188 protein-coding genes, 2 tRNA genes and 2 pseudogenes are annotated in these 219,085 nt (G+C 68.7%); 86 read left to right on the plus strand and 106 right to left on the minus strand.

Annotated features, from left to right (window positions below):
* Positions 1–82: 82 nt before the first annotated feature.
* The 15 genes from AC3FMM_RS18975 to AC3FMM_RS19045 form a co-directional block, all read right to left on the minus strand.
* On the minus strand, positions 83–1,342 hold the full coding sequence (locus AC3FMM_RS18975; RefSeq protein WP_414248796.1) for an MFS transporter: 1,260 nt from the start codon (positions 1,340–1,342) through the stop codon (positions 83–85).
* 63 nt (positions 1,343–1,405) lie between these two features.
* Positions 1,406–2,164 (minus strand): maleate cis-trans isomerase family protein, encoded by a 759-nt coding sequence (locus AC3FMM_RS18980; protein ID WP_326347456.1) that lies wholly within the window; start codon positions 2,162–2,164, stop codon positions 1,406–1,408.
* A gap of 19 nt (positions 2,165–2,183) precedes the next feature.
* Positions 2,184–2,633 (minus strand): acyl-CoA thioesterase, encoded by a 450-nt coding sequence (locus AC3FMM_RS18985; protein ID WP_115713220.1) that lies wholly within the window; start codon positions 2,631–2,633, stop codon positions 2,184–2,186.
* The gene (locus AC3FMM_RS18990) at positions 2,630–3,790 is read right to left on the minus strand and encodes an FAD-dependent monooxygenase (protein WP_488687278.1); all 1,161 of its coding nucleotides are present in this window, start codon (positions 3,788–3,790) and stop codon (positions 2,630–2,632) included. Before AC3FMM_RS18990 ends, AC3FMM_RS18985 begins: the two co-directional genes overlap by 4 nt.
* Positions 3,787–4,665 carry a VOC family protein gene (locus AC3FMM_RS18995; RefSeq protein WP_115700682.1) on the minus strand — a complete coding sequence of 293 codons (879 nt, stop codon included), beginning with the start codon at positions 4,663–4,665 and terminating at the stop codon, positions 3,787–3,789. The genes AC3FMM_RS18990 and AC3FMM_RS18995 overlap by 4 nt, the downstream gene beginning before the upstream one ends.
* Before the next feature lie 13 nt (positions 4,666–4,678).
* Entirely contained in the window at positions 4,679–6,385 is a 1,707-nt protein-coding gene (locus AC3FMM_RS19000; protein ID WP_326347458.1) for an AMP-binding protein, read from the minus strand.
* A 44-nt stretch (positions 6,386–6,429) separates the two neighbouring features.
* Positions 6,430–7,617, minus strand: coding sequence for an alpha/beta hydrolase (locus AC3FMM_RS19005; protein WP_488687345.1), 1,188 nt, complete (start codon positions 7,615–7,617; stop codon positions 6,430–6,432).
* A gap of 232 nt (positions 7,618–7,849) precedes the next feature.
* Entirely contained in the window at positions 7,850–8,908 is a 1,059-nt protein-coding gene (locus AC3FMM_RS19010; RefSeq protein ID WP_326347460.1) for a porin, read from the minus strand.
* Positions 8,909–9,117: 209 nt separating this feature from the next.
* Entirely contained in the window at positions 9,118–9,627 is a 510-nt protein-coding gene (gene pgaD / locus AC3FMM_RS19015; RefSeq protein ID WP_488687279.1) for a poly-beta-1,6-N-acetyl-D-glucosamine biosynthesis protein PgaD, read from the minus strand.
* On the minus strand, positions 9,627–10,961 hold the full coding sequence (pgaC, locus tag AC3FMM_RS19020; protein WP_116314456.1) for a poly-beta-1,6-N-acetyl-D-glucosamine synthase: 1,335 nt from the start codon (positions 10,959–10,961) through the stop codon (positions 9,627–9,629). The genes pgaD and pgaC overlap by 1 nt, the downstream gene beginning before the upstream one ends.
* Complete coding sequence (gene pgaB, locus AC3FMM_RS19025) at positions 10,958–12,976, minus strand: poly-beta-1,6-N-acetyl-D-glucosamine N-deacetylase PgaB (protein WP_488687280.1); 2,019 nt, start codon at positions 12,974–12,976, stop codon at positions 10,958–10,960. The genes pgaC and pgaB overlap by 4 nt, the downstream gene beginning before the upstream one ends.
* Positions 12,977–12,991: 15 nt before the next feature.
* On the minus strand, positions 12,992–15,490 hold the full coding sequence (pgaA, locus tag AC3FMM_RS19030) for a poly-beta-1,6 N-acetyl-D-glucosamine export porin PgaA (RefSeq protein WP_488687281.1): 2,499 nt from the start codon (positions 15,488–15,490) through the stop codon (positions 12,992–12,994).
* Positions 15,491–15,763: 273 nt separating this feature from the next.
* Positions 15,764–15,958 carry a hypothetical protein gene (locus AC3FMM_RS19035; protein ID WP_488687282.1) on the minus strand — a complete coding sequence of 65 codons (195 nt, stop codon included), beginning with the start codon at positions 15,956–15,958 and terminating at the stop codon, positions 15,764–15,766.
* Between the two features lie 311 nt (positions 15,959–16,269).
* Entirely contained in the window at positions 16,270–17,580 is a 1,311-nt protein-coding gene (locus AC3FMM_RS19040; protein WP_488687283.1) for a sensor histidine kinase, read from the minus strand.
* A complete protein-coding gene (locus tag AC3FMM_RS19045) occupies positions 17,577–18,317 on the minus strand; it encodes a response regulator (RefSeq protein WP_018007320.1) in 741 nt (246 codons plus the stop codon). Before AC3FMM_RS19045 ends, AC3FMM_RS19040 begins: the two co-directional genes overlap by 4 nt.
* A gap of 236 nt (positions 18,318–18,553) precedes the next feature.
* Between AC3FMM_RS19045 and AC3FMM_RS19050 the strand changes: the two genes are divergently transcribed.
* The 3 genes from AC3FMM_RS19050 to AC3FMM_RS19060 all read left to right on the plus strand — a co-directional run bounded on the left by AC3FMM_RS19050 (position 18,554) and on the right by AC3FMM_RS19060 (position 21,415).
* Positions 18,554–19,267 carry a cytochrome c biogenesis CcdA family protein gene (locus AC3FMM_RS19050; RefSeq protein WP_488687284.1) on the plus strand — a complete coding sequence of 238 codons (714 nt, stop codon included), beginning with the start codon at positions 18,554–18,556 and terminating at the stop codon, positions 19,265–19,267.
* A 3-nt stretch (positions 19,268–19,270) separates the two neighbouring features.
* The gene (locus AC3FMM_RS19055) at positions 19,271–19,810 is read left to right on the plus strand and encodes a thioredoxin family protein (protein WP_488687285.1); all 540 of its coding nucleotides are present in this window, start codon (positions 19,271–19,273) and stop codon (positions 19,808–19,810) included.
* Positions 19,811–20,083: 273 nt separating this feature from the next.
* Positions 20,084–21,415, plus strand: a complete 1,332-nt coding sequence (locus AC3FMM_RS19060) for a nucleobase:cation symporter-2 family protein (RefSeq protein ID WP_115700708.1) — start codon at positions 20,084–20,086, stop codon at positions 21,413–21,415.
* A gap of 27 nt (positions 21,416–21,442) precedes the next feature.
* On the opposite strand, the gene AC3FMM_RS19065 is transcribed toward AC3FMM_RS19060, so the two are convergent.
* Positions 21,443–22,018 carry a M23 family metallopeptidase gene (locus tag AC3FMM_RS19065; protein ID WP_414248791.1) on the minus strand — a complete coding sequence of 192 codons (576 nt, stop codon included), beginning with the start codon at positions 22,016–22,018 and terminating at the stop codon, positions 21,443–21,445.
* A 148-nt stretch (positions 22,019–22,166) separates the two neighbouring features.
* On the opposite strand from AC3FMM_RS19065, the gene AC3FMM_RS19070 reads away from it, so the two are divergent.
* Positions 22,167–22,481, plus strand: coding sequence for a TFIIB-type zinc ribbon-containing protein (locus AC3FMM_RS19070; RefSeq protein WP_115700712.1), 315 nt, complete (start codon positions 22,167–22,169; stop codon positions 22,479–22,481).
* 60 nt (positions 22,482–22,541) lie between these two features.
* On the opposite strand, the gene ggt is transcribed toward AC3FMM_RS19070, so the two are convergent.
* The gene (ggt, locus tag AC3FMM_RS19075; RefSeq protein WP_488687346.1) at positions 22,542–24,158 is read right to left on the minus strand and encodes a gamma-glutamyltransferase; all 1,617 of its coding nucleotides are present in this window, start codon (positions 24,156–24,158) and stop codon (positions 22,542–22,544) included.
* A 368-nt stretch (positions 24,159–24,526) separates the two neighbouring features.
* On the opposite strand from ggt, the gene AC3FMM_RS19080 reads away from it, so the two are divergent.
* On the plus strand, positions 24,527–25,336 hold the full coding sequence (locus AC3FMM_RS19080) for an AraC family transcriptional regulator (RefSeq protein ID WP_115713209.1): 810 nt from the start codon (positions 24,527–24,529) through the stop codon (positions 25,334–25,336).
* A gap of 9 nt (positions 25,337–25,345) precedes the next feature.
* Here AC3FMM_RS19080 and AC3FMM_RS19085 read toward each other — a convergent pair whose 3' ends face one another.
* Positions 25,346–26,986: a hypothetical protein gene (locus AC3FMM_RS19085; RefSeq protein WP_488687286.1), complete on the minus strand. Its 1,641-nt coding sequence runs from the start codon at positions 26,984–26,986 to the stop codon at positions 25,346–25,348.
* A gap of 145 nt (positions 26,987–27,131) precedes the next feature.
* Here AC3FMM_RS19085 and blaOXA point away from each other — a divergent pair, with 145 nt between their 5' ends.
* Both blaOXA and AC3FMM_RS19095 read left to right on the plus strand, forming a co-directional pair.
* Entirely contained in the window at positions 27,132–27,971 is an 840-nt protein-coding gene (blaOXA, locus tag AC3FMM_RS19090; RefSeq protein ID WP_488687287.1) for an OXA-1206 family carbapenem-hydrolyzing class D beta-lactamase, read from the plus strand.
* Between the two features lie 393 nt (positions 27,972–28,364).
* On the plus strand, positions 28,365–29,087 hold the full coding sequence (locus AC3FMM_RS19095; RefSeq protein WP_488687288.1) for a hypothetical protein: 723 nt from the start codon (positions 28,365–28,367) through the stop codon (positions 29,085–29,087).
* Positions 29,088–29,158: 71 nt separating this feature from the next.
* Here AC3FMM_RS19095 and AC3FMM_RS19100 read toward each other — a convergent pair whose 3' ends face one another.
* Positions 29,159–29,872 (minus strand): hypothetical protein, encoded by a 714-nt coding sequence (locus AC3FMM_RS19100; RefSeq protein WP_488687289.1) that lies wholly within the window; start codon positions 29,870–29,872, stop codon positions 29,159–29,161.
* A 601-nt stretch (positions 29,873–30,473) separates the two neighbouring features.
* Between AC3FMM_RS19100 and AC3FMM_RS19105 the strand changes: the two are divergent.
* A pseudogene (locus AC3FMM_RS19105) lies at positions 30,474–30,710 on the plus strand (alpha/beta fold hydrolase); the annotation flags it as partial.
* Positions 30,711–31,238: 528 nt separating this feature from the next.
* Entirely contained in the window at positions 31,239–32,852 is a 1,614-nt protein-coding gene (locus AC3FMM_RS19110) for an alkaline phosphatase D family protein (RefSeq protein WP_488687290.1), read from the plus strand.
* 163 nt (positions 32,853–33,015) lie between these two features.
* Here the strand turns inward: AC3FMM_RS19110 and AC3FMM_RS19115 are convergent, their stop codons facing one another.
* From AC3FMM_RS19115 to AC3FMM_RS19135, 5 genes are read right to left on the minus strand one after another with little or no spacing between them, the layout of a single operon-like run.
* A complete protein-coding gene (locus AC3FMM_RS19115) occupies positions 33,016–34,746 on the minus strand; it encodes an acetyl/propionyl/methylcrotonyl-CoA carboxylase subunit alpha (protein WP_488687291.1) in 1,731 nt (576 codons plus the stop codon).
* A 5-nt stretch (positions 34,747–34,751) separates the two neighbouring features.
* Positions 34,752–36,362, minus strand: a complete 1,611-nt coding sequence (locus AC3FMM_RS19120) for a 5-oxoprolinase subunit B/C family protein (protein WP_488687292.1) — start codon at positions 36,360–36,362, stop codon at positions 34,752–34,754.
* Between the two features lie 27 nt (positions 36,363–36,389).
* Positions 36,390–37,202 carry a putative hydro-lyase gene (locus tag AC3FMM_RS19125; RefSeq protein WP_115713201.1) on the minus strand — a complete coding sequence of 271 codons (813 nt, stop codon included), beginning with the start codon at positions 37,200–37,202 and terminating at the stop codon, positions 36,390–36,392.
* A 33-nt stretch (positions 37,203–37,235) separates the two neighbouring features.
* Positions 37,236–37,991 carry a LamB/YcsF family protein gene (locus AC3FMM_RS19130; RefSeq protein WP_115682526.1) on the minus strand — a complete coding sequence of 252 codons (756 nt, stop codon included), beginning with the start codon at positions 37,989–37,991 and terminating at the stop codon, positions 37,236–37,238.
* A 40-nt stretch (positions 37,992–38,031) separates the two neighbouring features.
* Positions 38,032–39,279 (minus strand): MFS transporter, encoded by a 1,248-nt coding sequence (locus AC3FMM_RS19135; RefSeq protein WP_115682527.1) that lies wholly within the window; start codon positions 39,277–39,279, stop codon positions 38,032–38,034.
* A 299-nt stretch (positions 39,280–39,578) separates the two neighbouring features.
* Between AC3FMM_RS19135 and AC3FMM_RS19140 the strand changes: the two genes are divergently transcribed.
* Both AC3FMM_RS19140 and AC3FMM_RS19145 read left to right on the plus strand, forming a co-directional pair.
* The gene (locus AC3FMM_RS19140) at positions 39,579–40,247 is read left to right on the plus strand and encodes a GntR family transcriptional regulator (RefSeq protein WP_115700743.1); all 669 of its coding nucleotides are present in this window, start codon (positions 39,579–39,581) and stop codon (positions 40,245–40,247) included.
* A gap of 33 nt (positions 40,248–40,280) precedes the next feature.
* Complete coding sequence (locus AC3FMM_RS19145) at positions 40,281–40,532, plus strand: hypothetical protein (RefSeq protein WP_488687293.1); 252 nt, start codon at positions 40,281–40,283, stop codon at positions 40,530–40,532.
* A gap of 4 nt (positions 40,533–40,536) precedes the next feature.
* Here AC3FMM_RS19145 and AC3FMM_RS19150 read toward each other — a convergent pair whose 3' ends face one another.
* Positions 40,537–41,508 (minus strand): Bug family tripartite tricarboxylate transporter substrate binding protein, encoded by a 972-nt coding sequence (locus tag AC3FMM_RS19150; RefSeq protein ID WP_116314470.1) that lies wholly within the window; start codon positions 41,506–41,508, stop codon positions 40,537–40,539.
* Between the two features lie 336 nt (positions 41,509–41,844).
* Positions 41,845–42,231, minus strand: coding sequence for a hypothetical protein (locus AC3FMM_RS19155; RefSeq protein WP_488687294.1), 387 nt, complete (start codon positions 42,229–42,231; stop codon positions 41,845–41,847).
* Between the two features lie 464 nt (positions 42,232–42,695).
* Between AC3FMM_RS19155 and AC3FMM_RS19160 the strand changes: the two genes are divergently transcribed.
* Entirely contained in the window at positions 42,696–43,622 is a 927-nt protein-coding gene (locus tag AC3FMM_RS19160; RefSeq protein WP_115713198.1) for a LysR family transcriptional regulator, read from the plus strand.
* Positions 43,623–43,629: 7 nt separating this feature from the next.
* Here the strand turns inward: AC3FMM_RS19160 and AC3FMM_RS19165 are convergent, their stop codons facing one another.
* Complete coding sequence (locus tag AC3FMM_RS19165; RefSeq protein WP_115682532.1) at positions 43,630–44,538, minus strand: LysR substrate-binding domain-containing protein; 909 nt, start codon at positions 44,536–44,538, stop codon at positions 43,630–43,632.
* 186 nt (positions 44,539–44,724) lie between these two features.
* Here AC3FMM_RS19165 and AC3FMM_RS19170 point away from each other — a divergent pair, with 186 nt between their 5' ends.
* The 9 genes from AC3FMM_RS19170 (at position 44,725) to AC3FMM_RS19210 (ending at position 53,049) form a co-directional block, all read left to right on the plus strand.
* Positions 44,725–45,759: an ABC transporter substrate-binding protein gene (locus AC3FMM_RS19170; protein ID WP_488687295.1), complete on the plus strand. Its 1,035-nt coding sequence runs from the start codon at positions 44,725–44,727 to the stop codon at positions 45,757–45,759.
* 68 nt (positions 45,760–45,827) lie between these two features.
* Positions 45,828–46,907 (plus strand): ABC transporter ATP-binding protein, encoded by a 1,080-nt coding sequence (locus AC3FMM_RS19175; protein ID WP_115713195.1) that lies wholly within the window; start codon positions 45,828–45,830, stop codon positions 46,905–46,907.
* A gap of 34 nt (positions 46,908–46,941) precedes the next feature.
* Positions 46,942–47,823 (plus strand): ABC transporter permease, encoded by an 882-nt coding sequence (locus tag AC3FMM_RS19180; protein ID WP_198036102.1) that lies wholly within the window; start codon positions 46,942–46,944, stop codon positions 47,821–47,823.
* A 12-nt stretch (positions 47,824–47,835) separates the two neighbouring features.
* Positions 47,836–48,630, plus strand: coding sequence for an ABC transporter permease (locus AC3FMM_RS19185; RefSeq protein WP_115682536.1), 795 nt, complete (start codon positions 47,836–47,838; stop codon positions 48,628–48,630).
* Positions 48,631–48,642: 12 nt separating this feature from the next.
* Entirely contained in the window at positions 48,643–49,779 is a 1,137-nt protein-coding gene (locus AC3FMM_RS19190) for an NAD(P)/FAD-dependent oxidoreductase (RefSeq protein ID WP_115713193.1), read from the plus strand.
* Positions 49,769–50,131, plus strand: coding sequence for a (2Fe-2S)-binding protein (locus tag AC3FMM_RS19195; protein ID WP_488687296.1), 363 nt, complete (start codon positions 49,769–49,771; stop codon positions 50,129–50,131). Before AC3FMM_RS19190 ends, AC3FMM_RS19195 begins: the two co-directional genes overlap by 11 nt.
* The gene (locus AC3FMM_RS19200; RefSeq protein ID WP_116314473.1) at positions 50,124–51,503 is read left to right on the plus strand and encodes an FAD/NAD(P)-dependent oxidoreductase; all 1,380 of its coding nucleotides are present in this window, start codon (positions 50,124–50,126) and stop codon (positions 51,501–51,503) included. Before AC3FMM_RS19195 ends, AC3FMM_RS19200 begins: the two co-directional genes overlap by 8 nt.
* Complete coding sequence (locus AC3FMM_RS19205) at positions 51,493–52,650, plus strand: NAD(P)/FAD-dependent oxidoreductase (protein WP_326347479.1); 1,158 nt, start codon at positions 51,493–51,495, stop codon at positions 52,648–52,650. Before AC3FMM_RS19200 ends, AC3FMM_RS19205 begins: the two co-directional genes overlap by 11 nt.
* A 45-nt stretch (positions 52,651–52,695) precedes the next feature.
* Positions 52,696–53,049 (plus strand): RidA family protein, encoded by a 354-nt coding sequence (locus AC3FMM_RS19210; protein ID WP_326347480.1) that lies wholly within the window; start codon positions 52,696–52,698, stop codon positions 53,047–53,049.
* A gap of 150 nt (positions 53,050–53,199) precedes the next feature.
* Here the strand turns inward: AC3FMM_RS19210 and AC3FMM_RS19215 are convergent, their stop codons facing one another.
* The gene (locus tag AC3FMM_RS19215) at positions 53,200–53,625 is read right to left on the minus strand and encodes an SRPBCC family protein (RefSeq protein WP_116314475.1); all 426 of its coding nucleotides are present in this window, start codon (positions 53,623–53,625) and stop codon (positions 53,200–53,202) included.
* 35 nt (positions 53,626–53,660) lie between these two features.
* Positions 53,661–54,680 carry an aldo/keto reductase gene (locus tag AC3FMM_RS19220; RefSeq protein ID WP_115700785.1) on the minus strand — a complete coding sequence of 340 codons (1,020 nt, stop codon included), beginning with the start codon at positions 54,678–54,680 and terminating at the stop codon, positions 53,661–53,663.
* 125 nt (positions 54,681–54,805) lie between these two features.
* Here AC3FMM_RS19220 and AC3FMM_RS19225 point away from each other — a divergent pair, with 125 nt between their 5' ends.
* The 3 genes from AC3FMM_RS19225 to AC3FMM_RS19235 all read left to right on the plus strand — a co-directional run bounded on the left by AC3FMM_RS19225 (position 54,806) and on the right by AC3FMM_RS19235 (position 59,978).
* Complete coding sequence (locus tag AC3FMM_RS19225; protein ID WP_488687297.1) at positions 54,806–55,732, plus strand: LysR family transcriptional regulator; 927 nt, start codon at positions 54,806–54,808, stop codon at positions 55,730–55,732.
* 134 nt (positions 55,733–55,866) lie between these two features.
* Positions 55,867–59,340, plus strand: coding sequence for an adenylate/guanylate cyclase domain-containing protein (locus AC3FMM_RS19230; protein ID WP_116314477.1), 3,474 nt, complete (start codon positions 55,867–55,869; stop codon positions 59,338–59,340).
* The gene (locus AC3FMM_RS19235; RefSeq protein WP_115700794.1) at positions 59,337–59,978 is read left to right on the plus strand and encodes an HD domain-containing protein; all 642 of its coding nucleotides are present in this window, start codon (positions 59,337–59,339) and stop codon (positions 59,976–59,978) included. Before AC3FMM_RS19230 ends, AC3FMM_RS19235 begins: the two co-directional genes overlap by 4 nt.
* On the opposite strand, the gene AC3FMM_RS19240 is transcribed toward AC3FMM_RS19235, so the two are convergent.
* The 3 genes from AC3FMM_RS19240 to AC3FMM_RS19250 form a co-directional block, all read right to left on the minus strand.
* Positions 59,959–60,990 (minus strand): patatin-like phospholipase family protein, encoded by a 1,032-nt coding sequence (locus tag AC3FMM_RS19240; RefSeq protein WP_115713185.1) that lies wholly within the window; start codon positions 60,988–60,990, stop codon positions 59,959–59,961. The two genes, AC3FMM_RS19235 and AC3FMM_RS19240, sit on opposite strands and share 20 nt — an antisense overlap.
* Before the next feature lie 169 nt (positions 60,991–61,159).
* Complete coding sequence (locus AC3FMM_RS19245) at positions 61,160–63,304, minus strand: xanthine dehydrogenase family protein molybdopterin-binding subunit (RefSeq protein ID WP_116314478.1); 2,145 nt, start codon at positions 63,302–63,304, stop codon at positions 61,160–61,162.
* Positions 63,301–63,786, minus strand: a complete 486-nt coding sequence (locus AC3FMM_RS19250; RefSeq protein ID WP_116314479.1) for a (2Fe-2S)-binding protein — start codon at positions 63,784–63,786, stop codon at positions 63,301–63,303. Before AC3FMM_RS19250 ends, AC3FMM_RS19245 begins: the two co-directional genes overlap by 4 nt.
* Positions 63,787–63,929: 143 nt before the next feature.
* Between AC3FMM_RS19250 and AC3FMM_RS19255 the strand changes: the two genes are divergently transcribed.
* Positions 63,930–64,796 carry a LysR substrate-binding domain-containing protein gene (locus tag AC3FMM_RS19255; protein ID WP_240987835.1) on the plus strand — a complete coding sequence of 289 codons (867 nt, stop codon included), beginning with the start codon at positions 63,930–63,932 and terminating at the stop codon, positions 64,794–64,796.
* Positions 64,797–65,277: 481 nt separating this feature from the next.
* On the opposite strand, the gene AC3FMM_RS19260 is transcribed toward AC3FMM_RS19255, so the two are convergent.
* The 7 genes from AC3FMM_RS19260 to AC3FMM_RS19290 form a co-directional block, all read right to left on the minus strand.
* Complete coding sequence (locus AC3FMM_RS19260) at positions 65,278–66,768, minus strand: M81 family metallopeptidase (protein ID WP_326347482.1); 1,491 nt, start codon at positions 66,766–66,768, stop codon at positions 65,278–65,280.
* A gap of 19 nt (positions 66,769–66,787) precedes the next feature.
* On the minus strand, positions 66,788–68,071 hold the full coding sequence (locus tag AC3FMM_RS19265; protein WP_326347483.1) for a Zn-dependent hydrolase: 1,284 nt from the start codon (positions 68,069–68,071) through the stop codon (positions 66,788–66,790).
* Between the two features lie 49 nt (positions 68,072–68,120).
* Positions 68,121–68,825, minus strand: coding sequence for an ABC transporter ATP-binding protein (locus tag AC3FMM_RS19270; RefSeq protein WP_062803034.1), 705 nt, complete (start codon positions 68,823–68,825; stop codon positions 68,121–68,123).
* The gene (locus AC3FMM_RS19275) at positions 68,822–69,598 is read right to left on the minus strand and encodes an ABC transporter ATP-binding protein (RefSeq protein WP_488687298.1); all 777 of its coding nucleotides are present in this window, start codon (positions 69,596–69,598) and stop codon (positions 68,822–68,824) included. The genes AC3FMM_RS19270 and AC3FMM_RS19275 overlap by 4 nt, the downstream gene beginning before the upstream one ends.
* Positions 69,595–70,590, minus strand: coding sequence for a branched-chain amino acid ABC transporter permease (locus AC3FMM_RS19280; protein ID WP_414248776.1), 996 nt, complete (start codon positions 70,588–70,590; stop codon positions 69,595–69,597). Before AC3FMM_RS19280 ends, AC3FMM_RS19275 begins: the two co-directional genes overlap by 4 nt.
* Positions 70,590–71,447, minus strand: a complete 858-nt coding sequence (locus tag AC3FMM_RS19285; RefSeq protein WP_112776597.1) for a branched-chain amino acid ABC transporter permease — start codon at positions 71,445–71,447, stop codon at positions 70,590–70,592. The genes AC3FMM_RS19280 and AC3FMM_RS19285 overlap by 1 nt, the downstream gene beginning before the upstream one ends.
* Before the next feature lie 112 nt (positions 71,448–71,559).
* On the minus strand, positions 71,560–72,762 hold the full coding sequence (locus AC3FMM_RS19290) for an ABC transporter substrate-binding protein (protein WP_115682557.1): 1,203 nt from the start codon (positions 72,760–72,762) through the stop codon (positions 71,560–71,562).
* A 428-nt stretch (positions 72,763–73,190) separates the two neighbouring features.
* On the opposite strand from AC3FMM_RS19290, the gene AC3FMM_RS19295 reads away from it, so the two are divergent.
* Positions 73,191–74,015: a FadR/GntR family transcriptional regulator gene (locus AC3FMM_RS19295; RefSeq protein ID WP_025585039.1), complete on the plus strand. Its 825-nt coding sequence runs from the start codon at positions 73,191–73,193 to the stop codon at positions 74,013–74,015.
* 28 nt (positions 74,016–74,043) lie between these two features.
* On the opposite strand, the gene AC3FMM_RS19300 is transcribed toward AC3FMM_RS19295, so the two are convergent.
* From AC3FMM_RS19300 to AC3FMM_RS19310, 3 genes are read right to left on the minus strand one after another with little or no spacing between them, the layout of a single operon-like run.
* A complete protein-coding gene (locus tag AC3FMM_RS19300) occupies positions 74,044–75,258 on the minus strand; it encodes an aminotransferase-like domain-containing protein (protein WP_488687299.1) in 1,215 nt (404 codons plus the stop codon).
* 13 nt (positions 75,259–75,271) lie between these two features.
* Positions 75,272–76,294 (minus strand): DUF1338 domain-containing protein, encoded by a 1,023-nt coding sequence (locus AC3FMM_RS19305; RefSeq protein WP_414248774.1) that lies wholly within the window; start codon positions 76,292–76,294, stop codon positions 75,272–75,274.
* Positions 76,295–76,347: 53 nt separating this feature from the next.
* Positions 76,348–77,340: a Bug family tripartite tricarboxylate transporter substrate binding protein gene (locus AC3FMM_RS19310; protein ID WP_116314487.1), complete on the minus strand. Its 993-nt coding sequence runs from the start codon at positions 77,338–77,340 to the stop codon at positions 76,348–76,350.
* Positions 77,341–77,502: 162 nt separating this feature from the next.
* Between AC3FMM_RS19310 and AC3FMM_RS19315 the strand changes: the two genes are divergently transcribed.
* Positions 77,503–78,444, plus strand: a complete 942-nt coding sequence (locus AC3FMM_RS19315) for a LysR substrate-binding domain-containing protein (protein ID WP_115713174.1) — start codon at positions 77,503–77,505, stop codon at positions 78,442–78,444.
* A 20-nt stretch (positions 78,445–78,464) separates the two neighbouring features.
* Here AC3FMM_RS19315 and AC3FMM_RS19320 read toward each other — a convergent pair whose 3' ends face one another.
* On the minus strand, positions 78,465–79,016 hold the full coding sequence (locus AC3FMM_RS19320; protein ID WP_488687300.1) for a MarR family winged helix-turn-helix transcriptional regulator: 552 nt from the start codon (positions 79,014–79,016) through the stop codon (positions 78,465–78,467).
* Between the two features lie 96 nt (positions 79,017–79,112).
* Here AC3FMM_RS19320 and AC3FMM_RS19325 point away from each other — a divergent pair, with 96 nt between their 5' ends.
* The 4 genes from AC3FMM_RS19325 (at position 79,113) to AC3FMM_RS19340 (ending at position 82,839) form a co-directional block, all read left to right on the plus strand.
* Positions 79,113–80,090: a Bug family tripartite tricarboxylate transporter substrate binding protein gene (locus AC3FMM_RS19325; RefSeq protein ID WP_414248772.1), complete on the plus strand. Its 978-nt coding sequence runs from the start codon at positions 79,113–79,115 to the stop codon at positions 80,088–80,090.
* Between the two features lie 34 nt (positions 80,091–80,124).
* Complete coding sequence (locus AC3FMM_RS19330) at positions 80,125–81,693, plus strand: sulfatase-like hydrolase/transferase (protein WP_488687301.1); 1,569 nt, start codon at positions 80,125–80,127, stop codon at positions 81,691–81,693.
* 215 nt (positions 81,694–81,908) lie between these two features.
* On the plus strand, positions 81,909–82,433 hold the full coding sequence (locus AC3FMM_RS19335; protein WP_488687302.1) for a host attachment protein: 525 nt from the start codon (positions 81,909–81,911) through the stop codon (positions 82,431–82,433).
* 64 nt (positions 82,434–82,497) lie between these two features.
* Positions 82,498–82,839 carry a hypothetical protein gene (locus tag AC3FMM_RS19340; RefSeq protein ID WP_414248771.1) on the plus strand — a complete coding sequence of 114 codons (342 nt, stop codon included), beginning with the start codon at positions 82,498–82,500 and terminating at the stop codon, positions 82,837–82,839.
* Positions 82,840–83,022: 183 nt separating this feature from the next.
* Here the strand turns inward: AC3FMM_RS19340 and AC3FMM_RS19345 are convergent, their stop codons facing one another.
* On the minus strand, positions 83,023–83,733 hold the full coding sequence (locus tag AC3FMM_RS19345) for a GntR family transcriptional regulator (RefSeq protein WP_115713168.1): 711 nt from the start codon (positions 83,731–83,733) through the stop codon (positions 83,023–83,025).
* Positions 83,734–83,933: 200 nt separating this feature from the next.
* Here AC3FMM_RS19345 and AC3FMM_RS19350 point away from each other — a divergent pair, with 200 nt between their 5' ends.
* The 7 genes from AC3FMM_RS19350 to gabD all read left to right on the plus strand — a co-directional run bounded on the left by AC3FMM_RS19350 (position 83,934) and on the right by gabD (position 91,562).
* A complete protein-coding gene (locus AC3FMM_RS19350) occupies positions 83,934–85,604 on the plus strand; it encodes a GMC family oxidoreductase (RefSeq protein WP_116314493.1) in 1,671 nt (556 codons plus the stop codon).
* A 42-nt stretch (positions 85,605–85,646) separates the two neighbouring features.
* Complete coding sequence (locus AC3FMM_RS19355; RefSeq protein ID WP_115713166.1) at positions 85,647–86,558, plus strand: TauD/TfdA dioxygenase family protein; 912 nt, start codon at positions 85,647–85,649, stop codon at positions 86,556–86,558.
* Positions 86,559–86,587: 29 nt separating this feature from the next.
* Positions 86,588–88,009 carry an aldehyde dehydrogenase family protein gene (locus tag AC3FMM_RS19360; RefSeq protein ID WP_488687303.1) on the plus strand — a complete coding sequence of 474 codons (1,422 nt, stop codon included), beginning with the start codon at positions 86,588–86,590 and terminating at the stop codon, positions 88,007–88,009.
* Between the two features lie 192 nt (positions 88,010–88,201).
* The gene (locus tag AC3FMM_RS19365; RefSeq protein ID WP_488687304.1) at positions 88,202–89,416 is read left to right on the plus strand and encodes an AI-2E family transporter; all 1,215 of its coding nucleotides are present in this window, start codon (positions 88,202–88,204) and stop codon (positions 89,414–89,416) included.
* Positions 89,417–89,521: 105 nt separating this feature from the next.
* On the plus strand, positions 89,522–89,737 hold the full coding sequence (locus AC3FMM_RS19370) for a hypothetical protein (RefSeq protein WP_115682571.1): 216 nt from the start codon (positions 89,522–89,524) through the stop codon (positions 89,735–89,737).
* A gap of 91 nt (positions 89,738–89,828) precedes the next feature.
* Positions 89,829–90,041 (plus strand): DUF3079 domain-containing protein, encoded by a 213-nt coding sequence (locus AC3FMM_RS19375; RefSeq protein WP_115682572.1) that lies wholly within the window; start codon positions 89,829–89,831, stop codon positions 90,039–90,041.
* 72 nt (positions 90,042–90,113) lie between these two features.
* The gene (gabD, locus tag AC3FMM_RS19380) at positions 90,114–91,562 is read left to right on the plus strand and encodes an NADP-dependent succinate-semialdehyde dehydrogenase (protein ID WP_092315737.1); all 1,449 of its coding nucleotides are present in this window, start codon (positions 90,114–90,116) and stop codon (positions 91,560–91,562) included.
* A 13-nt stretch (positions 91,563–91,575) separates the two neighbouring features.
* Here gabD and AC3FMM_RS19385 read toward each other — a convergent pair whose 3' ends face one another.
* Genes AC3FMM_RS19385 through AC3FMM_RS19395 form a run of 3 tightly spaced genes read right to left on the minus strand, consistent with a single transcriptional unit; the run spans position 91,576 to position 93,595 of the window.
* Positions 91,576–92,409, minus strand: a complete 834-nt coding sequence (locus AC3FMM_RS19385; RefSeq protein WP_116314496.1) for a hypothetical protein — start codon at positions 92,407–92,409, stop codon at positions 91,576–91,578.
* Between the two features lie 27 nt (positions 92,410–92,436).
* Complete coding sequence (gene flhD, locus AC3FMM_RS19390) at positions 92,437–92,751, minus strand: flagellar transcriptional regulator FlhD (protein ID WP_473704147.1); 315 nt, start codon at positions 92,749–92,751, stop codon at positions 92,437–92,439.
* A gap of 40 nt (positions 92,752–92,791) precedes the next feature.
* Positions 92,792–93,595: a Crp/Fnr family transcriptional regulator gene (locus AC3FMM_RS19395; RefSeq protein WP_488687305.1), complete on the minus strand. Its 804-nt coding sequence runs from the start codon at positions 93,593–93,595 to the stop codon at positions 92,792–92,794.
* A 249-nt stretch (positions 93,596–93,844) separates the two neighbouring features.
* Here AC3FMM_RS19395 and AC3FMM_RS19400 point away from each other — a divergent pair, with 249 nt between their 5' ends.
* Together AC3FMM_RS19400 and AC3FMM_RS19405 are read left to right on the plus strand one after the other, a co-directional pair.
* On the plus strand, positions 93,845–95,818 hold the full coding sequence (locus AC3FMM_RS19400) for a PAS domain-containing hybrid sensor histidine kinase/response regulator (protein ID WP_473704146.1): 1,974 nt from the start codon (positions 93,845–93,847) through the stop codon (positions 95,816–95,818).
* A 113-nt stretch (positions 95,819–95,931) separates the two neighbouring features.
* A complete protein-coding gene (locus AC3FMM_RS19405; protein ID WP_116314498.1) occupies positions 95,932–96,912 on the plus strand; it encodes a Bug family tripartite tricarboxylate transporter substrate binding protein in 981 nt (326 codons plus the stop codon).
* Between the two features lie 10 nt (positions 96,913–96,922).
* On the opposite strand, the gene AC3FMM_RS19410 is transcribed toward AC3FMM_RS19405, so the two are convergent.
* Positions 96,923–97,753 (minus strand): IclR family transcriptional regulator, encoded by an 831-nt coding sequence (locus tag AC3FMM_RS19410; protein WP_473704145.1) that lies wholly within the window; start codon positions 97,751–97,753, stop codon positions 96,923–96,925.
* Complete coding sequence (locus AC3FMM_RS19415) at positions 97,750–98,577, minus strand: IclR family transcriptional regulator (RefSeq protein WP_488687306.1); 828 nt, start codon at positions 98,575–98,577, stop codon at positions 97,750–97,752. Before AC3FMM_RS19415 ends, AC3FMM_RS19410 begins: the two co-directional genes overlap by 4 nt.
* A 311-nt stretch (positions 98,578–98,888) precedes the next feature.
* Between AC3FMM_RS19415 and AC3FMM_RS19420 the strand changes: the two genes are divergently transcribed.
* The 4 genes from AC3FMM_RS19420 to AC3FMM_RS19435 all read left to right on the plus strand — a co-directional run bounded on the left by AC3FMM_RS19420 (position 98,889) and on the right by AC3FMM_RS19435 (position 103,431).
* Positions 98,889–99,848 (plus strand): MBL fold metallo-hydrolase, encoded by a 960-nt coding sequence (locus AC3FMM_RS19420; RefSeq protein ID WP_115700894.1) that lies wholly within the window; start codon positions 98,889–98,891, stop codon positions 99,846–99,848.
* A 59-nt stretch (positions 99,849–99,907) separates the two neighbouring features.
* Complete coding sequence (locus tag AC3FMM_RS19425; protein ID WP_488687307.1) at positions 99,908–101,650, plus strand: FAD-dependent oxidoreductase; 1,743 nt, start codon at positions 99,908–99,910, stop codon at positions 101,648–101,650.
* 36 nt (positions 101,651–101,686) lie between these two features.
* Positions 101,687–101,911, plus strand: a complete 225-nt coding sequence (locus AC3FMM_RS19430) for a DUF2783 domain-containing protein (RefSeq protein ID WP_326347500.1) — start codon at positions 101,687–101,689, stop codon at positions 101,909–101,911.
* 152 nt (positions 101,912–102,063) lie between these two features.
* Positions 102,064–103,431: an MFS transporter gene (locus tag AC3FMM_RS19435; protein ID WP_115713156.1), complete on the plus strand. Its 1,368-nt coding sequence runs from the start codon at positions 102,064–102,066 to the stop codon at positions 103,429–103,431.
* 56 nt (positions 103,432–103,487) lie between these two features.
* Here the strand turns inward: AC3FMM_RS19435 and AC3FMM_RS19440 are convergent, their stop codons facing one another.
* Positions 103,488–103,796 carry a hypothetical protein gene (locus tag AC3FMM_RS19440; RefSeq protein WP_010814535.1) on the minus strand — a complete coding sequence of 103 codons (309 nt, stop codon included), beginning with the start codon at positions 103,794–103,796 and terminating at the stop codon, positions 103,488–103,490.
* Between the two features lie 174 nt (positions 103,797–103,970).
* Between AC3FMM_RS19440 and AC3FMM_RS19445 the strand changes: the two genes are divergently transcribed.
* Both AC3FMM_RS19445 and AC3FMM_RS19450 read left to right on the plus strand, forming a co-directional pair.
* Positions 103,971–104,192, plus strand: a complete 222-nt coding sequence (locus AC3FMM_RS19445) for a DUF2188 domain-containing protein (protein WP_018007233.1) — start codon at positions 103,971–103,973, stop codon at positions 104,190–104,192.
* 59 nt (positions 104,193–104,251) lie between these two features.
* The gene (locus AC3FMM_RS19450) at positions 104,252–105,649 is read left to right on the plus strand and encodes an erythromycin esterase family protein (RefSeq protein WP_488687308.1); all 1,398 of its coding nucleotides are present in this window, start codon (positions 104,252–104,254) and stop codon (positions 105,647–105,649) included.
* 34 nt (positions 105,650–105,683) lie between these two features.
* Here AC3FMM_RS19450 and AC3FMM_RS19455 read toward each other — a convergent pair whose 3' ends face one another.
* From AC3FMM_RS19455 to AC3FMM_RS19470, 4 genes are all read right to left on the minus strand, one after another.
* Positions 105,684–106,001, minus strand: coding sequence for a hypothetical protein (locus AC3FMM_RS19455; protein ID WP_115713154.1), 318 nt, complete (start codon positions 105,999–106,001; stop codon positions 105,684–105,686).
* A 98-nt stretch (positions 106,002–106,099) separates the two neighbouring features.
* Positions 106,100–106,372: a BON domain-containing protein gene (locus AC3FMM_RS19460; protein ID WP_115713153.1), complete on the minus strand. Its 273-nt coding sequence runs from the start codon at positions 106,370–106,372 to the stop codon at positions 106,100–106,102.
* A 25-nt stretch (positions 106,373–106,397) separates the two neighbouring features.
* On the minus strand, positions 106,398–106,964 hold the full coding sequence (locus AC3FMM_RS19465) for a BON domain-containing protein (protein ID WP_116314506.1): 567 nt from the start codon (positions 106,962–106,964) through the stop codon (positions 106,398–106,400).
* A gap of 44 nt (positions 106,965–107,008) precedes the next feature.
* Entirely contained in the window at positions 107,009–108,145 is a 1,137-nt protein-coding gene (locus tag AC3FMM_RS19470; RefSeq protein ID WP_488687309.1) for a flavodoxin family protein, read from the minus strand.
* Positions 108,146–108,486: 341 nt separating this feature from the next.
* Here AC3FMM_RS19470 and AC3FMM_RS19475 point away from each other — a divergent pair, with 341 nt between their 5' ends.
* On the plus strand, positions 108,487–109,053 hold the full coding sequence (locus AC3FMM_RS19475) for a CinA family protein (RefSeq protein WP_115683694.1): 567 nt from the start codon (positions 108,487–108,489) through the stop codon (positions 109,051–109,053).
* An 81-nt stretch (positions 109,054–109,134) separates the two neighbouring features.
* On the plus strand, positions 109,135–109,479 hold the full coding sequence (locus AC3FMM_RS19480) for a hypothetical protein (RefSeq protein ID WP_488687310.1): 345 nt from the start codon (positions 109,135–109,137) through the stop codon (positions 109,477–109,479).
* Positions 109,480–109,582: 103 nt separating this feature from the next.
* Here the strand turns inward: AC3FMM_RS19480 and AC3FMM_RS19485 are convergent, their stop codons facing one another.
* From AC3FMM_RS19485 to AC3FMM_RS19495, 3 genes are read right to left on the minus strand one after another with little or no spacing between them, the layout of a single operon-like run.
* Positions 109,583–110,200: a diguanylate cyclase gene (locus AC3FMM_RS19485; protein WP_488687311.1), complete on the minus strand. Its 618-nt coding sequence runs from the start codon at positions 110,198–110,200 to the stop codon at positions 109,583–109,585.
* Positions 110,201–110,228: 28 nt separating this feature from the next.
* A complete protein-coding gene (locus AC3FMM_RS19490) occupies positions 110,229–110,663 on the minus strand; it encodes a PA2169 family four-helix-bundle protein (protein ID WP_116314509.1) in 435 nt (144 codons plus the stop codon).
* Positions 110,664–110,699: 36 nt separating this feature from the next.
* Positions 110,700–111,071 carry a hypothetical protein gene (locus AC3FMM_RS19495; RefSeq protein WP_115713148.1) on the minus strand — a complete coding sequence of 124 codons (372 nt, stop codon included), beginning with the start codon at positions 111,069–111,071 and terminating at the stop codon, positions 110,700–110,702.
* A 338-nt stretch (positions 111,072–111,409) separates the two neighbouring features.
* On the opposite strand from AC3FMM_RS19495, the gene AC3FMM_RS19500 reads away from it, so the two are divergent.
* The 8 genes from AC3FMM_RS19500 to treY all read left to right on the plus strand — a co-directional run bounded on the left by AC3FMM_RS19500 (position 111,410) and on the right by treY (position 132,531).
* On the plus strand, positions 111,410–114,853 hold the full coding sequence (locus tag AC3FMM_RS19500; protein WP_488687312.1) for a maltotransferase domain-containing protein: 3,444 nt from the start codon (positions 111,410–111,412) through the stop codon (positions 114,851–114,853).
* Positions 114,854–114,874: 21 nt separating this feature from the next.
* A complete protein-coding gene (gene treS, locus AC3FMM_RS19505) occupies positions 114,875–118,228 on the plus strand; it encodes a maltose alpha-D-glucosyltransferase (RefSeq protein WP_115713146.1) in 3,354 nt (1,117 codons plus the stop codon).
* A complete protein-coding gene (glgB, locus tag AC3FMM_RS19510) occupies positions 118,225–120,543 on the plus strand; it encodes a 1,4-alpha-glucan branching protein GlgB (RefSeq protein ID WP_488687313.1) in 2,319 nt (772 codons plus the stop codon). Before treS ends, glgB begins: the two co-directional genes overlap by 4 nt.
* Positions 120,540–122,735 carry a glycogen debranching protein GlgX gene (gene glgX, locus AC3FMM_RS19515; protein WP_116314511.1) on the plus strand — a complete coding sequence of 732 codons (2,196 nt, stop codon included), beginning with the start codon at positions 120,540–120,542 and terminating at the stop codon, positions 122,733–122,735. The genes glgB and glgX overlap by 4 nt, the downstream gene beginning before the upstream one ends.
* A complete protein-coding gene (gene malQ / locus AC3FMM_RS19520) occupies positions 122,732–124,990 on the plus strand; it encodes a 4-alpha-glucanotransferase (RefSeq protein ID WP_488687314.1) in 2,259 nt (752 codons plus the stop codon). The genes glgX and malQ overlap by 4 nt, the downstream gene beginning before the upstream one ends.
* A 120-nt stretch (positions 124,991–125,110) precedes the next feature.
* Positions 125,111–127,654 (plus strand): glycogen/starch/alpha-glucan phosphorylase, encoded by a 2,544-nt coding sequence (locus AC3FMM_RS19525; protein WP_488687315.1) that lies wholly within the window; start codon positions 125,111–125,113, stop codon positions 127,652–127,654.
* A gap of 189 nt (positions 127,655–127,843) precedes the next feature.
* Entirely contained in the window at positions 127,844–129,865 is a 2,022-nt protein-coding gene (locus AC3FMM_RS19530) for an alpha-amylase family glycosyl hydrolase (protein WP_488687316.1), read from the plus strand.
* Positions 129,862–132,531: a malto-oligosyltrehalose synthase gene (treY, locus tag AC3FMM_RS19535; RefSeq protein ID WP_488687317.1), complete on the plus strand. Its 2,670-nt coding sequence runs from the start codon at positions 129,862–129,864 to the stop codon at positions 132,529–132,531. The genes AC3FMM_RS19530 and treY overlap by 4 nt, the downstream gene beginning before the upstream one ends.
* A 10-nt stretch (positions 132,532–132,541) precedes the next feature.
* On the opposite strand, the gene AC3FMM_RS19540 is transcribed toward treY, so the two are convergent.
* Complete coding sequence (locus AC3FMM_RS19540) at positions 132,542–133,108, minus strand: malto-oligosyltrehalose synthase (RefSeq protein WP_115713140.1); 567 nt, start codon at positions 133,106–133,108, stop codon at positions 132,542–132,544.
* A gap of 468 nt (positions 133,109–133,576) precedes the next feature.
* Here AC3FMM_RS19540 and AC3FMM_RS19545 point away from each other — a divergent pair, with 468 nt between their 5' ends.
* From AC3FMM_RS19545 to AC3FMM_RS19555, 3 genes are read left to right on the plus strand one after another with little or no spacing between them, the layout of a single operon-like run.
* Positions 133,577–133,948 carry a BON domain-containing protein gene (locus AC3FMM_RS19545; RefSeq protein WP_115713139.1) on the plus strand — a complete coding sequence of 124 codons (372 nt, stop codon included), beginning with the start codon at positions 133,577–133,579 and terminating at the stop codon, positions 133,946–133,948.
* A gap of 49 nt (positions 133,949–133,997) precedes the next feature.
* Positions 133,998–134,228 carry a hypothetical protein gene (locus AC3FMM_RS19550; RefSeq protein ID WP_092315677.1) on the plus strand — a complete coding sequence of 77 codons (231 nt, stop codon included), beginning with the start codon at positions 133,998–134,000 and terminating at the stop codon, positions 134,226–134,228.
* Between the two features lie 42 nt (positions 134,229–134,270).
* Positions 134,271–134,672: a hypothetical protein gene (locus AC3FMM_RS19555; protein ID WP_115713138.1), complete on the plus strand. Its 402-nt coding sequence runs from the start codon at positions 134,271–134,273 to the stop codon at positions 134,670–134,672.
* A gap of 46 nt (positions 134,673–134,718) precedes the next feature.
* On the opposite strand, the gene AC3FMM_RS19560 is transcribed toward AC3FMM_RS19555, so the two are convergent.
* The 7 genes from AC3FMM_RS19560 to AC3FMM_RS19590 form a co-directional block, all read right to left on the minus strand.
* On the minus strand, positions 134,719–135,387 hold the full coding sequence (locus AC3FMM_RS19560) for a BON domain-containing protein (RefSeq protein WP_488687318.1): 669 nt from the start codon (positions 135,385–135,387) through the stop codon (positions 134,719–134,721).
* Positions 135,374–136,261, minus strand: coding sequence for an endonuclease/exonuclease/phosphatase family protein (locus tag AC3FMM_RS19565; protein ID WP_488687319.1), 888 nt, complete (start codon positions 136,259–136,261; stop codon positions 135,374–135,376). The genes AC3FMM_RS19560 and AC3FMM_RS19565 overlap by 14 nt, the downstream gene beginning before the upstream one ends.
* A gap of 35 nt (positions 136,262–136,296) precedes the next feature.
* A complete protein-coding gene (locus tag AC3FMM_RS19570) occupies positions 136,297–136,665 on the minus strand; it encodes an endonuclease (RefSeq protein WP_115713135.1) in 369 nt (122 codons plus the stop codon).
* Between the two features lie 102 nt (positions 136,666–136,767).
* Complete coding sequence (gene uvrA / locus AC3FMM_RS19575) at positions 136,768–142,629, minus strand: excinuclease ABC subunit UvrA (RefSeq protein WP_488687320.1); 5,862 nt, start codon at positions 142,627–142,629, stop codon at positions 136,768–136,770.
* 624 nt (positions 142,630–143,253) lie between these two features.
* Positions 143,254–143,751 (minus strand): DUF2306 domain-containing protein, encoded by a 498-nt coding sequence (locus AC3FMM_RS19580; protein WP_488687321.1) that lies wholly within the window; start codon positions 143,749–143,751, stop codon positions 143,254–143,256.
* 77 nt (positions 143,752–143,828) lie between these two features.
* On the minus strand, positions 143,829–144,653 hold the full coding sequence (locus AC3FMM_RS19585; protein ID WP_326347514.1) for an alpha/beta fold hydrolase: 825 nt from the start codon (positions 144,651–144,653) through the stop codon (positions 143,829–143,831).
* An 84-nt stretch (positions 144,654–144,737) separates the two neighbouring features.
* Entirely contained in the window at positions 144,738–145,334 is a 597-nt protein-coding gene (locus tag AC3FMM_RS19590) for a cysteine hydrolase family protein (RefSeq protein ID WP_488687322.1), read from the minus strand.
* 186 nt (positions 145,335–145,520) lie between these two features.
* Here AC3FMM_RS19590 and AC3FMM_RS19595 point away from each other — a divergent pair, with 186 nt between their 5' ends.
* Entirely contained in the window at positions 145,521–146,462 is a 942-nt protein-coding gene (locus tag AC3FMM_RS19595; RefSeq protein ID WP_115713130.1) for an AraC family transcriptional regulator, read from the plus strand.
* Positions 146,463–146,489: 27 nt separating this feature from the next.
* On the opposite strand, the gene AC3FMM_RS19600 is transcribed toward AC3FMM_RS19595, so the two are convergent.
* From AC3FMM_RS19600 to AC3FMM_RS19620, 5 genes are all read right to left on the minus strand, one after another.
* Entirely contained in the window at positions 146,490–148,232 is a 1,743-nt protein-coding gene (locus AC3FMM_RS19600) for an ABC transporter ATP-binding protein (protein ID WP_414249481.1), read from the minus strand.
* A 16-nt stretch (positions 148,233–148,248) separates the two neighbouring features.
* Entirely contained in the window at positions 148,249–148,797 is a 549-nt protein-coding gene (locus AC3FMM_RS19605) for a carboxymuconolactone decarboxylase family protein (RefSeq protein ID WP_115713123.1), read from the minus strand.
* A 46-nt stretch (positions 148,798–148,843) separates the two neighbouring features.
* A complete protein-coding gene (locus AC3FMM_RS19610; RefSeq protein ID WP_116314799.1) occupies positions 148,844–149,701 on the minus strand; it encodes an ABC transporter permease in 858 nt (285 codons plus the stop codon).
* Positions 149,702–149,806: 105 nt separating this feature from the next.
* Positions 149,807–150,838 carry an ABC transporter permease gene (locus tag AC3FMM_RS19615; RefSeq protein WP_488687323.1) on the minus strand — a complete coding sequence of 344 codons (1,032 nt, stop codon included), beginning with the start codon at positions 150,836–150,838 and terminating at the stop codon, positions 149,807–149,809.
* Positions 150,839–150,847: 9 nt separating this feature from the next.
* On the minus strand, positions 150,848–152,563 hold the full coding sequence (locus AC3FMM_RS19620; protein ID WP_473704123.1) for an ABC transporter substrate-binding protein: 1,716 nt from the start codon (positions 152,561–152,563) through the stop codon (positions 150,848–150,850).
* A gap of 252 nt (positions 152,564–152,815) precedes the next feature.
* Between AC3FMM_RS19620 and msuE the strand changes: the two genes are divergently transcribed.
* The 8 genes from msuE to AC3FMM_RS19660 all read left to right on the plus strand — a co-directional run bounded on the left by msuE (position 152,816) and on the right by AC3FMM_RS19660 (position 161,406).
* The gene (gene msuE / locus AC3FMM_RS19625) at positions 152,816–153,379 is read left to right on the plus strand and encodes an FMN reductase (protein WP_488687324.1); all 564 of its coding nucleotides are present in this window, start codon (positions 152,816–152,818) and stop codon (positions 153,377–153,379) included.
* A 19-nt stretch (positions 153,380–153,398) separates the two neighbouring features.
* Positions 153,399–154,637, plus strand: coding sequence for an acyl-CoA dehydrogenase family protein (locus tag AC3FMM_RS19630; protein WP_488687325.1), 1,239 nt, complete (start codon positions 153,399–153,401; stop codon positions 154,635–154,637).
* A 227-nt stretch (positions 154,638–154,864) separates the two neighbouring features.
* On the plus strand, positions 154,865–156,133 hold the full coding sequence (locus tag AC3FMM_RS19635) for an SfnB family sulfur acquisition oxidoreductase (protein WP_488687326.1): 1,269 nt from the start codon (positions 154,865–154,867) through the stop codon (positions 156,131–156,133).
* Position 156,134: 1 nt separating this feature from the next.
* The gene (locus AC3FMM_RS19640; protein WP_488687327.1) at positions 156,135–157,385 is read left to right on the plus strand and encodes an SfnB family sulfur acquisition oxidoreductase; all 1,251 of its coding nucleotides are present in this window, start codon (positions 156,135–156,137) and stop codon (positions 157,383–157,385) included.
* Complete coding sequence (locus AC3FMM_RS19645) at positions 157,385–158,752, plus strand: LLM class flavin-dependent oxidoreductase (RefSeq protein ID WP_488687328.1); 1,368 nt, start codon at positions 157,385–157,387, stop codon at positions 158,750–158,752. Before AC3FMM_RS19640 ends, AC3FMM_RS19645 begins: the two co-directional genes overlap by 1 nt.
* A 36-nt stretch (positions 158,753–158,788) precedes the next feature.
* Positions 158,789–159,616 carry a MetQ/NlpA family ABC transporter substrate-binding protein gene (locus AC3FMM_RS19650; protein WP_488687329.1) on the plus strand — a complete coding sequence of 276 codons (828 nt, stop codon included), beginning with the start codon at positions 158,789–158,791 and terminating at the stop codon, positions 159,614–159,616.
* A 16-nt stretch (positions 159,617–159,632) separates the two neighbouring features.
* Positions 159,633–160,772, plus strand: a complete 1,140-nt coding sequence (locus AC3FMM_RS19655) for a methionine ABC transporter ATP-binding protein (protein ID WP_488687330.1) — start codon at positions 159,633–159,635, stop codon at positions 160,770–160,772.
* A complete protein-coding gene (locus tag AC3FMM_RS19660; protein ID WP_116314526.1) occupies positions 160,753–161,406 on the plus strand; it encodes a methionine ABC transporter permease in 654 nt (217 codons plus the stop codon). The genes AC3FMM_RS19655 and AC3FMM_RS19660 overlap by 20 nt, the downstream gene beginning before the upstream one ends.
* Before the next feature lie 75 nt (positions 161,407–161,481).
* On the opposite strand, the pseudogene AC3FMM_RS19665 reads toward AC3FMM_RS19660, so the two are convergent.
* From AC3FMM_RS19665 to AC3FMM_RS19715, 11 genes and pseudogenes are all read right to left on the minus strand, one after another.
* A pseudogene (locus tag AC3FMM_RS19665) lies at positions 161,482–161,624 on the minus strand (NAD(P)-dependent oxidoreductase); the annotation flags it as partial.
* A 99-nt stretch (positions 161,625–161,723) separates the two neighbouring features.
* Positions 161,724–162,722 (minus strand): alpha/beta fold hydrolase, encoded by a 999-nt coding sequence (locus AC3FMM_RS19670; RefSeq protein ID WP_116314527.1) that lies wholly within the window; start codon positions 162,720–162,722, stop codon positions 161,724–161,726.
* Between the two features lie 625 nt (positions 162,723–163,347).
* On the minus strand, positions 163,348–164,379 hold the full coding sequence (locus tag AC3FMM_RS19675) for a LacI family DNA-binding transcriptional regulator (protein ID WP_115713110.1): 1,032 nt from the start codon (positions 164,377–164,379) through the stop codon (positions 163,348–163,350).
* An 84-nt stretch (positions 164,380–164,463) separates the two neighbouring features.
* The gene (locus AC3FMM_RS19680) at positions 164,464–165,447 is read right to left on the minus strand and encodes a tripartite tricarboxylate transporter substrate binding protein (RefSeq protein ID WP_115713109.1); all 984 of its coding nucleotides are present in this window, start codon (positions 165,445–165,447) and stop codon (positions 164,464–164,466) included.
* Between the two features lie 42 nt (positions 165,448–165,489).
* Positions 165,490–166,584 (minus strand): porin, encoded by a 1,095-nt coding sequence (locus AC3FMM_RS19685; RefSeq protein ID WP_115713108.1) that lies wholly within the window; start codon positions 166,582–166,584, stop codon positions 165,490–165,492.
* A 100-nt stretch (positions 166,585–166,684) separates the two neighbouring features.
* Positions 166,685–167,026: a cupin domain-containing protein gene (locus AC3FMM_RS19690; protein ID WP_115682623.1), complete on the minus strand. Its 342-nt coding sequence runs from the start codon at positions 167,024–167,026 to the stop codon at positions 166,685–166,687.
* The gene (locus tag AC3FMM_RS19695) at positions 167,023–168,000 is read right to left on the minus strand and encodes a quinone oxidoreductase family protein (protein WP_414249470.1); all 978 of its coding nucleotides are present in this window, start codon (positions 167,998–168,000) and stop codon (positions 167,023–167,025) included. The genes AC3FMM_RS19690 and AC3FMM_RS19695 overlap by 4 nt, the downstream gene beginning before the upstream one ends.
* A 39-nt stretch (positions 168,001–168,039) precedes the next feature.
* Positions 168,040–168,924 carry a beta-keto acid cleavage family enzyme gene (locus AC3FMM_RS19700; protein WP_115713106.1) on the minus strand — a complete coding sequence of 295 codons (885 nt, stop codon included), beginning with the start codon at positions 168,922–168,924 and terminating at the stop codon, positions 168,040–168,042.
* 37 nt (positions 168,925–168,961) lie between these two features.
* Entirely contained in the window at positions 168,962–169,711 is a 750-nt protein-coding gene (locus AC3FMM_RS19705) for an SDR family NAD(P)-dependent oxidoreductase (RefSeq protein WP_115713105.1), read from the minus strand.
* Between the two features lie 42 nt (positions 169,712–169,753).
* Positions 169,754–170,692 carry a dioxygenase family protein gene (locus AC3FMM_RS19710; protein ID WP_442784899.1) on the minus strand — a complete coding sequence of 313 codons (939 nt, stop codon included), beginning with the start codon at positions 170,690–170,692 and terminating at the stop codon, positions 169,754–169,756.
* Positions 170,693–170,906: 214 nt separating this feature from the next.
* Complete coding sequence (locus tag AC3FMM_RS19715; RefSeq protein WP_116314532.1) at positions 170,907–171,830, minus strand: LysR family transcriptional regulator; 924 nt, start codon at positions 171,828–171,830, stop codon at positions 170,907–170,909.
* A 102-nt stretch (positions 171,831–171,932) separates the two neighbouring features.
* On the opposite strand from AC3FMM_RS19715, the gene AC3FMM_RS19720 reads away from it, so the two are divergent.
* The 3 genes from AC3FMM_RS19720 (at position 171,933) to AC3FMM_RS19730 (ending at position 174,447) form a co-directional block, all read left to right on the plus strand.
* Positions 171,933–172,871, plus strand: coding sequence for a 2-hydroxyacid dehydrogenase (locus tag AC3FMM_RS19720; protein ID WP_326347525.1), 939 nt, complete (start codon positions 171,933–171,935; stop codon positions 172,869–172,871).
* Between the two features lie 81 nt (positions 172,872–172,952).
* Positions 172,953–173,957, plus strand: a complete 1,005-nt coding sequence (locus AC3FMM_RS19725) for a Bug family tripartite tricarboxylate transporter substrate binding protein (RefSeq protein WP_116314534.1) — start codon at positions 172,953–172,955, stop codon at positions 173,955–173,957.
* A gap of 31 nt (positions 173,958–173,988) precedes the next feature.
* Positions 173,989–174,447, plus strand: coding sequence for a nuclear transport factor 2 family protein (locus AC3FMM_RS19730; protein WP_488687331.1), 459 nt, complete (start codon positions 173,989–173,991; stop codon positions 174,445–174,447).
* A gap of 73 nt (positions 174,448–174,520) precedes the next feature.
* Here AC3FMM_RS19730 and AC3FMM_RS19735 read toward each other — a convergent pair whose 3' ends face one another.
* From AC3FMM_RS19735 to ribA, 3 genes are all read right to left on the minus strand, one after another.
* Positions 174,521–175,891: a serine hydrolase domain-containing protein gene (locus AC3FMM_RS19735; protein ID WP_116314536.1), complete on the minus strand. Its 1,371-nt coding sequence runs from the start codon at positions 175,889–175,891 to the stop codon at positions 174,521–174,523.
* 44 nt (positions 175,892–175,935) lie between these two features.
* Positions 175,936–176,415, minus strand: a complete 480-nt coding sequence (locus AC3FMM_RS19740) for a MarR family winged helix-turn-helix transcriptional regulator (RefSeq protein WP_116314537.1) — start codon at positions 176,413–176,415, stop codon at positions 175,936–175,938.
* Between the two features lie 108 nt (positions 176,416–176,523).
* Positions 176,524–177,120, minus strand: coding sequence for a GTP cyclohydrolase II (gene ribA / locus AC3FMM_RS19745; protein ID WP_062802974.1), 597 nt, complete (start codon positions 177,118–177,120; stop codon positions 176,524–176,526).
* Between the two features lie 263 nt (positions 177,121–177,383).
* Between ribA and AC3FMM_RS19750 the strand changes: the two genes are divergently transcribed.
* On the plus strand, positions 177,384–177,914 hold the full coding sequence (locus AC3FMM_RS19750; protein ID WP_115682631.1) for a riboflavin biosynthesis protein RibA: 531 nt from the start codon (positions 177,384–177,386) through the stop codon (positions 177,912–177,914).
* On the opposite strand, the gene AC3FMM_RS19755 is transcribed toward AC3FMM_RS19750, so the two are convergent.
* Positions 177,915–178,385 carry an Lrp/AsnC family transcriptional regulator gene (locus AC3FMM_RS19755; RefSeq protein ID WP_326347528.1) on the minus strand — a complete coding sequence of 157 codons (471 nt, stop codon included), beginning with the start codon at positions 178,383–178,385 and terminating at the stop codon, positions 177,915–177,917.
* 151 nt (positions 178,386–178,536) lie between these two features.
* Between AC3FMM_RS19755 and AC3FMM_RS19760 the strand changes: the two genes are divergently transcribed.
* Positions 178,537–178,878 (plus strand): AsnC family transcriptional regulator, encoded by a 342-nt coding sequence (locus tag AC3FMM_RS19760; protein WP_116314538.1) that lies wholly within the window; start codon positions 178,537–178,539, stop codon positions 178,876–178,878.
* Between the two features lie 16 nt (positions 178,879–178,894).
* Here the strand turns inward: AC3FMM_RS19760 and AC3FMM_RS19765 are convergent, their stop codons facing one another.
* Positions 178,895–179,818, minus strand: a complete 924-nt coding sequence (locus tag AC3FMM_RS19765; protein ID WP_116314539.1) for a LysR family transcriptional regulator — start codon at positions 179,816–179,818, stop codon at positions 178,895–178,897.
* Positions 179,819–179,948: 130 nt separating this feature from the next.
* On the opposite strand from AC3FMM_RS19765, the gene metE reads away from it, so the two are divergent.
* Positions 179,949–182,339, plus strand: coding sequence for a 5-methyltetrahydropteroyltriglutamate--homocysteine S-methyltransferase (metE, locus tag AC3FMM_RS19770; RefSeq protein ID WP_488687332.1), 2,391 nt, complete (start codon positions 179,949–179,951; stop codon positions 182,337–182,339).
* Between the two features lie 92 nt (positions 182,340–182,431).
* Here metE and AC3FMM_RS19775 read toward each other — a convergent pair whose 3' ends face one another.
* From AC3FMM_RS19775 to AC3FMM_RS19790, 4 genes are all read right to left on the minus strand, one after another.
* On the minus strand, positions 182,432–183,844 hold the full coding sequence (locus AC3FMM_RS19775) for a DUF1254 domain-containing protein (protein ID WP_488687333.1): 1,413 nt from the start codon (positions 183,842–183,844) through the stop codon (positions 182,432–182,434).
* Between the two features lie 260 nt (positions 183,845–184,104).
* A complete protein-coding gene (gene catC, locus AC3FMM_RS19780; RefSeq protein ID WP_115713092.1) occupies positions 184,105–184,389 on the minus strand; it encodes a muconolactone Delta-isomerase in 285 nt (94 codons plus the stop codon).
* Positions 184,390–184,436: 47 nt separating this feature from the next.
* A complete protein-coding gene (locus AC3FMM_RS19785) occupies positions 184,437–184,733 on the minus strand; it encodes a YciI family protein (RefSeq protein WP_115713091.1) in 297 nt (98 codons plus the stop codon).
* A 98-nt stretch (positions 184,734–184,831) separates the two neighbouring features.
* On the minus strand, positions 184,832–185,209 hold the full coding sequence (locus AC3FMM_RS19790; RefSeq protein ID WP_115713090.1) for a short-chain fatty acid transporter: 378 nt from the start codon (positions 185,207–185,209) through the stop codon (positions 184,832–184,834).
* A 284-nt stretch (positions 185,210–185,493) separates the two neighbouring features.
* Here AC3FMM_RS19790 and AC3FMM_RS19795 point away from each other — a divergent pair, with 284 nt between their 5' ends.
* Positions 185,494–187,191 carry an MBL fold metallo-hydrolase gene (locus tag AC3FMM_RS19795; RefSeq protein ID WP_116314543.1) on the plus strand — a complete coding sequence of 566 codons (1,698 nt, stop codon included), beginning with the start codon at positions 185,494–185,496 and terminating at the stop codon, positions 187,189–187,191.
* 80 nt (positions 187,192–187,271) lie between these two features.
* Positions 187,272–187,348, plus strand: a tRNA-Arg gene (locus tag AC3FMM_RS19800).
* Between the two features lie 84 nt (positions 187,349–187,432).
* Here AC3FMM_RS19800 and AC3FMM_RS19805 read toward each other — a convergent pair.
* Positions 187,433–188,353: a hydrolase gene (locus AC3FMM_RS19805; protein WP_115713088.1), complete on the minus strand. Its 921-nt coding sequence runs from the start codon at positions 188,351–188,353 to the stop codon at positions 187,433–187,435.
* A gap of 251 nt (positions 188,354–188,604) precedes the next feature.
* On the opposite strand from AC3FMM_RS19805, the gene AC3FMM_RS19810 reads away from it, so the two are divergent.
* Positions 188,605–190,431 carry a GGDEF domain-containing protein gene (locus tag AC3FMM_RS19810; RefSeq protein ID WP_326347533.1) on the plus strand — a complete coding sequence of 609 codons (1,827 nt, stop codon included), beginning with the start codon at positions 188,605–188,607 and terminating at the stop codon, positions 190,429–190,431.
* Positions 190,432–190,552: 121 nt separating this feature from the next.
* On the opposite strand, the gene AC3FMM_RS19815 is transcribed toward AC3FMM_RS19810, so the two are convergent.
* From AC3FMM_RS19815 to AC3FMM_RS19855, 9 genes are all read right to left on the minus strand, one after another.
* Positions 190,553–190,639, minus strand: a tRNA-Leu gene (locus tag AC3FMM_RS19815).
* A gap of 96 nt (positions 190,640–190,735) precedes the next feature.
* A complete protein-coding gene (locus tag AC3FMM_RS19820) occupies positions 190,736–192,022 on the minus strand; it encodes an amidohydrolase family protein (protein ID WP_116314545.1) in 1,287 nt (428 codons plus the stop codon).
* 42 nt (positions 192,023–192,064) lie between these two features.
* Positions 192,065–192,745: a TetR/AcrR family transcriptional regulator gene (locus tag AC3FMM_RS19825; RefSeq protein WP_198036085.1), complete on the minus strand. Its 681-nt coding sequence runs from the start codon at positions 192,743–192,745 to the stop codon at positions 192,065–192,067.
* Positions 192,745–193,440 (minus strand): uracil phosphoribosyltransferase, encoded by a 696-nt coding sequence (gene upp / locus AC3FMM_RS19830; protein WP_115701066.1) that lies wholly within the window; start codon positions 193,438–193,440, stop codon positions 192,745–192,747. Before upp ends, AC3FMM_RS19825 begins: the two co-directional genes overlap by 1 nt.
* Positions 193,441–193,512: 72 nt before the next feature.
* Complete coding sequence (locus AC3FMM_RS19835) at positions 193,513–194,805, minus strand: URC4/urg3 family protein (RefSeq protein WP_488687334.1); 1,293 nt, start codon at positions 194,803–194,805, stop codon at positions 193,513–193,515.
* A complete protein-coding gene (locus tag AC3FMM_RS19840; protein ID WP_115682646.1) occupies positions 194,802–196,040 on the minus strand; it encodes a GTP cyclohydrolase II in 1,239 nt (412 codons plus the stop codon). The genes AC3FMM_RS19835 and AC3FMM_RS19840 overlap by 4 nt, the downstream gene beginning before the upstream one ends.
* 266 nt (positions 196,041–196,306) lie before the next feature.
* Complete coding sequence (locus tag AC3FMM_RS19845; protein ID WP_488687335.1) at positions 196,307–197,431, minus strand: acyltransferase family protein; 1,125 nt, start codon at positions 197,429–197,431, stop codon at positions 196,307–196,309.
* A 160-nt stretch (positions 197,432–197,591) separates the two neighbouring features.
* Complete coding sequence (locus AC3FMM_RS19850) at positions 197,592–197,732, minus strand: hypothetical protein (protein ID WP_326347537.1); 141 nt, start codon at positions 197,730–197,732, stop codon at positions 197,592–197,594.
* Positions 197,729–199,009, minus strand: a complete 1,281-nt coding sequence (locus AC3FMM_RS19855) for an MFS transporter (protein ID WP_473704104.1) — start codon at positions 199,007–199,009, stop codon at positions 197,729–197,731. The genes AC3FMM_RS19850 and AC3FMM_RS19855 overlap by 4 nt, the downstream gene beginning before the upstream one ends.
* A 172-nt stretch (positions 199,010–199,181) precedes the next feature.
* Here AC3FMM_RS19855 and AC3FMM_RS19860 point away from each other — a divergent pair, with 172 nt between their 5' ends.
* The gene (locus tag AC3FMM_RS19860; RefSeq protein ID WP_488687336.1) at positions 199,182–200,114 is read left to right on the plus strand and encodes a LysR substrate-binding domain-containing protein; all 933 of its coding nucleotides are present in this window, start codon (positions 199,182–199,184) and stop codon (positions 200,112–200,114) included.
* On the opposite strand, the gene AC3FMM_RS19865 is transcribed toward AC3FMM_RS19860, so the two are convergent.
* The 5 genes from AC3FMM_RS19865 to AC3FMM_RS19885 form a co-directional block, all read right to left on the minus strand.
* Positions 200,083–200,370 (minus strand): DUF2917 domain-containing protein, encoded by a 288-nt coding sequence (locus AC3FMM_RS19865; protein ID WP_115713081.1) that lies wholly within the window; start codon positions 200,368–200,370, stop codon positions 200,083–200,085. The two genes, AC3FMM_RS19860 and AC3FMM_RS19865, sit on opposite strands and share 32 nt — an antisense overlap.
* Before the next feature lie 104 nt (positions 200,371–200,474).
* Positions 200,475–201,833, minus strand: a complete 1,359-nt coding sequence (locus AC3FMM_RS19870) for a TolC family outer membrane protein (protein ID WP_488687337.1) — start codon at positions 201,831–201,833, stop codon at positions 200,475–200,477.
* Between the two features lie 173 nt (positions 201,834–202,006).
* Entirely contained in the window at positions 202,007–205,930 is a 3,924-nt protein-coding gene (locus AC3FMM_RS19875; protein WP_488687338.1) for a beta strand repeat-containing protein, read from the minus strand.
* An 87-nt stretch (positions 205,931–206,017) separates the two neighbouring features.
* Positions 206,018–207,403, minus strand: a complete 1,386-nt coding sequence (locus AC3FMM_RS19880) for an HlyD family type I secretion periplasmic adaptor subunit (RefSeq protein ID WP_488687339.1) — start codon at positions 207,401–207,403, stop codon at positions 206,018–206,020.
* Positions 207,387–209,603 carry a type I secretion system permease/ATPase gene (locus AC3FMM_RS19885; protein WP_488687340.1) on the minus strand — a complete coding sequence of 739 codons (2,217 nt, stop codon included), beginning with the start codon at positions 209,601–209,603 and terminating at the stop codon, positions 207,387–207,389. Before AC3FMM_RS19885 ends, AC3FMM_RS19880 begins: the two co-directional genes overlap by 17 nt.
* 360 nt (positions 209,604–209,963) lie before the next feature.
* Between AC3FMM_RS19885 and AC3FMM_RS19890 the strand changes: the two genes are divergently transcribed.
* Together AC3FMM_RS19890 and AC3FMM_RS19895 are read left to right on the plus strand one after the other, a co-directional pair.
* On the plus strand, positions 209,964–210,902 hold the full coding sequence (locus tag AC3FMM_RS19890; RefSeq protein ID WP_115713076.1) for an amino acid ABC transporter substrate-binding protein: 939 nt from the start codon (positions 209,964–209,966) through the stop codon (positions 210,900–210,902).
* Between the two features lie 186 nt (positions 210,903–211,088).
* Positions 211,089–211,406, plus strand: coding sequence for an amino acid ABC transporter permease (locus AC3FMM_RS19895; protein ID WP_115682652.1), 318 nt, complete (start codon positions 211,089–211,091; stop codon positions 211,404–211,406).
* A 93-nt stretch (positions 211,407–211,499) separates the two neighbouring features.
* Here the strand turns inward: AC3FMM_RS19895 and AC3FMM_RS19900 are convergent, their stop codons facing one another.
* On the minus strand, positions 211,500–212,411 hold the full coding sequence (locus AC3FMM_RS19900) for a hypothetical protein (protein ID WP_116314804.1): 912 nt from the start codon (positions 212,409–212,411) through the stop codon (positions 211,500–211,502).
* Between the two features lie 457 nt (positions 212,412–212,868).
* Between AC3FMM_RS19900 and AC3FMM_RS19905 the strand changes: the two genes are divergently transcribed.
* The 6 genes from AC3FMM_RS19905 to AC3FMM_RS19930 all read left to right on the plus strand — a co-directional run.
* Entirely contained in the window at positions 212,869–214,602 is a 1,734-nt protein-coding gene (locus AC3FMM_RS19905) for a glycosyltransferase family 39 protein (RefSeq protein WP_488687341.1), read from the plus strand.
* Between the two features lie 18 nt (positions 214,603–214,620).
* Positions 214,621–214,992, plus strand: a complete 372-nt coding sequence (locus AC3FMM_RS19910) for a DMT family transporter (protein WP_115713074.1) — start codon at positions 214,621–214,623, stop codon at positions 214,990–214,992.
* Between the two features lie 52 nt (positions 214,993–215,044).
* Positions 215,045–216,217 (plus strand): DegT/DnrJ/EryC1/StrS family aminotransferase, encoded by a 1,173-nt coding sequence (locus tag AC3FMM_RS19915; RefSeq protein ID WP_488687342.1) that lies wholly within the window; start codon positions 215,045–215,047, stop codon positions 216,215–216,217.
* Complete coding sequence (locus AC3FMM_RS19920; RefSeq protein ID WP_373429559.1) at positions 216,214–217,170, plus strand: glycosyltransferase; 957 nt, start codon at positions 216,214–216,216, stop codon at positions 217,168–217,170. The genes AC3FMM_RS19915 and AC3FMM_RS19920 overlap by 4 nt, the downstream gene beginning before the upstream one ends.
* Positions 217,170–218,111, plus strand: coding sequence for a formyltransferase (locus tag AC3FMM_RS19925; protein WP_488687343.1), 942 nt, complete (start codon positions 217,170–217,172; stop codon positions 218,109–218,111). Before AC3FMM_RS19920 ends, AC3FMM_RS19925 begins: the two co-directional genes overlap by 1 nt.
* Positions 218,108–219,085 (plus strand): bifunctional UDP-4-keto-pentose/UDP-xylose synthase (locus AC3FMM_RS19930; RefSeq protein ID WP_488687344.1); only part of this gene is annotated, 978 nt, incomplete at its 3' end. The genes AC3FMM_RS19925 and AC3FMM_RS19930, both read left to right, overlap by 4 nt.

Raw genomic sequence — 219,085 nt, forward strand, 5'->3', positions numbered from 1 at the left:
GCGTGGGAGGATGGAACCAGCGAAAATTGGTAGTCTGCCAATTCTATCCGCTAATCCCGTTGACGCCATCGTCCGCATCGCGTTATGCCGACGCGGCCACCGGTGCCCCCTCCCCTGGCGCGCCCACGCTGTATCGCCCGAGCGACAGGACGAGCATGGCGGAGATCACGAGCATGCAAGGCAGCACAAACAGCGGGACATCGTAGCTGCCATGCCGGTCAAACCACGCACCCAGGGCAATGGGTCCGATGACCGCGCCCAGACCGTAGCCAGAGAAAGCGATACCGAACAGCGAGCCGAACGACGAAAGCCCAAAATATGACCGCACCAGGTAAGAGATCAGATCCCCCTCGGCGCCGATGGTCAGGCCGATCAGCGTCGCGGCGATCAGGAGCGCCGTGTAATCGTGCGCCCCGCGCAACAGGAATACGCCAATGGCGCCACCAACAAAGAAAACGCTCGCTACCAGCGGTGCATGAATCCGGTCGATCAGCAATCCCGTGAGCAGACGGCCGACCAGTAGTCCGACACCCACCATTGACGCGCTCCGCGCGGCCATGGCCGCATCAAATCCGCGATCTGCGAACAGCGAAGGAAGATGTGGCCCCAACGACAACGTGGCTGCCGAGCTCAACACAAAGACCAGCCAGATCGCCCACAGACGGTAACTGCGCAACGCTGCTGCCAGTGGAATCCCTTGCGGTGCGACTGTCATCGCATGCATTGCGTTGCGCGTGCCAGGGAATCTTTCACGCAGAAGACTGCAAGCTACCAGCGACAGCAGGACCGAGCCGATGCCCAGTCCGACGTAAGCCATACGCCAGCCGAAGCTCGTCACCAGGAACTGCGCGGTGATGGGCAATATCACCGTACCGGCACCGAGGCCGCACATCGCAATCCCCAGGGCAAGACCCAGGCGACGGTCGAACCACTGTGGCAGCACCGCGAGGTACCCCAGCACCGACGTCGCCGCGCCGGACACGCCGACGACGATCGACAGGGCGACCCACATCAGCATGCTGCCATTCTGCAGCGCCATCGCCGCGGTGGCCAGCCCGAAAACGATTGCCGAGCAGCCGATCACCCGTCGAATGCCGAACCTGTCCATCATGGCGCCGACGATCGGGCTGACGATTGCAAGCCCAAACATGGACGCCGCGTACGACAGTGAGGCCTGCGAACGTCCCCAACCGAACTCGTCAGCCAACGGCCTGACGAAGACGCCGGCCGTGGCATTGAACAAGGGCGCGTAACCGGCCAGCATGCCAAGGGCGGCGCCCAGGATCACACTGGCGTAAATCCGGCCCGATACGCGGGGCAATCCCGTGGGGGCGTTGTGCATGGTCTCGTCTCCGTGGTCGGGGCACCGCTTCCGTGAGCGCCCGCCCTATCGTTGTGGGTACGTTTAACGCAAACCGGTCTGGCTGCCCAGGTAGGCACCGGCTCCAGGTGCCATGGCTTCCAGACCGAGCCTGCGCAACATCTGGCGTGCGGTACAGGCTGCCGTGGACGTCACCGGGATGCCCAGCGAGTCCTGCGCGGCCTCGAGCGCCGCGAGCGATGGCATCTGGACACAGGCAGACAGCACCACGGTATCCACACCCCTGGTATCCAGGCGCTTGACGTCCTCCAGCAACTGCAACGGATCCCGCTCGCCGACTTCCAGATTGTCGAGAATCGAGAAATTAATCACGTCCTTGACCTCGATGCCCTCGTGCTCGATGTACTCGACCACGGTCTTGGTCAGGGCATCGCTGTAGGGCGCCATCAGCGCAATCCGGCGTGCCCCGAAATCCTTCAGTTCATCCACCAGCGCTCCCGCCGACGTCATGATCTGCGGACGGTACGGCGCGTCGCCGATGACTGCGCCCAGATCATCGATGACCTGGCGGTGATAGCCGTGACCCATGCACATGGTCGCCACCAGGCACGCCGTGCTCATCACGTCGACGCGGGCGTCCGCCAGTTCGACGGCGCAGCGGCCCATATCCCGGTTCATCCTCTCCAGCTCCTCCGCCACCACGCGATGCATGCGGACGCGGCTGGAGTGGAAGCTGAACTGTTCCGGCCGTACCTGCATGCGAGCGTTGAAGATGGCCGGCACTTCGCGCTCCATCGTGATATTGGAGCTGGGCACGATTTGCCCGATTCGATACTTCGACATTGATGGTTTCCAGAACAGTTCAGAGAGCTGGCGACAGGAAGCGGTTGAGCACTGCGCGCAGCGAAGCGGGGATGGGAGTGCCTTCGCGTCGGTCCAGCCGTACGCAGATCGGCGAGAACATCGCGTCGAAGACCGGTGTCCCATCCGGACGCCGGGCCATGCAGCGAATATCGAACGACCTGGTACGGATGGCTTCGACGCTGCAGCGGATGTCGATTACGTCGTCGGGCCAAAGCGTCCCGATGAATTCGAAACGCATCGCCTTGCATGGCGTTCCCACGCCATGCCCTTCTCCCAGTCTGCCGTTACCGCCGGCCATGTGGGAGGTGTAGAGACCGACAGCCCCTAGCAAGTAATCGGTGAAGCGTCCGGTGTAAACCACTCCCGCCGGGTCACAATCGCCCCAGCGTACCGTTCGCCGTACCACAAACGGGGTCTCACTGATGACGTACTCCGTGGCGCGGATCATGACTGCCCTTGCGCCGCCACCGCCGTGACACCGCTGGCGGCGAGTTCGGCCATCAGGGCCGGAAACTGTGCCCGCAACCGCTCGGCGTCAACCCGGCCCGTACGGGTCATGAAACGGAATACGAACTCGTGCGGCGTGGGAAGCTCCATCCACTCGCGGATGCGCTCGTACCAGTTGTACGAAGCCTCGGAAGCACTGATCAGTTTGGCCTTCTCCGGCTTGCGAACGGCCTCGTATTGCTCCAGGGCCGCGGCGACATTGCCGGGATTGGCCACAATGGCGTCCGCCAGCGCCATCGCGTCCTCCATGGCAATCCGGGTACCCGATCCGATCGAAAAATGGGCGCTGGTCAGCGCATCGCCGATGAGCACCTGGTTCCCGACATGCCAGTTGGCATTCAGAATCACCGGAAACTGCCGCCAGATCGAATTGTTGGATACCAGGCCGTGCCCGCCCAGCTCCGGAGCAAAGACGTTCTCAAACAGTGCCTGGCGCGCTTCGGCACTCATTTCTTCCATGCCAAAGTCGACCCACGTCTGATGATCGCACTCCGCCACGAAGGTGCTCATCGAATCGGAATAAGGATAGTAGTGGGCCACGAAATAGCCGCCTTGGTACTTGCGAAACACCAGCGCGGGGCTGGCGAATGGCTTCGCCACGCCAAACCAGGCGAAGTGGTTGGTCAGCGTGCGGCGGGTCGTGCCAAAGGCGGCCTCATTGGCCGTGCGCACTTGCGAGCCGATGCCGTCCGCCCCCACTACAATGTCGGCGTCCAGCGCATCAAAGTCCGCGATGCGTTGGTTGCAGGTAACCCGTACCCCCAGCTCCTTCGCACGCTCCTGGAGCACCGAGAGCAGGCTGATACGCGGAATCGCACCACCACCCGCGCCGGGCTTCTTCATGACAATCGGATGTTCGTGGCTGATGATCGAATGCTGGTCATTGAATCGCATCACCTTCGCCAGGCGATCCACCACCAAGGGGGAAGCCGAGCGGAGGTTGGACAAACCAGTATCCGCAAGAACCACGCCGAAACCAAAGGTCGCATCCTCCGGATTCTGCTCGAATACATCGATGTCGACCTCGGCCATCCGTTCCTTCAGCAGGATCGAGAGGAACAGGCCCGACGGTCCGCCGCCAATGATTGCGACCTTCATTGCGCGTCTCCCGGAGCGACCACCAGGGCATCCATGTCGAACTGGCGAATCTTGCCGGCCAGCCCGCCCGTCAAGGCGCCGTACCACACCGCTGGCTTGAAGCCGAGTTCCTTGCGCCGGAATTGCAATGCCGGATTGCCATCGATGCGTACATAGCCGTTGCCCAGCGCTGTGGTCTTGTAGCCTTCCGTCTTGCGCGCCACATCGATCAACGGCGCAAACTCGGGCACATCCAGCACATACACCGACGCCTTTTTGCCATCAGGCACGGCCTGCTCGATCCGTTCGGCCTTGCGCTGCCAGACAGGTTCGATGGAGCCGAAGGCCGCGCCCTTGTCGCGAGCGCGTTCGAGTTCAATGGCGGAGTCGATGGTGAAAGCAGCGTCCTGCCTGTCGGCGCTGCTGAACGGGCGGACCTGCCATGTGATCTCGATCGGATAGCCGTTCGGATCGTTGAAGTAGATCGATTCGATGACTTCGTGGCGGATCTGATAGCGCAAGGGAATGCCAACCGCCTCGACCCGCTGGCGCCACTGCAGCAATTCCGCCTCGTCGCGCACTCGCCATGCGGTGTGCGTGGCGCGGTCCTGGTAGTGCTCGCGGACGGTCAGCCAGTCGGGACGTTCCGTACCGATGTAATAGAAGAACGCGATGGTGCTGCCGTTGCCGCTATCGAAAAAGAAGTGCAGGAAGTCGGCATGGTTGTCGGGACCCCAGCCTTTTGCGGAAATCGCGTGTACCAGAGGCAGGCCAAGCAGGTCGCGGTAGAAGTGCACGGTCTCTGCAAGCTTCCAGGTCGGCCGGGCCGTGTGATGAACGCCGTGCAGTTCAACAACGGGGGCGTTCGCTTGCGCGCCTTGGGTGGATTGGTTCATGTCTCGTCCTTCTTCACTTCGCTTGTTCAACGGTGTTCTTGTCTGCTTCCGCGCGCAGCATCTGGACGATGCGGTCACGCAGCAGCACCTTGCTGAGCTTGCCCGATGCGGTCAGTGGAAACTCGGGAATGATCTCCAGCCGCTCGGGCCATTTGAACTTCGCCAGGCCGGCCTGCTGCAGGTATTGGGTCAGTTCGAGCAATGTCAGGCCCGCTGCGGCCAGCGTCGGCTTCAACATTACGAACGCACATACCCGTTCGCCGTACACCTTGTCCGGCATGCCAACGACAGCCGAGGCCATGACCGCAGGATGCAGGTTGATGACGTTCTCGAGCTCTTCGGCGTTGATCTTCTCCCCGCCGCGATCGACCACATCCTTGATGCGACCACGGAAGAAGTAATAGCGCTTGCCGTTCACCACCTGCGACGACATGAGGTCGCCCGATCGGTAGAAGCCGTCAGAGGTAAAGCGCGTGACGTCCTCCTGCTCTGACTTGTAGTAGCCACGGATCGTGTAGGGACCGCGGAACAGGGCCTCGCCAGTCTCGCCTTCGGCCACATCGTCTTCCGTACCCGGATGGACGATGCGAACCTCATCTGCGTCAGACACCGGATAACCAACCGACTCCTCACGGATTTGCGCCGGATCGTCCGGGCGCGTGAACATGATCACGCCTTCGGTCATGCCGAAAATGTGATGCGTGGGCGAGCCCGTGAGGCGTGTCAGGTTGGCCCCGTTCTTCGGGGCAATGAACGTGCGCCGCGCCTTGTCCGTCGCCGTGCCGCGAACCAACTCCGGCGCAATGCGGTTCAGGATCGGCCCGGCCACGCCGAACCAGGTCGGTTCATAGTCGCGGACCAGGGACTGCAACGTGTCTTCGCCGATATCCGGCGCCACCGTCACCTTGGCGCCGCAAAGCAGAAACGGCCCGAAGAAGCAGCCCATGTTGAGGTTATGCATGTACGGCGTGGGGAAGAACAGCACGTCGTCCGGGCCGTAACCGTTACATGCGGCCACCGCACGCATGTTGTACAGATATTCGTTCTGGAAGCGCGGAATGATCTTGGGCACGCCCGTGGTGCCGCCCGATAACTGGAACACGGCCGCCTGGAACGGCTCGTGCCTGACCTCTGACAGGATCTGCTGCGCACGCCCCAGCGACATGTCGCGAATCAGGTCAGCCAGCAGGACGGCACGGCCCCGGCGCTCGCCGCGAGCCTGCAGGATGAACTGCAGGCTTGGCACTTCGGCCTGCATCTCTTCCGCAAAGGCCACGTCATCGAACTTCGGATCATCGCCTTGCACGAAATGCAGACGGGCCTCGCAGAGGTTGCCGAGGTAGCCAACTTCGAGCTTGCGGAATGCCTGAAGCGAGCACAGAGGAATGATGCCGGCCTTCAGGCAACCGAGGAACGCGAACAGCAACTCGTTGCTGTTGCCACATTGAAAGATGGCCCGGTCCAGCGGCTTGAGACCCAGGGCGAGCAAGGCGGCACCCAGCCGGTCCGTCTGTTGATCCAGCTCTCCGTAAGTGAATTCACCCTCGGGACCTACCAGCGCCAGACGGTCATGATGTTCTAGAAACGATTGGCGCAGGGCTCCGACCAGCGTCTCGGCCGTGAGGTAGCCCTCGCCCACATATCGGCGAAGACGATCTTCATCGGGGTAGCGCACGCCTTCCAGCAAGATGGACGGGCGCACATGGGTGGGTTGCAGCATGTTTTGTCTACCTCTATGTATATTTGTGGTCCAGCGTAGTGCGCTCAGACCATCGTTTCGCGCAGCCATTCGACGATGTGCCGGCCGGCAACTTGCTGCCCGGGCTCTTCTTCGCGGCTCAGTGCCATGCCGTGGTGATTGCCGCGCACGCGGATGTGGCGCTTGTGCTGCGCCGGAATCTGATCGTAGATGGCGCGGATATCGGCGGGAAAGGTGCACTGGTCGCCGGTGTATTCAAGCAGCAGCGTCGGCTGATGCAGCGCGCCAATGGTCTTGTCCAGTGACGCATTCGACGACAGCCCGGACCATGTGGAAAGCCAGGACTCCGGCGTGACGACACGTCCAAAGCCCACGCTGCCCCAGTTGGACACGAACGGGTCCTTGCCCCAGAGCGAACCGGTCTTCCGGTCAGACGGGTCCAGGGAGATGTCCCAGGAACGCAGATCGGCATCGGTACGCCAGACTTCGAAAACCGGCGCGTGGGCGGCCAGGCGTCGGTCGGCATCGGTGCTCGAACCGGACTTCACCTGTCGACGCGCTTCGAGCTTGGCACTCAGCATGGCCTTCGCCCGGGCGTCGATGCGGGCCACACGGTCGACCTGCGCGGCGCGGTATCGTTCGATGAACGCCGGTGCATAGGTTGCCTTCCCCGTTTCGACATCGAAGCCATTGCCCCTGGAGAAAGGGTCAAGCGCGGGGTCTGTCTGCAGCGGGTCGTCTTCATCCGTGACCGACGGGTCGATGCCGCTCATCAACAGCTTTCCCTGACCTGGATGGGGCGATACCAGGATGAAAGCGTCCACCTCCGGCATATGCAGCTCGCCCAGATTGGTCGGGCGGCCGCCCGGCGTGCGGGCGATGCGCATTTCGCGTGGCGTCAGCGACTGCAGGTTGTAGAACGTGTACAACCCGGCGCCACCCGAGTTTCCGAGCAGCACGATCTTTTCATAGCCGAGCTCGCGCAGATGCGTCATGCCGGCAGCAACGTCGAACAGCGCGATCTCATGCTCCAGGCGCAGGTCGTTGCCGATGGACCGTGGACCCTGCACCCAGCAGGCGCATCCGGCATCGAGCACAAATGGCACGAGGTAATGGGTAATGGCCATCTCGCGCGGGTGCATCAGGGAGACTACCGTCTTCTCCTTGCCCGTCACGCTGAACAGAAAGCCGAGCGTACGCTGTCCGTCGGCCGTGCCAAGCGCATACGGCACCATCTGATACGGGCGATCCATCAAGCGGGAGTCCCATGATGCACCCCGCATCCCTGCCGTCACCTGCGGCTTGTCTTGTTCAGTCACTGTGCCTCCTTCGTAAATGCCACCGTCTCAATAATCTAGTCATTATTTGATATGCTGTCAAATAATTCCGTATGTCCGAGGGGACTGCCCAGAACGTGAAACAGAGTGTGCCGCGAAGGCGGCACACTGCCAGACGCTACGTAGCCGGCAGGTCTGGCAACAACGATCAGAAGTTGTGCCGAAGGCCGACCACGGCGCCGAACTGATTCGCGCCTGGCACCACGGAGCCATCGTACCCATTTGCAGCCAAGGCGGAACCTCCCTTGTTCAGGGTGTATGAGGCCGTCAGATAGGCATCCGTGCGTTTTGAGAACCGATAGTCAGCCGACATGACGATCGACATGGGATCCTTGGCCGAGGTCCGGTCATTGGTCTTGTAGACCGCGCCAGTCAAAGCGAACGCCTGACCGAAGTTGTAGGTCGCGCCGGTCCAGTACAGGTCAGTGCGCGACATCGACGCCAGCAACTGGCTGACGAGTCGGCGGTAGCCGAAATAGGCAGTCACGGGACCGAAGTCTCCCGCGATGGCCGCTACATAGCGTCGCTCAGTCGCGCTGGCCGTGGCCACCGATCGCCCGTTCAACTGGTCATAGACGGCGCCGAAACGTATGTTGCCCATGCCATAGGAGAAGCCGGCGCTCATCTCACGGCCCACACGACTGTTGCCAGGGACCTCGCTGCCGTTTGCGATCGTCGAGTCAACGCCAAAACTGTATAGCGCCGATGCCGTCAACCCGCCGAACTTGCCGGTGTATTTGACGGCGTTATCCGTTCGTCCGGCGAGCCAGGAATCGTGTGAGAACGACGAGTACTTCGGCGCGAAGTACATCGGGTCGAACGGAATAATGAGATCGAACGTCAGGTTGTGATGGCGTCCCATGGAGACCTGACCATATGGCGTGTCGAGGCCGACGTAGGCACGGCGCCCGAACAGCCTTCCGCCCTGAGCGGCCATGCCGGAATCGAGCACCATGCCGCCTTCGAGCAGGAATACCCCCTTCAGTCCGCTGCCCAGATCTTCCACGCCCCGCAAGCCCCAGCGGCTGCCGGCGATGTTGCCCGAGGTCATGCGCACCAGGCTTGAACCTTGCCTGGCGGGATCCGGTACATGGTTCAGATATTCGATACCCGCATCCGCAACGCCGTACAGCGTGACAGATGACTGGGCGTGCGCGGTCGCACCGGTGGCCAGGAGCACACCGGCGATGGCCAGGCTTCGTGTCATTTCTCCTCCGTAATTTGTCTTCGATCGCGGCCATCAACGGCCTGCGATGTGCTGTCTTTTGCGGGCCGCCATGGGGGCATGCGCACCGCATAAATTGACACCAGCACAATTAAATTACGTTGTTTTTGACACCCAGTCAAATAATGGTTTTCCCGAGCCGACCTGAACCAGGGCTACCGGCCCGAGCGACAAAGCGGCGTGAGCACGCGCTAGAACATTGCCGCAGGCGCTGTCGCTTCTTCAGGCATCGTTTGTGCCCTGGGCTTGGTGTTCGCTGCGCTCGTGCTCGCCACCGCCCTCACCTCCGCCACCTCCCCCTCATGCGTATGGTCCACCACCGCCACCTTGGCCAGTTGCAGCGACCGCACGCGCTGCCCGGGCAGGCCGAAGCTGCGCGCCAGTTCATCGATGCGCAGCGCAGGCAGCGGCTTGCGCCGGTCCAGGCCGGCGAAGCGATACTGGTTGTAGAGCGCCCATGACAGCAGCACGATGCCGTTGAACAGCCCCACCAGCACGTAGACCGTCAGCGTGCCCATGGTAGGCAGCAGCGCGGCCCAGAACGGCACGCCGGGGCCGGCGGACGCTTCCTGCAGGATGGCGCGGATGCCGCTCGCGCCCAGGTAGAAGAAGCCGACCCAGGCCAGCGCCGAGAGCACGGCGTCGAACAGCCAGCGCAGGCGCGAGCCGCGGGTACGGATGATCATGGTTTCGGGTTTCATCACGACCTCGTGGTGTGGATGCCCCGGTCGGGGCTGGTCCAGCGCGCGCGCTGGCGCCGGGTCTTGAGCATGACCTTGGGAAAGGCCAGCAGCGTGGTCAGCATGCCCACCATCCAGTACGCCAGCGGATACCAGATGATCCAGTACAGCGTGCGCGCCAGGCGCGGCTCGTAGCGGCGGTCGATCAGCACGCTCAACCCGAACTGCAGCAGGCACACCGCGGCCAGCACCATGCCGGTAAAGCCCGGCGGCATCAGCTTCTGGATGCGGATATTGGGCGGCAGCTCGATGAAATGCCCCAGCGCCCACAGCAGGATCGACATGGCGAAGGCAAAGGCCCAGCCCGCCGACAGGCAGTACTCCGCCATCAGCGGCCACAGCCGGCGGTGGCGCCAGATCCAGATCGACCGGACGTTCTTCATGAACACCTCGGCGCCGCCCTGGGCCCAGCGCAGGCGCTGCTTGAGCAGGCCGCGCACGGTCTCGGGCATCAGGATCCAGCACAGCGCGCGCGGCTCGTAGAAGATCGACCAGTGGTCGCGCTGCAGCTTCCAGCTGATGTCGATGTCCTCGGTGATCATGTCCAGGCTCCAATAGCCCACGCGGTCCAGCGCGCGGCGCCGGAACGCCGCGACCACGCCCGAGACGGTGAAGACCTGGCCGTAGACGCGCTGGGTGCGCTTGATCAGGCCGATGATCGACGAGAACTCCCCTACCTGGATCCGCCCCACCAGCGTCGAGCGGGTGCGGATGCGCGGATTGCCCGTGACCGCGCCGACGCGCGGATTGGCCACCATCGGCGCGACCAGGTACGCGGCCGCGTCGGGGTCCAGCGCGGCATCGCCGTCGATGCAGACCAGGTATTCGCCGCGCGCGGCCAGCGCGCCCATGCGCAGCGCCATGGCCTTGCCCTGGTTGTGCGCCAGGTGCACCACGCGCAGGCGGGGATGGCGCGCCGCCAGTGCGTCCAGCAAGGCGCCGGTGCCGTCGCGCGAGCCGTCGTTGATGGCGATCACCTCGAAGTCGGGATAGCGCTGGGCCAGCGCCGCCAGCAGGGTTTCCTCGCCATTCTTTTCCTCGTTGTAGCACGGCACCAGGATCGAAATGAACGGCTCGCCGGGCACCGCGGGCGCCTCGCGTTCGGCGGCCCAGCGCCACTGGCGCTCCCAGTGCCACCAGAAGTACAGGCCGCCGGCGATCCACAGGCCGGACATGAACAGCGGATAGAAGAACACAAAGGCCAGCAGCAGGTCACCGGTGGCAAGGGCGGCCAGCGCGAACGGCAGCGCCAGCGCAAGGCACAGGATGACCAGGGCAAACAGTCGTTCGATCATGGTGCGGGGTACCAGGCGTTGGACAGCGCCGGCCGGATCAGCTCGAGCCGGGGCTGGTTGTTGTGGAAGTCGTCCGGGTAGTAGCCGAAACTGCGCGCGCCACGGCGCTGCAGGCGCTGCATCCAGCCGGCCAGCACCGCGCTGTCGACCGGACGGGCCGCGGGACCACGCCAGTCGCGCGCCTGCAACTCGAACACGGTGCGCCGCAGCGCGCCCGGGCGCTGCGCGATGGTGTCGACCATGCGGTCGAGCCATGCGTTCTCCTGGCCGGCGGGCACCTGTTCCATGTACGGCATCGCCATTGGCGCGGTCCAGTCGTAGGCGGCGAGGAAGTCGTCCAGGTTCTGCGCGAACCATGCCTCGCTCTCCGGCTGCAGCACCGGCAGCGCGAAGATGTTGCGCGCCGTCTTGATGGCCGGCCCGCGCACCTCGCGCACGCGCGCGGTCAGCTCGTGGGTAAAGTCCACCAGCGCCCGGCTCTTCATGCGGGTCCAGCGCTGCATCTGTTCGGGGCTGGCGCGCAGTTCGGCGATCGAACCAGGCAGGCCCGCGGCGCGATACGCGGCCAGCGCCGGCGCGCTGGCATCCTCGAAGTCGCCCAGCAAGGCGTCGTCGTGGAACAGGATGCCGTCGAAGAAGGCATGGCGCGCCAGGTCTTCATAGAGGTCGCCGATGCGCGCCCGGGCCTGCGGATCGAACGGCGACAGGCGCCGGTACTGCTTCGGGTCGACCGCCGCGGTGCCGGTGGCGGAGTCCCAGCGCGCCACGCGCGCCAGCGACGGGTCGAGGTCGAAGCTCAGCACCGGCATCCACGCATACACCTTGACGTTGGCGCGGTTGTCGAGCTGCCAGGCCACCCGGTTGAACAGGTCGGCGCGCACCGGCAGCCAGCGATTGGGGAAGTACACCGACCTGACCAGTCCGTCGCCGTCGTCGTCGGAGAACGCCTGCAGGAACACGGTGTCGATCTTCAGGTCGGCGATGCGCTGCACCAGCAGGCCCAGGTTGCGTTCGACCTGGGCGGGATCGGGGTCATAGACATAGTCCAGGTCCACGTGCGCGACGCGCATGCCGTTGGGCTCTTCCATCGCGACCACCGAGCGGGCGAAGCCGCGCAGGCCGGGATCGTCGCTGAGCAGCAGGCGCGCGCCCGACATCATGCGGTCCACCGTGGCCAGCCCGTCTTCCAGCGTCAGCGCCATCTGGTAGCCGTTCTCGGCGACGACGCGCAGCGCCGCGCCGCCCTCGGCACCGTACGGCCAGATCCACACGCGCACCGGCTTGCCGGTCACGGCGCGCACCTTGGCGGTGATGCGGGCCACGTCGGCACGCAAGCGCGCCTGCTGCGCGGCATCGCTTTCATAGCGGCCGGTGCCGGCATCGAAGACGCGCACCGCCGCGGCCGGCTCGGTGTTGCCCTGCGGGTTGGCGCGCACGCCGTAGTGCAAGGCATCGGTATGCGCGCCGATTTCCACCAGGCCCGACGCGGCGATCTCGCGCACCTGCTGCCAGTCGAGCAGGCGCTCGCGCGCCGTCGGCGTGCCGCCGAAATCCACCGGCTGCCCCGGCGGGGTATCGAGCCAGCTGCCTACCGGCGCCAGCACGGCCGGCCAGCGGTAGGCCTTCAGGATCGGCAGCACGCGCGTGTAGAAGCTGCGGTAGCCGTCGTCGAAGGTCAGCAGCACCGCGCGCTCGGGCAGCGGCGGCCCGCCGCGGCGCGCCGCCAGCACCTGGTCGACCGAGACCGCGCGGTAGCCGTTCTCGCGCAGCCAGGCCAGCTGGCCGACCAGGTGGTCGGTGCGCACGCTCAGGTAGGCCTGGTCGGGGTCCTTGTCTTCGACGTCGTGATAGGCCAGCACCACCACATGGTTGCGCGGCCACGGCTGCTCGGCGGCCGCGGCCGGGCGCTGGGCGGGCGGCGTGAACACCGGGATGTCCTTGGCGCAGGCGGCCAGCAGGCACGCGGCCAGCGCCAGCCAGAGCAGGCGGCAGGCGCGCCGCAGGGTTGCGTTCATGGCTTGCATTCCTGTTCAGAAGCGGTAGGTCATGTCAAAGACGATGCGCAGCTCGCGCTCGCGCTGGCCGTCGTAAGGGCGGCTGGTGCCGGTAACGGTGGCGCCGACCTCGAACACGTCGTTGGTGCGCAAGCGCTGGCCGTAGCCCACCAGCAGGATCGCGCCGGTGCCGAAGCCGCGCTGGCTGTAGGCGCCGGTGCCGGCCAGGAACTGCTGTTCCCAGACGGTCTGGTAGCGCCGGTACAGCATGTGCGTCAGGCGCACCGACGGCAGCACGGTCAGGTCCGAGCGCGGGTTGTAGTACGGCGTGTCGGCGCGGCTATTGCGCGATGCCCACAGGTCGACCAGCAGGTCGGCCTTCAGGTGCGGCGCGGTATAGAAGCGCTGCACGCCGGACACGCCCGCTTCGAGCCGGTCGTTGCCGTCGCTGAAGCGCGACGGCGCCACGGTCAGCATCCATTCGCTGGCCTCGCTGCGGCGCCAGCGCGCGTAGGCCTGCACGGTGTCGGCATAGATGCCGTGCTTGAGCGCCTGCAGCGGCGTGCCGGTCGAGCGCAGCGCCGCCGACGCGCCCACGCGCCAGCGGTCGTCGATGTCATAGTCCGCGGCGATGCGCCCGCCCTGGCGTGCGCCCTGGCCATAGCCGTGCAGCGACAGCTCGCCCTCGACGGTCAGGTCGCGCACGCGCCATTGCGCGCCGGCGCGCGCCCAGCGGTAATCGACGCGGCCCTCGTCGAAGCGGCCGGTGGCATAGCCGATGCCGCCGAAGGCGCGCCAGTCGTAGTTGACCGGCGGCGTGTACAGCACCGCTTCGATGCCGAAGTTGCCGTTACCGACCACGGCGCTGTCGTTGGCCAGCCCGCGGTAGCCCTCGATGCGCAGCTCGGCCTTGTTGTGGACCTGCCACTCGCGGTCGAGGCGCCGCGCGGTGAGGTCTTCGGGGAAGCGCGCCAGGGTGTCGTCGCGCAGCAGCTCGGCCTGGCGCCATTCCTGCAGATCCAGCGCGGCGTGACCCTGCTGCACCTCCACCGGCAGGCTGCGCGGGGTCAGGGTCTCGGCCAGCTTCAGCTCGCCCTCGGCCGCGCGCGGCCAGCCGCGGGCGCGGTAGACGTCCGCCACCGCGGCGCGCAGGCCGGAATGGCCGGGTGCCTTGCGCACCAGGTCTTCCAGCCTCTGCTGCGCCGATTCAGTGGCGTCGGCCTGCAGGTCGGCGCGGGTGGCGGTCTGCTCCGCCTGCAGCCACAGGTCGTTGGGCTGGCGCATCGGCTGGCCGCGCACCCAGCGCCAGCGCGGCTGCTCGGTGCTGGCCTGCGCCACGGCCTGCGCGGCGGGATCGAAGGCCTCGGCCTCGGCGTGGGCGTAGTAGAGGCCGGTCTGGGCCTTGAGCCGGGTTTCGGCATCCAGGCCCCGCGGGTAAGCGTCGCGCACCTGGCGAAACAGCGGCGCGGCCTGCTCCGGCTGGCGCAGGTACAGGTAGGCGGCGGCGACATCTCCCAATGCATAGGCCGGGACCTCGACGCCCTCGGCGCGCAGCGCCTCGTATTCGTTCACCACGTCCTGCATCCGGACCCGCGCGTGCAGCGCGGCGAGGCGGTCGATGCGCGCGCGGCGCAGTTGCGGCGCGGCCGGCGGCGCCAGCGCCTGCAGGGCGGGCAGCAATGCGTCATAGCGTGCCAGCGCGCGATCGGCAATGGCAAAGCGCTCGGCCTCGGTGCGCGCCGGCATGTCAGCCAGGCGCACCAGCTCGGCCGCGGCATCGAGCTCCAGCGCCAGGCGCGCGCGCTGGTCGAACAGTGCCGGGTGCTCGCCTGCGACGCGCAGCGCCGCCTCCGGCAGTCCCGCGCGCTGCAGCGTGCCGACATATTCGCGCACGACATCGGCGCGCTGCGGCGCGCGCAGGTACGCTTGATCCGCCTCGAACAAGGCGGCGTACGGCTCGCCGGCGCGCGTCTGCGCGTAGGCCAGTGCCAGGCGGATGTCGACGGCGACGGGATCGCGCTGCACCAGCGCCTGCCCCAGCGCCACCGCCTCGGCGGCCTGGCCGCTGTCGGCCAGCACCTTCACCTCGCCCAGTGCGAACACCGCTTGTGCAGGGAAGCGCTGCCGGCCTTCGCGATAGCGCGCCAGCGCCTCGTCCCAGCGTCGCTCGTCGCGCAAGGCGCCGGACACGGACGCCAGCACCTCCGGCGGCAAGGCGCGCGTTTCGTCGAGGTTGCCATAGGCTTCCAGCACTTCGCCCGGCCGTCCCGCCCAGCTGGCGATGACGATGCGGTCCCACGCGGCCCGCTGGTCCGACGGTGCGCGCTCGCGCAGCATTGCCAGCGCGGGCGCATAGTCGCCGGCGCGGGCGCGCAGGATCAGTGCGTCATAGTCGGAACTCGCGTGCGCGAGTGCCGGCAGCCAGCACATTGCCGCCAGCCCCGCGGTCAGTCCGGTACCCAGCGCGGCCCGAGCGCGCCGACGCCTCCCCTGCCGCCGCAGCGCCCCGTCGCGGGCACGCTCACGGCGCTTCATCAGTGAATCCATGGGATCCGCAGCCTGTCTCTGTGTTGCCCAAGCTGGCGCCGCGCACCGATGACACAGGCGCGCGCGGGCTTGAGCTCCGTTATCGGCTTATCGCATGGCGGCACGAGGACACGGAACCCGATCGGGCCTGGCCGGGTGCGAAAACCGGCAGAACAGGCCTACGGGATCCGGCGCGGCACCGAGGAACTGCGCCGGATGGCCATTCGCAGCGGGAATGGCGTCGTGCAACCGCAGGGGCCGATAAATCGGGCTGCGTTGCCGCTAATGCGAAGGCGATTGTAAGGAGAGTGCGGCGGACAGATTGTTAATTTTCGCAAACGAATTGGTGATTGCATGAATTATCTCAATCACTAATTCGTTTATGTCGCGCACGAAATATCCGGATGCGGTTGCGCGATACGGAGCCTGGCGGGCCTGCAATGCAGCCCGCATCCCCAGAGCAGGCAAGGCTTTCACGGGAATTTGCACACGCCGCTTGCGCTATCCAGATTCAACAGCTTTCCGCCGATCGCAGACAATAAATCAATGCGTCGATGGACATCGCTCTAGCAATAATTGATTATGATTTTAATGTCATAACCCAAACAGGCCAAATGGCGTTTATCCCCCGATCAGGGGATGGAATGGGATTTTTGCCTAATGAATTTCGGGAATTGGCGCCGGGAGGACGGTGCCTGAAATATCTGGGGGACTGACTTCGTGGAGGCGCCGGCCCTCTCCCTCGCCCCTCTCCTGCAGGCGGGAGAGGTGTGAAAAAAAACATGCTCTCAGGCGGGCAGGCGCAGTGTCGCCTGCAGGCCGCCGCCCTCGCGATTGGCCAGTTGCAGCGTGCCGCCCAGCGCCTGCGTCAGCTGCAGCGCGATTGCCAGCCCCAGGCCGGTGCCGCCGGTGCCGCGGTTGCGCGAGGTTTCGACGCGGTAGTACGGCTGCATCACGCGCTCCAGTTCCGCCTCCGGAATGCCCGGGCCGCGGTCCTGCACGGCGATCTGCAGCCAGCCATCGTCCTGCCGTGCCACCGCCAGCGTGACCTCCGCGCCGAACTTCAGCGCGTTGTCGATCAGGTTGGTCAGGATGCGCCGCAGCGCCTGCGGGCGTGTCAGCAGCGGCGCGCCCGCCTGGCCTTCGATGGCGATGGTGTGGCCGGCGTCGAGGTAGTCGCCGGCCAGGCTGTCGAGCAGCGCATCGGGATCGATGCGGGCCGGGGTCTCGGTGCCGCCCTGCAGGGTGCGCGCATAGGCCACGCCTTCGCGCACCAGGTGCTCCATCTCGCGCAGGTCGTGGTAGAGCTTCTGCTGCGTGGGCGAGTCTTCCATCAGGTCCACGCGCAGCCGCATGCGCGTGATCGGCGTCTGCAGGTCGTGCGAGATCGCGGCCAGGATCTGCATGCGCTCATCCAGGTAGCCGGCAATGCGGGCCTGCATGGCGTTGAAGGCGGCGGCGGCGTGGGCCACCTCGGTCGGCCCGGTTTCGGGCACGCGCTGCGCCTTCAGGTCCGGCCCCAGGTTCTCGGCGGCGCTGGCCAGCTGGCTGAGCGGACGCGTGACCACGCGCACCGCCAGCCAGGCACAGGCCACCAGCAGCGCCAGCTGCGCCGCCAGCATCGCCAGCAGCCACGGCGAGACCAGCGAGCGTTTGGGCCGCACGTCGATCGTCAGCGGGCTGCCGTCATGCAGCCGCAGGTGTACCTGGAAACCGCCGCCCGGCTGGGCGCTGGCCGAGACCGGATAGCGGCCCTGCAGCGCCTCGGCAATGGTGTCGACGGCCTTGCGCGCCAGCGGCGCGCGCGGCGGCTCGCCCGGCGTGCCGGCATCGAGGCGGTAGCTGTAGTTGTCGCGCCGCACCCGCTCCAGCCAGGGCGCGCGCTGGTCCGCCGGCAGCATGTCGAGCATCGCCACCGAGCTGGCCACGTCGCGCTCGAGGTTGCCCAGCATCAGCCGGTCGGCGGCGCTCTTGCGCTCCATCATCACCAGGCTGTACGACAGGCTCTGCGCCAGCACCAGCCCCACCAGCAGGATCACCATCAGCCGCGCGAACAGCGTTCGCGGCCATGCCAGCCCCTTGCGCGCGTGCCCGTTCATGCGCGCTCCTGACGGATTTCGACGGCAGCGCTGAAGACATAGCCGCCGTTGCGCACGGTCTTGATGTAGCGCGGCTCGCGCGCATCGTCGCGCAGGCGCTGGCGCAGGCGGCTTACCAGCAGGTCGATCGAGCGCTCGAACAGTTCGGCGTCGCGGCCCTGGGTCAGGTTGAGCAGCTGGTCGCGCGTCAGCACCCGCTGCGGGTGGTCGACGAAGACGCGCAGCAGCCGGTATTCCGCGCCGCTGAGCGCGACGATCACGTCCTGCTCGTCGATCAGGTGGCGCGCGTTGGTGTCCAGCCGCCACGGGCCGAACGCCAGCACGCTGGCGGCCTCGGTGACCTGCAGGTTGGGTGGCAGCATGCGCGTGCGCCGCAGCACCGAGCGGATCCGCGCCAGCAGTTCGCGCGCGGCGAAGGGCTTGACCAGGTAGTCGTCGGCGCCCATCTCCAGCCCCAGGATGCGGTCGGCCTCCTCGTTGCGCGCGGTCAGCATCAGCACCGGCAGGTTGCGCCGCTCGCCCGCGCGCAGGTCGCGGCACAGCGCCAGCCCGTCTTCGCCGGGCAGCATCAGGTCCAGCACCACCAGGTCGACCGAGCCCTTGTCCAGCGCCGCGCGCATCTCGCGCCCGTTGGCGGCCAGGGACACGCGCATGCCGCTGCGCTCGAGGTAGGCGGCAACCAGTTCGCGGATTTCGCGGTCGTCGTCGACGATAAGGATATGGTCCTGCGGGGTCATGGCGGGTCCCGGAATCGAAGAAGGAGAAAAAGAAAAAGCGGTGCGGCCGGCGCTGCCAGGGATGGCAGTCGCCTGGCCCGGTGCCGCCATTATGCGGCGCTGGCGGCGCGCTTTGTATCGCTGTGTATCCGGGCCGGGTCCGGACAAGAAACATTGCACAGCGGGCCGGATGCGGAAACAACGCGGATACGCCGGGACGGTGCAATGCAGCCATACCAATCCGGGAGTCCACCGCCATGATCGATGCCTACCTTGCCTTTGCCGCCGGCGTGCTGACGATTGCGTCGCCGTGCGTGCTGCCCGTGCTGCCCATGCTGCTGGGCGCTTCGCTGGGCGAAACCAGCCGCCTGCGCCCGCTCGCGATCTCGCTGGGTTTCGTCTCCGCCTTTTCCGCGCTGGGCATCGTCTTCGGCGCGCTCACCAGCGCCTTCAGCGACGCCCCGGGCGTGGTGCGCAACGTCGCCATCGCGATCCTGTTCGCCGCAGGCCTGGCACGGCTGTGGCCGGCCGGCTTCGGCCGCCTCACGGCACCGTTCGCCGCGCCATTCGCCGCGCTCACCGACCGCGCCGCCGGCGCCGGCAACCGGGCCGGGAATGGCCTGGCCGGCGGTTTCGTACTGGGCATGACGCTGGGCGCGGTATGGACCCCGTGCGCGGGCCCGGTGCTGGCCTCGATCCTGGCGCTGGTGGCCAAGGCGCAGGACCTGCACCGCGCCGCCGGCCTGCTCGCCCTGTTTGCCGCCGGCGCCGCGGTGCCGATGCTGGGCATCGCCTACGGCGGCCAGTTCGCCACCACCCATGTGCGCCGGCTGGCGCGCCATACGCCGCGGCTGCAGCAGGCCTTCGGCGTGCTGGTGGTGGCCACCGCCATCGCCATGTACTTCCAGTACGACACCCTCGCCGTCGCCTGGCTGACCTCGCTTTTCCCCGCCACCCAACCTGGAGCCTGAACCATGTCCCGCATCCTTCGCACCCTGTTTGCCGCAGCCGCCTTTGCCGCCGCCCCCCTGGCGATCCAGCCCGCCGCCGCAGCGCCCGCCGCGCCCGCCAATTACGGCACGGCGCCCGAGTTCGCCGGTATCGGCAAGTGGCTGAATTCCGAACCGCTGACCCTTGCCGGCCTGCGCGGCAAGGTGGTGCTGGTCGACTTCTGGACCTACAGCTGCATCAACTGCATCAACACCCTGCCCCATGTGCGCAAGTGGTACGACAAATACCGCGACCAGGGCCTGGTCGTGGTGGGCGTGCACACGCCGGAGTATGCGTTCGAGCGCTCCGCCAGCAACGTCCAGGCCGCGCTCAAGCGCTTCGACATCCGCTACCCGGTAGCGCAGGACAACGCCTATGCCACCTGGAACGCCTGGCGCAACCAGTACTGGCCCGCGCTGTACCTGGTCGACGCCAACGGCAACGTGGTCTACAAGCACTTCGGCGAAGGCCAGTATGCCGAAACCGAGGCGGCGATCCAGAAGGCGCTGGCGCAGCGCCGCTGAGCCCGGGAAGCCGCCATGCAGGCGGCTTCCGGGGCATCCGCCTTGTCTTCCAGCGCATGGGAGTTGATACAAATTGTATGCAATCTTTGTATCACGGTTCGCTGATCCCTGTTATTCTTGCACGCCTGTTGAGGCGGGATGCAGATCCTGCCCGCCTCGCTCGCGGAGCTGCCGCACCTGGCCCGCGAGCGTGCACGAGGGCGCCGGGTTCCCCGCCCGGCGCCAGAAGAACAAGACAGCCCGGAACATCCGGGCAGACGACAGGAGACTCGAATGGCGCCCTTGCTGTTCCAGGTGGAAGACCGTCCCCCACGGTTGACGACGTTCTTGCTGGCGCTCCAGCATCTGCTGGCCGCGCTGGGCGGCATCATTGCGGTGCCGCTGGTGATCGGCGGCGCGCTGCGCCTGCCCTCCGACCAGGTGGTGGCGCTGGTCAATGCCGCGCTGCTGGGCTCGGGCATCGTCACCATCATCCAGTGCAAGGGCGTGGGCCCGGTCGGCATCCGCATGCCGTGCGTGATGGGAACCAGCTTTGCCTTTGTCGGCGCGGCCATCAGCGTAGGCGTCGAGCACGGCGTGGCCGGCATCCTGGGTTCGGCGCTGGCGGGCTCGCTGGTGATGATCCTGGGCAGCTTCTTCATGCCGGCGATCCGCAAGCTGTTCCCGCATACCGTCACCAGTGTGGTCGTCACCATGATCGGCCTGTCGCTGATCCCGGTGGCGATCGACTGGGCCGCCGGCGGCCAGGGCAGCAGCCGCTACGGCGCCCCCGGCAACCTGGCGATTGCCGTCGCCGTGCTGGCGCTGGTGGTGGCGGTGGTGCAATGGGGCAAGGGCATGCTGTCGGCCTCGGCCATCGTGGTCGGCATTGCCGGCGGCTACCTGCTGTGCCTGGCGCTGGGCCTGATCGACTTCACCCAGTTCCACCAGGCGCCGGTGTTCGCGGTGCCGCAGCCTCTGCACTTCGGGATGTCGTTCCCGATCTCCGGCATCGTCGCCATGTCGATCGCCTTCCTGGTCACCATCGTCGAATCGACCGGCACCTTCATGGCGCTGGGCTCGGCCACGCAGCGGCCGGTGTCGGGCAAATGCCTGTCGCGCGGCATCCTGTGCGACGGCTTTGGCTCGGCCTTCGCGGCGCTGGTTTGCAGCCCGCCGCTGTCCACCTTTGCCCAGAACGTCGGCGTGGTGTCGCTGACCGGCGTGGCCAGCCGCCATGTGGTGGCGCTGACCGGCGTGATGCTGCTGCTGGCCGGGCTGTTCCCGGTGCTGGGCGCGCTGGTGGTGACGATTCCGCAGCCGGTGCTTGGCGGCGCCGGCCTGATGATGTTCGCGATGATCGTTTCCGGCGGCATCCAGATGCTCAGCACGGTAAAGTTCACGCAGCGCAATACGCTGATTGTCGCGGTGTCGATCGGCTGCGGCCTGGCCGTGACCTTCCGTCCGGAACTGCTGGCCAAGCTGCCCGCCTTTGTCCACGAGGTGTTCGGCTCCGGCATCACGGTGGGCTCGCTGTCCGCGGTGTTCCTGAACCTGCTGCTGCCCGGCGGCAAGGAAGCCGCCGCCGACGAAGCCGGCCACGGTACGGTCGGCGAGGCCGCCTGAACCCCGATACTCCACACGCCGGCTGCGCTAGCGCGCGCCGGCGGCCATGGCTGGCTTCAGCAACAGGTAGGGATTGATCGCCCCGCCCGCGGTGTAGATGCCGTAGTGCAGGTGCGGCGGGGTGCCCCGCGCATTGCCGGTGGTGCCGACATACCCCAGCACGGTGCCGGCGGCGATGATGTCGCCGGCACGCACGCCGGCATACCGGTCCAGATGGGCGTAGTAGTGCATCTGCCGCCCCGGCCCCATCACCCACACCACGTTTCCCCCCAGCTGGTTGGTGCCTACGCGCGTGACAATGCCTTCGGTGGCCGACACCACTTCCCGGCCACGCGGCGCGAAGATGTCGATGCCTTCATGCTTGCGCCCGCCGGAACGCGCGCCGTGCCAGGTGTCCCGCAGCGCCCCTGGGGCAACCCCGGTGACCGGCATCGGCAGCGTCGCCGGCGCGGGCCGGGCGGACAGCCGGGCCGCGTAGATGGCGCGCTCCAGCGGCGGCTGCAGCCACGGCCAGGCCAGCCAGCCCAGGCCGATCCACAGCGCCAGCCACGCCAGCCGGCGCACCAACGCGAGCACAGGGGGAAGGAGATGCGAGGCGGCCATATGCCTTCGACGGCGGCCTGGCATGCAAATTCCCGGCCCTCGCCCCCTTTATGAGCCGTACGCACCACTTCCGGCCGCCGTGCTGGCCGAACCATCGGCGCCGTGGCCGGTCATAACTGGACCGTTTTTCATTGCAACAGGAGAACCCATGGACTGTCCGGTGTGCCCGCAAACCCAACTCGTGATGTCCGAACGCCAGGGCATCGAGATCGATTACTGCCCGAAGTGCCGCGGCGTCTGGCTGGACCGGGGCGAGCTCGACAAGATCCTGGAACGCTCGGCAGCGGCCGCCCCGCAGCAGGCTCCGATGCAGCAACCGCCACAGCAGCAGGCCCCCATGCACAGCGCGCCGCCACCGCAGGGCTACCAGCGCGGCTACGGTGATCGTGACCGCGACCGCCACTACGAGCGCGAGCAGAAGCATTATCGGAAGAAGAGCATCTGGCACGAGCTGTTCGACTAAGCCGGCCGGCGATTTGAAAGAAAGGGCGACCGTGGTCGCCCTTTCCTCGTTTACGCCCCGCTACAGCCCTGCCGCGAGGCCGTCGCCGCGCGGATCGGCCGCGCCATACATCACGCCGGTGACCGGGTCGATCAGGATCGCGCCGGCATGGCCCATGGTGTCGGTAAAGGCCTGCACCCGCTTCACCGGATGCCCGCGCCGCGCCAGTTCCGCAGTCACCGCTTCCGGCACGCGGCCCTCGATCTTGAGATCGTTCGACGACACGCCCCAGTTGCGCCCATAGAGCAGGCGCGGCGCATTGACCGCGTCCTGCGGCGACATGCCGAAATCGACGATGCGCGTCACCAGCGCCGCCTGCGTTTGCGGCTGCCCCTCGCCGCCCATGGTGCCGTAGACCAGGAACGGCTTGCCGTCCTTCAGCAGCAGCGCAGGGTTGAGCGTATGGAAGGTGCGCTTGCCCGGCGCCAGGTGGTTCACATGCGCGGGATCGAGCGAGAAGAACGCACCGCGGTTCTGCAGCAGCACCCCGGTGCCCCTGGGCACGATGCCCGAGCCGAAGTCGTGATAGACGCTCTGGATCATCGACACCACGTTGCCGTCTTTGTCGGCGGTGCCGAACCATACCGTATCGCCGTGCGGATCCATCGGCTTCACGTCGGCGCCGGCGCGCAGCATGCTGATGCGCCCGGACTGGGCCTGCCCGTGGCGCGACGACAGCAGCCGTTCCAGCGGGATCTGCACGAAGTCCGGATCGGCGAGGTAGCGGTCGCGATCGGCAAACGCTTGCTTGGTGGCCTCCACCAGCACGTGGTAGTAGTCGGCCGTGCCCTCGCCCAGCGCGCGCACGTCGCGCTGGTCCAGGATGTTCAGGATCTCCAGCGAGGCAAAGCCTTGCGTGTTGGGCGGAACGTTGACGGCCTGGTAGCCGCGGTAGTTGACGGTGATCGGCTGGACCCAGTCGGCGCGGTGGCGGGCAAAGTCGGCCTGGGTCAGCACGCCGCCGTGCGCCTGCAGGTCGGCCACGATCTTGCGCGCGATCTCGCCCTGGTAGAACGCGGCGGCACCACCGGACGCAATCTGGCGCAGCGTGCCGGCCAGGTCAGGCTGGCGCAGCGTTTCGCCCATCCGGTAGGCCGACCCGTCCGGTTTCAGGAAGGTCTGGCGAAAGCCGTCGAAGCGCTGCAAGGCGCGGAATTCGGTGTCGGCCGGGTCGAGATTGACGCGGCTCCACGACGCCAGCGACGCCGACACCGGGAACCCGCCCTCGGCATGGCGGATGGCGTCGGCCATCAGCTCGGGCCATGGCAGGCTGCGCCCCATGGCCTGGCGCGCGTACTGGTACGCGGCTTCCCAGCCGGCGACAGTGCCGGGCACGGTGATCGCCGACAGGTAGCCGCGCGCGGGAACCCGGTCGAGTCCCTTGTCCCGGTAAAGCGCGATGGTGGCGCGTTCGCCGGCGCGGCCGCTGGCATTGAGCGCGCGCACCTCGCGCGTGCGGGCGTTGTAGATCAGCCAGAAGGCGTCGCCGCCGATCGAGTTCATGTGCGGGTACACCACCGCGATGGTCGACGCCACCGCGATGGCGGCATCGACCGCATTGCCGCCGCGCTCCAGCACGCCCAGCCCGGCCTGCGTCGCCAGGCGGTTGGAAGAGGTCACCATGCCGCCGGTGGCCATCGGGTTGATACAGGTCGAAGGCGTGTCGCAGTACTTGCCGGCCTCGTCTACGGCCCATGCCGGCGCGGCGGCCAGCGTCAGTGCCGAGCACATGCCGGCCAGGCGCAGAGCGGTGAAGAATCTGGTGCGGTGCATCGCAGGCTCCCTGGGTAACACAGCGAAGTTGCATGCCGGAGCGGACGCAACCGGCACGAGCGGTAGAGCGGATTGCCCGGATTGTCTTGTGGGGCGAGCGCAAGTTAGCCTGCGCCAGACAATCTGGCTAACGGCAAAGTCGCATCCGGTGTCGGCAATCGGACATGAGCGGACCTCCGCCGCCGCGCTGCCCGTTCCGCCAGTGATCGCCCACCACTACCACCGGACCACGCATGCCTGCCCATGATCCCGCCCTGCGCGCGCTCGCGCGGCTGCCTCGCCCGCTGTACGGCCACATCGAAGCCCTGCCCAACCGCGTGCTGGGCTACCGCCACCGGCATCCCTGGTGCCAGTTCGCCTATGCCTTGCAGGGCGTGCTGGAGGTATGGACCGAGCGCGGGCGCTTTGTCGCGCCACCGCAATGGGCGGTGTGGATTCCGGCCGGCGTGGCGCACCGCGTGCGCTGCGCGACGGGCACGCGCATCCGCAGCCTCTACCTGGACAACAGCGTCGACAACAGCGTGTGCGCCGCGGCGCGGGCCCGTTGCCGCGTGCTGACCGTCAGCCCGCTGCTGCGCGAGCTGATTCGCACCTTCAGCCACCTGCCGGCGGAATACGACGAGCGCGGCGCCGACGGGCGCCTGGCGCGCGTGCTGATCGACCAGCTTGGCACCGCACCCGAAGTGGAATTCATGCTGCCGCTGCCCGCCGACCCGCGCGTGCGCCTGGTCTGCAATGGCCTGCAACGCCATGCCGACCGCGACACCAGCCTGGCGGCATGGAGCGCGCGGCTGGCGGTCTCGGGCAAGACCCTGACGCGGCTGTTCCAGCGCGAAACCGGGCTGACCTTCCGCGCCTGGCGCCAGCGGCTGCGGCTGCTCGACGCCGTGCCCCGGCTGGAGCGCGGCGAAGCCGTTACCGAAGTGGCGCTGGATTGCGGCTATGAGTCGCTGTCGGCGTTTATCGCGGCGTTCCGGCGGCTCTACAACATGACGCCGGGCGAGTTGTCGCGCGCCAACCGCGTCGTTCCCGCGGCCAGTTAGCGAACGCCGTCAGGCACGCTTGCGGTGGCGCCGCGCCGCTTCCGTCGCGGCGTCGCGCAAGGCCGGCGGCAGCGCGCGCAGCTCGGCCGTGAAGAAGGCCCGTTCCGCCGGACGCAACCCGGGCAGTTGCCCGGCCAGCCGCTCCACCGCCGCGCATGCGGCGGCGGTGGCGCCCTGTTCATGGGTCAGGTACCAGGCCGATTCCAGCAGCAGGTTGGCCAGCTGCAGCGGCGCCAGCCTGACGTGGCCGGCGTCGTGGTCTTCCAGCGCGAAGGCGGCCACGGCGGACCAGCGCACGAAGCCCCTGGCCGGCGCAAACGGCGCATGGAACGGCCGCAGCGCCTCGACCGCGTCGGCCACCGAAAGCGGCCGCTGCCGGCGGAACATGGCCATGCTGTCGCTGGCGCTGGCCGGGCGGTCCAGCGGCGGCGCATCGGGCCCGCAGCTGCCGCGCGCGATGCGCAGCAGGAAGATCGCGTTCCACGCCGTGCCTCCGCCAACGCCAAAGCGGTCGCAGATCCATTCCGACAGCCCCAGCCAGCGCATCGCCTGCCGCTGCACGGCGCTGGCGGACAGGCTGCGCCCGCCATCGATCAGCCCATGGCGCCAGAACAGCCACAGGCTCAGCCCGATATTGGCCGCGGCATGCTGCACGGCATCGACCGAATCGGCCTCGTAAGCGGCCTGCAGCGCCACCGAGAACGCGTCCAGCGCGCGCTGCGCCGCCGTGGCCGCTGCCGCATGCGCGGGGCGCATGGCATCGGCCTTGTGCAAGAGCGCTTCGAGGTTCAGCACCTCGAAGCGCACGCGCGGGTTGTAGCGCACCACCAGGCGCAGTTCCGCATCGGCGTGCAGGTGTTCCAGCCCGGCGCGCGCACCCTCGCCGTCGCCGCGCGTATAGCGCTCCCAGGCGCGCACCACCTGCGCCATGGCCTGGAACGCCGGCGTGGCCGCGCCCGCGTCGGCCGCCTGCGCCAGCCGGTCGAAGCGCCGGAGCGCGGCGCGGCTCTGGTCGAGGCGCCCGCAGCGACGCCACGCCTGGCTTTCCTTCAGCAACGACAAGGCCTGCTGGAAACCGTCGCCGGCCAGCCGGCGCGCCGCGCCGAAGGACTCCGCCACGGCAAAGCCGTGGGCGCCCGCGTGGCCGTCCTGCGCGCTGCGCATGGCCTGCGTCAGCTCGCTCCAGAAGGCCATGTCGCGCATCACGTAGCCCGTGCCATCGCGCTGCGCAGGCGGCACGGGATGCGCCCGGGCCGGAAAGCCGAAATGCCGCGCCAGCGCAACCGGGCCCAGCGTGCGGCCATTGGCGACGAAGCGCAGACGGCGCGCGCTGGGGGGAGCCAGCCAGAACGGCCCGCGGCTGCGCTGCGCCGGGTTGGCCGCGGCCGGATCGCGCGCGCGCTCAGCGCCCCATCCCACCACGATGCCCCAGCGCGCGAAGTCTGCAAACGCACGCGACACCAGCATGCGCAGGTTGGCCGCCGCGGGGAACGCGCTGCGTACCGCGGCGGCGGTGACCATGCCCTCGCCGCTGCGATGCGCATGCCAGGCACGCGCCAGCAGCCAGACCGACTGGTAGCGCGCGGGCTGGCCGTCTACGCGGTAGGGACTCGACACATCGATATGGATCGGGGCAGGCGAAGCGGACATCAATCTGGAAGGCAGCATCAGTGGCGACGCCCGTCATGTTACGCAAGTTACAGGGCACGCGGTTGGCGCTGCGCAAGCCCTCTCCTATGCTGCGCATCACGGTCCGGGCCCGGATTGTCATTTCCCCAACTTCCCACGCATAACCATGAACAATCGTCTTGCCCGTCTGCTGACGCCGGTGGCCTTGAGCCTCGGCCTGCTTGCCGCCCACCTGCCCGCGCTGGCCGCGCCAAAGGAAGCGTCGCTCGACGCCGCGGCACTGTTCCGCCAGGCCGAGACCACCGGCACCATGGTGATCTACGACCTGCGGCGCGAGCGCATGCTGACCTACAACCCCTCGCGCGCCGCCACGCCGTATTCGCCGGCATCGACCTTCAAGATCATGAATTCCCTGATCGGCCTCGAGACCGGCGCGGTGGCCGACGTCGACCACGACAAGCTGCCGTGGGACGGCAAGGTCTGGCTGGTCGGCGGCAAGGCCGTGCTGCCCGAGACCTGCAACGCCGACGTGCCGTTGCGCGTGGCCTTGCCCAATTCCTGCGTGCCGGCCTACCAGGCGCTGGCGCGCCGGGTCGGCAGCGCGGCCTACCAGCGCTACCTGAGCGCGTCGCACTATGGCAACGCTGACAGTTCCGGTCCGGTCGACCTCTTCTGGCTGAACGGCAAGCTGCAGATCAGCGCCTACCAGCAGATCGATTTCCTCAAGGGCCTGGTGCAGCGCACGCTGCCGTTCTCGCCCGCCACCTTCAAAGCCGTGGACGACATCACCGTGCTGGAGCGCACCGCCAATTTCACCCTGCACGGCAAGACCGGCTGGGCCAACTCGGCCAAACCAGCGGTGGGCTGGCTGGTCGGCTGGGTCGAGCGCGGCAATGACGACTACCTGTTCGCACTGAATCTGGATCTGCTGCGGCCGGAACATGCCAGGGCGCGGATGGAGATTGCGCGCGCGGCGTTGCGCAAGGTGGGGGCGTTGCCGGAGTGAGACCGGCCTGGCGCTGTAGCGCTGCAATGACTGAAGCAATTTTAGGATTGCGCTGATTTACCGCAGTGCATTGGACCTCTAGCTTGACTCGGCCGGCGATTCCCGCGTCTTCCAGCCCTGCTTGTCGCGGGAACCTGCCGGCGTCCGAGCAACGGGACGGCCAGGACCGTCCCCATCCAGAGGTGAAATCCAATGAGACAACTGGTCATGCCGGCAGCCCTGTCGGCTATCGCTGTACTGGCCGCATGTGGCGGCGGCGATGACGGCACAGGCAATGCGGCGCCACAGACGCCGCCATCTGACAACAAGCCCGCGCCGGCGCCAGCCCCAGCACCCGCACCGTCGCCTGCACCGTCGCCTGAACCTACGCCAGCGCCCGTACCCAAGGGAGAGTTGCTGCCAAGCCTGAACGCCCCGCAAGCGGGCTCGACCGCCGCGGTAGGCAATGGCAGCGAAGGGATCTGGGTCAGCTTCGCGACGACCACGCTGGTCGGCCCCGGCGGAAATTTCGTCCAACCGCGATTGCTGGGCGTGCTGGGAGGCACGTTCCAGTTCTCGGGTTCGACCTGGACGCTGGGCCCTGGCACCTTGTATGAGACCGGACTCGCCATGCCGGTCACCGGGAGCGGCACCATTACCCCCGGCCAGCGCCTCGATGGCAGCTTCGTCATTCCGCCGTCCAACGATGCCAACGATCTGTCGGGCACCTACCATGCGTCCAACGCGCTCGCCGTGGACCAGGCCGCCATCGCCGGCAGCTGGAAGCAGAGCGGCTTCGCCATGCAGATCGACGACGCCGGCAATGTCACCGGCACCCATACCAACGGCACCCGCGTGTGCGACCTCCAGGGCACGGCCACGCTGGCCACCCGCGGATCGGCCAAGAACATGTATACGGTGCGCATGGTCGCCCAGGTCTCGACGCAACCAGGCACCACCGGCTGCTCGCTGTCGACCGGCATCCCGCACAACGGCCTTGCCGCGCTGCGACTGATGCCGGCCAACGGCGAAATCGTCGTGAACAGCAGCACGCGCTATGTGCGCACGTTGGTGATGGTCGCCAGCACCGGTACGGGCGGGTACTTCGCCACGCAAATGTCGAAGCCAACGCAGTAAGTGGGACTCCGGCGGAGCGGCGACCGGCACTCGCCGCCCGCCCCCACGCGGCAAGAGCCGCCAACCGTCCGCTACGGCAGGAACGGCGGCGACAGCAGGCGCAGGCCCACCGTAAAGAAGCGCGCGCCGGTGCCGCCGCCGAACACGTTGCCATAGGTGGTGTCGACCTGCACCCGGTCCTGCACCACCCAGAAGCGAAAGCCCGCCTGGAATGACGGCTTGCCGCGGTTCTCGCCGAAGGTCTCGGCGATCAGGAACACGCGCGGGTGCAGCTGGGTCTCGGTGCCCACGCCCCAGGTCATGCGCGTCTGGCGATTGCCGGTGTCGCGGTTGGCGCCCAGGTTCAGGTGCGCGACGAAGCGGTCGTCGGCGAACGAGAACGACACCGGCACGTTGACATAGAGGTTGCCCAGCACCTTGCCGGGCTCGGCATCGGGATGGTGGATCACCCCGCCCGACAGCGCAATGCCGTAGCCGTTGGTTTCCAGCGGCTTGAGCAGGGTCTTGGCCTGGAACTGCACGTTGGTGCCGTCCCAGCCGCCATCGACGCGCTGCAGCGAACCGCCCAGAGTCAGCTCCAGGTTGCCGGTGGGATTGCAGCCGGGCAGCGCCCACAGCTCATTGCCCCCGGACTGGAACTGCATCCACGATTCAAGCTGGCAGGCTTTGGGATCGACGATGCGGGCGTCGTCGGTGATAAGCGGCCGCGCCGCCAGCGCCGGCCGGCAGGCCGCGGCCACGATGGCCACCGCGGCCAGGCGTACGAAGAACCGGTGCCACACCATTTGGCAACCTCCTGAGCAAATACAGCCATATGGCTGGCGACGATACACGCCGGCCATGACAAGACATCGAAAGGCAGCAAGGGAGGTCGGGCACCGGCGGCCGCAGGCGTGGGCCTGGCCGCATGGGCGTGGCAGCGCCGGGCGGCGGCACTGCAGCGAAAGACCGCAGTGTCTCAGCGCGCCGGCGCGTCCGGGGAATCTCCCGTTGCGCAAGAAGGACTGGGACAACTGTCCACGGATAGCTCCGTTGGGAAGAACGCGGCGCAGTGTAATCCCGGCCCAGGGTGCGGTCAACCCGATCCATGCGCCACGCGCATGGCGGCATGCGGAGATATCGCTACCGCTCGCGCACCACCCTCTCCTAACATCGTCGGCACCATCTGCCAGGCCGGTGCGAGACGCAAGCGCCCGGTCCCCGCCCCGGCAGCTGCCACCGAGGAGGAAGCCCCATGCCAAACAGTGCCGCGCCAACGAGCGCGCCGTACGTGCCGCCCACCCGGGCGGCGCCCGCCATGACACCGACGATGCAATGCTGGCAGCGATCCCGATGCAAGGGCTGACCGCCTACTGCCTGCTGACAGCATCAACGGTGCTTAAGGCAGGCGTGATCGACGCCTTCCGGGCGCAGGCCATGACCGGCGGCATCCTCGGCCAGTATGCGTGCGTACGCCAGTTTCCGGAGGCCGACTTCACCGACGACCTGCGCGCGATCACCGTCCCCGCGCTGTTCCTGCACGGCGACGATGACCAGAACGTGCCGCTCGAGATGTCCGCGCGCCTCGCCGTAGAGCTGGTGCCGAATGCCGTGCTGAAGGTGTACCGCGGCGGTTCGCACGGAGGCGACGCAGTACAGGGCTTCGCGCCGGGCGACCGCGTCATGGGCATCGTCGGCGGTGGCGGCTATGCGGAACTGGCGCGGATCGACTATCGCATTGCACCTATTGCTTTCCGAGCAAAGATCAGAGACCGCTTTTTGCCGATCCAATAATATGGGCCGCTGCGGCGGGCGATAAGACCTTCGCACTGCCTAATGCCTTTGCGGCCAAAGCAAAGATATTGGCACTGGGCCTGCCTTCGGCCGCGCGCTCCCGCGAGCGGGCTGGCCGATATCACGGGCGGCGTCTGCTGGTGCAGTCGACCGCGCGCGAGCCGGGAGAACACCATCGTTAGCGCCATCCACAAGAAGGGTGCGGGCGAGTTCACCCTGCCGGGCCTGTTCAAGGTCTCGGCCATCCAGGTGCCCGCCACGAAGAAGCGCTTCGGCAAGAACCGGGACGACTTCCCCTGTCCAGAACCGGTAGAACGGATTGGCTATAGTTCTGCACATCGACAGCGCGACACCAACCACCGACATCCCGGAACCGGCATGCAAAGAAGAACCTTCCTGACGCTGGCGGCAGCCTCTGCCCTCGCCACCCAGCTGCCCCGCTGGGCCATCTCCGCCACGCTGCGCGAGCACGATCTGTTCCAGCTGGGCGTGGCCAGCGGCGCGCCGACGCCCGATGGATTCGTGCTGTGGACGCGCCTGTTCGCCGGCGCCATCCCCGGCACGCCGCAGGCCGATGCCCTCGGCACCACGCCGCTGCAGGGGCCGCTGACCGTCGGGTGGGAGGTTGCCGAGGACGACGCATTCCGGCGCATCGTGCGCCGCGGCCAGGCGCAGGCGCTGCCGGAACTCGGCCATTCCGTGCATGTGGAAGTCGACGGGCTGCGCCCCGACCGCTGGTACTACTACCGCTTCATGCACGGCGACGCAGTCACCACCCCGGCCCGCACCCGCACCGCGCCGGCGACAGACACGCTGGCGGCGCGCGTGCGCTTTGCCTTTGCCTCCTGCCAGCGCTGGGAGCAAGGTCACTACGCCGCGTACAGGCAGATGCTGCAGGAAGAACTGGACCTGGTGGTGTTCCTGGGCGACTACATCTACGAGGGCGCGGTGCCGGCCAGCGCGCGGACGCACCTGCCGCGCACGCACAGCTTGCCCACCGCGACCAGCCTGCAGGACTTTCGCGACCGCTACGCGCTGTACAAGAGCGACCCGCTGCTGCAGGCTATGCATGCTGCGTGCCCCTGGCTGGTAACCTGGGATGACCATGAGGTGCAGAACGACTATGCGGGACGCGCGGGCAGCGAGCCTGCCACCGCATTTCTTGCAAGGCGCACGGCCGGATACCAGGCGTTCTATGAAAACATGCCGATCCGCGCCAGCACGCTGGTGCACGGCACGGCGGGCCTTGGCAGGCCCGATGCGCTGAGCATCCATGCACGCCATCGCTGGGGCCGGCTGGTCGATTTCCATGTGCTGGACGACCGCCAGTATCGCGATATCCAGCCCTGCCGTGAACCTGGACGGCCTCGCAAGGGCGCAGTGTCCCCCGGCGAATGCAGCGCGCTCTACGATCCACGCCGCACCATGCTGGGCAGCGCGCAGGAGCGATGGCTGGCACAGGGGCTGGCGCAGGACCAGCACGACCAGACGCGCTGGAGCGCGATCGCGCAGCAAACCATCTTCTCGCGGCGGAACTACAAGGCGCCGCCGGAAGAAGCCTTCCACAGCGATACCTGGGATGGGTATCCCGCCGCGCGCCAGCGCCTGCTCGACAGCATCGCCGCGGCGGCGCCGCGCAATACCGTGTTCATCGGCGGCGATATCCACCAGCACTACGCTTGCAATGTACTGGCGGACTTCGGCGACCCGTCATCCCGCGTGATCGCCAGCGAGTTCTGCACGACCTCCATCGCCTCGGCCTCGGGCAGCAGCGAGCGGAGTGTGGCAAAGATCGTGGCCCACAACCCGCATATCGTGCATGCACAGCCGGACCAGCGCGGCTACAGCGTGGTCGAGGCCACGCCTGCGCGCTGGGCCGCCACGCTGCGCGCCGTGGAAGACGTGGCGCGCGCCGACAGCGCGGTCGGCACGCAGGCGGCGTTCGTGGTAGAGGATAGGCGGCCGGGCGTGCAGCGGGCCGGGGCGGGCTAGGTCGGCGCCCGCAGCACACTACGGTGGCACGAACCTGCTGATTGTTTGCTACCTCTCCCGCTTGCGGGAGAGACCACCGCCCGCTTGCACGTGCCCGATCGGACAAAAATCGGCCAAATAATCGGCAAACGAATCGACAAACCAGGCCGGCGGCCGTCCGCTCTCACTCCACGCTGGCCAGCCGCGCCCCCACGGCCAGGTACACGCCCGTTTCAGCCTGCCACGTGACGCTGCCGCTGCGATGGGCGTGGACCTGCACCTCCATCTTCATCGCTTCCATCACCGCGATCAGGTCGCCTTCCCTGACCTCGTCGCCCGCGTTGACTTTCCAGGCCTGCACGGTGCCGGCGATCGGCGAAGGCAGGTCGGCGGCGTTGGTGGTCGCAGCCGGCGCGGGTGCGGCCGCACCGCCCTGCCCCGGCGCTTCGGCCAGGCCCCGCAGCAGCTGCGCCGGCAGGCCAAGCACCATGCGGCGGCCGTCGATCTCGATCGCGGTGCGCAGCAGGCTGCCATCCGGCTGAGGCTCGGCGCGGGCGGCGGCGGCCAGCGGCTCGGCGAAGTCGGACTCGATCCAGCGCGTATGGACCTTGAAGCCATCGGCGCCAAGGAAATCGGCATGGTCGATCACGGCGCGATGGAACGGCAGCACCGAGGCCACGCCCTCGATCCGGAACTCGCGCAGCGCGCGGCGCGCACGCGCCAGCGCCTGCTCGCGCGTGGCGCCGGTCACGATCAGCTTGGCCATCAGCGAGTCGAAGGTGCCGGGCACCACCGAGCCGGTCTGCACGCCGGAATCGACGCGAACGCCCGGGCCGGACGGTACCTCGAAGCACTGCACCGGGCCCGGCGTCGGCAGGAAGCCACGGCCGACGTCCTCGGCGTTGATGCGGAACTCGATCGAATGGCCCAGCGGCGCCGGCGTTTCGGTGATCGACAGCGGCAGGCCGTCGGCCACGCGCAGTTGCTCGACCACCAGGTCGACACCGGTGGTCTGCTCGGTCACCGGGTGCTCGACCTGCAGGCGGGTGTTGACCTCCAGGAACGAGATCGCACCACCGGCGCTGAGCAGGAATTCGACCGTGCCGGCGCTAGTGTAGCCCGCGGCGGCGCAGATTTCGCGCGCGGCGGCGTGGATGCGGGCGCGCTGTTCGTCGCTCAGGAACGGCGCCGGGGCCTCTTCCACCAGCTTCTGGTTGCGCCGCTGCAGCGAACAGTCGCGCGTGCCGAGCACCACCACGTTGCCGTGCCGGTCGGCCAGCACCTGTGCTTCGATATGGCGCGGCTTGTCGAGGAACTGCTCGACGAAGCACTCGCCGCGGCCGAAAGCCGTGACCGCCTCGCGCACGGCTGACGCGTACAGCTCTTCGACCTCATCCATGCGCCAGGCGATCTTCATGCCGCGGCCGCCGCCGCCGAAGGCTGCCTTGATGATGATGGGCAGGCCGTGGCGCTCGGCAAAGGCCAGCACTTCGTTGGCATCGCTCACCGGGTCGGACGTGCCGGCCACCAGCGGCGCGCCCACCTGCAGCGCGATCTTGCGCGCTTCCACCTTGTCGCCCAGCCGGGCAATGGTTTCCGGCGACGGTCCGATCCAGGTCAGGCCGGCATCGATCACCGCGCGGGCGAAGGCTTCGCTTTCCGACAGGAAGCCATAGCCCGGGTGCACCGCGTCGGCGCCGCTGCGGCGCGCGATCTCCAGCAGCTTGGGGATATTCAAGTAGGTGTCGGCCGGGCGGTCGCCGTCGAGGCCGTAGGCTTCGTCGGCCAGGCGCGCGTGGATCGCGTCGATATCGGCATTGGCATAGACAGCGACGGAGGCCACGCCATAGTCGGCGCAGGCGCGGATGATGCGAACGGCGATCTCGCCACGGTTGGCAATCAGGACTTTCTTCATGGCAGTTACGGTTGCAGTTCTTCGAAGGCGCCGACGGGATGGAAGCGCAGCCAGGCACCGACGGGAATTTGTCCGGCGCGGTCGAGGTGATAAGGCGCCACGGAGCCGATCACGGGATAGCCGCCGGTGAGCGGATGGTCGGCCAGGAACAGGACGGGCTGGCCGCTAGGCGGCACCTGCAGCGCCCCGAGCGCTGTGCCTTCGCTGGGCAATTCGCCCGCGATGGCGCGTTCCAGCGCCACTTCGCCGGCCAGGCGCAGGCCCACGCGGTTGGATTGCGGCGTGACCTGCCAGCGCTGCGCGGCAAGCCGTTGTACGGACTCGGCGGTGAACCAGTCGGTGCGAGGGCCGAGCACCACGTCGAGCACGACTTCCTGCTCCACCGTGGGCAGGTTTTCGGCGGGCGTTTCGGGGGCGCCGACGATGGCACCGGCCGGAGCCTGCCGCAGGTTGATCACATCCCCAACCGCCAGCGGCGCCGGGCCGACCTTGGCCAGCGTGTCGGTGGCACAGCTGCCCAGCACCGGCGTGACCGCAAAACCGCCGCGCGCCGCGACGTAGCAGCGCGCGCCGGCCAGCGGCTGGCCGACGGACAGCGTGTCGCCATCGGCAAGCGCCACGGGCTGGTGGTTCGGGACGTCCCATTGACGGCCATCGGCCGTGCACACCGTCAGCGGCGCATCCGCGCCGCTGACGGCCAGCACGCTCTCGCCCACGCTCTGCAGCTGCAGGCCGGCGCCGATGGTCTCGAGCGCCGCGGCATCGCTGCGGTTGCCCACCAGCCGGTTGGCCGCCTTGAGCGCCGCCTGGTCCATCGCGCCCGAGGCCGAGACGCCCTGTCCCGCCTGGCCGTGCCGGCCCAGGTCCTGGAACAGGGTCTGCAGGCCGGTGCCCTTCACCTTCAGCGCCGCGGCTGCAGGCGCGCTATCGGACTGCAGGGACTGCACGGGCTGGCGCACCGGCGTCGCGGCAATGCTGCCGGGGGGATGCGCCCCGCCATTGAGCGTTGCGATATCGACAAAGCGCACGCGATAGCCGGGCTGCAGCAGCGCGGGCTGGTCGCGATCCAGGTCCCACATCGGCACCGGCGTCACGCCGATGATCTGCCAGCCGCCGGGGCTGGCCTGCGGATACACGCCGCTGAAGGTGCCCGCCAGGCCGACCGCGCCAGCGGGAATGCGCGTGCGCGGCGTACCGCGGCGCGGCACGTCAAAGCTGGGATGGCCGCCGCTGAGGTAGGCAAAGCCCGGAGCAAACCCGGTAAAGGCCACGGTGTATTCTCTGCCGGTATGACGGCGCACCACTTCCTCCGGCGTGATGCCGAGCAGTTGCGCGACCTCGGCCAGGTCCTCGCCGTCATAGCGCACCGGGATCTCCACCAGGACGTCGCTGCGCTCGACGCGCTGCGACAGGTCACGCACGGCGATGGCGCGCACCAGCACGGCGGCGCTGGTCGCCGACGGGCGGAAGTGAACGAGAATGGTGCGCGCGGCGGGCACCAGCTCGGCCACGCCAGGCAGCGGATCGCGCTGCAGGGAGGCCAGCAGGGCCAGGGTCTGGTCGAGATCGGGCAGCTCTACCAACAGGGCATTCGAGGTGACGGGCAGGAAACGCAAGACTAGCTCCGCAGAAGACCCGGGGTCTCAGACGTGGTACGTGCTGTCCGGCACGTCGGTGATGAACATATGGCCCGGCGCGTGGGTCACGGCGAACGGCACGCCGGACGCCATCACGGCCGCCTGGGGCGTCACGCCGCAGGCCCAGAACACGGGGATCTCGCCCGGCTCGATGCGCACGGCGTCGCCGAAGTCGGGCTTGCCGATATCGGCAATGCCCAGCGCGGCCGGGTAGCCCACGTGCACCGGCGCGCCATGCACCGAGGGGAAACGCCCGCTGATGGAAACGGCATCGGCAACGCGGTGCGCTGGGATGGGCCGCATCGACACCACCAGCTCGCCATGCAGGCGGCCGGCCGGACGGCACTGGCGGCTGGTGCGGTACATCGGCACGTTGGAGCCGTCGGCGATATGGCGCACCTCGATGCCAGCCTCTTGCAGCGGCGTCTCGAAGGTAAAGCTACAGCCGATCAGGAAGGTGACCAAGTCCGGATGCTCGGCCCACAGCGGCGTGGCGTCGGCCACCTCTTCCGCCAGATTGCCGTCGCGCCAGACGCGGTACAGCGGGATGTCGGTGCGCACGTCGGCGCCTTCGGCCAGCTGGGTCTGGTGCGCGCCCGCCTCGATCACATCGAGCACGGGACAGGCCTTGGGATTGCGCTGCGCGTACAGCAGGAAATCCCAGGCCCAGTCGCGCGGCAAGGCGATCATGTTGGCCTGCGTCATGCCTGGCGCGACGCCGGCGGTGGGCTGCACGGTGCCGGCGCGATAGCTTGCGCGCGCTTCGCGGGCGGCGTTCACCGAGGCGATGCGGGCGCGTTCCAGTGCGGATGCTTGCATGGGTATTTCTCCAGTGTGTTCAGGGTCGCGGGCTCACGCAAACGCGCGGATCGCGATGCCGTCGCGCTCCAGCGCGGCGCGCACGGCGCGCGCCATCTCGAGCGCGCCGTCGCTGTCGCCATGCACGCAGATCGATTGCGCTTCCACGCGCGCGACGCTGCCGTCGATGGCAAGCACCGTGCCCTCGCGCGCCAGGCGCAGCATGCGCTGGGCCACGTCGGCGGCGTCGTGCAGCACCGCGCCCTTCTCGCGGCGCGACACCAGCGTGCCCTGCGGCGTGTAGGCACGGTCGGCGAACGCTTCGGCGATGACACGCAGGCCGGCCTCGCGCGCCCAGGCCACCAGCGGCGAGCCGGCCAGCGCTACCAGCGCCAGCTCCTGGTTCACCGCGCGGATCGCGGCGATCACGTCTCGCGCCTGGCGTTCGTCGCTGGCAATGGTGTTGTAGAGCGCGCCGTGCGGCTTGACGTAGCGCACCGCGGTGCCGACGGTGGCGGCCATGCCCGACAGCGCGCTGATCTGGTAGATCACGTCGGCCACCAGGTCGGCGCTGGCCACGTCCATGTTGCGGCGGCCGAAGCCCTGCAGGTCGGGATACGAGACGTGCGCGCCCACGGACACGCCGCGCTCCGCTGCGGCCTTCAGCGTCTGCAGGATGCCTGCCGGATCGCCGGCATGGAAGCCGCAGGCCACATTGGCGCTGCTGACGATATCCAGCATGGCGGCATCGTTGCCCATGCTCCAGGCGCCGAAGCTCTCGCCGAGGTCGCTGTTCAGATCGATTTGCATAGGTGATTCCGGTGCTTCAGGACTTCAGTGCTGCGGTGCTTCAGTGCGCGGCCTCGGCCTCGCCCAGCAGTTCGCGGCCACGGGTCTCCGGCAGCATCAGGCACGCGACCACCACCAGTGCGTAGGCGCCGGCGGCCATGTAGCCGATCGCCACGCCCAGCGACATCTTTGCGCTCAGGTGCCCGATCAGGGCCGGGCAGATCGAACCGACCGCGCGGCCGAAGTTGTAGCAGAAGCCCTGCCCCGAACCGCGGATATGGCTGGGATACAGCTCGGTCAGGTAAGCCCCCATGCCCGAGAAGATGCCCGACAGGAAGAAGCCGAACGGGAAGCCCAGCAACAGCATCGCCGCGTCGGTGATGGGCAGCTGCGTGTAGCAGACCACCAGGATGGCCGCGCTCACGGCGAACAGCATGAAGCAGCGGCGGCGACCCAGGTGGTCGGACAGCCAGGCGCTGGTCAGGTAGCCAGCGAACGAGCCAGCGATCAGCACCATCAGGTAGCCGCTGGTGTTGAGAACGGACAGGTTGCGCTCCATCTTCAGGTAGGTGGGCAGCCAGGTGGTCACCGAATAGTAGGCACCCTGCATGCCGGTCGCCAGCAAGCTGGCCAGAACGGTAACGCGCAGCACGCCGGGCTTGAAGATCAGCATGAAGTTGTTGCTTTCACCGGTGCGGGCCAGCTTTGCCTGGGTTTCGCGATACACCTTGGGCTCGCTGATATTGCGGCGGATGTAGAGGATGAAGATCGCGGGCAGCACGCCGATCCAGAACAGCACGCGCCAAGCGTATTGCTGCTCGACCAAGGCATAGACCGCCCAGAAGGCGACGGCCGAAAGCCCCCAGCCGACTGCCCAGCTGCTCTGCACCAGGCCCACGGCCTTGCCGCGGTGGCGGGCGCGGATCATCTCGGCGATCAGCACCGAGCCGACCGACCATTCGCCGCCGAAGCCCAGGCCCTGCAGCATGCGCGTGACGAACAGCTGCTCGGGAGAATTGGTGAAGCCGCTCAGGAAGGTGAATAAGCTGAACCAGAGCACGGTCAGCTGCAGGATCCGCACGCGGCCGTACTTGTCGGCCAGGATGCCGGCCAGCCAGCCGCCGACGGCCGAGCTGATCAGCGCGCCGGTCGCGATATAGCCGGCTTCGGCCTTGGTCATGCCCCACACGAGAATGAATGTGGGGATCATGAAGGTGTAGATCATGTAGTCGAAGGCATCGACGCCATAGCCGACGAAGGCGGCAAAGAGCGTCTTGCGCTCCTCTGCGGTAGTTTCTTTAAGCCACATGGTTGCGCTCACTAGGACAAGGACAAAGCGTGGGAAAAAGCTCGCCGCACTGACTTGGCGGCGACTTCGTTTCATCGGCGTTGTTTAGCAACTCGCATGCCATGTTGACCTATCGGCACGTATCACTCAACCAACACGCAACCATTGTTGAACAATCTTTGGCGTTGATCGATCATGGTATACACCTAAGGCACCGCATGGGCCATCGCCTGCACCAATTCCGTGCAAATTGTTGAACAAAGTGCGTTAACATCCGGTCACGTGCGCACCGGAATGAGCCGGTGGCCGATCCAGTCACCATGTCCTCAACACCTGACGTCAAGAATCTGGCCGAACGGGTCACAGAACAGATCCGCCAGCGCATCGTGCATGGCGAATTCGAGCCGGGGCAGCGCCTGTCGGAAGCGGCGCTGAGCGAAAGCCTGCAGATATCCCGCAATACGCTGCGCGAGACATTCCGCGTGCTGACCAAGGAAGGCCTGCTGAAGCACGAGCCCAACCGCGGCGTGTCGGTGGCGATTCCGAGCATTGCGTCGATCATCGATATATATCGGGTGCGCCGGCTGATCGAATGCCAGGCCATCGCCCAGGCCTACCCCAGCCATCCGGCCCGCAAGCATCTGCGCCAGGCGGTGGAGGCCGGTCTGCGCTGCCGCGACAGCGGCGACTGGCAGGGCGCAGGCACCGCCAACATGGAATTCCACATGGCGATCGTGGAGCTGGCCGACAGCGAGCGCCTGAACGTGATGTTCTCCCACCTGCTCGCGGAACTGCGCCTGGCGTTCGGCATGCTGCACGACCCGGAATTCCTGCACGGCCCTTACGTCGAGATGAACCAGCACATCCTGGAGCTGTTCGAGGCAGGCAAGCTGGCCGAATGCGCGGTCGCGCTGAACGACTACCTGACGCAGTCCGAGCGCATCGTGCTGTCGGTGTGCGCTCGGCATCCGGTGTTCAAGGGGCGCTGAAGCGATCGCACCATTATCGAAGCCAAGGAAGTCATGGCCGGCAAGAAGCGGATCGGCTTCAAAAACCGCTACCGGCACCAGACCGGCAGCGGCGTCCCCAAGAGGTGGCCGGTTACGTCAGGCTGCTACCGCCTGGCGAGACATAAGGCGCAGCTGGTATTCGGTGCGCCATTGATCGCAAGAGTCAGTGCCCCGGATTTTGGGGCGATGCACCACAGTGACCGGATGGAACCGGCCGCGGCGCGCGCGTTCCGCAACTGGCTGGTGCGCCAGGCGGCGTCGTGAAGGCTCAGGAACCCGCCTTGTAATTCGTTTCCCTGACGATCTTCGCCCACCTTGCCGCGTCCTCGGCAATGGTGGCCGCGAACTGCTCTGGGGTGCCACCCACCACTTCGTAGTCGATCGCGGCCAGCCGCTGGCGGATCTCGGGCTGCGCCAGGATGCGGTTCATCTCCTGGTTCAGCCGCGTGACGATCTCCTTGGGCGTGCCGGCCGGCGCCAGCAGGCCGGCCCACGAGTTGAACGCCATGCCGTCGAAACCGGCCTCCTGCATGGTCGGGACATCGGGCAGCGCGGGCGAGCGCTTGGACGCGAACACCGCCAGCGGGCGCAGCTTGCCGGCCTTGATCATTGCCATGCCGTTGAACGGGTCGATGGTCATGTCGACCTCGCCCGAGACCACCGCCTGCATCTGCGGGCCGGTGCCGCGGTACGACACGCTGACCACGTCGGGCGTGCCCGCGGCGCTCTTGAAGGTGGCGCCGATCAGCTCGATCATGCTGCTGCCGGCCGACAGGCTCAGCGGCCGGGACTTTGCCTTGGCCAGCGCGACGAATTCCTGCACGGTCCTGGCCGGCACCGAGGGGTGCACCACCATCACGAACCCGATATTGCTGATCTGCGAGATCGGCGCAAAGCTTTTCAGCGGCTCATAGCCGGCCTTGTACAGCACCGGGCTGAGGGTCTGCGCGCCGGCGGTATTGAGCAGCAGCGTATAGCCGTCTGGCGCCGCGCGGGCCACCACGTCGGTGCCGATGATGCCGTTGGCGCCGGGACGGTTCTCCACCACCACCGACTGCTTCAGCGCCTCGCCCAGCTTCTGCGAAATCAGCCGCGCCACCACGTCGGTGGCGCCGCCGGGGGCGAACGGCACCACCATGCGGATCGGCTTGCTGGGGTAGCTGTCGCCCCAGGCCAGCGCGGGCATCGCGCTCAGCACGGCGGCGCACAGCATCAGGCGGCGGCGCGGATTGGGTTGCATCGGGGTGTCTCCTGGATGGCGGTGGTCGGAAGCGGTGCCGGCATCGGGGCGGGCACCTTTATTCATAGTTATGAATTAAATTTTACTCACATAAACTTCACCGTCAATTAGGGGTATGTGCGGACTACGCAGACGGTGAAGTGCCGTGCGGCGGACGCCGGCAACACAGGTGCCCCGCGGGAGCCCGCCATGGCGCGTGCCTTGCGTTTCGATCAGGCGTGGGACGTCAGGAATCAGGCCGCGGCGCCAGGCGCCGGGATTTTGAAATGCGAGGAGAATCCAGATCGGGGCACGTGGCAGAGACCGCCCCGCATGCCATAGCCTGCGCCCGGGATTTCAGCGTCGATCGCTGTACAGCGGATCCAGGTCGTGCCGGAACAGTTTCCGCAGCGGCACGGGATACTGGAATGCCAGCACTGGCTCCAGGGCGCCCTGCTGGTTCCGGAACACCTCGAACAGGCGGCGCCTGCCGCCGCTGTCCCAGCCAAAGACATAAACGTAGGCGCTGCCCCGCCACCCCAGCGTTTCGGCGCCGAACGGCGGGCTCACGTCCGCGAGCCGGCAATAGCGGGCACAGAGCGCCAGGGCAGTCCTTTCCGGTTCGGTGGGCTCGTGGTTGATGGCTGTTTCAAACGTCGCGCGCAGGCCGGGGGCGAGCGACAGCGGAGGACTGTTGGGGTGTGCCGGCGCAAGGCGGTGAACTGGCGACTGGTGGGCAGGCACTGTCTCACTCCTTTTTCTTGAGGGTTCCATATCGCGCGCCACGGCTCCAGCCGATCAAACGCAAATGATTCGCGCCTTCATATCGCTTTGCTGCTCCCCAAAAGAAAGCGCCCGCGGGTGGGACCTGGCGGGCGGACTTTCCTCGATGCGGATGGGCGCATTCGGACCGTGCCGATATTGCCCTGCTATGTCGGTCGCAGCATATCCCTCTAAAGCACTACGGCGGCAACTGTACATCCGGTCGCGGAACCAGCCTTCCTGTCAACGGCCGCGAGGTCAGCCCGGACGGCCTGGCGCCGCAATGGCACTGAGCGACCCGACGCGCCGACCGATGCAGCCATTCTGCCTGCCGGAACTGATGAGATAAACGCCTTTACTGGACAACAATATTTGATTTTTAATCAAGGATTGCCACGCGCTGGCGCATCGTCTATAAACCAATCTGTCTTGATTCCGGCGCACTCATGAAAATCACGCTCGACGAACTGCTGGCCTTTGCCACCGTGGTGGACAGCGGCTCGATCACGGCCGCCGCGCAGCAGCTCGACCTCACCGTCTCGGCAACCAGCCGCACCCTCGCCCGCCTCGAAGAAAAGCTCAAGACCACGCTGCTGCGCCGGACCACGCGCCGCCTCGAGCTGACCGAGGAAGGCCAGGCCTTCCTGCACGATGCGCGCGCCATCATCGACTCGGTCGAAAGCGCGGAAGAACAGATGCTGGCGCGGCGCGAGAAGCCGTCCGGGCGCCTGCGCGTCGACGCCGCGTCGCCGTTCATGCTGCATGTGATCGTGCCGCTGGTGCGCGGCTACCGCGAGCGCTTTCCGCAGGTAGAGCTGGAGCTGAACAGCAACGAGGGCATCATCGACCTGCTCGAGCGGCGCACCGACGTGGCCATCCGCATCGGCCGCCTGAAGGATTCCACGCTGCATAGCCGGCTGATCGGCAACAGCCGGGTGCGCATGCTGGCCAGTCCGGCCTACCTCGACGCGCACGGCCAGCCGCGCAAGGCGCAGGATCTCGGCAAGCATGCGCTGCTGGGCTTCAACCAGCCCGAATCGCTGAACGTGTGGCCGATCCTGGGTGCGGACGGAGAGCCCTATCGGATCGAGCCGGCGGTGTGGTCGTCGAGCGGCGAGACGCTCAGGCAGCTGGCGCTGGAGGGCGCGGGGATCGTATGCCTGTCGGACTTCATGACCGCGCAGGATCGCGAGGCGGGCCGGCTGGTGCAGGTGCTGGCGCGCCAGACGCAGGACGTGCGCCAGCCCATCCATGCGGTCTATTACCGGAATACCGCGATCTCCGCGCGGATCGCATCGTTCGTCGACTATCTGGTCGAAGCGATCGGCGGCAAGGGCGGCGCGCGCCAGGCGGCGGCGTGGACCCAGCCGTGACGATGTCCTAGGCCACCACGAACCTGGGATCCAGCCGCGCCAGCGCAAATGCGCGAGTGTGCGCGACAAAGGCCTTGAGCAGGATCGAAGGCGCGCGCTGCGCCGAGAACAGCACCGAAAAGTCGGTGGTCAGCAAAGGGTCGAACATGCGGAAGCAGACCCCGTCGCCCTTGTACTCCAGCGCCGTGATCGGGTCGATCAGCGCCACCCCCAGCCCCTCCTCCACGAACGCGCAGATGCTCCACGACACCTGCGTTTCCACCTGCACCTTGCATTCGATGCCGTAAGAGGCAAAGAGCGCATCGATCTGCAGCCGCGAGTCGAGCATGCGCGGATGCGACACGAAGCGCTCGCCGGCGAGGTCCGGCGGGCGGATGACTTCCTGGCTGGCCAGCCGGTGCCCGGCGGGGATGGCGCACACCATCCGGGTCGACAGCAGCCGCTCGCCGTGCGTGCTGGGGTGGTTCATCGACAGGATGGCAAAACCGACGTCGCAGCGTTGCTCGGTGACCATGTTCACCACCGTGCGCGACGAGTGCGGCAGCATCGTGATCTGGATCTGCTGGTGGTCGGCCATGAACGCCGCGATCGCGCGCGGCAGGAACGACAGGGCCAGCGCCGGCGCGGCGGCGATCTGCAGCGAGCCGCGCTGCATGTCGCGGATATCGAGCGCGGTCTGCGCGATGCGGTCGATGCCGACCAGCGAGCGCTGCACTTCCTCGAACAGCGCCTGCGCCTCGGCGGTGGGGTGCAGCCGGCCGCGCATGCGCTCGAACAGGGAAAACCCTAGCGCCTCTTCAAGATCGGCGATCAGCCGGGTCGTCGCCGGCTGCGAGATGTGGAGCATCTCGGCGGCGCGCGTGACGGTCTGGCAAAGCATGACGGCCCGGAAGGCCTCGAGCTGGCGGATTTTCATGCCGCGAGTCTATAACACAATGTTATTGACGGCCCAAAAAAAAGAATTTTTCACGCGCAGGGCATCCTCCTAATCTATCCCGACACCGCATGTTTGCGCATGTTCTTCGTTGCGGTGCAACGATAACCACCCTGCATGGTTTTGGGGATCGATGGCAAGTTGACGGTGCATAACAGGGAGGAAAGCATGAAACAGCAAGTTCTCGCCGCGGCCGTGGTCGCGTTGTGCGGCACCTCGGCCGCGCTGGCGCAGCAGCCGACGCTCTACGTCGGTTCGTACGGCGGCTCGACCGAAAAGGTGTTCAAGGAAAAGATCATCCCCGCCTTCGAGACCCGGCATAAGGTCAAGGTGGTCTATGTCGCCGGCAATTCCACCGACACGCTGGCCAAGCTGCAGGCGCAGAAGGCGCGCCAGGAACTCGACGTGGTGCTGCTCGACGACGGCCCGATGTACCAGGCGCTGCAGCTGGGCTTCTGCGATGCCGTCAAGGATGCGCCGGTCTACAAGGACCTCTACCCGCTGGCGAAGCTGGGCGACAACAAGGCCACCGGCATCGGCGTGGTGGCGACGGGCCTGGTCTACAACACCGAGGCATTCCGCAAGGCAGGCCTGCCGAAACCGGAATCGTGGGAGGTGCTGGCCGACAGGAAATTCCGCCAGAAGGTCGCGATCCCGCCGATCAGCAATACCTACGGGCTGCAGACGCTGATCATGTTCGCCAAGCTGCGCAAGGGCGGCGACCAGAATGTCGAGCCGGGCTTCGCCGCGCTGACGCGCGAGGTCGGGCCCAACGTGCTGGCCTGGGAGCCGTCGCCGGGCAAGATGACCGAGCTGTTCCAGAACGGCGACGTCACGCTGGCGGTGTGGGGCAGCGGCCGCGCGCAAAGCCTGAAGGACACCGGCTTCCCGGTGGAATTCGTCTATCCGAAGGAAGGCGCCCCCGCGCTGCTGACCGCCGCCTGCCCGGTGGTGCAGAGCGACGTGGCCGAGGCCTCGCAGGCCTTTATCCAGTACCTGCTCACGCCCGAGGTGCAAACCGTGCTGGCCGACAGCCAGGGCTGGGGACCGGTCAATGCCAGGGTCAGGCTCGACCCGAAGGTGGCCGCCAAGGTGCCGTACGGCAAGGCCCAGATCGACACGCTGCTGCCGACCAACTGGACCGTGGTCAACGAGAAGCGTGCCGAGTGGACCAACCGCTGGAACCGCACGGTCGAGCGCTGAGCCGGCGCGCCAGCGGCACCCCGCCACCACTGCCCCACGATCGCCACCACGACTGCCCCCGCAAAACCATGAGCTTCCTCACACTGAGCGGCCTCGCGAAGGCCTTCGGCAGCTTCCATGCCGTTGAAAACCTGAGCCTCGAGGTCGAGCGCGGCGAATTCCTGTCGCTGCTCGGCCCGTCCGGCTGCGGCAAGACCACCACGCTGCAGATGATCGCCGGCTTTGTCGAACCCACGCGCGGCCGCATCGTGCTCGACGGGCGCGACATCACCGCGCTGCGCCCCGAAAAACGCGGCATGGGCGTGGTGTTCCAGAGCTACGCCCTGTTTCCGCACATGACCGTGGCCGCCAATATCGGCTTCGGCCTGGAGATGCGCGGCGTGGCCGCCGCCGAGCGCGGCCGCAGGATCGACGAGGCGCTAGAGCTGGTGCGGCTGGGCGGCCTCGGCCAGCGCTATCCGAAAGAGCTGTCGGGCGGCCAGCGCCAGCGCGTGGCGATTGCCCGCGCGCTGGCGATCCGGCCAGAGGTGCTGCTGCTCGACGAGCCGATGTCCAACCTCGACGCCAAGCTGCGCGAGGACATGCATATCGAGTTGCGCGCGATCCAGCGCCAGCTCGGCATCACCACCATCCTGGTCACGCACGACCAGGTCGAGGCCATGACCATGAGCGACCGCATCGCGGTGATGCATGGCGGCCGCATCGTCCAGCTGGCCACGCCGTTCGAGGCCTACGAGCGGCCGCAGTCGGCCTTCGCCTCGGGTTTCCTGGGCAAGACCAACAGCCTCGCCGGCGTGGTCGAGAAGAGCAACGCGCGCTGCTGCGAAGTGCGCCTGGGCGACACGCTGGCGTACGTGCCGCATGAGGGCCGCCAGGTCGGGCGCGAGGTGCAGGTCTACGTGCGTCCCGAAAAGATCCGGCTGGGCCAGTCCGGCGACGGCGGCATCCCCGGCACGGTTCACACGCGGCTGTTCCTCGGCAACCACTGGATGCTGGAGATCGACAGCGCGCTGGGCCGGCTGCGCGTGAGCCAGCCCAACCTGGGCGAGACGCCGCCGGCCGAAGGCGCGGCCGTCAGCGTGCTGTGGCACGACCAGGACCTGCGCGTGCTGGCCAGCGAAACCGCCACGGAGGCGCGCCATGCCTGATACCGCCACGCCCAACCTTGCTGGCGCGCACGCGATGGCGCCACGCCTGCCGCGCAGGCCGTTTGCCGGCGCGGCCCCGTGGCTGCTGTCGGGCCCGGCCCTGCTGCTGTTCTGCGCGATGCTGCTGGTGCCGCTGCTGCTCACGGGCCTGCTGTCGCTGCACGTCTTCGACGGCGCCCGCGGCGTGCTGCCGGCGATGACCGCGGCCAATTATCTCGAGATCCTCGGCGACAGCTATTACCACGAGATTTTCCTGCGCACGGCCGGCATGGCACTGGCGGTAACGGTGCTAGCGGTGGTGTTCGGCGTGCCCGAGACCCTGATCCTGTCGCGCATGCGCAGTCCGTGGCGCGGCCTCTTCCTGATCGTGATCCTCGGGCCGCTGCTGATCTCGGTGGTGGTGCGTACGCTCGGCTGGGCCATCCTGATGGGCAACAACGGCCTGATCAACGAGACCCTGCAGTGGCTGGGCCTGGTCGATGCGCCGGTGAAGCTGGTGTTTACGCAGGCCGGCGTGATCATCGCGCTGACGCACGTGATGATGCCGTTCATGGTGATCTCGGTATGGGCCTCGCTGCAGAAGCTGGACCCGCAGGTCGAGCAGGCCGGCCAGGCCTTCGGCGCCTCGCCCTTCACGGTGTTCCGCCGCGTGATCCTGCCGCAGATCCTGCCGGGCATCCTGTCGGGCAGCATCATCGTGTTCGCGCTGTCGGCCTCGGCCTTCGCCACCCCGGCCATCCTCGGCGGGCGGCGGCTAAAGGTGGTCGCCACGGCCGCCTACGATGAATTCCTGAACACGCTGAACTGGCCGCTCGGCGCCGCTATCGCGGTGCTGCTGCTGATTGCCAACGTGATCGTCATCGTCGGCTGCAACCGGCTGGTGGAGCGCCGCTTCCGCCAGGTCTTCGAAGCCTGAGGAGCTGATGCCATGCGCAAGAACGGTCCCCTGTCCCTGCTGTACCACGCCTTCTTTATCGCCTTCATGGTGGCGCCGCTGCTGGTGGTGGTCGCGGTGTCCTTCACCGGCAAGGGCTATATCTCGATGCCCACCGACGGGCTCTCGCTGCGCTGGTTCCGCGCCATTGCCGATGCGCACGAGATCGTCGATGCGATCTGGCTGTCGCTGACGCTCGGGCTGGTCAGCGCCACCATCGCGGTGGCGCTGGCGGTGCCCGCCGCGCTGGCGCTGATCCGCCATCGCTTCCCCGGCCGCGGCGCGCTGATGGCCTTCTTCCTGTCGCCGCTGATGATCCCGCACGTGGTGCTGGGGGTGGCCTTCCTGCGCTTCTTCACCACGCTGGGCGTGACCGGGTCGTTCTTCTGGCTGGCGCTGACGCACGTGGTGGTGGTCATGCCCTACGCGCTGCGCCTGGTGCTGGCCGCCGCCACCGGGCTCGACCGCGATGCCGAGCGTGCCGCGCTCTCGCTCGGCGCCAGCCGCTTCACGGCGTTCCGCCGCGTGGTGCTGCCGCTGATCCTGCCCGGCGTGGTGGGCGGCTGGATGCTGTCGTTCATCCAGAGCTTCGATGAACTGACCATGACCGTCTTCGTCGCCACGCCGGGCACCACCACGCTGCCGGTGGCGATGTACAACCAGATCGCCCAGACCATCGATCCGCTGGTGGCCTCGGTGTCCACGGTGCTGATCGTCGGCACGCTGGTGCTGATGGTGCTGCTGGACCGCATCGTCGGCCTCGACCGCGTGCTGATCGGCAAGAACTGAACTTTGACTGACATGACCACATCCGATCTGATCGTGATTGGCGGCGGCCTGGTCGGCACCGCCATCGCTTACGGCGCCGCCGGACAAGGCTTGCGCGTCACCGTGCTGGACGAGGGCGACGACGCTCTGCGCGCCTCGCGCGGCAACTTCGGCCTGGTCTGGGTCCAGGGCAAGGGCCTGGGCATGGCGCCCTACGCGCGCTGGACACTGGGCTCGGCTCGGCTGTGGCCGCAGTTGCGCGATGCGCTGCGCGACGAGACCGGCATCGACGTGTGCCTGCGCCAGCCCGGCGGCTTCCACCTGTGCTTTTCCGAGGCGGACATGGCGGAGCGCCGACAACGCCTGCAAAGCATCCAGGATGCGCTGCACGGCGACTATCCGTTCGAGATGCTCGACCACAGTGAACTCGCGCAACGGCTGCCCGGCGTGGGCCCGGAGGTGGTCGGCGCCAGCTATACGCCGATGGACGGGCACACCAATCCGCTCAAGCTGCTGCGCGCGCTGCATGCCGCCTGCCAGCGGCGTGGCGTGCGTATTGTCGGCCGGCATGGCGCGCACTCGATCACGCCTGAAGCGGGCGGCTTTACGGTCCATGCGGGCGAAGGCGGCCAGGTCCGCTTTGCCGCGCCGCGCGTGGTGCTGGCCGCCGGCCTCGGCAACCGCAGGCTCGCCGCGGAGGTCGGCCTGCACGCGCCGGTGGCACCGAACCGTGGCCAGGTCCTGATCGGGGAGCGCGCCACGCGCTTCCTGGACTTCCCCACCACCTACGTGCGCCAGACCGACGAAGGCACGATCCAGCTCGGCGACTCGATGGAAGACGTCGGCTTCGACGACGGCACCACCGCCGGCGTGCTCGCCGACATTGCGCGCCGCGGCGTGCGCAGCTTCCCCGCGCTGGCCGGCCTGAAGCTGGTGCGCGCCTGGGGCGCGCTGCGCGTGATGAGCCCCGACGGCTATCCGATCTACCAGGAAAGCCCGACCTGTCCCGGCGCCTTTGTCACCACCTGCCACAGCGGCGTCACGCTGGCCGCGGCGCACGCACTGCGCGTCGCTCCGTGGATAGCCGGGGGCGAGCGACCGCAGGAGGTCGACGTATTCACTGGCGACCGCTTCCTGAACTCCAACCAGACCTTCCACCATGCCCACTGATCGCCTGTTCAAGCGGCGTGCCACCTCCGGCGCCGGCACGGATACCGTCACCATCGAATTCAACGGCGCGCCGCTGCGTGTGCCGGCCGGTTGCAGCGTTGCCGCGGCGCTGCTGGCCAGCGGCGTCACGCGCATGCGCAACTCGCCAGTCAGCGGCGAGCCGCGCGCGCCGTATTGCATGATGGGTGTCTGCTTCGAATGCCTGATGGAGATCGACGGGCAGCCCAGCCGGCAAAGCTGCCTGGTGACCGTGCGCGAAGGCATGCGCGTGCACACGCAGGACGGCGCGCGCACTCTGCCCTTGCCCGCGCCGGTAGCGGCTGGCCACGCTCCGGAGGTGGCCCATGGCTGAGCGTGACGTCGACATCGCCATCATTGGCGCCGGCCCGGCCGGCATGGCGGCCGCGGTGGCCGCCGCCGCCAGCGGCGCGCGCGTGGCCCTGCTGGACGAGCAGGAAGCCTGCGGCGGCCAGATCTACCGCGCCATCGAGAGCGCGCCACCGGAACGACAGCGCATCCTCGGCCCCGACTACGCCGCCGGCCGCGCGCTGGCGGACCGCTTCGCCGCCAGCGGCGCGCAGCACATCACCGGTGCCGCGGTGTGGCAGGTCACGCGCGAGCACGCCGTGCATTACCTGCGCCAGGGCCGCGTTGCGACCCTGCAGGCGCGGCAGGTGATTCTCTGCACCGGGGCCATGGAGCGCCCCTTCCCCATCCCTGGCTGGACGCTGCCCGGCGTGCTGACCGCCGGCGCCGCGCAGATCCTGCTCAAGAGCGCCGACGTGGTGCCGGCCGAGCCGGTGGTGCTGGCCGGTTGCGGCCCGCTGCTCTACCTGCTCGGCTGGCAATACGTGCGCGCCGGCGTGCCGATCCGCGCCATCGTCGACACCACCGACGGTGCCGACTACCAGCGCGCGCTGGCCCATCTGGGCGGGGCCCTGGCAGGCTGGCGCTACCTGAAGAAGGGCCTGGCGCTGATGCGCACCCTCAAGCGTAGCGGCGTGCCGTTCTACAAGGGGGCCACGGACCTGTCGGTCGAAGGCGACGAGGCGGTGCGGGCGCTGCGTTTCACCAGTCGCGGGCAATCGCACCGCATTGCGACGCAGGCCGTGCTGCTGCACCAGGGCGTGGTGCCCAACACCCAGTTCAGCTGGGCGCTGCGCGCGGCGCACCGCTGGGACGACACGCAGCTTTGCTGGCAGCCGGTGGTCGACGACTGGGGCGCGCTCGACCTGCCGGGCATCTTCGTTGCCGGCGATGGCCGCGGCATCGGCGGCGCCGTTGCCGCGGCACTGCAAGGCGAGCTGGCCGGCCTGGCCGCGGCCCATAACGTCGGCCGCGTCGACGCCGCGCAACGCGACCGCCAGGCCGCGCCGCTGCGCGCCGCGCTGCGCTCGCACCTGAGCATCCGGCCCTTCCTCGATGCGCTGTACCGCCCCAAGCCGGCCAACCGCGTGCCGGCGGACGACGTGGTGGTCTGCCGCTGCGAGGAAGTGACCGCCGGCGCCATCCGCGGCTTCGTCGCGCTGGGCTGCAGCGGCCCCAACCAGGCCAAGTCGTTCGGCCGCTGCGGCATGGGGCCGTGCCAGGGGCGCCAGTGCGGATTGACGGTCACCGAGATCATCGCCGACGCGCGCGGCGTGCCGCCGCAGCAGGTCGGCTACTACCGCATCCGTCCGCCGGTCAAGCCGGTGACGCTCGGAGAACTGGCCAATGAAGGATGACAGCGGGGCCGATGCCGACGCGATCGTCATCGGCGGCGGGCTGCAGGGCACCTCGAGCGCGCTGCACCTCGCGCGCAAGGGCTTGCGCGTGACGCTGCTCGAGGCAGAGTATTGCGGCCGGCATGCGTCGGGGGTCAACGCCGGCGGCGTGCGCACGCTGGGGCGCCACATGGCCGAGATTCCGCTGGCACTGGCTTCGCTCGAGCTCTGGCACCGGCTGGCGGACCTGACCGGCGACGACGCCGGCTTCATCCCCAGCGGCCAGCTGAAGGTGGCCGAGACCGACGCCGAGCTGGAGGTGCTGCGCCGGCGCGTGGCCCAGCTCGAGGCCCTGGGCTTTACCCACGAAACGCTGGTCGACGCCCACACGGTACGTGCCCTGGTCCCGTCGATCGCACCCCATGTCACCGGCGCGATCTGGGCAAGCCGCGACGGCCATGCGCTGCCCTACCGCGCCGTCACCGCATTCCGCCGCGCCGCCGAAGCGGCCGGCGCCGCCATCCATGAAGCCACTCCCGCCGAACGCCTGGAATACGCGCGCGGCCGCTGGCACGTACACACGCCGCGCGGCGTGTTCCGCGCGCAGCGGCTGGTGAACGCGGCCGGCGCCTGGGCCGGCGCCTTCGCCGCTCAGCTCGGCGAGCCGGTGCCGGTCGAAGCCGGCGGACTGATGCTGATGATCACCCACCGCGTGGCGCCGTTCGTCAGGCCGGTGCTGGGCGCGACCGGGCGCGCGCTGTCGTTCAAGCAGTTCGACAACGGCACCGTGCTGATCGGCGGCGGCCTGCGCTGCGCCGCCGACGCCCAGGCCCGGCATGGCGAAGTCGACATGCTCGGGCTCGGCACCAGCGCGCAGACCGTCACCGCGCTGTTCCCGCATCTGGGCCCACTGGGCATCAATCGCGCGTGGGCCGGGGTCGAGGCCTTCCTGCCAGACCAGATACCGGTGATCGGACCGAGCCGGTCGGCACCGGGCGTGGTCCATGCCTTCGGTTTCTCCGCGCATGGCTTCGAACTGGGGCCGATAGTGGGACAGATCGTCGCCGACCTCGTCACCGAAGGCCGCTCCACCCTGCCGATCGACGCCTTTGCCATCGACCGTTTCGACAAACCCCGCAGTGCCACGGCCGGCGCGCTGCGCGACTAGCTTCCAGCCGGCTCCCTATCCAACTTTTTTCCCGAGGTCATACGGATGAGCAATATCCAGCGCTTCCAGTCCACCAAACGTCTTTCCCGCCTCGTCGTGCATAACGGCGTGGTGTATGTGGCCGGCGTCACGGCCACCGATCCTTCCGGCGATATCGGCGCGCAGACGCGCGATGTGCTGGAGAAGATCGACGGCTACCTCGCCAGCGTCGGCAGCGACCGCAGCCGGCTGCTCTCGGCGCAGATCTGGCTCAAGGATATCGACCAGGATTTCGCCGGCATGAACGCTGCCTGGGAAGCGTGGATCCCCGACGACGCGGTCCCCACGCGTGCCACCTGCGAGGCCCGGCTGGCGCGGCCAGAACTGCTGGTGGAGATCATCGTGACAGCGGCGGTCTGACGCGGCATCGCGCCAGACCGCCATCCGGCGGCATTACTCGCCGTACTGGCACAGCACGCGGCCCCCGCCCGGCACGGCGGCGGCCGCGTGGGCCTGCGTCATCGCGCCAGCCTGGGCCGCCAGGGGCCCTCCCTGGCGCAATCAGCCGCTTCATGAAGCCGCGCCGGCCAGCGTCGCTTGCAGGGCTGTCAAGCCATCGCGATAGATGCCCTCGAACAGCCGCGATGCGTAGTCATCGCTCACGCCGGCCGGCGTGAACTGGCCGGACCATTCGACGCGCGCGGCCTGGTCCCCGTCGATGCCGACCACGCGCAGCGTGGAGCGGTAGCCGGTGACCGGGAACGGCGCCCGCAGGATCGAGTAGGTGTAGCTGCGCGCGCTCTCGTCGAAGGCCTCGAGCCGTTCGACGATGGCGTCGCCGTCCGGGTTGACGAGGCTGCGCACGCGGCCGCCCTCGCTCAGCTGGCTCTTGGGGATATACGGCAGCCAGTCGGGCAGCGAATCGAAGCCGCCAATCAGTTGCCAGACGCGGTCCGGTGCTACCGGCAGCGTGATCGTTGCAGAAGCTTGTGCCATGGTTGGCTCCTTGAAATCAGATTGCAGTATTGGGATCAGACGCGGTCGCCGGGCAGCGGCGCATTTGCCGCGACCAGCTGCTGCGCGCGCAGCTCGCGCCAGAAATCGGCCGGAATCTTCTCGTTCAGCGCGGCGACGTCCTCGGCAATGCGCTCGGGCCGGCTTGCACCCGGGATCACGGCGGCCACCGCGGGATTGGCCAGCACGAATTGCAGTGCCGCGGCCTTGATGCTGACGCCGTGGCGTTGCGCGACCGCCTTGATGCGCTCGACCCGGGCGATGATCTCGGGCGGTGCCTTCTGGTACTCGAAATGCGAGCCGCCGGCGAGGATGCCGGAGCTGTACGGGCCACCGACAACGATCTCGGTCTTGCGCTCGGCCGCCTTCGGCATCAGGCGCTGCAGCGCGCGCTCATGGTCGAGCAGCGAATAGCGGCCCGCCAGCAGGAAGCCGTCGGGCTGCGCCTCGTCCAGGTCCAGCGTCAGTTCGATCGGCTCGACGCGGTTCACGCCCAGGCCCCAGGCCTTGATCACGCCCTCTTCGCGCAGCCGGGTCAGCACCTTGAAAGCGCCCTTGCGGGCCGTCTCGAAATAGGCCAGCCACTCGTCGCCATAGAAGTCCTGGGCGATGTCGTGGACCCACACGATATCGAGGCGGTCGGTCTTCATCCTCTTGAGGCTGTCCTCGATCGAGCGCAGCGTGGCGTCCGCCGAGTAGTCGTTGACCAGCTTGTTCGGGCGGCCGGCGGCAAACAGGCCGCTTTTCTCGCCCAGCGCCCGCGCGCTGGCGTCTTCGACTTCGTCCAGGATCAGGCGGCCGACCTTGGTGCTGAGCACGTATTCGTCGCGCGGGTGGCGGGACAGCGCTTCGCCCAGCCGGATTTCAGCCAGGCCCGCGCCGTAGAACGGCGCGGTGTCGTAGTAGCGCACGCCTTGCGCCCAGGCCGCGTCCACGGTGGCCTGCGCCTCCGCTTCCGGGATGTCGCGGAACATATTGCCCAGCGGGGCGGTGCCAAAGCCGAGCACGTTGCCGGCCAGTTTGTCTTTGATACTCATGACTGCTCCACAAAGTAAGTTGGGGTGAAGGCAGTCTAGGGTGGCCAGTTGAGTCTGTCCAAGACGGAATTTGAAATACTTGATACCCTATAGGTCTGAATTTCAAGTATCACTCAGGGGTAGACATGCTGGACATCCGTCAACTTCACTATTTCGTCGCCGTGGCCGAGGAAGAGCACGTCGGCCGCGCCGCCGAGCGGCTCCATATCTCCCAATCGCCACTTAGCCGGCAGATCGCCCAGCTTGAAGAGAAGCTCGGGCTGGTGCTGTTCGAGCGTTCCCAGCAGCGCATACGCCTTACGCGCGACGGCCGCACCTTCCTGGCCGAGACGCGGGCTTTCCTGACCCACGGCACCCGGCTCGAATCGCTGGCCCGGCGTCTTGGGCGCGGCGATGAAGGCGGCCTGTGCATCGGCTACCTCGAGTACGCGATGCACTCCGGCATCCTGCCGAACGCGCTGCGCGAACTGCGCCACGACCGGCCCGCCGTCCATATCGCGCTGTACAACCAGCAGTCGGCAACGCAGCTCGAAGGACTGCGCCAGCGCAGCCTCGATATCGCGCTGGTATGCGAACCGCCCTTGCCGGACGATCCGGACCTCGAGGCCGCCCAGGTACTCAACGACCCGATGCTGCTGGCGCTGCCCGAGGGCCACCCGCTGGCCGGGACCGAGCCGCTCACTCCGGGCGATCTCGCCGCGCAGAAGTGGATCGGCGTGATGCACCAGGAGACCGCGCTGCGGCACGACGCCTTCATCGCGGCCTGCGCCCGGGCGGGTTTTACCCCCACCATCACCATGGAAGCGACCGAGCCGCTGGCCGCGCTGGGGCTGGTGGCCGCGGGGCTGGGCGTGACCACGATCCAGCAGAGCCTGCGCCACCAGGCACCGGCCGGCGTGGTGCTGCACGAACTGTCGTGGCTCGACTACCGCACCCCGTTGTGGGCTGCCTGGCACAAGGTCAACCTGCGGCCGCTGGTCGAAATCTTCCGCAAGACCTTGCTGCAGTCGAGCATGATGGCCACCGCGCACACCGCGGCACAGGCAGCGTGAGCCGCACCGGTCTTGCGCGGCCACGCTAGCCCCCATCCGTTGGTTGCCACGCAGCGGCGTCCTTGACACCCACGCGATCCCGCCTCTAATAGCCTTAGGTACCGTCAAGCTGGCAACGACGGCCGGGAGGCGAAATGCGCTGCAGCCAATGCGGCTTCGGCAATCTTGCTGGCGCCAACTTCTGTGAGGCGTGCGGGGCGCGGCTTGCCCGCGTGTGCCCGCAATGCGGCGCCGAGGCCACCGCGGCGGCACGGTTCTGCCGCGTCTGCGGCGTCGGCCTGCCGGACGCGCCCACCGCCGCCACGCCGGCGCCCGCCGCGCCGCGCCCGGACAGTCCGGCGCCGGTCCACTACACCCCGCCGCACCTGGCCGGGCGCATCCTGGCCGAGCAGGCGGCGATGGAAGCCCGCGGCGAAACCGCCGGCGAGCGCAAGACCATCACCGCGCTGTTTGCCGACATGGCCGGCTCCACCGCGCTGACCCAGGACCTGGACCCCGAGGACGCGCGCCGCCTGATCGATCCCGTGGTGACGCTGATGATGGAAGCGGTCCACCACTACGAGGGCTACGTCGCCAAGTTCCTCGGCGACGGCATCCTGGCGCTGTTCGGCGCGCCCATCGCCCACGAGGACCACGCACTGCGCGCGCTGTACGCGGCGCTGCGCATGCAGGATGCGATGCACCGGCACAGCGACCGCGTGCGCCTGGAGCAAGGCATTCCGCTGCAGGTCCGCATCGGCATCCATACCGGCGAGGTGGTGGTGCGCTCGATCCGCAAGGACGACCTGCACACCGACTACGATCCGGTCGGGCACACCATCCATATCGCCTCGCGCATGGAGGGCATCGCCACGCCGGCGTCGATCCTGGTGAGCGAGTCCACCCACAAGCTGACCGAAGGCTATTTCGAGTTCACGGCGCTGGGCACCACCAGCGTCAAGGGCGTGCGCGAACCGCTGGCAGTGTACGAGGTGATCGGGCCGGGACCCTTGCGCACGCGGCTGCAGGTGGCCGCGCACCGCGGCCTGGCGCGCTTTGTCGGGCGCCAGGACGAGCTGGCGCACCTGAACGCGGCGCTGGAGCAGGCCAAGGCCGGCCACGGGCGCATCGTCGCGGTGGTCGGCGAGGCCGGGGTCGGCAAGTCGCGGCTGTTCCATGAATTCAAGGTCAGGTCGCAGCAAGGCTGCCTGGCGCTGGAGACGTTCTCGGTCTCGCACGGCAAGGCCTTTGCCTACCTGCCGCTGATCGAGATGCTGAAGAACTATTTCCAGATCACGGCGCATGACGGCGACCGCAGCTGCCGCGAGAAGCTGACCGGCCGGCTGCTGACGCTGGACCGCTCGCTGGAAGAGCACCTGCCCTACCTGCTCTACCTGCTCGGCGTGGTCGAGCCCGACTCGGCGCTGCCGACCATGGACCCGGCGCTGCGGCGCCAGCGCACCTTCGACGCGATTGCGCGGCTGCTGGTCCGTGAAAGCCAGAACCAGCCGCTGGAAGTCATCTTCGAAGACCTGCAATGGCTGGACGGCGAGACCGAGGCCTTCCTCAACATGCTGGTCGACCACGTGCCCGGCGCGCGCATCGTGCTGCTGGTGAACTACCGGCCCGAATACCGCCACCGCTGGGACGCGGGCGCGCATTACTCGCAGCTGCGCCTGCAGCCGCTGGGACAGGCCGAGGCGCAGGAGCTGCTGACCGCGCTGCTCGGCGACGACCCCAGCCTGGCGCCGCTGAAGCGGCTGATCCTCGACAAGACCGAAGGCAATCCCTTCTTCATGGAGGAAGTGGTCCAGACCCTGGCCGAGGAAGGCGCGCTGCTGGGCCAGCCTGGCAGCTACCGCATCGAGAAGGCGCCGGCGCTGCTGCACATCCCCACCACCGTGCAGGGCGTGCTGGCCGCCCGTATCGACCGGCTGCCGCTGGCGCAGAAGGAACTGCTGCAGACCCTCGCCGTGATCGGCAAGGAGTTTCCGCTGGGCCTGGTGCTGCGCGTCACCGGCCTGCCTGAAGACCGGCTGCATCCGCTGCTGCGCGACCTGCAGGGCGCCGACTTCATCTACGAACGCCCTGCCTTCCCCGAGGTGGAGTACGCCTTCAAGCACGCGCTGACCCAGGAGGTGGCCGGCAGCTCGTTACTGACCGAGCGCCGCAGCGCCCTGCATGAAAGCTCGGCGCAGGCGATCGAGGCGATGTTCCACGGCCGGCTCAAGGACTACTGCAGCGAGCTGGCCCATCACTACAGCCACAGCGGCAATGTGCCGAAGGCGGTCGAGTACCTGCACTGCGCCGGCCAGCAGGCGCTGCAGCGCTCGGCGCAGGAAGAAGCGATCCGGCACCTGAGCGAGGCCATTGCCCTGCTCAAGCGCCAGCCCGACAGCAGCGAGCGCGCACGCCTGGAGCTGACGCTGCTGCTGACGCTGGGGCCGGCGCTGATCGCGGCGCGCGGCCAGGCCTCGCCCGAGGTCGAGGCCAATTACCGGCGCGCGATGTCGCTGTGCGAGCAAGGGCGGCAGACGCCCTATGTGTTCTCGGCGCAGCTGGGCATGTGGGCGTTCTACCAGCTGCGCGCGCAATACCAGGTGTCGCTGCCGCTGGCGCGGCGCCTGCTGGCGCTGGCCACCGAGTCGCAAAAGCCCAAGCAGCTGGCCGAAGGCCATCGCGCGCTGGGCGCCACGCTGTTCCGCCTGGGCCTGCTGGAAGAAGCGCGCGCGCATATGGAGGCCGTGCTGGCCGTGCCGCACCCGGAGCATTCCGCCTATGACTTCCTGACCGGCTACGGCCGCGACCCGATGGTCCATGCCACCAGCACGCTGGCCTGGATCCTGTGGTACCAGGGCTTAGCCGACCAGGCCCTGGCGCGCAGCCGCGAGGCGCTGGCGCTGGCGCGCGCGCGCCCGGATGCCTACAACCTGGCGCTGTGCCTGGTGTTCGCGGCGGAACAGTACCGCTGGCGCCGCGATCCCGCGCAGGCCAGGGAATATGCCGAAGCCGCCATTGCCATTTCGTGCGAACAGGGCTTCCCGATCTACCTGGCCTGGGGCACCGTGCTGCAGGGCTGGGCGCTGTCCGAGCAGGGCAGCCACGAGGAAGGCATAGCGCAGATGCGACGCGGCCTGGCCGCCTACGAGGCCACCGGCGGCGAACTTGGCATGCCGAACCTGCTGGCGATGCTGGCCGAGGCCTGCGGCCGGGCGGGACAGCCCGCCGCCGCGCTGGACGTGCTGACGCGCGCGCAGGCCATGATCGAAGAGACCGGCGAACGGCTCGATGAAGCCGCCGTCTATCGGCTGCGCGGCGACATGCTGCTGCAGCTGGCCGCGCCCGATGCCGGCGCCGCCGCCAGCCATGAAGCCGAGGCCTGCTTCCAGCGCGCGCTTGCGGTCGCGCACGGCCAGGGCGCCAGGCCGCTGGAACTGCAGGCCGCGCTCAGCCTGGCCCGGTTGTGGCAGCGCCAGGGCAAGGGCGACGCCGCGCGCGAAGCGCTGGCGCGCATCCACGGCAGCTTCAGCGAGGGCACCGATGGCGCCGACTGGCAGGAGGCGCGGGCCTTGCTGGCCGAGCTTGCCAACAACGAGGCGGCCCGCAAACCGGGTCCGGCGCGCGCATGAGCACCGCCGCCGCCAACCCGCTGCAAGAGCGCTTTGTCGCGCTCTGGACCCTGGCGGGCGGTACCCGCGCGGCGGACGCGTATGCCGACCTGGCGCGCTGCTACGGCGAGCCGACCCGGCATTACCACACCCTGGACCATGTGCGGCGCTGCCTGCGCGACCTCGACTGGGCGCGCAGCGCGATCCCGGATGCCGCCGACGTCGAACTGGCGCTGTGGTGCCATGACGTCATCTACGTGCCCGGCGCCGCCGACAACGAAGCGCGCAGCGCTGCGTGGCTGCAGCACTGGTCGGCCGGCACGGTGGGCACCGCCGCACGCGTGGCCGCCCTGATCCTGGAGACCACGCACGCCGACGTGCCCGCCAGCCTGGCCGGGCGCTTCACCGCCGACATCGACCTGGCCGCGCTGGGATACAGCCGCGCGCGCTTCGAAGACAACGGCGCGCGCCTGCGCGCCGAGCGCACCGACCTGGACGATGGCGCCTATGACGCCGCCGAACGCGCCTTCCTGCAGCGCCTGCTGGCCAGTCCCCGCATCTATGCCACCGACCTGTTCCGGTCGCGCTACGAGGCGCAGGCGCGAGCCAATCTGGCCTGGCGGCTGGCCCAGCCCGCGCCTACAGGAATTCGCCGGTGATATCGACGCTGGAGCGCTGGCCCACGCAGTCATAGTTGCGATCGAGCCAGAGCGTGGCGGCCTGCCGGCCCTGGTCGCGCAGCGTGCACAAGAAGGCCCAGTCGGCGTTGTACTTGGTCGAGACCCCGAGCGTGGCCATGGTCTCGTCCGAGCGGATCGAATGAATCCACATCTCCTTCATCTCGTTGCGGTCGATCTTGCCCTGCTGGATCAGCGTGGTGACGAAGCCGATCGCGCGCATCTCGCGCATCAATGACGAATTGAAGCTGACCTCGTTGACCCGGTTCAGGATCTCCGCCGCCGTGGTCGGCACGCCGCGGCGCACGATCGGGTTGATGTGGACGATCACGACATCGTGGGTCTCGCAGTGATAGATCAGCGGAAAGATCGCCGGGTTGCCGACATAGCCGCCGTCCCAGTAATGCTGGCCGTCGATGCTGACCGCCTGGAACAGCGTGGGCACGCAGGCCGAGGCCAGCACCGCGTCGACGCTCAGCTCTTCCTGCGCAAAGATGCGGATGCGGCTGGTCTCGATATTGGTCGCGCACAGGTACAGCCGGATCGGGCAATGCGCGCGCAGCGCCGCGAAATCCACCTGGCCGAGCAGCACGTCGCGCAGCGGATTGGCATTGCCCGGGTTGAACTGGTACGGCGACAGCAGCCGCAGCGTGATGTCGGCCATGGCGTACAGCGGCGAATGGTTCAGCCCCAGCGTATGGCTGCCCTTGAACCACGGCAGCCAGCGCAACGGGTTGAAGCGCTGCGCCGAATGCGCGATGGCCTGCCAGAAGTCGTGCAGGGCCTGGCGCGCGCCGTCGCTGCCGCCCTGCATCAGGCCGTAAGCCAGCACCGTGCCGTTCATCGCCCCGGCGCTGGTGGCGCTGACGCCCTCGATCACCAGCCGCCCATCTTCCAGCAGGCGGTCCAGCACGCCCCAGGTAAATGCGCCGTGCATGCCGCCGCCCTGCAAGGCCAGCGCCACGGGCTTGGCTTGGACAGGCTCGGGCGGCATAGGTGTGCTCCCCTGGGCGGCGACAAGGCGCCATGCTCAAGTGTAGGGAAGAACCGCGGCGGCCGCGTAGGGCGCCGTGCGTGGTATGACACACAGCGTGGCGCCGCTACGTCATGATGGGCCCCGCGATCGTGGCAGCGGCATCACTTGTGGACGTGCCCGCGCCCCGCTACGCCAGCTCGAACCCGTGCCGCGCCAGCGGCAGCGAGCGCAGGCGCTGCCCGGTCGCGGCGAACAGCGCATTGGCCAGCGCCGGTGCCAGCGTCGGCACCGCCGATTCCCCCACGCCGCCGATGCGCTCGCCACTGGGCGCCAGCACCGCCTCGAAGCGCGGCGTCTGCGCCAGCCGCAACAGTGGATAGTCGTGGAAGTTGGCTTGCTGCACGCGCCCGTCGGCAATGGTGATGGCGCCCGTCATGGCCGCGCTCAGGCCCCAGATGCTGGCGCCCTCCAGCTGGCGCTCGACCGTCGCCGGGTTGATCACGGTGCCGCAGTCGATGGCATTGACGATGCGGTGCAGCGTGACGCGCTGGCCCTGCACCGACAGCTCCACCACCGTCGCGCACAGCGAGCCCCACGCCTGCGACAGCGCCACGCCGTGGAAGCGCCCTGCCGGCGCGATGCCCCAGCCGACGTGCTGCGCCAGGCGCTGCAGCAAGCGCGCCGGGCGCGGGCGGTCGGCCAGCAGGTTCAGCCGGAACTGCAGCGGATCGGCTTTGGCGTGATGGGCCAGCTCGTCGATAAAGCTCTCGGCGAAGAAGGTGTTCTGCGTATAGCCCACGCCGCGCCAGAAGCCCACCGGCACGGCGGTATTGACCATGGCATGGCGCACGGCGACGTGGGGCAGCGCGTAAGGCAGATCCACCACCCCTTCGACCGATTTGGGGTCGACCCCGCCCTTGACCCGGTCCGGGAAATTGCGGACATAGATCGACGAGCAGGCCAGGCGCGCATCCAGCGCGCGGATGCCGGCCGCGTCGGGGGCCAGCACCGCGCTGAAGCGCGCCGCCGCCGCGGGGCGGTAGAAGTCGTGCTGGATGTCTTCCTCGCGCGACCAGATCAGCTTGACCGGCTGCCCCGCAGCCTTCGACGCCAGCGCGGCCTGGACGAAGACATCGAACTCCTCGCGCCGGCCGAAGCCGCCCCCGACGAAGGTTCCATGTACGACGATGCGGTCGGCGGGCAGCCCCAGCACGCCCGAGAGCCGCTGCGCGATCTCGCCGCAGACCTGGGTCGGGCCCCAGATCTCGGCCCGGTCGGCGCGCACATCGGCGGTGGCGTTCATCGGTTCCATGGTGGCGTGGGCGAGGTATGGCACTTCGTATTCGGCGGTGTAGGCCTGTGCGCCCTGCATCTGCGTGTCAGGATCGCCGTGGCGCAGCGCCATCGCCGAGGCGCTGCGTGCGGCCTCGCGGTAGCCGGCCATCAGCGCCGCGTCGCTGGCCGGCTCGCCTTGCGGCAACTGCCAGTCAGGCTGCAGCACGGCCAGGCCCTTGCGCGCGGTCCAGTAGCTGTCGGCCAGCACTACCACGGCATCGTCCAGCGGCACCACGCGCCGCACGCCGCGCAGCGCCAGCGCCGGCCGCGCATCGACCCGGCGCAGCGTGCCGCCGAAGACCGGGCATGCCATCACCGAGCCCACCAGCATGCGCGGCACCTTGACGTCGACGCCGAACACCGCGGCCCCGCGCGTCTTCAGCGGAATGTCGAGCCGGTCCGTCGGGCGGCCCAGCAGCTTCCAGTCGCGTGGGTCCTTCAGCGCCACGTTGGCCGGGCGCGGCAGCGTGGCGGCGCGCGCGGCTAGCGCACCGTAGCCGAGCGTGCGCCCGCTGGGCTCATGCAGCACCACGCCCTGCACCGCGCGGCACTGCGCCACCGGCACGCTCCAGCCCTGCGCGGCGGCCTCGCGCAGCATCTCGCGCGCGGTGGCCCCGATGCGGCGCAGCGGCTCGAACGACCAGCGTGCCGAGGTGCTGCTGGCGGTCGCCTGCACCTTGAACATGCGGTTGTTGTAGACCGGGTCGGTGGGTGCGAGCTCGGCACGCACCTGGCGCCAGTCGCACTCGAGCTCTTCGGCGATCAGCATGGGGGCGGAGGTCATCACGCCCTGCCCCAGTTCGGCCGACGGCACCATGATGGTCACGCTGCCGTCGGCATCGATGCGCAGCCAGGCATTGACGTCGTCCGGGTCGCGCGCGGGCGCGGCGGCGTCGGCCGCCTTCGCCAGTGGCAGGTGGAAGCCCAGCACCAGTGCGGCGGGGACGGCGCCGGCGGCTTGCAGGAAACGGCGGCGGCTTGCGTGGAGATGGCTCACGATGACGCCCTCCCCTTCGGGTCCCCGGCGTTCAGTGCCGTGGCGGCGCGCAGGATGGCGCGTTCCACGCGCGGATAGGTGCCGCAGCGGCACAGGTTGGTGATGCCGGCGCGGATCTCCTCCGGCCGCGGCGACGGGTTGTCCTGCAGCCACGCGCAGGCGGCCATGATCATGCCCGACTGGCAATAGCCGCACTGCGGCACCTGCTCGGCAATCCACGCGCGCTGGACCGGGTGCGAATTGTCGGCCGACAATCCTTCGATGGTGGTAATGTCGGCGCGCGCGACGGTGCCCACAGGCGTGATGCAGGCGCGCACCGCCTTGCCATCGACATGCACGGTGCAGGCCCCGCACAGGCCGGCACCGCAGCCGAACTTGGTGCCGGTATAGCCCAGGTAATCGCGCAGCACCCACAGCAGGGGCATGTCGCGTTCGGCCTCGACGGCGTGGCGCTTGCCGTTGATCTTCAGTTGCAGCTTCATGGGGGTCTCCTCGTTGCGCACCGGCTTCGCAGCGGCCGGTTCGGTGCGGCCCAGTATCGGCCGCGCGGCATGGCGGGACAATCGACTTGTTTTGCCATCACCTGTGAGGCAAGATCACAGCCATGATTCGCCGGCTCCCTTCGATGCAAGTGCTCCAGGCCTTTGCCGCCACCGCGCGCACGGGCAGCATGACGCGCGCCGCCGATGCGCTGTGCGTGACGCACGGCGCCGTCAGCCGGCATATCCGTGCACTGGAGTCACAGCTTGGCTGCACCTTGTTCCTGCGCGCCGGCCGGCAGCTGGAGCTGACCGCCACCGGGCGCGAACTGGCCGACGACCTCGAGCGCGCCCTGCGCGCGGTGGAACTATCGCTGGCCGGCGCGGCCGCTCGGCGCGCGCGCGAACGGCAGTCGCTGCATGTCAATGTCAGCCCCGAACTGGCCGGCGCGTGGCTGGTGCCCAAGCTGCCGCAACTGCGCGAGGCGCTGCCCGGCCTGGACCTGTCCATCGCCGCCAGCACCGAGGACCCCGACTTTGCCCGTTCCGACCTGGACGTCAGCCTGCGCTACGGCCCCGCGCCCTTCACCGGCTACCAGTGCCTGAAGCTGCTCGACGACGACATCATCGTGGTATGCAGTCCCGGCTTCGCCCAGCGGCATGCCGGCATGACCGCGGCTGACGCCGCGCACCTGCCACGGCTGCGGCACGCGCGCTTCCGCTGGTCGCAGTGGGGCGCCGCCGCGGGCGTGGTACTGGACGAGCCCGAAGACGGCATCGTCTTTGACTGCCGCGCGCTGCTGATCGAGGCTGCGGCCAGCGGCATGGGGCTGGCGCTTACGCGGGCCTTGCTGGCACGCGAGGCTATCGCTGCGGGGCGGTTGGTGCGGCCGTTGGTGGATAGTTTTCCGGCTAGTCATAACTGCTACATCGTGTGGCGTGGGGATAATCCTAAGCAGGGGTTGATTCGGGGGTTCGCGGAGTGGTTGCGGGAGGTGGCGCTGCGGGGGTGAGCGGTGATCACGTGGCGTTATCGTGCTTGGCGGGCGCGGCTGTTTCGCCGGCGTAGCCGGCGACCTACTTCTTGGCCGAGCGCCAAGAAGTAGGCAAGAAACGCGTCGCCTAAGCGGCTGGCTAAGGCGGTGTTGCTGGTTCCAGCGGCGGTGACTTGCGGCCCTGCGGTTGGTGGTCCGGCCCTGCTGACGCTACCTGGATGTGCCTGGCGTTCGAGGTCGGATGGACGAACCCGACTTTAGGTCGGTGGCCGCCCGCTAACGGCGTTGTTGGTGGGACGCCTTCGGCTGCGCTGCGCGCGCTCCCTATCTCAGGTCTACTGCCCGGGCACGGAGTGCGTCGCTGCGCTCGCACGCGTTGTCGCTGGGGATCTCTCTGGCTTTTATTGCCGGCTTGTTTGCTCCCCTCTCCCGCGTGCGGGAGAGGGGCGGGGGTGAGGGCCGGCGCATCAACGAAGTCAACCGCATCAGTCCGCGCAGACTATCCCGCCCAGTCAGCAGCAGCATCCAGCGGATAAACCGGCCTCTCAACCCGCCGGAACGGAAACCGCTCATAGCGCGAACTGGTAACCCCCTCCCCGTCGCACTCGACCACCGCCTTGGCAATCGGCACGAACACCGGCCGGCAGTACATGCGCGACTTCAGCAGCAGGAACCTGGCCCGGTGCGGATCGATGCCGATATGCGTGAAGATCCCCAGGTCCCAGTGCTCTTGCGGGGTCTCGGTCACGATCACCTGCGCCGCGCCGATGTCGAGCAGGGCGGTGCGCCCCATGCGGATGCGCTGCCCGGTGTAGGTCGGCCCGGTGATGGTGTACTCGCCGTCGCTGATCGCCGCGACCGTGCCGGTCAGCGGCCGGCTTTGGGGATAGACCTCCAGTTGGGGTAGCGCCACCTTGTCGCCGACCGGCAGCGTGATGCTGGCCCCGAGGCCGGCGTCGACCAGCGCGGCAACCGCCTCCGGGTCGCACACGGGTCCGACCGCGATGCCGGTCAGGCCCTGCGCCAGGGCCTCGTGCAGTACCGCCATGTTGTCGCAGGTGCCGCCGGACATGCAGTTGTCGCCATGGTCGAGCAGCAGCACCGGCCTTGCATCGGCACGGTCCGCGCTGTCGGCAAGCTGCGCGGCGCGCGCGATGGAGCTGGCGAGCGGCTCGGCCTGGTAGGCGAAGGCGTCGCGCTCGGCCCAGGCCTGCGCCGCGATCCGGCTCGCAACCTCGTCGGCCCTGGCCGGGTCGCCGTCGCCGACGACAATCACGCTCAGGCAGGGCGCGGCGATGTCGGACAGGCCGAAGCCGGCCAGCACCGACACCGCCAGCATGCCGTCCCGCTCGGCCTGGCGCGCCAGCGCGACGGCGCGCTGCATGGCGCCTTCGTCGGTGCGGCTGCGCAGGGTGTGGGTGATCAGCGGCGGGCGCCGCCACGCCATCACCGGGCGCACGCGCCCGGCAATCATGTCGAGGAGCAGCCGGCCGGCATGGGCGCCGGCTTCATACATGTCCACGTGCGGATAGGTCTTGAAGCTGACCGCGATGTCGGCGTGGTCGACCAGCGCCTGCGTAATGTTGCCGTGCAGGTCCAGCGCGACCGCGACCGGCGCATGCGGCAGCACGGCACGCAGGCGGCGCAGCAGGTCGCCTTCGCCGTCGTCGCTGTTTTCCGCCACCATCGCGCCGTGCAGGTCCAGCATGACCGCATCGCAGCCGTCGGCGGCGGCGATGATGGTGTCGCACAGATGGGTGTAGGCCTCGGCGGCGACGCGGCCGCTCGGGTTGGCGCCGGCGATCACGGGCACCACGATTTGCGCACCGGCGGCCTCGGCCAGGTCGATGAAGGCGGCGGCCGCGGTGCGGGTGCCTTTGGCGACGCGATAGGCGGCGTCGCCATAGGCCGGCGAGAAAGCAGCCAGCGGCGTCGGCACCGGCGAAAAGGTATTGGTCTCGTGATTGAGTCGGGCAATCAGGATTTTCATCGGGCAGTCCGTTCCGGGTTCAGGGCCGCGTGGCGGCATCGAGCATGGCGTGCAGCAGCACGTTGCAGCCGGCCTCCAGGTGCTCGGGCCGGGCATCTTCGATTTCGTTGTGGCTGATGCCGTCCTTGCACGGCACGAAGATCATCGCGGCCGGGGCGACGCGGGCCAGGTAGACCGCGTCATGGCCGGCGCCGCTGATCACGTCCATGGCGGAATGGCCGAGCCGTTGCGCGCCGTTGCGCACCGCCTCGACCAGCCGCGCATCGAACGGCTGCGGCGGAAAGTACACCACCTGCCGCAGATCGATGGCGATGCCGCTGCGCGCCGCCAGTGCGACAACCTGCCCGCGCAGCGCCGCGTCCATCGCCGACAGCACCGTGTCGTCGCCGGCGCGCAGGTCCACTGTCATCGTGACCTTGCCGGGGATGACGTTGCGCGAATCGGGATGCACGCCGAGGCAACCCACCGTGCCGCGGCCATGCGGGGGATGATCGAGCGCGATGCGGTTGACGATGCCGACCAGCTCCGACGCCGCCAGCAGCGCGTCCTTGCGCAGCGCCATCGGCGTGGGGCCGGCATGCGCTTCCATCCCGGTCAGCACCACGTCGTACCAGCGCTGGCCGAGCGCGCCCGTAACCACGCCGATGGTGGTGTCGTTGGCCTCCAGCACCGGGCCTTGTTCGATATGCGCTTCAAAGTAGGCGCCGACCGGTCGCGCACCAACCGGTTCCGGCCCGGCATAGCCGATGGCCTGCAGCGCGTGGCCGACGCTGATGCCGTCGCGGTCGCGCTGCTGCAGCATGTCCGCCAGCGCGAACTCGCCGATAAACGCGCCCGAGCCCATCATCACCGGCACGAAGCGCGAGCCTTCCTCGTTGGTCCAGACCGCGACCTCCAGCGGGGCGTCGGTGACGATGCCGGCGTCGGCCAGCGTGCGCAGCACTTCGATGCCGGCGAACACGCCGTAGTTGCCGTCGAACTTGCCGCCGGTCGGCTGGGTGTCGATATGGCTGCCGGTCATCACCGGCGGCAGGGTGTCGTCGCGCCCGGCTCGCCGCGCGAAGATATTGCCGATGGCATCGACGCGAATCGTGCATCCGGCCGCCTGGGCCTCGGCGACGAAGAAGTCGCGGCCCTGGCGGTCCAGGTCGGTCAGCGCCAGCCGGCACACGCCGCCCCTGGGCGTGGCGCCGATGGTGGCCAGGCGCATCAGGGTGTCCCACAGGCGCTGGCCGTCGATGCGCAGGTCGGCGCGCGCGCCGGCGCTCGCCGCGGCCGCGCGCGCTGCTTGCAATGTCGTCATGTCATTCCTCGTATCGGTCGGCCGGCGTTGCGGCCTCCATCATCGGGGTTCAAGCCGCCAGGCCGACGCCGAGATAGCGGTCCTTGACCGCCTCGTCGGCGCGGAACGCGTCGTTGCTGCCGGTGTAGACCACCCTGCCCTGCTCGATGATCACGTGGCGGTCGGCCAGCTGCGTGCAGACCTCCAGATTCTGCTCCACCAGCAGGATCGGCACGCCCGCGGCCTTGATGACCTTGAGCTGCGCCACGATCTCTTCCACGATCACCGGGGCCAGCCCTTCGACCGGCTCGTCGAGCATCAGCAGGCGCGGATGGTTCATCATGGCGCGCCCGATCGCGAGCATCTGCTGTTCGCCGCCGGACAGCTGCGCGCCGCCGTTGCCGCGCCGCTCGCGCAGGCGCGGGAAGATGCGGTAGATGTCCTGCAGCTGCCACGGCGAGTCGCGGCGCGCGGCCAGCTTGAGGTTCTCTTCCACCGTCAGCAGCTTGAAGATGCCGCGGTGCTCGGGCACCAGGCACAGGCCTTCGGCGGCAATACGGTGCGGCGGCATGCCGGCGACGTCCTTGCCGCGGAAAATGACGCGCCCGCCGCGCGGCTGGACCACGCCGGCGATGGCCTTGAGCGTGGTCGACTTGCCGGCGCCGTTGCGCCCCAGCAGCGTGACCAACTCGCCTTCGCCGACCGCCAGCGACACGCCCTGCAGCACATGGCTCTTGCCGTAGTAGCCATGGATCTCCTGAACATCGAGCATCATCCCTTGCCTCCGGTAATCATGTTGCCCAGATAGGCGGCGCGCACGCGCGGGTCGCCCCGCACGGCCGCGGGCGGCCCTTCCATCAGCACCTTGCCTTGCTGCATCACCGTGACGGTGTCCGAGATATCCATGACGATGTCCATGTTGTGTTCGATCAGCACGACGGTGTGGTCCTGCGCCAGCCCACGGATCAGCCGCTTCATCGCGCCGAGGTCGTCGACGCCCATGCCCGAGGTGGGCTCGTCCAGGAAGATCGCGCGCGGCCGCGCGGCCAGCGCCATGCCGACCTCCAGCCGCCGCTGCTGGCCGTGCGACAGCACGCCCGCAGCGCTGTCCGCAACGCGCGCCAGTTCCAGCCGTTCGAGCACCTGGTCGACCACCGCGCCACAGGCCAGCTCACCGACCGGCAGGCGCCATCCGCTCATGGCCTTGCGCGGCGACGTGCCCAGCGCGGCCAGGCGCAGGTTCTCGCGCACCGGCAGGCTCGGGAACAGGCTGGTGACCTGGAACGAACGCGCGATGCCGCGCTGCACGCGCTGGTAGTCGGCCTCGGCCGTGACATCCTTGCCGTCGAAGACGATGCGGCCGGCGCTGACTTCCTTGGTGCCGGTCAGCATGTGGAACAGCGTGGTCTTGCCGGCGCCGTTGGGGCCGATCACCGAATGGATCGTGCCCGGCATCACGCGCAGGTCGACCCCGCCGAGCGCCATGAACTTGCCGTACTGCTTGACGATGCCGGTGGCTTCGAGGATGGGAGTGGTGTTGGTGTTCATGCGCGTTCCTCCTGCGTGACGGGCGCGCGGCGTGCGCCGCGCAGGCGATCCCATGCCGCGGCGCCCAACCCCCACAGCCCGCGCTGCATGAACAGGCTGACGGCGATCAGCAGGAAACCGAGCAGCATCAGCCAGCGCGGCCACAGCGTCGACAGCCAGTCCGCCAGCAGCACGTAGAAGGCGGCGCCCAGCACCGAGGCAAAGATATTGCCGGTGCCGCCGATCACGGTCATCACCAGGATCATCTCGCTGGCGTGGTAGTCGATATTGGTCAGCGGCGCGATGCCGGTCAGCATGGCGTGCAGCGCGCCGGCCAGCCCGGTGACCGCGCCGGACACCATGAAGGCCAGCAGCTTGAACGTCTTGACGTTGTAGCCGACCGCCAGGGCGCGCTCTTCGTTGTCGCGGATCGCCAGCAGCGTGCGCCCCAGCACCGACTCGGTCACGCGCAGCACCGCAAGGAAGACCGCCAGGAACAGCACCGCGACGAAACCATAGAACTGCCACGGCGATGCCAGCGACACCAGCGCATTACCGGCGACGGACAAGGGCGGACGCGGGATGTCCAGCAGGCCGTTGTCGCCGCCGGTGATGCCGGGCGCCGTATAGGCGAGGAAGTAGAACATCTGCGCGAACGCGAGCGTCAGCATCACGAAGTAGGTACCGCGCTGGCGGATGGCGAACCAGCCGACCAGCGCCGCCGCGGCCGCGCCGATCACGATCGCCAGCAGCAGCGCCAGCGGCACCGGCAGGCTGGCGCGCGTCAATGCCAGCCCCACCGCATAGCTGCCCAGCCCGAAGAAGATGCCCTGGCCGAACGACAGCAGGCCGGTGTAGCCGAGCAGCAGGTTGCACGCCATCGCCGCCATCGCGTAGATCAGCACTTCGGTGGCGAGCGTGCCGGAGCGCATCGTCAGTGGCAGCAGCAGCGTGACGCCAAGTGCCAGCCACCAGAAGCGGTAGCGCAGGAGCCATTGTCTTTGCATCGCCATCATCCTCTCCCCAGCAAGCCATGCGGACGCAGCAGCAGCACCGCGGCCATGGCGACATAGATCATCAGCCGCGCGCCCTCGGGCCACAGCGTGCTCATCAGGCTCTGCACCACCCCCACCAGCAAGCCGCCCACCAGCGCGCCGGTGAAGCTGCCCATGCCGCCGACCACGACCACGATAAAGGCCACGCCCAGCGCCTCGACGCCCATGAACGGCTCGGCGCCGCGGATCGGCGCGGCCAGCACGCCGGCGATCGCCGCGGTGGCGGCACCCAGCGCGAACATCAGGCTGAACAGGCGGAACACGTTGATGCCGAGCAGCGACACCATTTCGGTCGATTCGCTGCCCGCGCGCACCGCGCTGCCCAGACGCGTGCCTTCCAGCAGCCACCACAGGCCGATGGCCAGCAGGCCGGTGAAGCCGATCACGAACAGGCGGTACTTGGGATAGACGAAGTCGCCCCACATCACCACGCCCTGCAGCGCATCCGGCGGCGGCACGTCGACGCCGAGCGGCCCCCAGCCGACGATGATGAGTTCCTGGATGGCCAGCGCCAAGCCCACCGTGACCAGGATGTGGAACTCGTGCGGCTGCGCATAGACGTGGCGCAGCATGACCTTCTCGGTCAGCCAGGCCAGCGCGCCGATGATGATCGGAGCGAATACCAGCGCCACCCAGAAGTTCATTCCGATCTGCAGCGCCTGGAAGCAGAGGTAGGCACCCAGCGCATAGAAAGCGCCATGCGCGAAATTGACGAAGCGCAACAGGCCGAACACGATCGACAGCCCTACCGCCAGCAGGAAGTAGAGCATGCCTATCCCAACGCCGTTGATCACCTGCAACAGATAGACGTTCATGAGTCGTACGGATGTAGGAAGCCTCCATGCCGCGCGGGACTGCGCGGCACGGTGCTTCGGTGTGCTTCAGTTGTGCGAATCGGCGGGGCGGCCGCCCCGCAGTGTCAGGGCATCAGGCCATCTTGCACTGGGTCTGCTCGACCGGCAGGAAGGCCTTGCCGACGCTGACGATCTCGGCGTAGTCGTCTTTATCCTTCATGCGCGACTTGGCCTTGCCCTTGAGCAGGTAGTAGTTCTTCAGCACCTGGTGGTCGGCGGCGCGGATTTCCTCCGGCCCGGTCAGGCCCTCGTACTTCATGCCCTCGAGCGCGGCGACCACCGCCTTCGGATCGGCGCTGCCGGCCTTGATCATGCCGTCCACCATGATCTTGGTGCAGATGTACGAGCCCGCCAGGCTGTAGTTGGGATTGGACTTGAACTTGGCCTGGGTGCGCTTGACCAGGTCGCGGTTCAGCGGCGTATCGACGCCGTGCCAGTACTGCGCGCCGAAGTAAACGCCCTCGCACAGGTCAGCACCGAGCGACTCGAATTGCTCCAGCCCCGAGGCCCACGCCAGCAGGATGGTGGTGTTCTTCTTCATGCCGAAGCTGACTGCCTGGCGCAGCGTGTCGGCGGACTGCGAGCCGAAGTTCAGGATCAGCAGCACGTCCGGCTTGGCGGCCAGCGCATTGGTCAGGTAGCCGCTGAACTCTTTCTCGGTCAGGGCGTGGTAGCTGTTGCCCACGTGCTCGATGCCCTTCTCCTTGAAGATCGCCTTCGCCGCCGACAGCAACCCGTCGCCAAACACGTATTGCGGCGTGATGGTGTACCAGCGCTTCGCCTTGGGCATCGATTCGATCAGCGGCCGCACGGTGCGCTCGATCGCGCCGAAGGTCGGCACCGACCAGCGGAAAGTGGCGCGGTTGCAGTCCTTGCCGGTGATCTCGTCGGCCCCCGCGGTGGTCACGAACACGCCGCCGAACTTCTCCGCCTCCTTGCCCATGGCCAGCGATTCGGACGACAGGATGCCGCCCGCGAAATAGCGCGCCGCCTTCTGCTGCGCCAGCTCCTGCACCTTGCGCACCGCGGTGGCGGGCTTGCCTTCGGTATCGAGCACGCTGTAGCGCAGCGGCCGGCCCAGCACCTGGCCGTACTGGTCGATGGCGAGCCGCATGCCCAGGTCGGCGAATTTGCCGTTGGCGGCGAAGGCGCCCGACATCGGCACCGGGCAGCCGAATTCCAGTGCTTCGCCGGCGGCAAGGGCGCTGCGGCCATGGATCAGGGAGGTGGGAACGGCGGACAACGCCGCCAGTTTCAGCAGGTCACGACGATTCAAGGCTCACTCCTCGTTATGTGGGGATCGGGCTGCACGGGGGCGAAAGTCTGGCCAACGCCATGGCCTGGCGCTGCGCCGTCTCCCCGACATGCTGGTGACTTTCGCCCGGCGCGGAGACTGCCCGAGCAAGAATCGAACCTGTTTATTCTATTTATACGTATAAATAGAATAGAATCATCTTAGGAGTCGGCCGGAATCGTTGTCAACAAAGGAAAGGTCAGGGTTTACGCACCCTCGGCGCATGGCGCTGCGTGCGCCGCGCATGAGGCGACGGGACGACAGACAGGTGCGGGCGGAGCCCCGGCCATGCCAGTGAATCGGGCAGCATGCACGCGCCTGGGGCAAGCCGCGGCCCTGCGCCGGCGCGCTTGGCTAGAATGCAAGCGCCCGGGCCTCCATGGCTTGCGGCGCATGACAAGGAAAGAGCAATGGCGATGTTTCGGGAGGGCAAGACCGGGGCCATCGAGATCCGCAAGCAGAAGCGCGCGGACCTGGTGGCGGAAGAGCTCAAGCGGCTGATTACCCAGCGCAACCTGCGCCCGGGCGACAAGCTGCCGCACGAGGTCAAGCTGCAGCAGATGTTCTCGGTCAGCAAGAGCACCATCCGCGAGGCACTGAAGTCGCTGGAGGTACAGGGCCTGATCCGGGTCAGCACCGGGCCGGCGGGCGGCGGCACGATCGTCGAAGTGCCGCTGGACCGCACCTTCCAGCTGATGCAGAACTACCTGTTCTTCAAGGACGTCGGCATTGCCGACATCTACACCGTGCGCCGGCTGCTGGAGCCGGAGCTGGCCGCCGGCGCGGTGCCGCATCTGACCGATGACGATTTCAAGGCGCTGGAGCGCACCATCGACCTGTGCGACCCGGCCTCGGCCGCGGCGGCGACCCCATTGCTGGACCAGCGCCAGGAAGACCTGACCTTCCACGACATCCTGGCCGCCGCCAATCCCAACCCGATGCTGCGGTTCTCATGCGAGCTGATCAACGAGATGATTCGCCAGCTGGTGGTATTCGGCAACGACACCCCTGCGTGCGAGCACGAGAAATTCGGCGCGGCCAACGTCAAGTTCCACAAGCGCATTGTCGAGGCGGCACGCCAGCGCGACGCCGAGACGGTGCGCGCGCTGATGTCGGCGCATATGGAAGAGTGCACGCATTACGTCACGCGCATGAACGGGCGGGTCCACGGCCGCCTGGTGCTGGACTCCGAGATGCCGCGGCGCGGCCGGATGCTGCCGGCGGACGACGAATGAACCCCGGACCGGCGCACCCGCGCTCGCGTCAGCCAGCCGCGTCCAGGCGCGCCGCCGCCCGCTTCAGCCGCGCCACGCCTTCGGCGATCTGCTCCGGCGCCGCGCCGGCGAACGACAGCCGGAACGCGGGCCGTGCGCGGCGCTGCGCGTAGAAGCCGGCCCCGGGTACGAACAACACCTTTTCGGCGATCGCATGCGGCAGCAGCGCGGCGGCATCGTCGACGCCCTCCAGCGCAGCCCACAGGAACATGCCGCCAGCCGGCAAGGCAAAGCGGATCCGCTCGCCGAAGGCCTGCCACAGCGCCTGGGCCAGCCGGTCGCGCTTGTCGCGGTAGAACGCGATCTCGCGCTCCACCTGCGCCGGCAGCCGCCCGTCCGCCAGGTATTGCGCGACCGCCAGCTGGATCCACGGCGGCGTGCAGAGATCCGACACCTGCTTGGCAATCACCGCGCGGCGGATGATTTCCGGCGCGGCCACCATCCAGCCGATGCGCAAGCCGGGCGCCAGCGTCTTCGACAGGCTGGCCAGGTGCACCAGCCACGGACGTGCGCCGGGCACCTGGTCGCACAGCGCCAGCAGCGACGGCGGCGCGGCGCCGTCGAAGCTCAGCGCGCCATAGGGATCGTCTTCGACCAGCACCACCTGGTGCCGCGCCGCCAGCTCCAGCAGCCGCAGCCGGCGCGCGGGCGACAGCGTGGCGCCGGTCGGGTTGGCGAAGGTCGGCACGGTGTAGATCAGCCGCGGGCGCGCCGCGCCGTCGGCCAGCATCGCCGCGAGCGCGTCGACGTCCATGCCGTGCTGGTCGGACGGCACGCCGCGCACGTCGGCGCCCGCCAGCCGCAGCGCCTGCAATGTCGCCGAATAGGTCGGCTCCTCGACCAGCACCACGCTGCCCGGCTCGACCAGCGCTCGTACCAGGAAATCAAAGCCCTGCTGCGAGCCGCTGGTGACCAGCAGCTGGTCCCGCGTCACGGCGGCACCGCGCCCGGCCATCAGCGTCACGAGGGCGTCGCGCAGCACGGGCGCGCCTTCGGTAGCGCCGTACTGCAGGCATTCGGCGGGCCGCTCGCGCAGCGCCTGCGCGGACACGGCGCCGATGCCGTCGGCATCGAACAGCGCGGCGGACGGATAGCCGCCCGCGAAGGAGATCATCTCCGGATCCGACAGGTACTTGAACAGCTCGCGGATCGGCGAGCCTTCCGGCTCGCGCAGCGCGGGAACGAACGGGTAGGCGACGGTCATGGTCGGCTCGGCGTCAGCATGCCGCGGCGGTCATCTTGAAGATGCCCTGCGCATTGCCCGCATCGAAGCCCAGGTCGGTGCGCGTGACCGCCTGCGCGTCATCGACGTAGCGGTCGCGGGTGATGAACTCGTAGAACGAGCCCGGCACCTCGCGCACCACCTCGGCGCCGTCCGCGCCGACAAAGGCGCGGCGCACCGGGTCGGCGCGGAACGCGGTCTGGCGCACGCGGCCGCTGCGCGACACCTCCACCTTGTCCTTGATCGGCCGGCCCAGGCGCTTCTGCGCCTCGGCCAGGGCGAACACGTCTTCGACGCGGTCGGTGGCGTGGTTGAAGGCATTGCCCTCGGTGGCGATCCACGCCATCTCGGCCGATTCAGCCAGCAGGGCCTCGTAATCGGCCAGCCGCGGCGCTGCGTGATGGCGTTCGAAGCAGCGCGCCAGCGCACCGATCAGCTCGCCGGCATCCGCCAGCGGCAACGACCCTTCGCGCTCGAGCTCCCACAGCAGTGCCTGCGCGCGCGGCGTCAGCGGATCGACCGAAGTTTCCAGGACGCGGCTGACGGCCTGCTGGAAGCCTTCACTGAAACGCTCCGGGTGCAGTTCGCTGACAAAGAACTGCGCGATCTCTTCCGGCGCGTCTTCATGCGCGTACGAGCGCCCGGTCATGCCGATGCGGTCGAGCGGATAGGTGCCGTTGAGGCGGTAGCCCAGCGGCCGCAGGATACGCGTGAAGGCGGCCTCGCCGGCTGGCAGCGCGCCGTGGTCGGGCCAGCGCACGGTGCGCAGCGCGCCATGGTCGAAGTGGACCTTGCCGCCCGCTGCGGCCACGTCTTCGGTGTAGGCCTTGCCGGTCGGCACGCGCTCCAGGATGCCGGCGAACAGCACCAGGTTCAGCGCATGGGCAATCTCCGCGCGCGACGGGCGCCCGGCTGCGCCGGCCGGCAGCTGCGTGGGCGCGCTCACCAGCGCGGACAGGCGCTCGGCGCCGGCGGCGCCAAGGTGCAGGGAAACGAGTTGGTTGATGTTATTGCTCATGATGCAGGTAGGGCTCATCGGCCGGATAACGAGATGGAAATCAATGACGGCTTTCAGTCCACCGAAGCGCCGGACAGGCGCACGATCTCCCCCCACTTCTGGCGGTCCTTCTTCAGCACCTCGGCGAAGGCTTCGGGAGTGCTCGGCGCGGGTTCCGCGCCGAGGTCGCGCATGCGGGACTGCACGGCGGGATCGCCGAGCGCGCGCGCCAGGTCCTGGCTGATCTTCTGCGCCACCGCGCTGGATACGCCGCGCGGCGCCAGCAGGCCGAACCACGGGCTGGCGTCGAAGCCCGCCACCGGACCGGCGGCGGCCACGGTCGGCACGTTGGGCAGCGCCGACGAGCGCGCCGGCGTGGTCACCGCCAGCGCCTTGAGCTTGCCGGAGCGCACGAACGGCAGCGATGCCGGCAGGTTGTCGAACATCACGTCGACGCTGCCGCCCATCAGGTCGGCAATCGCCGGGCTGCTGCCCTTGTAGGCGACGTGGCTCATCTCGGTGCCGGTCATGCGCTGGAACAGCTCGCCGGCCAGGTGCGTCGAGGTGCCGTTGCCCGCCGACGCCATGTTGACGCGCTTCGGATTGGCCTTCAGGTAGGTAATGAACTCGGCCAGCGTCTGCACGTGCGCGCGCTCGGCAAAGGCGGGCGACAGCACCACCACGTTGGGCACGCGCGCCACCATCGTCACCGGCGCGAAATCGGCCACGGCGTCATAGGGCAGCTTCTTGTACAGGGTGGGATTGATGCCGAACTCGCCCACCGACCCCATCAGCAGCGTATAGCCGTCGGCGGTGGACTTGGCGGCGACGCCGGTGCCCACGATGCCGCCCGCCCCGGGCCGGTTCTCCACCAGCACCGGTTGTTTCCATTGCAGCGCGAGCCGTTCGCCGACCAGCCGCGCCACCATGTCGGTAGTGCCGCCCGGCGGGTACGGCACGATGATGCGGACGGGCTTGGCGGGGAAATCCTCGGCGGCGACGATGCCGGATAGGGTCATGCCAAAGGCGAAAGTGCCGGCGGCCAGCGCGCTGAACAAGCGTTTCATTGTTGTTTTCCTGTCTACCTGATGGTTGTCGTTATGGCGGTGCCGCGATGGTGGGGGCCGCGGCACCAGGGCTGAATCATTTCTCATCAAGTCCGCCGGTTCAAGCGAGATTTCGGTATAGGATGATGACTTTATGTCATCAACTACCCTTCCCTTCCCGCGATGCGGCAACGCCTTCCCAGCCTTTCCAGCCTGCGCGCCTTCGAAGCCGCCGCGCTGCACCTCAACCTGCGCCGCGCCGCCGCCGACCTGTTCATCACGGAAAGCGCGGTATCGCGCCAGATTGCCGCGCTGGAAAGCCTGCTCGGCGTGCAACTCTTCCACCGCGCCAACCAGCGCATCACGCTGACCGCGGCCGGTGCGCTCTACAGCGTCCAGGTGCGCGAGATGCTGCGCAAGCTGCAGCGCGACACGCTGGAGGTGATGGCGCATGAAGGCGCAGGCGGCACCGTCGAGCTTGCGTGCGTGCCGACCCTGGCGGTCGAATGGCTGATCCCGCGGCTGCCCGATTTCTACGCGCGCCATCCCCGGGTGGTGGTCAATATCAGCGCCCAGTCCGACGTGTTCCTGTTCGACGGCACGCCCTACGATGCGGCGATCCACTTCGGCGAAGCGGTCTATCCCGGCGCGCGGGCGGATCTGTTGTTCGGCGAGGAATCCGTGGCGGTGTGCCACCCGCAGCTGTTCGGCCGCAAGAAGCGCCTTGACGCGAACGACATCGCGCATGCGCCGCTGCTGCACCTGGCCACGCGCAGTTTCGGCTGGAAGCAATGGATGGAGGCAGCCGGCATCGATGACGTCAACGCCATGCGCGGGGCCCGCTTCGACCACCACAGCATGGTGATCGCCGCGGCGCGGGCCGGCCTGGGCATCGGCCTGGTGCCGCGTTTCCTGGTGGAAGAGTACCTGGCGAGCGGGCAACTGGTGAGCCCCGTGGCCCGCTCGCTGCGCTCCACCAGCGCGTATTACCTGGTACAGCCCGATACGCGCCCGATGAGCCATGCCATGCAGCATCTGCGCGCGTGGCTGCTCGAGGCGGCCTCGGCATTTGCCGAGGGCCAGGGCGTGGGATCTGCCGGCCCCAAGTCAGCCGCGCGGGATTGAAGGCTGCAGGCGTGCGCGGCCTACCCCTTCTCCCCGCGCCATACCCGCTGCAGCTCCCACGCCGGCGCCTCGCCCGCCGGCTGCGGCAACGCCTGGGCCTCGGCCAGCATGGCGCCGGCCTGCGCCTGCAGCTTGTCGAGGCAGCGCGACAGCACCCGCGCCTCTTCGGCCGTCAGGCAGGCGGCCAATTGCGTATTGAAGTCGCGCGCCTGCGCAAAGGCGGCGCGGTAGACCGCCTCGCCCTCCTCCGTCAGCGTGAACGCGGCCGCACGCCGGTCCTGCGCGCGCGTTTCCCGGCGCACCAGGCCGCGTTCCACCAGCGCGTGCACGGCGCGGCTGGCCAGCACCTTGTCGAGGCCGGCGCTCTGCGCCAGTTCGGTCAGCCGCGTGCCGGGCTGCTCCCCCAGGAAGGAAATCATGCGCCATTCGCGCCGCGTCACGTCCGCCCGCGCGCGCAGGTGCAGCGCGGCCGCGCCCAGCGCGACCCGGTTCAGATGGTAGACCCGGTAGTTGATGAAATCGGCCAGCCGGCGGGGCCGCTGCAGGCGGTTGCCGTCGTTGTCGCGCGCCATGCCACACCTTCGATTTAGTTGACTTTGTCAATTATATCGACGGGTGTTAGCTTCCTCTCCAAGCCGGCCGCCGGCGCATAACAGACAGGAGACACCGTGAGCCCCAGCAACTTCGTTCCCCGCCTCGTCGCATGCCTGCTGGCAGTCGCCGCGGCCTGGTCCGCGCCGGCCAGCGCGCAGTCGGACCGGCCGCTGCGCATCCTGGTGGGCTACCCCGCCGGCGGCACCGCCGACCTGGCCGCGCGCCTGGTCGGCGACAAGCTGCGCGAGACCCTGAACCAGACCGTGGTGATCGAGAACAAGCCCGGCGCCGGCGGGCGGCTGGTGATGGACTACGCGCGCACGCAGCCCGCCGACGGCAATACGCTGGTGGTGGCCAACTCGGCGGTGATGACCATCGCGCCGCTGGTCTACCGCAAGCTCAACTACGATATCCAGCGCGATTTCACCCCGGTAGCGCAGGCCGCCAACTTCCAGCTGGCGCTGGCCACCGGGCCGGGCAGCCCCGCGCGCACGCTGAAGGATTACGTGGCGTGGCTCAGGGCCGGAGCGCAGAACAACTCGTACGCCTCGCCCGCGCTCGGCAGCATTCCGCATTTCTTCGGGCTGATGATCGGCAAGCAGGTGGGCGTCGACATGCTGCACGTGCCGTTCAACGGCTCGGCGCCGCTGATGAGCGCACTGGTCGGCGGGCAGGTGCCGGCCTCGGTCGACACCCTCGCCGACCTGACCGAGATGCACCGCGCCGGCAAGATCCGCGTGCTGGCGACTTCCGGCACGCACCGTTCGGTGGCGCTGCCGGAGGTTCCCACCTTCACCGAACTTGGCTACCAGGGCATCGAGGGCGAAGGCCGCTATGGCGTGCTGGCGCCGGCAGGCACGCCGCGCGCGGCGCTGGCGCGGCTCAATGCCGCCATCGTCAAGGCGGTGCAGTCGCCCGACGTGCGCGACAAATTCCTGAAGCTCGGGCTCGAACCCGCCACCGGGCCCGCCGAGGCCTTCGCCGGGGTGCTGAAGGCCGACGCCGCCAAATGGGCGCCGGTGGTCAAGGCCTCGGGCTATACCGGCGACTGACACCGCCAGCCGGCTTCCCGCAACCTTACCGACCATGACGATCCGCAATACCCTCTTCATCATGTGCGACCAGCTGCGGCGCGACCATCTCGGTTGCTACGGGCACCCGACGCTGCGCACGCGCAATATCGATGCCCTGGCCGCGCGCGGCGTGCGCTTCGACCGCGCCTATGTCACCTCCGGCGTCTGCGGCCCCAGCCGCATGAGCTTCTACACCGGCCGCTACGTCAGCAGCCACGGCGCCACCTGGAACCGAGTGCCGCTGTCGGTCGGAGAAGTCACGCTGGGCGAATACCTGAAGCACAGCGGCCGCGCGCTGGCGCTGGCGGGCAAGACCCATGTGATGCCCGACCACGCGAACCTGACGCGGCTGCACCTGGACGGCGGCACCGAGCTGGAGACGCTGCTGCGCAGCGGCCACTTCACCGAAGTCGACCGCCACGACGGCCACCATGCCGAGCCGCGCAGCGCCTATGCCGACTGGCTGCGCCGGCAAGGCTACGACAGCGCCGACCCGTGGACCGACTATGTGATCAGCGCCGAGAACGCGCACGGCGAGATCGTCTCGGGCTGGCACATGCGTAATGCCGGGCTGCCCGCGCGGGTGGCCGAGCCGCATTCCGAGACCGCCTACACCGTCGGCCAGGCGATGCAGTACATCGCCGCGCGCGGCGACGATCCGTGGGTGCTGCACCTGTCGCTGGTCAAGCCGCACTGGCCCTACCTCGCGCCCGCGCCGTACCACGCCGCCTATTCGCTTGATGACTGCCTGCCACTGCAGCGCCACCACGCCGAACTGGAAGACCCGCATCCGGTGCTGTCGGCCTATCGTACGCAGGAGGAATGCGCCAACTTCATGCGCGCCGAGGTCTCGGACACCGTGCGCCCCGCCTACCAGGGCCTGATCCAGCAGATCGACGACCGGCTGGGGCTGCTGTGGGAACAGCTGGACCGGCTGGGCCGCTGGGACGACACGCTGATCGTCTTCACCGCCGACCATGGCGACTTCCTCGGCGACCACTGGCTGGGCGAGAAGGAGCAGTTCTACGACACCGTGCAGAACATTCCGCTGATCGTCTACGACCCTTCTCCGCAGGCCGATGCGACCCGCGGCACCGCGCAGGACAGCCTGGTCAGCGCGGTCGACGTGGTGCCGACGGTGCTCGATGCACTGGGGCTGCCGCCGGCCGACCACCGCGTCGAAGGCCGCTCGCTGCTGGACCTGACGCGCGCCAGCGAGCGCGACGGTGCGGGTGCGTGGCGCGATGCCGTGGTCTCCGAGCTGGACTATGCCTATCGCGGCGCGCGCGTCGCGCTGGGCCGCCATCCCGGCGAATGCCGCGCCTGGATGGTGCGCGATGCGCGCTGGAAATACGTGCACTGGCAGGGCTTCCGGCCGCAGCTGTTCGACCTGCACAACGATCCGGAAGAGTACTTTGACCTGGGCTCCGACCCCGGGCATGAAGCCGTGCGCGGCGCCATGCGGCTGCGCCTGCTGGACTGGTTCTGCACGCTCAAGCCGCGCGTGACGGTGACCAACGAAGAGGTCGCGGCCAAGACCAATGTGTACAAGCAGGCCGGGGTGTTCTTCGGCGTCTGGTAATCCGATCGCTACCGCCCTGGCGCCTGAGCGCCCAGTGCCGGTTGCCTGAAAAAGTTGCACGGTTTGCCTGTCGATACTGCAACCGTGTGCCGCGACCGGCATCTCAGGCCGCGTCTGGCGCCGCCTGCAGCCAAAACGTGGCGCCAGTCCGGATGGCGTATCCCTTGCAACGGTTGCCGGAGGGCCCTGTGTTCGGGCCGGCAACCGGAGCGATCATGAAGAACATCTGGATCCTGGTGGCGGATGAATCCGTCGCCCGCATCTTTGCCTCGCACGGCGACAGCGCGCCGCTGGAAGTCGTCGAGGAAATCACCGACGCGGCCGCGCATGCCGACCGCGCCGACCTGCGCCGCGACGCCTACGGCCGCCGCGGACAGGCCGCCGTCCAGGGCGATGCGGGACACCCCGGCGCTCACCAGGTCGGACCGTCGACGGTCACTTCTTCGGCGGGCGAGGACGAGTTGCATCAGGAAGCGCAGCTGTTTGCCCGGCGCGTGGCCGATTACCTGGACGACGCGCGCAACAAGCAGCGCTTCGATGAACTGGCGCTGATCGCGGCGCCGCGCTTCCTGGGGCTGTTGCGCAAGACCCTGCCGTCCAGCGTCACTGATGTGATCACCAGGGAAATCGACAAGGACTTCAAGTACGTGGCCAACAACGACCTGCAGCAGCGGCTGGCCGATGAAGGCATCGTGCCGGCGCGGCGCGACGAACGCGTCAATACCGGGCGCGACCGATAGCGGGAAGGCATGACAACGCAGCCGCCCGTGCTGGCGCAGGCGGCTGCGCCGTCGTCAGCGGGCGGTGCCGGAACCGCTGGCGGCGCCACTGCCGCCGCTCGAGGTACCGCTCGGGCTTGTGGTGCTGGTCGCGCCGGAGGTGCCGGTGGATGTGCCTGCCCCAGGCGTGCTGCGGCTGCGGTTCTGTTCCGTCACCGAACCCGATCCGGAGAGCGAGCCGGAACCGCTGGTGCTGCCGGTGGCGGTGCAACCCGCCAGGATGCCAAGTGCGAGCAAGGCTGTGCCGATGCGCAAGGGTGTTTTCATGTTGTCCTCCATCTGGCAGGTTGGCGGCAAGCCTTGCTGCATGGCGCAGCCTGCCGGCGAGGCGCCGATGGCGCCGCTGCGCTGGAGAAGACGCAACTGACGTACCAGATTGGGGTGGGCGAGTGCAGCGCTGCGGCGCCGCGGGCACGGCGCCGCCGCGGGTCCTGCGCCGCAGTAAGAAGTACGTGCGGCCGGTAAAAGTTACCGTGCGGGTACCTGATGACTGCGGGCTCGGCGCGCCGTTGCGGCGCTTGCTGCAACCGCCGGCCTTGGACTCGGCACTTTAGCGCGTCAGCGTCCACTTGTAGGCATAGCGGTCCGGCCGGAACAGCAAGTCCGCGCAGAACAGCGGCGTGCCGTCGATGTCGTACGGCGTGCAGCGCAGGCGCAACAACGGCAGCCCTTCGGCGACGCCGAGCTTGCGGGCCACGTCGGCCGGCGCCGGGATCGCGCTGGCTTCCATCGCCACGTCGCGAAAGCGATACCCCAGCCGGCTTTCGAACAGCGCCATGGCGTCGTTGGTCTCGACATCTTCCTGCACCATGCGGCGCATCAGCGGCTCGGGCCCCATCAGGTTGAAATACGCGACCGCCACGTCGTCCCAGTAGCGCACCGTGGCCACGCTCAGCACCTTCTCGCCCGGCTGCAGGCTCAGCGCCGCCGCCACATGGGGCGGCGCCCGCAACAGCCGCACCGATGCCAGCTTGCCGTAGGCCAACTGGCCCCGCGCCCGGCCGGTCTCGTAGAAACCGGTCAGCGCGCCCAGGCTGGGGGTATCGGCCGGCCGCGTCACGAAACTGCCCTTGCCGTTCACTTTCTCGATCAGGCCGGCGTTGTGCAGGCCGGACAGGGCCTGCCGCACGGTGATGCGGCTGACGCCGAACTCGGCCATCAGTTCGGCCTCGGACGGCAGCTTCGCCCCGGGGGCGAAGGTGTTGCTGGCGATTCGCTGGCGAATCTCGCTTTCGATCTCTTTGAACCTGGGCAGCGCCACGTGTGTCCCGCCCCGCGGGCGGCTCCGAACTGAGTGATGCGGATTAGTGAGGCGGATTAGTGTGAGGCGGATTATACCTATCATGACAGGTACCGTCATAACCTATTGACCTGTTATAACAGGTAATGGCAGTATCCGTCGTCACCAGCGCTCTGCGCCCCCACCATCACCGCGTGCTGGCAACACAGGAGACAACTCAATTGGAAACCAGGGCAAAAGACACCGCCGGCGCGCCGGCGGAGTTCGACTACATCGTCATCGGCGCGGGATCGGCGGGCTGTGCCGTGGCCGGGCGCCTGGCCGAGGACGCCAGCGTCACGGTGGCGCTGCTCGAGGCGGGACCGCATGACCATCACTACGCGATCTGGGCGCCGGTCGGCATCGCCGCCGTGGTGCCCAGGGCCGGGCCGCGCAACTATGCCTACTACACCGAGCCCCAGGCGGGGCTGAACGGCCGCCGCTCCTATCAGCCGCGCGGGCGCGGCCTGGGCGGCAGCTCCTCGATCAACGGCATGGTCTATATCCGCGGCCACCGGCGCGACTATGACGACTGGGCTGCGCTGGGCTGCCGCGGCTGGGGCTTCGACGACGTGCTGCCCTACTTCCGCCGCAGCGAGCGCAATCCCCGCCTTGGCGCGAAGCAGGATCCGCTGCACGGCGACGACGGTCCGCTGCACGTCAGCGACCTGCGCTCGCCCAACCCGTTCGCCCAGCGCTTCGTCGAGGCCGCGATGCAGGCCGGGCTGCCACGCAACGACGACTTCAACGGCGCCACCCAGGAGGGCGCTGGCCTGTACCAGGTGACGCAGCACAACGGCGAGCGCTGGAACGCGGCGCGCGCCTACCTGCACAGCGGCAACGCAGCCGACGCCGCGCTGAACGGTGGCCGCCGCGGGCTGGCGGTGATGACCGATACGCAGGCACTGCGCATCCTGTTCGACGGCAAGCGCGCCACCGGCGTGGAGGTGGTCCGTGGCGGCACGGTGCAGGTGCTGCGCGCGCGGCGCGAGATCGTGCTCAGCGGCGGCGCCTTCAACTCACCGCAGCTGCTGCTGGCCTCGGGCATCGGCCCGGCCGCGCACCTGCGCGAGATTGGCATCGACGTGGTCCACGAACTGCCGGGCGTGGGCGAGAACCTGCAGGATCATCTCGACATCATCGTCAACAAGCAACTGCAGACCACCGAGCTGTTCGGCAAGACCGGCCGCGGCATGCTGCGGCTCGCGCGCGAGGTGATGCGCTACCGGCGCACGCGCACCGGCATGGTGACCTCGAATATCGCCGAGGCCGGCGCGTTCCTGCGCACCCGCCCCGAACTCGAGATTCCCGACTTGCAACTGCACTTCGCGGTGGCGCTGCTAGGCAACCGCAACCTGGGCAATCTCGGTCATGGCTACTCCTGCCATGCCTGCGTGCTGCGCCCCAAGAGCCGCGGCCACGTGCGCCTGCGCAGCGCCGACACGCGCGAAGCGCCGCTGATCGATCCGCGCTTCCTGTCGGCCGAGGAAGACATGGCCGGCATGGTCGAAGGGGTGCGCGCGATTCGCCGCATCTTCGCCCAGCCCGCACTGGCGCAGCACGGCGGGCGCGAGGTGCTGACCGATGCGTTCGGCCCCGACAGCGGCAACGAGGCGGCGATCCAGGACTTCGTGCGCAACCACGCCGATACGGTCTACCACCCGGTCGGCACCTGCAAGATGGGCGTCGACGACATGGCCGTGGTCGACCCGGAACTGCGCGTGCGCGGCGTGCAGGGCCTGCGCGTCGCCGATGCCTCGATCATGCCGAACCTGGTCGGCGGCAACACCAACGCGCCGGTCATCATGATCGGCGAAAAGGCCGCGGACCTGCTCAGGGCCGCGCTCCGCTGAGTCCCATCTGCATTGGCACAAACACTACCAAGGAGACCCACCATGCAAGCCACCGCACCCGCCACCATCAGCCCGCATGACTACCGGGCGCTCGAGCCGGAGCCGTTTCCCTTCACCGTGCGCCGCTGCACGCCGACCATCGGCGCCGAGGTCGAGGGCATCGATTTCCGCGAGACCCTCGACCACGACACCTATCTCTCGCTGCGCCGCGCGCTGCTGAAGTACAAGGTGCTGTTCTTCCGCAAGCAGGCCATCACGCCGGCCCAGCACGTAGCGGTGGCGCGGCGCTTCGGCGAGCTGGAAGTCCACCCGATGTTCACCAACCATCCGGAGCATCCTGAACTGGTGGTGTTCGGCCGCAACGACAAGACCCGCGGCCGCGAGAACCTGTACCACTCCGACGTGTCGTGGCGCGAGATCCCGTCGATGGGCTCGATGCTGCGCTGCCTGGAGTGCCCCGAGGTCGGCGGCGACACCATCTGGATCAACATGGCCGCGGCCTACGACAACCTGCCGCAGGAGATGAAGGACCGCATTGCCAACCTGAAGGCGGTGCACGATGCCATGCCCGCGTTCGGCACCGCGCTGAGCGAGGAGAAGTACGCGGAGATGCGCGCCAAGTATCCGCCCATGGTGCACCCGGTGGTACGCACCCATCCGGAGACCGGCGAAAAGATCCTGTTCGTCAACGAGGCCTTCACCACGCACTTCGCCAACTTCGCCAAGGAACAGCCGTATCGCTTCGGCTCCGACTTCCGGCCGGCGGAACTCGACCTGATGCAGTACCTGTACCGCCAGGCCGCCGCACCCGAGTACCAGGTGCGGCTGCGCTGGCAGCCGGACACGATCGCGCTGTGGGACAACCGCTCCACGCAGCATTACGCCGTGCAGGACTACTTCCCCGCGGTGCGCCACATGAACCGCGCCACCATCATCGGCGACCGTCCGGCCTGAGCGGACGCCAATCCATCGAGGCAACCGGCATGCATATCGTCGACAAGTTCTATATCCACGGCAAATGGGTGCAGCCCGCCGAGGGCGCCACCCAGGCCGACATCATCGACCCGGCCACCGAAGCGGTGGCAGGCAGGCTCGCCATGGGCACCGCCGCGGACGTGGACCGCGCCGTCGCCGCCGCGCGCGAGGCCTTCCCGGCGTGGTCGCTATCCCCCCGCGAAACCCGCATTGCGCTGCTCGAGCGCATCATCGCCGCCTACCAGGCGCGCATGCCCGACCTGGCGCAGGCGGTGCGCCAGGAGATCGGCGCACCGATCACGCTTGCCACCAACCTGCAGGCAGCGATCGGGCTGGGGCAATTGCAGGCGACATTGCAGGCGCTGCGCGACTTTGCTTTCGAAAGCCCGCGCGGCAAGAGCCTGGTGCTGCGCGAGGCCATCGGCGTGGCCGCGCTGATCACGCCGTGGAACTGGCCGCTGAACCAGATCGCGGCCAAGGTGGCGCCGGCGCTGGCGGCGGGGTGCACCGTGGTGCTCAAGCCCTCGGAGATCGCGCCGCTGGACGCACAGATCTTCGCCGAGATCATGGATGCCGCCGGCACGCCGCCGGGCGTGTTCAACATGCTCTATGGCGAAGGTCGCGTGGTCGGCGCCGCGCTGTCGTCGCATCCTCAGGTCGACATGGTATCGATCACCGGCTCGACCCGCGCCGGTGTGGAAGTGGCTATCAGCGCCGCCCCCACCGTCAAGCGCGTGGCGCAGGAACTGGGCGGCAAGTCGCCGCTGATCGTGCTGGACGACGCCGACCTGCAGGCCGCGGTAACCAGCGGCGTGGCCCAGTGCATGGTCAATTCGGGCCAGACCTGCGTGGCGCCCACGCGCGTGCTGGTACCGCGCGCACGCTACGAGGAAGCCGTGCAGATCGCGGCGGCGGTGGCCAATGCGGTCAAGGTCGGCGATCCGTCCGATCCCCACACCAAGATGGGCCCGATATCCAACCGCGGCCAGTACGACAAGGTGCAGCGCCTGATCGGCGTCGGCATCGAGGAAGGCGCACGGCTGGCCGCCGGCGGCCCGGGCCGCCCCGACGGCCTCGAGCGCGGCTTCTATGCCCGCCCGACCATCTTCGCCGATGTGCGCAACGACATGGCCATCGCCCGCGAGGAGATCTTCGGGCCGGTGCTGTGCCTGTTGCCGTACGACAGCGAAGAGGAAGCCGTGGCCATCGCCAACGACACCGACTTCGGCCTCGCCGCCTATGTCGCCTCGTCCGATCCGGCGCGCGCACGCAGGCTGGCGGCGCGCCTGCGCGCCGGCAATGTGCGCATCAATGGCGCGATGATGGATCTCACCGCGCCCTTCGGCGGCTACAAGACTTCCGGCAACGGTCGCGAGTACGGTCCCGAAGGCATCGCCGAGTTCCTCGAGACCAAGACCGTGACGGGCTGAAGTCGCCCGGTCCGCTACCCGCCGCCCGGCCGCCAGCGCCATGCTGGCCGCCGGGCGGTGTCGTTTGCGCGGCGCATGCATGCGCACTGCCGCGCTTGTCTGACACCGGCAGGCGGCGGCGTCCGACAGCCATCGCCTGCCAGCAAGCTATCTTCGAGGGTAGCGCCAGGCCTTTTGCCGAAGCGCCCGGCTATGTCGACTGTTCCCGATCCCACCGCCCCGGGGCTGCCGCCAGCGCAGCCCGTCCCGCAACTGACCGACGCTGGTCGCCCCGCCGACACCGCCGCCGATCTGTCCACGCCAGCGCCCGCGCTGCTGACCGATGCCGCCGTCGCCGGCGCGCTGCATCGCGCCAGCACCGCGCTGATGGTGCTGGCGGTGCTGTTCTCGCTGTACGCCGTGCACGTGGCGCGCGACTTCCTGGTGCCGGTGGTAATCGCGGTGGTGATGGCCTACCTGCTCGACCCGCTGGTGTGCGCGCTGCAGCGGCTGGGACTGGCGCGCTCGCTGGCCAGCACCATCGTGCTGCTGGCACTGCTCGCCGCCCTGCTCAGCGGCGCCTACCTGCTGCAGGGCCAGGTCGAGTCGATGGTCAACAGCCTGCCGGAGATGGCGAGCAAGCTGTCGCGATCCGTCGGCGCGCTGCTCAGCGGCGACGACTCGATGTGGCAGAAGATACGCCGCGCCGCCACCGTGCTCAGCGGCACCGGCCAGCCGCCGCCGGCGCGCGGCACCCACGTTGTAGTGGAGCAGTCGGCGGGCCAGATCAACAACATGCTGCTGGCCGGCTCGGTCAGCATCTTCACCATGGCGGCGCAGGCGGTGGTGGTGGTGTTCCTGCTGTATTTCCTGATGCTTGCCGGCGATACCTTCAAGCGCAAGTTCATCAAGATGGTGGGCACCACCATCTCGGAAAAGAAGATCAGCGTGCACATGCTGGACGAGGTCAACCGCTCGATCCGCCGCTACATGGGGATGCTGCTGGTGACCAACGCCGGCCTGGGCGTGTGCACCTGGCTGCTGCTCAAATGGCTTGGAGTCGACAATGCCGGCAGCTGGTCGATCGCGGCGGCGGCGCTGCACCTGGTGCCCTACTTCGGCGCGCTGGCGATCGCGCTGTGCCTGGGCATGGTCACGTTCATGCAGTTCGGCACGCTGGGGATGGCCGCCGCGGCGGCGGGCGGCTCGCTGTTGATCGCGACGCTGATCGGTTCGGTCATCACCACGTGGATGACCGGCCGCATGGCGCGCATGAACGCGGTGGCGGTGTTCGTGGCGCTGCTGTTGTTCACGTGGCTGTGGGGCGTGTGGGGAATGTTGCTGGCGATACCGCTGATTACCATCGCCAAGGTGGTGGCAGATCACATTGAAGGCATGGAAGTGGTGGCCGAGTTCCTTGGCGAGTAGCGTGCGTTCGCGCACCTGTCGTATCGGAGCTGCACCGCTATACTGAAACAGCGAATGCTGCACCACAGCATTACAGGCGCAGCCATTCGCGCGGAGGAAACCACCATGTCTCTATGCGACCTGTGCGAGTCGCAACTGGACCGCCCCGGCCATGTGCCGCCGCATCCGCAACTGGCGATTTCGGCGACGCTGCGCATGGCGAGCGGACAGAATGCGTTCGTGTACCGCTGCGGCCACTGCGGCCAGACACTGCTGCTTGCGTCCGACGACGGCGAAGCGCCCGACCGCTGGACGCGCCTCGACGCCGACGGCTGGCGTTGATCTTGACCCTGACCTGGCGTCACGGCGCCGTTGATGCCGCCTTGATCCCGCACAAGTCCGGGATCCGGAAGCGTCGACATAATCGGCCATCATGGCCAAGAAATTTCCCATCCATCCCAGCCATCCCGAGCGCATCTGCTGGGGCTGCGACCAATACTGCCCGGTCGACTCGATGCGCTGCGGCAACGGCTCCAGCCGCACCCAGCATCCCGTCGAACTGCTCGGCGACGACTGGCTCGAATGCGGCGACTGGGGCATCGAGGCGCCGTCCGCCAAGGCACCGTCCGGAACCACCCCCGGGTAGCGGGATTACAATCGTTGTCTCCGGCCCAACGACAAAGACCCGGCGCCACTGCCGGCATACACCGAGACAACCATGCTGAACCTCCAGGATTCCTCGCTGCTGCGGCAGCAGTGCTTGATCGACGGCCGCTGGATCGATGGCGAGCGCCGCATCGACGTGACCAATCCCGCCACCGGCGAGCGCGTCGGCCAGGTGCCGCAGCTGGGCGCCGAAGAGACCCGCCAGGCCATCGAGGCCGCCAACCGCGCGCTGCCGGCATGGCGCGCCCGCACCGCCAAGGAACGCTCGGCGCTGCTGCGCAAATGGTTCGAGCTGATCATGGCGAACCAGGAAGACCTGGCCCGCATCATGACCGCGGAGCAAGGCAAGCCGATCGCCGAGGCGCGCGGCGAGATCGCCTACGCGGCCTCGTTCATCGAATGGTTTGCCGAGGAAGGCAAGCGCGTCTATGGCGATACCATTCCCGCCCCGGTCAGCAACCAGCGCATCGTGGTGACCAAGGAACCTGTCGGGGTCTGTGCCGCGATCACGCCGTGGAACTTCCCCGCCGCCATGATCACCCGCAAGGCCGGCCCGGCGCTCGCGGTCGGCTGCACCATGGTGGTCAAACCCGCCTCGCAGACGCCGCTGACGGCGCTGGCGCTGGTGGCCCTGGCCGAGCGTGCCGGCATCCCCGCCGGCGTACTGTCGGTGGTGACCGGCTCGGCCAGCGCGATCGGCGGCGAGATGAGCAGCAATGCGCTGGTGCGCAAGCTGACCTTCACCGGCTCGACCGAAGTCGGACGCGTGCTGATGGCGCAGACCGCCGCCACCATCAAGAAGGTGTCGATGGAATTGGGCGGCAACGCGCCCTTTATCGTGTTCGACGATGCCGACCTCGACGCCGCCGTCGAAGGCGCGATCGTTTCCAAGTACCGCAATGCCGGTCAGACCTGCGTCTGCGCCAACCGCATCTACGTGCAGTCCGGCGTGTACGAAGCATTTGCGCAGAAGCTGGTCGCCGCAGTGGCGGCGCTGAAGGTGGGCAACGGCATGGACGACGGCGTGCGCATCGGCCCGCTGATCGACGACAAGGCCGTGGCCAAGGTCGAGGAGCATATCGCCGATGCGCTCGGCAAGGGTGCCCGCCTGCTGCAAGGCGGCCAGCGCCACGCGCTCGGGCACTCCTTCTTCCAGCCGACGGTGCTGGCCGACGTCGCGCCCGGCATGCTGGTGGCGCGCGAGGAAACCTTCGGCCCGCTCGCGCCGCTGTTCCGCTTCGACACCGAGGACGACGTGGTCGCCATGGCCAACGACACCGAGTTCGGCCTGGCCAGCTACTTCTATGCGCGCGACCTGGGCCGGGTCTGGCGCGTCTCGGAGCGGCTGGAATACGGCATGGTCGGCGTCAATACGGGCCTGATCTCGAACGAGGTGGCGCCGTTCGGCGGCGTCAAGCAATCCGGCGTGGGCCGCGAGGGCTCGCATTACGGCATCGACGACTACCTGGTGATCAAGTACACCTGCATGGCCGGCATCTGACCCCAGCGCGCCCTCAGCCCGCCGTGCCCGCGGCGTGCCGGGGACCGGACTGCGGCTGCGCCAGCCGGCAGCTGTCCCGAAAGCGCGCGATCTGGTCATGCACCTGCTGCATCTGTTCGACCTGGTAGCTGGCCCGCTCCCGGCTGTAGCGGGTGCCGGACTCATACAGCGCGCCGTCCGCGGCGCGGGCCAGCCCCTCCAGCGCCTGCGCCAGCGAGCGTCCCTCGACGCTGCGGTGCCGCCGCAGGCGCCAGGACAGCGCCTCCTGGCCCTGGTCGAGCAGGTTCTGCTGCAGGTAGCCAAGCCGCTCGGCAAGGCTTTGCGCGTCCTGCAATACCGACAGATAGGCGCATACCACCGCCAGCCGCTGCTGCATCTCGCCGCCGGACAGCAGCTCGCGCGCGCACTCGCCCCAGGCCGGCGCCTCGGGCCCCTGGTCCTGCCCGCCGCATTCGCGCACATAGATGTCCAGCGGCAGCACCGATACCGCCAGACCGGGCGGCAGCACGCTGGTGAAGCGGCTGGCGATGGCTTGCTGCAGGGTGCGGTCGAGCGCGACGCAGGTCTTGATGTCCGCATCGACATGGAACTCCAGCGCCGGCTGCCGGCCATGGCCCACCGAGGCCACCGCCCGCACCGGCGGGTGCCCCGCCATGGCCAGCGTTTCCAGGCCGGCTTCGATGCAGCGCTGCTCGGCGGCCTCGGCGCCAAGGGCCTGGACGATGTCCTGCATCTGCAGCGTGCCGGCGATTTCGGTGCGGTCGGCCGCGGGCGGCCACCCGCCGCGGCGGTCGGCGGCCATGGTCATCCGCTTCAGATCGACATGCGTGATCGCATTGCCCGTCATATACCCTCCGATTCCAGAAGTCGTGTCTCAATCCCGCCGCGATGCCATCACGATCGCGGCATGCATGCCGTGCAAGGCGTGCGGCGGCTCGGCCCCGGTCAGTGCGGCCACCAGCAGGCTGTCATCCAGCCGGAAGCGGTACAGCATCAGGCTGGACCGCGCCAGCGCGATGACCTGCGTCGGCGTCAGCGATGCCAGCAGGCGGCCCATCTCGCGACCCAGGCCGAGCCGGAACAACGCCTCGGCCTCGTTCTCGCGCATCAGCCGCTGTACCAGCAGCAGGTAGGACAGGTTCAGCGTCTCGATCTGGCGCAGGCGGTCGGCATCCGCTTCCCGATGCATGTCGGGATCGCTTGCTGCGGGTGTCCTGGCCGGTTCCATGTCAGCCTCGCGCGGGTGCGGTTGCGTCGCCGGCGCTGCGCAAGCGCGGCGCGGGCGGATGGGCGAGGATCATCGGGCGCGCGGCAATGGCCCGCAGCGCGGCCTTGTCGAGCAGCGTGATGGTGCGGTGCCGTACCGTGATCAGGCCGCCTTCGGCCAGCCGCGAGAACTGCCGGCTCACCGTTTCCAGCGTCAGGCCGATATAACTGCCGATTTCCTCGCGGCTCATGCGCAGCACAAAGGCCGACGATGAATAGCCGCGCAGCGCCAGGCCGTCCGCCAGCCACAGCAGGAACGTCACCAGGCGCTCTTCGGCGGTCATCAGCGCCAGCATGGTCTGCACCGCCCGCGCGCGCTGCAGCTGGCCGTCCAGTGCCAGCAGCAGCTGCCGGCCGAACGGCGCCAGCGTGGCCGCGGCCAGGCGCAGCGCGTCCACGGTGAACAGGCACAGCTTGGTGTCTTCCAGCGCGGTGGCGTACGACGCATAGTGCGGCCGCACCAGGCTGTCCAGCCCGACCATGTCGCCGGGGAAGTGGAAGGCGACCACCTGGGTGCGCCCGTCCTCGGTGGTGACATGGGTCTTGATGGTGCCGACGCGAATGGCATAGACCGATGTCACCGGGTCTCCCATCAGGTACAGGAATTCGCCCTTGCGCAGGCGCACCATGCGTTGCGCCGCTTCGATGCCCGGCGCGCCACATGCCTGGCCGGCCGGTGCGCAGTCAGGGCAGGCGCCGGCCATCTGGCAACACGTGCTGCACGGCATGGCTTCGCGCTGCGGCTGGCGATCGTCGGACTGTGTCATCGGCGCTGTGGGCAGTGAGACCTTGAGAACCTCGTGCGTCCATTCTATTGAGCCGCCCTGGCCAGACAATCCGTACATTCCGATTCCCGGCACGGAAGCGTCCGACGTTGCCGTGCGCCGGCCTGCCGGGACGTCCGTGCTGCACTTGGCCGTGCGGGCGGGTGCCAGCGCAGCGCAAGCAGGCGTATCCTTACCGCACCATCAGGATCGGATGCGCCGGCAGCGCCGGCACGTCGCCCCACCCATCCCATGACAAGACGCCCCGACGATCCACAACCCCTTGCCGGCAACGCCAGCAGCCTCGAGGCCAATGGCCCGGACCATCCGAACGCCGCCGACACCCCCTACCGGACGCTGGTGGAAGCCGTGCAGGACTACGCCATCTTCACGCTCGACGTGGGTGGCCATGTCTCAAGCTGGAACAAGGGCGCAGCCCGCATCAAGGGGTACCGGCGCGAGGAGATCCTGGGCAAGCATTTCTCGCAGTTCTATACGCCCGACGCGGTGGCCCGGCGCTGGCCCGACGCCGAGCTCAAGGCGGCCGCCGAACTGGGCCGCTTCGAGGACGAGGGCTGGCGCGTGCGCAAGGACGGCAGCCGCTTCTGGGCCAACGTCGTCATCACCGCCCTGCGCGACCCCGAGGGCCGGCTGATCGGCTTCGGCAAGGTCACGCGCGACCTGACCGAGCAGCGCCGCGCCGCCGAGGCGCTGCGCCAGAGCGAGGAATCGCTGCGCCTGCTGGTGGAGGGGGTCAAGGACTACGCGATCTTCATGCTCGACCCCGGCGGTCATATCGTCAGCTGGAATTCCGGCGCGTCCTATATCAAGGGCTACCGCCGCGACGAGATCATCGGCCGCCATTTTTCGCTGTTCTATCCGCAGGAGGACATCGCCGCCGGCAAGCCGGCGCGGCACCTCGACCTGGCCCGGCGCGCCGGGCGCGTCGAGGACGAGGGCTGGCGCGTGCGCAAGGACGGCTCGCTGTTCTGGGCCAATGTCACGCTGACCGCCGTCTACGACGATTCGCGCGCGCTGCGCGGCTTTGCCAAGGTGACGCGCGACATGAGCGAACGCCGCCGCCGCGAGGAGCTGGAACGTTCCAGCCAGCGCCTGAACGAGTTCCTGGCCACGCTGTCGCATGAGCTGCGCAATCCACTGGCGCCGGTGCGCAGCGCGCTGACCGCGATGCGGCTCGCCCCGGGCGACGGCGCGCTGGCCAACCAGAGCCTGGCCCTGATCGAGCGCCAGGTGACGCACCTGAGCCGGCTCGTCGACGACCTGCTCGATATCGGGCGCATCACCTCCGGCCGGATCGAGCTGCGCACCGCACCAGTGGAACTCGACGAGATCATTGCGCTGGCGATCGAGGGCGCGCGCCCGGCGCTCGATGCCAAGTCGCAGCGCGTCGACGTGCAGGGCGCGCCCGGCGCGATCCGTATGGATGCCGACAAGACCCGGCTGGTGCAGGTGCTGCAGAACCTGGTGCTCAATGCGTCGAAGTTTTCACCGTCCGGCGCGGTGGTGACGATTGCCGCGGCGGTGCAGAACCGTACCCTTGAGCTGCGGGTGACCGACCAGGGCCGCGGCATCTCGCCCCATGCGCTCGAGGACATCTTCCAGCTGTTCGTGCAGGAAAGCCGGCCGGGCACCGATGTGCAGGGCGGGCTGGGCATCGGCCTGTCGCTGTGCCGCTCGCTGGTGGAGCTGCACGGCGGCACTATCGCGGCCACCAGCGCCGGGCCGGGGCTGGGCAGCACCTTCACGGTACGGCTGCCGCTACCGGCCGCGCGCCCGTCCGACGATGCGCACCGCACCGCCCTGCCCGCCACCGGCCACGACCAGGCCGAGCTGCAGGTGCAGCGCATCCTGCTGGTCGACGACAACCGCGACGCCGCCGACAGCCTGGCGATGCTGCTCGAGATGTGCGGCCACGAGGTGACCATCGCCTACGACGGCTCCGAAGCGCTGCACGTGGCGCCGCGCTGCCGTCCGCATATCGCGCTGATCGACCTGGCCATGCCGGGCATGGACGGTTTCGAGGTGGTGCGGGCCATGCGCGGCGTGGCGGGCACCGAATCGACCCGTTACGTCGCGCTGACCGGCTTCGGCCAGCCGGCGGACCGGCAGCATACCGAGGCCGCCGGCTTCGATGCGCACCTGGTCAAGCCGGTGGAGCTGGAAACCCTGTTCGGCACCATCGCGCGGCTGCGCCGGCCTGACTGAGCGGCACGGCATCGGGCCGAACCCGACCTTCGCCAATCCCGAACCCGCGCGCGCCGCGGCTGCGACACACTGACGCCCGTTCCATCGCAACAGATCAAGGAAAGGAGACAGCGATGCAGGGTTGGATCAGGCGTGCGGCCATGGGGCTGCTGTTTGCATGCGCGGCCACCGCCGCCGGCACCGCGCTGGCGGACTACCCCGACAAGCCGGTGCGGCTGGTGGTGCCGTTCCCGCCGGGCGGCGCCACCGACCTGCTGGCGCGCGAGATCGGCAACGCGCTGTCGGCGCGGCTGCAGCAGCCGGTGGTGATCGACAACCGCCCCGGTGCCGGCGGCAACCTGGCGGCGATCGCCGTGGCGCGCGCCCCGGCCGACGGCTACACGCTGCTGTTCGGCACCTTCGGCTCGCTCGCGGTGAACAAGAGCCTCTATGACAAGCCCGGCTACGACCCGCTCAGGGACTTCGCGCCGGTGGCGTCGGTGGCCTACCTGCCCAACGTGCTGGTGGTGCATCCGAGCGTGCCGGCGCGCACCGTGCCGGAACTGCTGGCGCTGGCGCGCAAGGAGCCGGGCAGGCTGACCTACGGCTCGTTCGGCAACGGCTCGTCGTCGCACCTGGCGGGCGAGCTGTTCACGCACCTGGCCGGTGTCGAGATCACGCACATTCCGTACAAGGGCAGCGCCGCGTCGATGACCGACCTGATTGGCGGGCGCATCACCATGATGTTCGACAGTGTCTCCACGGCGCTGCCGTATATCCGCGACAAGCGCGTGCGCGCGCTGGCGGTGACTACGCAGAAGCCGTCCGAGCAACTGCCCGGCGTGCCGACGCTGGCCACTGCCGGCGTGCCCGGCTACGAGCTGACCGCATGGTTCGGCGTGGCGGCCCCGGCGGGCACGCCCAAGGCCGTGATCGACCGCCTCAACGGCGAGATCGTGGCGGCGCTGAAGCAGCCGGACCTGGCTGCCAGGCTGGCCAGCCAGGGCACAGTGCCCTTCCCCGCCACGCCGGCGCAGTTCGGCAGCTATATCCGCGCGCAATACGAGAAGTGGGACGGCCTGATCAAGTCCGCCAACATCAAGCTGGACAACTGACTGCCTGGCCTCAGGTTGCGTCCGGCGCGCCGAAGCGCCACGACAGCCGCGCCGCCGCCTGCCGCACCAGCGCGGCGGTGGCGCCTTCGGTGTCGCTGTCGAAGCTGCCGCTCGAACCCATCACCGCGATTACAAGCGCCAGGCTGCCGGTGTGGTCGAACACCGGTGCCGCCAGCGTGTCGATGCCCGGCACCGGATGGCTCTGCGCATTGTCGATGCGCGCCGCGCGCACCTGCGCCAGACGCCCGGCGTAGGCCGGCGCCAGCTTGCCGCCGGGTTCGAGCACCTGGTCGGCGGCGGCGCCTGCCATGCGCAGCGCATCGTTGCGCAGCAGGCCCGGCAGCACATTGGCCGGCAGGTGCGCCGCGACGGTGCGGCCGATGGCGGTATGGACCAGCGACAGCACCGTGCCCACGCGCAGGCTGACATGCTGCGGCCGCGCCGATTCTTCCAGCCGCACCACGGTGGGCCCGAGCGGCCCCAGCACCGCCATGGCCACGCTCAGGCCCGTGGCCCCGGCCAGCTCGATCACCTCCGGTTCGGCCTCGCGCGTCGGCGACAGCCGCTGCAGCGCGATCAGCCCCAGTTCCAGCGCCAGCGGTCCGCACAGGTAGTTGCCGGCGGCATCGCGCGCCAGCAGTCCGGTCTTCTGCAGGCTGACCAGGTGCGGAAAGGCCTTGGCCGCCGGCATGCCTGCGGCCAGCGCCAGGTCGCGCAGCGGCAGCGGCCGCCCCGCAGCCACCAGCGCGCCGAGCAACTGGCCGGTGCTGTCGAGCGACTGGATGCCGCGCTGTGGCTTGCCGCCGTCGGGGTCTTGCGTGGTTTCGGTCGCGCCGCTCATGCCTGTTCACCGTTCGGTTCGCGCAGCGCCGCGCCGATCTCCGCGCCCGCGGCGAGCAAGGCCCGCGCCGCCGCGCCGTGCCAGTCGACGTCGATGGCACCGGTCGATCCCACCAGCGTCAGCACCAGCCGCAGCGCGCCGGCGCAGTCGAGCACCGGCACGCTGAGGCTGCTGACGGCCGGGCTGGGCGCATCGATGCTGCGCTCGATGCCGCGCGCACGGATTTCCGCAAGCCTGTCGCCGAACGCGGCCAGGTCGGCTTCGCTGGCATCCGGCTGCTGCGCCTGCCACAACGGCTGCCACTGCGCCGGCGGCTGGAAGGCGCAGAACACCCGGCCGGTGGCAGTGGCCGCCAGCGCCATCACCGTGCCCACGTGCAGGTTGACGTGCAGCGGCGCGGTGGCCGGCACATAGCGCACGATGGTCGGTCCCTGCGGCCCGGCGAGGCAGAGTGCCACGCTGCAGCCCAGCGCTTGCGCCAGCGCGTCCGCGCGTGGCAGCGCGGCGCGCCAGGCGGCGTCCTGCTCCAGATGCAGCAGGCCCAGGCGCAGCGCCAGCGGTCCGGGCTCGTAGCGGCCGGACAGGTGGTCGCGCTTGATCAGGCCCAGCCGCGCCAGGCTGACCAGATAGGCATGCGCCTGCGCCGGCGCCAGCTGCGCGGCGTCGGCCAGCGCCGCCAGCGGCATCGGCACGCGCGCCGCAGCCAGCGCCGCGAGCAGACGCGCGCCCACCTCCACGCTCTGGATGCCGCGCTGCGCCTTGTCGGCACGCGCCGCCGGCGCGCCCGCCGGCGCCACCGCTGTCCCCGCCCTGGGTCTGGCCATCAGCGTCCTGTGTGTTCGGAAAAACCGGATATTAATCGAACGCCTCCCGGATCCCGCCGCACGCGGGTTTACCCCCATCTCGACCCGGTCGAAGTTCGTCGCTCCAATTATTTGTCATAGGCTAATCATTTCGCTATTGATTAATTCGACGACCTTTCCTAAGATGGCATTACCCCGTCGCGACACGGCCGACCCAGCCGTGCGAGATCCGGAAATCCATACGAACGGGGGCGAGACAGCCAGTGCCACGCCGCATGCGCTTGCGGCCATTCCCGCGCCGTCCCGCCCTGCCCACAAAAGGAAAAGACGCCATGTCCAAGGCATTCGCATCGCAGGCCGACCTGGAAGCCAAGCAGATCACCTTCACCCAGCTGTCCGAGAACGCGTGGGCCTATACCGCCGAGGGCGATCCCAACTCCGGCGTGGTGATTGGGGATGACGGCGTGCTGATCGTCGACACCACGGCCACGCCGGCGATGGCGCAGGACCTGATCGCGCGCATCCGCACCATCACCGACAAGCCGATCAAGTACGTGGTGCTGTCGCACTACCACGCCGTGCGCGTGCTGGGCGCGTCGGCCTACTTTGCCGAGGGCGCGCAGCAGATCATCGCCAGCCGCGGCACCTACGAGATGATCGTCGAGCGCGGCGAGGCCGACATGAAGTCCGAGATCGAACGCTTCCCGCGCCTGTTCGCCGGCGTGGAAACGGTGCCCGGCCTGACCTGGCCGACGCTGGTGTTCGACAAGGAAATCACCCTGTTCCTGGGCCAGCTGGAAGTGCGCATTGCCCACCTGGGCTCGGGCCATACCAAGGGCGACACCGTGGTGTGGCTGCCGCAGCAGAAGGTGCTGTTTTCCGGCGACCTGGTCGAATACGACGCCGCCTGCTACTGCGGCGACGCGCAGCTGGCCGAATGGCCGGCCACGCTCGATGCGCTGCAGGCGCTGAACCCCGAGAAGCTGGTGCCGGGCCGCGGCCCCGCGCTGACCACGCCCGATGAAGTGAAAAAGGGCATCGCCTACACCAAGGACTTCGTCACCACGCTGTTCAGGTCCGGCCAGGAAGCGGTGGCGGAGAAGCTCGACCTGAAGGCCGCGATGGCGCACACGCGCCGCGCCATGGACCCGAAGTTCGGCCACGTCTTCATCTACGAGCACTGCCTGCCCTTCGATGTCTCGCGCGCCTACGACGAGGCCAGCGGCATGCGCCATCCGCGCATCTGGACCGCCCAGCGCGACCAGGATATGTGGGCCGCGCTGCAGGACTGACGACGGCACATCAGCAAGCCATCGCACAACAGAGTTTTTCAGGTGGAGGAGACACAAGCATGAGCAGCATCGACTACCAGCGGCTGACGTTCGCCTACCAGCCCTGCGCGGAACAGCAGCGCGCCGGGCAATCCGCTGATGCCGCGCCCGCGGCGGTGCATCCGGTGGTCGTGGTCGGGGCCGGCCCGGTGGGGCTGGCCACCGCCATCGACCTGGCGCAACGCGGCGTGCCCGTGGTGCTGGTGGACGACGACTGCACGCTGTCCACCGGTTCGCGCGCGATCTGCTTTTCCAAGCGCACGCTCGATATTTTCGACCGCCTCGGCTGCGGGGAGCGCATGGTCGACAAGGGCGTGCGCTGGCATGTCGGCAGGGTGTTCCTGCGCGACGAGCAGGTCTACAGCTTCGACCTGCTGCCCGACAGCGGCCACCGCCGTCCGGCCTTCATCAACCTGCAGCAGTACTACCTCGAAGGCTACCTGCTGGAGCGCGCGCAAGCGCTGCCCAATATCGAGATCCGCTGGCGCAACAAGGTGGTCGGCGTGGAAAGCCGCCGCGCGCCTGACGCCGGCGTGGTGCTGACAGTCGAGACCCCCGACGGCTGCTACCCGCTGGCCGCGCGCTATGTGGTCGCCGCCGACGGCTCGCGCAGTCCGATGCGCAAGCTGCTGGGGCTGGACAGCAAGGGCCGCACCTTCCGCGACCGCTTCCTGATCGCCGACGTGAAGATGGAGGCCGATTTCCCGGCCGAGCGCTGGTTCTGGTTCGACCCGCCCTTCCATCCGCACCAGTCGGTGCTGCTGCACCGCCAGCCGGACAATGTCTGGCGCATCGACTTCCAGCTGGGCTGGGACGCCGACCCGGTGCTGGAGAAGTCGCCCGAGCGCGTGATCCCGCGGGTGCAGGCGCTGCTGGGCAAGGACGTGAAGTTCGAGCTGGAGTGGGTCAGCGTCTACACCTTCTCCTGCCAGCGCATGGACAGCTTCCGCCACGGCAATATCCTGTTCGCCGGCGATGCCGCGCACGGCGTCTCGCCGTTTGGCGCGCGCGGTGCCAACAGCGGTGTCCAGGACGCCGAGAATCTGGCGTGGAAGCTGGCCTACGTGCTGCAGGGCCATGCCTGCGACCGGCTGCTCGACACCTACGCCAGCGAGCGCGAGTTCGCCGCCGACGAGAACATCCGCAACTCCACCCGCTCGACCGACTTCATCACGCCCAAGAGCGCCGCCAGCCGCGTATTCCGCGACGCGGTGCTGGCGCTGTCGAGGCGCCATGCGTTCGCGCGCGCGCTGGTGAACAGCGGCAGGCTGTCGGTGCCGGCGGTGCTGCATGGCTCGCCGCTGAACACCGAGGACGCCGCCCCGGATGCTGCCGGCAAGCTGGTGCCGGGTGCGGTCTGCTGCGATGCGCCGGTGTCCGGCGTGGACGGCGCCGGCTGGCTGCTGTCGTATCTTGGTGGCGATTTCACCTTGCTGGTGTTTGGCAATCCGGAGGCCATCGATGGCGGCACCCTGGCCGACCTGGCCGCTCTGAAGCAGGCCGGCACACCGCTGCAGCTGGTCTATGTGACCGACGCCGTGCAACTGCCCATGACCTGCACCCACGCCACCGTGCTGCGCGACGACCAGGGCCTGGCGGCGGCGCGCTACGGCGCCAGGCCCGGCACCTGCTACCTGGTCCGTCCCGACCAGCATGTGTGCGCGCGCTGGCACCGTCCCGACCCTGCCGCAATCCGCGCGGCGCTGGCGCGCGCCACCGGCGCCGACCTGCGCGCGCCGCAGCCGGGCCGCATGGCCGCCTGATGGCCCGGACGCCAGCCCTGCCCAATGGAGATAGCCATGCCCAATTTGCTCAACACCCAGCCCAACCTGGCGCGCCCCGACGACTTCTACGAAGCGCTGATCGAGATGCACCGCGACCTCGACGAGGCCCAGAGCCAGGCCGCCAACGCGCAGCTGATCCTGCTGCTCGCCAACCATATCGGCGACCACGACGTGCTGCTGGCGGCCTTGGCCGAGGCGCGCGCCGGCGTAATCGCCAGCGCCGACACCACGCCGGCATGACCGGATAACCAGGCGCAGGCGCGGCCGGTCCGGGCCTGCGCCCGGCGCAGTCATTCCACCCATCCCGGGCCAACGCGCACCAGACGCGGCCCACTGGCGGCAACCGCCCGGCTGCCTGCCGCCGCAGCCACCACCGCACGGAGACAACATCGATGAGCCATCCGGTCTCAGGGGAGCTTTCGTCCCTATCCAGCCTGGCGCCTTCCGCCCCGGCCGCCCCAACCACCGCAGCACTCGCCGCGCGCGACGAGGATGCGCTCTACCGCAAGGTCTGGCTGCGCATCATTCCCTTCCTGTTCGTCTGCTACGTGGTGTCGTTCCTGGACCGCATCAACATCGGCTTCGCGCAGCTGCAGATGAAGCAGGACCTGGGCTTCAGCGATGCCATGTACGGCCTTGGCGCGGCGGTGTTCTACGTCGGCTACGTGCTGTGCGAGGTGCCGAGCAACATGCTGCTGGCGCGCTTCGGCGCGCGCCGCACCTTCACCCGCATCATGGTGCTGTGGGGCACCGTGTCGGTGGCGATGATGGCGGTGTCGACGCCGGCGCAGTTCTACGCGCTGCGCTTCCTGCTGGGCGTGTTCGAGGCCGGCTTCTTCCCCGGCATCGTGCTGTACCTGACCTACTGGTTTCCCGCGCGCCGGCGCGCCGCGGTGATGGCGATCTTCTTTGCCGGCGTGGCGGTGGCGGGCGTGCTGGGCGGGCTGGTGTCCGGCTGGATCATGCGCGACATGGCCGGCGTGCTGGGGCTGCAGGGCTGGAAATGGATGTTCGCGATCGAAGGCGCGCCGGCGGTGCTGCTGGGGCTGGCGGCCGCGCGCCTGCTGGTCGACGGGCCGCAGCAGGCCAGCTGGCTGAGCGAGCGCGAACGCGCCCACCTGCTGCGCGACACCGCCGCGCATACCCAGGGCGGCGGCCACTCGCTGCATGCGCTGCGCCAGGTGCTGCGCAACCCGCGCGTGTACCTGTTCGCCTTTATCTATTTTTCGCTGACCTGCGGCTCGCTCGCGCTCAGCTTCTGGATGCCGCTGATGATCCGCGATTTCGGCGTGACCGACGTGATGTCGGTAAGCCTGTATTCGGTGGTGCCCAATGCGGTGGGCGCGGTCGGCCTGATCCTGATTGCGCGGCATTCGGACCGCACCGGCGAGCGTCATCGGCATTTCCTGCTGTGCACCACGGGCGGCGCGCTGGCGCTGGCGGCCTTGACCTTGCCGCTGCCGGGACTGGGCGCGATGCTGGCCATCCTGTCGGTGGCGGCGGTGCTGATCTTTGCCGCGCTGCCGGTGTTCTGGGCGCTGCCCCCGGGCTACCTGCCCGGCGCCGGCACCGCCGCCGGAATCGCCTTCATCAGCAGCATCGGCATCACCAGCGGCATCGTCAGCCCGTGGGTGATCGGCCAGATCAAGACCCGCACCGGCAGCCTCGACCATGCGCTCTACCTGCTGGCGGTGCTGCTGCTGGCGAGCGGCCTGGCGATGTGGCTGGGCGTGCCGAAACAGCCCGCGCGGCCGGCGTGAGCCAGGCCTCGGGAAACCTCAATTCCGGATAGTCCGCACCCGCATGGGTGCGGCGTTCAGTGGGATCGGCCGCAGGGAATCACGGAGGCGATTTCCTCCCGCATCACCTCGACCACATCGTCTATTTCCAGCCCTTCCGCGGTGACCAGCACGTCCTGTCCGCGCCCGATGGCGTAGACCACGCCGCGCCAGCGGCCGGGCTCGACGGCCTCGCACAGGCGGATATTGAATTCGGTGTCCTGGTCCTGGCTATACACCGTCACCAGGTCGCCCACCTGGGGAGTGCGCACCGCTTCTCCGTCGAACGCCCGGGCCACCACGGTCACCGGCGACTGCGTCAGCCCCCTGGCAAATCTTGCACGCATGGTCCGCTCCTCTTATTGCGATCCAAGTCCAGCTTACAAGAGGCCGGACAAATAACCAGGGATTTCCATCCGAAAGTGGAACCAGAAGCGCTTCGCGCCTGTCAGACGCCGCCGGATAGACAGCGCGCGCAGATCGACCACAATAAAAGGACCGATATCCGAGGGAGACCTGACATGGGCAGCAACATACACGTCGTTCCGCACGACGAAGGCTGGGACGTCATCCACGAAGGCGCACGCTACGCCGAATCGCACCACGCCACGCAGGAAGAGGCGGTTGCCGCCGGCACCTCGCAGGCCCAGCGCGAGCACGTCGAATTGCTGATCCATGGCCGCGACGGCCAGATCCGCTCGCGCAACAGCTTCGGCCACGATCCCCGCACCATTCACGGCTGACCCGCGCTGCTTGCCGCAACGCCGATGACGCCGGCACGCTGCCGGCAGCCCGCGACACCATGCCACAACACCGGGCCGACCCGCACGCCGTGGCCGCCCTTGTGTCCGCCCTTGCGGCCGCGACCGTGCCGTGGCCGGCGATCGACCACGCGGCCGAGAATCCGTTCACCGGCCCCTTCGCCAACGCTGCCGCGGCGCTGGCCGATCGGCTCGGCAGCCACCGCGTGGTGTTGCTGGGCGAAAGCACGCACGGCACCGCCGAGTTCTATCACGCCCGCGCCGCGCTGACCGCGCAGCTGGTGGCCCGGCACGGCTTCGGCATCATCGCGGTGGAGGCGGACTGGCCAGACGCCGCGGCGGTGGACCGCCATGTGCGCGGGCGCCCGCCGCGGCCCGCCGAATCCCCTGGCGCCGCCTTTACGCGCTTCCCGGTCTGGATGTGGCGCAACCTCGAGGTGGCGCGCTTTATCCGCTGGCTGCACGCGCACAATGCCGCGCTGGCGCCGGCCCGGCGCGCCGGTTTCTTCGGCCTCGATATCTACAGCCTGGGCGCCTCGATGGCGGCGGTGCTGGCTTACCTGGAAGGCGTCGATCCCCGCGCCGCGCAGGCTGCGCGCGAGCGCTATGGCTGCCTGGAACCATGGCGGCGCGACCCCGCGCGCTACGGCCGCGCCGTGCTGCACGGCACCCATGCCAACTGCGAGAACGCTGTGGTCGAACAACTGCAGGCGTTGCTCGACAAGCGCCTCGCCTACGCGCGCGACGGGCACGAGGACTTCCTCGATGCCGCGCAGAATGCGCGCCTGGTGGCTTCGGCCGAGCGCTACTACCGCGTCATGTACCACGGCAGCGACGACAGCTGGAACCTGCGCGACACGCATATGTTCGAGACCCTGGCGCAGTTGCTGCACGCCCATGGGCCGGCATCGCGCGCGGTGGTGTGGGCGCACAACTCGCATATCGGCGATGCGTCGCAAACCGAGATGGGCACCAGCCAGGGCCAGCTGAATATCGGCCAGCTATGCCGCGAGGCCTTTGGCGACGCGGCCGCGCTGGTCGGCTTCAGCACCTACGACGGCACCGTCGCGGCGGCAACCTCGTGGGACGGTCCCATGGAAATCAAGCAGGTGCGCCCCGCCCGAACAGACAGCTACGAGCACCTGTTCCACGCAGCAGGCCATGCGCAGGGCTGGACGGATTTACGCGGGGACGGTGTTGACGACGGTAAGGGCAGCGCCGTGCACGCCGAACTGCGCGAACTGCTGATGCCGGCGCGGCAGGAGCGCTTCATCGGCGTGATCTACCGCCCGGAGACTGAACTGCAGAGTCACTACGCACGCGCCATCCTGCCGCGGCAGTTCGATGTGCTGGCGTGGTTCGACCGCAGCAGCGCGGTACCGGCGCTACCCGCGGCGCCGGCACCGGGCGCGCCCGAGACCTGGCCTTCGGGTCTCTGAGACGCTGGCGCGGCCCGCCAGTTGCTTGCCTCAGTTACTTGCGGCTCTTAGGCGCCTTCGGTTCCGAAGCCGGATAGTCATACCGTTGCGGCGATTGCGGCCCCTCGTTGACGGCGGGGCTGGCCGGCGTGGCAGGCGTTGCCGGGGTGGCGCGGGTGCTCGGGCCGCCCGGGGTCGCGGGTGTGGCCGGCGTGGCGGGAGTGGCGCGGCGCGTGTCGCCCTGGCCCGGCATGACATCGGAGGCCGACGTGCCCGGCGCGCGCGTGTCGGCGCCAGGGCGAGTGGTGGTGGTCTGGGCCCACGCGGGGGCGCTGAGCAGCGCGGCCAGCGCAAGGATCGCGGTGTATCTCATGACAGTCTCCTTCCTCGTTAATCCATCGCTGATGGCCAGCCGCGTTCGGCAGTGGCCGGAACCGGCTCCATTGCGAAAGCCGTGCCAGCGCGGGCAGTTCAGCCGCCGGTGCGGTCGGGCGCGACCTCGATGTGATTGACGACGTCGCACCCGCCGGCATGCGTGCGCACGCAGGCCTCGACCGCGGCGCGATCGGCGGCGCTGCCGATCGCACCGCGCAGCGTGATGCGGCCCTGCGCCACGTCCAGCGCAATCTCGCTGACGTCGAGGCCGCTCTCCCACAAGCGCTCGCACAGCGAGGCCTGCAGCGCGGTGTCGGCCGCGCCGACGGCGTTGCCGCGCGGGTTGGTGTCTGCCTTCGAACCGGGCATGGGCATGGTCTGCGCGCCGCCGCCCTCAATACATGCGCATGCCGTGGCCGGGATGGCCCTCGGCGCCGGCCGGCCTTGCCACGCGCAGGTGGTTGACCAGGTCCCTGACGCCGAAGACCTCGTCGGCGATATCCTCGATGCGGTACTTCTGGTGCCGGTCCGGCACGCTGCCCTCCAGCGTCACCACGCCCTGCTCGACCCGCACCTCGACCTCGTTCAGGTCAAGCCGGCCACTGCGCGTCAGTTGCTCGCACAGGTCTTCCAGGATGCGCTCGTCGCTGCGCTGGTAGTTGCGCGGCCCGACCGGCCGCCATGGCTGCGTCCCGCCTCGGTAGAGGTCCATGCGCTCGTTGTAGCCGGTGAACTGGCGGTAGGGATCGGCCCTGCCCCGGGCTTGCGGGGCCTGGACCTCGTGCGGCCGCCATTCCCCGCTACCGCGTCCGGCAACGCGGCCCCCGCCAAATTCGCCGGGGTCGACTGGCTGGTCATAGTCGTACACGCCATAGGCTCCCACGTAGTGGCTGCGCATATCGGCCTCGGGCACGGCACTTTCGTGCCATGGCGGGCCGCGCCAGTTGTCTCTGCGATCCATCGTTGCCTCCGTTGTTGCCTCCGTTCTTGCCCCGGCTCGTTGCGCTACTTCTGCCGCGGCGGCACCAGGCCGTGGTCCGCGGTGCGCAGCTGGCCATGGCGCAGCTGCTCGACCGCGCAAGCGAGCGCACGCGCCACGTTGTCGACTTCGCCCTGCACGCTGGTGTCGTGGTCCAGCGCGACGTGGCTGGTGGCATAAGGCTCGTAGTAGCCGATATACCGGTCCAGCCGCGCCTGCGCGCCGGCATCGACCAGTCCCATCCAGTCCAGCCAGTCCGACAGCGCGCGGCGCACGCCTTCGATGCCGGCGACGTCGCCATGCACCACCAGCCCGTAGGCGCGCCCGGCCAGGTGCTTGGGATAGTCCCAGCCCGACAGCTCGATCGCCTTGGCCCTTGCCACGTCCTTGCCGCGCGTGGTGGTGGGATCCGGGTTGCCGCCATCGGCGCAGACCAGCCGGTCCATCATCAGCTTGAGCGGGCTGGTGGCCTGGTACCAGTACACCGGCGTGACGATCAGCACGCCGTGGCAGGCGGCCCAGCGCGGGTAAATCTCGTTCATCCAGTCATTGACCTGGCCCAGCGCATGGTTGGGATAGCAGCTGCACGGCCAGTGGCACAGCGGCATCGCGGTCGATACGCAGCCCTTGCATGGATGAATATGCAGTTGCGCGTCGGAAGTCAGGTGGCTCAGGTCGAGCAGGTCGACCTCGATGCCCTGCGCTTCGAGTCGCTCGCGCGCGCGCCCGGCCAGGCGCCAGGATTTCGACATCTCGCCCGGGCAGGTGTAGTCGTTGCGCGAGGCCGCGCACACCAGCAGCACGCGCGAGCGCGTGGCGGGATCGGACTGGCGCTGCTGGGCCACGCGCACCGCCTCGCTGGCGGCGCGCCATTCGTCGGAGAGATCGTAATCCGGGTCGGCATAGCCCGCGCCCGCCTTGTGCGTGAGCGGCGCCTTGCGGCTTTGCGCATAGGCATCCCAGGCAATGCGCTCGAGCCGGTCCAGCGCTTCGTCCTCCTGCCGATAGGCGGGGTCGGTAAAGCGCGCCAGGAAGCGCTGGCGAAAGACTTCGCGCGGCAGCGGACTGGTGACCTGGCCCTTGCGCACGTCCTCGGGGTTGCCGGCGTGGCGCGGCGCGCGCGGCGCATCGTGCGCGGGACGGTCTGGGGGCGCGGATGGCATGGGCGGCTTCGGCGGCTGCTCGGGCATGTCGGTCTCCGTAATGCGTAATGGCCTCGGTACGGGTCTCCATACGGTCTCCGTACAGGTTGTTGCGCACCGGACATGCAAGATGAGCGCCACCGCCGCGCATGGTGTGCGTCGCGCGCGGCGCGCAGCTTTTACAGGCGCGCTCCGGCGCTGCATGTACATTTTTCCCCGCATTTGGACCCGTCGGTGGCGCCAGCGCGCGCGCGCTGTCCCTGCAGCGCCGCGCGTGCGCTATCCACTTGCTGGCACGGAACCTGCCGCCCTGCGGGAAATCGACTGCGGATACCGCAAGGGAGAACATGCGAGTGATTGCGATGAGCCACGGCGCCGCAGGCGGCGGCAACAACGTCGGCATTGCGCGCTATCTGCTGCGCCATGGGCTGCGCGTGGTCACGGCGGAATCCTGCACCGCCGGCCTGATCGCCTCGCGCATCGCCGAGGTGCCAGGATGCGGCGACGTGCTGCGCTGCGCGATCGTGGCCTACTCGCCGTCCGCCAAGGAACAGCTGCTGCATGTCCCGGCCGAGACCATCCGGCGCCATGGCCTGACCAGCGAGGCGGTTTCGCTGGCAATGGCGCGTGGCGCCATGCAGCTGACCGGCGCGGACCTGGCGATCGCCAACACCGGCGTGGCCGATGGTGGCGGCGACGGCGATATCCCCGCCGGCACCCAGTGCTTTGCCTGGGTATTCCGCCGCCACGGCCATGCCGCGCACGACGTGGTGTCGCACGCGGAGGGCATCGCAGCCTTTACCGAGACACGCCGCTTTGCCGGTGCGCGCAACGCCGTGCGCGAAGCCGCCGCCGACTGGGCCCTGGCACGCATCTGCCACTACCACGAACTGGCGCGCAGCGGGCAAGGCCGCGACGCGCGCCCATGAATCGCCGGCGCGCCGAGACGGCATGCCGGCAATCCCGAGGGCCCTGGGCCCGACCGACGTAGTCTTGCAATGGAGACCATCATGAAACGCACTCTCGCTACCACGGCACTGGTCGTCGGCACCGCGCTCTGCCTGCCGGCCTTTGCCCAACAAGCCCCGGCGTCGCCGAACGTGCCGAACCCCAGCGTGCCGCCGATCGAAGGTTCGCCTCCGGCGTCGCGCAACCAGCCGGCCGCCACCGACATGGGCTCCGCTTCCGCTCCGGGCGCCAAGGACACCATGAAGAAATCCAAGTCCAAGTCGGACAAGGCCTCGACCACCGCGCGCAGCAAGAAGCCGCGCGAGCAGGGCGCGCCCGCCGCACCGACCGCCGACGCGCCAAGCGGACCGAAGGGCGATTCGCCGGATCCGGTGCCCAAGCAGTAAGCGCCTGACTGATCCTGGACACGCGGCGCGCCGTGCGCGCCGGCTGCTCGCCTGCAGCGCCCGCACCGGAACGGACTATCGCGTGAGCGGGCGCCGCGGCAGGTCAGCCGCCGCCGCGCATCGCCCGCGTCGCCTGCGCCAGCAGGGCATCGCGTTCACGCCGGCGCCAGCGCACGCAGCGCCATAGCTCCTCCAGGTAAGGGAGCCCCGCCAGCAGCACCACCGCTACCAGCAGGCTGGCCAGATACGCCGGCGGCAGCGGCTGGGCCTTCAGCGCCAGCGCCATCCGCGCCGGCTCGGGGCCGCTCCCGAACAAGGCCAGAAACTGGTCCCAGTGCAGCACCACCACATACGACGCCGCGGCCAGCGGCAGCACTTCCAGCAGGCTGTGCATGTGCTGCTCGGCCGGTGCGATATGGCGGCGCTTGCTGGCGTAATGCACATCCCACCATGCGGTGATCTCGTGGATCACCAACGCCGCCAGCACCACCGCGATCAGCAGCGCGTTGACCTCCAGGAACAGCACCAGCAGCAGCGGCAGGCCCACCTCGGCCAGCATCAGCATGTGCAGCAGCGATTCGGTGACGCCGGCGTTGCGTTCGATCTGCGTGGCCCGGTGGCAGAGCCAGTCGCCCACGCCCGCCAGCAGCCACAGCGGTACCAGCCCGTACATCAGCACGAGGCGGGCGGCATGTTCGAAGGCAGTGAGGTCGGCCGGCATGGCAGTGGTATGGCCCGATGCGCGCCTGCTACAGCCGCTCTTGCGGCGCGCGGTACTGCTGGCGCAGCACCCGGAACAGCTCGTGGTTCAACTGCACGCCGCGATACTGCCGGCGCACCACGGCGCGCAGGCGCGAGCCCAGCACATGCGTGCGCAGCGCACGCGCATAGCGCCGCTGCACCGCGTGTTCGCGCTTGCTGATGGCCTGCACGATGGAACGGTCGGAACTGTGCTTGCCAATCGCGTGGGCCGAGGAGGCCGGCAAGGCCTCCGGCACCTCGCCCAGGTCGAGCAGGCACGCCTGCAGTTCATGCGCGGCCTGCGCGAACGCATTCGCGCGGCTGGTCAGCACCGACTTGAGATGGGGGTTGGCCGCGGCGGTGGCGGCACGGCGGCAGCCCAGTTCGCCCTCGCGCGAGGCCGCGATCAGCGCGTTGAGCAACAGGATTTTCTTCTTCGCCATGGCACACCTGCCCTGGTCCGCGGGCGGACCGTGAAGTCACCGATCGGAGCCGGCGGCTGCCGGCGGTTGCGCGTTGGCGCCGGGCATGCGGTGCATGCCGGACTGGTCCAAGGATAGCGGCTGGCCCTGCGTGGCGCCAGTTGCAGCGAAGGCGTGCTGCGATGCGGCCCGCCACGCCTTGCGCGCCTCGCGCATGCCGCGCAGGTTCATGGCGATCAGCGCCAGCTGCAGCACGATCAGCGCATGGGCGTCACCGTGCCAGCCCCATGCAATCCACAGCACGTTGCTGGCCAGGAACACCCAGAAGCCGGCGCGCCGCCGTGCGATCGAGCGCGAGCCGACCAGCCACGTCGCCACTACCGTCACCACCATTGCCGGCCATTGCGCCGCCTCCAGCCACTGATCCATGGGTCCCCTTAGATGGTTGCCACCGTGCCGGCGATGGCACGCATGGGCTCACAGGGGCAAGAACCATACCGGGGAATGCAGCGGCCGGCAGCGCCTGCGCGGCCTTGCGCGATATTTCCATCAACGCGGCGGCCACCAGTACTTTTTACAAGCCGTTGCCGAATCGGCACATGCGCCGGCGCGCCGCACGCCCTTGCGGTGCCTCGGCAAACCGGCCCGTCGCCGCGCGCGGGCGCGCTGGCACGCACTTCGCATGGCAGAGCCATCCCGGCGGCTGGCCGCAAGGCGCCGCTCCGGGATTTTTGTTGCTCCGACGGAGCGAAACACCGGGAGGACATGTGCGGATCTGCCAGATCGACCTGACCGGAACGCCCGAAGCCGATCAGCATGCGCTGCAGCGCGTGGCGGCACTGGGGTTCGACCACGTATTGATCGGCGGCTGGCCGCACCTGCCCGAGGACGACACGCTCGCGGCGTGCGCCCGGCATGGCCTGGCCCCACTGCTCGATATTTCTCTGGACCGCTATATGGCGGACGGCGCCGCCGGGACCGACGACCTTCCCGATGCCGCCTGGATCGACACCGCGGCGCCCGCGTTCGCGCCGCATGAAACCGACAACCATATCCCCGGCACGCGCCTGCGCTGGCATGACCGGCACATCGCCGAGGCGCTGGTGCAATGGTGGGCGGCGCGGCTGCGCCTGGCGTGGGCCGCCGGCGCGGCCGGCTTTTGCTGCCGCGCCCCGGCACGCGTGCCCGGTGAGTGCTGGGCCGCCCTGCTGGCAACCCTGCGCGGCGATGCGGTGCCGGAAACGGCGCGCGGCACACCGCGCTTCCTGGCCTGGACCCCGGGGCTGACCCCGGCACAGCTGGACGAACTCGCGCCCGCCGGCTTCGACGGCGCCTTCTGCTCGCTGCCGTGGTGGGACTACCGCAGCGCCTGGCTGACCGAGGAAATGGCGCGGCTGCGCCGCCTAGGCCGGGTGCTGGCGGCGCCGGCGCTGGCGCCGGCGCGCCATGACGCGCTCAGCGCGCGGCGCGCGCTGTGGACCGCCGCGGCGATCGGCGACGGCATCCTGGTGCCGGCGGGGTTCGAGACCGGCGGCGCGCAGGCGCGCGATCCGCTGGCGCCGGACGGCCACGTGCATGACGGCGTGCCCTACGACATCACCCATGAAGTGCTCGAGGCCAATACCTGGCTGGCCGCGCGCGACCCCGCACCGGCCCTGGCCGTGCGCCTGCTGAGCGGCCCCGACGCGCCGCTGACCGTGCTGGCGCGCCTGCCCACCCCCAATGGCCATGGCAACGGGCCCGATGCCGCGCCGCGCCGCGATGACCCGGCCGTGCCCGACGCGGGCCCCGCACTGGCGGTGGTGCTCAACCCCGATGCGATGGAACCGGCCAGCCTGGGCGCCGACCGCGTGCTCAGTGCCATGCCGCATGCCAGCGCCCGCCTGGAGCCGGCCGCGGGCGGACCGGGCGGCACCCTCGACGGCACCAGCCGACTCGATGCGCTGTCCAGCATCACGCTGGCGCCGGCCGATATCCGTCTCTACGAAGTGCCACCGGTGCCGCTGAGCCGGCCCGGCATGCCGCGGCCCGACGCGACCGCGCCGCACGGCCACGAAACCCTGGCGGTCACCGGTTTGGGCAGCGTGGTGGCCGCCATGGAGGCGCCGCGCATCGCCATCGAACGGGTCGAGCCCGGCTGCGACGCCGGCCGCTTCGCCGTGCGCCGCGTGGTGGGCGAGCGCGTTGACGTCAGCGCCGATATCTGGATGGATGGCCACGACAAGCTTGCCGCCGCGGTGTTGTGGCGCGCGCCGGGCGAGACCGACTGGCGCGAGACGCCGATGCAGCCGGGCGTCAACGACCGCTGGGAAGGCAGCTTCCCGCTGGTGGCGCTGGGCCGGCATGAATTCACCGTCGAGGCCTGGCGCGACACCTATGCCAGCTGGCTCGACGAGATCGGCAAGAAGCGCGCGGCGGGCCTCAACGTCGCGCTGGAAATCGAGGAAGGCGCGCGACTGGTGGCCGATGCGCTGCTGCGGCCGGCGGCAAATGGAAAAGCGGGCAACGGCAAGGCCGGCAATGGCCGCAAGTCCGGCAAGAAGGGCAGCCAGCAGCCCGCCACGAACGACGAACTCTCCGCCATCGTCGATGAGCTGACCGCGGCCGCCGGCGACGACGAACGGCGCCTGCAGCTGCTGCTGTCCGAGCGCACCGCCGCGGCCATGCAGGCCGTGATGCAGACCCCGGCCGGACGCCCGTTCGCGTCGCGCCATCCGGTGGCGATGCCGGTCGAGGCCGACCGGCTGGCCGCGCGCTTCGCCAGCTGGTATGAACTTTTTCCGCGCTCGCAAAGCAACGACGCGCAGCGCCATGGCACCTTCGACGACGTCATCGCGCGCCTGCCCGCGATCCGCGCGATGGGCTTCGACGTGCTGTACTTCCCGCCGATCCACCCGATCGGCCGCACTCATCGCAAGGGCCGCAACAACAGCCTGCGCAGCGCGCCGGACGATCCCGGCAGCCCCTATGCCATCGGCAGCGCCGAAGGCGGCCACGATGCGCTGCATCCGGAGCTGGGCACCTTCGAAGATTTCAGCCGGCTGATCGACGCCGCCGCCGCGCAGGGCCTGGAACTGGCGCTGGACTTCGCGATCCAGTGCTCGCCCGACCATCCGTGGCTGCGGGACCATCCGGAGTGGTTCGCGCACCGGCCCGACGGCTCGCTGCGCTACGCCGAGAACCCGCCCAAGAAGTACGAGGACATCGTCAACGTCGACTTCTACGCCGCGCCGCCGGCCGGTGCCGCGCTGTGGCAGGCACTGCGCGACGTGGTGATGTTCTGGGCCGACCACGGCATCCGCATCTTCCGCGTCGACAACCCGCACACCAAGCCGCTGCCGTTCTGGGAATGGATGATCGCGGACGTGCGCGCGCGCCACCCTGACACCATCTTCCTGGCCGAGGCCTTCACCCGGCCCAAGATGATGGCGCGCCTGGCCAAGCTGGGCTTCAGCCAGTCGTACACCTACTTCACCTGGCGCAACACCAAGTGGGAGCTGACCGAGTACCTGACCGAGCTGACGCAGAGTCCTCTGCGCGATTTCTTCCGGCCGCACTTCTTCGTCAACACGCCGGACATCAACCCCTACTTCCTGCATCACGGCGGCCGCCCCGCGTTCCTGATCCGCGCGGCGCTGGCGACGCTGCTGTCCGGGCTGTGGGGCATGTACAGCGGCTTCGAACTGTGCGAGAGCGCGCCCTTCGTGCTCGATGGCAAGGTGCGCGAGGAATACCTGGACTCCGAGAAATACCAGCTGCGCGTGCGCGACTGGCAGCAGCCCGGCAATATCGTCGCCGAGATCTCGCGCCTCAACGAGATCCGTGCCGGCCACCCCGCGCTGCAGAACCACCTGGGGCTGCGCTTCTACCATGCCGGCAGCGACGCGGTGCTGTGGTTCGCGCGCTTCGTGCCGGGCACCGATTACCTGTTCGGCGACGACGTGCTGCTGGTGGCGATCAACCTCGACCCGCGCACCGCGCACGATGCCGATATCGAAATCCCGCTGTGGGAATGGGGCCTGCCCGACCAGGCCGGCCTGGCGGTGCAGGACCTGATGCGCGGCCAGCGCTTCGAGCTGCGCGGCAAGCACCAGCGCATCCGGCTCGACCCGGCGCAGCTGCCGTTCGCGGTCTGGCACGTGCAGCCGCTGGAACGTCCCGCCCCCCGCCCACCTGCTGCGCCGGTCTCGACCGACCCGCACGGCGCCTGACAGGCATACGTGGAGACACGGATGAAACGCCTTACCGAAACCGCCAGCGCCGCCCTGCTCAACGCCGACCCGCTCTGGTACAAGGATGCCGTCATCTACCAGCTGCACATCAAGTCCTTCTTCGACGCCAATGGCGATGGCGTGGGCGACTTCGCCGGGCTGCTCGGCAAGCTGGACTACCTGGTCAACCTGGGCGTCGACACGGTATGGCTGCTGCCGTTCTATCCGTCGCCGCGCCGCGACGACGGCTACGATATCGCCGACTACCGCAACGTCCACCCCGACTACGGCACGCTGGCCGATGCGCGGCGCTTTATCGCCGCGGCGCACGCGCGCGGCCTGCGCGTGATCACCGAACTGGTCATCAACCATACCTCGGACCAGCATCCGTGGTTCCAGCGCGCGCGCAAGGCCAAGCCCGGCTCGGCGGCGCGCCGCTACTACGTGTGGTCGGACCATGACCAGGCCTACGCCGGCACGCGCATCATCTTCTGCGATACCGAAAAATCCAACTGGAGCTGGGATCCGGTGGCGGGCGCGTATTTCTGGCACCGCTTCTACTCGCACCAGCCGGACCTGAACTTCGACAACCCGCAGGTGCTCAACGAAGTGCTGTCGGTGATGCGCTTCTGGCTCGACATGGGGGTCGACGGCCTGCGCCTGGACGCGGTGCCCTACCTGGTCGAGCGCGAAGGCACCAGCAACGAGAACCTGCCCGAGACCCACGCCGTCATCCGCAGCATCCGCTCGCACCTGGACCAGCACTTCCCCGGCCGCATGCTGCTGGCCGAAGCCAACATGTGGCCGGAGGACGCGCAGCAGTACTTCGGCCTGACCGGGCCCGACCCGGAAGGCGACGAATGCCACATGGCGTTCCACTTCCCGCTGATGCCGCGCATGTACATGGCCATCGCGCGCGAGGACCGCTTCCCGATCACGGACATCATGCGCCAGACGCCGGAGGTGCCGCCCAACTGCCAGTGGGCGATCTTCCTGCGCAACCATGACGAGCTGACGCTGGAGATGGTGACCAGCAGCGAGCGCGACTACCTGTGGGAGGTCTACGCCACCGACCGGCGCGCGCGCATCAACCTGGGCATCCGCCGCCGGCTGGCGCCGCTGATGGAACGCGACCGCCGCCGCATCGAGCTGATGAACAGCCTGCTGTTCTCGATGCCGGGCACGCCGGTGATCTACTACGGCGACGAGATCGGCATGGGCGACAACATCCACCTGGGCGACCGCGACGGCGTGCGCACGCCGATGCAGTGGTCGCCCGACCGCAACGGCGGCTTCTCGCATGCCGATCCCGAGCGCCTGGTGCTGCCGCCGCTGCAGGGTCCGCTGTACGGCTACGAGGCGGTCAATGTCGAAGCCCAGGCGCGCGATCCGCATTCGCTGCTGAACTGGATGCGGCGCATGCTGGCGCTGCGGCGCAAGCACCGCGCCTTCGGCCGCGGCACGCTGCGCTTCCTGTTTCCCGGCAACCGCAAGATCCTGGCGTACCTGCGCGAGTTCGAGGGCGAGCACATCCTGTGCGTGGCCAACCTGTCGCGCGCGCCGCAGGCGGTGGAGCTCGACCTGTCCGCGTTCAACGGCCGCGTGCCGGTGGAGATGATGGGCGCGACGCCGTTCCCGGCGATCGGCACGCTGACCTACCTGCTGACGCTGCCGCCCTATGGCTTCTACTGGTTCGTGCTCAGCGACGAGGCGCAGCCGCCGTCGTGGCACGTGGAGGCGCCCGAACAAATGCCAGACCAGATCACCCTTGTGATGCAGAACACGGGCCGGCCCGAGCTGACCGAGGCCTCGCGCCGGCTGATGGCGAGCGAGGTGCTGCCGCACTACATCGGCCGGCGCCGCTGGTTCGGCGCCAAGCACGAGCGCATCGAGCGCGTCGCGCTGGCCTACCTGCTGCCGTTTGCGCGCGGCAGCGGCGGCGAGGACATCTACCTGGGCGAGGTCGAGGTGAGCCTGCCCGGGCGCACCGAGCGCTACCAGCTGCCGGTGGGCATCCTGTGGGACCGCGAAAGCGCCGACGGGGTCTCGCAGCTGGCGCACGGGCTGTCGATGGCGCGCGTGCGCCAGGGCAGCCGCGTCGGGCTGGCCACCGACGGCTTCGTGGTCGAGCCGTTCGCGCGCGAGGTGGTGCGCGCGCTGCGCAACGGCCTGCAGGTGCACGCCGGGCACGACCTGATCCAGTTCCGCGCCGAGCCCGGGCTGGCCGCGCTGGAACTGGAGCGCGACCCGATCGAGTACATGTCGGCCGAGCAGTCCAACAGCTCGCTGTCGTACAACAACACCGCCGTGCTCAAGCTGGTGCGCCGGCTCTCGGGCGGCATCCATCCCGAAGCCGAGATGACGCGCTACCTGACCGCGCAGGGCTATGCGCATGCCGCGGCGCTGCTCGGCGAGGTGGTGCGCACCGGGGCGGACGGCGTGCCACACACGATGATGCTGCTGCAGGGCTATATCCTGAACCAGGGCAACGGCTGGGACTGGACCCTCGATTACCTGGGCCGCGCCATCGACGATGCGCTGCCGTCGCAGGACAGCGAGGACGAGTTCGCCGAGGCCATGAACGGCTACGCCGCGCTGGCCGGCACGCTGGGGCGCCGGCTGGCCGAACTGCACGCGGTGCTGGCGCGCCCCACCGACGACGACGCCTTCGCGCCGCTGCCCGCCACCGACGACGATGCGCGCGCCTGGGCCGGACAGGCGATGGAGGCGTTGCAGCGCGCCCTGAGCCGCCTTCAGGCGCGGCCCGCCGCAGAGGCCGCAACCCCGGCCTTCGAGGCCGATGTTCAAACCCTGATGGCGGTGCGCGATGCGCTGCCCGGCCTGGTCGAGCAGCTCGCCACCGCGGCGCCCGGCAGCCTGCAGACCCGCATCCACGGCGACTTCCACCTGGGCCAGGTGCTGATCGCACAGAACGACACCTACCTGGTCGACTTCGAAGGCGAGCCCGGCCTGCCGCTTGACTGGCGCCGGCGCAAGACCTCGCCGCTGCGCGACGTGGCGGGGCTGCTGCGCTCGCTGGACTATGCCGCGGCCACGGTCGGCACCGACCGCCGTGAACGCACCCACAGCGAGCTGCCGCCGCAGCTGGCCGAACGGCGCGCGGTGCTGCTGGAACGCTTCCGCACCACCGCCAATGAAGCCTTCCTGAACTGCTACCGCCAGCACATGGAGGCCGCGCCCGTGCCATGGGTGGCGCCCGACCAGCTGCAGCCCCTGCTCGACCTGTTCCTGCTGGAACGCGCGGCGTATGAAGTCGAATACGAAGCCGCCAACCGGGTCGCGTGGATCGACCTGCCTGCCAGCGGGCTGGCGCGCCTGCTGCGCAAGCTGGCGCCGCAGGGAGACCAGCCATGAGCCCCCCCGCCAGCACCGGCAGCACCGGCAGCACCGGCGCCACCACGCGCGCCGGCAAGCAGGCGGCACTGCTGCCCGGCCATGAACTCGACGCCCTGCTGGGCGGCCGCCATCCCGATCCGTTCGGCGTGCTGGGACCGCATCCGGATGGCGACGGCACCCTGGTGCGCGCCTGCCTGCCCGGGGCGGCGTCGGTGCAGCTGGCCGATGCCGGCGGCGCGCCGCTGGCGGAAATGGAGCGGCTGCATGGCGGCGGCGTGTTCGCCGCCCGGCTGCCGGGCGGCACCGGCAGCGGCAACGGCGCCGCGGCTTACCGCCTGCGCGTGCAATGGTCCGACGGCACCGAGCAGTGCAGCGCCGACCCCTACGCCTTCGGCCTGCTGCTGGGCGAACTGGACCTGCACCTGATCGCCGAGGGCCGGCACTTCGAGCTGGGCGCCTGCCTGGGCGCGCAATGCCAGCGCGTGGACGGCATCGACGGCGTGCGCTTCGCGGTGTGGGCGCCCAATGCGCGGCGGGTCTCGGTGATCGCCGACTTCAACGGCTGGCACCCGGCGCGGCATCCGATGCGGCTGCGCCATCCCAGCGGCATCTGGGAGCTGTTCGTCCCCGCCGCGCTGGGGGCGCAGCCAGGCAGCCGCTACAAGTACGACCTGCTCGACCCGCATGGCACCGAGCTGCCCGACAAGGCCGACCCGCTGGCGCTGGCCGCCGAGCCGCCGCCCGCCACCGCCTCGGTCGTGACCGGCCCCGGCCAAGGCGCGCCGCCGTTCACCTGGCACGATGACGACTGGATGGCCCGCCGCCGGGAACGCGACCCATACCGCACGCCGATGTCGGTCTACGAGGTCCACGTGCTGTCGTGGCTGCGCGCGGCCAACGACGCGCAGCACGGCTGGAACATCCTCGCCGACCGGCTGGTGCCCTACGTGCAGGAACTGGGCTTCACCCATATCGAGCTGCTGCCGATCACCGAGCACCCGTTCGGCGGCTCGTGGGGCTACCAGCCGCTGTCGCTGTACGCGCCCACCGCGCGGCTGGGACCGCCGCAGGCCTTTGCGGCCTTCATCGACCGCTGCCACCAGGCCGGCATCGGCGTGATCCTGGACTGGGTGCCGGCGCACTTCCCCACCGATCCGCACGGGCTGGCGCAGTTCGACGGCACCGCGCTGTACGAGCACCAGGACCCGCGCGAAGGCTTCCACCAGGACTGGAACACGCTGATCTACAACCTGGGCCGCAACGAAGTGCGCGGCTTCCTGCTGGCCGGCGCGCTGCACTGGCTCGAGCACTTCCACGCCGACGGCCTGCGCGTCGATGCGGTGGCCTCCATGCTTTACCGGGACTACAGCCGCGAGCCCGGCCAGTGGGTGCCGAACCGGTTCGGCGGCCGCGAGAACCTCGAAGCGGTGGACTTCCTGCGCGAACTCAATGCGGTGGTCCATGAACGCTGCCCGGGCGCGCTGACCATCGCCGAAGAGTCCACCGCGTGGCCCGGCGTGACCGCCAGCGTGGCCAGCGGCGGGCTCGGCTTCGACTTCAAATGGAATATGGGCTGGATGCACGACACCCTGCACTACCTGGCCCATGAGCCGATCCACCGCGCCTGGCACCACCAGAACATGACCTTCGGCCTGGTCTATGCCTGGTCCGAAGCCTTCGTGCTGCCGCTGTCGCACGACGAGGTGGTGCACGGCAAAGGCTCGATGATCGGCAAGGTGCCGGGCGACGAGTGGCAGCGCTTTGCCGGCCTGCGCGCCTATTACGGCTTCATGTGGGCGCATCCCGGCAAGAAGCTGCTGTTCATGGGCGGCGAGCTGGCGCAGTGGCAGGAATGGAACCACGACGCCGAACTCGACTGGCCGCTGCTGGACCAGCCCCTGCACCGCGGCATGCACACGCTGGTGCGCGACCTGAACCGGCTCTATCGCGAACTGCCCGCGCTGCACGCGCTTGACCACAGTCCCGAAGGCTTCCAGTGGGTGGTCGGCGACGACAACCACAACAGCGTGTTCGCATGGCTGCGCCGCGCGGGGGCGGACAGTCGCGAGGTGGTGCTGGCGGTGGTCAACATGACGCCGGTGCCGCGCCAGGGCTACCGTGTCGGCGTGCCCTGTGCCGGCACGTGGCGGGAATGCCTGAATACCGATGCCGCGATCTATGGCGGCAGCAACCTCGGCAACGGCGGCGCCGTGATGGCCATCGACGTGCCTTCGCACGGGCAGCCGGCTTCGCTGGCGCTGACGCTGCCGCCGCTGGCCACGCTGGTGCTGCGCTTCGACCAGGGTGACGGCAGCGAAGGCGCCGCGACATGACGCGCCAGTTCGCCGACCGGCTGCTGCCCGGCAAGCCGTTTCCGCTGGGGGCCCACTGGGACGGGCTGGGAGTCAATTTCGCGGTGTTCTCGGCGCACGCCTGGCGCATCGACCTGTGCCTGTTCTCCGACAACGGCCGCAAGGAACTGGCCCGGCTGCCGTTGCCGGAATGCACCGACGAGATCTGGCATGGCTACCTGCCCAACGCGGCGCTGGGCACGCTGTACGGCTATCGCGCGCACGGCCCTTACGATCCCGCCCACGGGCACCGCTTCAACCCGCACAAGCTGCTGCTGGACCCGTATGCGCGCCAGCTGAGCGGCCCGGTGCGCTGGTCCGACGCGCTGTTCGGCTACCGGCTGCAGAGCGCGCGCGGCGACCTCACGCCGGACCGCCGCGACAGCGCGCCGACCATGCCCAAGGCGGTGGTGGTGGACGAGAGCTTCCACTGGGGCGACGACCGGCCGCCGGCCGTGCCCTGGCCAGCCACCGTGATCTACGAGGCCCACCTGCGCGGCCTGTCGATGCTGCGCGACGACCTGCTGCCCAACCTGCGCGGCACCTTTGCCGCGCTGTGCGACCCGCGCTTTGTCGACCACCTGGTGCAACTGGGCGTGACCACCATCGAACTGCTGCCGGTGCATGCCATCCTGCAGGACCGCTTCCTGCTGGAGCGCGGCCTGCGCAACTACTGGGGCTACAACACGCTGTCGTACTTCGCCCCCGAGCCGGCCTACCTCGGCACCGGGCAACTGCAGGAATGCAAGGTGGCGATGCGGCGCCTGCATGCCGCCGGCATCGAAGTGATCCTGGACGTGGTCTACAACCACACCTGCGAAGGCAACGAGCTGGGGCCGACGGTGTCCTGGCGCGGACTCGACAACGCCAGCTACTACCGGTTGATGCCCGGCGACGAGCGCCACTACATCAACGACACCGGCTGCGGCAACACGCTCAACCTGTCGCACCCGCGCGTGCTGCAGATGGTGCTGGATTCGCTGCGCTACTGGGTGCATTGCTATCACGTCGACGGCTTTCGCTTCGACCTGGGCAGCACGCTCGGGCGCGAAGGCAACGGCTTCGACGCGGGCTCCGGCTTCTTCGACGCGCTGATGCAGGATCCGGTGCTGAGCCGGGTCAAGCTCATCTCCGAGCCCTGGGACCTGGGCCCGGGCGGCTATCAGCTGGGCAACCATCCGCCCGGCTTTGCCGAGTGGAACGACAAGTTTCGCGACGTCAGCCGCCGCTTCTGGCGCGGCGACGCCGGGCACCGCGGCGAGATGGCGGCGCGGCTGGCGGCCTCGGCCGACCTGTTCGACCGCCGCCGCCGGCGCCCGTGGGCCAGCATCAACTTCATCACCGCGCACGATGGCTTCACCCTGGCCGACCTGGTCAGCTACAGCGCCAAGCACAACGAGGCCAACGGCGAAGACAACCGCGACGGCACCGACGACAACGCCAGCGCCAACTGGAGCCCGGACGGCAGCGTCGAAGGGCCCACCGACGACCCCGACATCCTGCAGCGCCGCAGCCGCGTGGCGCAGGCGCTGATGGCCACGCTGCTGCTGGCGCAAGGCACGCCGATGCTGACCGCCGGCGACGAATGGGGCCGCAGCCAGGGCGGCAACAACAACGCCTACTGCCAGGACAACGAGCTGTCGTGGCTGGACTGGAAGCAGGCCCAGGCACCCGGCGCGCAGCCGATGCAGCAGATGGTGCGCCGGCTGCTGGCACTGCGGCGCAGGCTCCATGCGCTGAGCGGCGACCGCTTTGCCCACGGGCGCGAAGAACCGGCGCCGGGCATTGCCGACATCGCCTGGTTCGACACCGACGGCAAGCCGCCGACGCCCGAGGAATGGGCCGATCCGGAAATCCGCACGCTGGCGCTGCGGCGCGCGGCCACCCCGCCGCAGCCCGAACGCCCGATGCTGGGTACGCTCGCGGAAGCGGCGCCCGGCGATGCGCGCGCGGTGCAGGTGACCCTGCTGCTGCTCAACGCCGCCGACAGCGATGCCACCTTCCAGTTGCCCGAGCCTGCGCTGCCATGGGCCGTGCTGTTCGACAGCAGCCGGCCCGACGCCAGCGACGCCGAGCTGGCTGGCGCACAGGTGCACGCGTCCCAGGCGGTCGCCGCCCACTCGCTGGTGCTGCTGGCCGCGCGGGCCCCCACGCCGCGGGAGGACCACGCATGAGCCGCGCTGGCGCGCCCTCGCCCCTGCAGGCGCTGGCGCTGCGCGCCGGCCTGCAGCCGCACTGGACCGATGCCTGGGACCAGCCGCGCGAGGTCGGCGACGCAGCCTTGCGGCGCGTGCTGGAAGGACTGGGCCTGCCGTGCGGCAGCCCCGGCCAGTGCGCCGCCTCGCATGCGTGGCTGGCCGCCGACGACGCCGCGCATGCGCTGCCGTCGCTGCTGACCGCGGAGCGCGGCCAGCCGGTCGCGGTGCCGTGGCCGCATACCGCGCCGCACCGGGCCTACCGGGTGACGCTGGAAGACGGCGCGATCATCGCCGGCACCGCAGTGCGCGGCGCGGGTGCCGGCGCCACCCTGATGCAATTGCCCGCCATCGACGTCTGCGGCTACCACCGGCTGGACCTCGGCGATGCCCATGCCACGCTGGCGGTGGCGCCGCGGCGCTGCTACGGCGTCGCCGACGCGCTGCGGCATGCCGGCCGGGCCAAGGAGAGCAACGGCGAAGGCGCGCGCACGCCACCATGGGGCCTGGCGGTGCAGCTCTACAGCCTGCGCCGCGGCGCGCCCTGCGGCATGGGCGACCTGACCGCGCTGGCCGAAGGCTGCGCCAGCGCCGCGCGCGCCGGCGCGGACGCCATCGCCATCAACCCGCTGCATGCGCCCTTCGCCGCGCTGCCCGAGCGCTACAGCCCGTATGCGCCGTCCAGCCGGCTGTTCCTGAACCCGCTCTATGCCGACCCTGCCACGGTGTTCGGCCAGGCCGCGGTGGACGCCGCCATCGCCGGACTGGGCGCGGGCGACACGCTGCAGGCGCTCGACGCCCGCCGCGAGATCGACTGGATCGCGCTGGCGCCGCTGCGCTACGCCATCCTGCGCTGGCTTTGGCAGCGGCGCGAGACCCTGCTGCCGCGGGCGGCGCTGGACGGCTATGCCGCCTTCCGCGCGCGCGGCGGCACCGCGCTGCATGCACATGCCTGCTATGAGGCGATCCAGGCCTGCCGGCGCGGCGACAGCGCCAACGGCAACAACCAGCAGGCCGCGCCGGACTGGCGCTGCTGGCCGGTCACGCTGCGCTCCCCGGCCGCTGCAGCGGTGGCCGCCTTCGCGCAGGCTAACGCAGACGAGGTGGCCTTCCACGCCTTCCTGCAATGGCTGGCCGACGATGGCCTGGCGCGGGCGCAGCGCGCGGCGCGGGACGCCGGCATGGCCATCGGCATCATCCGCGACCTTGCCGTCGGCGCCGACCCCGGCGGCAGCCAGGCCTGGACGCGACAGCCCGAAACCCTGGCCGGCTTCCATGCCGGCGCGCCGCCGGACCTGTACAACCCGCTCGGGCAGGACTGGGGCGTGGCGGTGTTCTCGCCGCGCGGGCTGCGCCGGCACGGCTACGCTGCGTTCCTGGAGATGCTGCGCGCCAACCTGTCGCACGCCGGCGGACTGCGCATCGACCACGTGCTGGGCCTGGCGCGCATGTGGCTGGTGCCGGCCGGCGCGCCCGCCAGCGACGGCGCCTACCTGCGCTATCCGCTGCAGGACTTGCTGCGGCTGGTGGCGCTGGAGTCGTGGCGGCATCGCGCCATCATCATCGGCGAAAACCTCGGCACGGTGCCGCCTGAGCTGAATGCGGCACTGTCGGCGCGCGGCGTGCTGGGCATCGACGTGCTGTGGTTCCAGCGCGAGGCGCAGGCGCAGGCGCAGGACCAGGCTCAGGATGAGGCCACCGAAGCAGCCGGCGACCCGGCCGGCCAGGAAGCGGAGCCAGCGGCCTTCCTGCCACCGCAAGACTGGCCGGCCGATGCCGTCGCCACCACCACCACGCACGACCTGCCCACCGTCGCCGGCTGGTGGGCCGGCCAGGACCTGGCGTGGCGCGACCGGCTGCAGCTGCTGGCGCCCGGCGAAACCCTGGCGCAGGCCCAGGCCGGCCGCGCGCGCGAGCGCAGAGCGCTCTGGCAGGCCTTGTGCGATGCCGGGCTATGCAGCGGCACCGTGCCCGCGCCCGACCACGCCCCGCTGGACGCGGTGCTGGCCTGGCTGGGCACGGCGCGCACCGCGATGCGGCTGCTGCCGGTGGAAGACCTGCTCGGCCTGGCCGAGCAGCCCAACCTGCCCGGCACCACCAGCGGCCATCCCAACTGGCAGCGCCGGCTCGATACCGAGGTGCGTGCGTGGTTCAGCACCCCGGCGCTGCGCGCGCGCGCCGACGCATGGCGTGGCATCCGCCCCGGCGTACGCCATCCGCCGGAGCAGCCATGAGGGCTACCAGCCCCACCGCACCCACCAGTGTGCTGTGTCCGAAACCGCAGTCCGCATCGATCGTGCAATCGCCTTTCGATCCGCTAAGCTTGACCCACCCCCACGCGCAGGAGCCCCGCCATGAACGAAGCCATCCGGCCCGAGCATGCCGATGACACCCGCACCGCCCTGTCCGGCGCCAGCCTGCGCCAGGCCTTTCTCGACCACCTGTTCCATACCCAGGGCAAGCTGCCCGGCCACGCCAGCGAGAACGACCTTTACCAGGCCGCCGCGCATACCGTGCGCGACCGCCTGGTGCAGCGCTGGATCAGCACCGCCGAAGCCTACCTGGGCCAGCCCTCGCGCACGGTGGCCTACCTGTCCGCCGAATTCCTGATGGGCCCGCACCTGGGCAACAACCTGATCAACCTGGGCATCTTCGAAGAGGTCTGCGAGGCCATGGAGGCGGCCGGCCTCGACCTCGCCCGCATCCTCGACCAGGAAGTCGAGCCGGGGCTGGGCAACGGCGGCCTGGGCCGGCTGGCGGCGTGCTTCATGGATTCGCTGGCGACGATGGAGATTCCAGCGCTGGGCTACGGCATCCGCTACGAGTACGGCATCTTCCAGCAGACCATCATGGACGGCATGCAGGTCGAGAAGACCGATACCTGGCTGCGCAACGGCAACCCGTGGGAAATCCAGCGCTCGGAATGGGCGGTGCAGGTGCGCCTGGGCGGGCACACCGAGCACTACACCGACGACCGCGGCCACTACCGTGTGCGCTGGGTGCCGGCCAAGACCGTGGTCGGCGTGCCGTTCGATTCGCCGATCCTGGGCTACCGCGTCAACACCGTGAACACGCTGCGACTGTGGCGCGCGGACGCAACCGAGGCCTTCGACTTCCACACCTTCAACCGCGGCGACTACCTTGGCGCGGTCAGCAAGAAGGTGACCTCCGAGAACCTGACCAAGGTGCTCTATCCCAACGACGAAACCACGCAGGGCAAGGAACTGCGGCTCGAGCAGCAGTATTTCTTCGTTGCCTGCTCGCTGCAGGACATGCTGCGGCTGCTCGCGGTCGACGGCATCCCGGTGACGCGCTTCCACGAGAAGTTCGCGGTGCAGCTCAATGACACCCACCCCGCCGTGGGCATTGCCGAACTGATGCGGCTGCTGGTCGACGAGCACGACCTGCCCTGGAACGAGGCCTGGCACATCACCCAGAACGCCTTCGCCTACACCAACCACACGCTGCTGCCCGAGGCGCTGGAGCAGTGGCCGCTGCCGCTGTTCGGGCGGGTGCTGCCGCGCCACCTCGAGATCATCCTGGAGATCAACGCGCGCTTCCTGGACGAGGTGCGGATCCGCTTCTACGGCGACGAATCGCGGCTGGCGCGGCTGTCGCTGATCGACGAGCATGGCCAGCGGCATGTGCGCATGGCCAACCTGGCGTGCGTCGGCAGCCATGCCGTCAATGGCGTGGCCGAGCTGCACTCGCGCCTGATGCGCGAGGATGTGCTCAAGGACTTCTACGAGATGTGGCCCGAGAAGTTCACCAGCATCACCAACGGCGTGACGCCGCGGCGCTGGCTGGCGCTGTCCAACCCGCGCCTGACGCGGCTGGTATCGGACGCGATCGGCGATGGCTGGATCTCGGACCTCGAGCAGCTGCGCGCGCTGGAGCCGTATGCCGACGACGCCGGCTTCCGCGACTCGTGGCAGTCCGCGCGGCTGGCCAACAAGACCGACCTGGCGCAACTGGTGCGCGACACCACCGGCGTGGTGATCGACCCGTCGTCAATGTTCGACGTGATGGTCAAGCGCATCCACGAATACAAGCGCCAGCACCTGGCGGTGCTGCATGTGATTGCGCTGTACCACCGCATCAAGTCCGACCCGGGCGCGCAGGTCCAGCCGCGCACCTTCCTGTTCGGCGGCAAGGCCGCGCCCGGCTACGCCTATGCCAAGCTGATGATCCGCTTCATCACCTCGGTGGCCGACGTGGTCAACCGCGACCCGCAGGTGCGCGACCGGCTCAAGGTGGTGTTCCTGCCGAACTTCAACGTCACCTACGGCCAGCGCATCTACCCGGCGGCAGACCTGGCCGAGCAGATCTCGCTGGCCGGCAAGGAAGCCTCGGGCACCGGCAACATGAAGTTCGCGATGAATGGCGCGCTGAATATCGGCACCATGGACGGCGCCAATATCGAACTGCGCGAAGCGGTGGGCCATGACAACTTCTTCCCGTTCGGCCTGACCGCGCCCGAGGTCTATGCGCTGCGCGACAGCGGCTACGACCCGGCGGCGTATTACCACAGCAACCCGCAGCTGCGCGCGGTGATCGACCTGGTGCAGCTGGGCTTCTTCTCGCGCGGCGAGCCCGGCCTGTTCCGCCCGTTGTTCGAGCCGCAGCAAGGGCACGACCCCTACCTGCTGATGGCGGATTTCGCCGCCTATATCGATTGCCAGCAGCAGGTGTCGGCCGCGTATGCCGACCAGGCCCGCTGGCAGCGCATGTCGGTGCTGTCGTGCGCGCGCTCGGGGCGCTTCTCGTCGGACCGGGCCATCCGCGAATACTGCGAGCGCGTCTGGCATGTCGCGCCGGTGCCGGTGCGGCTGCTGCACCGCGCCAGCGGCGCGCCCTGGCAGGTGGAAGCGGGCGCGAGCGGGCCGCGCGCGGCCTGAGGCGCGCAACAGTTGCCTGCGCCGATGGCATGTGCGAAGGCGCAGGGTAGTTTCTACAATGCCACAGGTAACAAAGCCCGCGCCGCGCTGCGCCGCGGGCTTGCCGGTGGCGCCGCGAATGCGCCCTTCTGCTGGCATGGAGTTCGCATTGCGCAAGGGTCCCATTCCCCCAGAAGGCAGGAGCCGAATTTGAACGCCGACCCCTTTCTACTCGCCCCCGGCACCCGCTCTGCCGTGCCGCCGCTGGCGCCGTTCGACTGCTTTGCCGCGCCTTCGGCATCCCCCTTCTGCACCCACGACGAACCCACGCAGGACTACCTGTTCGGGCCGGCCTGGCTGCCGGACGGACGGGTACGCTTCCGGCTGTGGGCGCCCGACGCCGCCGAGCAGGGCCACGCGGTGCGCGTGGAGATTGCCGGGCTGGGACCGGTGCCGATGGCATGCGGACCCAACGGCTGGTTCGAGGCGATCGTGCCGGGCTGCGCGGGCGCGCGCTACTGGTTCCGGCTCGACGACGGCACCACCGTGCCCGACCCGGCCTCGCGCTGGCAGGCCGACGATGTCCACGGCCCCAGCATCGTGCCGGCAGGCGACGCCGCGAGCGCGTTTGCATGGACCTGCCCGGACTGGCGCGGCCGTCCCTGGCACGAAGCCATCATCTATGAAATGCACGTCGGCCTGTGCGGCGGCTACGCGGGCGCCGCGCAGCAACTGCCGCGGCTGGCGGCGCTGGGCTTCACCGCGGTCGAGCTGATGCCGGTCGCCGAGTTTCCCGGCACGCGCAACTGGGGCTATGACGGCGTGCTGCCGTTTGCGCCGGAGTCCGGCTACGGCACGCCGGACGAACTGCGGGCACTGGTCGACCGCGCCCACCAGCTCGGCATGATGGTGCTGCTGGACGTGGTCTACAACCATTTCGGGCCCGAAGGCAACTACCTGCACCGCTACGCCAGCGCCTTTTTCCGCGCGGATCGCCAGACCCCGTGGGGGCCCGCCATCGATTTCCGCCGGCCGCAGGTGCGGCGCTTCTTTACCGAGAACGCGCGCTACTGGCTCGAGCAGTTCCGCTTCGACGGCCTGCGCCTGGACGCCGTGCATGCCATCGAGGACGAAGGCTGGCTGGCGGCACTGCCGGGCGAACTGCGCACCGCGCTGGCCGATGGCGACGGCCCGCGCCGGCATGTCCACCTGGTGCTGGAGAACGACGACAACGACGCCGCGCTGCTGGCCGCGGGCTACGACGCGCAGTGGAACGACGACGCGCACCACGCGCTGCACGTGCTGCTGACCGGCGAGGACGATGGCTACTACCGCGACTACAGCGCGGCGCCGGATACGGGCAATGGCGGCAGTGGCGGCAGTGGTGGCAATGGCGACAGCGCCGCCGCCGGGCGCGGCGTGCCTGCGCTGCGCCACCTCGCGCGCGTGCTGGGCGAAGGCTTTGCCTACCAGGGCGAACGCTCGGCGTTCCGCTCCGCCGCGCTGCCCGCGGTAGCGGATGGCGTGCGGCGCGGCCAGCCCAGCGCGCACCTGCCGCCCACGGCCTTCGTCTGCTTCCTGCAGAACCACGACCAGACCGGCAACCGCGCCCTTGGCGAACGGCTGGCGCAACTGGCCGACCGCGAGGCACTGCGCGCGGCCATCGCGCTGCAGCTGCTGTGTCCGCAGGTGCCGCTGGTGTTCATGGGCGAGGAAACCGGCAGCGCGCAGCCGTTTCTGTATTTCACCAGCCATCCGCCCGAGCTGGCCCGGGCCGTGCGCGACGGACGCCGGCGCGAGTTCGCCGCGACCGCCGCGTTCCGCGACGACGCCCGCGCGGCGGCCATCCCCGACCCCAACGACCCGGCCACGTTCGAAGCCTCGCGCCCGGGCTTCGACGATGACGGCGACTGGACGCCCTACTACCGCGAACTGCTCGCCGTGCGGCGGCGCGAACTGCTGCACCGGCTGGCCGGCTGCCAGAGCGCCGGCGTCGACGTGCTGGGGCCGGCGGCGCTGTGCGCGCGCTGGCGGCTGATGGACGGGGTCGAACTGAGCCTGTGGCTCAACCTGGGCAACGAAGCGGTGCCGTGCACGCGGCCGTGCCACGACCGCAGCACCGCGCTGCATGAAAGCAGCGCCGGCGCGGCCGCGGCCTTGTCGGCCGGGCTGCTGCCGCAGCGCGCGTGCGTGGCCACCGTGTGCGAGCCCGCCGCGGCCCGTGCGCGATGATGCCTGACGGCGCGCCGCAAGCGCTGCCACGCGCAACCGCCCGGCTGCAGCTGCACCCGGGCTTCACCTTTGCCGATGCCGCCGCCGTGGTCGGCTACTACGCTGCGCTGGGCGTCAGCCATCTTTACCTGTCGCCCATATGCGGCGCGCGGCCCGGCTCCACCCATGGCTATGACGTCACCGATTTCACCGCGGTGCGCGACGAGCTGGGCGGCGAGCCCGGCCTGAAAGCGCTGGCCGCGCGCGCCCGCGACGCGGGCCTCGGCCTGATCGTCGACATCGTGCCCAACCACATGGCGGCCGACCCGACCCACAACGGCTGGTGGCGCGACGTGCTGGCGCATGGCCGCGGCAGCCCTTGCGCAGCCAGCTTCGACATCGACTGGACCCCGCGCGACCCGGCGCTGCACGGCAAGGTGCTGCTGCCGATGCTGGGGCAGTCGTACTGGGACACCGTGGTGGCCGGCGAACTGCACTGGGTTCCGTCCAGCGACGATGCCCCCGCCCATCTGCGCTATTTCGACCACACCCTGCCGCTGGCGCCGGGCAGCGTCGACGCCGAAGCCGAGCGCGACGGCCCGGCCTGGTACGACGCCACGCATGCCGAGGGCCGCAGCCGGCTCCATGCCCTGCTGGAACGCCAGCACTACCGGCTGGCCTGGTGGCGCACCGCGGCCGCCGCGCAGAACTGGCGCCGCTTCTTCGAGATCAGCGACCTGGTCGGCGTGCGCGAGGAAGACGAGCGGGTGTTCGATGCGGTCCATGCGCTGGTGCTGCGACTGCTGCGCGAAGGCTGGATCGACGGCGTGCGCGTCGACCACGTCGACGGCCTGGCCGATCCCGCCGGCTATTGCCGCCGGCTGCGCGCCGCACTGGACCGCCATGCCGCGGCGCGCCCGCCCACGCTGCGGCTGGAGCGTCCGTGGCTGGTGGTCGAGAAGATCCTGGGCCCGCGCGAGCGCCTGGCGCCGGACTGGCAGGTGCATGGCACCACCGGCTATGACTTCATGGACGAGGTCGCCGCGGTGCTGCATGACGGCGACGGCGAAGCCTCGCTGGACGCGCTGTGGGCGACGGTCAGCGGCGATGCGCGCGGCTTTCCCGAGCATGTCGAGGCCGCGCGGCGCCAGGTGCTGGAGCGGCACCTGGTGACGGAGTTCGAAGGCGCCGCCGCGTGCCTGCGCGACTGCGCCGAGCAGGAGCCCGGCACGCGCGACCTGACCCGGGCGGCGCTGCGGCGCGCGCTGGCCGCGCTGATGGCGGCGGTGCCGGTGTATCGCAGCTACTTCGATGCGCATCCGGCCGAACGCGACGCGGCCGCGGCGCTTGCCGATGACGCCATGCTCGAACAAGCCATGCGCGCCGCGCGCGCCGGCCTGGCGCCCGACGAAGCGGTGGCGCTGGCCTTTATCGGCGGCTGCCTGCGCACCGCCGCGCCGGCCGACAGCGAAACCGGCGCGCTGCGCCGCCGGCTGCAGCAGCTGATGCCGGCGCTGGCGGCCAAGGCCGGCGAGGACACCGCGTTCTACCGCTACGGCCGGCTGCTGTCGCGCAACGAAGTCGGCAGCGATCCGGCCCGGCTGGCGATGCCGCCGGCGCAGTTCCACGCCCGCATGGCGGCGCGGCGGCTGGCCTGCCCCTACGCCATGCTCGCCACCGCGACCCACGACCACAAGCGCGGCGAAGACGCGCGCATGCGCCTGGCAGTGCTGAGCGAGGTCCCGGGCGCGTGGGCCGATGCCGTGGCCGCGTGGGAGGCCGCGTCGGCACCGCTGCTGGCGACCTTGCCGCAAGCGCCCGACCCCGGCGACCGGCTGATGCTGTACCAGACCCTGGTCGGCGCCTGGCCGATGGCAGACCTGAACCTTGCCGACGACGCCGGTGCCGCGCAGCCCTTGCTGGAGCGCGTGGGCGCGTGGCAGCGCAAGGCCATCCGCGAAGCCAAGCGCCATGGCAACTGGACCTGCCCCGACACCGATTACGAAGCCGCATGCGAGGCCTTCCTGCGCGGCCTCTGCGCACCCGGGCCAGCGGGCGGAGCCGGCAGTGTGCTGGCGCAGATCGGCCAGTTCGCGCAGCGCATTGCCGCGGCCGGGGCTCTGAACAGCCTGGCGCAGGTGCTGGTGCAACTGACCGCGCCCGGCATTCCCGACCGCTACCAGGGCTGCGAAGGCTGGGACCTGAGCCTGGTCGATCCCGACAACCGGCGCCCGCCCGACTACGCCCGGCTGCAGGCACGGCTGGGTTGCAGCGCGGGCTGGGCCCACTGGCTGGCGCACTGGCGCGACGGCCGCATCAAGCAGCAACTGGTGCGCCAGGTGCTGGCGGTGCGCCGCACGCATGCGGCGCTGTTCGCCGATGGTCAATACAGCATGCTGGCCGCGCAGGGGGCGCTGGTGCCGCAGGTGCTGGCGTTTGCGCGCAGCGCCGACGGGCGCCAGGCCATCACCGTGGTCACCCGGCTTGCCGCCGCGCGCGTCGACCCCGCCCTGCCGCGCATCCCGCAAGCGGCCTGGGGCGATACCACGCTCAACGTCGGCGCGCCGCAACCGAGCCGCTGGACCGATGCCCTGACCGGCCATGTCATCGACGCGCCCATGGGCCGCCTGCGGCTGCGCGAAGTGCTGGGCGGCCTGCCGGTCGCGCTGCTGCTGCGCGAGCCCTGATGCGTCGGGCTCAGGAGTGCGGCGGCGCCGTCGACTGCCATACGACCGGCGCGAACGGCCCGCGCGAGGCCTGGGTGGGCGAGGCGCTGCGTTCCTGCGGCAGGTAGGGCCGGATCACCACGGCCACGTAGTCGTCTTCCTTGGGCGTTACCACGATGTACGCGAGCCCCGACATCACCAGGCCGACCTCGCCGAGCTCGGTGGCAATGCGCGCCACGATAAAGCGCTGCAGCAGCATCGGGTTGACGCTGTCGTCGATGGCAAGCGCGGCGGTGCAGATGGTCAGGAAGCAGCGTTCGACCTCGCGGCACACCACCACCACTTCATCGATGGCGTAGCCGGCGCGGCTGGCGCGCACCAGCACCGACACCCCCGAGCTGGGCGCGGCCCGGTGCCATCCGGGCTTGACCTTGAAGCTGGGCAGGGCCAGGCCGGAACCGGTGTCCTGCGCGACGGTGTTGAAACGCTGGGCGAAGTCCGAAGGCGTGATCGCAAGCAGCTGGCGCTCGACCGGTGCCGACGACACCGACACCGACGAGGCCAGGACCACGGTGGACAGAATGCTGGCTAGGTTCATGGCTTCCTCGCAACGGCTATACGCTCCCCCGCGCTGTCTGGCCCGGCAGCACACGGCCGCAAGCTGCGCCGCGGCGGGAAGGCCGGCGTTGCGGGTGCTCGCCGGCACTTGCCGCACGCCAGTTGTTGCCAGCATTTCCTTCACTATAGACAGGACCGCACGCCAGCACAGGACGGAACGCAAGCGGCACGCCAGGCGCCGCGGGCCGCCGATCGCAGCGCCGCCAGCGCACTGCGGCGCGTCGGCCACGCGCGCCATGCAGTTTCTGCAGCGCCTGTAAAAACTACGGCGCATGCGGCACCGCGCCGCGCCGGCGGCGGCGCCGCATGGCGCACAGTCCGCGCCGTGGCGCAGCATCGGCCGGATGGTGGCAATGCCTGCGCCCGGGACCATGCGGGAACGGAGCTTGCAGGCAAAGTGCAGGTGCGGGCTGAACCGCAGGCCCGCCAGCATTTACAGGAGGGCTCTATGACCGCACGCTACCGCATTCGCATCGCCGCGCTGGCGTTGCCGCTTGCCGTGCTGGCCATGGCGGCCTCCGCGCCGGGCATCGCAGCACCGACCGATGCACCCGCGGCGCCGTCATCCACCGGCCGCACCGCGGCGCCACGCGACACCGCTGCCACCAGCGACCGCGCCATCACGGCCGAGGTCCAGGCACGCCTGGCCAATGCACGCACGCTCGATCCGAGCAAGATCCGGGTATCGACCACCGACGGCGTGGTCAAGCTCGAAGGCACCGTGCGCGACGACAAACAGCGTACGATGGCCATGGAGCTGGCGCGTTCGGTGCGCGGCGTCAGCGCGGTTTCGGATGAACTGCGCGCCGGCACCGATTGACGACCTGTCGCCTGTCCGGCAGCGCCATGCCAACCTTGATGGAGACGTGATGAGCACCCATCGCCAGCCCGACCACGACACCACCCGCCGCCGCAGCGAGCCCCGCGACCCGCACAAGGGCGGCCCGGACACCGAGCACGAGCGCGGCAAGCCGGGGCGCGACCGGCGCCACGATGTCGAGCGCGAGCACGACATTCCCGACGAGAACGGCGAGCCGCCCTCGGTGAAACGCCCCGGCGGCAAGCCCGAAGAAAGCGAGCCGCCGGTCGAGAACTACTGAACCCGGCGGCCACCCCTTGCACCCGCCCCAACAGGAGGCATGATGAGCAAGACCGTACGTACCGGCCCCACGCGGCATGCCGGCACCCGCACCGACCGCGTGGGCAGTCCGCTAACGAGTGCCCGGCGCGAAGGCGCGCAAGCCGCCTCGGGCCGCGGCCGTTCGCGCCAGAACACGGCCACTGGTGCGGCGCGCGCCGAAGCCGGCAATATCCCCAGCACGCTGGACCCGGACCTCGCGCAGGAAACCGACGATATCGAGAACGAGCTCGCGCAGCGCGATGAAGACGCGCACAGCCCCGAGGAAGAGGAAACGCCCGAGGAAGAGATCGCCGATGAAGTGGTGCGCGCGGCCGAGGCACTGCCGGCCGACATGCCCGTCGACAAGGCCGACCGCACCGACGAGCGCGAAGAGAACCCGCCGCGCCCGCCGCGGGTGGATTAGCGGGTGGATTAAGAGGGCGGCTCCGGATGCTGCGGAGCCGCCCTGGTCATTCGGACGCCAGGATGCCGTAGGGCCGCACGCGGATGTGGTTGATCACGTCCTGCACGCCGAATACTCGCTCGGCAATCTCTTCGATGTCGTACTTGCTGCGGCGATCGCCGACGTGGCCCTCCAGCGTCACCAGGCCGTCCTGCACCCGCACCGTGACTTCGCTGACATCCAGCTCCTGCGCATGCGCGAGCCGGTCGCAGACTTCATCATGGATGCGGTCGTCCCCGCGGCGGTAGTTCTTCGGGCCGCCGCGGCGGTCGCCGCGGTACGCCGGCACGTCCCAGTCATCGGTGCCGTAAGGCGCGCCGGCTGGCCCGCCATACCAGTCGCGCCGGCCTTCCCAGCGCTGCGCGCCATACGGTACGCGACGGCGCGACCATTCGTCTTCATAGCGAGCCTCGTCCCAGGGTTCGCTCCAGGGTTCGGCGGGGCGCCCCCGGCGCCATGATTCAAGCTCCCGGCCCTGCCAGCCTTCCTCTTCGGCCTCGAACGGGCGGGTGTCGTCGCGCGGCAGCCGCTCGGCGGTATTGCCATAGCGGCCCGCGGTCAGGTTGCGCTGCCGGCGGTTGCGCGCCTGCGCGGGAATGCCGCTATAACCCTGGTCGTTGCTGCCGTACTGGTGATCGGGGCGCCTGCGCAGGTATTCATCGTCACGGTGTTTCATTGAAATCCTCCTTCGCATGCGCAGTGGTACGCCGCGCATTCCATCCGCCTTCCGGCACCTCGAAACAGGCCACCAGCGGCAGGTGGTCCGATGCCGCGCGCGCCAGCGGCGAGCGGTGGCTGGCCACCGACACCAGGTGCGCGCGCGGCGACACCCAGATGCGATCCAGCGCAAACACCGGCAGCCGCGATGGAAAGGTCGCCGTGTGCGGAGTGTGTTCGAAATACGCGTGCAGCCAGCGCAGCGGCCGGCCCCACAAGAACCACTCGTTGACGTCGCCCAGCAGGATGGTCGGCAACGGCGGCGCCGCGGCGACGTAGTTCAGCAACTGCTGCACCTGGTGGCGACGCTCGCCCGGGCGCAGGCCCAGATGGGTCGCGATCACGCGCAGCGGATTGGCACAGCCGGAGGCGGTGCAGGAGACGGTGGCGTCGATGGCACCGCGCGGCTCGCAGCCCTTGACGGTCAGGTCGATCTGGTTCACTGCCTCGGGGGCGAAGCGCGTCAGCAGCGCATTGCCGTAGTCCGCGCTGCCGCGCACCCGCGTAAAGCCCGACACCACGTGCATGCCTGTGTGTCCGGCCAGGTATTCCAGCGTATGGTCGTTGCTGCTGCCCGATTCCACTTCCTGCAGCGCAACGATATCGGCGTCGAGTTCCGCCAGCACGGCTGCGATCCGATCGGGGCGATAGCGGCGATCGGTGCCGACCGCGCGGTGGATGTTGTAGCTGACCACCGTCATCTGGGCCAGGCCGGCTGCGCGCGTCGGCGGACAATGCAACGCCGCCGAAGCCCCGGCCTGCGCCGGGGTATCGCCGGGCTCACGCGCGTGGGCAGGATTTACAAGGGACGGTAAGTCCGGTTGCATTCGCATGGCCGGTCTCGGTGAGCGGTTGCAAGGCCCGATCCTCAGGCCCCGTCGAGGAACTGGTTAGGCCTGCCGATGCGGCGGCCCAGGTCAGGGCTTTCCCAGCGAGCCCCTTCCATATACGGGTCCGGCGTGCGTTGCATGGTGGTACCAGGCATGCCAGGCTGCGCCGGCATGGTCGACGGCTGCGCCTCCGGCGCGGTGGCCGCAGGTGCCGTCGGGGCCAGGTCAGTACGCGTCGGCGCGTTGGCCCCCTGCGTATATGGGTCGAATTTGTCGGTGCTGCGCGCGCCCTGCGAATATGGGTCGTAGGAGCCGCGCGGCGTACCCGGCGTCTGTGCCATGGCGGGGATGGCGGCCGCCGCCACGGCGAGGGCGGCAAGGAGTCGGCTGGTGCGGAAATGCTTCATGGTTACCTCCGTTAGGGCGCGATGTGCGCGCCAGTAACCATGGGCAAGCGAAAGGCGTGCCCGTACCGCCTTTCGCTTCGCCGCGCGCCTGGCCCCGCGGCCTCAGGCGATGCCCACCTTGCCTGCGGCGGCGTTGCCCCGCGCCAGCACCGGCACCAGTGCCGCACCCGTATGGCTGGCGCGGTTGCGCGACAGCGCTTCGGGATCGGCCGCGCCGACGATGGTGCCGCCGCCCGCGCCGCCCTCGGGGCCGAGATCGATGATCCAGTCGGCCTCTGCAATCACGTCGAGATCGTGCTCGATCACCACCACGCTGTGGCCGCCGTCGGCGAGCCGGTGCAGCACGCGGATCAGCCGCGCCACGTCGGCCATGTGCAGGCCCACGGTGGGTTCGTCGAGCACATACAGCGTGTGCGGTGGCTTCTGCCCGCGCCGGGTGATGTCGTCGCGCACCTTGCTCAGTTCGGTCACCAGCTTGATGCGCTGGGCCTCGCCGCCGGACAGCGTCGGCGACGGCTGGCCCAGCGTCAGGTAGCCCAGGCCCACATCCTTCATCAGCTGCAGCGGATGGGCGATGTTCGACATGGCCGAAAAGAACTCCACCGCCTCGTCGATCTCCATGGTCAGCACTTCGCCGATATTCTTGCCGCGCCAGGTCACGGCCAGGGTCTCGGGGTTGAAGCGCTGGCCGTGGCAGACATCGCACGGCACCTTCACGTCCGGCAGGAAGCTCATGCCGATGGTGCGCACGCCCTGCCCTTCGCACGCCGGGCAGCGCCCGTCGCCGGTGTTGAACGAGAAGCGCGAGGCGGTGTAGCCGCGTGCGCGCGCTTCCAGCGTATCGGCGAACAGCCGGCGGATGGTGTCCCACACGCCGATATAGGTCGCCGGGCAGGAGCGCGGGGTCTTGCCGATCGGAGTCTGGTCCACTTCCAGCACGCGGTCGATGGTTTCCCAGCCGGTAATCGCTTCGCAGCCGTGCCAGTTGTGCTGGACGTCGAGCGGCTTCCTGGCACTGCCCTTGCCCGCGCCGTTCTCATCCTTGGCCGCGTTGCGCGCGCGCCGCGTCGCCGGCGACGACAGCACCGAGCGGCCCACCGCATCGAGCAGGTTGGTCATCAGCACATCGCGCGCCAGCGTCGACTTGCCCGAGCCGGACACGCCCGTGATCGCCACCAGCCGCGACAGCGGCAGGCGCGCGGTCACATTGCGCAGGTTGTGCAGCGACGCGCCGTGCACCGTCAGCCATTGCGGCGGATCCGCGGGCTTGCCCGCTGCGCCGGGCCTGACCTTGCGCCGCGGCTGCAGCGGATGGACGATCGGGTTGGCCAGGAACTGGCCGGTGGTGGACGCCGTTGCCGCGGCCAGCTCGGCCACGCCGCCCTGCGCCACCAGCGTGCCGCCGCGCTTGCCCGCGCCCGGGCCGATGTCGATGATATGGTCGGCGCGACGGATGGTGTCTTCGTCATGCTCCACCACCACCAGCGTGTTGCCCTTGTCGCCCAGCTTGCGCAGCGCGTCCAGCAGGATCTGGTTGTCGCGCGGATGCAGGCCGATGGTCGGCTCGTCCAGCACGTAGCACACGCCCTGCAGGTTGCTGCCGAGTTGCGCCGCCAGGCGGATGCGCTGCGCCTCGCCGCCGGACAGGCTGGGCGCGGCACGGTCCAGGCTCAGGTAGCCCAGCCCCACTTCTTCCAGGAACTGCAGGCGGCTGCCGATCTCGCTGACCACGTCGCGCGCGATCTCGGCATCGCGTCCGGACAGGCGCAGCCCGTCGACCCAGCGGCGGGTCTCCGACACGGTCCACTGCGCCACCTCGACAATCGCGTTGTCGTCGAAGGTCACCGCGCGCGCCACCGGGTTCAGGCGGGTGCCGTGGCAGTCCGGGCACGGCGTGTCGACCACGCCTTCGGGTTCCTGCTCTTCCGACGGCAGGCTCTGTTCGCGGCCGCGGTTGTCGTCGGCCAGCACGGTGTCGTCGAAGGCCGCGCGCTGCTCGCGCGTCAGCGCCAGCCCGGTGCCGACGCAGGTGCCGCACCAGCCGTGCTTGCTGTTGTACGAGAACATGCGCGGGTCCAGTTCCGGATAGCTGGTGCCGCATTGCGGGCAGGCACGCTTGGTCGAGAACACCTTGACCTCGCCGACATGCGCGGTACCGCCGTTGTGCATGGCATGGTCCAGTCCGTCCAGCGGCGCCAGCAGGTGCATCACGCCCTTGCCGGCCTCCAGCGCCTGCGCCAGCAGCGCGCGCAGCCCGGCCTCGTTGTCGGCCGACACCACCAGGTCGCCGACGGGCAGCTCGATGGTGTGCTCGCGGAAGCGGTCCAGCCGCGGCCACGGGTCCACCGGCAGGAATTCGCCGTCGACGCGCAGGTGCGTGTTGCCGCGCGCCTTGGCCCATTTGGCCAGGTCCGTGTAGACCCCCTTGCGGTTCACCACCAGCGGCGCCAGCAGCCCCACGTGCTGGCCGCGATGGTCGCGCAGCAGTTGTGCGGCGATCGATTCCGGGCTCTGCGAGGTTACCGGCGCGCCGTCGTGCACGCAGTGCTGGATGCCCAGCTTGACGTACAGCAGGCGCAGGAAGTGCCAGACCTCGGAGGTGGTCGCCACCGTGCTCTTGCGGCCGCCGCGCGACAGCCGCTGCTCGATCGCCACCGTCGGCGGGATGCCGTAGACCGCATCCACTTCGGGCCGGCCGGCGGGCTGCACGATCGAACGGGCATAGGCATTGAGCGATTCCAGGTAGCGGCGCTGGCCCTCGTGGAACAGGATGTCGAACGCCAGCGTCGACTTGCCGGAACCCGACACGCCGGTGACCACGTTGAACTTGCCGTGCGGGATGTCGACGTTCAGCGCCTTCAGGTTGTGCTCGTGCGCATTGACGATGCGCACCACGTCCTCGCCCTCCACCTCGCGGCGCGCGCGCCGCGCCTGCAGCGCGGCCTGCAGCGGCACGCCTTCCGCCTCGGCGCGTTCGGCCGCCAGCGTGCCGGCTTCACCGAGGGCCGCGTCATAGTGGATCAGCGCCTGGCCGGTATGCGACCCGGCGCAGCGCTTCACGTCCTCGGGCGTGCCTGTGCAGACCACGCGCCCGCCCGCGTCGCCCCCCTCGGGGCCGAGGTCGATCAGCCAGTCCGCGGCACGGATCACGTCCAGGTTGTGCTCGATCACGATCAGCGAATGACCGCCGTCGAGCAGCTTGCCGAAGGCCTGCATCAGCTTGGCAATGTCGTCGAAATGCAAGCCCGTGGTGGGCTCGTCGAACATGAACAGCCGGCGCGGCAGGTTGCTGGCCCGCGTGCGCGACGGCGTCGACTGCGCGGCTTCCGCAAGGAAGCCGGCCAGCTTCAGACGCTGCGCCTCGCCGCCCGACAGCGTCGGCACCGGCTGGCCCAGCTTCATGTATTCCAGCCCGACATCGACGATGGGCTGCAGCACGCGCAGCACCGCCGCATCGCCGGCAAAGCAGGCCGCGGCCTCGCTGACGGTCAGTTCCAGCACATCCGCGATGCTGAGCAGGCGTGGCGGCTGGCCGGGCGCGGCGCGCTCGATCTTTACTTCGAGCACTTCGGCACGGTAGCGGGTGCCGTCGCAGTCCGGGCAGCGCAGGTAGACGTCGCTGAGGAACTGCATCTCGACGTGCTCGAAGCCGGAGCCGCCGCAGGTGGGGCAGCGCCCGTCACCGGAGTTGAAGCTGAAGGTACCCGCGGTATAGCTGCGCTGCAGGGCCAGCGGCGCCCTGGCGAAGAGCTTGCGGATCTCGTCGAAAGCGCCGACATAGCTGGCCGGGTTGGAGCGCGCGGTCTTGCCGATCGGCGACTGGTCGACGAAGACCACGTCGTCGACCAGGTCCGCGCCGGTCAGCTGGCGGAACGCGCCCGGCGACTCGGTGGCCTTGCCGAAGTGCCGCGCCATGGCGGGATACAGCACATCCTGCAGCAGCGTGGACTTGCCCGAGCCGGACACGCCGGTCACGCATACCAGCCGCTGCAGCGGGATTTCCACCGTGACATCCTGCAGGTTGTGCTCGGTCGCGCCCTCCAGCACGATGCGCGGCAGCTTGCCGTCGACCGGCCGGCGCTGCCAGTGCGAGGCATCGGCCACGCGCCGGCGCCCGCCCAGGTAGTCGCCGGTCAGCGTGCCGGCCTGGCGGATATCCGCCGGGGTGCCGTCGAAGATGATGTTGCCGCCGCGCTCGCCAGGGCCGGGGCCCATGTCGATCAGGCGGTCGGCGGCCAGCATCACCGACGGATCATGCTCGACCACCATCAGCGTATTGCCCGCGTCGCGCAGCCGGTGCATGGCCTCGACGATGCGGTTCAGGTCGCGCGGGTGCAGGCCGATGCTGGGTTCGTCCAGCACGAACAGCGTGTTGACCAGCGACGTGCCCAGCGCCGTGGTCAGGTTGATGCGCTGCACCTCGCCGCCGGACAGCGTGCGGCTCTGGCGGTCCAGCGTCAGGTAGCCCAGGCCCACGTCGCACAGGTACTTCAGGCGCGTGCGCACCTCGGCCAGCAGCAGCTTGAGCGCATCGTCCAGCATCGCGCTGGGCAGCGACAGCTCGTCGAAGAAGCGGCGGATCCGCTCGATCGGCAGCAGCATCAGGTCATGCACGGTCAGGCCCGGCAGCGCCTCGAGCCGGGTGCGGTCCCAGTCCACGCCGCGCGGCAGGAAGCGGCGCTGCGGCGCCAGCACGGCGTCGGCATTGTCCTTCGAGCCCAGGCGCCACAGCAGCGACTCGGTCTTCAGGCGCGCGCCGCCGCAGGTCTCGCACGGCGTGTAGCTGCGGTACTTGGACAGCAGCACGCGGATGTGCATCTTGTAGGCCTTCGACTCGAGGTAGTTGAAGAACCGCATCACGCCGTACCACTGCTTGTTCCACTGCCCGTTCCAGTCCGGCGAGCCGTGGACGACCCAATCGCGCTCGGCCTCGGTCAGCTCCGCCCAGGGCGTGTCGCGCGGGATGCCTGCCTTGCCGGCATAGCGCATCAGGTCGTCCTGGCATTCCTTCCAGGCCGGCGTCTGCATCGGCTTGATCGCGCCGCCGCGCAGCGTCTTGCGCGCATCGGGAATCACCAGGCCCAGGTCGACCCCGATCACGCGGCCGAAGCCGCGGCAGGTTTCGCAGGCGCCGTAGGCCGAGTTGAAGGAAAACAGCGCGGGCTGCGGGTCGGCATAGCGCAGGTCGCTGTCGGGGCTGTGCAGGCCGGTGGAATAGCGCCACACCGGGCCGTCGTCGCCGTCGGTCAGCACGTAGATGTTGACGCGCCCGCCGCCCCGCCGGAGCGAGGCCTCGATGGCCTCGACCACGCGCACTTTCTCGGCATTGCCGATGCGGAAGCGGTCCGCGACCACGTCGAGCAGCTTGCGCGCGCCGGTCGGCGACGGCACCACGCGCTGCGCCTGCACGCGGGTATAGCCGCTGACCGACAGCCACTGCTGGACTTCCTCGTCGGTGGCCGATTCCGGCAGTTCCACCGGGAAGGTCACCACCAGCCGTGCGTCGTGGTGCGGCTGGCCCGCGGCCGTGCGCGCGACCAGATCGGCATAGATGGTTTCTGGCGAGTCATGGCGCACCGGCTGCGCGGTCTGCTTGTCGAACAGCTCGGCCGCGCGCGCGTACAGCAGCTTCAGGTGGTCGTTCAGCTCGGTCATCGTGCCGACCGTAGACCGCGAGCTGCGCACCGGGTTGGTCTGGTCGATGGCGATGGCCGGCGGCACGCCGTCGACGCGTTCGACCTGGGGCCGGTCCATCCGGTCCAGGAACTGGCGGGCGTAGGCGCTGAAGGTCTCGACGTAGCGGCGCTGGCCTTCGGCATAGAGCGTGTCGAACACCAGGCTGGACTTGCCGGAGCCCGACGGCCCCGTCACCACGGTCATCTCGCCGGGACGCAGGTCGAGATCGACATCCTTGAGGTTGTGCTGGCGGGCGCCGCGAATGCGGATTAGCTGCTTGCTCGACACGATTTCTCTTTCGGATCAGGATGTTAAGGGAATGGCGGGAGTCACCCGGACCACTGTACATCCATACAGTCTATCAGGTTGGAAAGGAATTCGTATCGATTGCCCAAATCGGCGGGTGCAGGCAACGGAATTAGCCGGACTACGCGCGCTTTGGCTGGACTGGATAACCGGAATTTGCTGGACTGGAGTGGACGCTGGGTTCATGCGTCGGGTAGGCGGCTGTCGGCGATTGCACCTCAACGGACGGCAAGGTGTTGCACTTCCGCCGCGCGAGCGGCTTCGTCCGATCGGCCGCTACGGCCGACCTGACACAGACAGTTGACCTCTGGTCAGCCATGGTCGACGACCGTTGCGGAAGAAGGTCGCCCGGCGCAGCGTTCATCTGTCGCCGTCGCGAAAGGTCCTGGCGAGAAAATCGTGGATGTAGTCGAAAATAAGTTCGGGGTGTTGGTGCTGTGCGTGCCCCGTTTCGGAGAAGAAGATGAATTGTGCTTGTCGCATCTTCCCGATCAAAGGAAACCAGTTCTGCCCGGCGGTGCATCTCCTGGAAAGTTGGTGGCTATCTCACCACCGGATCATTGGGAGTGGCCTGAGCGGGTGCAGGACGGCGTGCCGGCAAGGGATTCAGGGGGTGACCGTCAGTCGTTGGGAGCGGCGGATACGCATCGCCTGGACCGTCGCGCCACTCAGGTAGACGAGGAAGCCGATGCCAACCAGCGCCTTCAGTGTCGGATCTTCCGGACCGCTGAAGGCCGGATTGCCGATCGGGATGCGCGTGCCGGTCTCCGTCAATCCTGGGATCAGATGGAAGAACAGCGTAAGCGAGTAGCCCAGTACGGCCAGGTAGCGTGCTACACCCCCTTCCCTATGTCGCTCGCAGGCACCGGCAATGGCGAGCACTGCCAACGTCAGGATTGCCAGTGCATGGGGCGGCCCGAATCCGCCATGGCGGAAAATAAAGAGCCCGGTGAATGCCGTCGCTGCCGTCAGCCATATATAGAGCCGGCCGGATCGCGTCCGCATCCCGATCTCGCCGTGCTTGAACAACGCCACCAGACCACACGCCACTGCCACCAGGGCAATCGCGGTGTGGAAGACGCCGAACGGACTGAGGTTGAGCATGATGGCACTCCGGGTTCGCCTGCTTAAACGCCGTGGAGGATCCGTATCGGCAGCACGTCTGCGCGAGCGGGGAATGATCAGGAGCGAACGAAAGCCAGCAGGTCCGCGTTAATCGTCTCGGCATGCGTGGTAGGCATGCCATGTGGGAACCCCTTGTAGGTCTTCAGGATGCCATTGCGCAACAGCTTTGCCGAAAGGGGGGCGGAATCGGCATAGGGCACAATCTGGTCGTCGTCGCCATGCATTACCAGCGTCGGCACGGTGATCTTCTTCAGGTCCTCCGTGAAATCGGTCTGTGAAAAGGCGACGATGCCGTCGTAGTGCGCCTTGGCGCTACCCTGCATGCCCTGGCGCCACCAGTTTCCAACCACCCCTTCGTCTGCCTTGATGCCGGGCCGGTTGAAGCCATAGAAGGGACCAGCAGGGATATCGCGGTAGAACTGTGCCCGGTTGTTTGCAACCTGCGCCTGGAACCCGTCGAAGACTTCCTTTGGCAATCCGCCCGGATTGGCCTGCGTCTTCACCATCAACGGCGGCACAGCGGCGATCAGGACTGCCTTCGCCACGCGGCTCTCGCCGTGTCGCGCCAGATAGCGCACGACTTCACCGCCGCCGGTGGAATGGCCAATGTGGATGGCGTTTTTCAGCTCCAGATGGGCAGTCAGCACTGCCAGATCGTCGGCATAGTGATCCATGTCGTGGCCGCTGGCGATCTGCGTGGACCGGCCGTGGCCACGCCGGTCATGCGCAATGACACGGAATCCATGGTTCAGGAAAAACATCATCTGCGCGTCCCAGTCGTCCGCGCTCAGCGGCCATCCGTGGGAAAAGACGATGGGCTGGCCACTGCCCCAGTCCTTGTAAAAAATGTCGACACCATCCTTCGTCCTGACGGTTTGCATGGTATTCCCTCCTGGTTGGTTGCCCCTGCTCGCCGGGGCGGTCGCGTTGGTGGCGGCGTCTGCAAGCCGCGATTTCAGGATTGCTTACCGTTGCCCACCGCCCGCGTCGCCCAGCGCCGAACACAACTCCGCGGTCGTGAGGATGGCGTGGGCGAACGTTGGTCCGTTGATCTCGTGCGCGGCATGCATGGCCTCCGCCGAGAACGCTGCGGTGGCATCGCGCACCAGCGTCACGTGATAGCCGAGTTCCGCCGCAAAGCGTCCCGTCGTCTCGATGCAGGTATTGGCCAGCATCCCGACCAGAATGACCTTCTGGATACCGTGCTGCTTAAGTTGCAGGTCAAGGTCGGTGTTGGCAAAGCCGCTGCCGCCCCAATGTTCGTGAACGATGATGTCTCCGGGAAGCGGCTCGAAATCCGGATGCCACTGGCCTCCCCAGCTGCCCTCGGCAAAAACCTGCGCACGGCTGGCGCCCAACTGGTACGGACTGGGATGCCTCCACGTTGAGAAGTCACCAGGCCTCGCGCGATGATGTGGCACGTAGAACACCTGAAGGCCCGCTGCGCGTACGATGGCTAGCGTCCTTTTCAGGTTGGCCAGGGTACCGACCTGGTCGGCGACCGGCTTTGCCCGGCCGTTGAGCTTGCCGCCCTCACTGAGGAAATCGTTGTAGGGATCCACAAGCAGCAATCCTGTGGAAGCCGCGGGATACGTCCCTGGTTGGCTTGATTCCGTCATGGCCTCCCCTTCGCTTCCATTTGCCGCTAATCATTTCTTGAAACCCTGGTCTCCGGCTACGTAAAATCGGCAAATGTCGCCTGGACTTGCATGGCAACCCGCTGTGAACGGCCGCCCGAGGAGCGATCCATGACGAAGCTGGTCTGCCCGGAGTTCGACGAATTCGAGGCGGCGCTTTACGGCGTCCAGGGAAGGTATGTCTTGCGGTCCCGGCCGCAGCGCGACTGGCAGCTCAAGGTGATCGACCTCGATGGCGTGGCGATCATGATGGGCCGGGAGGGCGCCTCCACGGCCTATTCGGGTGTCGGCATGCCCGACTACTTCAATATCTTCGTGCCGTTGAGTGCACAGCAATGCACCATTGTCGATGGCCGTGCCTTCGACGCGCGCACGGTCGGCTGGATGGCGCCCGACCAGATGTTCCACATCGTTGCGGAGCGGGCGGCAAGCTGGCTGACGGTGGCAATATCGGCGCCATTGGTCCTGCACTGGGTCCACACGCACGTCGACGAGTTCAACGCCACGCTGCTCTCCAGCAATCTGGTCTGCACCGGTCGAAACGGCGTGCCGCAACTGCTGGCAACGATTTGGCGCGTCTTGCGCGTCGAGCGCGACGACCCCGACCAATTGCGCCATCCGGCCGCCACGCTCACGGCTCGCGCCGAGCTGGTCAACCTCGTGTTTCGCGCCGTGCTGACGGTCGACGATGGCGCGACCCATCTCCGGCTCAAGCCCCGTCATCGGCAGATCCTGAGCAGGGCGCTGGGCTACCTCAAGTGCGTGGGGGAAACCACGGTCCTTGTGGAAGACCTCTGCGCGGCTGCCGATGCATCCGAACGCACGGTTCGCAACGTGTTTCATCGATACCTGGGCATGGGACCGCATCGCTACCTGGCGCTCTACCGCATGCATGCGATTCGCGCAGCCCTATGCAATGCGATGCCGGGCGATACGGTATCCGCGATCTGCGGACGATTTGGTGTCTGGGACTTTGGCCGGTTCGCCGCGCTCTATCGCGCCCACTTTGGAGTTCTCCCGTCGCAGACGCTTCGACAGCGCCTGCGTGGATGAGGAGAAAACCAAAACCAATAAGACCGGCTATCCAAATACGCCGGACGCATGCGTTTCTGCATGCTGCGAAAGTGGCGCATGGCCCTGCGCAGGCAGTGCCCGTGGCACGGCAGCCAGGAGTTGCCGCGTGTATGGATGCGCGGGCCGGTTCCAGATTTCGTCACGGTCGCCGCTCTCGACCAGCCGGCCTTCGCGCATGACCAGGATGCGGTCGGCGATATAGCGCACGACGCCAAGGTCATGCGAAATGAACAGGCATGACAGCCCGTACTCCGCCTGCAGGTCGGCGAGCAGGTTCAGCACTTGCGCCTGCACCGAAACGTCGAGCGCCGACACCGGTTCATCGCAGACGAGCAGGCGCGGCCTGACGATCAGTGCGCGGGCGATGCCGATGCGCTGGCGCTGGCCGCCGGAAAACTCGTGCGGATAGCGGTGCAGCGCCGCGGCGGGCAAGCCCACGCGGTCTATCATCGCCGCCGCGCGTGCGCGCCGTTCCTGCCGGTCGCGCACGCCGTGTATCCGCAGCGCGCCTTCCAGCACCTCGGCGACGGTCTTGCGTGGGTTGAGCGAGCTGTACGGGTCCTGGAACACCAGTTGCATGGCGCCGCGCCACGGGCGCATCCGCCGGCGGTTGACGGGCGCGATGTCCGTGCCATCAAAGACGATGCGCCCCGCGTCATGGTCCGCGAGGCGCAGCACGGCCCGCGCGAGCGTGGATTTGCCGCAGCCGGATTCGCCAACCAGGCCCACGGTCTCCCCCGCAGCTATGGAAAACGAAACGCCCTGCACGGCAACCGTAGCGTGCGCGCCGGACCGGTGGGTCACGTGGAGATCCTCGACCTCAAGCAGGGTCGGTGCCGACGCCGTGGCGTGGCCGCCAGCCGGACGCAGCGCCGGACGTTCGAGCCGGAATGCCGCCGGCGTGCCGTCGGCGCGACGATCCACGCGGATCTCGGGCAGGCGGACCTGCCGATAGTGCGGCACCACGCCGTCCGCGGCGCTCAGCGACGCGCCGAGCAGCCCGCGCGTGTAAGCATGTGCAGGCTCGCGGAACAGGGCGCGGGCAGGCTGCTCCTCCACCTTGATGCCGTCGTGCATGACCGCGACGCGATCGGCCCAGCGCGCCACCACGCCAAGGTCGTGCGTGATCAGAAGCATCGCCATGCGCAGCTCGCGCCGCAGCGTGTCCAGCAACTCCAGTATCTGGGCTTGCACGGTGACATCGAGCGCGGTAGTCGGCTCATCGGCCACCAGCAGCTTCGGTGTGCACGCGATCGCCATGGCAATCATCACGCGCTGGCGCTGTCCGCCTGACAACTGGTGCGGATAGGCATGGAAGCGCCGCTGCGGTTCGGGAATGCGTACCTGGTCAAGCAATTCGACTGCCCGCGCATGGGCCGCCTGCACGGACAGCGCCGTATGCAGCCGCAGCGTTTCGACTACCTGTGCCCCGACGCTCAGCACCGGGTTGAGCGAGGTCATCGGCTCCTGGAAGATCATCGACACGGCGTTGCCACGCAGCGCGGTCATGTCGCGCTCGCGCAGCGTCAGCAGGTCGCGCCCTTCCAGCAGCACGCGCCCGCTCACCTGCGCGGTCGCCGGCAGCAGCCGCAGCAACCCCAGCGCGGTCGTGGATTTGCCGCAGCCCGATTCGCCCACGAGCGCGACGGTCTCGCCGGCGCCGACATCGAGGCTCAGGCCCGAGACCGCGGGCCGCGCGCCGCCGGGATAGCGGATGGAAAGATCCTGCAAGGAAAGCAACGGCGTCATGATGCCTCTGGGCCAATCAGGTGGCGTGGATTTCGGCGGCCAGCAGTTCGGGCTCGACCTGGATCTCCAGCGCTTCATTGAAGCGCGCGAAGAATGCGCACAGCGCCGCGCGCAGTGTCAGCTCCACGACCTGCGCTTCGGTGAAATGCTCGCGCAGCCGCGCAACCACCGTGTCGGTGACGCGCTGCGTCGTGACTTGCACGGTGTAGTCGCGCACCAGGCGCTCGACGGCGTCCAGCCCGGGCACGTCGGGCTCCAGGATCCGCTCTACCGTTTCGGGCGCCACGCCCAGCGCTTCCAGCCTCGGCACGTGATGGCTGATGCAGTAGTGGCACGCGTTCAGCCGCGATGCCGTGACCAGCACGATCTCCAGATGCCGGCGCGTAATCAGGGCGTCGCGCGCGGAATCCAGCAGCAGGCCGAACAGGTGCGCTACCGCGGGCGGCCGGTGGCCGAGCACGCGCAGCATGTTGCCGAACGCGCCATACTCGCGCTCCACGCGTTCGAACGTGGTGCGGGCCTCGCCCTGCAGGGCGTCGGGATCGATGTCGTGAATGCGTGCCAAGACGCTCTCCTGTGAAATCGGTTGGGAATGGTGACGGCGAAGGCCTTCAGCGGCCCTCGCGCGGATCGAAGGCGATGGCCAGCCCGTCGCCGAGCAGGTTCAGCGCGAGCACGGTCAGCACGATTGCCAGGCCGGGCAATGCGCATACGTACCAGTCCGTACGCAGCACCTCGCGGCCCGCGCCGACCATGTTTCCCCAGCTCGCGACGTTGGGATCGGCCAGGCCGAGGAACGCCAGGCTCGATTCGGTCAGGATGGCCGTGGCCACCATCAGCGACGCCGACACCAGCACGGGCGTGAGCGTGTTGGGCAGGATGTCCTCGATGATGATGCGCGCGTGGCTGGCGCCCACCGCTTCGCTCGCCAGCACCATGTCGCCGTGGCGCAGGCGCAGCACCTCGGCGCGCACCAGCCGCCCGAGCGCGGGCCACGAGGTGATGCCGATCGCGAGCGCGATCTTCCACACCGAAGGCTGCACCACCGCCACGATGGCCAGCGCGAACAGGAACGACGGGATCGTCAGGAAAAATGTCGTCAGCGTGCCGAACAAGCGGTCGGCGCGGCCACCGTAGTAGCCGGCCGTCACGCCGCCCGCGACGCCAAGCACCACGGCCAGCGCCGTCGAGACACCCGCGATCAGCAGCGAGGCGCGCGCGCCATGAAACAGGCCCGCGAGGATGTCGCGGCCCAGCATGTCGGAGCCGAGCGGGAACGCGGCATCGCGCCCCGGCCACAGCAGCGGTTCTGCCGCCATTTCGAGCGGGTCGCCGGGGAATACCCAGCCTGCCGACAGCGCGGCAGCCAGGACCACGGCCAGCAGCGCCAGGCCCGCCACGGCGCTGGGCGACGACAGCAACCGGCGCAGGCGCCGCCGGTCCGCGGATGGCAGCAGGGGCACCGTAATGTCAGCCGCTGCGCCGTGCGCATCGGACAGGCCCGGCTGCAGCGGCGCCGGAAGGGAGGAAGAAGGCAAAGACAAGCGAATACTCCTGCAAACGCCGGGGCCGCGTCAGGCCAGCCGGATGCGCGGGTCCACCCGCGCGTAGACAGCGTCGACGACCCAGTTGACCAGCACCACCACCACGGCGCTGCACAGCAGGATGCCGAGCAGCAGGTTGTAGTCGCGCTGGTACAGCGCCTCGAACGCCATCCGGCCGAGTCCGGGCCACGAGAACACCGTCTCCACGAGCACCGCGCCGCCGATCACGGAACTGGCCTGCACGCCGACCATGGTCACCAGCGGCAGCAGCGCATTGCGCAGGACATGAAGCGTCAGCACGCGGCCGGCGGGCGCGCCCTTGGCCACGGCCGTGCGCACGAAATCCTGCCGCCGCACCTCGATCATGCTGGCGCGCATCAGCCGCACATACACGGCCATATAGAACAGGCCCAGTGTGGCGGCCGGCAACACCAGGTGCCGCGCCACGTCAGCCGCATACGCCCGGCCCGTGAGCCCGGCTTCCACGGTGAACATGCCGCCCACCGGCAGCCAGTCGAGGCGGACCGAGAACACCAGAACCAGCATCAGGCCGACCCAGAACAGCGGGGTGGCAAAGCACAGCAGCGCCACGGAGGAGACCAGCGTGTCGAGCGCGCGTCCGGCGCGCGCCGCCGCCAGCACGCCAAGGCCCGCGCCGATCACCACCGCGAACGCGATGCTCGCGCTCATCAGCAGCAGCGTGGCAGGCAGGCGCTGCAGGATCACGTCCAGCACCGGCATGCCCTGCCGGAATGAATAGCCGAGGTCGAACTGCGCCAGGTGCCACAGATACTTGCCGAGCTGTACCCACAAGGGCTGGTCAAGCCCGAACTGCGCGCGCAGCGCCGCCAGGTACTCCGGCGTGGCGGCACCCGCCTCCCCGGCCAGCACCTGCGCGGCGTCGCCGGGCGCGAGCCGCAGCAGGAAGAAATTGACCACGGCCATGCCGGCGACGACGCCGGCCAGTTGCAGCAGCCGGCGCCAGGCCGTCCGCCACGGCACGCGTGCCAGCCATGCCGGCTTGCGCCCAGGCGTGTCGTGCGGGGTCGTCGGCATGGTCATCGCCCGTCGTCAGCGCGCGGCCTGCGCCGCAGCGGCAGCGGGCGTGGTGGCCGTGGCCACGGCCGTGCCCGCCGGCGCCAGCCAGGCGCGCTTGAGCGAGGCATAGACCTGGTCCACGCCGCTGACCGTATCGCGCAGGTTCGACGACTGCACCGTGAAGAAGCGCAGCTCGAGCAGCGGGATCGACGGCAGGTCGGTCTGCACCACGGACTGGAACTTGCGGAACAGCTCGACGCGTTCGGCCTGGCTTGGCGAGCCCTGCGCCTGGTCGATCAGCCGGTTCGCTTCGTCGCCGCGATAGCCCGAGCCGTTCGACCACGGGATATTCTTGCCGACCGTGTCGCTACGATAGGCGCGCGTCACGCCAACCAGCGGATCGGCAAAGCCCGCGAACCAGACCACCGCGAGGTCGAAGTCGCGATCGCCGTAGACACGCCTGGTATAGGTGGGTGTGTCCTGCGTGCGCACGGTCACGTCGACACCCACGCGCTTGAGCGCCTGCTTGATGTACTCCGCGCTGCGCTTGTAGTCGTCGCCATACGGCAGGTAGTCGATCTGGATCTTCAGGCGGTTGCCGTCAGCACCGCGCTTCAGGCCGGCAGCGTCGAGCAGGGCTTCGGCCCTGGCCGGGTCATACGGATACTTCGGCACGCTGGGGTTGAAGAACTGCCCCAGCGTCGAGACCACCGGGCTCACCGCGGGCTTGCCAAAGCCGAACCACACCACCTTGTTCAGCGTGTTCAGGTCGATCGCATGGGCCAGTGCCTGGCGCACGCGCACGTCCTTGAAGTACGGACGGTCAATGTTGACATCCATGAACAGCCACGGCGACAGCCATTCGTAGCCGCGCGTCTCCAGTTTCAGCGAAGGCAGTTGCGACAGGCGCTGCGCATCCTTCAGCGGCACCGGGTTGAACGGCGCGTACTGGACTTCGCCCTTCTCCAGCGCCGCGGCGCGCGCGCTGGCATCGGGGATCACCTTGAAGACGATCTTGTCGAGGTACGGCTTGCCCTTGTCCCAGTAGTCGGGGTTGCGCTCGAGCACGATGTAGTTGCCCTTGCTCCATTCCTTGAAGACAAAAGGCCCCGTTCCCACCGGCTTGTTGTTGTACGGGTTGTTGAGGATGTCCGTGCCTTCGTACAGGTGCTTGGGCAAGACCTGCGCGCCGTTGCTGTTCAGCGAGCTGAGCACCGCCAGCGACGGCTCGGAGAAATGCAGTACGACGGTCAGCGCATCGGGCGTATCGACGCGCGTGACCTTGCCGAACAGGATCTGGTTGCGCGGATGCAGCTTCTTCCACACGTTCTCGAGCGTCCACTTCACGTCGGCCGACGTGAACGGCTTGCCGTCATGCCACTTCACGTTCGGCCGCAGGTGGAACGTGAGCGTCTTCGAGTCCTTCGAGATGTCCCAGCGCTGCGCCAGCGCCGGCTTGAGCTTGAAGTCGTTGTCATACTCGATCAGGCCATCGAAGACGTTCGCGCTGAAGAAGCCGGTCGGCGCGGCTGAATTGAGCGCCGAAGTCAGGATCACCGGCTCGGGCTGGATGATGGTCGTGAGCGTGCCGCCGGCCCGCGGCGCTTCCGCGGCCTGTGCTGGCGCAGCGGCGTTGGCCGGTGCCGCCAGCAGGCCGCCCAGCAGCGGCAGCGACAGCACGACGGGCGCCAGGAACGCGAACGGCCGGAATAGTTGCGAGGGCCGCGATGGCCGGAACGGGTTCTTCATGATGGTGTTGGCCGGCAAGATGGGCCGATGTCTGCAAGGGTGACCAACTATAGAGACGCCCCTGTCCGCCCGGAACGAACGATTGCGCATGCCCTTATGCGCACGGATCGCCTATGGATAGAACGAACGCGTCGTTCGCACGGCGGCCGCGCAGCAGTATCGTCTTGGCACCCTCCAGGCTGCGCAGCAGGAAGACCATACCGTTGCAGCCCTCGACAACACCAACGCCATCACGCTCTCCGAAAGCCAAACATGTCCAAGCCCCTGAAGATCGTTGCCGTCAACGGCAGTACCCAGCAACCCTCGCGCACGCTTGCGCTGGTCGAGGCACTGATTGCCGAGCTCGACGCGCGACTGCATGTCGACGCTCATGTCATCAACCTGGCGGATATTGCGCGCCCGCTCGGCGGCGCGCTGTGGCGCACGGAACTGCCAACCGCGATGGAAGCGCAACTGCAGGCAATCGAATCGGCCGACCTGGTCATCGCCGCGTCGCCGGTCTATCGCGGCGCGTATCCGGGCCACTTCAAGCACCTGTTCGACCTGATCGGCCAGGAAGCGCTCGCCGACAAGCCCGTGCTGCTCGCCGCCACTGGCGGCAGCGACCGCCATGCACTGGTGCTCGAGCACCAGTTACGGCCGCTGTTCGGCTTCCTGCAGGCACTGACGCTGCCTATTGGCGTTTATGCAACGCCTTCGGATTTCGAGAACTACACGGTGCAAAGCCCCGCGCTGCGCGAGCGTATCCGGCTCGCGGCCGACCGCGCCGCGCCGTTGTTCGCGGCGCACCGCCGGGTTGCATTGAAGGCCGCGTGAGCGCTGAATCATTCGCCCCATGCCACACCCTCTTCCTGCTTCACCTTCCGCCCACGCGGCACCGGCGTTCTCATCGCTCGCCGAGCGCTTTCGGCCGGTGTTCGCACAGATCGCGGCCGGCGCACTCGAACGCGAACGCACGCGCACACTGGCCCACGACGCGGTTGCACTGCTGCGCGACGCCGGCTTCGGTGCATTGCGCGTGCCGCGCGAGCATGGCGGCCCGGGTGCTTCCGCGTCGCAGCTGTATGCGCTGCTGATCGAGCTGGGCGCGGCCGACTCCAACCTGCCGCAGATCCTGCGCGCGCACTTCGGCTTTATCGAACGGCTGCATGCCGAAATCGCGCCGTCACGGCGCGCGCCGTGGCTCCGGCTCGCGGCGCAGGGCGCCATCTTCGGCAACGCCGCGATGGAGCGCGGCGACGGCCAGCTGGGCCGGTACCGCACCACGCTCGCGCCGGACGGCACCGGAGGCTGGCGCCTCGACGGAGAGAAGTACTACAGCACCGGCACGTTGTATGCGGACTGGATCGCCGTGTCGGCCACCCGCACCGATGACGGCAGCCCGGCCTATGTGCTGGTACGGGCCGATGCGGCAGGCGTCGACCGGCTCGACGACTGGCATGGCTTCGGCCAACGCCTGAGCGCATCGGGCACGACGCGTTTCCTGGACGTTGCCGTACCCGACGAGCACGTGCTGTCGTTCTCGCGCACGGACCCGACCACGGTCACGGCGTGCTTCCAGCTCGTACACCTGGCCACGCTTGCCGGCATCGCGCGCGCCATCGAGCGCGACGCTGCCGCGTTCGTGCGGCGGCGCAAACGCGTGTACAGCAATGGCAGCGCGGCGACGGCGGCGGAAGATCCGCTCGTGCAGCAGGTGGTCGGACAGTTGTCGGGCGTCGCCTTCGTGACCCAGGCAACGGTCAGTGCGGTTGCCGCGAAGCTTGACGAGATCGATGCGCTGCGCCAGCGCGGCGAGGCAGTGCCGGATGCCATGCTGCAGGACGTCGAACTCGATGCGTCGCGCGCCCAGGTCGGCATGCTCGACCTGGTCCTCGGCGCGGCCGGCCGGCTGTTCGACGTCGGCGGGGCCTCCGCGCTCGACGCCTCGCACCAGCTCGACCGCCACTGGCGCAACGCACGCACACTGGCCTCGCACAACCCGGCCATCTACAAGGCACGAATCGTCGGCGACCATGCGATCAACGGCACGGCGCCGACGTATTACTGGTCGGTCGGTACGCGGGCTGCCTGACAAAGCGCGCGCCCAATTTTTGCTCCCTCCCGCTTGGCGCAGAGGGGGGCAAACATTGGTGGGTTCTACGCCATCAACCACCTCACCGTCACCGCAGCCACGCTTCTAAGCATCCTCGGAAATATTCGTGGGAAAGCCGTGGACGCGCATGCTCCAATCAATCGTCAGCCCTTTTCGATGCGAGACACCACCGCCATGCCCGGTGCAACGCATCCTCACGACCTGTCATGACCGATCTCTCCGATATCTACGCAGCCAGGCAGCCCGCCGCTGCCGGGCGTGAACCCGCCCTGCCCGATCCCGCAAGCGTGCGGCGCATCCGCGATGACGCAGAAGCCATCGACGCGGCACGCGCGCTCGCCGAGACATTCCGTGCGGGCGCTTCGGTGCGCGATCGTGAACGCATCCTGCCGTGGGATGAACTCGAGCGCTGGTCCGAAAGCGGACTGGGAGCCATCACCGTGCCCAAAGCCTACGGCGGCGCCGGCGTCTCCCATGCAACGCTGGCCGATGTATTTGCGATCCTCAGCGCCGCCGATGCATCGCTGGGCCAGATCCCGCAGAACCATTTCGGCCTGCTTGGCGTGCTGCGCGAAGCGGGAACCGAGGCCCAGAAGCGCCGCTTCTACGCCGAGGTGCTGGCGGGGCAACGCCTCGGCAACGCCGGGCCCGAGCGGCGCTCCGCTGATAGCCAGACCATCCTCGACGGCACCACGCGCCTGCGTCGCACGGCGCATGGGCTGCGCCTGAGCGGCACACGCTTTTACTCCACCGGCGCGCTGTTCGCGCACCGCGTGCCAACGCGTGCCCTCGACGATGAGGGCCGCGCGGTCCAGGTCTGGGTGCCGCGCCATGCCGCCGGCCTGACCGTGGTCGACGACTGGTCGTCGTTCGGCCAGCGCACGACGGCGAGCGGCACGGTGGTGTTCGACCACGTCGCAGTTGCCGGGGACGACGTGATCCCCGTGTGGCAACTGGCTGACCGGCCCGGCCTCTACGGCGCGAACTCGCAACTGATCCAGGCCGCGATCGATCTCGGCATCGCACAGGCCGCGTTCGACGATGCCATCGGGTTCGTGCGCCAGCACGCGCGTCCGTGGATCGATGCAGGCGTCGCGCGAGCGAGCGAGGATCCGCACCTGATCGGCGACGTTGGCCGCCTGGCGATCGAACTCGACGCCGCGCGCGAAGTGCTGCGCGAAGCCGCCCTGACGCTCGATGCCATCGCGGAGCAGCCGGTCACCGAGGCAAGCAGCGCACAGGCTTCGGTCGCCGTGGCCGAGGCCAAGGTGCTGACCACCGAAGCGGCGCTGCAGGCCAGCGAGAAGCTGTTCGAACTGGCCGGCTCTTCCGCCACCCGCGCCGGGCACAACCTCGACCGCCACTGGCGCAATGCGCGCACGCACACGCTGCACGATCCGGTGCGCTGGAAGCTGCATCTGATCGGCAACTACTACCTGAACAACGCGCTGCCCAAGCGGCACTCCTGGAACTGATATGTCGTTGCTCTTCAATCCGCCGCCCGCCGATGGACGGGCGCAGCCAGCGCCCGCGCCTGCCGTGGTTCCGCATCTTGTCCGCGACGACGCCGAAGCGATCGCCATCGCGCGGCGGCTCGCCGCCCACTTTGCGCCCGGAGCGGCCCGGCGCGACCGCGAACGGCGCCTGCCCTGGGATGAACTGGAAACCTTCAGCGCCAGCGGCCTGTGGGGCATCACCGTGCCGCGCGAATACGGTGGCGCGGGCGTGTCCAACACCACGCTGGCGGAGGTCATCGCCATCATCGCCGCAGCGGATGGCTCGCTCGGGCAGATTCCGCAGAACCACTTCTATGCGCTGGAGGTGCTGCGTGTTGGCGGCACGCCGGCGCAGCGGGCATTCTTCTATGCGCGCGCACTGGCCGGCGAGCGCTTCGGCAACGCGCTGGCGGAGATCGGCCACAAGGACTTCCGCCGCCGCACGCGGCTGACGCCTGACGGCGATGGCTTTCGCATCGACGGCAAGAAGTTCTATTGCACCGGCGCGCTGTATGCGCACTGGATTCCCACGCTCGTGGTGGCTGAGGGAGCCGGACGCGAAGTCACGTGGCTCGCATTCGTGCCGCGCACGGCCGACGGTGTCGGCATCACGGATGACTGGGACGGCTTTGGCCAGCGCGTCACCGGCAGCGGCTCGGTGACGTTCGAGAACGTCCGCGTCGAGGCCGACTGGGTGGTGCCGTTCCTCGCCTCGTTCGAGCGGCCCACGACCATCGGTCCCTTTGCCCAGTTGCTGCATGCGGCGATCGACCTCGGCATCGGCCGCGGCGCGCTGGCAGCCACGCTGCCGTTCCTGCGCGAGCACGCACGGCCGTGGATCGATGCCGGCGTGGCACGCGCGGCGGACGACCCGCTGACGCTGCACCAGCTTGGCGAGGTCCAGGTACGGCTGCGCGCCGCCGAAGCACTGGTGCGCCGCGCCGGCCGTGCCACCGATGCCGCGCAGCGGCTGCCCGGCGAGCAAACCGTCGCGCAGGCGTCGCTGGCCGTTGCTGCTGCGCGTGCGCTGACGACGACCGCCTCGCTGCTTGCCGGCACGCGGCTGTTCGAGCTGGGCGGCACCTCCGCCACGCTCGACAACCAGGGTCTGGACCGCTTCTGGCGCAACGCGCGCACGCATACGTTGCACGATCCGGTTCGCTGGAAATACCACGCGGTCGGCAACTTCCATCTCAATGACAAGCTGCCGCCGCGGCATGGAGCGATCTGATGGCGAACCAAGGACCGCGCAAGCAGATCCTGCTCAACGCGTTCAACATGAACTGCGTGGGGCATATCAACCACGGGCTGTGGACGCACCCGCGCGACCGCTCGGCCGAGTACAACACGCTGGAATACTGGGTGGACCAGGCGCGCACGCTCGAACGCGGCCTGTTCGACGGATTGTTCATCGCCGACATCGTCGGCGTCTATGACGTGTACCGTGGCAACGTCGATGTCACGCTGCAGGAATCGATCCAGCTTCCGGTCAACGACCCGCTGCTCCTCGTCCCCGCCATGGCCGCGGCCACCAGGCACCTCGGCTTCGGGGTCACGGTGAACCTGAGCTATGAGCAGCCGTACCTGCTGGCGCGCCGGTTTTCCACGCTGGACCATCTGACGCGGGGACGTGTCGGCTGGAACATCGTGACCGGCTACCTCGACAGCGCGGCGCGCGCCATGGGCCTCGAAGGACAGCTCGCCCACGACGAGCGCTACGACCGCGCCGACGAGTTTCTCGACGTGCTCTACAAGCTCTGGGAAGGCAGCTGGCAGAACGACGCCGTGCTGCGCGACAAGGCCGCGCGCGTGTTCGCCGATCCATCGAAGGTGCGCAAGGTCAGCCACAGCGGGCGCTACTACAAGGTGGACGGCTATCACTTGTCGGAACCCTCGCCGCAGCGCACGCCTGTGCTGTTCCAGGCCGGCAGTTCGAGCCGTGGCCAGCGCTTTGCCGCGCGCCATGCCGAATGCGTATTCATTTCCCCGCCGAGCAAGGAAGCGGCGCGCAAGACGGTGTCTGCGCTGCGCGAGCAGCTCGTGGCAGCCGGACGCCGTCCGGACGACGTCAAGGTCTTCATGGGCGCAGCCGTGGTCACGGGCCGCACCGAGGCCGAGGCGCGCGCCAGGCATGCCGAGTATCGCGACTATGCGAGCCGCGAGGCCGGACTCGCCCATTTCGCGGCCAGCACCGGCGTGGACTTCGCGCGCTACGGGCTCGACGACCCCGTGAACTATGAAGGCGGCAACGCCATCGAATCGGCGACAAAGACCGCCGCCCAGCATGGCTGGACGCGCCGCAGGCTGCTGGACCTGTTCGAGCTGGGCGGACGCTACCCGGCCATCGTCGGCGACCCGTCGCAGGTGGCCGACACGCTCGCCGGATGGGTCGACGAGACCGGCATCGATGGCTTCAACCTGAGCCGCACCGTGGTGCCGGAGAGCTACGAGGACTTCGTCGACCTCGTCGTCCCCGCACTGCAGGAGCGCGGCCGCTACAAGACCGCGTATGCCGACGGCACGCTGCGGCACAAGCTGTTCGCCGAAGGCGACCGGCTGCCGGCGCGCCACGCGGCCGACGCGTTCCGTCACGCATGACGCATCCCTCCCTTGTCCGCATTCACCACTGACACCATGAAGATCTCCCGCCTCCTGCCGGCCATCGTTGCCGCCCTGTTTGCTTCGCTGGCGCTGCTGCCGGCCGTCCATGCCGCGCCGCTGCGCATCGGCGTCACACCGGGCGCACTCGCCGACTCCGTCGAAGTAGCGGCCGCCGAAGCGCGCAAGCAGGGCCTCGACGTGAAGGTCGTCGAGTTCACGGACTGGACCACGCCCAATGTCGCGCTGTCGTCCGGCGATCTCGACGTGAACTACTTCCAGCACCAGGCCTTCCTCGACAACGCCGTCAAGGAACGCGGCTACAAGTTCCGCAGCGTGGCGCTCGGCGTGCTGCCGAACATCGGCCTGTATTCGAGCCACGTGAAGCGCTTCGACGAGCTGAAGGAAGGCGCACGCGTCGGCGTGGCAAGCGATCCGGTCAACCAGGGCCGCGGCCTGCTGCTGCTGCAGAAGGCTGGCCTCGTCAAGCTGCGCGACGGCGTGGGCGCGAAAGGCAGCGTCAACGACATCGTCGCCAATCCGAAGAAGCTCAAGCTGATCGAGATCGAGGGACCGCAACTGGTACGCGCGCTGGACGACGTAGACCTGGCGCAGGGCTACCCCGCGCACTTCGTCAACGCCGGCAAGGCCCAGGTGGCCGGTGCCGGGTTGCTGTACTCGGGCATCGACGATACGTATTTCGCGATCCGCTTCGTCACGCGCGAGGACAACGCCGCCGATCCGCGCGTGGCGCGCTTCGTGAAGATCTACCAGGACTCGCCAGCGGTGCGCAAGCAGCTCGGCACGTCCTATGCCAACAACGACAAGCTGTACAGCCTGCCGTGGCTCAAGGCGCAACCGTGACGCACAGGGGACTGCCATGAGCATGACCACTGCTTTGCTGCGCCGCGGGTTCCTGCCCGCGGCGACACGCTCCGACGCCGCTGCCGCCACGCGTGGCGGCCATGCGCGGACCGCGACCGGCGCGGTTCGCTTCGAACGCGTGAGCAAGCGTTATGCGAGCGGCGCCGGTATTGTCCAGGCCCTCAGCGACATCGATCTCGACATACCGCCCGGCGGCATCTTCGGCATCATCGGGCGCAGCGGCGCCGGAAAATCCACGCTGCTGCGCACGATCAACCGGCTCGAGGCGCCGACGGATGGACGCGTGCTGGTCGACGGGCAGGATATTGCGACGCTCGACGAAAACGGCCTCGTGGCACTGCGCCGCCGTATCGGCATGATCTTCCAGCATTTCAACCTGCTTTCGGCGAAGACGGTACGCGAAAACGTGGCGCTGCCGCTGAAGGTAGCCGGCGTGCCGCGCGACGCCATTGGGCGGCGCGTGGACGAGGTGCTCGCCCTGGTTGGCCTCGAAGGCAAGCACGATACCTATCCCGGCCGCCTGTCGGGCGGACAGAAGCAGCGTGTCGGCATCGCGCGCGCGCTCGTACACCACCCCGAGATCCTGCTGTGCGACGAAGCCACTTCCGCGCTGGATCCTGAAACCACGCAATCGATCCTGCAGTTGCTGCGCGACATCAACCAGCGCCTCGGGCTCACCATCGTGCTGATCACGCACGAGATGCGCGTGATCCGCGAAATCTGCGACCAGGTGCTGGTCCTGGAGCACGGCGCCATTGCCGAAGCCGGGCCCGTATGGCGGGTATTCGGCCAGCCGCGGCACGCGGCGACGCAGGCGCTGCTGGCACCGCTGACACCGGGACTGCCGCAAGACATCGCCGAGCGGCTGCTGCCCGAGCCGCCGGCGGGGCCGCACCGGCGCATCGCCGAACTGCACTATGCAGGCAGCGGCGAGCACGCGCCGGACCTCGCCAGCCTGGCCGCCGGACTCGGCACGGGCGCACAGCTGCTGCACGGCAGCCTGGACCGCATCCAGGGCCACACGCAAGGCCGCCTGCTGTGGTCGCTGGCAGGCACCGGCACGGATCCGGATTCGCTGCGCTCTCCCCTTTCCCCATACGTGAAAACACTGGGCTATGTCGCCGATTCTTATTGAACGCCTCTGGCAAGGATTCCTCGATACGCTGACGATGGTCGGCGCATCGGCCGCCATTGCGGTGCTGGCGGGTGTGCCGCTCGCGCTGGTGCTCGTGGTCACCGCTCCCGGTGGCATGCGGCCCGCGCCGCGCCTGCATCGCGTGCTCGGCAGCGTGATCAACAGCTTCCGCGCCACGCCGTTCATCGTGCTGCTGGTGGCGCTGCTGCCGTTCACGCGGCTGGTCGTGGGTGCGACCATCGGCGTCTGGGCCGCGGTGGTGCCGCTGGCGGTCAGCGCCACCCCGTTCTTTGCACGCATTGCCGAAATCAGCCTGCGCCAGGTCGATGCTGGCCTGGTCGAGGCCGCACAGGCCATGGGCTGCCGGCGCCGGCATATCCTGCTGCACGTGCTGCTGCCGGAAGCGCTGCCCGGCATCGTCGGCGGCTTTACCATCACCGTGGTTTCGCTGATTGGCGCCTCAGCCATGGCCGGCGCGGTCGGCGCGGGCGGGCTTGGCGACCTGGCGATCCGGTACGGCTACCAACGTTTCGATACCACGGTGATGGCGGTCGTCATCGTGATCCTGATTGCGCTGGTCACGGTCGTGCAGGCAAGTGGCGACCGCCTGGTGCATCGCCTGCGAGAGCGCTAGATGCTGACGGCGCTGCCGCGAACGGACGAGGCTATTGGCAAGCCCATGGGCAAAGATCCGGAACGAATTGGCTCAACCGAACCCGACCATGATTTTCGCAAACACGCGCCCGATCTTGCCGGTGCCGATCACGGCCACGGTCTTGCCGCACACGTCGAAGCCCATCAGGCCTCAAGCGGAAAATTGAAGCCCCGCGTACGGTTGTAGGCCCGGTGGAGCCACTGCGGCGTGCCGTTCTGTGGCAGATTTTGCTCTGCGGCGTTCGATGGCCGTTATGCCATCGCCCGTGGGACGGCGATCGCTCCCTTGCCCTCACTTCATTGAACAGATTGGATGAACGGTGCACCTGACGCGCCCGTCATTCGTTCCACTGTCCGCGCGATATCCTCCGTCGCCGCATAGTGGACCATGTGGCCCACGCCGGGAACGAGCACCAGCGTACTATTTGGCAATTCACGATGCAGTGCGGTCGAATGCGAGGCTGCGTCGACGATTTTATCCCCCGCTCCCGCCACCAGCGTCACGGGAACTTGCAGTCCGGCATACAGCTCGCGGAATTCTGAAACGGCTGGGATCATGAATGCCGCATCCTCCGCCGCAGCATTGATCTGCGACGGTCGCAGCAGCATCTCGCGGGAAATCAAGTCAAAAAAGATCGGGGGGGTCTGCGCCGGGGCGAACATTTGCCGCAACGCGCGCTTCAGAAGCAGTCGTCCGGCCAGGGGCGCCACGGTATAGCGGAGCGCGTCACCTACCACAGGGATGGCTGCAGGCGAAGTCAGCAGGACGTCCACCCTTGCGGATGGATAGTAGTAGCCGGAAATCAGCACTAGGCCGCGCACGTCCACTGTGGATTCAAGCGCCATGCCAAGCGCCACCAGTGTGCCCAGTGAATGCCCTACTACCAGGGGACGCTCGACCCCCAGCTGTGCCAAGGCTTTTCGCAACAAAGCCGCCTGCGCCCGGGGTGTCCACCGACGGTCCCGCGGGCGTTGGCTATGCCCAAAGCCGGGGCGGTCGAACAGGATGACTCGGTGCCGCTTGGATAAAGATCTTAGCAATCCACTGGCGACATAGTCCTGAAGCAGCACTGCATTGCCGTGAAGGAGCACCACAGCTGGACCTTCGCCTTCGTCGATGTAATGCAATTGCACCCCGTCGACCGTGAGAAAGCTTCCCTGCGGTGGATGGTCACGCTCTGCCTGGCGCGCGCGGTGATGCACCCACGCGGCGGTGCCAGCCGCTGCAGCGACGCTGGCCAAAGTAGCGAACACACCCGTTGACGATGCACGGGACTTGCTGTTGGACGTGGACATAGGATTCTCGGTTGGAAGAGAAGGCGTTGTGGCTTCGCTTGACACCAAAAAACGTCTGGAGAGACGACGTCATCGCGAAGGCAAACCGAATGATGGGGCTCGGGAACGCAATTCTCGTGCCGTCACGCGACAACAATTTCCTCGAGCCCCGTACTGGGTCCAAAAGGGGGCCACCCGCGGCTTTACCAGAGGCAGCGTGATCAGGCTTTCACCCGGCGCGCAGCAAACTGAAATCACCCCGTGGCGAGGAGCAATTTAGGCGTGGAGTATTGTAGAAAGCAGCGTGCGAGCCATGGCTGACCGGTCGCGTACATAGCCCCGAGAGGTGTAGTCAGTGCCGCCCCACGCGAAAAACGGTTCGTGACTGCAGACGCGCCTTGTCGCAACCAGTCCTGCTTCACTCGGGGACGGCGCTTGTCGGCCAGGAGCAGAGTCGCAGCGATTGTCTACCATGCTGAAAACGACGCTTACCCAGATTGGCTCAATACGATTGCTCGGTCGTTGCGTGGATGACTGCTTCGTGGCGCTGGCGTGGGGAATCAGGTGTCTGCTCAGGGTCGGCAAGAGCCACTAAGCAGCCGTTGAGAAGTTGTGCAATGAGAAGTGCCCAAAATGGGGCGACGTTTCACGCCTTGCGCGGCGCCGCCGTGGAACCCCGCACGATGAGGTGGGGCTGCAATTGCACGGTGACCGGATCGGAGGCCGGCTTGCTGATCTTCCTGAGCAGAAGGCGCGCCGCCTCCTCGCCCATCTCGTGCACGGCGATCCGGATCGTCGTCAGCGGCGGCGTCAGTGCATCGACGAAGGGCATGTCGTTGTGGCCGATGACCGAGATGTCGTCGGGGCAACGCAGGCCCTGCTCGCGCAGGTAGTCGTAGCAGCCCATCGCGACCAGGTCATTGGCCGCCGCAATCGCGGTCAGCGCGGGAAACACGGTCATCAGCTGCGCGCAGGCGACCCGGCCCGCATTGCGGGAATAGCTGGATGCCTCGACCACGTGCCAGTCCGCACGACGCAGGCGATGGCGCCTGACGGCCTGGATAAAGCCCTCGCGGCGCAGGTAGCCGGTTGACAGCGATGCCGGCCCGGCGATATGCCCGATGCGGCGATGACCCAACTCCATCAGGTGATCGACGGTCAGCTGCATGGCCCGCACGCTGTCGCTCACGACCGAGGACACGCTGCCCGACCCTTCGCCGCGGTTGACCGTCACCACGGGGACGTGCCGTGCCAGGCAATACTCGAGCAACGGATCCTCGCGTTCCGCGGTGGCCAGCACCAGCCCTTCGACCTGCCGCCCGAGCAGCTGGTCGATCACGAACCGCTGCCGGCGCTTGTCGCTGCCCGCGTTGACCACGATCGGCACATAGCCCTGCTGCGCCAGCACCACCTCGATCCCGGCAAGGATCGGCGGAAACACGGGGTTGGCAATATCGGGCAGCACCACGCCGATCAGCCCGGAGCGCTGGGTGCGCAGGCCGGCGGCAATGCGGTTGGGGGAAAAGCCGCGCGCCTCGGCAACGGCCAGCACGCGCGCCGCCACGTCTTCTGCCACGAGATGCCGCGTCGCCGGGTTCATCACCCGCGACACGGTCGAATAATGCACGTCGATCTCGGCAGCCAGGTCTTTGAGGGTGAGGCGCTTGCGCTCGGGCATGTAGGGTGAGGGCCGGGAAGGATGGAAGTACGCCATTTTAAGCCAGCGCGCAATCCGTCTCCCGACGCCCCGCTCCGCGCGGCGCTACTGCCCCGCAAGCGCCCCGGATTGGCGGATGACCGGCGCAAGCTTGCCGATCTCTGCCTGGATATACGAGGCGAATTCCTGCGGTGACGATCGCTTCGGCTCTGCGCCCTGCGCCGCCAGCCGATCGCGCACGTCGGGCGCCGCCAGCGCCCTGCCGATCTCGGCGTTGAGGGTATCGATGATCTCCTTCGGCGTGCCGGCCGGCGCCAGGATGCCAAACCACGAGTCGAAGGCGTAGCCCGGCAAGCCGGACTCTGCCACGGTCGGAATATCGGGCAGCGAACTGCTGCGCCTGGCCGTGGTGACCGCCAGCGCGCGCAGCTTGCCCTGCCGCACGAACGGCATGGCCGACACCGTCGGGGCGAACATCATGTCGCCGCGGCCGGCCATGACGTCGGTCAGCGCCTCGCCCGTGCCCTTGTACGGGATATGGACGATGTCGATGCCGGCCTGCATCCTGAACATCTCGCCGCTGAGATGCGTGGAGCTGCCGGAGCCGGCCGAATCGAAATTCAGCTTCCCCGGCGCCGCCCTGGCAGCCGTCACCAGGTCGTGCACCGATTTGTACTTGCTGCCGGCGCTGACCACCAGCACGTTGGGCACCGTCGCCACCAGCGACACCGGCGCGAAGTCCTTGACCGTGTCGTAAGCCAGTTTGGGATACAGCGTGGCGTTGATCGCATGGCCCACCGACACCAGGATCAGCGTGTAGCCATCCGGCGCCGCCTTGGCGACGCCGGTCGCGCCGAGCGTGCCGCCGGCGCCCGGGCGGTTGTCGACGATCACCTGGTAGGTACCGCCTTCGCTCATCTTGGTGCCGATGATGCGCGCCAGGATGTCGGTGGCGCTGCCCGCCGAAAACGGCACCACCAGGCGGATCGGCTTGGCGGGGTACGGCGCCTGGGCCAACGCGGCGGGCGCGGCGGCAAGCATCAAGGACGAGCTCAGCGCCACCACGGCGCCTCGGATGGATCGAATCATGGTCTGTCTCCTCACTACCGGATCGGGTCGAAGCGGCACGCCTCAGAAGAAATGGCGCATGCCCAGGGCAAAGGTCTGTGGGTCGGCGCCGGCGCTGACACCCAGTTCATTGATGGCAAAGTCGTAGATCGCATTGCGCTTGTTATGGATGCGGCTGTAGTAGGCGTACAGCGCGGTGCGTTTGGACAGCGGATAGTCGTAGCCCACCGTCACCTGCGTGGCGCCTGTCTCCGCGCCGCTGCGGAAAAAGCCCACCGTCTCCGTGGCGCTGCCTGCGCCATTGCCGGCCAGCGCCACGCCCACGCGCACGCTGCCCGGGCCCAGCTTCTGCACCAGCGACGCGTAGTAGCCGTTACGCGTCAGGTCGCCGGTGGCGGTGCGGTAGTGCAGCCGTTCATAGAGCAGCGCGACGGTCGTGCTGGGAAACTTGTAGGACACGCCCGCCTTGATCGCATCGTCATTGCGGCCGGCGGTCTGGTAGTGCTGGTGGAGTTCGTATGCCAGCACCACGTTGAGCGGACCGTTGTCATAGGCCGCGGAAAAGGAGTACAGCGCCGGATTGCGCGGCACGCTGATCTTCTCCTCGTTGACACCCCAGGCCGCGGCACCGCTGAACCCCGCCAGCGAGGGGGTCTTATAGACAATGATGTTCTTCTGGCGGCGGTCGAAGGCGCTGGTGTCCTGCACGTTGTCGGTGCTCGACGCCGACCCGTTGCCGATCAGCGCCATGTAACCGGCGGTGGTGGGGTAATACGGGTCATAGCCCGCGGTCGCCTCGGTATAGGGCGTCTGCCAGTGGCCCATGAACAGGGTGCCGGCCTTGCCCTGCAGCCCGATGCGCGAATTGCGGCCGGCGATCTGGCCCTGGCCGTTATCCAGCGACAGATTGCTCTCGATCTGCCAGATGGCCTTCAGGCTGCCGCCCAGTCCTTCTTCTCCGCGCATGCCGAACACAGAGCGGTTATTGGTCAGGCGGCCAGTGCCGCCGAGATGCGTCCCGTCGGTGGCCGTGCTGGCCCGGGCATATTCCAGTGCCGTGTTCAGACGCCCGTACAGGGTCACGGTGGACTGGGCGCCGGCCTGCCCGGCCCAGCCGGCCGCGGCGCTGGCGGCCAGCAGCCAGGCCCTTCCGCGCATGGGGGCGATTGTCATGGGTGTCTCCCTTTGCTTGTTGTGGTTGTCGTCTGGCAAGCGATCGCCGAGGTTTTGCAATCGTTTGCAAAACAGCGTCAAAAAATCAGGTAGCCGGGAACGGCATCGCCAGCAGAAGCATTGCGGGCCGATTGCCCGGATTCGATACCTGGCGCGCTTCCCCGGGCGCAAGCCGTACCGAATCGAACTGTCCCAGCAGCGCCGCTTGTTCCGACGTGCGGATGCAGACCTCGCCTTCCAGCACGACGTAGTGCTTTTCCACCGCCGAGGCATCCAGCGCGGTATGCCCGCCCGGCAGCAGCACCGAGACGCCGAGCCACAGGGACGCCGCGGGCCCCGCTTCATGGCCTTGCAGGCGCAGGCAATGCATGCCCTCATGATTCGCCGGAAAGTACGCCGGCGCCTGGGCGAACCGGGTAACGTTCATGGCTGGAGCACCACGCGTTCCGCCGCGCCCTCCAGCACGGCACGGTAGGCCTCCCTGGCCTGCGCCAGCGAATAGGTGTAATCGGGCAGTACCGGGAACGGCCGCAGCTTGCCGCTGGCGAACATCGGCGCCAGCTGGTCCAGGATGCGCGCGCAGGCGTTGCTGTCGAGCGCCAGCGTGTCCACGCCCACATAGGTGTGCTGGCCGCGATAGAAGGCGAAGATGTCGAATGGCACCGGCTTCTCGATGGTCGAGATGAAGATCTGCGTGGCGCCGATTGCCATGCTGCGGTTGGCCTGCTCGAAGTACGGACTGCCGACGGTGTTGTAGACGATGTCCGCGCCGTGCCCGCCGGTCTCTTCGCGCACGACCTCGGCAATCGGCTCGCGGCTGGCATCGATCATGCGGACGGTGCCGCTCGCATGGCCGCGGTAAGGCTGGGCCGTCCGCTCCACGGCAAAGACACGCGCGCCCAGTGCCGTGGCGATCTGGATGGTGGCCTGCCCGACCTTGCCATTGCCGCCGCACACCAGCACGGTGCTGCCGGCCTGCGGCATGCCCGCGCGGCGCAGTCCTTCATAGGCCGTGATGAACGGCACGCCCACCGCGCCCGCTTCCAGCAGCGATACCGATTCCGGCTTGGCGCGCACCGAGGCCGCGTCGATGCGCAGGTACTTGCCATGGGTGCCGTCGCGGCGAATGCCCAGCTCGCCGCCGCTGCCCCACACCTGCAGCCCCAGCAGTTGCGACGGGCCATCGACCACCAGGCCGGCATAGTCGCGGCCAGGCGTGCGCGGCCAGACCGCGTGCGGCATCAGGCCCAGCGTGGCTTTGACGTCGCTGGGGTTGACCCCGGCACTGGCGACTTCGATGATGCACTGGTCAGCCGCGGCTTGCGGACGCGGCATGCCTTGCAGTTCGAGCTGCAGGGTCTCGATATCGTTGGCTTTCTGGTTGACTCGAATGACGTTCATGATGGTTTCGGTTTGGTTGGAATCCAGTGCGGCGTTGCCTCAGGCCTCGCGCAGGCCCAGCGTGCGGCGCGCCTGCGCCGGCGAGGCCAGCTCGCCGCCGAGCGACCGCACAATGTCGCGCGCCTTGGCGACCAGCGCGGCGTTGTCGGGCGCGAGCACGCCCTTCTCCAGGTAGATGTTGTCTTCCAGGCCGACGCGCACATGGCCGCCGGCGAGCCACGCCTGCGCGACAATCGGAAATTCCGCGCGGCCGATGCCAAAGGCGGACCAGTGCGCGCCCGCGGGCAGCATGTTGCGGGCGTAGAAGATCGTCTCCGGCGTCGGTGCAAAGCCATACTTGACGCCCAGCACGAAGGTCCAGAGCCCGGGGCCGTCCAGCACCCCTTCGCGGATGAAGTCGAGGGCCATGTTGAGGTCGCCCGAATCGAAGATCTCCAGCTCCGGCATCACGCCGGCGCCGCGGATGATGTCCGCCATCTTGCGCACGTTGGCGGGCGTGTTGATGACCACGTCGGCGCCGGAATTCATGGTGTTCAGGTCGAGCGAGCATACGTCCGGCCGCAACGCGGCAATGTGCTCGACACGCTTGGACGGGTGCAGCAGCGTGGTCCCGGGCGCGGCCACGCGCGGCTCGTCCTCGCTCGGCACGAAGCGTCCGCCCGGCCCGGTGGTGAGATTGATGATCAGCTCGCGGTTGCGCTTGCGGATGCGGTCGATGACGTCGGCGTAATAGTCGAGCGACATCGACGGGCGTCCGGTCTCCGGGTCGCGCACGTGGATATGGGCGGCGGCGGCGCCCGCTTCGGCGGCCTCCAGCGCGGCATCGGCAATCTGTGCCGGCGTGACGGGCAGGCCGGGATGCTGTTCGGGGGTAACGATGTTGCCGGTCACCGCGCAGGTGATGATGGTCTTGCGTGCATGCATGGCGTGGTCAGTAGTTGCGTGATTGGCTCGGCTCGGCCTAGCCCAGCTGGCGGCCGCCATCGACGACGATGGTGGTGCCGGTGGCGAAGCGAAGTGAAGTGGCACAGGCGGCGATGGCATCGGCCACGTCTTGCGCCTGGCCGATGCGGCGCAGCGGCGTGGTCCGGGCGGCGCGCTCGTTGAAGCTGTCATCGCGCCCCGGCACGAAGCCGGTGTCGACCACGCCCGGAGAGACATTGAGCACGCGGATCGCCGGCGCCAGCGCGCGTCCCAGCGACATCGCCATGGCGTCCAGGCCGGCCTTGGCCGCGCAGTAGGCCACGTTGCTGCCCTGCCCGGTGCGGCCCGCGATGGAGCCGACATTGACCACCAGCCCGTCGCCGTTGGCGCGCAGCAACGGCGCGAAGGCGCGGATCGCGGCGAACTGGCCGCGCCAGTTGATGGCGAACAGCGCGTCGATCAGGGCGTCGTCCAGCGCGTCGAGGTCGGCATGCGGAATGGCGCGTGTAAAGCCCGCGCTGTTCACCAGGATATCGACGCGACCGTAGTGATGACTGGTTTCGTCGGCCAGCTTGCGCAGCGATGCGCTGTCACCGATCTCGGCCACCGCGGCCAGGTGGTTGCCGGCCGGCAGCGCGGCCGCGGCGCTGGCCGCCTTGTCGGCATCGCGGCCAGCCAGCACGATGCTGGCGCCCAGGCGCGCCAGCGTCTCGCCGGCCGCCAGGCCAATGCCACCGCTGCCGCCGAGGATCACGGCTACCTTGCCGGAAAGAGAAGAGGCGCTCATTGGTTTCGATGTGATTAGTCAGGGATGGGGCGAAAGCCGCGCTCAGTCGATGGGCGGCTTGGGAAAGGTCTGCTCGCCCGGCTCGAGGGTGAAATCGAACGCGAGCGTAAAGAATGGCGCCGGCACGCTGCCCCACGGGCTGTACCCGTGGTCGTGCCGCTGCAGCTGGCCGACGAGTTGCCGGTGCACGCCAAAGGTGACATCGGATTCCAGCTGGGCCGGTTCGTCGGCAAATACCTGCGTCACCAGCGTGCGGTAGCCCGGTGCCGCGACGATGAAATGGATATGCGCCGGCCGGTACGGATGGCGCCGCTGCGCGGCCAGCAGGGTGCCCACCGGGCCGTCGGTCGGCACCGGATAGCCTGCCGGGCGCACGGAGCGGAAATGGTAGTGACCGCCTTCATCGGCATGGAAGCAGCCGCGCAGGTTGCGGTCGGGCTGGGCCGGATCCTGGTTGTCGTACAGCCCCACCGGCGAAGCCTGCCAGACTTCGACCAGTGCGCCCGGCAGCGGCGTGCCGTCGGTAGCGCGCACCGTGCCGCTGACGAACAGCGGCAGGCCGGGCGCGTTGTCCTGCACCACGCAGTCGCCGCACGCATAGCGCGGCGCGTTGGCGCGGTAGAACGGACCCAGCAGCGCCCCGGGCGTGCGTCCGTGCCGCGTGCCGTTGTTCATCACGGTCACCAGGGTCGACAGCCCGAGCACGTCCGCGGCCAGCACGACTTCGTTGTGCGTGGCATGCGTGGCCTGACCCAGCCGGGCCACGAACTCGAGCGCCAACTCGAATTCCGCATCGGTCAGGCGCGCCTCCCGCAGGAAGGCATGCAGGTGCCTGACCAGCGCGCCCATGACAAAGCGCAGGCGCGGATCGGGCGTATCCGCCATCGCGGCTTCGACGATGCGGGTCACCGACTGCTCGTCGTCGACCAGTGAAAGCGCGCCGTCCAGGGAGCGCTGCTCGTGTTCCAGGTATGTATCCACCTGCCCTCCTTTGCAAACGTTTGCAGTGGTTTGCATTATCGTCGCCGGCGAAATCCGGTCAAGGCGATTTCGCTGCGCAGCGCGGGCCGGATGGCGCGATAACGTGGATTAGCTCAATAAATTCAAGGCGCTACGGCGCGAGGCTGGGACAAACCCGTAGGCGTGGCAAAGTGCGGAGATAGCAACCGGTTTGTGACCCGCTGCCAGCGGTTTGTCAAAGAGCAGCGGGAACAGGCTGTTGCGCCTGCCGTTCCAGGTATGCGGCCGCAAAGTCCGCGAAAACACGACACGCCGGGTTATGTGTCGCCTCTCGCCAGATCAGATGCAATTCGGCCCGCACGTCGTCGCGCCAGATCGGGCGAAACAGCACATGCGGAAAGTGAAGGTGGCGCGCAGACGCTGGCACCAGCGCCACGCCAAGGCCTGCGCGGACCAGTGCGATCACGCTGTGGGTCTGGCTCATCTGCTGGACGACACGCGGCGGCCGGGACGTGCCCGCCAGCACCGAGCCGATGAGGTCGTGAAAATACTTGCCCTCGGTAGCGGAGTACTGGATGAACGGCAAGCCCGCCAGATCTTTGCTTCCGATTTGCTCGCGCTGCGCCAGCGCGTGCCCCGCCGGCATTGCCAGTTGCAGCGGCTCGCTGACGGCCAGGCGCCATTGCAGTTCGGCGTCCATGTCAGCGATTGGCCGCATAAAGCCGAGGTCGATGGCGCCGGCTTGCAGCGCACTGACCTGCGCGACCGTGACCATTTCGTGCAGTGTCGCCTCGATTTCCGGCAGCGCCTCGCCTGCCTTGGCGATGAGGTTGGGCACGAGATCGTAGCCCGCCACCGCGGTAAAACCTATCCGCACCTTGCCGCTGACGCCTTTGTCGATCCGGCGCGCCGTGTCGACCGCGTGTCCCGCCAGCGCGAGCAGGCGCCGGGCGTCATCGAGCAGCGCCGCGCCGGCTGCGGTAAGCCGCACCGCGCGGCTATTGCGGTCGAACAGCCGCACGCCGAGCGTCTCCTCCAGCAGCCGGATCTGCCGGCTCAGCGGCGATTGGGTCATGAACAGCCTGGCGGCTGCACGGCCGAAATGCAGTTCTTCGCCCACGGCGATGAAGCAGCGCAACTGGTTGAGATCGGGAACCATGAATCATGCCAATTCTTGGATTGATCGTTGCAAATTATAGCTTAGACATGCATTGATCGCGTTCCTATACTCGGCCCATTCCAACCCGACCTCAGCTCGCCAGTGAAACGCGCCATTCTCCTGACCCAGCCGGTCGTGCCCAGCCTGGAAACCCGGCTGCAGGCCGACTACGAGATTCACCGCCTGTATGGCACCACCCCGCCAGACGCGTTGCTCGACGAGATCGGCCCGCGCATCGAGGCGGTCGTCACCGGCGGCTCGCTCGGCCTCAAGGAAGGCCAGATGCGCCGCCTGCCGGCCCTGAAGATCGTCGCGGTATCCGGCGTCGGCACCGATGCGGTGGACCTGCCTTATGCACGCGAGCGCGGCATCCACGTGACCACCACGCCCAACGTGCTGACCGCCGACGTTGCCGACCAGGCGCTCGGCTTGCTGATCGCCGTGTACCGCCGCCTGACGGAGGCCGAGCGCTATGTGCGCGCCGGCCAGTGGGGCAAGGCTCCGCTACCGCTGGCTCACCGCTTCAGCGGCAAACGTGTCGGCATCGTCGGCCTCGGCCGTGTGGGCCGGGCCATTGCCGCGCGCGCGGCGGCCTTCGACTGCCCGGTGTCGTACACCGACCTGCGCGCCTTCACCGACGTGCCTTACGCCTTTATGCCGGACATCGCCACGCTGGCGGCCAACTGCGACGCCCTGGTCCTGGCCGCGTCCGCCGATGGTGCAAAGCCGGTGGTGGACGCCGCCGTGCTCGAGGCGCTCGGCAAGCACGGCGTACTTGTCAATGTGGCGCGCGGCAGGCTGGTGGACGAACCGGAACTGGTGCGCGCGCTGGCATCCGGTCGTATCGCCGGCGCCGGGCTGGATGTGTTTGCCGATGAACCCGCCGTGCCCGCCGCCCTCCTGCAGATGGACAACGTCGTCGTCCAGCCCCATCGCGCCAGCGCCACGTGGGAAACCCGCGACGCGATGGGCGAGATCGTGCTGGCCAATCTCCGCGCCGGCCTGTCCGGTCAGCGCCCGCCGGACACAGTGCTGGCATAGGCCCGCCCGTCCTCGCCGACGGCCATCGCTTCATCGAACGGCGCCAGTCAAGAGCGCCACAGAAATTTCCCGGAGACACTCATGCCATACCGCGTTCCGTTCGCTCACTCCCTTTCACTGCTTGCACCAGGCTGGCTGGCCGTGGCGGCTGTCGTTGCCATCGCCCCCCAGCCAGCGCACGCCGGCGCTTATCCCGAGCGGCCCGTCACTATTGTCGTCCCCTTCCCCCCGGGCGGCGGCACCGACACCGGCGCACGGCTGATCGCGCAACGCCTGGCCGAGCTGTGGGGCCACGCCGTCATCGTCGAGAACAAGCCAGGCGCTGCGGGCCAGATCGGCAGCGCTTACGTGGCGCGGGCGAAGCCGGATGGCTACACCCTGCTGATGGGCAACATCGGTACGCATTCGATCAACCCTACGCTGTACAAGACGGTCCCCTACAACGCCGTCAAGGACTTCGCCCCGGTGTCGCTGGTGGCGGAACTGCCACTGGTCATGGTGACCGCCAGCGGTAATGCCGCCAACACCGTGCCGCTGGCCATCGCGGCGGGCAAGCGCGAGCCGGGCAAGGTCACGTACGGCAGCTCCGGCAGCGGCAGCTCGATGCATCTTGCCGGCGCCGTCTTTGCCCGGCAGGCCGGCGTCGACATGCTGCACGTGGCCTACAAGGGGGGCGGCCCGGCCGTGGCGGACGTGATGGCGGGGCACGTGAACTATGCCTTTGCGACGCTCTACGAAACCATGGGCCTCATCAAAGGCGGCAAGCTCAGGCCCGTAGCCGTGACCAGCGACAAGCGCGCGCCACTCATGCCCGACGTGCCGACCGTGGCGGAAGCCGGGCTACCCGGCTACGACTCGATCTCGTGGATAGGCCTGTTGGCACCCGCCGGCACGTCGCCGGCGATCGTCGGCAAGATTGCGCAGGACGTGCGCACCGCATTGGCCGATCCGAAAGTAAAGCAAACACTCGCCGATCAGGGTGCGGTGCCGTCTGGCAGCACGCCAGAGGCATTTGCCTCCGTGATGGCACGGGATACCACGCGCTATGCCAGGGTTATCCGCGAGCAGGGCATCAAGGCGGAATGATCAGCACAGGCAAAATCGAAGAGGAAACACCATGATCGCACTGCTTTCCCGGACCCTGAGTACGCTGCTGCCGGCCCTCGTCGTGGCGACATCGCCAGCGCTGTACGCTCAGACATTGGACGCCTCAGAGGAGCTCGCCGCCGCCAACGAAAGGCTTCGCGCCGCCATGCTCGCACCCAACCCGGCACAGCTCGACGCCTTGCTGCATGCGCAGCTGACTTACGGCCACTCGTCGGCCAAGGTCGATACCAAGGACAGCCTCGTGAAGGCGCTCCTCACTGGCACCTCGAAATTCACACGCATTGACTTCACAGACCGAAAGATCGACGTGGTCGGCGAGGTCGCAACCATCCGATATACGTTCGACGCCGATACCCATCCCGCTGGCAAGCCCCCCACCACCGTGCATCTGCAAGTATTGTCGGTGTGGCTGCATCAGCCGTCGGGCTGGCAATTGCTCGCCAGGCAGGCGGTGAACCAGCCCAGGTAAAAGGTCGGAGCCGGTGACGCAAGGCGCAGCCAGGACGGGCATTCCGCATCCGGCCCCGCCTGCCCGCACCGCCCTACCGCGACAGCGCTTCCGCCACCGCCCTGAATGCCCGGAACGTGATCGCGTTGTTGGCGGCGTTGCCGGCCACCGGATGCGAGGCGTAGCGCACGATCGTCAGTTCGGCTTGCGGGTCGATGTAGATGCGCTGGCCGTGGATGCCGGCGGCCTGGAACATGCCGTGGCTGTCGTGCGAGACCCACCACATGTCGCGGTAGCTCCAGCCCGGCAACACCGCTGCGCTGCCGGACCTGGCAAACAGCTCGCGGCTGCCGCCGCGGCGGATATCGGCCACCACCGATGCCGGGATGATCTGCTTGCCGTTGAAGCGCCCGTTGGCGCGGATGGTCTCGCCAAAGCGCGCGAGATCGCGCAGGGTGGTGTTCAGCCCGCCGCCGCCGGATTCGGTGCCGATGCTGTCGACGGTGAAATACGCGTCCTGCTCGGCGCCCATCGGCTGCCAGATCCGCTCGGACAGCAGCTTCGCCAGCGACTGGCCCGAGGCGCGGCGCACGATCCACGCCAGCACCTCGGCATTGACGGTCTTGTAGGCAAACGCGGCATCGTGGCTGCCGTCCTTCTGCAGCGTCTTCAGGAAGTCATAGAAGGTGCCGGGGCCGTTGTAGTTGGCCGGGCGCGCCAGCATGCCGCCGGCGCGCGCGTAGTCCCAGACCTCGGCCCTGGGATCGGCATAGTCCTCGGAGTAGCGCACGCCGATGGTCATGTCCATCACCTGACGCACCGTGGCATCGCCATACGCGGTACCGGCCATCTCCGGCAGGTAGCGCGTCACCGGCGCGGCCGGGTCTAGCTTGCCTTCCGCCGCCAGCATGGCGGCGAGCGTGCCGACGAACGACTTGGTCACCGACATCGCGATATGCGGCGTATGGCTGTCGAGCGCGCCGAAATAGCGCTCGTAGATGACCTTGCCCTGGTGCATCACCAGGATGCCGTCGGTATAGGTCAGCGCCAGCATCTCGTCGAAGGTGCGGCGGGTACCGTCGGCATCGGTGAACGGGATCGCGCCGATGGCCTGCTCAGCGCGCGGCAGCGTGCTGGCCGGGCCGGGTCCGCGCCATACCGATGCAGTCGGCCCCAGTTCGCGCACATGCGAAAACAGCCAGCGGTTGCGCGGAAACCGGTTGCCCCCCGGCACATGGGTGATGAGCTTGTCCGGCGGCGGCGGAAAGCCCTGCATCCAGCCCATGAGGTTCGGATCGGTGGCCAGCGCCGCCGCCACCGTCGTCGCCGGTACGGCGGCCGGAGGCGCTGCGCTGGCCGCGCTGGCGGCGGGCTGGCTCCACGCCGGCAGGCTTGCCGCGAACAGTGCCACGCCGGCCAGGCGGCACCATGGCCGCGGGGAATTGCGATGAGGCTTCAACGACATGCTGTCTCCTTGCATTTTTTTGGTCAGGGATCGCCGCCCTCGCCTCAGTCCACCGATGCCTGCGCGCCTTGCTGATGTGCGATCAGGGCCCTGGTGAGCTTGTCGATGCATAGATCCAGCGTCTTGACTTCGGCCTCGGTCAGCACCGACAGGAACATCTTCTCCAGCACGTCGCCACGCTGGTAGGTCTGCGCCACCAGGGCTTCGCCGGCCGGCGTCAGGTAAAGGTTCAGCTGCCGGGCATCGGCTTCGCCCACTTCACGACGCAGCAGGCCGCGCTTTGCCAGCGCGGTGACCAGCTTCGACGTCACCGTCTTTTCCAGCAGCACCAGTTCCATCAGCCGTGTCAGCGTCAAGCCCGGTTCCAGCCCGGCGAAACGGAGCACACGCAGTTCGCGCAGGCCGATGCCGAATTCCCGCTCGTAGAAGCCGGAGGCCGACTGTCTGGTCATGTCGCAGAGCCGGTTCAGGCGGAACGACATGAATTCGAGGATCGAATGGGTGGGGCTGGTTGCGTCGGGCATGGGGGCAATAGGCGGGGGCGGCCAAATGATTCTATGGGCAATAGTTTCCATTGGCAACTATATGAGCCAATAAATGCCCCTGCCGGGGCAACACGCGCGCAAGCGCGTTCAGTCGAGCAGATGTCCCATCCGCGTACGCTTGGTCGCCAGGTATTTCTCGTTTTCGGCGTTGGACGGCACGATGTGGCGCAGTTGCTCCGAGACGGTGATGCCGGCCTTCTCGAGCGCGGCTGCCTTCAGCGGGTTGTTGCTCATCAGGCGCACGGACTTGACGCCCCACTGGTGCAGCAGGTCGGCGGCAAAGGCATAGTTGCGGGCGTCGATGGCCTGGCCCAGGGCCAGGTTGGCGTCGACGGTGTCGAGGCCGCCGTCTTGCAGGCGGTAGGCCCGGATCTTTTCCGCCAGGCCGATGCCACGCCCTTCGTGGCCGCGCAGGTACAGCAGGATGCCGCGGCCCTCGGCGGCGATCTTTTCCATCGCGAGTTCGAGTTGCGGCCCGCAATCGCAGCGGCAGGAGCCAAACACGTCACCGGTAAGGCATTCGGAATGCATGCGGATCAGCACGTTGTCGCCCGCCACATCGCCCACGCTGAGGGCCAGGTGCTCGATGCCTGAATCGGCGCCCTTGAAGGCGTGCGCCGTGAAGTCGCCGAATCGCGTCGGCAGGCGCGCCGAGTCGATCAGCTCAATTTCTGTGTCGTTCATACCGGAATTCTTGGTCAAAAGGCGGGGGCGCAGCCCGGCACCGCCGACATTATGAGCGGAATCGGACATTCGCGCTGGAAATCCCCCGCCGGGCCTGGCTGCATGGGTGGTCGGCCAATTCCTACAAGCGCAAGCGCCGTCGACTTATGCAGCCGCTTCAAACGGGTCTCTAGACTCGGTTTACAGGACATGGGTCGTCCCCGGCGGGCACGGAAACAATGCGCAGCACCCGCCTCGCGGCACGGCCGCAGCAGGAGTTCGCCATGACAGCCAATCCATTGAGTGCCGAGGCCGCAGGCACCAAGCTCGCCGCATTGTTCGACACCAAGCTCGCGGCCAGCAGCGCCGCCGAGCGCGTTTGCTACGAGGCGCACCTGAAGCGGGGCCAAGTGCGGCTGGTGCACCCGTACGAGGCCCATTTCGGCCGCAAGCTCGAGCCCGAAAACGACGGCATCGTCCACACCGCGGTGCGCTCGCACCTGATCATGGCCGCGTTGGGCGCCATTGTCGGCCTCGCCGTGGTCGGCATCCTGCACCGGCAGGAAGTCGACGCGGTGATGCAGAGCCCGGGGCTGGCGGCCGGCGCCGCGATCTTCCTGGGAGTGATGTTCGGCATGCTGCTGGCGGGCCTGATGACCGCGCGGCCGGACCACCAGCTGGTGATCACGCCGGTACGCGAGGCCGTCCAGCATGGCCGCTGGGCGGTGCTGGTGCACCCCACCACGCCGCAGCAATGCAACGAGGCCCTGCGCGCGCTGCGCAACACCACCAGCGAAGTGCTCAGGACCGCCTGATCACGGCTCGACCGAGGTCTCGCGCTTGAGCGTGCGCAGCACGAAGGTCGAGTGGCTGTGGCGCAGCCCGGGCAGCTTGTACAGCTTGTGCCGCAGGAATTCCTCATAGCCCTGCGTGCCGGCCACCGCCACCTTGATCAGGTAGTCGTATTCGCCGGTCAGCAGGTAGGCCTCCATCACCTCCGGCAGTTCCGCCAGCGCCTTGCCGAAGCGGTACAGCATGTCGTCGTCGTGCCGCTCCAGCGTGACTTCGATCAGCACGGTATCGGGCAAGCCCAGCGCCTTCTGGTTCAGCAGCGCGGCGTAGCCCTCGATGACCCCACTTTCTTCCAGCGCGCGCACGCGGTTCCAGCACGGCGTGGCCGACAGGCCCACCTGCTCCGCCAGCCGCGCATTGGACAGGCGGCCGTCGCGCCGCAGTTCGCGCAGGATGCGGCGGTCGATGTCGTCGAGTTTGGGTGACTGTGCCATCAAGCACCATCCATTAGGAATAATCTTCCGCAGATTCTAGCAAATTAAGATGTATCAACTGACATTTGCCCGGATATGAAGAAAATCAGAAAGCCAATTCTTCGGCACCGCTGGTAAATTACCTGCATAGATCGACTGCCGGAAACGACACATGCCAGCCTCCCGCCCTCTCCCCACCCTGCGCCTGTCGCTGCGACTTGCCCCTGCCGACCTGTTCGGCGCCATGGAATGGGTGCTGGCCAATGCGCGCCGTACCGGACTGGCGCCGCAGCAGCTGAGCTTTGACGCCGCCCCGCAGGCCGTGATGCATGCCACGCTGACGGCAGATGATGCCGGCCTGCTGTGGCTGTTCCTGCGCCGCCTCGATAACGGCTTCGACGTGGAGTTGCTGGTGGCGGACGTCGAGGATCCGGACCATGACACGGTGGCGGAACCGGCGCCGCGCGCCGCCACTAGTCGCGACCGGCCCGCCGAACTGATGTTGACGGCTTGAATCGATCCGGGCGCCGCTACGCCGCCGGCGCCAGCAGCTCGATGCCGTCGAGTTGCGCCGCGCAGGTATCGCGCACGATCGCGACAAAATCCGCCACATAGGGCCGCCGCGCCATCGCCGTCGGCACGGTCGCATACAGTTCGCTCCATAGCCCCCTGGCGCCGATGCGCTTGGCCAGCACGTAGTCATGGTCGACGTAGTTCTTGACGCCCCAGTTGGGCAGCGCCGCCACGCCGCGGCGGCTCGCCACCAGTTGCAGCACCGCCACCGTCAGTTCGGCGGTGCGCCGCTCCAGGTGGATGCCGGCGGGTTCCAGCACCTCGCGGATCAGGTCGATGCGTGACTCGGGCACCGGGTAGGTAATCAGGGTTTCGCCGGCAAGATCCGCGGCTTCGATGCGGCGCTTGTTGCGCAGGCGGTGTTCGTTGGCGATCACCGCCAGGATTTCAAAGCGGAACAGCGGCGCCACCTCCAGCCCGCGCCGCGCGGCCGGCTGCGAGCCGATCACCATGTCGGCGCGGCCGTTGCGCAGCAGCGCGATCGGATCGGCATGGAAGCCCGCGACCAGGTCCACTTCCACTTCGGGCCAGCGCCGGCGGAACTCGTCCATCACCGGCATCAGCCAGTCAAAGCACGTATGGCATTCCAGCACCACGCGCAGCTCGCCGCGGGTGTCGCCCTTGAGCCGTTCGATATCGCGCTCCGCCGCGCTGACCGCGGCCAGCACCTCGCGCGCCAGCGCCAGCAGGCGCTCGCCCGCCGGCGTAAAGCGCAGGCCCTGGCGCGTGCGGTCGAACAGCGGCAAGCCGTAGTGCGATTCGATCGCCTTGATCTGGTGCGACAGCGCTGACTGGCTGACATGCACGCGCTCGGCCGCGGTGGCCAGCTTGCCGGACTCGGCAATGGCAACCAGCGAACGCAAATGGCGGACTTCGATCATGCACGGCTCCCGCGTCGCCGTCGTTTGGTCCTGATATGAAATCGATTCATATGTTGTTTAAAACTTGTCGCTTGATTCATTTTATGGGCAAACCGACACTGTGCGCCAGACTTCTACCGGAGCAACATCGATGGCACGCACCCATATCCTCGGCTTTCCCCGCATCGGCGAACGCCGTGAACTGAAATTCGCCCAGGAAGCGTTCTGGCGCGGCGAACGCTCGGAGGCCGAGCTGCGCACGGTGGCCGCCGAACTGCGCCGCCGCCACTGGCAGTTGCAGGCCGAGCGCGGCCTGGACACCGTCGCCACCGGCGACTTTGCCTGGTACGACCAGATGCTGAGCCTGACCGCGCTGCTGGGCGCGCTGCCGCGCCGCTTCGGCTTCGATCCGGCGCAACTGACGCTGGCGCAGTATTTCGAGCTGGCCCGCGGCAACCGCGAGCAGCCGGCCATGGAAATGACCAAGTGGTTCGACACCAACTACCACTACCTGGTCCCGGAGCTGGACGCCGACACCACCTTCGACGGCGGACCACAATGGTTCTTCGAGGAAACCGATGAAGCGCTGGCGCTCGGGCTGCGCGCCCGCCCCGCGCTGATCGGCCCCGTGACCTACCTGTGGCTGTCGAAAAGCCATGTGCCCGGCTTCGACCGGCTGTCGCTGCTGCCGCGCCTGCTGCAGGCCTATCGCCGCATCCTGGGCCAGCTCAAGGCACGCGGCATCGAATGGGTGCAGATCGACGAGCCGGCGCTGTGCCTGGACCTGGAACCGGCCTGGCTCGATGCCTTCGACACGGCCTATGCCGCGCTGCATGAGGGTGGCCCGACGGCGCGCCCGAAGCTGCTGCTGGCGACTTACTTCGACACCGCCGCCGACCATGCGCAGCGCGCGGCCGCGCTGCCGGTCGACGGCTTCCATATCGACCTGGTGCGCGCCCCCGCGCAACTGGCGGCATGGCAGGCCGTGCTGCCCGCGCATGCGGTGCTGTCGCTGGGCGTGATCGACGGCCGCAATATCTGGCGCACAGACCTGCGCCGCGTGCTGGACCTGCTGCGCCCGCTGCACGGCGCGCTGGGCGAGCGCCTGTGGCTGGCGCCGTCGTGCTCGCTGCTGCATGTGCCCGTGTCGCTGGCGCAGGAAGCGCGGCTCGATGCCGAGCTGAAGTCGTGGCTCGCCTTCGCCACCGAAAAGCTGGACGAACTGTCGGTGCTGGCCTGCGCGCTGAACCAGGGCGACGGGGCCGTCGCCGACGCCCTGGCCGCCTCGGACGCGGCGCAGGCGTCGCGCCGGGCCTCGCGGCGCGTGGTCAATGCGCGCGTGCAGCAGCGCCTGGCTGGCGTGGATGATGCGATGGCGCACCGCGCCAGTCCCTTCGCCGAGCGCATCGAACGCCAGCGCAAGGCACTTGCGCTGCCGCTGCTGCCGACCACCACCATCGGCTCGTTCCCGCAGACCGCCGCGATCCGCCAGACCCGTGCGGCATTCAAGCGCGGCGAGATCGGCGCGCTGGAATACCTCGAGCGCATCCGCGCCGAGATCGCGCTGGCGGTGCGCAAGCAGGAAGCGCTGGGGCTGGACGTGCTGGTGCACGGCGAGGCCGAGCGCAACGACATGGTCGAATACTTCGGCGAGCAGTTGTGCGGCTATGGCTTCACCGAGAACGGCTGGGTGCAGAGCTACGGCTCGCGCTGCGTCAAGCCGCCGGTGATCTACGGCGACGTGTACCGCCCGGAACCGATGACGGTCGACACCGCCCGCTACGCCCAGTCGCTGACCGAGCGGCCGATGAAGGGCATGCTGACCGGTCCCATCACCATGCTGCAATGGTCCTTCGTGCGCGACGACCAGCCGCGCGCCACCACCGCGCGCCAACTCGCATTGGCGATCCGCGACGAGGTCTGCGATCTCGAGCAGGCCGGCATCCGCGTGATCCAGATCGATGAACCGGCGCTGCGCGAAGGGCTGCCGCTGCGCCGCGCCGACTGGGACGCCTACCTGGACTGGGCCGTGACCGCGTTCCGCCTGTCGGCCAGCGGCGTGCGGGACCAGACCCAGATCCACACGCATATGTGCTATGCCGAATTCAACGACATCCTGCCCGCGATCGCGGCGATGGACGCCGACGTGATCACCATCGAGACCTCGCGCTCGGCGATGGAGCTGCTGGAAGGCTTTGGCGACTTCGACTATCCCAACGAGATCGGTCCGGGCGTCTATGACATCCACTCGCCGCGCGTGCCGTCGGTGCAGGCGATGGAACGGCTGCTGGACCGCGCCTGCGAAGTGGTGCCGCCGCAAAGGCTGTGGGTCAACCCTGATTGCGGGCTGAAGACGCGGGGCTGGGAGGAAACCGAAGCGGCGCTGGCCAACATGGTCAGCGCGGCCCGCGCCTTGCGCCAGCGCCTGTCGGCGCCGGAAATCGCGGCGTGGAAGCGCGTCGAGCGCACTGCCGCAGCCGGGACCGCTCCGGTTCCGCATATGGGCAGCACCTGCACTGCCTGCGCCACGCACGCACACTGACCGCCAGCCGCCCGCAGAACACCGCGGCGTAAAAAAACAGGCCGCATGCCCGTCGGGGCATGCGGCCTGTTTGCCTGCCGGCGTCCGGCGGATCAGTTCACGCGCATCACCGGCGGCGGCATCCAGCTGCCGTCCAGCAGCGCCTGTTCCGGCCAGTACGCGCGCAGCATCATGTTCAGGCCATCGGGCGGCGCCGGCAGCCAGTTGGCGGCTCGTGCGCCGGCCGGGCGCTCATGCTGGATGTAGATGTCGAGCGAGCCGTCGCGGTTGTAGCGCAGGCGGTCGCGGCTGCCGATGGCATAGCGCTGGATCGGGTTCGGCACAAAGGCCTGGCGCTCGTTGTACAGCGTCAGCGACCAGAACGCGCGCGCCGGTGGCAGCTGGTTCTTGTCGAAGTGCAGCACGTAGCGGGCCCCGCCCTGCAGCGGCTTGCCGTTGGCATCGGTGCGGGTGGAGGCGTAGATCGCGTCCTCCGGCAGGTTGGCACCCAGGCCCACCCACGCCGTGACCGCACGGCGGCCATAGCTGGTGCCGTAGGTGCCCAGGTCGCGATGCATGACCCAGCCATTGCCGGCATCGGCGTTGCCCTTGCGCGCCGCCTGCTCGATCGCCGCCAGCGCGGCCGTGGCCCCTTCCTGAACCGCCCGCGCGGTGGACGGCTCCATCACCGTGGTCTTGAACGGCACGCCCGGGCGGATGCCCATGCGGCGCATTTTCTCGACCATGGCGCTGTCGGCCGGCGCCGGCGGGTTGGCCGGCAGCAGCGCGGCGAAACGCGTGAAGAACGCCTGCGCGTCCATGGCCGCCACCTGCTCGACCGGGGCGCTGTCGGGGTCCAGCGCGGGCCGTGCGGCGGCCTTGTCCGGCACGCGGCGGCCGCCACCCCAGGCCGACAGCGGTGTCAGGCGGTACTGGTCCTGCAGCCGGTGCACCGCCGCGAAATCCTGCTTGCCGCTGGCCTGGGTGCGGCCGATCAGCCAGACCATCGACGTGGGCGAGCGGATCTCCTGCACGCCCCTGGGCAGCGTGCCGCGCCAGTCCGGACCGGTGATGGCGAAATTGCCGCGACGGGTGCCGGTGGTGCGCTTGCCAGGTGCGGCGAACACATTGGTCCAGGCATCCATCAGTGGCATCAGGTAATAGCGCCCGCGCGTATCCGGCACTGACAGGATCACCGGCTCGCGCGACAGGTCCAGCCACGCCGACGAGTACAGCGTGTCGGCATTGGGGCTGACCACATCGGTGAAGGTGGCGTCCGGGAAGGTGCGCTTATGGCTGAAGGTGTTGGGGGGCGTGCGCAGCGTCATCAACTCGCGCGTCACGTCCATCAGCACCATCGGATAGGCAAAGGTGAAGACCTCGGCGGACAAGGCCTTCATGGCCTGGTCGGAGGGCGGCTGCTCGGCCGCCGCCGGGTTGCCGGCATAGTCTGGCCCGGTGGCGCAGCCGGACAGCATGACGGCGAGCGTGACCGCGCCCGCCAATTGACGAAAGTTAGGCTTCATTACCCCGATTCCCAAAAGTTCTTGTGCGCTCAGCGGGCATTTCGGCTATGGCTGCCAGCATGTCGTCCCGGAGGCGCATCTGTCGGTCGCATCTTGTCCGCGTGCTACGACCCTGTCAATGACTCGGATGCGGGGATCCGAGACCGGGCGCACCAACGGCAGGACACTACGGAAAAGGGGTGCATGATAAGCCACGCGGCCTGGCTACGGAAAGGGCCGGCACGGCCGCTGCTCAGCGGGCGGTGTTGCGGGTCGGCGGCTCAGTTCTGCGCGATGGCGGAGCCGTGCCGGGCCAGTGGCGTGACCTTGATCTCCATGTACGGGTACAGCGGCAGCGCGATCAGCAAGGTGTGCAGTTCATCGTTGTCGCTGACGTCGAAGATGCTGACGTTGGCGTACTGGCCCACCACGCGCCACAGGTGGCGCCACTTGCCTTCGCGCTGCAGGCGCTGCGACATGGCCTTTTCATCGGCCTTGAGCTGCTCGACCAATTGCGGGTCGAGCGATGCGGGAATCCTGACGGTCATTTCGGCCATGAACAGCATGGAGTCTCCGGGTGTTGGGTGGCGGTGGGCAGCGTGCGCGGCCCGGTTCAGAGGCGGCAGGTGCCGTCGAGATAGGCCTTGCGCCAGCGCACGATGCGCACCTCGGCAAACAGGCCCGCCGCGGCGAACGGGTCGGCGTCGATAAAACGCTGCGCGGCCTCGCGGCTGTCGACATCGACGATATAGACGCCGCCGCCGGCGTCGGAGCCGTCATCGTTGAGCTTGGCGCCGCAGGCCAGCAGCAGCGCCTTGTTGGCTTCCAGGTAGTCCAGGTGGCTGGCGCGGGTGGCCTGGCGCACGTGCTGGTGGTCAGGCTTGTCTACGGTTTCGATCAGGTACGGCATGCGGTTCTCCTGTCAGCCTTGCGGCCGGGCGTCAAAGTCAGGCAATGTGCGCGCCCCACATCAGCGTCGCAGCGATATAGGTGGCGCGTAGCCGCGGCTCAGTACCGCATCTGGACATCGTCGACCTTGCCGGTGCGCGCGTTGTACAGGCAGGCGTAGTGGAAGCCGATCGCGGACGAGCTGTCGTCCGGTTCGAACACGCCTTCGCCGTTGACCGAGGTCTGCGCGTTGGGACGCTGGTAATACTGCTCGCGGTCGGCCATCAGCATGACGCTGCCGGGTTGCGGATAACGGCGCTGGAGCGCTTCCGCCACCGCCGGCTCGCAGGCCGCGGATGCCGCCCGGGACATGGCCTGGGGATCGACGGTGATGCGGGTAGTGGGTGGCGGCACCGGGCGCGGAGCCAGCTGCGGCGGCGTCTCGCAGGCCGCCACCAGGCACGCAACCGTCAGGCACAGGTAAGAAGCTCGGATCACGCGGACCTCCTCCGATGGGAGCGCCGGCGGTGGCGCTCCGGAAAGTGAAGCGGAGCTATCAGGTTACTGCCTGTGGCCGGAAAAGCCAAAGCCGGCCCGCGCCCGCCCTGCGGCTCGGAGCACCGCGGCAGCGGCCGGTGCGCCGGGATTCCCCGGACTTTCGAATCCGCGAACGCGGCTAAACTAGCGCACGCGGCCGCGCCCTGCCTGGCCTGCCTGGCCTGCCTGGCCTGCCTGGCCTGCCTTGCCCGGCGCGCCGCGCATACAAACCACGATGCCGACCAATGACAACCACAGAGACAAACGGCAACCGCCCTGCCCATCCCGCCCCGCTGCTGCGCACGGCCGCCAGCCTGCTGGTGGTGCGCGACGCGCCCGCCGGCATGGAAGTGCTGCTGGTGCGCCGCGTCGAACGCGCCAACGACCGCAGCAGCGGCGCCTATGTTTTCCCCGGCGGCACCCTCGATGCGCAAGACCGGCACCTGCACGCGCACGCCCACGGCCTGGATGACGCGCTCGCCAGCGAGCGCCTGGGCCTGCCGGCCAGCGGCCTGGACTTCTACCTCGCCGCGGTGCGCGAATGCTTCGAAGAGGCGGGCCTGCTGTTCGCCTGCGATCATCAGGGGCGACTGCGCGGGCCGCATGAGCTAGACACTGCCCAGCAGGCGCTGCTGCGCGAGGCCGTGCAACGCGGCGGCCCCGGACTGGCCCACGCCTGCGAGCAGCTGGGCCTGCGCCTGGCGGCGGACCGGCTGGCCTATCACAGCTACTGGCTGACGCCGCCCGGCCTGCCCAAGCGCTTCGACACCCGCTTCTTTGTCGCCATCGCTCCGGAGGGCCAGCTGGCCGTGCCCGACGGCACCGAGATCGTCGAGCACCGCTGGGTGCGCCCGGCCGACGCCGCCGACCCGGCCAGCGGCCTGCCGATGATGCATGTCACGCGCCGCACGCTAAGTTCGATCGCGCAGTTCGAGACCGCCGCGGCCTGCTTTGCGTATTTCTCGCAGTTGCGCGGCATCGCCTGCATCATGCCGCGGCTTGCCACCGGCGCGGCGGGCGTGCGCCCGGTGATGCCGAACGAGCCCTGCTACGCCGAGATCGGCCGCATCGATCCCGACGGCAAGGTGCACGGCCGCTACGAACTGGCACCCGGCGTGCCGGTGCAGTTGTCGCAGCGGGTATGGCGCGTCACGGCCAACAACGGCAGCGTGATGACGGGCCCGGGCACCAACACCTACCTGGTCGGCGGCGGTGCGCGCAACGAATGGGCGGTGATCGATCCGGGCCCGGACGATGGCGAGCATGTGCGCGCGATCCTGGAAGCGGCGCCCGGCCCGATCCGCTGGATCCTGGCAACGCATACGCACCTGGACCATTCGCCCGCGGCGGCGGCATTGCAGGCCGCCACCGGCGCCACCGTGATGGGACGCGCGGCCCCCGCCGGCCCCTGGCAGGACGCCACCTTCGCGCCGCAGCGCGAACTGGTGCACGGCGAGCGCCTGGCCTTGTCCGAAGATTGCACGCTGCGGGTCTGCCACACCCCCGGCCATGCGTCCAACCACCTCTGCTACCTGCTCGAGGAAGAAAAGACGCTCTTCACCGGCGATCACGTGATGCAGGGATCGACGGTGGTGATCGGCCCGCCCGATGGCGACATGCGCGCCTACCTCGACTCGCTCGCCACGCTCCAGGAAGAAGACCTGGAGTGGCTGGCGCCGGGACATGGTTTCCTGATCGCGCGCCCGCAGGATGCCATCCGCATCCTGGTGCGGCACCGCCTGCAGCGCGAGGCCAAGGTCGCCGGCGCGCTGCGCGAACTTGGCCCGGCCGCGCTCGGCGAACTGGTGCTGCGCGTCTATGACGATGTGCCGGCGCGCATGCATCCGGTGGCGCAGCGCTCGCTGCTGGCGCACCTGATCAAGCTGCGCGACGAAGGCAAGGCGCGCGAGGCGGATGGCGTCTGGTCGGAAGCCGCAGGCTGACGCCGACGGAGGCGGTTAAAGATTTTTGGCAGGGGGGCTTGCGCAAATCGATAATTGCTATACAATTCCGCTTCTCGTGTGCGGCTGTAGCTCAGTTGGATAGAGTACTTGGCTACGAACCAAGGGGTCGTGGGTTCGAATCCTGCCAGCCGCGCCACCTATGCAGAAAGAAAAAGGGCTTCCGGAAACGGAAGCCCTTTTTTGTTGCCGCGCGCCTTGCGCGCGACTGCCCCCACCACCCCTACCATCGATAGCGCGCACCGACGGTGCCGCTCGGGTTGCGCCCCGCCCGGACCTTGAACCACAGCTTCACGCCGGTCTTGGTATTGCCATGCGCGCCGATATTGAACGAGAACAGTCCGCGCAGCAGGTCGGCATCGATCTTGGTGCCGTTGATATTGATGACCTGCTTGCGGCTTTCCTGCCACCAGTCGGCCTCGACGAACGGATAGATGCCGGCCAGCCGCGTCGGCTGCGCGCCGTACAGGCGCACGCCGATGCCGGTGGCGCTGGCATCGCCGGGCATCGCCTGCGCCAGCTTGTTCGGGTCCGCGCTGGTGCCGGGCTGGTAGGCCAGTTGCAGCCGCGGCTGGATGGTCAGTCCGCCGGCCCGCGGCACCACGGCATCGACCGCCAGCGCCATGGTGCGCACGCGATTGTCGGCAAAGCCGCTGGCGGCGGTGATGTCATCGAGATGCAGCGTCACCCGGCGCGCACGCTCGGGCATGGCCGCGGTCTCGCGGTCCGCGGCGGCGAGGCCCGGGGCATCGTCATCGGGCCCGGCGCCGAGCGCGCGCGGCAAGGCGGAAGAAGATGGGGATGAGGATTGCGTCGGCACCGCCGCGTATTCGACGACCACCGGCTCCAGCGGCTGCACCATCCAGCCGCTCGCCTCGGAGCCGTCGTCCGGCTGGCCGGCAACCTGCGCCGGCTCCGCCGGAGCGGCTTGCGCCAGGCTTGCCTGCAGCGGCGGATCAGCGGCCGAAACGCCGTGGAAATCCGGCAAGGCTTCGTCTGCGTGGGCCAGCGCACACATCAGCATGGCCAGCAGGGCGCAGTAATGCAGGTGATGGTGGACGATGCCGGGATGCGCGGCACAGCTGTGCCATCCGGGGTTCGTCCCCGCCTCCCTCGCTCTCGATGATGACAAGACCACAGTCATGGCAACCACCTTCGGGACGTTATAAATGCCTGCCCGATGAGCTTGAGCATAGGTCAAATGCCCCGCCGGCGTTAGCCGCGTATGTTCGGCTGCGCGCGCACGTGAAAACCTTCCGGGCAGCGGCCGGCGCCGGGGTCCTCCGCGCGAATCGCGGAAGATTTGGACAGGCACCGCGGCCTTTTCGTCAATAATGTCGGGATTGACAGAAATTTCACGCATGGCCCGGCCACTGGCAGCCGGGTGGAGACAGCATGGCCCTGCGGCAACGCGCCCGACAGCTTGATCCCGGCAACCGCACTGCCCTGACCGCCGGCAACGGACCGCGCCGCAGCCTGCAGCGCAAGCTGGCGCTGGCGACCACGGTGGGCGGCCTGTGCACGGTGGTGCTGGCGGCGCTGGTGATCGCCGCCTCGTACGGCGAGTTCGCCGCGGCCCGGCAGAACCTGTACGACATCTCGGCGTACCGCGAGGTGCTCGACGCCGCCAACACGCTGTCCGCCGAACGCGGCCCGGCCAACAGCGTGCTGGGCGAACCGCCCTCGCCCCACAGCGCGGCGCGCGAGCGCCTGCAGGCGTTTCGCGCCCGCAGCGACGCGGCGCTGGCGCGGCTGTCGGCGCCGCCGCCGGCCCCCTTCGGCTTGCACAGCCATCACCCGCCACCGCTGATGGTCGAGCGCGTGCGCGAGCGCCTGGCGCGGGCGCGCGCCGAGATCGACGAACTTGCCGCGCGCGCGCCGCAGCAGCGCGACATGGACGAGATCCGCCACGCCATCGAAAGCATGTTCGAGGTCGTCGACGCGCTGCAGCCCGCCATCGCCTGGCAGGTGCGCGAGCTTTCCGTTTGCGATGGCGGCCTGGCCGCACCCGCGCTGACCGGCAAGATGCTGGGCGACCTGCGCGAGTACGCCGGGCGCATGGCATCGCAGATCATGGCGCCGGTGGCGGCGCGCCAACCGATGCCGGTGCAGAGCCTGGTCGACGCGACGCGCTCGCGCGGACGGCTGCTGGCGCTATGGCAACTGGCCGGGCCGGCGTACAACATGTTCGGCGCCGCGCCGGCGCTGGAACAGGCCTATGCCGACGCCGGCCACCAGTTCTTCGGCCGCGGCGTGGCCATGGTCGACAGCCTGGTCGCGCAGGGGCGCATCTCGGGCAACTACTCGATGACGCCCACCGAACTGACCAACCGCTACGTGCCTACGCTTGAGCCGCTGGAGCGGCTGCGCAGCGTGTTCCTGGACGAGGTGGTGGCGCATTTCACCAGCACGCGCGAGCGCGCGCTGCGCCGGCTCGCGGCCGCGTGCGGCACCTCGGCGCTGATCCTGGCGGTGCTGGGCTACATGCTGGTGTTCGCCCGGCGCGCGGTGTTCCTGCCGCTGCTGCGCGCGCGGGCCGAGGTGATCGCGCTGGCCGAGGGCCGCGGCCAGCGGCCCGAGACCGCGCCATCCGAGGCTGCCGCGCAGGCCAGGCGCATGGGCCAGGCGGCCGAGATGCGGCGCCTGTTCGATGCCATCGACATCCTGCGCCGCAAGTTGCGCGAGCGCGCCGCGCTGACCGCGCAGCTGGAGCAGCAGGCCCGCACCGACAGCCTCACCGGCCTGCTGAACCGGCGCGCGCTGGAACTGATGGCGGCCCGGTACGGCGCGCACGAGCACGCCAGCCTGGTGCTGATCGACGTCGACCGCTTCAAGCAGATCAATGACCGCCACGGCCATGCGGCCGGCGACCAGGTGTTGCGCAATATCGCCGCGCAGATGCGCGCGCTGGTGCCGGCCGAGGCCGTGCTGGCCCGCTTCGGCGGCGAGGAGTTTGCGCTGTGGCTGCCGCACGGCCGGCCCGGCGAAGCCGCGGCGCTGGCCGAAACGCTGCGCGCGGCCATTGCGTCGCGGCCGGTCTACCTGTCGGGCACCACGCGGCTTGGCGTAACCGCCAGCTTCGGCGTCGCCGTCGGCCATGGCGGCGCCAGCCACTGGCAGCGCCTGTTCGGCGCGGCCGACGCGGCCATGTACCGCGCCAAGGCGGAGGGACGCAACTGCGTGCGCGAGGCGCAGGACCTGGAGGGGATGCCGGCACGCTGAACTACTGCGCCAGCCAGATCAGAAACTACGGACGAAAAAAAGCCCGCTGGCGCGGACGTGGTTGCCATGGAGCATGGCCTGAAACGAAAAAAGGCTCGCTTGCGCGAGCCTTTCCGAATTTTGGTGCCCAGAAGAGGACTCGAACCTCCACAGTGTTGCCACCGCTAGGACCTGAACCTAGTGCGTCTACCAATTCCGCCATCTGGGCTTCGTTTCGCTGCATTACTGCTGCGATGCGAAGAACGAAATTATGCCGAGTGCTGGGTGCACTGTCAACACCCGACCGCAAAAAACTTTGTGCGCGCTATGCCGCACCGCCGGCGCGCCGGAAATCCACCTCCGTCGGCCGTCCCGGCAGCGCCAGCGCCGCCGTCGCCGCCGGCATGGTGGCAATGGTCTTGCCGGCGCGCAGCACGCGCAGCCGCGTGGCGCGCAGCCGGATCGCCTCGACCGGATCGCGCGCCTGCAGCAGCACCAGGTCCGCGCGGCAGCCTGGCGCCAGGCCATAGCCGTCCAGCCCCAGGATGCGCGCCGGCGCGGCGGTGACCGCGTCGAAGCAGGCCCGCATCGCCTCCTGCCCGGTCATTTGCGCGACATGCAGCCCCATGTGCGCCACTTCCAGCATGTCGCCGGAACCCAGGCCATACCACGGATCCATCACGCAATCGTGGCCGAAAGCCACCGGCACGCCGGCCGCCATCAGCTCGGGCACACGCGTCATGCCGCGGCGCCGGGGGTAAGTATCGTGCCGCCCCTGCAGGGTGATGTTGATCAGCGGATTGGCAATCGCCGCCACGCCGGCCTCGCGCATCAGCGGGATCAGCTTGGACACGTAGTAGTTGTCCATCGAATGCATCGAGGTCAGGTGCGATCCCGCCACCCTGCCCTGCAGGCCCAGCCGCACGGTTTCGCTGGCCAGCGTCTCGATATGGCGCGACAGCGGATCGTCGCTTTCGTCGCAATGCATGTCGACGCGCAGGCCGCGTTCGGCCGCCAGCTCGCACAGCAGCCGCACCGACTCCGCCCCCTGCGCCATGGTGCGCTCGAAATGCGGAATGCCGCCGACCACGTCGACTCCCAGCTCCAGCGCGCGCTTCAGGCTGGCGAGCGCGCCGGGCGCGCGCAGCACGCCGTCCTGCGGAAACGCCACCAGCTGCAGGTCCAGGTATGGCCGCACGCGTTCGCGCACGTGCAGCAGCGCCTCCACCGCCAGCAGGCGCGGATCGCACACATCCACGTGCGAGCGGATCGCCAGCAGCCCGCGCGCCACGGCCCAGTCGCAATACGCAAGCGCGCGCTCGACGATGGCCTCCTGCGTCAGCAGCGGCTTCAGTTCGCCCCACAGCGCAATGCCTTCCAGCAGCGTGCCCGACTGGTTCACGCGCGGCAGCCCGTACGACAGCGTCGAGTCCATATGGAAGTGCGCATCGACGAACGGCGGCGTGACCAGCTGGCCGGCGGCGTCGATCTCTTCGCCCGCGCGCGCCGCCAGGGCCGGCTCGACTGCGGCGATGCGCCCGTCGGCGATGCCGATGTCGATGCCGGTGCGCCCGTCGGGCAGGTTGCAATGCCGCAGGATCAGGTCGAGCATGGGTCGTGTCGTGGTATCCGGTATGGGTACGGGCGTGGGATCTCAGGCCAGCGGCACCGGCGCCAGGCCGCAGCCGCGCAGCAGCATCACCACCACGTGCTCGGTGGCGTGCGCATAATCCTGCGGCTTCAGCCGGCTGATCCCCAGCACCGCGCAGACCTGCGATTCAAAGTCCGCGTAGGTCTGGGTGGCGGCCCAGATGGTGAAGAACAGGTGCTGCGGATCGACCGGCGCCATCTGGCCGCGGTCGATCCACTGCTGCACCACCGCGGCCTTGCGCGACACCAGTTCACGCAGGGCATGGCGCAGCACCTCGCCGATCTCGGGCGCGCCGTGCAGCAGCTCGTTGGCGAACACCCGCGATGCATCGGGATGGCTGGCCGAGAGCCGCATCTTGGCGCGGATGTACTGCTCCAGCGCCACCTGCGGCGGCAGCTCGGCGCGGATCACATCGGCTTCCGACAGCCACAGCTGCAGCGTGTGCGCCAGCACCGCGCGGTACAGCGCCTGCTTGGTGCGGAAGTAGTAATGCAGGTTCGACTTGGGCACGCCGGCGCGCATGGCGATCTCCGCCATGGTGGCGCCGGCAAACCCGGCGCGCGCGAACACGTGCTCGGCCGCGCGCAGGATCATGGCCTGGTTCTCCTGCCGGATGCGACCGCACGCCGCCGCGCGCCCGGGCGGCGCGCGCAGTGTCGGCGCAAGGCCGGCGCGCGGGTCCATCAGCGCGTGCCGTACAGGCGGTCGCCGGCGTCGCCCAGGCCGGGCACGATATAGCCGTGCTCGTTGAGGGTGTCGTCGATGGCCGCGGTGACGATGCCGACGTCCGGATGCGCGCTGCGCAGCGCGCGCAGGCCCGGGCGCGAGGCGATCAGGCACACATACTTCATGGTGGTGACGCCGGCCTCCTTCAGCCGGTTCAGTGCCGCGATGGCCGAATTGCCGGTGGCCAGCATCGGGTCGACCACGATTACCATGCGCTCCTGGATGTCCTCGGGCATCTTGAAGTAATACTCGATCGGCTCCAGCGTCTCGGGATCGCGGTACAGGCCGATATGGCCGACGCGCGCCGCCGGCAGCAGGTCGAGCATGCCATCGATAAAGCCGTTGCCCGCGCGCAGGATCGATACCAGGCACAGCTTCTTGCCGGACAGCACGCGCGACTGCGTGGCCGCGATCGGCGTGCGGATGGCGATGGTTTCCATGGCCAGGTCGCGCGTGGCCTCGTAGGTCAGCAGCTGGCTGATCTCCCGCACCAGGCGGCGGAAGTTGTCGGTGGTGGTCTCCTCGCTGCGCACCAGCGTGACCTTGTGCTGCACCAGCGGATGGTCGACCACCATCACGCCGGACAGGCTGGCAGGGTCGGCGGGGTCCGGCGCGCGCGCCTCGACTGCGGGAACAGCGGTCATGTCGTTCATGGTGACGCTCCTGAAGCCACGTTGCACAAGCCTTCCCTGCTTGCAACGCCGCCCGCGGCGCGGGCGGCGCGTTCAGAACACCGTGCCGTCGCTGGTGATGGCAAACGGCGGCGCGCCGCCGGGCCGGCGCTTGGCGGCGATGCGCCGCCCCGCCGCCCAGGTGCCGCCTTCCAGCACGCGCGCCAGCGGAAACTGCGCTTCCTCCAGCCCCAGCGCCTGGCGCACGCAATCGGCCACCAGGTCCAGGCCGCTGACGGTCAGCGCGCGCCATTCGACGATGACGGGCTCGTCGACCGCATGCGGTTCGGCGGCAAAGCCGGGATCGCGCGGCACCATCAGCTCGAAGTCGTACAGCAGCCCGCCGTTGCGGTACTCGGGCAGGCCGGTCAGCGCGTCGAGGCCGGACACGGTCAGGCCGGCGTCCTCGAGCGGCTCCAGCAGCGAATAGGTCAGCCACTGGGTCAGCTTGTGGAACGGCACCAGCCCGCCCGGGGCCGCCGGATGGCGCCAGCAGTCGCCCAGCGACACGCCCTCGACCACGATGCGCCCCGGCCACACCGGCCCGAGGCCCACCAGCAAGGTGCGCAGCAGGAAGCCGGCATCGAGCTGGCCGCCGACGGCGTGCGCCTTCAGGTAGTCATAGAGGTTGCCCAGCCGCGCCGGCCGGCCGAACAGCGCCGGAGTCGCGTCCATCACCTCGCCCAGCCGGCGCAGCAGCCCGGCGCGGCCTTCCAGGCCCACCAGCGGGTTGTGCTGCGCGACCTGGAAGGCATGGGCAATGCTGTCGGCATCGATGCGCTGCAGGCGCTCGGCATCGGCGCGCAGCGGATCGCCCGGCGCCGCGGAAAAGCCGCCGCGCGCGAACAGGTCGAAGCTGGCCGCGCCCAGTCCTTCCGACCGCGTCAGCACCAGGTCGCTGGCCGGATCGCGGTAGCGCCATTCCGGGCCGGCGCCCGCATCCAGCAGCACGCTGGGGATCACCAGATCGATGCCGATGCGGGCGCGCTCCTCGCGGTGTTCGGGCCCGCTCAGCGCGGCGCGCTCGCACAGCACCTGCCAGCGGTCCGTGCGCTGGTCGCCCGCGCCGCTTTCGAAATGGCGCCAGCGGCTGTGATACGGCACCTGCAGGTCCGGATAGCGCTGCCGGATGGTGCTGGCGACGTAATCGGCAATCGCATGCACGCGGTCCGGGTGCCAGGTGAAGAGCTCGGACGCGCCGCTGGCCACGTGTTCGGTGATCGCCGCGCAATGGGTGCGCACCGCCTCGGCGCACAGCAGCGCCGCCGCGGGATGCCCTTCGGGCACCGGGCTCAGCCAGCCGTTGCCAGGGCGCTCGTTGGCACTGTCCTCGGGATACCTCGTCATTCGTTCAACCCCCTGCCCTTTGCCAGGGCCAGTTCGTTCGCATCCGGCGGCGTGTAGTGCGTGAAGTAGCCGGCGGCCACCTTGGCGTCGATCTCGACACGGGCGTCGGCGGGGATCAGCGCCTCGGGGATCGCCACCTGCTCGACCACCTCGATGCCCTGCGCCACCAGCGCGCCATGCTTCATGTTGCTCATCGACGCCCAGCGGTCGATGCGGCGGATTCCCAGCCAATGGAACACATCCGGCATCAGCTCCTGGAAACGCATGTCCTGCACGCCCGCCACGCATTCGGTACGGGCAAAATAAGTCTCGGCGCGGTCGCCGCCAACCTGGCGCTTGCGGGCGTTGTAGACCAGGAACTTGGTCACCTCGCCCAGCGCGCGGCCCTCCTTGCGGTTGTAGACCACCAGCCCGACACCGCCCTGCTGCGCCATCTCGATGCACACCTCGATGCCGTGTGCCAGGTACGGCCGGCAGGTACAGATGTCTGACCCGAACACATCCGATCCGTTGCATTCATCGTGCACGCGGCAGGCGACGCGGGTCTCGGGCTTGCCCAGCTGGCTGACATCGCCGAAGAAATACAGCGTCATGCCGCCGATCGGCGGCAAGAAAACCTTCAGGTCCGGCCGCGTCACCAGTTCCGGGAACATGCCGCCGGTCTGCTCGAACAGGCTGCGGCGCAGCACGCTTTCCTTGATGCCGAAGCGGGCCGCCATGCCGGGCAAGTACCACACTGGATCGACCGCCGCCTTGGTCACGCGCACGTCGCCATTGGCATGCAACAGGTCGCCGTCTGGCTTTAGCCGGCCCGCGGCGATGGCCGAAACCAGTTCCGGCATGTTGATGTGCGCGCGCGTCACCGCGATGGTCGGGCGGATATCGACGCCGGCGGCGATGCGGTCGGCGAAGACGGTGGAGACCAGGTGCCCCCACGGGTCGAGCGAGACGATCTTGTCCGGGTCGCCCCACTGCGGATGCGGGCCGATGGCCTCGGCGGGCGCGGTATCGGTCAGGTCGGGACGGTGGTCGCGCTGCAGTGTGCCGGAGGCGACCGCCAGCGCACGGTAGATGGCGTAGGCGCCGGCGTGGGTGCCGATCACATTGCGCTGCGCCGGATTGCCCAGGCTGGCAATCACCGGTCCGCGCTCCGCCGCCGTGGCGGCGCCCCAGTGGATCGGCTCCGCCGGCTTGTCGCGGCGCGCGTGCGAAGTCAGGACGATATGGTCGGACATGACACCCTCGGTTCCCGATGGAATCCTGACCAATCGGTCAGGTTTACGATTCCATACTAGGCAACCTTTGTGCCATCACCCAATGCCCGTTTACGCCAGCGTTGCGCCACTGTGTGTGGCGTCCAACGCAAGTCCGCGGCAGGGCCATGCACGCCCGGCGTGCCGACGGCACCACGCCGGCCGCTTGCATGCACCGCCCCGATGCCGCGGGCGTCCACGTAACGCAAGCGCGCTACACGTACGGCACGCGGCTATGGTTGCAAGGGTTACATGGTCGGGCGGCTCGCCGAGCCCGGGCCCGAATCGCCTGCCGCGTCACCGCGGCCGCCCAGCAACGCCCGCAGTGCCGCGAGCGGCTGCGCGCTTTCGACGAAGCGGTAGAACAAGGCCCCCGCCACATTGCTCAGGGCCCAGGCCGCCGCCATGCCCAGAGCGTTCAGCACCGGCTGCCCCGGTGCCAGATGCGACACCAGCGCATTGACCACCAGGCACACCGGGAAATGAACCAGGAACACGGAATAGGAAATGCGCCCGAAGTAGCCCACCACGCGCGCGCGCGGCCAGCGTTCCAGCCATTCGCCGCGGCGCGCCAGCGCCAGCAGCAGCGCGGTGGCCAGCGCCACGGCAATGCGCAGCCGGAAGTCCAGCAGCAGCGCGCCCAGCGCCACCGCGCCGAGCAGCGCCAGCGGCAGCAGCGGCCGGCCGGGGGCGGACGCCCAGTAGGCCAGCGTGCCCATGCCATAGGCACCGAAGAAATACACGGCCCAGATATCCCAAGCGGCATCGCGGTTGAACCAGAACAGCGATGCCACGGCCGCAAGCGCGACCAGGCCGATGCTGACCGCCACGCCCGCCGCCGCCCTGCCGCGCGACACCGCCCGCGCGGCCCACAGCGTGCCCAGCAGCAGCGCGAACAATTGCAGGTCGATGGCCACGTACCAGACCCCGGCCGACAAGGCGTCGACGTCGACGATGTCATGGAGCAGCGTCAGGTGCGCGAGCAACTGCCCCAGCGTGGGCGACGCCGGGATCGAGTCATGCGTCATCCAGTGCCGCGCCGCGGCGGCGCCGGCAATGCTGAGCAGGATCGCCGCGGCAAACGGCACCACCAGTTTCTGGTAACGGCGCCACAGCAGCGACAGCGGGTGCTGGCGGATCTCCAGCCGTCCGTCGGGCGCCAGGCTGCGCGCCGCCAGGAAGCCGCTGATCACCAGGAACACCTGTACCGCGATGCGGGCGTAGTCATGGAGCCAGTCCACCAGCCCCGGCGCCAGTTGGTAGGCGGCGTCGGACATCGGTCCATAGAAGGCGAGGTGGTGCAGGACGATCAGTTGCGAACTGACGGCTTTGAGGGCGTCGATGCACGGCAGGCGCGACGGGCGGGAGCTCATTGTTATAGGGAGGATGCAAAGGGCACGGAAGGCGCGATTCTACCCGCTGCGCCACTCCTCAATGTGGCGCAATACATACATTGTGCGGGTTGGTTACACAGTGGCCCTGCTTGTTGCGAGTTCGACCTCCGCCGCGCCGTGGTAGCGGCGGTGGTCGGGGTTATTGGCACAACGCCAGCAGCGCGATCCACGCCTGGGCATGGGCCGGATCGAGCCACTCCGCCAGCGCCACGGCGCATACGACCGCGCCACCGAGTACCGACAGCCAGGCGGCGAGCGCGGTTGCGCCGGGCCGCCTCATGGCCGTGCCGGCGCCAGACCGGTGCGGGCGATCTGGCGGTCGTCGATCGGCGAATGCAGCGCCGCGGCGACGATACCCAGCGCCATGGCGCCGTACCAGACCGCGTCGTACGAGCGGGTCAGCTCGAACACCAGCCCGCCGAGCCACACGCCCATGAACGAGCCGAGCTGATGGCCCAGGAACACGAAGCCGAACAGCGTGGCGAGATAGCGCACGCCGAACACCTGGGCCAGGATGCCGTTGGTCAACGGCACCGTGCCCAGCCACAGCAACCCCATCGCCGCACTGAAGGCGTACAGCGTCGCCGGGCTCAGCGGCAGCAGCAGGAACATTGCCATCGCCGCGGTGCGCGCGAGGTAGATGCCGGCGAGCAGGTACTTCTTGCTGTGACGCCCGCCCAGCAGCCCGCACACATAGACACCGGCCACGTTGGCCAGCGCGATGATGGCGAGTGCCGCCATGCCGTCGGCCGGGCGCATGCCGCGGTCCAGCAGATAGGCCGGCAGGTGGCTGGCGATGAAGGCAAGCTGGAAGCCGCACGCAAGAAAGCCCAGGTTGAGCAGCCAGAAGCCCGAATGGCCGAAGGCCTCGCGCACGGCGGCGCTCAGCGGCTGGCCCCCGGCCCCGTCCGCCGCGCGGTGGTCCGGCGCCGCCGCGCCGCGGTCCTGGAACGGAAGGGCCAGAGGCAACAGCACGGCCAGTGCCACGGCAAGCAGCAGCAGCGTACCCGCCCATCCTGTCCGCGCCAGCAGCGTCTGTACGCCCGGCACCAGCGCAAACTGGGCGACGCCGCCGACGGCGCCGGCCAGTCCAAGCGCGCGGCTGCGCTGGTTGGCCCCCGTCATCCGGCTGAGCGCGCCGTAGACCACGCCGAAGGTGCTGCCGGACAAGGCCACGCCGAGGCAAAGGCCCGCCGACCACACCAGCGCCGTCGACGTATGCGCCTGCGTCATCCCATAGAGCCCCACGGCATACAGCGCCAGCCCGCCCGCCATCACCTTCCACGAGCCGTAGCGGTCGGCCAGCATGCCGGTGAAGGGCTGCGCCAGCCCCCAGGCCAGGTTCTGCACCGCCATGGCGAACGCGAAGGTCTCGCGGGTCCAGCCGCGCTCGGCAATGATGGGCAGCATGAACAGTCCTTGCACATGGCGCACGCCCAGCGCCACCCCCATCAGCACGCCACCGGCCAGCACCAGCACCCACAGTTGCCGCCACCAGGGCGTGGCAAGCCCGGCCGAGTGGATGGAAGCGGACGAGCGTGGCGGGTGGATGGTCATGACAGCCTCTTTTCGATCAATGGTGCCCGCAGGCGCAATGGCTCTATTGCACGCGGCGCCAGATCTTCCTTCAACCGATCTTTAGGTCGTCCTGCCATGCGCACCTCGCATGGCAGGAGCATCCCGGATCGTGCTGTAATGCAGAATCGCGCGTCTGCCCGGAGTTCACTGCATGTCCATCCCGCTGGTTCGCCTGTTCTCGCTCGATCTGCTCAAGGGCTTCGTCGCCGTCGGCCGACGCATGAGCATTACGCAGGCGGCGGATGACCTGTGCCTGACCCAGTCGGCGGTAAGCCGCCAGATCCATGCGCTGGAGGCGCAGCTGAAGGTGCAGCTGTTCGTGCGCAAGCATCGCGGCGTCGCCTTCACCGCCGAGGGCGAGCGCCTGTTTCGCAGTGCCGACAGCGCGCTGCAGCAGCTGCAGGACGTGGTGGCCGAGGTGCGCCGCAGCGAGGGCCGGCAGCCGGTCACCGTCACCGCCAGCATCGGCGTGACCGGCCTGTGGCTGCTGCCACGGCTGGGCAGCCTGCAGAAGGCCCACCCGCACCTGGATGTGCGCCTGTCGGCCAGCAACCGTATCAGCGACCTGCGCGAAGAGGGCATCGACCTTGCGGTGCGCTATTGCCGCGACGCCGCGGCGCCGCCCGATGCCGTGCGCCTGTTCGGCGAGCACATCGCCCCGATCGCGCATTCGTCGCTGCTGGCCGCGCTCGGGCCGCACAGCGATGCGCTGCTGCAGCTGCCGCTGCTGGAATTCGACGATCCGCGCCCGTGGCTGCAATGGCGCAGTTGGCTGGCCGCGCGCGACCTGCGCCAGGCCAGCCAGCGCGGCATGCTGCGCTTCAACCAGTATGACCAGGTCATCCACGCGGCGCTGGCGGGGCAAGGCGTCGCGCTGGGCCGGCTCGAACTGGTGCGGCCGCTGGTCGACGGCGGCCAGCTGGCGCTGGTGCCGACCGCGCGGCAAGCGCCGCCAAGCCCTAACGCCTACTGGCTGATCCAGGCCGCCGCGCAGCCGCGCGCCGACGTCAGGCGCGTGGCGCAGTGGATCTGCCAGGAAGCCGCGCACACGGTCAAGTCGCCCGCGCGCGCCGCAGCCAGCTGAACCGCAGCGGGCCGGCCCGGCGCGGTGGCGCTTCGATCCGGCACAGCGCCGGGCCCGCACCGTGCAGCGCCGCTACAAAGACCTCGGCGTCCGCTTGCAGCCGATGGCGCTCGCCCGGCGCCAGCAACACATCGGGCGACGGCCGCCCCGGCACCTCGAAGGTCAGCCACAGGTTGCCGCCGCGGCAGACCAGTTCCGTGCCGGCGCGCAGCCGCAGGCCAAGGCATTCCGATTCCAGGGAAAAAGTGCGTGACATGAAAGGCTCCGGTTAGGGCCTTTTCATTGTGCTGAGCGGCGGCGCACGCTGCCATGAGCAATGCGTCGGCCAGCCATCTGGCAGCGGCATGCGAGCCCCGCATGCTAGCGCTGCCCCGTGCGTGTCCCGCCCTGTGCCAGCGCCTCGCCGGGGGGCGCGACATTGAGTGTCGCCAGCAGCAGCCCCATGCCCGCCAGGATGCGGTACTGGCTGGCGAGTTCGGTGTACTGGCCCGTCACAAAGGCGGTGCGGGCGCTGAAGTACTCGTTCTCCGCATTGAGCAGGTCCAGCAGGCTGCGCTGCCCGATGCGGAATTGCCTGCCGTAGCTGAGCCGCGTGGCATCGCTTGCCTGCACATATTGCTGCAGACTGACCAGGCGGTCCTGCGCGGTACGGTTGGCGTTATAAGCCAGCGACACGTTTTCCTGCACCTGCCGCCGCAGCCGTTCCAGGTTCTGCTCGGCTTCCTGGATCTGAAAGCCAGCCTCGCTGATGCGCGCCTTGTCGGCATTGCCGCGGAACACGTTATAGCGCACACGCAGCATCACCCGGCGCTCGTCGGTGGTGCCCAGCACACGGTCGCGGTCGCGTGCCCCGCCCACCTCGAGCTCCAGCCTTGGCCACAAGGCCGAGCGCGCCAGCGCGCGTGCGGCCTCGGCTTCGGCGATATCGGCCTGGCCCGCGCCCAGTGCAGGGTGGCTGGCACCGGCTACTTGCTGCGCCTCGCGCTCGGTTGCGGGCAGGACGGCGGCCAGCGATTCCGGCCGGGACAAGCGCTGCGGTGTCGTCCCGACCACGCGCACGAACGCCGCCTCGGCATCCTGCAGCGCGCCTTGTTCCGCCCGCAGGCTGGCCTTGGCCAGCGCCAGCCGGCTTTCGGCCTGGTAGAGGTCGGCCCGGCGCAGCACGCCGTTATCGGCGCCAAGCCTGATCTGGTCATGGATATGCTGGTGCGCCTCGAGGTTGGCGATGCCGATCGCCACCGTCTCCTGCCGGCGCAGCACCTCGACATAGACCCCGACGGTGCGCAGCGCGATGTCTTCCGCGCTGGCGCCGACCCGGTAGGCCGCGCCGTCGATCCGGGCGCCCTGGCGCTCGACATCGCTGCTCACGCCGAAACCGTCGAACAGCATCTGCGTGATGGTGACGTCGGCGGCATGGCGGCCATACGAGGCGTCCGACATTCCAGCCACGCGGCTGCTTTGGCTGTCCAGCCGCACGCGGCCGGTGGCGCCGCCGATATCGATCCGCGGCAGGTAGCCGGCACGCGCCTGCTTCAGCCCCTCGTCGGCAGCCAGGCGGCGGCTGCCCGCGGCCAGCACTTCGGGATTGCTGTGCACGGCCAGGTCGACCGCCTGGGGCAGCGCCTGGCCGCCCGCGTGCCGCGGCAGCGCCAGCGCCAGCGCCAGCCCCAGCGCCAGCCATGGCAGCACGGGTGCCAGCCGGCACCATGTCGTCGTCATGCTTCCCCCTGCCGGGTACACCGCGCTCGTGCGCTGCACGCGTCCGAACGCGGCGCCCTACCCGCTTATTATGGTTTTGATACTGCCGGCAGCGTTGCCGCCGTCCTGCGTTGCCGCGTGTTGCCGTCTCTCTTGCCCTCTCCCCCCTGCCCCGCCTCCTGCCGGTGGCTGGCTCAGGCCGTATGGATGTTGCCGTTGCTCAGCAGCGTATTCAGGTCCAGTCCCACCACCCCCTGCAGCACGGCGACATCCTGGAACGCGGCGGCGCTGCCGCCGCCGTCCCGGTCCAGGCTGACCACGGTATTGCCATCGACTTCGGCCAGACGCACGAATTGCGCCACATTGGCGCCGGTCACGCTGACGCCCGACAGCAGCTCCGACAGGTCCAGCACATCACCCCCTGCCGACGCCGGCGCGAGGTCGAAGTCAGTGATCGTATCGACCGAAGCGGCCTCGGCGCGCAGGAAGCGGAAGGTATCGCTGCCTGCGCCGCCCGCGAGCGTGTCGCTCCCGGCACCGCCGACCAGCAGGTCATTGCCCGCGCCGCCGGCCAAATGGTCATCGCCGGCGCCACCCCGCAGCACATCGTTGCCGGCCGAGCCCGTGATGCTGTCGTTGAAGGCCGATCCAATCACGCCTTCCATGCCCTTGTAGCTGTCGGTGCCCAGATTGACGCTGCCAAGATTGACCGAGGTCGCGCTGCTGCTCTGGACCAGGGTGAAATCGATCGCGCCGGTAGCATCGGAGAAATCCAGCAGGTCGATGCCCGCGCCGCCATCGAGGGTGTCGTTGCCCGCGCCGCCGCGCAGGATGTCATTGGCGCCGCTGCCGGTCAGCGTATCGTTGAACCGCGACCCGATCACGCCCTCCATGTTGCTGTAGGTATCGTTCCCAAGGTTGACGCTGCCAAGATTGACCGACGTCGCGCTGGTGCTCTGGACCAACGTGAAGGCCAGCCCGCTGCCGGCATCGGACAGGTCCAGCATGTCGATGCCGGCGCCGCCATCGAGCGTATCGTCCCCGGCGCCGCCTCGCAGCACGTCATCGCCCGCGCCGCCGCGCAATGTGTCACTCGCCAAGCCGCCGATGAAGACGTCGCTGGCCGCGGCTCCGGTCAGCGCATCGGTGTTGCTGCCACCGTCGAGGTAGGAAGCCTGGTAGGTCTGGCTTGCCAGCGTCACCGTGGCTGCGCCGTTCGTCGACGAGACCTTGACCGACACCGTCGCCGTGCTGCTGCCGCCCGCGCCATCGGAAACGGTATAGCTGAAGCTGCCCGCGGCCGAGTTGTCGGAGTCGAACATGATGTAGCTGTTATTGGTGCCGGGCGCGAACCCCAGGTTGCTGACCGCGCCCGTGGCGCCGCTCAGGCCGGTGATCGACAGTGCCCGGCCATCGACATCGCCGTCATTGGCGAGCAGCGCACTGACCGGTATCAGGATGCTGCCGGTGTTGTTCGAGACATAGACCACGTCCGCGGCTGCCACCGGCGCATCGTTGACCGGCTGGATCGCGATCGCCACGGTATCGATGTCGGCCGTGGCCCCGTCGCTGGTCTGCACCTGCAGCGACGCGGCGCCGGCATAGTCCTTGTCGCCGGCAAACTGCAGGCCATCCAGCGCGGCGCGAATGGCCGCGTCACTGCCAGTGAAGGTCATGGTGCCGTCGGCGCTGCCATCGCCGGCAAGAAACTGCAATCCCGCCGTGCCGTTCAGCGTAATCGTGCCCCGGCTCGCCGTCAGCGTCACCGTGTGGCTGCTGCCGTCCGCATCGAAGAAGCCGAGCGCATTGCCGGTGGCGGTGCTGAATAGCAGCGGCGCGTCTTCACTGACCGACTGCGCCCCCGGAACGCTGTTGATGACGGCATCGTTGGCGCCCACGATATTGACCGTGATGGTCTGCTGCGCGCTCTGGTCGGCCGATGACACCGTGAGCGCATCGCTCACCTGCTGCCCGGCGATCAGCGCATCGGCCTTGCTGTTATCCAGCGTGTAAGTCCAGGCGCCGGTGGTGGTGTTGAACGTGAATGTGCCGTATTGCCCGACCAGGCTGTCCGGCGGAACGGCCGAGAAGTGAGCCTCGCCGCTGTCGACATCGGCCACGGTCAGCGTGCCGCTGGCCGAGGCATCGCCTGCCGTGGCGTTCGCCACGCCGCCGGCTTCCGTCACGGCCGTGTCTTCGCTCGCCGATGCGGTGATGGCCGCCGCATCGTTGGTGCCGGTGATATTGACCGTGATGGTCTGGTTCGCGGTCTGGTCGGCCGATGACACCGTGAGCGCATCGCTCACCTGCTGCCCGGCGATCAGCGCATCGGCCTTGCTGTTATCCAGCGTGTAAGTCCAGGCGCCCGTGGTGCTGTTGAACGTGAACGTGCCGTATTGCCCGACCAGGCTGTCCGGCGGCACGGCCGCGAAGTGAGCCTCGCCGCTGTCGACATCGGCCACGGTCAGCGTGCCGCTGGCCGAGGCATCGCCCGCCGTGGCGTTCGCCACGCCACCGGCTTCCGTCACGGCCGTGTCTTCGCTCGCCGATGCGGTGATGGTCGCCGTATCGTTGGTGCCGGTGATATTGACCGTGATGGTCTGCTGCGCGGTCTGGTCGGCCGACCACACCGTGAGCGCATCGCTGACCTGCTGCCCGGCGATCAGCGCATCGGCCTTGCTGTTATCCAGCGTGTAAGTCCAGGCGCCGGTGGTGGTGTTGAACGTGAATGTGCCGTATTGCCCGACCAGGCTGTCCGACGGAACGGCCGCGAAGTGAGCCTCGCCGTTGTCGACATCGGCCACGGTCAGCGTGCCGCTGGCCGAGGCATCCCCCGCCGTGGCGTTCGCCACGCCACCGGCTTCCGTCACGGCCGTGTCTTCGCTCGCCGATGCGGTGATGGCCGCCGCATCGTTGGTGCCGGTGATCCGGATGCTCAGCGTCGACGCCGCCGAGGCCTGGCCATCCGTTACGCTGTAGCCGAACGACTCATCGACATGGTCGCCAAGGCGCAGCGACTGGACCAGCGGATTGCCGTTGTCCAGGATGTAGCTGTAGCTGCCGTCGGCGTTGATCTGCAGCGTGCCGTACTGGCCGACATAGGTGCCGGGACTGGCTACGGCCAGCACATTGCCGGCGTCGACGTCGCTGTCATTGGCCAGCACGTTGCCGGTAACCGGGTTCGGATGGTTATCTTCGCCGATGGCGTTGGCATCGGCCGCGGCGGTCGGGGCATGGTTGTCGTAGCCGGCAAAATCGGATTTGGTCAGGTCGTGCAGGCCGTCAAGGCGAATCACCATTTCGGCCGTGGCGGGATTGCCATCGATATCGACGTAGACATAGGTGTTGCCGCCCGATTGCTGGTACCAGGCACCATGGGCCGTCGGCGTCAGGCCGCCCCACTGGAAGCCGGTGTCGCCCAGCACCGGGCGCAAGTCCAGGCGATCCGTGACGCGCTGGAAGTCGGCGATGACGTCCATGGCGGCCGCGGTGGAATCGGCGACAGCGTTGTAGACGAAGGTGTCGCGGCCGCTGCCGCCCCTCAGCGCGTCGCCGCCGCCCCCGCCGGCGATGGTGTCGTTGCCGCCTTCGCCGTAGACGCTGTCCCTGCCATTGCCACCGGCGATGATGTCGTCGCCGCCGACGACCGCGCCGTCGCCATTGTCGCCAAAGATCAGGTCGTCGCCGTTGCCGCCCTGGATGCGGTCATTGCCGGGCTGGGCCGACTCATGTCCGCGCCCGAGCAGATAGTCGGCATGGCTGTCGTAGCCGTCGCCATACAGCGTATCGCCGCCGTTGTCGCCGCTGTAGAGCGTCGACGCGCCGTCGGCGCTGCCAATCACGTCGTCGCCGCTGCCGCCATAGACCGCGTCGGTGCCGTTGCCGCCGGACAGGCTGTCGTTGCCGCGCCCGCCGAACACGCGATCCTTGCCGTTGGCCCCCAGCAGCGTGTCGTTGCCATCGCCACCCTCGACAATGTCGTCGCCATTGCCGGCGTCGACATAGTCGCTGCCATCGCCGGCGCTGACATAGTCGTTGCCGTTGCCGCTCAGAATGGTGTCGCTGCTTGCGGTGCCGGTGAGGCTGTCGCTGCCGTTGGTGCCAGTCACGGTTGCCATGGTCGTTCTCTCTCCGTCCTCAATGCAGGCCTGGTGGCCATGCCTTGCTTGTTATGGTTGCAAAAGGCTCGCGTGCGAGCGCGGGCCCTATCTTTCACGGAACGCCATGTCCCGGGTCTTGATGATGGGCTTGAGCAGGTAATGGAGCACCGTCTTCTGGCCCGTCAGTACATCCACCGTGGCGACCATGCCGGGCAGGATCGGCACCTGCACCGCACTTCCCGCCGGCCGGTTGTCGCGGGTGCGCACGCGCACCAGGTAATAGCTCTCGGGACGCTCGCCGGGCCGTTCTGGCGTGAGCGTATCGGCGCTGATATGTTCGACGGTGCCGGCAAAGCCACCATAGATGGAGAAGTCGTAGGCCGACAGCTTGACCACGGCGGGCTGGCCCGGCCGCAGGAAGGCGATGTCGGCCGGACGCACGCGCGCCTCGACCAGCAAGGTGTCTTCGAGCGGCACGATTTCCACCAGGTCCATGCCGGGCTGGACCACGCCACCCACGGTGTTGACCTTGAGCTGCTTGACAATCCCGGCCAGCGGCGAGCGCACCAGGGTGCGATCGACCCGGTCCTGCAAGGCCGTGTTGGTCGCGCTCAGCGCTGCCTGCTCGGCCTTGGCCTGGTTGAGTTCGCGCATGGCCTCGGCGCGGAAATGCGCACTCGCTTCGTCGAGCTTCTGCTGGCTCTCGCGATAGGCCGCTTCGAGGCGCGGCATCGCCAGCCGCGACGCGTCGAGCTCCCCTTTGAGGTCATTGGTCTGCCGCTCCAGCCGCAGCACGTCGACATCGGAGACCACGCCCTGCGCCACCATCGGCCGCATCATCGCCAACTCCTGCGCCACCAGGCGATGGCTCTGCCGCAGTTGCTGCTCGCGCGAGCGCTTTTCAGCCAGCTCCTGCCGGCGCTGCTCCGACTGCTGGCGCAGCACGGCCAGGTTCGCTTCCAGCGCATGCTTGCGCGAGTCGAACAGCGCGCGTTCCTCGGCCACGAAACGGCGCGCATCGCCGTCGCCGCCGCCCGCACCGGCGCCGAAATCGGTGCCAGCGGCCTCGGCACTCAGGCGCGCGATGCGCGCCACCAGCGCATCGTCCTTGGTACGGCCTTCCTGGTACGAGGCGGTGAAGCGCGTATCGTCGATCCGCATCAGCGGCTGGCCCTTGTCGACCACCTGTCCGGGCCGGACCAGGATCTGCGCCACGATCCCGCCTTCCAGGTTCTGCACCACCTGCACCTGGCTAGACGGAATCACCTTGCCCTCGCCCACTGCCACCTCATCGACCCGCGCCAGCGCCGCCCAGCTCAGCGCCACGATGACGAAGACCGCGGCGCACCACAGGATCCAGTGCGCGAACCAGCGTGGCCGCGCCAGCGCCGCTTCGTCGCGAGGATCCATGAATGCGGAGTCGTCGGCGTGCGGCCGCAGCGCGGCGGCCACGCGGCGCGCAAGGGTGCGGGGCTCAGGCCGAGGCGACATGGAGCTTTCTCCCCGCGAGCGCGTTCAGCACCTCGGCCTTGGGCCCGTCCGCGACGATGCGGCCCTGGTCCATCACGATCAGGCGATCGACCAGGCTCAGCAGCGAGCCGCGATGGGTCACCAGCAACAGCGTGCGCTCGCCTAGCGCTGCCGCGAGCCGCGCCTTGAACTGCTCTTCGGTGCGGTTGTCCATGGCACTGCTGGGTTCGTCGAACAGCAGCACCGGCGGCTGCAACAGCTCCGCGCGCGCGATGGCGATGGCCTGCCGCTGTCCGCCAGAAAGCCCCTCGCCGCGCTCGCCCAGGCGCAGGTCATAGCCCTGTGGCAGGCGCTCGATGAAATCGCTGACGCCGCCCAGGCGCGCGGCGCGCAGCACGGCGGCATCGTCGGCGTAGGGCGCGCCGATCACGATGTTGTCGCGCACCGTGCCGCTGAACAGCATCACGTCCTGCGGCACATAACCGATATCGCGCCGCAGCGCCGCCGGGTCGAGCTGGCGCACCTCGGCGCCGTCGATCAGCACCGCGCCGGCATCGGGCGGATACAGGCCCAGGATCAGCTTTTCGATGGTGGTCTTGCCCGAGCCGATGCGGCCGATCAGCCCGACCCGCTCGCCGCTGGCAATGCGGAATGACACACCGTCGAGCGCGGCACCGTCGCGGCCGGGATAGCGGAAGCTGACCGCGCGGAATTCGATCTCGCCGCGCAAGGGCGGGCGGTGCAGGAAATGCCTGCCGGGCGGGCGCTCGACCGGCAACGCCATGGTCCGGTCGAGGGCGGCCAGCGCGGTGCGCGCCTGGTGATAGCGCGTGGTCAGCCCGGCCATCTGCGACAGCGGCGCCAGCGCACGCCCCGCCAGGAGGGTGCAGGCGATCAGCCCGCCCATGGTGAGGCGGTCGTCGGCGATCTGGTAGACGCCAATGACGACCACCCCGAGCGTGGCGGCCTGCTGCGCGAACAGCGCAGCGTTGATGACGCACGCCGACAACCAGCGCGCGCGCAGCGCCAGCCTTGCCATCTGCCCGACCACCTGCTCCCACTGTCGCTGCGCGACACCTTCCGCTCCGGTGGTCTTGATGGTCTCCAGCCCCACCAGTGTCTCCACCAGCGCCGCCTGCCGCTGTGCCGCGCAGGCACTGCTGGCGCGCACCGCGCGCGACAGCGGCCCCTGCAGCGCCAGGCTGAGGCCCAGCACCAGGGGCACCGTCAGCAGCGGCACCCATGCGAGCGGGCCGCCCACCCAGAACATCGCGGCGATGAAAACCGCGGCAAACGGCAGGTCGATCAGCGTGGTGATGGTGGCGGAGGTCAGGAAATCGCGCACCGATTCGAATTCCTGCAACTGGCTGCTGAGGCTGCCGACCGAGGCGGGCCGTGACTTCATCTCGATGCCCAGCACTTTCTCGAACAGCGTGGCGGATACCGTCACGTCGATGCGCTTGCCGGCCACGTCGACAAAGTAGCCGCGCAGCATGCGCATGGCGAGTTCGAACAGCAGCACCAGGCCGACGCCCACCGCAAGCGCCCACAGGGTCACGAGCGCATGGTTCGGCACCACGCGGTCATAAACGTTCATGGTGAACAGCGGCATCACCAGCGCAAACAGGCTCAGCAGCCAGGAAGCCACCAACACCTCGCCATAGACCGGCCAGGCCTGCCGCATCACGCCCCAGAACCATGCCTGCGGTGCGCGATCAGGCGCGTGATCAGGCGCGTGAGCGGGCGCGGCATCGATACCTGCCCGGGCGCCCTCCGACCGGTACGCGGGCCGCGCAAAGATGGCGTAGCCGGTGTAGCGCGCCAGCAGTTCTTCGCCACGCACGGCCTGTTCGCCGTCACCGAACTCGGGCAGCACCACCACCAGCATGCCCGCCTCTTCGCGGCGCACCAGGATGCAGGCCCCGCCCTGGTCCAGCAGCAGGATCGCCGGCAGGACGCGGTCAGGAATCTCGTCGGGCTTGCGCCGTACCAGCCGCGCGCAAAGGCCGGCTCGCGCGGCGGCACGCGCGCACAACGCGGGGGTCAGGCGATGGTCCTCCAGTGGCAGCCCGGCCACCACGGCTTGCGCCGAGGCCGGCTGGTGGAAGTGCCGGGCCAGCCAGAGCACGCAGTCCAGCAGCGCATCGTCGGGACGCGCGTCGCGGGACCGACCCGCGGCATCATCCCGGATCTCGCGCGCCGGCGTGGCCGCTGCGTGCATGGCACAGGCCCCGGTGTCAGCGCGACAGTGGACCGGGCTGCAGCCGGGCGATGGCACCTGCCGCCATCGACGTGCGCCCGCGATTGCTTGCTGCCATCGTGCCCCCCTGTCCCGTTGCCATGTCGTTTTTCGCAAGCGTAGGTGAGCCGGACACCGGCGCCCATCGTCCGAATGGCGCTACCGGCGCTTCCAATGCCCGGGAACGCCTCATCCGTTTGGCGTTTCACGCGTGCAACCAAGGCGGGAAACCGCAGCCGTGCCTGGGAATTTGCTTATGACGACAATGTCCTTCGCCTTGGGCGGACCGGGGTATACCCTAACGTCTTCGCCGGATTGCCGGCTGCTTCTCAGTTTCCCCGCATGACCGCCTTCGCCTTGCCTGCCCTGGCCGCCCGCCTTCCCCGCGCCCTCCGCCCGCTCGCGGCAATCCTGCTCGCCGCCGGCGCCGCCGCCATGCTGGCCCCGGCCGCGGCGCACGCCCAAAGCCCGGTGCTCGACAAGATCCGCGACGCCGGCACCATCGTGCTGGGCTACCGCGAATCGGCGCTGCCGTTCTCGTTTGCCGACGACAAGGGCCAGCCGGCCGGCTATGCCGTCGACCTGTGCCTGCGCGCGGCCGAGGCGGCGCGCCAGAAGCTGGGCCTGAAGGACCTGAAGGTGCGCTGGATGCCGCTGACGCCGCAGAACCGCATTCCGGCGGTGGTGAACGGGCTGGTCGACCTGGATTGCGCCCCCAACACCAACTCGCTCGAGCGCCAGAAGCAGGTTGCGTTCAGCGTCTCGCACTATGTGTCGACGGTGCGCATGCTGGTCCGCGCCGACTCGGGCATCCGCTCGTTCGGCGACCTGCGCGGCAAGACCGTGGTCACCAGCGCGGGCTCGACCGGCGACCGCCACGTGCGCCGCTTCAAGGGCCAGTACGGCTATCACGACGTCTACGCCAAGGACCACGGCGAATCGTTCCTGCTGCTGGAATCGGGCCGGGCCCAGGCCTTCGTGATGGACGATGTGCTGCTGGCCGGACTGCGCGCGCGCGCCAAGGATCCTTCGCAATACGTCATCGTCGGCCCGGCGCTGTCGGTCGAGCAGAACGCGCTGATGCTGTCCAAGGCCGATCCGGAATGGAAGCGACTGGTCGACCAGACCCTGGCCACCACCTTCGCCGGCCCCGAAGTCAAGACGCTGCAGCAGCGCTGGTTCCAGCAGCCCATCGGCAGCCGCGGCATCAACCTGGCGCTGGCGCCTTCGGGCGAGGTGCGCGCGGCCTGGAAGCATCCGTCCGACGCGGTCACCGAATAAGGCGCGCCGGCGGCGCCATGCGCAATCGCGCTGGCGCCGCAATTCAGGGTTTCCATGAGGTTGTCGCGCCGGGCAAGCCCCAAGTTGACAGTCGTGAAGGATGTTGGCGACACTGGCCCGAGCCATCCCTGTGCAGGGCAGGCCAAAGACACGACCGCCCGACGGCGGCATATCTCAGGAGAATCCATGAACAAGTTCGTCGCGACCGCGATCGCACTCTGCCTTGGCGCCGCTTCGCTGGCCGTGCAGGCACAAACCGGCGGCAAGCAGCAGTTCGATCCGTATTCCCAGGGTGCCAAGTCGGGCGAGAAGTTCGACCCGTACAGCCAGGGCGCCAAGGCCGGCGACAAGTTCGATCCGTACAGCCAGGGCGCGAACAAGAGCACCCGCACCGACCTGACCGACCCGTCCGCCGCCGACAAGAAGCCGGCCAAGCAAGGCACCAAGAAAAAGAACAACAAGAGCAGCAAGAAGAAAGCCACCCCCGCTCCGGCTGCCAGCTGAACCACGGCTGCCCCGGATACAAGAAAACCCGCCGCGGCGGGTTTTTTTGTGCCCTCGCGGGCTAGGTGGCCATGGCGCCGGCCACGGCATCTGCTAAGGCGCCTGCGTGTCGCGCTCCAGCGCGGTGACATCGACGCGCTGCACCTTGTCGTCCTGGCGCACCTCGGTGCGCAGCACGAAAGCCTCGGCCGGGCAGTACCAGTCGGTGACGTGCATCACGGTGGGCTCGACCTGCACCAGTTCGCCACCGATCATCAGCGGCCCCAGCGAGGTGCGCTTGTCGTAGGAAATCGGCTGGCATTCCTTGCGGCCCATCAGGGTGTCGAGCATCTGCAGCCTGCCCACGTGGCGCGAACCGATATGGATGGTGGCCCGCTGCGCGTCCATGGTGCTGACCGCTTCATCGGAGCCCAGCGGATAGACCTTCAGCGAGACGCTGGAACTAAATACTTCGCCCTCCAGCGTGGTGCCTTCGCGCAGGTCCAGGCCGGCGTAGTTGAACACCCCCTTGCCGCGGAACGCCGCCTCGCCATACATGCGGGCATAGCGGGCGCGCGCGTTGATGATGGCATGCTGGCTTTCGATGCTGGTTTGCGCCTCGGGCGCACTGCGCTCGATCACCACCTCATGGACCTGGTTGGTGATCACCGGCGGCCCCATCAGCGCCGACAGCGCCGACTTGGAATTGACCTCGAGCTGGGCGCGGCACCCGGTCGGGCTGCGCTTTACATCGCGCAGGGTCATGCGGATCGACATCGGCATCACGCCGTCGCCTTCCATCTGCACATGAGAGCCGGAGCGGAACCACGGCGCGTTGCACAGCACCGCCGCGGCGGCGGCCTGCGCCTGGCTTGCCGCTGCCTGGGCGATGCCGCCGGTGCCGGGCAGCACCGCCATGCCCTGGGCGCCGGCGGGTTGGGCGGAGAGCGTCCCAAACAACGCCACGAACGCCGCCGCGCACGCCAACAGGCCGGCCTGCCGGATTTGCTGAACCCCTGTCTTCACGTCGATCCCCGTCTGGATTGTCCCGCGCCCGGAATCGGCGCCCGTCCCGCTGATATCTGACTGCATCACCTCGGAATTATGGCGTTTTTGTTGCGCATGTAACTGGTCATTTCACGCCGTCGTCGGTCTAACAGCCATGCCGACGACGATGCCGGGGCTCCTTCACCGGTTCGGTCGGCCACATATGCTTTATACATCTCATTTCACAAACAACGGGCGCCGCCGCCACTTCCGGCATCCGTCCGGAGTGACTTGGCCGCCGTGCTACCATTGCGCGCCTCGCGTATTCCAGCGGTTGTGGCGTTCCGGGCGCCTCGCGGTCACGGCGCGCCTGCAGTGCGCTCGCGCGGACATTCCGGTCCGGTGTCCACCGCCAGGCCCGGCTCTGCGTTGTGATGGCTTCCTCATCGCCACGCGACGCCTGAGACCTGGTTCGCCGCGCTTTTCCAGGAGATCCATGCGTAGTTCATCGACCTCGCGGTTTGTCGCCGCGCCGTCCATCGGAGCCACCGCAAGTACCGTCATGCTGGTTGGCCTGCTGATCCTGCTGGTCTGGTTCGGTACCCTGGACATGCGCCACCTGCTGCGCTCCGATGAAGGCCGCTACGCCGAGATTGCCCGCGAGATGGTCGCCACCGGCGACTGGGTCACGATCCGCTACCACGAACTCAAGTATTTCGAGAAACCGCCCTTCCACATGTGGGTGACGGCGCTGGCCTACACCCTGTTTGGCGTCGGCGACTGGCAGGCGCGCCTGTGCGTGGCGTTGTCCGGCATGCTCGGCATCGGCGTGTCGATGCTGGCCGCGGCCCGCTGGTACGGCTGCCGCGTGGCGATGCTGACCGGGCTGGTGCTGGTGTCGACGCCGATGTGGAATGTCGCCGGCCACTTCAATTCGCTCGACATGACGCTGTCCGCTGCCATGGCATGCGTGCTCGCCTGCATGCTGCTGGCCCAGCATCCGGCGGCCACGCCGGCCGTGCGGCGCAACTGGATGCTGGCGTGCTGGGCGGCGATGGGGGTGGCGGTGCTGGTCAAGGGCCTGGTCGGCCTGGCCTTGCCCGGCCTGGTGCTGGTGGTCTATACGCTGGCGACGCGCGACTGGAAGCTGTGGGGCCGCCTGCATCTGCTGGCCGGCATCGCGGTGCTGCTGGCGGTCACGGTGCCGTGGTTCTGGCTGGTGTCCGAACGCAACCCGGAGTTCCTGCGCTTCTTCTTTATCCACGAGCACTGGCAGCGCTACACCTCCAACGTGCACCACCGCGAGGGCGCGCTCTGGTTCTTCGTGCCGCTGCTGCTGGGCGGCTTCCTCCCCTGGCTGGGCCTGGTGCCGCAGATGTGGCAGGCGGTGCGCGAACGCGCCGGGGTGGCGCGCGGCAATGCGCCGCGCCCGTTCCAGCCGGCGCTGCTGGCCGGGCTGTGGGCGGTGGCGATCTTCGTTTTCTTCAGCCTGTCCGGCTCCAAGCTGCCGGGCTATATCGTGCCGGTGTTCCCGGCGCTGGCGCTGCTTGCCGGCGTGGCGCTGGATACCACCACGGAACGCGCGTGGCGCTGGCAGGTCAATGCCATGGTTGCGCTCGGCGTGATCGGGCTGATCGCGATCCCGTTCGTCGGCATGATGGAAAAGCCGGGCACGCCCAATGCGGTGTATCGTGAGTTTGCCGCATGGCTCGCAGTCGCCTTTGCCGTGATGCTGGGCGGCGCGCTGCTGGCTCGCCGGCTGCTGCGCACCCGCGGCGTGCTCCCCAGCGTAGTGGCCTATGCGCTGGCCATGTTGGTCTGCGCCACGGTCGGACTGCGCGCCCACGAAGTGATGGGCCGGCCGAGTTCCGGCGCTGACCTGGTGCCCGCGATCAATGCCGTGCTGGCGCCGGACATGCCGCTGTACAGCGTGCGGCTGCTGGACCACACGCTGCCGTTTTACCTGCGCCGCACGACGATCCTGGTCGAGCATCCGGACGAACTCGAATTCGGCATCAGACGAGAGCCGCAGAAGTGGATCCCGAGCGTCGACCAGTTCCTCGCGCGCTGGCAGGACGGCCAGCGCGCGGTGGCGATCAATGCGCCGCAGACCAACGCCGCGCTGGCCGCGCGCGGCGTGCCGATGCACAAGATCGCCGGCGACCGCCGGCGCGTGGCGGTCGCCAATTTCGCCCTGCCCGGACAGCCAGCACAGACGCAAGCACCGTAATCCGCCAACCGCCTTGCCATGACGCTTTCCACCTTTGCTTTCATCCTGACCGGCGTGCTGCTGAATGCGGCGGCGCAGCTGCTGCTCAAGGCCGGCGTCAACGCCGTCGGCGCCATCACGCTGGATCGCGGCACGCTGCTGGTCACGGCCGTGCGCGTGCTGACGCAATGGCCGGTGCTGGCCGGGCTCACGCTGTACGTGGTCAGCGTGGGCGTCTGGATCGTGGGCCTGTCGCGCGTCGATGTGTCGATCGCCTATCCGATGCTGTCGCTGGGCTATGTGGTCAATGCGCTCGCGGCCTGGTGGCTGTTCGGCGAGATCATCGGCCCCTTGCGCGTGGCCGGCATCCTGCTGATACTGGCGGGCGTCTTCCTGATCGCCCGCTCCTGAAGGCTGTACGCACCTTCGCCTGGCCTGACCGCCGCCGCCTCCTTCGCCTGCCATGACCGCTTCCGCTCCCGCCTTCCTGCCGTTTGTGCGGCCCGAGATCGACGCCGCCGCCATTGCCGAGGTCGGCAAGGTGCTGGCCTCGGGCTGGATCACCTCCGGACCGAAGATGCAGGCCTTCGAGGCCGCGCTGTCCGACCTGTTCGGCGGGCGCCCGGTGCGCACCTTCGCCAACGGCTCGGCAACGATGGAAATCGCGCTGCGCATCGCCGCCATCGGCCCCGGCGATGAAGTCATCACCACGCCGATCACGTGGGTCGCCACCGCCAACGTGGTGGTGGCCGTGGGGGCGAAACCGGTGTTCGTCGACATCGACCCGCGCACGCGCAACCTGGACCTCGATGCGGTCGAGGCCGCCATCACGCCGCGCACGCGCGCCATCATGCCGGTCTACCTGTCCGGCCTGCCGGTCGACATGGAGCGCCTGTACGCGATCGCCGCCAGGCACGGGCTGCGCGTGATCGAAGACGCGGCCCAGGCGATCGACTCGCGCTGGCGCGGCCAGCGCATCGGCGCCTTCGGCGACCTGGTCAGCTTCAGCTTCCAGGCCAACAAGAACATCACCACCATCGAAGGCGGCTGCCTGGTGATGAACACGCCCGAGGAAGCCGTGCGCGCCGAGCGCCTGCGGCTGCAGGGCGTGATCCGCACCGGCCTGGACGGCATGGATGTCGAAGAGCCGGGCGGCAAGTTCAACCTGACCGATGTCAACGCCGCGGTCGGCCTGGCCCAGCTGGAGCGGCTCGATGCCATCACCGCTCGCCGCGCCGAACTGGCCGACACCTATTTCCGTTGCGCCGCCGACAGCGGCCTGCAGGCCCTCGGCATCGAACTGCCGCAGGCGCTGGACCCGCAGGCGGCCACCACCAACTGGCACATGTTCCAGGTGGTGCTGCCGACCGAGCGCATGCGGGGCGGGCCGGCACAGGCGCGGCAGAAGCTCATGGAAGCCATGCGCGAGCGCGGCATCGGCACCGGCGTGCACTACCCGCCGGTCCATCTTTTCACTTACTACCGCTCACTCGGCTGGCGCGAAGGCATGCTGCCGCACGCCGAGCGCATCGGGCGCGGCATCGTCACGCTGCCGCTGTTCCCGGCGATGCAAGCCTCGGACGTGGAGCGGGTCTGCGCAATCCTCAGCGAAACATGCAAACGTCTTTCCCAATGAGCCCGGTCCAGGTCTCGGTCGTCATTCCGGTCTACAACGAAGAAGACGGGCTGCAAGCCCTGTTCGATCGCCTCTATCCGGCGCTGGATGGTCTCGGCGAATCCTACGAGATCATCTTCATCAACGACGGCAGCGTCGACCGCTCGGCGCAGCTGCTGGCGGCGCAGTTCCACAAGCGCCCGGACGTGACCCGGGTGGTGCTGTTCAATGGCAACTTCGGCCAGCACATGGCGATCCTGGCGGGCTTCGAGCACACCCGCGGCAAGATCGTGATCACGCTCGACGCCGACCTGCAGAATCCCCCCGAGGAAATCCCGCGCCTGGTCGAGACCATGCGCGCCGGCCATGACTACGTCGGCACCATCCGCCGCCAGCGCAACGACACCGCGTTCCGCCGCTATGCCTCGCGTGCGATGAACCGGCTGCGCGAGCGCATCACCAGGATCCGCATGACGGACCAGGGCTGCATGCTGCGCGCCTATGACCGCAGCGTGATCGACACCATCAATGCGTGCCGCGAGGTCAATACCTTCATCCCGGCGCTGGCATACACCTTTGCCTCGAACCCGGTCGAGATCGAAGTCGGACACGAGCAGCGCCACGCGGGTGAATCGAAATACTCGCTGTACCAGCTGATCCGCCTGAATTTCGACCTGGTCACCGGTTTCTCGATCGTGCCGCTGCAGTGGTTCTCGGCCATCGGCACCTTGCTGTCGCTGCTGTCCGGGGTGCTGTTCGTGGTGCTGCTGGTGCGGCGCTTCGTGCTGGGTTCCGAAGTACAGGGGCTGTTCACGCTGTTCGCCATGAACTTCTTCCTGATCGGCATCCTGCTGTTCGGCGTGGGCCTGCTGGGCGAATACGTCGGCCGCATCTACCAGGAAGTGCGCGACCGCCCGCGCTACCGCATCAAGGCCATTCTCGAGGCCGACCCGGCCCGCACCGTGGAGCCGTGATGCGCGCCGTCGTCTTTGCCTACCACAATGTCGGCGACCGCTGCCTGCGCGTGCTGCATGCGCGCGGCGTGGAGGTGGCGCTGGTGATCACCCACCGCGACCGGCCCGACGAGAACATCTGGTTCCGCCACGTGGCGGACACCGCCGCCGAGTTGGGCATGCCGTTCCTCTATGGCGAGGACCCGACCGATCCCGCCATCGCCCAGGCCGTGCGCGACGCGCGCCCGGATGTCATCTTCTCGTTCTACTATCGCGCCATGATCCCCGCCGGCGTGCTGGCGCTGGCACCGGGGGGCGCGTTCAACATGCACGGCTCGCTGCTGCCGAAGTACCGCGGCCGCGTGCCGGTCAACTGGGCGGTGCTGCACGGCGAAACCGAGACCGGCGCCACGCTGCACGTGATGGAAGCCAGGCCCGACGCGGGCGATATCGTCGACCAGACCGCCGTGCCGATCCTGCCCGACGATACCGCCGGCGAAGTGTTCGCGAAGGTCACCGTGGCGGCCGAGCAGACGCTGTGGCGCGCGCTGCCCGCGATGATGGCAGGACAGACGCCGCGCCGCCCGAACCGGCTGGCCGAAGGCAGCTATTACTCGGGGCGCAAGCCCGAGGACGGCCGCATCGACTGGAACCGGCCCGCCGCCGAGGTCTACAACCTGATCCGCGCGGTCGCACCGCCCTACCCCGGCGCGTTCACGGAAGTTGGCGGGCAGCGCTTCATCGTGGCGCAGGCACGCCGGCCGCTGCCGGGTGCGGTGCCGTCGACTCCCGCCGGCACGCCAACCGGCCTGCAGGTGCGCGACGGCCAGGTCATCGGCGTGTGCGGCGACGGCGGCCTGGTCATCGTCACGCGGCTAGCGGCACCGGACGGCGCTGCCGTCACGCCGCAGGCGCTTGCCCTGCATCTCCATACCGAACAGTCCGACGAGGGAAACCGATGAAAAAGGTCCTGATTCTCGGCGTCAACGGCTTCATCGGCCACCACCTGACGCGCCGCATCCTGGAAACCACGCCGTGGGAGGTCTACGGCATGGACATGAACACGGACCGCCTGGGCGACCTCGTCGACCACCCGCGCATGCATTTCTTCGAGGGCGACATCACCATCAACAAGGAGTGGATCGAGTACAACATCCGCAAGTGCGACGTGGTGCTGCCGCTGGTCGCCATCGCCACCCCGGCCACCTACGTGCGCCAGCCGCTGCGCGTGTTCGAGCTGGACTTCGAGGCCAACCTGCCGATCGTGCGCGCCGCGGTCAAGTACCGCAAGCACCTGGTGTTCCCGTCGACCTCCGAGGTCTACGGCATGTGCGGCGACGAGGAATTCGACCCCGACGCCTCGCCGCTGGTCTACGGCCCGATCAACAAGCCGCGCTGGATCTACGCCTGCTCCAAGCAGCTGATGGACCGCGTGATCCATGCCTATGGCATGGAGCAAGGGCTCAATTACACGCTGTTCCGCCCCTTCAACTGGATCGGCGCGGGGCTGGACTCGATCTTCGAATCGAAGGAAGGCTCGTCGCGCGTGGTGACGCAGTTCCTGGGCCATATCGTGCGCGGCGAACCGATCAGGCTGGTCGACGGCGGCGCGCAGCAACGGGCCTTCGCCGACATCGCCGACGGCATCAGCGCGCTGATGCGCATCATCGAGAATCCCGGCGGCGTGGCCAGCGGCAAGATCTACAACATCGGCAACCCGGACAATATCCACTCGGTGCGCGAGCTCGCCGAGATGATGCTGAAGATGGCCGCCGACTACCCGGAATACGCGCAGCAGGCGCGCCTCACCCAAATCGTCGAGACCTCGTCGGGCGACTTCTACGGCAAGGGCTACCAGGACGTGCAGCACCGCGTGCCGAAGATCGACAACACCATCGAGGAGCTGGGCTGGCGCCCCGAGATCGGCATGGAAGCG

Source organism: Cupriavidus sp. 207A1 (assembly GCF_057798955.1).

Bases quoted from the DNA above. Each gene is read 5' to 3' on its own strand.
- AC3FMM_RS18975 (WP_414248796.1), bottom strand. From the start codon at position 1,342: ATGCACAACGCCCCCACGGGATTGCCCCGCGTATCGGGCCGGATTTAC.
- AC3FMM_RS18980 (WP_326347456.1), bottom strand. From the start codon at position 2,164: ATGTCGAAGTATCGAATCGGGCAAATCGTGCCCAGCTCCAATATCACG.
- AC3FMM_RS18985 (WP_115713220.1), bottom strand. From the start codon at position 2,633: ATGATCCGCGCCACGGAGTACGTCATCAGTGAGACCCCGTTTGTGGTA.
- AC3FMM_RS18990 (WP_488687278.1), bottom strand. From the start codon at position 3,790: ATGAAGGTCGCAATCATTGGCGGCGGACCGTCGGGCCTGTTCCTCTCG.
- AC3FMM_RS18995 (WP_115700682.1), bottom strand. From the start codon at position 4,665: ATGAACCAATCCACCCAAGGCGCGCAAGCGAACGCCCCCGTTGTTGAA.
- AC3FMM_RS19000 (WP_326347458.1), bottom strand. From the start codon at position 6,385: ATGCTGCAACCCACCCATGTGCGCCCGTCCATCTTGCTGGAAGGCGTG.
- AC3FMM_RS19005 (WP_488687345.1), bottom strand. From the start codon at position 7,617: ATGGATCGCCCGTATCAGATGGTGCCGTATGCGCTTGGCACGGCCGAC.
- AC3FMM_RS19010 (WP_326347460.1), bottom strand. From the start codon at position 8,908: ATGACACGAAGCCTGGCCATCGCCGGTGTGCTCCTGGCCACCGGTGCG.
- pgaD (WP_488687279.1), bottom strand. From the start codon at position 9,627: ATGAAACCCGAAACCATGATCATCCGTACCCGCGGCTCGCGCCTGCGC.
- pgaC (WP_116314456.1), bottom strand. From the start codon at position 10,961: ATGATCGAACGACTGTTTGCCCTGGTCATCCTGTGCCTTGCGCTGGCG.
- pgaB (WP_488687280.1), bottom strand. From the start codon at position 12,976: ATGAACGCAACCCTGCGGCGCGCCTGCCGCCTGCTCTGGCTGGCGCTG.
- pgaA (WP_488687281.1), bottom strand. From the start codon at position 15,490: ATGAAGCGCCGTGAGCGTGCCCGCGACGGGGCGCTGCGGCGGCAGGGG.
- AC3FMM_RS19040 (WP_488687283.1), bottom strand. From the start codon at position 17,580: ATGAACGGGCACGCGCGCAAGGGGCTGGCATGGCCGCGAACGCTGTTC.
- AC3FMM_RS19045 (WP_018007320.1), bottom strand. From the start codon at position 18,317: ATGACCCCGCAGGACCATATCCTTATCGTCGACGACGACCGCGAAATC.
- AC3FMM_RS19050 (WP_488687284.1), top strand. From the start codon at position 18,554: ATGATCGATGCCTACCTTGCCTTTGCCGCCGGCGTGCTGACGATTGCG.
- AC3FMM_RS19055 (WP_488687285.1), top strand. From the start codon at position 19,271: ATGTCCCGCATCCTTCGCACCCTGTTTGCCGCAGCCGCCTTTGCCGCC.
- AC3FMM_RS19060 (WP_115700708.1), top strand. From the start codon at position 20,084: ATGGCGCCCTTGCTGTTCCAGGTGGAAGACCGTCCCCCACGGTTGACG.
- AC3FMM_RS19065 (WP_414248791.1), bottom strand. From the start codon at position 22,018: ATGGCCGCCTCGCATCTCCTTCCCCCTGTGCTCGCGTTGGTGCGCCGG.
- AC3FMM_RS19070 (WP_115700712.1), top strand. From the start codon at position 22,167: ATGGACTGTCCGGTGTGCCCGCAAACCCAACTCGTGATGTCCGAACGC.
- ggt (WP_488687346.1), bottom strand. From the start codon at position 24,158: ATGGCCACCGGCGGCATGGTGACCTCTTCCAACCGCCTGGCGACGCAG.
- AC3FMM_RS19080 (WP_115713209.1), top strand. From the start codon at position 24,527: ATGCCTGCCCATGATCCCGCCCTGCGCGCGCTCGCGCGGCTGCCTCGC.
- AC3FMM_RS19085 (WP_488687286.1), bottom strand. From the start codon at position 26,986: ATGTCCGCTTCGCCTGCCCCGATCCATATCGATGTGTCGAGTCCCTAC.
- blaOXA (WP_488687287.1), top strand. From the start codon at position 27,132: ATGAACAATCGTCTTGCCCGTCTGCTGACGCCGGTGGCCTTGAGCCTC.
- AC3FMM_RS19100 (WP_488687289.1), bottom strand. From the start codon at position 29,872: ATGGTGTGGCACCGGTTCTTCGTACGCCTGGCCGCGGTGGCCATCGTG.
- AC3FMM_RS19110 (WP_488687290.1), top strand. From the start codon at position 31,239: ATGCAAAGAAGAACCTTCCTGACGCTGGCGGCAGCCTCTGCCCTCGCC.
- AC3FMM_RS19115 (WP_488687291.1), bottom strand. From the start codon at position 34,746: ATGAAGAAAGTCCTGATTGCCAACCGTGGCGAGATCGCCGTTCGCATC.
- AC3FMM_RS19125 (WP_115713201.1), bottom strand. From the start codon at position 37,202: ATGCAAGCATCCGCACTGGAACGCGCCCGCATCGCCTCGGTGAACGCC.
- AC3FMM_RS19130 (WP_115682526.1), bottom strand. From the start codon at position 37,991: ATGCAAATCGATCTGAACAGCGACCTCGGCGAGAGCTTCGGCGCCTGG.
- AC3FMM_RS19135 (WP_115682527.1), bottom strand. From the start codon at position 39,279: ATGTGGCTTAAAGAAACTACCGCAGAGGAGCGCAAGACGCTCTTTGCC.
- AC3FMM_RS19140 (WP_115700743.1), top strand. From the start codon at position 39,579: ATGTCCTCAACACCTGACGTCAAGAATCTGGCCGAACGGGTCACAGAA.
- AC3FMM_RS19145 (WP_488687293.1), top strand. From the start codon at position 40,281: ATGGCCGGCAAGAAGCGGATCGGCTTCAAAAACCGCTACCGGCACCAG.
- AC3FMM_RS19150 (WP_116314470.1), bottom strand. From the start codon at position 41,508: ATGCAACCCAATCCGCGCCGCCGCCTGATGCTGTGCGCCGCCGTGCTG.
- AC3FMM_RS19160 (WP_115713198.1), top strand. From the start codon at position 42,696: ATGAAAATCACGCTCGACGAACTGCTGGCCTTTGCCACCGTGGTGGAC.
- AC3FMM_RS19165 (WP_115682532.1), bottom strand. From the start codon at position 44,538: ATGAAAATCCGCCAGCTCGAGGCCTTCCGGGCCGTCATGCTTTGCCAG.
- AC3FMM_RS19170 (WP_488687295.1), top strand. From the start codon at position 44,725: ATGAAACAGCAAGTTCTCGCCGCGGCCGTGGTCGCGTTGTGCGGCACC.
- AC3FMM_RS19175 (WP_115713195.1), top strand. From the start codon at position 45,828: ATGAGCTTCCTCACACTGAGCGGCCTCGCGAAGGCCTTCGGCAGCTTC.
- AC3FMM_RS19180 (WP_198036102.1), top strand. From the start codon at position 46,942: ATGGCGCCACGCCTGCCGCGCAGGCCGTTTGCCGGCGCGGCCCCGTGG.
- AC3FMM_RS19185 (WP_115682536.1), top strand. From the start codon at position 47,836: ATGCGCAAGAACGGTCCCCTGTCCCTGCTGTACCACGCCTTCTTTATC.
- AC3FMM_RS19190 (WP_115713193.1), top strand. From the start codon at position 48,643: ATGACCACATCCGATCTGATCGTGATTGGCGGCGGCCTGGTCGGCACC.
- AC3FMM_RS19195 (WP_488687296.1), top strand. From the start codon at position 49,769: ATGCCCACTGATCGCCTGTTCAAGCGGCGTGCCACCTCCGGCGCCGGC.
- AC3FMM_RS19200 (WP_116314473.1), top strand. From the start codon at position 50,124: ATGGCTGAGCGTGACGTCGACATCGCCATCATTGGCGCCGGCCCGGCC.
- AC3FMM_RS19205 (WP_326347479.1), top strand. From the start codon at position 51,493: ATGAAGGATGACAGCGGGGCCGATGCCGACGCGATCGTCATCGGCGGC.
- AC3FMM_RS19210 (WP_326347480.1), top strand. From the start codon at position 52,696: ATGAGCAATATCCAGCGCTTCCAGTCCACCAAACGTCTTTCCCGCCTC.
- AC3FMM_RS19215 (WP_116314475.1), bottom strand. From the start codon at position 53,625: ATGGCACAAGCTTCTGCAACGATCACGCTGCCGGTAGCACCGGACCGC.
- AC3FMM_RS19220 (WP_115700785.1), bottom strand. From the start codon at position 54,680: ATGAGTATCAAAGACAAACTGGCCGGCAACGTGCTCGGCTTTGGCACC.
- AC3FMM_RS19225 (WP_488687297.1), top strand. From the start codon at position 54,806: ATGCTGGACATCCGTCAACTTCACTATTTCGTCGCCGTGGCCGAGGAA.
- AC3FMM_RS19230 (WP_116314477.1), top strand. From the start codon at position 55,867: ATGCGCTGCAGCCAATGCGGCTTCGGCAATCTTGCTGGCGCCAACTTC.
- AC3FMM_RS19235 (WP_115700794.1), top strand. From the start codon at position 59,337: ATGAGCACCGCCGCCGCCAACCCGCTGCAAGAGCGCTTTGTCGCGCTC.
- AC3FMM_RS19240 (WP_115713185.1), bottom strand. From the start codon at position 60,990: ATGCCGCCCGAGCCTGTCCAAGCCAAGCCCGTGGCGCTGGCCTTGCAG.
- AC3FMM_RS19250 (WP_116314479.1), bottom strand. From the start codon at position 63,786: ATGAAGCTGCAACTGAAGATCAACGGCAAGCGCCACGCCGTCGAGGCC.
- AC3FMM_RS19255 (WP_240987835.1), top strand. From the start codon at position 63,930: ATGCAAGTGCTCCAGGCCTTTGCCGCCACCGCGCGCACGGGCAGCATG.
- AC3FMM_RS19260 (WP_326347482.1), bottom strand. From the start codon at position 66,768: ATGAAAATCCTGATTGCCCGACTCAATCACGAGACCAATACCTTTTCG.
- AC3FMM_RS19265 (WP_326347483.1), bottom strand. From the start codon at position 68,071: ATGACGACATTGCAAGCAGCGCGCGCGGCCGCGGCGAGCGCCGGCGCG.
- AC3FMM_RS19270 (WP_062803034.1), bottom strand. From the start codon at position 68,825: ATGATGCTCGATGTTCAGGAGATCCATGGCTACTACGGCAAGAGCCAT.
- AC3FMM_RS19275 (WP_488687298.1), bottom strand. From the start codon at position 69,598: ATGAACACCAACACCACTCCCATCCTCGAAGCCACCGGCATCGTCAAG.
- AC3FMM_RS19280 (WP_414248776.1), bottom strand. From the start codon at position 70,590: ATGGCGATGCAAAGACAATGGCTCCTGCGCTACCGCTTCTGGTGGCTG.
- AC3FMM_RS19285 (WP_112776597.1), bottom strand. From the start codon at position 71,447: ATGAACGTCTATCTGTTGCAGGTGATCAACGGCGTTGGGATAGGCATG.
- AC3FMM_RS19295 (WP_025585039.1), top strand. From the start codon at position 73,191: ATGGCGATGTTTCGGGAGGGCAAGACCGGGGCCATCGAGATCCGCAAG.
- AC3FMM_RS19300 (WP_488687299.1), bottom strand. From the start codon at position 75,258: ATGACCGTCGCCTACCCGTTCGTTCCCGCGCTGCGCGAGCCGGAAGGC.
- AC3FMM_RS19305 (WP_414248774.1), bottom strand. From the start codon at position 76,294: ATGAGCAATAACATCAACCAACTCGTTTCCCTGCACCTTGGCGCCGCC.
- AC3FMM_RS19310 (WP_116314487.1), bottom strand. From the start codon at position 77,340: ATGAAACGCTTGTTCAGCGCGCTGGCCGCCGGCACTTTCGCCTTTGGC.
- AC3FMM_RS19315 (WP_115713174.1), top strand. From the start codon at position 77,503: ATGCGGCAACGCCTTCCCAGCCTTTCCAGCCTGCGCGCCTTCGAAGCC.
- AC3FMM_RS19320 (WP_488687300.1), bottom strand. From the start codon at position 79,016: ATGGCGCGCGACAACGACGGCAACCGCCTGCAGCGGCCCCGCCGGCTG.
- AC3FMM_RS19330 (WP_488687301.1), top strand. From the start codon at position 80,125: ATGACGATCCGCAATACCCTCTTCATCATGTGCGACCAGCTGCGGCGC.
- AC3FMM_RS19335 (WP_488687302.1), top strand. From the start codon at position 81,909: ATGAAGAACATCTGGATCCTGGTGGCGGATGAATCCGTCGCCCGCATC.
- AC3FMM_RS19355 (WP_115713166.1), top strand. From the start codon at position 85,647: ATGCAAGCCACCGCACCCGCCACCATCAGCCCGCATGACTACCGGGCG.
- AC3FMM_RS19360 (WP_488687303.1), top strand. From the start codon at position 86,588: ATGCATATCGTCGACAAGTTCTATATCCACGGCAAATGGGTGCAGCCC.
- AC3FMM_RS19365 (WP_488687304.1), top strand. From the start codon at position 88,202: ATGTCGACTGTTCCCGATCCCACCGCCCCGGGGCTGCCGCCAGCGCAG.
- AC3FMM_RS19370 (WP_115682571.1), top strand. From the start codon at position 89,522: ATGTCTCTATGCGACCTGTGCGAGTCGCAACTGGACCGCCCCGGCCAT.
- AC3FMM_RS19375 (WP_115682572.1), top strand. From the start codon at position 89,829: ATGGCCAAGAAATTTCCCATCCATCCCAGCCATCCCGAGCGCATCTGC.
- gabD (WP_092315737.1), top strand. From the start codon at position 90,114: ATGCTGAACCTCCAGGATTCCTCGCTGCTGCGGCAGCAGTGCTTGATC.
- AC3FMM_RS19385 (WP_116314496.1), bottom strand. From the start codon at position 92,409: ATGACGGGCAATGCGATCACGCATGTCGATCTGAAGCGGATGACCATG.
- flhD (WP_473704147.1), bottom strand. From the start codon at position 92,751: ATGCATCGGGAAGCGGATGCCGACCGCCTGCGCCAGATCGAGACGCTG.
- AC3FMM_RS19395 (WP_488687305.1), bottom strand. From the start codon at position 93,595: ATGACACAGTCCGACGATCGCCAGCCGCAGCGCGAAGCCATGCCGTGC.
- AC3FMM_RS19400 (WP_473704146.1), top strand. From the start codon at position 93,845: ATGACAAGACGCCCCGACGATCCACAACCCCTTGCCGGCAACGCCAGC.
- AC3FMM_RS19405 (WP_116314498.1), top strand. From the start codon at position 95,932: ATGCAGGGTTGGATCAGGCGTGCGGCCATGGGGCTGCTGTTTGCATGC.
- AC3FMM_RS19410 (WP_473704145.1), bottom strand. From the start codon at position 97,753: ATGAGCGGCGCGACCGAAACCACGCAAGACCCCGACGGCGGCAAGCCA.
- AC3FMM_RS19415 (WP_488687306.1), bottom strand. From the start codon at position 98,577: ATGGCCAGACCCAGGGCGGGGACAGCGGTGGCGCCGGCGGGCGCGCCG.
- AC3FMM_RS19420 (WP_115700894.1), top strand. From the start codon at position 98,889: ATGTCCAAGGCATTCGCATCGCAGGCCGACCTGGAAGCCAAGCAGATC.
- AC3FMM_RS19425 (WP_488687307.1), top strand. From the start codon at position 99,908: ATGAGCAGCATCGACTACCAGCGGCTGACGTTCGCCTACCAGCCCTGC.
- AC3FMM_RS19430 (WP_326347500.1), top strand. From the start codon at position 101,687: ATGCCCAATTTGCTCAACACCCAGCCCAACCTGGCGCGCCCCGACGAC.
- AC3FMM_RS19435 (WP_115713156.1), top strand. From the start codon at position 102,064: ATGAGCCATCCGGTCTCAGGGGAGCTTTCGTCCCTATCCAGCCTGGCG.
- AC3FMM_RS19440 (WP_010814535.1), bottom strand. From the start codon at position 103,796: ATGCGTGCAAGATTTGCCAGGGGGCTGACGCAGTCGCCGGTGACCGTG.
- AC3FMM_RS19445 (WP_018007233.1), top strand. From the start codon at position 103,971: ATGGGCAGCAACATACACGTCGTTCCGCACGACGAAGGCTGGGACGTC.
- AC3FMM_RS19450 (WP_488687308.1), top strand. From the start codon at position 104,252: ATGCCACAACACCGGGCCGACCCGCACGCCGTGGCCGCCCTTGTGTCC.
- AC3FMM_RS19455 (WP_115713154.1), bottom strand. From the start codon at position 106,001: ATGAGATACACCGCGATCCTTGCGCTGGCCGCGCTGCTCAGCGCCCCC.
- AC3FMM_RS19460 (WP_115713153.1), bottom strand. From the start codon at position 106,372: ATGCCCGGTTCGAAGGCAGACACCAACCCGCGCGGCAACGCCGTCGGC.
- AC3FMM_RS19465 (WP_116314506.1), bottom strand. From the start codon at position 106,964: ATGGATCGCAGAGACAACTGGCGCGGCCCGCCATGGCACGAAAGTGCC.
- AC3FMM_RS19470 (WP_488687309.1), bottom strand. From the start codon at position 108,145: ATGCCATCCGCGCCCCCAGACCGTCCCGCGCACGATGCGCCGCGCGCG.
- AC3FMM_RS19475 (WP_115683694.1), top strand. From the start codon at position 108,487: ATGAGCCACGGCGCCGCAGGCGGCGGCAACAACGTCGGCATTGCGCGC.
- AC3FMM_RS19480 (WP_488687310.1), top strand. From the start codon at position 109,135: ATGAAACGCACTCTCGCTACCACGGCACTGGTCGTCGGCACCGCGCTC.
- AC3FMM_RS19485 (WP_488687311.1), bottom strand. From the start codon at position 110,200: ATGCCGGCCGACCTCACTGCCTTCGAACATGCCGCCCGCCTCGTGCTG.
- AC3FMM_RS19490 (WP_116314509.1), bottom strand. From the start codon at position 110,663: ATGGCGAAGAAGAAAATCCTGTTGCTCAACGCGCTGATCGCGGCCTCG.
- AC3FMM_RS19495 (WP_115713148.1), bottom strand. From the start codon at position 111,071: ATGGATCAGTGGCTGGAGGCGGCGCAATGGCCGGCAATGGTGGTGACG.
- treS (WP_115713146.1), top strand. From the start codon at position 114,875: ATGAAACGCCTTACCGAAACCGCCAGCGCCGCCCTGCTCAACGCCGAC.
- glgB (WP_488687313.1), top strand. From the start codon at position 118,225: ATGAGCCCCCCCGCCAGCACCGGCAGCACCGGCAGCACCGGCGCCACC.
- glgX (WP_116314511.1), top strand. From the start codon at position 120,540: ATGACGCGCCAGTTCGCCGACCGGCTGCTGCCCGGCAAGCCGTTTCCG.
- malQ (WP_488687314.1), top strand. From the start codon at position 122,732: ATGAGCCGCGCTGGCGCGCCCTCGCCCCTGCAGGCGCTGGCGCTGCGC.
- AC3FMM_RS19525 (WP_488687315.1), top strand. From the start codon at position 125,111: ATGAACGAAGCCATCCGGCCCGAGCATGCCGATGACACCCGCACCGCC.
- treY (WP_488687317.1), top strand. From the start codon at position 129,862: ATGATGCCTGACGGCGCGCCGCAAGCGCTGCCACGCGCAACCGCCCGG.
- AC3FMM_RS19540 (WP_115713140.1), bottom strand. From the start codon at position 133,108: ATGAACCTAGCCAGCATTCTGTCCACCGTGGTCCTGGCCTCGTCGGTG.
- AC3FMM_RS19545 (WP_115713139.1), top strand. From the start codon at position 133,577: ATGACCGCACGCTACCGCATTCGCATCGCCGCGCTGGCGTTGCCGCTT.
- AC3FMM_RS19550 (WP_092315677.1), top strand. From the start codon at position 133,998: ATGAGCACCCATCGCCAGCCCGACCACGACACCACCCGCCGCCGCAGC.
- AC3FMM_RS19555 (WP_115713138.1), top strand. From the start codon at position 134,271: ATGAGCAAGACCGTACGTACCGGCCCCACGCGGCATGCCGGCACCCGC.
- AC3FMM_RS19560 (WP_488687318.1), bottom strand. From the start codon at position 135,387: ATGAAACACCGTGACGATGAATACCTGCGCAGGCGCCCCGATCACCAG.
- AC3FMM_RS19565 (WP_488687319.1), bottom strand. From the start codon at position 136,261: ATGCGAATGCAACCGGACTTACCGTCCCTTGTAAATCCTGCCCACGCG.
- AC3FMM_RS19570 (WP_115713135.1), bottom strand. From the start codon at position 136,665: ATGAAGCATTTCCGCACCAGCCGACTCCTTGCCGCCCTCGCCGTGGCG.
- AC3FMM_RS19580 (WP_488687321.1), bottom strand. From the start codon at position 143,751: ATGCTCAACCTCAGTCCGTTCGGCGTCTTCCACACCGCGATTGCCCTG.
- AC3FMM_RS19585 (WP_326347514.1), bottom strand. From the start codon at position 144,653: ATGCAAACCGTCAGGACGAAGGATGGTGTCGACATTTTTTACAAGGAC.
- AC3FMM_RS19595 (WP_115713130.1), top strand. From the start codon at position 145,521: ATGACGAAGCTGGTCTGCCCGGAGTTCGACGAATTCGAGGCGGCGCTT.
- AC3FMM_RS19600 (WP_414249481.1), bottom strand. From the start codon at position 148,232: ATGACGCCGTTGCTTTCCTTGCAGGATCTTTCCATCCGCTATCCCGGC.
- AC3FMM_RS19615 (WP_488687323.1), bottom strand. From the start codon at position 150,838: ATGACCATGCCGACGACCCCGCACGACACGCCTGGGCGCAAGCCGGCA.
- AC3FMM_RS19620 (WP_473704123.1), bottom strand. From the start codon at position 152,563: ATGAAGAACCCGTTCCGGCCATCGCGGCCCTCGCAACTATTCCGGCCG.
- msuE (WP_488687324.1), top strand. From the start codon at position 152,816: ATGTCCAAGCCCCTGAAGATCGTTGCCGTCAACGGCAGTACCCAGCAA.
- AC3FMM_RS19630 (WP_488687325.1), top strand. From the start codon at position 153,399: ATGCCACACCCTCTTCCTGCTTCACCTTCCGCCCACGCGGCACCGGCG.
- AC3FMM_RS19635 (WP_488687326.1), top strand. From the start codon at position 154,865: ATGACCGATCTCTCCGATATCTACGCAGCCAGGCAGCCCGCCGCTGCC.
- AC3FMM_RS19640 (WP_488687327.1), top strand. From the start codon at position 156,135: ATGTCGTTGCTCTTCAATCCGCCGCCCGCCGATGGACGGGCGCAGCCA.
- AC3FMM_RS19645 (WP_488687328.1), top strand. From the start codon at position 157,385: ATGGCGAACCAAGGACCGCGCAAGCAGATCCTGCTCAACGCGTTCAAC.
- AC3FMM_RS19650 (WP_488687329.1), top strand. From the start codon at position 158,789: ATGAAGATCTCCCGCCTCCTGCCGGCCATCGTTGCCGCCCTGTTTGCT.
- AC3FMM_RS19655 (WP_488687330.1), top strand. From the start codon at position 159,633: ATGAGCATGACCACTGCTTTGCTGCGCCGCGGGTTCCTGCCCGCGGCG.
- AC3FMM_RS19660 (WP_116314526.1), top strand. From the start codon at position 160,753: ATGTCGCCGATTCTTATTGAACGCCTCTGGCAAGGATTCCTCGATACG.
- AC3FMM_RS19670 (WP_116314527.1), bottom strand. From the start codon at position 162,722: ATGTCCACGTCCAACAGCAAGTCCCGTGCATCGTCAACGGGTGTGTTC.
- AC3FMM_RS19675 (WP_115713110.1), bottom strand. From the start codon at position 164,379: ATGCCCGAGCGCAAGCGCCTCACCCTCAAAGACCTGGCTGCCGAGATC.
- AC3FMM_RS19680 (WP_115713109.1), bottom strand. From the start codon at position 165,447: ATGATTCGATCCATCCGAGGCGCCGTGGTGGCGCTGAGCTCGTCCTTG.
- AC3FMM_RS19685 (WP_115713108.1), bottom strand. From the start codon at position 166,584: ATGCGCGGAAGGGCCTGGCTGCTGGCCGCCAGCGCCGCGGCCGGCTGG.
- AC3FMM_RS19690 (WP_115682623.1), bottom strand. From the start codon at position 167,026: ATGAACGTTACCCGGTTCGCCCAGGCGCCGGCGTACTTTCCGGCGAAT.
- AC3FMM_RS19695 (WP_414249470.1), bottom strand. From the start codon at position 168,000: ATGAACGTCATTCGAGTCAACCAGAAAGCCAACGATATCGAGACCCTG.
- AC3FMM_RS19700 (WP_115713106.1), bottom strand. From the start codon at position 168,924: ATGCATGCACGCAAGACCATCATCACCTGCGCGGTGACCGGCAACATC.
- AC3FMM_RS19705 (WP_115713105.1), bottom strand. From the start codon at position 169,711: ATGAGCGCCTCTTCTCTTTCCGGCAAGGTAGCCGTGATCCTCGGCGGC.
- AC3FMM_RS19715 (WP_116314532.1), bottom strand. From the start codon at position 171,830: ATGGTTCCCGATCTCAACCAGTTGCGCTGCTTCATCGCCGTGGGCGAA.
- AC3FMM_RS19725 (WP_116314534.1), top strand. From the start codon at position 172,953: ATGCCATACCGCGTTCCGTTCGCTCACTCCCTTTCACTGCTTGCACCA.
- AC3FMM_RS19730 (WP_488687331.1), top strand. From the start codon at position 173,989: ATGATCGCACTGCTTTCCCGGACCCTGAGTACGCTGCTGCCGGCCCTC.
- AC3FMM_RS19735 (WP_116314536.1), bottom strand. From the start codon at position 175,891: ATGTCGTTGAAGCCTCATCGCAATTCCCCGCGGCCATGGTGCCGCCTG.
- AC3FMM_RS19740 (WP_116314537.1), bottom strand. From the start codon at position 176,415: ATGCCCGACGCAACCAGCCCCACCCATTCGATCCTCGAATTCATGTCG.
- ribA (WP_062802974.1), bottom strand. From the start codon at position 177,120: ATGAACGACACAGAAATTGAGCTGATCGACTCGGCGCGCCTGCCGACG.
- AC3FMM_RS19750 (WP_115682631.1), top strand. From the start codon at position 177,384: ATGACAGCCAATCCATTGAGTGCCGAGGCCGCAGGCACCAAGCTCGCC.
- AC3FMM_RS19755 (WP_326347528.1), bottom strand. From the start codon at position 178,385: ATGGCACAGTCACCCAAACTCGACGACATCGACCGCCGCATCCTGCGC.
- AC3FMM_RS19760 (WP_116314538.1), top strand. From the start codon at position 178,537: ATGCCAGCCTCCCGCCCTCTCCCCACCCTGCGCCTGTCGCTGCGACTT.
- AC3FMM_RS19765 (WP_116314539.1), bottom strand. From the start codon at position 179,818: ATGATCGAAGTCCGCCATTTGCGTTCGCTGGTTGCCATTGCCGAGTCC.
- metE (WP_488687332.1), top strand. From the start codon at position 179,949: ATGGCACGCACCCATATCCTCGGCTTTCCCCGCATCGGCGAACGCCGT.
- AC3FMM_RS19775 (WP_488687333.1), bottom strand. From the start codon at position 183,844: ATGAAGCCTAACTTTCGTCAATTGGCGGGCGCGGTCACGCTCGCCGTC.
- catC (WP_115713092.1), bottom strand. From the start codon at position 184,389: ATGCTGTTCATGGCCGAAATGACCGTCAGGATTCCCGCATCGCTCGAC.
- AC3FMM_RS19785 (WP_115713091.1), bottom strand. From the start codon at position 184,733: ATGCCGTACCTGATCGAAACCGTAGACAAGCCTGACCACCAGCACGTG.
- AC3FMM_RS19795 (WP_116314543.1), top strand. From the start codon at position 185,494: ATGACAACCACAGAGACAAACGGCAACCGCCCTGCCCATCCCGCCCCG.
- AC3FMM_RS19805 (WP_115713088.1), bottom strand. From the start codon at position 188,353: ATGACTGTGGTCTTGTCATCATCGAGAGCGAGGGAGGCGGGGACGAAC.
- AC3FMM_RS19810 (WP_326347533.1), top strand. From the start codon at position 188,605: ATGGCCCTGCGGCAACGCGCCCGACAGCTTGATCCCGGCAACCGCACT.
- AC3FMM_RS19820 (WP_116314545.1), bottom strand. From the start codon at position 192,022: ATGCTCGACCTGATCCTGCGGCATTGCAACCTGCCCGACGGGCGCACC.
- AC3FMM_RS19825 (WP_198036085.1), bottom strand. From the start codon at position 192,745: ATGGACCCGCGCGCCGGCCTTGCGCCGACACTGCGCGCGCCGCCCGGG.
- upp (WP_115701066.1), bottom strand. From the start codon at position 193,440: ATGAACGACATGACCGCTGTTCCCGCAGTCGAGGCGCGCGCGCCGGAC.
- AC3FMM_RS19835 (WP_488687334.1), bottom strand. From the start codon at position 194,805: ATGACGAGGTATCCCGAGGACAGTGCCAACGAGCGCCCTGGCAACGGC.
- AC3FMM_RS19840 (WP_115682646.1), bottom strand. From the start codon at position 196,040: ATGTCCGACCATATCGTCCTGACTTCGCACGCGCGCCGCGACAAGCCG.
- AC3FMM_RS19845 (WP_488687335.1), bottom strand. From the start codon at position 197,431: ATGAGCTCCCGCCCGTCGCGCCTGCCGTGCATCGACGCCCTCAAAGCC.
- AC3FMM_RS19850 (WP_326347537.1), bottom strand. From the start codon at position 197,732: ATGAGGCGGCCCGGCGCAACCGCGCTCGCCGCCTGGCTGTCGGTACTC.
- AC3FMM_RS19855 (WP_473704104.1), bottom strand. From the start codon at position 199,009: ATGACCATCCACCCGCCACGCTCGTCCGCTTCCATCCACTCGGCCGGG.
- AC3FMM_RS19860 (WP_488687336.1), top strand. From the start codon at position 199,182: ATGTCCATCCCGCTGGTTCGCCTGTTCTCGCTCGATCTGCTCAAGGGC.
- AC3FMM_RS19865 (WP_115713081.1), bottom strand. From the start codon at position 200,370: ATGTCACGCACTTTTTCCCTGGAATCGGAATGCCTTGGCCTGCGGCTG.
- AC3FMM_RS19870 (WP_488687337.1), bottom strand. From the start codon at position 201,833: ATGACGACGACATGGTGCCGGCTGGCACCCGTGCTGCCATGGCTGGCG.
- AC3FMM_RS19875 (WP_488687338.1), bottom strand. From the start codon at position 205,930: ATGGCAACCGTGACTGGCACCAACGGCAGCGACAGCCTCACCGGCACC.
- AC3FMM_RS19880 (WP_488687339.1), bottom strand. From the start codon at position 207,403: ATGTCGCCTCGGCCTGAGCCCCGCACCCTTGCGCGCCGCGTGGCCGCC.
- AC3FMM_RS19885 (WP_488687340.1), bottom strand. From the start codon at position 209,603: ATGCACGCAGCGGCCACGCCGGCGCGCGAGATCCGGGATGATGCCGCG.
- AC3FMM_RS19890 (WP_115713076.1), top strand. From the start codon at position 209,964: ATGACCGCCTTCGCCTTGCCTGCCCTGGCCGCCCGCCTTCCCCGCGCC.
- AC3FMM_RS19895 (WP_115682652.1), top strand. From the start codon at position 211,089: ATGAACAAGTTCGTCGCGACCGCGATCGCACTCTGCCTTGGCGCCGCT.
- AC3FMM_RS19905 (WP_488687341.1), top strand. From the start codon at position 212,869: ATGCGTAGTTCATCGACCTCGCGGTTTGTCGCCGCGCCGTCCATCGGA.
- AC3FMM_RS19910 (WP_115713074.1), top strand. From the start codon at position 214,621: ATGACGCTTTCCACCTTTGCTTTCATCCTGACCGGCGTGCTGCTGAAT.
- AC3FMM_RS19915 (WP_488687342.1), top strand. From the start codon at position 215,045: ATGACCGCTTCCGCTCCCGCCTTCCTGCCGTTTGTGCGGCCCGAGATC.
- AC3FMM_RS19920 (WP_373429559.1), top strand. From the start codon at position 216,214: ATGAGCCCGGTCCAGGTCTCGGTCGTCATTCCGGTCTACAACGAAGAA.
- AC3FMM_RS19925 (WP_488687343.1), top strand. From the start codon at position 217,170: ATGCGCGCCGTCGTCTTTGCCTACCACAATGTCGGCGACCGCTGCCTG.